Annotated in this window: 194 protein-coding genes (2 of these 194 only partly in view); 107 read left to right on the plus strand and 87 right to left on the minus strand. The window is 58.6% G+C overall.

From position 1 onward, the window contains the following. Positions 1-3582: the 5' portion of a putative Ig domain-containing protein gene (locus AC13RM_RS00535; protein WP_488554422.1), read on the minus strand. Its footprint begins 1278 nt before the window's first position; only the first 3582 of its 4860 coding nucleotides appear in the window; it begins with the start codon at positions 3580-3582; its stop codon lies off the left edge, out of view. A 1622-nt stretch (positions 3583-5204) separates the two neighbouring features. Here AC13RM_RS00535 and AC13RM_RS00540 point away from each other — a divergent pair. From AC13RM_RS00540 to AC13RM_RS00550, 3 genes are all read left to right on the plus strand, one after another. After that, positions 5205-8147, plus strand: coding sequence for an NAD(P)-binding protein (locus AC13RM_RS00540; RefSeq protein ID WP_440479599.1), 2943 nt, complete (start codon positions 5205-5207; stop codon positions 8145-8147). A 10-nt stretch (positions 8148-8157) separates the two neighbouring features. Continuing rightward, complete coding sequence (locus tag AC13RM_RS00545; RefSeq protein ID WP_488554423.1) at positions 8158-11139, plus strand: AAA family ATPase; 2982 nt, start codon at positions 8158-8160, stop codon at positions 11137-11139. A 231-nt stretch (positions 11140-11370) separates the two neighbouring features. Continuing rightward, complete coding sequence (locus AC13RM_RS00550) at positions 11371-12264, plus strand: helix-turn-helix domain-containing protein (RefSeq protein WP_440479597.1); 894 nt, start codon at positions 11371-11373, stop codon at positions 12262-12264. Positions 12265-12352: 88 nt separating this feature from the next. Here AC13RM_RS00550 and AC13RM_RS00555 read toward each other — a convergent pair whose 3' ends face one another. Continuing rightward, entirely contained in the window at positions 12353-13027 is a 675-nt protein-coding gene (locus AC13RM_RS00555) for a Crp/Fnr family transcriptional regulator (protein ID WP_162738073.1), read from the minus strand. Between the two features lie 505 nt (positions 13028-13532). Between AC13RM_RS00555 and AC13RM_RS00560 the strand changes: the two genes are divergently transcribed. Both AC13RM_RS00560 and AC13RM_RS00565 read left to right on the plus strand, forming a co-directional pair. Then, positions 13533-14498, plus strand: coding sequence for a hypothetical protein (locus tag AC13RM_RS00560; RefSeq protein ID WP_374816839.1), 966 nt, complete (start codon positions 13533-13535; stop codon positions 14496-14498). A gap of 209 nt (positions 14499-14707) precedes the next feature. Continuing rightward, the gene (locus tag AC13RM_RS00565) at positions 14708-15415 is read left to right on the plus strand and encodes a hypothetical protein (protein WP_440479595.1); all 708 of its coding nucleotides are present in this window, start codon (positions 14708-14710) and stop codon (positions 15413-15415) included. A gap of 304 nt (positions 15416-15719) precedes the next feature. Here AC13RM_RS00565 and AC13RM_RS00570 read toward each other — a convergent pair whose 3' ends face one another. Then, positions 15720-16511 (minus strand): SDR family NAD(P)-dependent oxidoreductase, encoded by a 792-nt coding sequence (locus AC13RM_RS00570; protein WP_285177405.1) that lies wholly within the window; start codon positions 16509-16511, stop codon positions 15720-15722. A gap of 447 nt (positions 16512-16958) precedes the next feature. On the opposite strand from AC13RM_RS00570, the gene AC13RM_RS00575 reads away from it, so the two are divergent. The 8 genes from AC13RM_RS00575 (at position 16959) to AC13RM_RS00610 (ending at position 25186) form a co-directional block, all read left to right on the plus strand. Further along, positions 16959-17846: an amino acid ABC transporter permease gene (locus AC13RM_RS00575; RefSeq protein ID WP_488554424.1), complete on the plus strand. Its 888-nt coding sequence runs from the start codon at positions 16959-16961 to the stop codon at positions 17844-17846. Beyond that, a complete protein-coding gene (locus AC13RM_RS00580) occupies positions 17846-18607 on the plus strand; it encodes an amino acid ABC transporter ATP-binding protein (protein ID WP_440479594.1) in 762 nt (253 codons plus the stop codon). Before AC13RM_RS00575 ends, AC13RM_RS00580 begins: the two co-directional genes overlap by 1 nt. 41 nt (positions 18608-18648) lie before the next feature. Beyond that, positions 18649-19479 (plus strand): ABC transporter substrate-binding protein, encoded by an 831-nt coding sequence (locus tag AC13RM_RS00585; protein WP_113228926.1) that lies wholly within the window; start codon positions 18649-18651, stop codon positions 19477-19479. A 132-nt stretch (positions 19480-19611) separates the two neighbouring features. Continuing rightward, positions 19612-20484 carry a polysaccharide deacetylase family protein gene (locus AC13RM_RS00590; protein WP_374816833.1) on the plus strand — a complete coding sequence of 291 codons (873 nt, stop codon included), beginning with the start codon at positions 19612-19614 and terminating at the stop codon, positions 20482-20484. Then, a complete protein-coding gene (locus AC13RM_RS00595) occupies positions 20481-21380 on the plus strand; it encodes a polysaccharide deacetylase family protein (protein ID WP_374816831.1) in 900 nt (299 codons plus the stop codon). The genes AC13RM_RS00590 and AC13RM_RS00595 overlap by 4 nt, the downstream gene beginning before the upstream one ends. Beyond that, positions 21370-22731 (plus strand): MmgE/PrpD family protein, encoded by a 1362-nt coding sequence (locus tag AC13RM_RS00600; RefSeq protein WP_374816830.1) that lies wholly within the window; start codon positions 21370-21372, stop codon positions 22729-22731. Before AC13RM_RS00595 ends, AC13RM_RS00600 begins: the two co-directional genes overlap by 11 nt. 48 nt (positions 22732-22779) lie before the next feature. After that, positions 22780-24168: an argininosuccinate lyase gene (argH, locus tag AC13RM_RS00605; protein ID WP_374816829.1), complete on the plus strand. Its 1389-nt coding sequence runs from the start codon at positions 22780-22782 to the stop codon at positions 24166-24168. 76 nt (positions 24169-24244) lie between these two features. Further along, positions 24245-25186: a LysR substrate-binding domain-containing protein gene (locus AC13RM_RS00610; RefSeq protein WP_113228931.1), complete on the plus strand. Its 942-nt coding sequence runs from the start codon at positions 24245-24247 to the stop codon at positions 25184-25186. A 1303-nt stretch (positions 25187-26489) separates the two neighbouring features. Here AC13RM_RS00610 and AC13RM_RS00615 read toward each other — a convergent pair. Beyond that, positions 26490-27287, minus strand: coding sequence for an NAD(P)H-dependent oxidoreductase (locus AC13RM_RS00615; protein ID WP_488554425.1), 798 nt, complete (start codon positions 27285-27287; stop codon positions 26490-26492). Between the two features lie 93 nt (positions 27288-27380). Between AC13RM_RS00615 and AC13RM_RS00620 the strand changes: the two genes are divergently transcribed. After that, a complete protein-coding gene (locus tag AC13RM_RS00620; RefSeq protein ID WP_488554426.1) occupies positions 27381-28313 on the plus strand; it encodes a LysR family transcriptional regulator in 933 nt (310 codons plus the stop codon). 115 nt (positions 28314-28428) lie between these two features. Here AC13RM_RS00620 and AC13RM_RS00625 read toward each other — a convergent pair whose 3' ends face one another. The 10 genes from AC13RM_RS00625 to AC13RM_RS00670 all read right to left on the minus strand — a co-directional run bounded on the left by AC13RM_RS00625 (position 28429) and on the right by AC13RM_RS00670 (position 39773). Beyond that, positions 28429-29520 carry an LLM class flavin-dependent oxidoreductase gene (locus tag AC13RM_RS00625; protein WP_488554427.1) on the minus strand — a complete coding sequence of 364 codons (1092 nt, stop codon included), beginning with the start codon at positions 29518-29520 and terminating at the stop codon, positions 28429-28431. Next, positions 29517-31244 (minus strand): dipeptide ABC transporter ATP-binding protein, encoded by a 1728-nt coding sequence (locus AC13RM_RS00630; RefSeq protein WP_285177419.1) that lies wholly within the window; start codon positions 31242-31244, stop codon positions 29517-29519. The genes AC13RM_RS00625 and AC13RM_RS00630 overlap by 4 nt, the downstream gene beginning before the upstream one ends. After that, complete coding sequence (locus AC13RM_RS00635; protein WP_285177420.1) at positions 31223-32071, minus strand: ABC transporter permease; 849 nt, start codon at positions 32069-32071, stop codon at positions 31223-31225. The genes AC13RM_RS00630 and AC13RM_RS00635 overlap by 22 nt, the downstream gene beginning before the upstream one ends. After that, complete coding sequence (locus tag AC13RM_RS00640) at positions 32068-33078, minus strand: ABC transporter permease (protein WP_285177422.1); 1011 nt, start codon at positions 33076-33078, stop codon at positions 32068-32070. Before AC13RM_RS00640 ends, AC13RM_RS00635 begins: the two co-directional genes overlap by 4 nt. Positions 33079-33116: 38 nt before the next feature. Then, the gene (locus AC13RM_RS00645) at positions 33117-34769 is read right to left on the minus strand and encodes an ABC transporter substrate-binding protein (RefSeq protein ID WP_285177423.1); all 1653 of its coding nucleotides are present in this window, start codon (positions 34767-34769) and stop codon (positions 33117-33119) included. A 269-nt stretch (positions 34770-35038) separates the two neighbouring features. Continuing rightward, positions 35039-35641, minus strand: a complete 603-nt coding sequence (locus AC13RM_RS00650; RefSeq protein ID WP_374816821.1) for a 2-hydroxychromene-2-carboxylate isomerase — start codon at positions 35639-35641, stop codon at positions 35039-35041. Then, entirely contained in the window at positions 35638-36219 is a 582-nt protein-coding gene (locus AC13RM_RS00655; protein ID WP_374816820.1) for a TetR/AcrR family transcriptional regulator, read from the minus strand. Before AC13RM_RS00655 ends, AC13RM_RS00650 begins: the two co-directional genes overlap by 4 nt. Before the next feature lie 38 nt (positions 36220-36257). Beyond that, positions 36258-37301 carry a ketopantoate reductase family protein gene (locus AC13RM_RS00660; RefSeq protein ID WP_374816819.1) on the minus strand — a complete coding sequence of 348 codons (1044 nt, stop codon included), beginning with the start codon at positions 37299-37301 and terminating at the stop codon, positions 36258-36260. Then, on the minus strand, positions 37298-38542 hold the full coding sequence (locus AC13RM_RS00665) for an acyl-CoA dehydrogenase family protein (RefSeq protein WP_374816818.1): 1245 nt from the start codon (positions 38540-38542) through the stop codon (positions 37298-37300). The genes AC13RM_RS00660 and AC13RM_RS00665 overlap by 4 nt, the downstream gene beginning before the upstream one ends. A 130-nt stretch (positions 38543-38672) precedes the next feature. After that, positions 38673-39773 carry an LLM class flavin-dependent oxidoreductase gene (locus AC13RM_RS00670; protein ID WP_374816817.1) on the minus strand — a complete coding sequence of 367 codons (1101 nt, stop codon included), beginning with the start codon at positions 39771-39773 and terminating at the stop codon, positions 38673-38675. A gap of 466 nt (positions 39774-40239) precedes the next feature. Here AC13RM_RS00670 and AC13RM_RS00675 point away from each other — a divergent pair, with 466 nt between their 5' ends. From AC13RM_RS00675 to AC13RM_RS00705, 7 genes are all read left to right on the plus strand, one after another. After that, positions 40240-40419: a hypothetical protein gene (locus AC13RM_RS00675; RefSeq protein WP_374816816.1), complete on the plus strand. Its 180-nt coding sequence runs from the start codon at positions 40240-40242 to the stop codon at positions 40417-40419. Then, positions 40409-41032, plus strand: a complete 624-nt coding sequence (locus AC13RM_RS00680) for a helix-turn-helix domain-containing protein (protein ID WP_095438441.1) — start codon at positions 40409-40411, stop codon at positions 41030-41032. Before AC13RM_RS00675 ends, AC13RM_RS00680 begins: the two co-directional genes overlap by 11 nt. Positions 41033-41216: 184 nt before the next feature. Then, complete coding sequence (locus tag AC13RM_RS00685) at positions 41217-41600, plus strand: hypothetical protein (RefSeq protein ID WP_374816815.1); 384 nt, start codon at positions 41217-41219, stop codon at positions 41598-41600. A gap of 350 nt (positions 41601-41950) precedes the next feature. After that, positions 41951-42091, plus strand: coding sequence for a hypothetical protein (locus AC13RM_RS00690; protein WP_158225480.1), 141 nt, complete (start codon positions 41951-41953; stop codon positions 42089-42091). Between the two features lie 159 nt (positions 42092-42250). Next, positions 42251-43441 carry a cystathionine beta-lyase gene (locus tag AC13RM_RS00695; protein WP_374816813.1) on the plus strand — a complete coding sequence of 397 codons (1191 nt, stop codon included), beginning with the start codon at positions 42251-42253 and terminating at the stop codon, positions 43439-43441. Positions 43442-43516: 75 nt separating this feature from the next. After that, a complete protein-coding gene (locus AC13RM_RS00700; protein WP_488554428.1) occupies positions 43517-44263 on the plus strand; it encodes a gamma-glutamylcyclotransferase in 747 nt (248 codons plus the stop codon). Positions 44264-44405: 142 nt separating this feature from the next. Beyond that, positions 44406-45758, plus strand: a complete 1353-nt coding sequence (locus AC13RM_RS00705; RefSeq protein ID WP_374816811.1) for an FAD/NAD(P)-binding protein — start codon at positions 44406-44408, stop codon at positions 45756-45758. A 31-nt stretch (positions 45759-45789) separates the two neighbouring features. Here the strand turns inward: AC13RM_RS00705 and AC13RM_RS00710 are convergent, their stop codons facing one another. The 5 genes from AC13RM_RS00710 to AC13RM_RS00730 all read right to left on the minus strand — a co-directional run bounded on the left by AC13RM_RS00710 (position 45790) and on the right by AC13RM_RS00730 (position 49504). After that, complete coding sequence (locus AC13RM_RS00710; protein WP_374816810.1) at positions 45790-46824, minus strand: NADP-dependent oxidoreductase; 1035 nt, start codon at positions 46822-46824, stop codon at positions 45790-45792. A gap of 122 nt (positions 46825-46946) precedes the next feature. Beyond that, positions 46947-47792, minus strand: a complete 846-nt coding sequence (locus tag AC13RM_RS00715; protein WP_374816809.1) for a VOC family protein — start codon at positions 47790-47792, stop codon at positions 46947-46949. A 137-nt stretch (positions 47793-47929) separates the two neighbouring features. Next, positions 47930-48643, minus strand: coding sequence for a hypothetical protein (locus AC13RM_RS00720; RefSeq protein ID WP_374816854.1), 714 nt, complete (start codon positions 48641-48643; stop codon positions 47930-47932). A gap of 465 nt (positions 48644-49108) precedes the next feature. Continuing rightward, positions 49109-49294, minus strand: a complete 186-nt coding sequence (locus AC13RM_RS00725; protein ID WP_374816808.1) for a hypothetical protein — start codon at positions 49292-49294, stop codon at positions 49109-49111. Between the two features lie 12 nt (positions 49295-49306). Continuing rightward, positions 49307-49504, minus strand: coding sequence for a hypothetical protein (locus tag AC13RM_RS00730; RefSeq protein ID WP_113228952.1), 198 nt, complete (start codon positions 49502-49504; stop codon positions 49307-49309). 405 nt (positions 49505-49909) lie between these two features. Between AC13RM_RS00730 and AC13RM_RS00735 the strand changes: the two genes are divergently transcribed. From AC13RM_RS00735 to AC13RM_RS00780, 10 genes are all read left to right on the plus strand, one after another. Further along, positions 49910-50440 (plus strand): OsmC family protein, encoded by a 531-nt coding sequence (locus tag AC13RM_RS00735; protein WP_374816807.1) that lies wholly within the window; start codon positions 49910-49912, stop codon positions 50438-50440. 44 nt (positions 50441-50484) lie between these two features. Next, a complete protein-coding gene (locus AC13RM_RS00740) occupies positions 50485-51687 on the plus strand; it encodes a M20 aminoacylase family protein (RefSeq protein WP_374816805.1) in 1203 nt (400 codons plus the stop codon). A gap of 245 nt (positions 51688-51932) precedes the next feature. Then, positions 51933-53558 (plus strand): TIGR04028 family ABC transporter substrate-binding protein, encoded by a 1626-nt coding sequence (locus AC13RM_RS00745; RefSeq protein ID WP_374816804.1) that lies wholly within the window; start codon positions 51933-51935, stop codon positions 53556-53558. A 59-nt stretch (positions 53559-53617) separates the two neighbouring features. Further along, positions 53618-54559 (plus strand): ABC transporter permease, encoded by a 942-nt coding sequence (locus AC13RM_RS00750; protein WP_113228956.1) that lies wholly within the window; start codon positions 53618-53620, stop codon positions 54557-54559. Next, on the plus strand, positions 54559-55476 hold the full coding sequence (locus AC13RM_RS00755; RefSeq protein WP_488554429.1) for an ABC transporter permease: 918 nt from the start codon (positions 54559-54561) through the stop codon (positions 55474-55476). Before AC13RM_RS00750 ends, AC13RM_RS00755 begins: the two co-directional genes overlap by 1 nt. After that, on the plus strand, positions 55473-57152 hold the full coding sequence (locus tag AC13RM_RS00760) for a dipeptide ABC transporter ATP-binding protein (protein WP_374816802.1): 1680 nt from the start codon (positions 55473-55475) through the stop codon (positions 57150-57152). The genes AC13RM_RS00755 and AC13RM_RS00760 overlap by 4 nt, the downstream gene beginning before the upstream one ends. Before the next feature lie 4 nt (positions 57153-57156). After that, positions 57157-58206 (plus strand): putative FMN-dependent luciferase-like monooxygenase, encoded by a 1050-nt coding sequence (locus AC13RM_RS00765; RefSeq protein ID WP_374816801.1) that lies wholly within the window; start codon positions 57157-57159, stop codon positions 58204-58206. A gap of 29 nt (positions 58207-58235) precedes the next feature. Next, positions 58236-58865, plus strand: a complete 630-nt coding sequence (locus tag AC13RM_RS00770; protein WP_374816800.1) for a CMD domain protein — start codon at positions 58236-58238, stop codon at positions 58863-58865. Positions 58866-58888: 23 nt separating this feature from the next. Continuing rightward, on the plus strand, positions 58889-59491 hold the full coding sequence (locus AC13RM_RS00775) for an alkylhydroperoxidase domain protein (protein WP_440480169.1): 603 nt from the start codon (positions 58889-58891) through the stop codon (positions 59489-59491). Between the two features lie 428 nt (positions 59492-59919). Next, a complete protein-coding gene (locus AC13RM_RS00780) occupies positions 59920-62946 on the plus strand; it encodes an alpha-mannosidase (protein WP_488554430.1) in 3027 nt (1008 codons plus the stop codon). Between the two features lie 52 nt (positions 62947-62998). Here AC13RM_RS00780 and AC13RM_RS00785 read toward each other — a convergent pair whose 3' ends face one another. The 3 genes from AC13RM_RS00785 to AC13RM_RS00795 all read right to left on the minus strand — a co-directional run bounded on the left by AC13RM_RS00785 (position 62999) and on the right by AC13RM_RS00795 (position 66679). Further along, entirely contained in the window at positions 62999-64021 is a 1023-nt protein-coding gene (locus AC13RM_RS00785; protein ID WP_440480167.1) for an ABC transporter permease, read from the minus strand. Further along, complete coding sequence (locus tag AC13RM_RS00790; protein WP_488554431.1) at positions 64005-65531, minus strand: sugar ABC transporter ATP-binding protein; 1527 nt, start codon at positions 65529-65531, stop codon at positions 64005-64007. Before AC13RM_RS00790 ends, AC13RM_RS00785 begins: the two co-directional genes overlap by 17 nt. A gap of 161 nt (positions 65532-65692) precedes the next feature. After that, on the minus strand, positions 65693-66679 hold the full coding sequence (locus tag AC13RM_RS00795) for a sugar ABC transporter substrate-binding protein (RefSeq protein WP_440480165.1): 987 nt from the start codon (positions 66677-66679) through the stop codon (positions 65693-65695). 323 nt (positions 66680-67002) lie between these two features. On the opposite strand from AC13RM_RS00795, the gene AC13RM_RS00800 reads away from it, so the two are divergent. Then, positions 67003-68013: a LacI family DNA-binding transcriptional regulator gene (locus tag AC13RM_RS00800; protein ID WP_440480164.1), complete on the plus strand. Its 1011-nt coding sequence runs from the start codon at positions 67003-67005 to the stop codon at positions 68011-68013. Between the two features lie 153 nt (positions 68014-68166). Here AC13RM_RS00800 and AC13RM_RS00805 read toward each other — a convergent pair whose 3' ends face one another. Continuing rightward, positions 68167-69297, minus strand: a complete 1131-nt coding sequence (locus AC13RM_RS00805) for a helix-turn-helix domain-containing protein (RefSeq protein WP_440480163.1) — start codon at positions 69295-69297, stop codon at positions 68167-68169. A 510-nt stretch (positions 69298-69807) separates the two neighbouring features. On the opposite strand from AC13RM_RS00805, the gene AC13RM_RS00810 reads away from it, so the two are divergent. Continuing rightward, on the plus strand, positions 69808-70128 hold the full coding sequence (locus tag AC13RM_RS00810) for a hypothetical protein (RefSeq protein WP_440480162.1): 321 nt from the start codon (positions 69808-69810) through the stop codon (positions 70126-70128). Between the two features lie 131 nt (positions 70129-70259). Here AC13RM_RS00810 and AC13RM_RS00815 read toward each other — a convergent pair whose 3' ends face one another. The 14 genes from AC13RM_RS00815 to AC13RM_RS00880 all read right to left on the minus strand — a co-directional run bounded on the left by AC13RM_RS00815 (position 70260) and on the right by AC13RM_RS00880 (position 86377). Beyond that, positions 70260-70757 (minus strand): DUF995 domain-containing protein, encoded by a 498-nt coding sequence (locus tag AC13RM_RS00815; RefSeq protein WP_488554432.1) that lies wholly within the window; start codon positions 70755-70757, stop codon positions 70260-70262. A 30-nt stretch (positions 70758-70787) separates the two neighbouring features. Then, the gene (locus AC13RM_RS00820; RefSeq protein WP_285207724.1) at positions 70788-71735 is read right to left on the minus strand and encodes a glycoside hydrolase family 26 protein; all 948 of its coding nucleotides are present in this window, start codon (positions 71733-71735) and stop codon (positions 70788-70790) included. Positions 71736-71752: 17 nt separating this feature from the next. Continuing rightward, entirely contained in the window at positions 71753-72292 is a 540-nt protein-coding gene (locus tag AC13RM_RS00825) for a DUF995 domain-containing protein (RefSeq protein ID WP_285176603.1), read from the minus strand. Further along, positions 72289-73707 carry a UDP-glucose dehydrogenase family protein gene (locus tag AC13RM_RS00830; RefSeq protein WP_440480160.1) on the minus strand — a complete coding sequence of 473 codons (1419 nt, stop codon included), beginning with the start codon at positions 73705-73707 and terminating at the stop codon, positions 72289-72291. The genes AC13RM_RS00825 and AC13RM_RS00830 overlap by 4 nt, the downstream gene beginning before the upstream one ends. A gap of 38 nt (positions 73708-73745) precedes the next feature. Then, positions 73746-75575 carry a glycosyltransferase family 2 protein gene (locus AC13RM_RS00835; protein ID WP_440480159.1) on the minus strand — a complete coding sequence of 610 codons (1830 nt, stop codon included), beginning with the start codon at positions 75573-75575 and terminating at the stop codon, positions 73746-73748. Beyond that, positions 75572-76558 carry a UDP-glucose 4-epimerase GalE gene (gene galE, locus AC13RM_RS00840; RefSeq protein ID WP_374816789.1) on the minus strand — a complete coding sequence of 329 codons (987 nt, stop codon included), beginning with the start codon at positions 76556-76558 and terminating at the stop codon, positions 75572-75574. Before galE (AC13RM_RS00840) ends, AC13RM_RS00835 begins: the two co-directional genes overlap by 4 nt. After that, positions 76558-77571, minus strand: coding sequence for a UDP-glucuronic acid decarboxylase family protein (locus tag AC13RM_RS00845; RefSeq protein ID WP_374816788.1), 1014 nt, complete (start codon positions 77569-77571; stop codon positions 76558-76560). Before AC13RM_RS00845 ends, galE (AC13RM_RS00840) begins: the two co-directional genes overlap by 1 nt. 525 nt (positions 77572-78096) lie before the next feature. Continuing rightward, positions 78097-78435: a slr1659 superfamily regulator gene (locus AC13RM_RS00850; RefSeq protein WP_069615114.1), complete on the minus strand. Its 339-nt coding sequence runs from the start codon at positions 78433-78435 to the stop codon at positions 78097-78099. An 18-nt stretch (positions 78436-78453) separates the two neighbouring features. Then, the gene (locus AC13RM_RS00855; protein ID WP_374816787.1) at positions 78454-79008 is read right to left on the minus strand and encodes a slr1658 superfamily regulator; all 555 of its coding nucleotides are present in this window, start codon (positions 79006-79008) and stop codon (positions 78454-78456) included. Between the two features lie 4 nt (positions 79009-79012). After that, entirely contained in the window at positions 79013-81373 is a 2361-nt protein-coding gene (locus AC13RM_RS00860) for a SpoIIE family protein phosphatase (RefSeq protein ID WP_374816786.1), read from the minus strand. Beyond that, a complete protein-coding gene (locus tag AC13RM_RS00865) occupies positions 81370-82545 on the minus strand; it encodes a methyltransferase domain-containing protein (RefSeq protein WP_374816785.1) in 1176 nt (391 codons plus the stop codon). Before AC13RM_RS00865 ends, AC13RM_RS00860 begins: the two co-directional genes overlap by 4 nt. Beyond that, a complete protein-coding gene (locus tag AC13RM_RS00870; RefSeq protein ID WP_374816784.1) occupies positions 82542-83051 on the minus strand; it encodes a ubiquinone biosynthesis methyltransferase UbiE in 510 nt (169 codons plus the stop codon). The genes AC13RM_RS00865 and AC13RM_RS00870 overlap by 4 nt, the downstream gene beginning before the upstream one ends. A 44-nt stretch (positions 83052-83095) precedes the next feature. Next, positions 83096-84799 carry a putative bifunctional diguanylate cyclase/phosphodiesterase gene (locus tag AC13RM_RS00875; RefSeq protein WP_374816783.1) on the minus strand — a complete coding sequence of 568 codons (1704 nt, stop codon included), beginning with the start codon at positions 84797-84799 and terminating at the stop codon, positions 83096-83098. 390 nt (positions 84800-85189) lie between these two features. Then, complete coding sequence (locus AC13RM_RS00880; protein WP_285176610.1) at positions 85190-86377, minus strand: glycosyltransferase; 1188 nt, start codon at positions 86375-86377, stop codon at positions 85190-85192. A gap of 365 nt (positions 86378-86742) precedes the next feature. Here AC13RM_RS00880 and AC13RM_RS00885 point away from each other — a divergent pair, with 365 nt between their 5' ends. From AC13RM_RS00885 to AC13RM_RS00900, 4 genes are all read left to right on the plus strand, one after another. Continuing rightward, positions 86743-88026, plus strand: coding sequence for a polysaccharide biosynthesis/export family protein (locus tag AC13RM_RS00885; protein ID WP_374816782.1), 1284 nt, complete (start codon positions 86743-86745; stop codon positions 88024-88026). A 29-nt stretch (positions 88027-88055) separates the two neighbouring features. After that, a complete protein-coding gene (locus AC13RM_RS00890) occupies positions 88056-91313 on the plus strand; it encodes a nucleotide-binding protein (protein ID WP_374816781.1) in 3258 nt (1085 codons plus the stop codon). A gap of 4 nt (positions 91314-91317) precedes the next feature. Then, positions 91318-92625: a glycosyltransferase family 4 protein gene (locus AC13RM_RS00895; protein ID WP_440477658.1), complete on the plus strand. Its 1308-nt coding sequence runs from the start codon at positions 91318-91320 to the stop codon at positions 92623-92625. A gap of 132 nt (positions 92626-92757) precedes the next feature. After that, complete coding sequence (locus AC13RM_RS00900) at positions 92758-93450, plus strand: sugar transferase (protein ID WP_440477657.1); 693 nt, start codon at positions 92758-92760, stop codon at positions 93448-93450. Here the strand turns inward: AC13RM_RS00900 and AC13RM_RS00905 are convergent. Further along, a complete protein-coding gene (locus AC13RM_RS00905; protein WP_162738075.1) occupies positions 93440-93613 on the minus strand; it encodes a hypothetical protein in 174 nt (57 codons plus the stop codon). The two genes, AC13RM_RS00900 and AC13RM_RS00905, sit on opposite strands and share 11 nt — an antisense overlap. Before the next feature lie 269 nt (positions 93614-93882). Between AC13RM_RS00905 and AC13RM_RS00910 the strand changes: the two genes are divergently transcribed. Together AC13RM_RS00910 and AC13RM_RS00915 are read left to right on the plus strand one after the other, a co-directional pair. Further along, positions 93883-95400 carry an oligosaccharide flippase family protein gene (locus AC13RM_RS00910; protein ID WP_440477656.1) on the plus strand — a complete coding sequence of 506 codons (1518 nt, stop codon included), beginning with the start codon at positions 93883-93885 and terminating at the stop codon, positions 95398-95400. Positions 95401-95438: 38 nt separating this feature from the next. Continuing rightward, positions 95439-96275: a methyltransferase, TIGR04325 family gene (locus tag AC13RM_RS00915; RefSeq protein ID WP_095438404.1), complete on the plus strand. Its 837-nt coding sequence runs from the start codon at positions 95439-95441 to the stop codon at positions 96273-96275. An 86-nt stretch (positions 96276-96361) separates the two neighbouring features. Here AC13RM_RS00915 and AC13RM_RS00920 read toward each other — a convergent pair whose 3' ends face one another. Then, positions 96362-98080 carry a GMC oxidoreductase gene (locus tag AC13RM_RS00920; protein WP_440477655.1) on the minus strand — a complete coding sequence of 573 codons (1719 nt, stop codon included), beginning with the start codon at positions 98078-98080 and terminating at the stop codon, positions 96362-96364. 212 nt (positions 98081-98292) lie between these two features. Here AC13RM_RS00920 and AC13RM_RS00925 point away from each other — a divergent pair, with 212 nt between their 5' ends. Beyond that, a complete protein-coding gene (locus AC13RM_RS00925; protein WP_113229255.1) occupies positions 98293-99477 on the plus strand; it encodes a DegT/DnrJ/EryC1/StrS family aminotransferase in 1185 nt (394 codons plus the stop codon). A 52-nt stretch (positions 99478-99529) separates the two neighbouring features. Beyond that, entirely contained in the window at positions 99530-100216 is a 687-nt protein-coding gene (locus AC13RM_RS00930) for a 4'-phosphopantetheinyl transferase family protein (RefSeq protein WP_488554433.1), read from the plus strand. Here the strand turns inward: AC13RM_RS00930 and AC13RM_RS00935 are convergent. From AC13RM_RS00935 to AC13RM_RS00955, 5 genes are all read right to left on the minus strand, one after another. After that, the gene (locus AC13RM_RS00935) at positions 100186-101787 is read right to left on the minus strand and encodes a glucosamine inositolphosphorylceramide transferase family protein (RefSeq protein ID WP_488554434.1); all 1602 of its coding nucleotides are present in this window, start codon (positions 101785-101787) and stop codon (positions 100186-100188) included. The genes AC13RM_RS00930 and AC13RM_RS00935 overlap by 31 nt on opposite strands. Positions 101788-101949: 162 nt before the next feature. Then, the gene (locus AC13RM_RS00940) at positions 101950-104436 is read right to left on the minus strand and encodes a condensation domain-containing protein (RefSeq protein ID WP_488554435.1); all 2487 of its coding nucleotides are present in this window, start codon (positions 104434-104436) and stop codon (positions 101950-101952) included. Then, entirely contained in the window at positions 104433-112523 is an 8091-nt protein-coding gene (locus AC13RM_RS00945; RefSeq protein ID WP_488554436.1) for an amino acid adenylation domain-containing protein, read from the minus strand. The genes AC13RM_RS00940 and AC13RM_RS00945 overlap by 4 nt, the downstream gene beginning before the upstream one ends. Continuing rightward, positions 112520-114433, minus strand: coding sequence for a non-ribosomal peptide synthetase (locus AC13RM_RS00950; protein WP_440477651.1), 1914 nt, complete (start codon positions 114431-114433; stop codon positions 112520-112522). The genes AC13RM_RS00945 and AC13RM_RS00950 overlap by 4 nt, the downstream gene beginning before the upstream one ends. A gap of 293 nt (positions 114434-114726) precedes the next feature. Then, positions 114727-115476 carry a glycoside hydrolase family 16 protein gene (locus AC13RM_RS00955; protein ID WP_244575439.1) on the minus strand — a complete coding sequence of 250 codons (750 nt, stop codon included), beginning with the start codon at positions 115474-115476 and terminating at the stop codon, positions 114727-114729. 243 nt (positions 115477-115719) lie between these two features. Here AC13RM_RS00955 and AC13RM_RS00960 point away from each other — a divergent pair, with 243 nt between their 5' ends. From AC13RM_RS00960 to AC13RM_RS00975, 4 genes are all read left to right on the plus strand, one after another. Further along, positions 115720-117144: a hypothetical protein gene (locus tag AC13RM_RS00960; RefSeq protein WP_374816770.1), complete on the plus strand. Its 1425-nt coding sequence runs from the start codon at positions 115720-115722 to the stop codon at positions 117142-117144. Beyond that, a complete protein-coding gene (locus AC13RM_RS00965) occupies positions 117141-118361 on the plus strand; it encodes a polysaccharide pyruvyl transferase family protein (protein WP_488554437.1) in 1221 nt (406 codons plus the stop codon). The genes AC13RM_RS00960 and AC13RM_RS00965 overlap by 4 nt, the downstream gene beginning before the upstream one ends. A 253-nt stretch (positions 118362-118614) precedes the next feature. After that, complete coding sequence (locus AC13RM_RS00970) at positions 118615-119286, plus strand: Crp/Fnr family transcriptional regulator (RefSeq protein ID WP_158225478.1); 672 nt, start codon at positions 118615-118617, stop codon at positions 119284-119286. A 258-nt stretch (positions 119287-119544) separates the two neighbouring features. Next, positions 119545-120312, plus strand: a complete 768-nt coding sequence (locus AC13RM_RS00975) for a response regulator transcription factor (RefSeq protein WP_069615132.1) — start codon at positions 119545-119547, stop codon at positions 120310-120312. Positions 120313-120807: 495 nt separating this feature from the next. Here the strand turns inward: AC13RM_RS00975 and AC13RM_RS00980 are convergent, their stop codons facing one another. The 3 genes from AC13RM_RS00980 to AC13RM_RS00990 are packed head-to-tail and all read right to left on the minus strand — an operon-like array spanning position 120808 to position 122097. Next, positions 120808-121233: a DUF6941 family protein gene (locus tag AC13RM_RS00980; RefSeq protein WP_488554438.1), complete on the minus strand. Its 426-nt coding sequence runs from the start codon at positions 121231-121233 to the stop codon at positions 120808-120810. Positions 121234-121238: 5 nt separating this feature from the next. Beyond that, positions 121239-121649, minus strand: a complete 411-nt coding sequence (locus AC13RM_RS00985) for a helix-turn-helix domain-containing protein (RefSeq protein WP_285176625.1) — start codon at positions 121647-121649, stop codon at positions 121239-121241. Then, positions 121633-122097, minus strand: a complete 465-nt coding sequence (locus AC13RM_RS00990; RefSeq protein ID WP_285176627.1) for a hypothetical protein — start codon at positions 122095-122097, stop codon at positions 121633-121635. The genes AC13RM_RS00985 and AC13RM_RS00990 overlap by 17 nt, the downstream gene beginning before the upstream one ends. Positions 122098-122443: 346 nt before the next feature. Here AC13RM_RS00990 and AC13RM_RS00995 point away from each other — a divergent pair, with 346 nt between their 5' ends. From AC13RM_RS00995 to AC13RM_RS01015, 5 genes are all read left to right on the plus strand, one after another. After that, a complete protein-coding gene (locus tag AC13RM_RS00995; protein WP_488554439.1) occupies positions 122444-123517 on the plus strand; it encodes a hypothetical protein in 1074 nt (357 codons plus the stop codon). A gap of 27 nt (positions 123518-123544) precedes the next feature. Then, a complete protein-coding gene (gene csgH, locus AC13RM_RS01000) occupies positions 123545-123973 on the plus strand; it encodes a curli-like amyloid fiber formation chaperone CsgH (protein WP_374816768.1) in 429 nt (142 codons plus the stop codon). Further along, a complete protein-coding gene (locus AC13RM_RS01005) occupies positions 123955-124485 on the plus strand; it encodes a hypothetical protein (RefSeq protein WP_488554440.1) in 531 nt (176 codons plus the stop codon). The genes csgH and AC13RM_RS01005 overlap by 19 nt, the downstream gene beginning before the upstream one ends. 59 nt (positions 124486-124544) lie before the next feature. Continuing rightward, complete coding sequence (locus AC13RM_RS01010; RefSeq protein ID WP_095438963.1) at positions 124545-124835, plus strand: curli assembly protein CsgF; 291 nt, start codon at positions 124545-124547, stop codon at positions 124833-124835. Positions 124836-124978: 143 nt separating this feature from the next. Beyond that, entirely contained in the window at positions 124979-125872 is an 894-nt protein-coding gene (locus AC13RM_RS01015; protein ID WP_285176631.1) for a CsgG/HfaB family protein, read from the plus strand. A 17-nt stretch (positions 125873-125889) separates the two neighbouring features. Here the strand turns inward: AC13RM_RS01015 and AC13RM_RS01020 are convergent, their stop codons facing one another. Together AC13RM_RS01020 and AC13RM_RS01025 are read right to left on the minus strand one after the other, a co-directional pair. Further along, complete coding sequence (locus AC13RM_RS01020; RefSeq protein ID WP_488554441.1) at positions 125890-126180, minus strand: hypothetical protein; 291 nt, start codon at positions 126178-126180, stop codon at positions 125890-125892. A 195-nt stretch (positions 126181-126375) separates the two neighbouring features. Beyond that, complete coding sequence (locus AC13RM_RS01025) at positions 126376-126711, minus strand: hypothetical protein (protein ID WP_113228994.1); 336 nt, start codon at positions 126709-126711, stop codon at positions 126376-126378. 207 nt (positions 126712-126918) lie between these two features. Between AC13RM_RS01025 and AC13RM_RS01030 the strand changes: the two genes are divergently transcribed. Beyond that, positions 126919-127515, plus strand: a complete 597-nt coding sequence (locus AC13RM_RS01030; RefSeq protein ID WP_488554650.1) for an invasion associated locus B family protein — start codon at positions 126919-126921, stop codon at positions 127513-127515. 217 nt (positions 127516-127732) lie between these two features. On the opposite strand, the gene AC13RM_RS01035 is transcribed toward AC13RM_RS01030, so the two are convergent. Continuing rightward, positions 127733-128635, minus strand: coding sequence for an alanine--tRNA ligase-related protein (locus tag AC13RM_RS01035; RefSeq protein WP_285176635.1), 903 nt, complete (start codon positions 128633-128635; stop codon positions 127733-127735). A 325-nt stretch (positions 128636-128960) separates the two neighbouring features. On the opposite strand from AC13RM_RS01035, the gene AC13RM_RS01040 reads away from it, so the two are divergent. Further along, positions 128961-129581, plus strand: coding sequence for a hypothetical protein (locus AC13RM_RS01040; RefSeq protein ID WP_488554442.1), 621 nt, complete (start codon positions 128961-128963; stop codon positions 129579-129581). 164 nt (positions 129582-129745) lie between these two features. Here the strand turns inward: AC13RM_RS01040 and AC13RM_RS01045 are convergent, their stop codons facing one another. After that, positions 129746-130657 carry a DMT family transporter gene (locus AC13RM_RS01045; protein ID WP_488554443.1) on the minus strand — a complete coding sequence of 304 codons (912 nt, stop codon included), beginning with the start codon at positions 130655-130657 and terminating at the stop codon, positions 129746-129748. Positions 130658-130901: 244 nt separating this feature from the next. Here AC13RM_RS01045 and AC13RM_RS01050 point away from each other — a divergent pair, with 244 nt between their 5' ends. Together AC13RM_RS01050 and AC13RM_RS01055 are read left to right on the plus strand one after the other, a co-directional pair. Further along, entirely contained in the window at positions 130902-131630 is a 729-nt protein-coding gene (locus AC13RM_RS01050) for an MgtC/SapB family protein (protein ID WP_488554444.1), read from the plus strand. A 66-nt stretch (positions 131631-131696) separates the two neighbouring features. Further along, on the plus strand, positions 131697-132248 hold the full coding sequence (locus AC13RM_RS01055) for a BON domain-containing protein (RefSeq protein WP_488554445.1): 552 nt from the start codon (positions 131697-131699) through the stop codon (positions 132246-132248). Between the two features lie 174 nt (positions 132249-132422). Here the strand turns inward: AC13RM_RS01055 and AC13RM_RS01060 are convergent, their stop codons facing one another. Then, entirely contained in the window at positions 132423-132863 is a 441-nt protein-coding gene (locus AC13RM_RS01060; RefSeq protein WP_350223787.1) for a hypothetical protein, read from the minus strand. Between the two features lie 497 nt (positions 132864-133360). Between AC13RM_RS01060 and AC13RM_RS01065 the strand changes: the two genes are divergently transcribed. Next, on the plus strand, positions 133361-133717 hold the full coding sequence (locus tag AC13RM_RS01065) for a hypothetical protein (RefSeq protein WP_374816763.1): 357 nt from the start codon (positions 133361-133363) through the stop codon (positions 133715-133717). Positions 133718-133827: 110 nt separating this feature from the next. On the opposite strand, the gene AC13RM_RS01070 is transcribed toward AC13RM_RS01065, so the two are convergent. Next, positions 133828-134085 carry a DUF2934 domain-containing protein gene (locus tag AC13RM_RS01070; RefSeq protein ID WP_095438961.1) on the minus strand — a complete coding sequence of 86 codons (258 nt, stop codon included), beginning with the start codon at positions 134083-134085 and terminating at the stop codon, positions 133828-133830. Positions 134086-134227: 142 nt separating this feature from the next. On the opposite strand from AC13RM_RS01070, the gene AC13RM_RS01075 reads away from it, so the two are divergent. Genes AC13RM_RS01075 through AC13RM_RS01085 form a run of 3 tightly spaced genes read left to right on the plus strand, consistent with a single transcriptional unit; the run spans position 134228 to position 135144 of the window. Beyond that, entirely contained in the window at positions 134228-134689 is a 462-nt protein-coding gene (locus AC13RM_RS01075; protein WP_069615147.1) for a YbhB/YbcL family Raf kinase inhibitor-like protein, read from the plus strand. Positions 134690-134745: 56 nt separating this feature from the next. Next, positions 134746-134916 carry a hypothetical protein gene (locus AC13RM_RS01080; protein ID WP_167078130.1) on the plus strand — a complete coding sequence of 57 codons (171 nt, stop codon included), beginning with the start codon at positions 134746-134748 and terminating at the stop codon, positions 134914-134916. Positions 134917-134955: 39 nt separating this feature from the next. Beyond that, on the plus strand, positions 134956-135144 hold the full coding sequence (locus tag AC13RM_RS01085; RefSeq protein ID WP_095438378.1) for a DUF3008 family protein: 189 nt from the start codon (positions 134956-134958) through the stop codon (positions 135142-135144). A 54-nt stretch (positions 135145-135198) separates the two neighbouring features. On the opposite strand, the gene AC13RM_RS01090 is transcribed toward AC13RM_RS01085, so the two are convergent. The 4 genes from AC13RM_RS01090 to AC13RM_RS01105 form a co-directional block, all read right to left on the minus strand. Continuing rightward, complete coding sequence (locus tag AC13RM_RS01090; RefSeq protein WP_374816762.1) at positions 135199-137574, minus strand: phosphoketolase family protein; 2376 nt, start codon at positions 137572-137574, stop codon at positions 135199-135201. Positions 137575-137593: 19 nt separating this feature from the next. Then, positions 137594-138766: an acetate/propionate family kinase gene (locus AC13RM_RS01095; RefSeq protein ID WP_374816761.1), complete on the minus strand. Its 1173-nt coding sequence runs from the start codon at positions 138764-138766 to the stop codon at positions 137594-137596. 158 nt (positions 138767-138924) lie between these two features. Further along, positions 138925-139302, minus strand: coding sequence for a hypothetical protein (locus AC13RM_RS01100; RefSeq protein WP_132720389.1), 378 nt, complete (start codon positions 139300-139302; stop codon positions 138925-138927). Positions 139303-139500: 198 nt separating this feature from the next. Then, positions 139501-139725, minus strand: a complete 225-nt coding sequence (locus AC13RM_RS01105) for a hypothetical protein (protein WP_113229262.1) — start codon at positions 139723-139725, stop codon at positions 139501-139503. Positions 139726-140019: 294 nt separating this feature from the next. Here AC13RM_RS01105 and AC13RM_RS01110 point away from each other — a divergent pair, with 294 nt between their 5' ends. Beyond that, the gene (locus AC13RM_RS01110) at positions 140020-141660 is read left to right on the plus strand and encodes an FAD-binding dehydrogenase (RefSeq protein WP_374816760.1); all 1641 of its coding nucleotides are present in this window, start codon (positions 140020-140022) and stop codon (positions 141658-141660) included. A gap of 715 nt (positions 141661-142375) precedes the next feature. On the opposite strand, the gene AC13RM_RS01115 is transcribed toward AC13RM_RS01110, so the two are convergent. Further along, positions 142376-144109 carry a phospholipase D-like domain-containing protein gene (locus tag AC13RM_RS01115; protein ID WP_488554446.1) on the minus strand — a complete coding sequence of 578 codons (1734 nt, stop codon included), beginning with the start codon at positions 144107-144109 and terminating at the stop codon, positions 142376-142378. A 316-nt stretch (positions 144110-144425) separates the two neighbouring features. Between AC13RM_RS01115 and AC13RM_RS01120 the strand changes: the two genes are divergently transcribed. From AC13RM_RS01120 to AC13RM_RS01165, 10 genes are all read left to right on the plus strand, one after another. Further along, positions 144426-145472 (plus strand): LacI family DNA-binding transcriptional regulator, encoded by a 1047-nt coding sequence (locus tag AC13RM_RS01120; RefSeq protein ID WP_167078134.1) that lies wholly within the window; start codon positions 144426-144428, stop codon positions 145470-145472. A gap of 95 nt (positions 145473-145567) precedes the next feature. After that, positions 145568-147175, plus strand: coding sequence for an ABC transporter substrate-binding protein (locus tag AC13RM_RS01125; RefSeq protein WP_488554447.1), 1608 nt, complete (start codon positions 145568-145570; stop codon positions 147173-147175). 11 nt (positions 147176-147186) lie between these two features. Then, the gene (locus AC13RM_RS01130; protein WP_488554448.1) at positions 147187-148155 is read left to right on the plus strand and encodes an ABC transporter ATP-binding protein; all 969 of its coding nucleotides are present in this window, start codon (positions 147187-147189) and stop codon (positions 148153-148155) included. Further along, positions 148145-149014 carry an ABC transporter ATP-binding protein gene (locus AC13RM_RS01135; protein ID WP_488554449.1) on the plus strand — a complete coding sequence of 290 codons (870 nt, stop codon included), beginning with the start codon at positions 148145-148147 and terminating at the stop codon, positions 149012-149014. The genes AC13RM_RS01130 and AC13RM_RS01135 overlap by 11 nt, the downstream gene beginning before the upstream one ends. 11 nt (positions 149015-149025) lie before the next feature. Beyond that, a complete protein-coding gene (locus tag AC13RM_RS01140; RefSeq protein WP_488554450.1) occupies positions 149026-149952 on the plus strand; it encodes an ABC transporter permease in 927 nt (308 codons plus the stop codon). 24 nt (positions 149953-149976) lie between these two features. Continuing rightward, positions 149977-150867 carry an ABC transporter permease gene (locus AC13RM_RS01145; RefSeq protein WP_488554451.1) on the plus strand — a complete coding sequence of 297 codons (891 nt, stop codon included), beginning with the start codon at positions 149977-149979 and terminating at the stop codon, positions 150865-150867. 37 nt (positions 150868-150904) lie between these two features. Further along, a complete protein-coding gene (locus AC13RM_RS01150; protein ID WP_488554452.1) occupies positions 150905-151702 on the plus strand; it encodes a glycerophosphodiester phosphodiesterase in 798 nt (265 codons plus the stop codon). 84 nt (positions 151703-151786) lie between these two features. Beyond that, positions 151787-152110 (plus strand): ArsR/SmtB family transcription factor, encoded by a 324-nt coding sequence (locus AC13RM_RS01155; protein ID WP_113229016.1) that lies wholly within the window; start codon positions 151787-151789, stop codon positions 152108-152110. Next, the gene (locus AC13RM_RS01160) at positions 152107-152538 is read left to right on the plus strand and encodes an SRPBCC family protein (RefSeq protein WP_488554453.1); all 432 of its coding nucleotides are present in this window, start codon (positions 152107-152109) and stop codon (positions 152536-152538) included. Before AC13RM_RS01155 ends, AC13RM_RS01160 begins: the two co-directional genes overlap by 4 nt. Positions 152539-152652: 114 nt before the next feature. Beyond that, positions 152653-153273 (plus strand): YdeI/OmpD-associated family protein, encoded by a 621-nt coding sequence (locus tag AC13RM_RS01165; protein WP_440478905.1) that lies wholly within the window; start codon positions 152653-152655, stop codon positions 153271-153273. Positions 153274-153345: 72 nt separating this feature from the next. Here AC13RM_RS01165 and AC13RM_RS01170 read toward each other — a convergent pair whose 3' ends face one another. After that, complete coding sequence (locus AC13RM_RS01170) at positions 153346-154905, minus strand: glycosyltransferase family 39 protein (RefSeq protein WP_440478906.1); 1560 nt, start codon at positions 154903-154905, stop codon at positions 153346-153348. Positions 154906-155631: 726 nt separating this feature from the next. Between AC13RM_RS01170 and AC13RM_RS01175 the strand changes: the two genes are divergently transcribed. Continuing rightward, positions 155632-156921: an MFS transporter gene (locus tag AC13RM_RS01175; RefSeq protein WP_488554454.1), complete on the plus strand. Its 1290-nt coding sequence runs from the start codon at positions 155632-155634 to the stop codon at positions 156919-156921. A 68-nt stretch (positions 156922-156989) separates the two neighbouring features. Here the strand turns inward: AC13RM_RS01175 and AC13RM_RS01180 are convergent, their stop codons facing one another. From AC13RM_RS01180 to AC13RM_RS01195, 4 genes are all read right to left on the minus strand, one after another. Further along, complete coding sequence (locus AC13RM_RS01180; RefSeq protein ID WP_488554455.1) at positions 156990-157574, minus strand: IMPACT family protein; 585 nt, start codon at positions 157572-157574, stop codon at positions 156990-156992. A gap of 512 nt (positions 157575-158086) precedes the next feature. Beyond that, positions 158087-160183: a carboxy terminal-processing peptidase gene (locus AC13RM_RS01185; RefSeq protein ID WP_113229023.1), complete on the minus strand. Its 2097-nt coding sequence runs from the start codon at positions 160181-160183 to the stop codon at positions 158087-158089. A gap of 544 nt (positions 160184-160727) precedes the next feature. Further along, a complete protein-coding gene (locus tag AC13RM_RS01190) occupies positions 160728-161777 on the minus strand; it encodes a porin (RefSeq protein ID WP_440478909.1) in 1050 nt (349 codons plus the stop codon). A 645-nt stretch (positions 161778-162422) separates the two neighbouring features. Continuing rightward, positions 162423-163910 (minus strand): nucleobase:cation symporter-2 family protein, encoded by a 1488-nt coding sequence (locus AC13RM_RS01195; protein ID WP_440478910.1) that lies wholly within the window; start codon positions 163908-163910, stop codon positions 162423-162425. A gap of 312 nt (positions 163911-164222) precedes the next feature. On the opposite strand from AC13RM_RS01195, the gene AC13RM_RS01200 reads away from it, so the two are divergent. The 3 genes from AC13RM_RS01200 (at position 164223) to AC13RM_RS01210 (ending at position 167485) form a co-directional block, all read left to right on the plus strand. Next, on the plus strand, positions 164223-164555 hold the full coding sequence (locus tag AC13RM_RS01200; RefSeq protein ID WP_440478911.1) for a hypothetical protein: 333 nt from the start codon (positions 164223-164225) through the stop codon (positions 164553-164555). A gap of 333 nt (positions 164556-164888) precedes the next feature. After that, positions 164889-166517 carry a thiamine pyrophosphate-binding protein gene (locus AC13RM_RS01205; RefSeq protein ID WP_440478912.1) on the plus strand — a complete coding sequence of 543 codons (1629 nt, stop codon included), beginning with the start codon at positions 164889-164891 and terminating at the stop codon, positions 166515-166517. A 326-nt stretch (positions 166518-166843) separates the two neighbouring features. After that, complete coding sequence (locus AC13RM_RS01210) at positions 166844-167485, plus strand: Pr6Pr family membrane protein (protein WP_488554456.1); 642 nt, start codon at positions 166844-166846, stop codon at positions 167483-167485. 65 nt (positions 167486-167550) lie between these two features. On the opposite strand, the gene AC13RM_RS01215 is transcribed toward AC13RM_RS01210, so the two are convergent. Continuing rightward, positions 167551-168786: an MFS transporter gene (locus AC13RM_RS01215; RefSeq protein WP_488554457.1), complete on the minus strand. Its 1236-nt coding sequence runs from the start codon at positions 168784-168786 to the stop codon at positions 167551-167553. A 135-nt stretch (positions 168787-168921) separates the two neighbouring features. Here AC13RM_RS01215 and AC13RM_RS01220 point away from each other — a divergent pair, with 135 nt between their 5' ends. Further along, positions 168922-169515, plus strand: a complete 594-nt coding sequence (locus AC13RM_RS01220) for a TetR/AcrR family transcriptional regulator (protein ID WP_162738080.1) — start codon at positions 168922-168924, stop codon at positions 169513-169515. A gap of 16 nt (positions 169516-169531) precedes the next feature. On the opposite strand, the gene AC13RM_RS01225 is transcribed toward AC13RM_RS01220, so the two are convergent. Together AC13RM_RS01225 and AC13RM_RS01230 are read right to left on the minus strand one after the other, a co-directional pair. Next, the gene (locus tag AC13RM_RS01225) at positions 169532-170182 is read right to left on the minus strand and encodes a glutathione S-transferase family protein (protein ID WP_113229029.1); all 651 of its coding nucleotides are present in this window, start codon (positions 170180-170182) and stop codon (positions 169532-169534) included. Positions 170183-170325: 143 nt separating this feature from the next. Beyond that, positions 170326-171297 carry a LysR family transcriptional regulator gene (locus tag AC13RM_RS01230; protein WP_488554458.1) on the minus strand — a complete coding sequence of 324 codons (972 nt, stop codon included), beginning with the start codon at positions 171295-171297 and terminating at the stop codon, positions 170326-170328. A gap of 82 nt (positions 171298-171379) precedes the next feature. On the opposite strand from AC13RM_RS01230, the gene AC13RM_RS01235 reads away from it, so the two are divergent. After that, positions 171380-172090 (plus strand): SDR family NAD(P)-dependent oxidoreductase, encoded by a 711-nt coding sequence (locus AC13RM_RS01235; protein WP_285172182.1) that lies wholly within the window; start codon positions 171380-171382, stop codon positions 172088-172090. A gap of 179 nt (positions 172091-172269) precedes the next feature. Then, positions 172270-172536, plus strand: coding sequence for a WGR domain-containing protein (locus tag AC13RM_RS01240; RefSeq protein WP_488554459.1), 267 nt, complete (start codon positions 172270-172272; stop codon positions 172534-172536). A 59-nt stretch (positions 172537-172595) separates the two neighbouring features. Here the strand turns inward: AC13RM_RS01240 and AC13RM_RS01245 are convergent, their stop codons facing one another. Continuing rightward, positions 172596-172799, minus strand: coding sequence for a cold-shock protein (locus AC13RM_RS01245; protein ID WP_047631453.1), 204 nt, complete (start codon positions 172797-172799; stop codon positions 172596-172598). 338 nt (positions 172800-173137) lie between these two features. On the opposite strand from AC13RM_RS01245, the gene AC13RM_RS01250 reads away from it, so the two are divergent. Together AC13RM_RS01250 and AC13RM_RS01255 are read left to right on the plus strand one after the other, a co-directional pair. Then, a complete protein-coding gene (locus AC13RM_RS01250; RefSeq protein WP_285172197.1) occupies positions 173138-174796 on the plus strand; it encodes an acetolactate synthase large subunit in 1659 nt (552 codons plus the stop codon). Then, a complete protein-coding gene (locus AC13RM_RS01255; RefSeq protein WP_285172204.1) occupies positions 174786-176177 on the plus strand; it encodes an aldehyde dehydrogenase family protein in 1392 nt (463 codons plus the stop codon). Before AC13RM_RS01250 ends, AC13RM_RS01255 begins: the two co-directional genes overlap by 11 nt. Before the next feature lie 190 nt (positions 176178-176367). On the opposite strand, the gene AC13RM_RS01260 is transcribed toward AC13RM_RS01255, so the two are convergent. Continuing rightward, positions 176368-177111 (minus strand): SDR family NAD(P)-dependent oxidoreductase, encoded by a 744-nt coding sequence (locus AC13RM_RS01260; protein WP_374816739.1) that lies wholly within the window; start codon positions 177109-177111, stop codon positions 176368-176370. 24 nt (positions 177112-177135) lie between these two features. Beyond that, positions 177136-177525, minus strand: coding sequence for a DoxX family protein (locus AC13RM_RS01265; RefSeq protein ID WP_374816738.1), 390 nt, complete (start codon positions 177523-177525; stop codon positions 177136-177138). 152 nt (positions 177526-177677) lie between these two features. Here AC13RM_RS01265 and AC13RM_RS01270 point away from each other — a divergent pair, with 152 nt between their 5' ends. Beyond that, positions 177678-178064 (plus strand): winged helix-turn-helix transcriptional regulator, encoded by a 387-nt coding sequence (locus AC13RM_RS01270; RefSeq protein WP_113229036.1) that lies wholly within the window; start codon positions 177678-177680, stop codon positions 178062-178064. Positions 178065-178240: 176 nt separating this feature from the next. On the opposite strand, the gene AC13RM_RS01275 is transcribed toward AC13RM_RS01270, so the two are convergent. Continuing rightward, on the minus strand, positions 178241-179413 hold the full coding sequence (locus tag AC13RM_RS01275) for an ROK family transcriptional regulator (RefSeq protein ID WP_488554651.1): 1173 nt from the start codon (positions 179411-179413) through the stop codon (positions 178241-178243). Between the two features lie 359 nt (positions 179414-179772). Here AC13RM_RS01275 and AC13RM_RS01280 point away from each other — a divergent pair, with 359 nt between their 5' ends. Beyond that, positions 179773-181527: a glucosidase family protein gene (locus AC13RM_RS01280; RefSeq protein WP_374816849.1), complete on the plus strand. Its 1755-nt coding sequence runs from the start codon at positions 179773-179775 to the stop codon at positions 181525-181527. Positions 181528-181553: 26 nt separating this feature from the next. On the opposite strand, the gene AC13RM_RS01285 is transcribed toward AC13RM_RS01280, so the two are convergent. Then, a complete protein-coding gene (locus tag AC13RM_RS01285) occupies positions 181554-182177 on the minus strand; it encodes a GNAT family N-acetyltransferase (RefSeq protein WP_374816737.1) in 624 nt (207 codons plus the stop codon). Positions 182178-182413: 236 nt separating this feature from the next. On the opposite strand from AC13RM_RS01285, the gene AC13RM_RS01290 reads away from it, so the two are divergent. From AC13RM_RS01290 to AC13RM_RS01305, 4 genes are all read left to right on the plus strand, one after another. Continuing rightward, positions 182414-183748, plus strand: coding sequence for an extracellular solute-binding protein (locus tag AC13RM_RS01290; protein ID WP_374816736.1), 1335 nt, complete (start codon positions 182414-182416; stop codon positions 183746-183748). 128 nt (positions 183749-183876) lie between these two features. Next, on the plus strand, positions 183877-184773 hold the full coding sequence (locus AC13RM_RS01295; protein WP_374816735.1) for a carbohydrate ABC transporter permease: 897 nt from the start codon (positions 183877-183879) through the stop codon (positions 184771-184773). Further along, positions 184770-185603 carry a carbohydrate ABC transporter permease gene (locus tag AC13RM_RS01300; RefSeq protein ID WP_374816734.1) on the plus strand — a complete coding sequence of 278 codons (834 nt, stop codon included), beginning with the start codon at positions 184770-184772 and terminating at the stop codon, positions 185601-185603. The genes AC13RM_RS01295 and AC13RM_RS01300 overlap by 4 nt, the downstream gene beginning before the upstream one ends. 208 nt (positions 185604-185811) lie before the next feature. Then, a complete protein-coding gene (locus AC13RM_RS01305) occupies positions 185812-186741 on the plus strand; it encodes an MYG1 family protein (RefSeq protein WP_440477852.1) in 930 nt (309 codons plus the stop codon). Positions 186742-187215: 474 nt separating this feature from the next. Here the strand turns inward: AC13RM_RS01305 and AC13RM_RS01310 are convergent, their stop codons facing one another. Beyond that, positions 187216-188394, minus strand: coding sequence for an adenylate/guanylate cyclase domain-containing protein (locus tag AC13RM_RS01310; protein WP_440477862.1), 1179 nt, complete (start codon positions 188392-188394; stop codon positions 187216-187218). 370 nt (positions 188395-188764) lie between these two features. Then, positions 188765-189223, minus strand: coding sequence for a hypothetical protein (locus tag AC13RM_RS01315; protein ID WP_488554652.1), 459 nt, complete (start codon positions 189221-189223; stop codon positions 188765-188767). A 949-nt stretch (positions 189224-190172) separates the two neighbouring features. Here AC13RM_RS01315 and AC13RM_RS01320 point away from each other — a divergent pair. Together AC13RM_RS01320 and AC13RM_RS01325 are read left to right on the plus strand one after the other, a co-directional pair. Then, positions 190173-191357, plus strand: coding sequence for a 2-isopropylmalate synthase (locus AC13RM_RS01320; RefSeq protein ID WP_113229045.1), 1185 nt, complete (start codon positions 190173-190175; stop codon positions 191355-191357). A 131-nt stretch (positions 191358-191488) separates the two neighbouring features. Beyond that, positions 191489-193264: a thiamine pyrophosphate-dependent enzyme gene (locus tag AC13RM_RS01325; RefSeq protein WP_488554460.1), complete on the plus strand. Its 1776-nt coding sequence runs from the start codon at positions 191489-191491 to the stop codon at positions 193262-193264. Positions 193265-193303: 39 nt separating this feature from the next. Here the strand turns inward: AC13RM_RS01325 and AC13RM_RS01330 are convergent, their stop codons facing one another. Beyond that, positions 193304-193519 carry a hypothetical protein gene (locus tag AC13RM_RS01330; protein ID WP_488554461.1) on the minus strand — a complete coding sequence of 72 codons (216 nt, stop codon included), beginning with the start codon at positions 193517-193519 and terminating at the stop codon, positions 193304-193306. A gap of 739 nt (positions 193520-194258) precedes the next feature. Here AC13RM_RS01330 and AC13RM_RS01335 point away from each other — a divergent pair. Genes AC13RM_RS01335 through AC13RM_RS01360 form a run of 6 tightly spaced genes read left to right on the plus strand, consistent with a single transcriptional unit; the run spans position 194259 to position 201551 of the window. Continuing rightward, the gene (locus AC13RM_RS01335) at positions 194259-195254 is read left to right on the plus strand and encodes a glycosyltransferase family 2 protein (protein WP_488554462.1); all 996 of its coding nucleotides are present in this window, start codon (positions 194259-194261) and stop codon (positions 195252-195254) included. Continuing rightward, positions 195251-197074, plus strand: coding sequence for an ABC transporter ATP-binding protein (locus tag AC13RM_RS01340; RefSeq protein ID WP_488554463.1), 1824 nt, complete (start codon positions 195251-195253; stop codon positions 197072-197074). The genes AC13RM_RS01335 and AC13RM_RS01340 overlap by 4 nt, the downstream gene beginning before the upstream one ends. Next, on the plus strand, positions 197055-198278 hold the full coding sequence (locus AC13RM_RS01345) for a glycosyltransferase family 2 protein (protein WP_488554464.1): 1224 nt from the start codon (positions 197055-197057) through the stop codon (positions 198276-198278). The genes AC13RM_RS01340 and AC13RM_RS01345 overlap by 20 nt, the downstream gene beginning before the upstream one ends. Then, positions 198275-199588 (plus strand): glycosyltransferase family 2 protein, encoded by a 1314-nt coding sequence (locus AC13RM_RS01350; protein WP_374816727.1) that lies wholly within the window; start codon positions 198275-198277, stop codon positions 199586-199588. Before AC13RM_RS01345 ends, AC13RM_RS01350 begins: the two co-directional genes overlap by 4 nt. Next, positions 199585-200325: a class I SAM-dependent methyltransferase gene (locus AC13RM_RS01355; RefSeq protein WP_095438330.1), complete on the plus strand. Its 741-nt coding sequence runs from the start codon at positions 199585-199587 to the stop codon at positions 200323-200325. The genes AC13RM_RS01350 and AC13RM_RS01355 overlap by 4 nt, the downstream gene beginning before the upstream one ends. A gap of 47 nt (positions 200326-200372) precedes the next feature. Continuing rightward, positions 200373-201551, plus strand: coding sequence for a glycosyltransferase family 4 protein (locus tag AC13RM_RS01360; RefSeq protein WP_374816726.1), 1179 nt, complete (start codon positions 200373-200375; stop codon positions 201549-201551). Positions 201552-201554: 3 nt separating this feature from the next. On the opposite strand, the gene galE (AC13RM_RS01365) is transcribed toward AC13RM_RS01360, so the two are convergent. After that, positions 201555-202529 (minus strand): UDP-glucose 4-epimerase GalE, encoded by a 975-nt coding sequence (gene galE / locus AC13RM_RS01365; RefSeq protein ID WP_374816725.1) that lies wholly within the window; start codon positions 202527-202529, stop codon positions 201555-201557. After that, a complete protein-coding gene (locus AC13RM_RS01370; protein ID WP_374816724.1) occupies positions 202526-203500 on the minus strand; it encodes a UDP-glucuronic acid decarboxylase family protein in 975 nt (324 codons plus the stop codon). Before AC13RM_RS01370 ends, galE (AC13RM_RS01365) begins: the two co-directional genes overlap by 4 nt. A gap of 386 nt (positions 203501-203886) precedes the next feature. On the opposite strand from AC13RM_RS01370, the gene AC13RM_RS01375 reads away from it, so the two are divergent. Next, positions 203887-204735, plus strand: a complete 849-nt coding sequence (locus tag AC13RM_RS01375) for a sugar phosphate isomerase/epimerase family protein (RefSeq protein ID WP_374816723.1) — start codon at positions 203887-203889, stop codon at positions 204733-204735. Between the two features lie 25 nt (positions 204736-204760). Here AC13RM_RS01375 and AC13RM_RS01380 read toward each other — a convergent pair whose 3' ends face one another. Then, entirely contained in the window at positions 204761-205645 is an 885-nt protein-coding gene (locus AC13RM_RS01380) for a sugar phosphate isomerase/epimerase family protein (RefSeq protein WP_374816722.1), read from the minus strand. A gap of 122 nt (positions 205646-205767) precedes the next feature. Here AC13RM_RS01380 and AC13RM_RS01385 point away from each other — a divergent pair, with 122 nt between their 5' ends. Further along, positions 205768-207255 (plus strand): GMC oxidoreductase, encoded by a 1488-nt coding sequence (locus AC13RM_RS01385; RefSeq protein ID WP_374816721.1) that lies wholly within the window; start codon positions 205768-205770, stop codon positions 207253-207255. A 201-nt stretch (positions 207256-207456) separates the two neighbouring features. Here AC13RM_RS01385 and serA read toward each other — a convergent pair whose 3' ends face one another. The 3 genes from serA to AC13RM_RS01400 all read right to left on the minus strand — a co-directional run bounded on the left by serA (position 207457) and on the right by AC13RM_RS01400 (position 210802). Continuing rightward, positions 207457-208695, minus strand: coding sequence for a phosphoglycerate dehydrogenase (serA, locus tag AC13RM_RS01390; protein WP_374816720.1), 1239 nt, complete (start codon positions 208693-208695; stop codon positions 207457-207459). A gap of 252 nt (positions 208696-208947) precedes the next feature. Next, positions 208948-210045, minus strand: coding sequence for an isocitrate/isopropylmalate dehydrogenase family protein (locus AC13RM_RS01395; protein ID WP_374816719.1), 1098 nt, complete (start codon positions 210043-210045; stop codon positions 208948-208950). A 10-nt stretch (positions 210046-210055) separates the two neighbouring features. After that, positions 210056-210802 (minus strand): glucose 1-dehydrogenase, encoded by a 747-nt coding sequence (locus tag AC13RM_RS01400; protein WP_374816718.1) that lies wholly within the window; start codon positions 210800-210802, stop codon positions 210056-210058. A 147-nt stretch (positions 210803-210949) separates the two neighbouring features. Between AC13RM_RS01400 and AC13RM_RS01405 the strand changes: the two genes are divergently transcribed. After that, positions 210950-212446 (plus strand): aldehyde dehydrogenase family protein, encoded by a 1497-nt coding sequence (locus AC13RM_RS01405; RefSeq protein ID WP_488554465.1) that lies wholly within the window; start codon positions 210950-210952, stop codon positions 212444-212446. Positions 212447-212449: 3 nt separating this feature from the next. Here AC13RM_RS01405 and AC13RM_RS01410 read toward each other — a convergent pair whose 3' ends face one another. Continuing rightward, a complete protein-coding gene (locus AC13RM_RS01410; RefSeq protein WP_488554466.1) occupies positions 212450-213346 on the minus strand; it encodes a LysR family transcriptional regulator in 897 nt (298 codons plus the stop codon). Between the two features lie 148 nt (positions 213347-213494). Continuing rightward, the gene (locus tag AC13RM_RS01415; RefSeq protein WP_488554666.1) at positions 213495-213641 is read right to left on the minus strand and encodes a hypothetical protein; all 147 of its coding nucleotides are present in this window, start codon (positions 213639-213641) and stop codon (positions 213495-213497) included. A gap of 21 nt (positions 213642-213662) precedes the next feature. Between AC13RM_RS01415 and AC13RM_RS01420 the strand changes: the two genes are divergently transcribed. The 5 genes from AC13RM_RS01420 (at position 213663) to AC13RM_RS01440 (ending at position 218035) form a co-directional block, all read left to right on the plus strand. Continuing rightward, complete coding sequence (locus AC13RM_RS01420) at positions 213663-213809, plus strand: hypothetical protein (protein ID WP_488554467.1); 147 nt, start codon at positions 213663-213665, stop codon at positions 213807-213809. 195 nt (positions 213810-214004) lie between these two features. Continuing rightward, on the plus strand, positions 214005-214985 hold the full coding sequence (locus tag AC13RM_RS01425; RefSeq protein ID WP_488554468.1) for an efflux RND transporter periplasmic adaptor subunit: 981 nt from the start codon (positions 214005-214007) through the stop codon (positions 214983-214985). Next, on the plus strand, positions 214982-215692 hold the full coding sequence (locus AC13RM_RS01430; protein WP_488554469.1) for an ABC transporter ATP-binding protein: 711 nt from the start codon (positions 214982-214984) through the stop codon (positions 215690-215692). Before AC13RM_RS01425 ends, AC13RM_RS01430 begins: the two co-directional genes overlap by 4 nt. Continuing rightward, on the plus strand, positions 215689-216831 hold the full coding sequence (locus AC13RM_RS01435; RefSeq protein ID WP_488554470.1) for an ABC transporter permease: 1143 nt from the start codon (positions 215689-215691) through the stop codon (positions 216829-216831). Before AC13RM_RS01430 ends, AC13RM_RS01435 begins: the two co-directional genes overlap by 4 nt. Positions 216832-216835: 4 nt before the next feature. Further along, complete coding sequence (locus AC13RM_RS01440) at positions 216836-218035, plus strand: ABC transporter permease (protein WP_488554471.1); 1200 nt, start codon at positions 216836-216838, stop codon at positions 218033-218035. Between the two features lie 82 nt (positions 218036-218117). Here the strand turns inward: AC13RM_RS01440 and AC13RM_RS01445 are convergent, their stop codons facing one another. Both AC13RM_RS01445 and AC13RM_RS01450 read right to left on the minus strand, forming a co-directional pair. Next, entirely contained in the window at positions 218118-220070 is a 1953-nt protein-coding gene (locus AC13RM_RS01445) for a putative bifunctional diguanylate cyclase/phosphodiesterase (RefSeq protein ID WP_488554472.1), read from the minus strand. A gap of 370 nt (positions 220071-220440) precedes the next feature. Then, positions 220441-221127 carry a GntR family transcriptional regulator gene (locus tag AC13RM_RS01450; RefSeq protein WP_488554473.1) on the minus strand — a complete coding sequence of 229 codons (687 nt, stop codon included), beginning with the start codon at positions 221125-221127 and terminating at the stop codon, positions 220441-220443. A gap of 113 nt (positions 221128-221240) precedes the next feature. Here AC13RM_RS01450 and AC13RM_RS01455 point away from each other — a divergent pair, with 113 nt between their 5' ends. From AC13RM_RS01455 to AC13RM_RS01470, 4 genes are all read left to right on the plus strand, one after another. After that, positions 221241-222164, plus strand: a complete 924-nt coding sequence (locus AC13RM_RS01455) for a substrate-binding periplasmic protein (protein WP_285172288.1) — start codon at positions 221241-221243, stop codon at positions 222162-222164. A gap of 14 nt (positions 222165-222178) precedes the next feature. Then, on the plus strand, positions 222179-222919 hold the full coding sequence (locus tag AC13RM_RS01460) for an amino acid ABC transporter permease (RefSeq protein ID WP_113229065.1): 741 nt from the start codon (positions 222179-222181) through the stop codon (positions 222917-222919). Positions 222920-222923: 4 nt separating this feature from the next. Then, on the plus strand, positions 222924-223724 hold the full coding sequence (locus tag AC13RM_RS01465) for an amino acid ABC transporter ATP-binding protein (protein WP_113229066.1): 801 nt from the start codon (positions 222924-222926) through the stop codon (positions 223722-223724). A 77-nt stretch (positions 223725-223801) separates the two neighbouring features. Next, positions 223802-224995 (plus strand): FAD-dependent oxidoreductase, encoded by a 1194-nt coding sequence (locus AC13RM_RS01470; RefSeq protein ID WP_113229274.1) that lies wholly within the window; start codon positions 223802-223804, stop codon positions 224993-224995. Positions 224996-225182: 187 nt separating this feature from the next. Here the strand turns inward: AC13RM_RS01470 and AC13RM_RS01475 are convergent, their stop codons facing one another. Both AC13RM_RS01475 and AC13RM_RS01480 read right to left on the minus strand, forming a co-directional pair. After that, entirely contained in the window at positions 225183-226265 is a 1083-nt protein-coding gene (locus AC13RM_RS01475) for a hybrid-cluster NAD(P)-dependent oxidoreductase (protein WP_113229067.1), read from the minus strand. Beyond that, positions 226255-227508, minus strand: coding sequence for an aromatic ring-hydroxylating oxygenase subunit alpha (locus tag AC13RM_RS01480; protein WP_488554474.1), 1254 nt, complete (start codon positions 227506-227508; stop codon positions 226255-226257). Before AC13RM_RS01480 ends, AC13RM_RS01475 begins: the two co-directional genes overlap by 11 nt. A 108-nt stretch (positions 227509-227616) precedes the next feature. Here AC13RM_RS01480 and AC13RM_RS01485 point away from each other — a divergent pair, with 108 nt between their 5' ends. Beyond that, on the plus strand, positions 227617-228504 hold the full coding sequence (locus tag AC13RM_RS01485) for a LysR substrate-binding domain-containing protein (RefSeq protein WP_488554475.1): 888 nt from the start codon (positions 227617-227619) through the stop codon (positions 228502-228504). 111 nt (positions 228505-228615) lie between these two features. On the opposite strand, the gene AC13RM_RS01490 is transcribed toward AC13RM_RS01485, so the two are convergent. Continuing rightward, positions 228616-229623: an AraC family transcriptional regulator gene (locus AC13RM_RS01490; RefSeq protein WP_488554476.1), complete on the minus strand. Its 1008-nt coding sequence runs from the start codon at positions 229621-229623 to the stop codon at positions 228616-228618. A gap of 194 nt (positions 229624-229817) precedes the next feature. Here AC13RM_RS01490 and AC13RM_RS01495 point away from each other — a divergent pair, with 194 nt between their 5' ends. Together AC13RM_RS01495 and AC13RM_RS01500 are read left to right on the plus strand one after the other, a co-directional pair. Next, positions 229818-230585, plus strand: coding sequence for a 3-hydroxyacyl-CoA dehydrogenase (locus AC13RM_RS01495; protein WP_488554477.1), 768 nt, complete (start codon positions 229818-229820; stop codon positions 230583-230585). 26 nt (positions 230586-230611) lie between these two features. Next, positions 230612-230686 carry the beginning of an acetyl-CoA C-acyltransferase gene (locus AC13RM_RS01500; protein ID WP_488554478.1) on the plus strand. The gene runs 1113 nt beyond the window's last position, so only the first 75 of its 1188 coding nucleotides appear in the window; it begins with the start codon at positions 230612-230614; its stop codon lies beyond the right edge, outside the window.

The following is a 230686-nucleotide window of genomic DNA, read 5'->3' on the forward strand; positions in this document are numbered from 1 at the left end:
GACCATGTCCAGAACGGTAACCGATCGAGTCTTCACTCTCAGACTATAGGAGGCACTCCCGGTCGCGCCGTTGCCATCGCGAACCTGGATGGTGAAGTTGTAATCGCCTTCCGTGCCTCCCGCGAGCGGACCGTTGAGCTGGCCCGTGGAGATGTTGAGCACCAGGCCGCTCGGCAGGCTGCCGGAGGCAAGGCTATAGATCTTCGTGCCCGCGCCGCCGGTTGTCGTGATCTGCTGGCTGTAGGCTTCCCCCGCCATTGCATCGGGGAGTGCACCGCCTGCCGGACTGAATACGAACGTCGTTGGTGGCGGCGAGATAGCGATCGTATAGGCTGCAGAGGTCATGGCGCCGTTTGCGTCGGTGGCGGTGATGGAGAAGCTGTAATTGCCGGGCGTCGTCGGCGTGCCGGTAACGGCTCCTGTCGCATGGTTGAGTGCCAGCCCGGTCGGCAGCGTGCCGGTGGCGCTATAGCTATAAGGGCTTGTCCCACCCGAAGCAGTGATAGTCTCGCTGTAGGCAGTCGTGACGATACCGGCCGGCAAGGCGCCACTCGGCGGCGAGAATGTCAGATTTGGTGCCGTGATCGTCATGCTCACGGTTGCCGGTGCAGAAGTGCCGGAGGCGTTGGTTGCGGTATAGGTAAAGCTGTCCGATCCGCTATAGCCTGGTGTCGGCGTATAGGTGATGGACGTTCCCGAGGCACTTGCTGTCCCATGGCTGGCCCCGGTTGCTACCGTGACCGAGGCCGGCGCGCCGCCTGTGATGGCGAGTGTGATCGGATTGGCCGATGAATTGGCGGCAACGGTCGCCGCGACGTTGCCGGCGATCGGTGGCTGGACGTTGACCGCCAGACTGTAGGCTCTGGAGCCCGTAAAGGGACCGGCTCCGGTCGAACCGTCCGTTGCGGTGATCGTCACGTTGAAAGTGCCCGATGCCGTCGGAGTGCCGGAGAGAACACCGCCGGACGACAGCGTCAGGCCGGCGGGCAGAGTACCAGCCGTTATCGCATAGCTATAAGGACTGGTGCCGCCTGAAGCCGTGATGGTCTGGTTGTAGGCGGCAGCAACGGTTGCAGCCGGCAACGTGGTCGGCGCGATTGCAATCGTTGGGGCGCCGACAACTAGGCTGTACGCCCTGGAGCCGGTAAACGTAGCGCTATCCGTCGCCGTGATCGTGATATTGAAGGTGCCGCCGGCTGTCGGCGTGCCGGAGAGTATGCCGCCCGACGAGAGGGCGAGACCGGCTGGCAAAGTACCTGCCGTGAGTGCGTAGCTATAGGAGCCGATGCCGCCAGAGGCGGTAAAGGTCTGGCTATAGGCGGCCCCGATCCCGGCCGGTGGCAGCGTTGCCGGCGCAACCGTGATCGTTGGGGCGCCGATCGTGACGGTATAGGCCTGCGAACCGGTAAAGTGGTTGCCGTCTGTCGCCGTGATGGTGAAGCTGAAAGGCCCGGCGGTCGTCGGCGTACCGGCGAGCGTACCGGCCGACGAAAGCGCTACGCCTGGCGGAAGGCTCCCGCTTGTGAGGCTAAAGGTATAGGAGCCGGTTCCGCCCGAGGCTGTCAATGTTTGGCTATAGGCGGTTCCGGCCATGCCCCCGGGCAGTGTTGCCGGTGTGATGGTGATCGTTGGGGCGCCGATCGTAACGGTATAGGCCTGCGAACCGGTAAAGTGATTGCCGTCTATTGCGGTGATGGTGAAATTGAAAGGCCCTGCGGTCGTCGGCGTACCGGAGAGCACGCCGGTCGACGAAAGCGCTACGCCCGGCGGAAGGGCGCCGGCGGTTAGCGAATAGGTGTAGGTACCACTTCCGCCCGAGGCGGTCAGTGTCTGGCTATAGGCGATCCCGGCCATGCCCGCAGGCAGGGTTGACGGCGCAATCGTGATCGTCGGGGCGGCAACCGCTAGTGTGTAGGCCTGCGCGCCTGTAAAAGGACCTGTGCCGGTCGAGCTGTCCCTCGCAACGATAGTGAAGCTGAAGTTCCCGGCGTTAGTCGGCGCACCGGAAAGAACGCCGGTTGAGGAAAGCGCCACTCCTGCCGGAAGCGTGCCTGTCGACAGCGAATAGGTGTAGGAGCCAGTACCGCCCGAGGCTGTCAGTGTCTGGCTATAGGCCGTTCCCGCCGTTACGGCTGACAGCGACGAAGGATTGATAGTGATCGTCGGCGCAGCAACGCTCAAACTATAGGCTCTTGAGCCGGTGAACGGCCCGGACCCGGTTGAACTATCGGTCGCGGTAATTGTGAAATTGAACGTGCCGCCTGCCGTTGGCGTGCCAGTGAGTGCACCTCCCGATGAGAGCGTCAGGCCTGCTGGAAGAGCGCCCGCTGTGACGGCAAAACTATAGGAACTGGTACCTCCTGACGCTGTAATGGTTTGACTATAGCTGGCAGCAACGGTTGCGGACGGGAGTGTGGTCGGCGCGACCGTAATCGTTGGCGCTAAAACCGTCAGGGTATAGGGTCTTGAGGTGTTAAAGGGGCCTGTACCCGTGGAACTGTCCGTTGCCGTGACAGTGAAATTGAAGTTGCCTCCTGCCGTCGGCGTGCCGGTGATTACACCTCCCGATGACAGTGTCAGGCCGTTCGGAAGCGAACCGGCCGTAACGGCAAAGCTATAGGAACTGGTGCCGCCGGCTGCGGAGATGGTTTGATTGTAGCTGGCACCGATGGCCGCCGCCGTCAACGTCGCTGGCGCGATCGTAATCGTCGGCGCTGCAATAGTCAGTGTATATGCCTTCGAACCGGTGAATGGTGCGCCCGTGCCGGTGGAACTATCCTGCGCGGTGACCGTGAAGTTGAACGTGCCACCTGCTGTCGGCGTGCCAGAAAGCGTGCCTGAGGAAGAGAGCGTCAAGCCGGCTGGGAGAGCACCCGATGTGACACTGAAACTATAGGAACTGGTGCCGCCCGATGCCGTGATAGTTTGGCTATAGGCGGTTCCGACCGTGCCTGCCGACAAGGAGGCTGGATTGACCGAAATCGTCGGCGCTGAAATGCTTAAAGTATAAGATCTCGAACCGGTGAACGGCCCGGACCCGGTTGAACTATCGGTCGCGGTAACCGTGAAAGTGAAGAAGCCTGCTGCCGTTGGCGTGCCGGAAATCACGCCAGTCGTCGCCGACAGGCTCAGGCCGGTGGGCAGGGCGCCTATGACCGCATAGGTATAAGAGCTGGTGCCGCCGCTGGCGCTGACGGTCTGACTATAAGCCGTTCCGACAGTACCCGAGGTGAGCGTCGCCGGCCCGAGGGTAATCGTCGCTGGATTGACCGTTATGGTCACCGTTGCCGGCGATGATGTGCCGGCCGCATTGGTTGCGGTGTAGGTGAAGCTATCCGGACCGGAATAACTCGCTGTCGGGGTATAGGTGATTGAGGTACCGCTGGCCGTGGCAGTTCCGTGAGACGCCTGCGTCCCGACGGCCACCGAGGAAGCCGCTCCTCCCGACAGGTTCAGCGTGATCGTATTGGAAGTGCTGCCATGGCTTACCGTAGCGCTGGCTGCGCCGGCGACGGGCGGTGCCAATCCGGCTGGCGCGATTGCTATATTTACTGTGAAGGGGTGTGCGCTCGCGTCGGCCAAGGTAAACGTGTCTTGGGTCGCTCCGTCGCCGTTGTTTGTGTAAATGAACGAGCCGGCAGCTGAGTTGTAGTTCGTTATCGTGCCGTGCTGTGGAAGAACTACGTTTGGGTCGCCAATGGGATTGAGACCAACTGGATCGCACAGCGTGCCGATGTTGACATTAAGCGTCCCGCCGGAAGCCATTGGGCTTGTCGATGGCGTCGTATGGGAATCGGGGAAGTTGAGGGTAGTGCATGCCGCGTAAGCCGTGCCTGGAGTTGCCAGCGATAGACCGCCGCAGAATAGGGCGGCGAGCAGCCCTATCCTAAGCAGCAGCGTATAACTGCGCGCGCAGAATTCTAGTAGTCGGGTCGATATCTTAGAGGGCTGCCTCGCGTTCCGCATTAAGCCGCGAGCCTGAATTTTAGCGAGAACACTTTGTGATACGAAACTATTGTCCTCGGGCCAGGGTTCTCTTCCTATGGCTACGGCCAGCTGTTCGACGCTTGTCATTTGCCCAACCCAAAGACCGAGCAAACCCCGCCACTAAAAGCTGGAATTGCTCCTGTGTTTGCCCGTCTGCATTGTAGCTGACGCCCCTCTACTCAATCGAAGTAATATATAAAGCAACCTGAAAGGCAATTTCTCATAGAGAAGAATCCTCAAGATTGATTTTTCTGGGATCATTATTCAATCAAATGTTGTAGATTAGCAACAATGCAGATTGCCTATATGTGCCGCGGGGCATCCGCTGTTCGATACGACGGCAACCTTCTGAGGTCCCAGCGCGGGGGAGGCGTGACATTTGAGTGGCATTCATAAAGCCCCGCAGCGCGAATAGTCGAGCACTGGAGACAACTCAACCAATTAGCTCTAGCCGTCTTTGTGCTCCAACCATTGCTCCAGGCCAGATTCGAAATTAGGTGCCGAAATCGACCTCGGCTCTGAGTCCCTTCCGCTTCGAGGCCGCTGAGTCCTGCGGTCAGCATGTGCAGGATGAGGGTAGGGACATCATTTCACAGCGAGAATCCCAGTCCATCACCCATGCCAATTGGCTGGGCTGCTTTCGGCCTGCCGTTTTGGCGTGGTCGGTAATGGGGCTGCATCAAGAGGCCCCCCGTTGGTTAGCGCGAGGGGTTCACTTCGAAGCCGGGGAAAACGGAAGAGCAAGTGTCCCACAACGAGGCACCTGGGGAGAATAGCTTTGGACATGTGTCATGGCTCGAATTGTCTTGATTTCTAGCTCTCTGGAAAATCGGTGGAAAATTATCAACTTTGGTGCATCTATTTCACTTAAAAGGACGTTGCTTGCGGCGAATGCTCGTAAAGATTGTGGTCAAATGAGTATCTTGCCTTGAACTGACTATGGTCGCTCTCTTGAGGAATGACGTCAGAAATAGAATATATTAGCAATACAAAAATAAATGTGAGGAAGGCGGCAGCGGGCATTCTGAGCGAGGTATCGGAATGACGAAAATCGCTTTAGTTTGGGAATCTCCTCTGCCGCGGGAGGCCAGCCACGGGGTTAAGTGAATCTGAATTCGGCTTATGTCCAGCCTCCGCTGGCGACTTTGTTGTCTGTTGGGGCCGGGCTCAGGGAATTGTTTGCACAATGAATGTCTTGAGACAGGGAGCCTGCATTCATGACGCATGTGACGAAAAAGATCGCGATCATCGGAGGCGGGGTCGCGTCCATCACTGCTGCTTATGCATTGACGCAGCAGATCGACTGGCAACAACGTTATGAGATAACCATTTATCAACGCGGTTGGAGACTTGGCGGCAAGTGTGCGAGTGGGCGCAATCGCGAGAAAGCAAATCGGATCGAGGAACATGGCCTGCACATCTGGGCTGGTTTTTACGACAATGCCTTTCGCTTGATGCGTTCTTGTTACGATGAGCTTGTCGCGCTGAAGCTTCGCTCTCCCGACGCTCCGCTTGGCACTCTCGATAAAGCATTGAAACCCTTGAACAGCTTTATGCTTACGGAGGACGTCCCGGATACCTCTCCGCAGGAATGGAGGCCTTGGTTCATTGAGTTTCCGTCAAACGATAAAGTGCCGGGTACCGGCGGCGTGTTGCCGCAACCTTTTGAATATTTCAAACTGGTTGTCGAGTTTCTTGCCCGGCAGGCAGATTCTGTTGAGGGCAAATTGCTCTCGGAGAGCCAGACAGGTGGGGCAGGTGACGTTCGTGTTCCATTGCATCGGCTCCTGGCTTATTCCCGGACTATGCCAAACGATGCCCGCTTGCATTCGCGAAAAGATATCGACGAGCTCCTTGAGATTCTGAAAGGCATCCGTATCTGGCTTGACGGCATAAAGCCCGGCGAATGGATCAATGATGATGTGGCGCGAAGGGTTTACTTCATGCTGGATCTCGGGACAGCATTCGCGACGGGGATGGTGGTCGACCTGGTTTTTCTCCGCGGTTTCAATTCCATCGATAACATGGAGTGCACGGCATGGCTGCGGAAGCACGGTGCCTCCGAGCAAGCCGTTAATTCCGCAGCGTTTCGTGGTTGTTATGACTACGTCTTCGGATATCCGGCCGGCATACGGGACGATCGTGCCGTCGGTGCAGGCACTGCGATGCGCGGCCTGCTGCGACTGGCGTTCACTTACAAGAAAGCCTTATTCTTCAAGATGCAGGCAGGGATGGGCGATACGATCTTTGCGCCTTACTATCAGGTTCTCAAGCAGAAGGGGGTAAAGTTCAGCTTTTTCCATGCGGTGACCAATCTCGCACTGTCAACGTCGTGCGATGCCGTGGAGCGGATCGATCTCGTGGAACAAGCGCGTGTTCTCTCGGGTTCTTACGATCCCTTGTTTGATGTCAGGGGCCTGCCGTGCTGGCCTTCCGAGCCGGATTGGGCGCAACTGGTCGATGGCGAAAAGCTGCGTGAGAGCGGCATCGACTTCGAGTCTGAAAAAACACCGGAGCCAACAGGTGTTGCGAAAAGCCTTCGTCGCGGCATCGATTTTGACGATGTCATCCTTGGCGCCTCCCTGGCGTCTCTCCCCTTTATGACCAAAGAACTTGCCCGGGTTTCGCCGCGCTGGAGGCAAATGCTTGAAAAGGTCGAGACGGTTGCCACATGTGCGGTCCAATTCTGGCTGAACAAACCGACACCCGAGACCGGATGGCCGGCGCTAGTGCGGACCTATAACCAGTATAGCAAGTTCAATCCGGCCAATATGCAGACTGTCATGACTGCCTTCGCCGAGCCGCTCGACACCTGGGCGGACATGAGCCATCTGCTGGTGCGCGAAACCTGGCCTGATCCTGCCCCTCAATCGATCGCCTATTTTTGCTCGCCGTCAAGAAATGCCGAGGTTCCGATGCCGTCCATGCAGGCGCAGGCGGCACAATGGGCGGATGAACATTTGATCCGGATTTGGCCTGATGCCAGCAACGCTGAAGGCCGATTTGACAGAAATCTGCTCGTTTCTCTCGAGGGGCAATCCGAAGCGGCGCGCTTCGCCAATCAATATTTTCGTCAAAACTTCTATGGCTCCGAGCGCTATGTGCTTTCGGTTCCAGGTTCGGTCGACTATCGCCTGAATCCCGACGAATCGGGTTTCGTCAATCTCGCCATCGCCGGCGACTGGACACTTTGCGGCTTAAATGCGGGCTGCGTCGAAGCAGCTACAATTTCGGGATTGGCTGCCGCAAGAGTGATTACCGGTTCGACCGAGCCGATCTACGGAGAGCTCGATCTGGTGCCGAGCGCGCTGCCGGCGCCTGCCTTGCTATCTTCGATAGCTGCCCCCCAGGCGAATTGGCCTCTTACACCGGCATTTCTGCGGGGGGCGATGGAGGGGGTTTTCAGCTTCCATTCGCTTCCCGTGGAACGGGTGAGGCAAATGCTTCCCCCCGGCCTTGTCCTGTCGAAACAATCGCTGACCCCTGCAAAGACGCATCCGGTAACGTTCTTATTTAATCAGCAGACGAATGTCCGGGCGAGCTTCCTGCCGCGGGTACTGGGTTTCAAGAGCTATCTTGAGAATATCGTGGCGATCAATTGCGTCGAGATTGAAGACGGAGACGGTACGATATTCAGTTTTCTGCCGGCATTGTTTTTGAACAATGTCCTGGCGACCTATTCAGGCCGGCTCTTCTACGGGCTTGCCAAGAGGCTCGCCAAGAATGCGTGGGATGGCTCCCTGTATCGTACGACAAGCGAGGACAGTCAGCCAATTTGGCAGATGCGGTACTTCGATCACGCACCGATCGGGCGGCTGGTCGACCTCGGCAATATCAGCCTTGTTAGAGCGTTGCTCGATGCTCCCATCTTAACACCCCGCCCCTTTGGAACCTGGCAGGCGATGGCCTTCGATTTTTCCGTTGGATCGGCATTTGCCGCGCCGGTGGCAACTCATCTCGATATTTACCCGACAAATGGGATTGGACTGCCACCAGGGCGGTTCATATCGCCCGCCTTCAAGGAAGGCGAGGAGGAAAATGGCCTGCCGGGAGCGTTTCGCTGCTGGACCAATTGGACGCTGAGCAATCCGTTCGATTCATCTCGAGTTAAAGCCGTCGCGGCTGCCCAGAGGTCTTTCGACTTCAATTGGACGCAATGAGGCCGAATTCATGTTGGTGCCCGAAGGCATACCTCATCCAAATGAAGCCAGTCCCTTGCAGGAACGGCGACAAGTCACCGTGCTTTTCGCCGATATCGTCAACTATACTGGTATTGCGCTACGTCTCGATCCCGAGGATCTGCAGGAAATCCTCCAGCAATACTATCTTCTCGCCAGGACGGCGATCGAGGCTGTGGATGGGCGCGTGGCGGAATATCTCGCCGACGGAATCGTCGCGCATTTTGGCATTCCGACCGCCTTTTCGGACGCCGCAGATCGAGCGGCGGAGGCAGCAAGGGAAATTGTTGTTAAGGCGAAGGAAGTCATCGTCGCGGGCGATATTCTTTCCATTCGCGTAGGTTTGGCGACCGGACAGGTGGTCGCAGAATTCGATGGTACCAACTCCAGGATTATCGGCTCTTGCGGTGTATTGGCCGCCCGTCTGCAGGCCTGCGCCCCTGCCGGCTCAATCTACATGTCTGACCTGACGCATCGCTTGCTGCGGCGTGAATCAGGAACATGGTTTGTCGGCAATCTTTCGCTCAAAGGTTTTTCCGAACCGGAACCAGTTTGGGCCTTCGATACTGAAAACACCGTTCCGTTGGCCGGCGAGAGCTTCGCGTTTTTCGGCCGAGACGCTGAGCTCGCAGAGCTTGCGTCCACTTGGCAAGCCGTGCAGCGCTCCGGTCGCGCGAGTCCGCTTTGTGTTCTCGTGGGACGATCGGGAATCGGCAAAAGTCGAATATTGCGCGAGCACAATCTGCGCTGCCCTCCTGAGCAGAAGAGGATCGTTCTGCAGGGTGAGGAACGTCAAAGCAACACTGTGCTATATCCAATCGTAGAATGGCTGAAGCTGGATGATCGTATCTCTCTTGATGCTCGGGACACTGATTATCTGAAAGCGCTTTGCCACCCGGAAACGGCGACGTCGCTGCAGCTTAGGGAAGCGCCGGGCGCTATTATTCAGCGAACCTTTGGCGCCTTGTCTGAGGCTTTTCAGGCAATTACCAAACACGCCCCCATTCAGATCGTCATAGAAGATTTGCAATGGCTAGATCGCAGTACGCTTCAATTGATCAGCCGGCTACAGGAGGATCTGGCGGATTGCCCAATCCAATGGCTGGCGAGCAGCAGACCTGAGTTTACGGACGGCCTGGGAGATTTGAAAGTCTCAATCCTGACGGTCGGCGAGCTGAGCGTGGCTGACTGCCGTGTCGCAGTTCATCAATGCTGCGGGCACGAGATCACAATCGCCTTGGCGGAGGAAATTGTTGCCCGGTCTGAAGGCGTCCCGCTTTTTCTCGAACATCTCCTCCGCGAGCTCAACGAGGGGCGTATATCGGATCGCGGAACCGTTCCGGAAACGCTGGTTGGAGCATTAACTGCATGGATTGATGGCTCCGGCTCAGCCCGGCGCGTTGCTCAGGGCGCGTCCGTAATTGGACGTTGGTTCGATGAGGGAATGCTTGTCGAGCTCCTGGGGGTCGGTCTGGACGTCGTGCGTGACGATGTTGCGCTGCTCTGCCGGTCCGAGATCTTCCAGCGAACTGACACTACTGTTGTCGGCTTTCGGCACGATCTTATTCGCGCGGCGGCCTATGGGACACTTCTTCGTAAACACCGTGCGAGCCTGCACAGGCGAATTGCCGGCATTTACGAAATTGGCAATCCGCATGACGGGGACAAGGTCATGGCGGAAATTGCCTATCATCGTGAAGCTGCGGGTGATTATTCTGTCGCGGCGAACCACCGACACAGGATGGGGCGGTATGCGACGGCGTTCGGTGCCTTTGCGGAGGGTGAAAGCCAATTGCGGGAGACACTGCGTCTACTAAGCCTATCAGAGCAAACCGGCCAGGACGTTCGCCGTCAGCAGGCAAATGTTCTTGCGGATCTTGCCGCCAATCTCATGCAGACGCGCGGTTTCACCGACGCCGAGGTACTGGATACTTACGAGGAAAGCCTTTCGCATCTCAGAAAGACCGATTGGATCGATGGCGACAGCCTGGCCATATTCTGGGGTATTTTCACCTACCAAGTTCTCATCGGCCACATCAAGGCAGCGGCTGCGACGGTATCGCGAATGCAAGACGCACTTCATCGTATACCGAAAGAGGTAAGGCTTTCAGAACACCGACTCGCTGTCTTGGGAACACGCAACGCGATTCAATTCTATTCCGGAAAGTTTCATGCCCAGCTTTCGACGCTGCAGAAAATAAAGGCGCTTTATGAGTTCGAACGCCATGCGCCTCTCGCGGCGAAATATGGAATGGATCTGCTGGCGACCGCGCAGGCGTTTTCCCCGCATTCCGCGGCAGTAACTGGCCAGTTTCAGCTGGCCCGCAAACTCGTTGCCGAGGCCGATGCACATCAGGCTATGCTCGACATCCCACTTATGCTGCCATTCATCGACATCTGGGGCGGTGTCGCGCTCGGCTATATGGGCGATTTCGAGCCAGCAATGATCCGCATACAGAGGGGCATCCTTCTCGCCGACAGGCAGGGCGCCTCCTTTTGGTCGGCGACAGGCCGGATGTGGAGGACGATCACCGAATTCGAGGCTACCGGCAGCACGTCTTGCCGAGTCCGGATGGAACAAGCGCTCGCCGTACAAAAGCATATAGGCGTCGGTGTTGGCATACCCTACTGGTCCGCTAAGCTGGCGGTAGTCTGCGCAATGGATGGAGACGATCGTCGGGCGCGGGAATATATTGGGGAAGCGATGAGAGGCTTGGTCAGCACGACTGAGGGCGCCTGGCGAGCGGAACGGCAAAGGTTGACCGGCTTAGTCCATGAACGCATGGGACGTTTGGCGGAGGCTCTGAATTTTTATCAGCTTGCCGCGCGCACCGCACAAATGCAAGCGGCCCACCTATGGGAGATGCGTGCCAGGGGCGCGATTGCGCGCATCGACCCTCTTGATGAGGTGAATGCCGAACGTTTGAGCATACTGTCCGGTACGGTTCCATCTCACCCGCTTGGAAACGATTAGAGTAATTCCAGGAAAAGTGCGCAGCGGTTTTCCGTCCGGAATTGTGGGAAAATAAAGAGATAGAGCGGTTCAAAGATTCCGTGAGAAACTGAACTGCTCTAAGAAGCAGGCAGCGCTTCGGAAATCATCGAGTGACGGCGCGTTTCCCGTTCGAGAAAGCGGTCCCGCGTGCAACGTAATATGCGGATTGCCTCAGTATGGCCGGCCAGCTCGGATTAATTGGCGTAGTGTGTGAGGCTGCGCACAGAGAAATGCGGCAGATTTCGATTTGATGGTGAAATCGACAACGCCTCTACGGCAGTCTCATCGGATTTCATCATGCATGCACACTTTACACATGGCGATCATCCGCCCTTGCCGAATTTGGGGCTGCCCGAGTCAAGGCATTTTGCAGGCACCTATGCAGAAATCACAAGCGTGCGGCGATTCCTGGTGGCAGGTTTGTCCGAGAGCAGTATGACAGAGTTGCGGCAAATTCTGCAGGAACTTGACGACAGCCACGCCGTTTCGCCCGCGAAATCAAGTGCGAAGGACAAGGCGCCGGTTCTACTTGTCGCCGTAGCCGAGGACGCTGTGCTCGATATCAATCCGCTCCTTTCATGCACGCCCATTGCGATAGTGGCGCGCACCCTTCCGGATGTGGATGCCTTACTTCAGCGTGGATTCATCGATTACATAACCTATCCTTTCAGCGCATTGGAGATTCGGCGGCGGCTCTTTGGGGGGCCGTCGGCAAATGATCGCGCGAACATGCCTGCAGATGCACGCATCCCACCCATGGTGCGGTCCGCGTGCGAGTTTCTCGAAGTCAATCTTGCCCGTGCAGTTGGTGTCGAGGAACTGGCCTCGAGAGTTGGTACGAACCGGAATACGTTGAACAAGGCGTTCAATCAGGCCTTCGGAGTTGGACCGATGACTTGGCTGCGTCTGCGCCGTTGCGAAGTAGCTGCGCAGTTGTTGCGGGAGGGATCGGAGAGCATTCTTAATATCGCATTGAGCGTTGGCTATGAAGATTCGAACAATTTCTCAACGGCGTTTCGAAAGATTTACGATCAAGGTCCGATGGAGTTCCGGAAAAAATTCAGAACCCAAGGATTTGTTGAGCGAGGTCAAAGGCGCCCATGACGCCGGAGAAAAATTTTTCGGCAACAGTCGCGTAGCGGTCCGGAATCGATGTCGCTTGAACCGGTATCGGGGTTGATCCGAGATGGCACTATTGCTCATGAAGCAAGGCGCTCGGCTGCAGGATCGTGAGCCGCTGTCGTCCCGTATCCAGGATCTTTGCCCGTTTCAAAGCGGAGATCGAACGACTGACTTCTTCGCGGCTTGCGCCGATCGATCCGGCAATCTCTGCATGGGTCGGTAATTTCAGCAGCTGGCCGTTCGGCTCGAACACCCCGTCTTCCAAGGCGCAGCGGGCAAGATAGGCCTTAAGCCGCTTGTCGACACTTTGACTTGCCAATTGATAGCTATGCGTCGTCAAGCGTCTGATACGTCCAACTAAATCGACGATGACTCTCTGGCGCACCAGAGGCAGTGTTTCCAGCATATTGAGGAATGCCTGTCGCCTGATGACGATCAGGCAAGAGTCGGTTTTTGAATACACGGACAGCGAGCGTCCGCCTCCATCGAGAGCCGATAGTTCTCCGAAATAATCCTTTGCCTGCAGACGAGTGAAGATCAGCTCCCGTCCGTTTTGATCGAGATGGAGCGCCAACAGTGTCCCAAAGCGCAAGAAATAGACGTCGCCGCTGGTGTCTTCCTGACTGAATACGAGTTGACCGGACGCGTAAAAGCGCATGAAGAGATCACGAGCATGCGGCGCGACGTCGTCTCGCGAGACACCGGCAAACAAGGGGCAATTCATCAATTCGTCGACGTCGGTCACTTGATTCTTCCCAGTCATGTGGTGAGTTATATCTATTGCTATATTTATCGGGAGCACTGCTTTTCAACTGCGACGAGTGCCTGATTTCTTCCGAAAATAGCGTTCGACGGCTCGTCCTGCGTCGGTCAGCGCGCATCACGATCGCGTGGCCAAGAAACGAGGCAAACTACAGATATGAGTTGGCCGTCAGCCGATGCACACTTGTCCGTGCCGGCTCGGAAAGCCCGCCCGAAGGCTGGGTTGTCGGTGCAGGGTCGCTCCACAGCCAAATAGTGTAAAACTCAAAGATTTGAGTGAAGCAATCAGAGGCATCCATTCTTTGATCCATGCACAAGATATCGCCGTAAGCAAACAGGCAATGCCACTCGAAACGAGGCGCTACCACGATCTGACCACTTGATTTCGACCGGCGGACTGGCTGCTTTCGAGGCTCCCGAGTCATCAACGAGCTGTGACGCAAACTTTGGGGCCTCCTTTCGGAACTCTAACCAAAAGGAGCACTGCGATGACCCTGTATATTTTTGAAAGAACCGGTGGGACCCTTAACGTTGCCAACGTCAAGGCGATTATCAAAGAGGCTGGCTATGATCCCGCAGTCTTGGCCTACACTCAGGTCGATTCGAAAAAAGTCAATGCGACCGGAGCCGTCGTCATGGCCCCCAGTACGTTGGAACATGCCGCAAAGAAATTGGGATTCAAAGGCACAGCTGTGACGGTTGTAGACGGCGTTGCCGAAGAAGCTCAGGCCGTGTCGTCGCGTGCTTTCCGGTCCGTCGTCCCGAGCGTGGGTAATCTTCTCGGCGCCACGGATTACGGCGTGACCATCAGCATGGACCAGGATACCGTGACTGCCCTGTCGAGCGGCAGCTATTCCCTTTTTGGCTTCAAGGGTGTCCAAACAAGCGCTGGCGGCGGCGTGCCACTCGTTTGGTTCAAATCGGGCGATTTCGGACTGAGCACCGATGTTACATGGGAAGTGCAGTACGAGGCCTATACGTCGCGGTCCCAGATCATTCCGAACGGTCAGATCAAGGGCCTGAGCTCTTACGCGATCGACCTCGGTCAGACGCTGGAGGTCGAGACACCTCAGGGCACGGGCAATGTCGTCGACGGCACCGCCGGCATGATCTCAATCGAGAATCTGACGACCACCCAGGTGACTTGCGGCATTTCCGAAGTCGTGGACGGCACGGCTCAACCCCTTTGCGCCTTCCCCCTGTATGGCAATGGCCTCGATGCGATCGTACCGATCCAAAAGGTCATGTTCACATTTTCCACCAACACGGTGAACACCGGTACCGTAATCGAGAAAGCATATAGTCAAAGTATTCTGATCGACCTTACCGCCAAAACCCACCGTGAGGTCTCCTTCGACATAAACGAGGGCTGGTCATGGGGTGGTTTCAGCTGGGCTCAAGCTATTCGCCCGTCGACCAACGTCGTTCCATTGTTGATCGAGAGTAACGCCTGATCTTTCCGGCCGGCGCCAATCAACGCAGCTGGGGTGGGAAGGACCCGCCCCAGTTGTCGTTTGATCGCAAATCGCCAGTATGCCAACTGCACTTCACGCCATCGTCGAGGTGGCTCTCTGCGGCACCCGCAAACTGCTATGCGGGGCAATTACCTCCCGTGCGCGATCGTAGGTCGCTCTCCCGTTTTGATAGATTCAAGGAGATTCCGATGCCTGCGTCTTCGGCATACAAGATCGCTCTCTCCATGGCTCCAGCGACGATAGAAGCGCTCGTTGACGGCGGCTATCGCCTTTGTGCGATGTTTGCAATTCAAATGACGAACGACGCCGCCCGACCAACAGTCGCCTTTGCTACGCCAAATATCGCACCGAGCATGCTGATAGAATGGATGCCGGACGTGGCCGCCTACACTTCGAATGACCCCATTGTAGGTGGTGGCCTGATCAAGCCGGGTTACCAAACGCCGATCGCACAGGGCCAGACATTCTTCGTAACGACCGGAGGGGGCGGTGACATTAAGTCTGGAGGACCGCCATCGAAAATTTCAATAGCCAATACAACATCGATTCCCTTCACATCCGGTTTCGCTCGATCCTTTGCGACATCCGAAACGCCGATCCCGATTTACGCGGCACCCTTGTATGGGAACCAGACAAACGTCGCGGTCCCCTTACCCAAAATTCTGTTGCTGTTTACCACCGCCGCTATCAAACCAGGCGAGATGCTGGAGAGTCTCGCTATGAGCTTCCTCCCCGCAGCCTCCTATAGCTCGTCGCTTCTTGTGACGGCTGCCCAGGCCCAGATCCGCGAACTGAGCTATGATATCAATCTCGGATGGAACTGGGGCTCGTATTCCTGGGCCGAACTTGTTGCCGCGAATGCCGATTTCGCAAAGGTACTAATAGAGCGTGACTAAGAGAATTGTGGTTCTTTGGTCAGACAAGACGGGAGGGATAGCATCCAAGGTTTTGACGTGCTTCTCCGACGATTGTCAATGACGTTGGCGATCGGATCGTGCCGGCAAGCTGGATTGCACTTACCGAAGGCCGGTCGCCTTAGTCATCATTGGTTCGCTCGGTCCGAGCAGACTACCTCATCTCCACCGGACTAATCGCCGAACTTCTTGAAAGTGATCGACGAATAGACGGATGGGATGACCTGCTTCATCACCTCACGCTCCGCTGATGAGGCTTCAGACGCCACGACTCTCGCCATATTGGTCAGAACGCGCTCTTCACCACGCCGCCATCGACCCGCAACGCCGCACCATTGGTGGCCGAGGACAGCGGGCTCGCCACATAGGCGACCATGGTTGCGATCTCTTCAGGCGTGGTGAAGCGCTTGATCAGGGAAGTTGGCCGGATTTTCTCGAAGAATTCGGTCTCGAATTGCGCGAAGCTCTTTCCTTCCGATCCTGGCAACGCTGCGACAAAATCGACGACGCCGCGCGACTTCGTTGGACCGGGCAGCACACTGTTGACCGTGATCGCGGTGCCGGCAACGGATTCGGCGATACCACGCGCTGCTGCAATCTGGGCCGCCTTGGTCACACCGTAATGCACCATCTCGGCAGGAATATGCACGCCGCTTTCGCTGGATATGAAGATGATGCGACCCCAGTTATGCTGGCGCATCGACGGCAGATAAAGACGGGCGAGACGGACGCCCGAAAGCACGTTGACATCGAAGAAATGTCGCCAGTCAGCATCGGGGATCTCTTCGAATGGTTTGGGTTCGAAGATGCCGAGGTTGTTGATCAGAATTTCGACATTCGGGAAGAGTTTCGTGACTGCATCGGCGGCAGTTTCAGTTCCGAGATCGCCGGCAAATCCTTCGACCTTGCCGCCTGCGATGGCAGCGAGTTCGGCGACGGCGCGATCGACCGCATCTTGAGTTCGCCCGTTGACGATGACATGGGCGCCTTCGCGAAGGAGAGTAGCTGCAATTGCATGACCGATGCCGGCGGTGCTGCCGGTGACGAGAGCCAGTTTACCGTTAAGCTCGAGGTTCATGAGAGTTCTCCAACGAGAGATATGACAGGAAGAGCACGCATACTGAGCATGTTTCACAAAGGAAGGCTGTTTGCTTTGAGAACTGCCACCCTACGATGGATCTGGTTGATTGACCAGTTCACCTTGGTAGCGATCGCCGATCCATAGGGCTCGCCGGATATGACGATCAGCGTATTATCCGCGAGCGATCGCGTAAGATCCTTGCCATTGCAAGGTGCCGCCATCCAGACCTCGGCTTCTTCCCCCGGTCAGCAAAAGCACTGCTGGCGAGTGTTCCTCGTGTCTTTTTTAATGGCGAGATCGCATGACGTCCTCATGACTGCCCATAATTTATGCGAGAAACGCATAAATCACATGTTCAAATCTCGTTTGTGACCGAATTCAAAAGCAACGTAAGTTTCCCCATTAGAAAATGAAAGCTCACTAACGAGCTCAGGGGATCGAAATTTGACCAACTCAGCGCCACTGGACGTGAATGCGCTCGTGATCGTGCCACAACGAAAAATCGGCACGAAGATCATGGCGGCAATCTGCATCATCCTTCTGCTTCTATTGGCGAGAGCCTTCTGGAAGGGCGATATCGCCTGGGAATATGTCGGACAGAACCTATTCACCAGAGCCGTCATGGCCGGCGTCGGCAACACGATCGTCATGACTTTTTGCGCGATGATCGTCGGTATTGTTCTCGGGGTCTTGGCAGCCATCATGCGCATGTCCGACAATCCGGTTCTCCGTAGCATTTCCGTCGGCTATGTCTGGCTGTTTCGCGGCACGCCGGCGCTGCTGCAGCTGCTCTTGTGGTTCAATCTGGCCCTGATCTTTCCGACGATCGGTATTCCAGGATTGTGGTCGATCCGCACCGTCGATGTCATGACACCCTTCGTGGCCGCCCTTCTCGGGCTAGGGATCCAGCAGGGAGCCTATACTGCTGAAGTCGTGCGCGCTGGCCTTCTGTCAATCGACAAGGGCCAGATGGAAGCCGCGCAATCGATCGGCATGACGAAACTGCGGGCAACGCTGAAGATCGTGTTGCCGCAGGCCATGCGCGTCATCGTTCCTCCGATTGGCAACGAGACCATCGGCATGGTGAAGCTGACGTCGCTTGCCAGCGTCATCCAGTATTCCGAGGTACTGAAAAACGTCGAGGAGATCTACTACGTCAATTCGCGCGTCATCGAGCTGCTGATTGTCGCCGCCATCTGGTACATGGTCGTCGTCACCATTCTCAGCATTGCGCAAATCTACATCGAGCGGCATTTCTCCAAAGGCTGGGGCCGGCGTGACGCGAGCGCCCAACAGGCAGCCAACCAGGCTCTGGTCGGGGAGGCCGGCTGATGGACGCGATCATCAAGGCACACGGCCTGCAGAAGTATTTCGGCACGTTTCATGTCCTGAAGAACATTGATTTCGAGATCAGGAAGGGCGAAGTGGTCTGCATCATCGGGCCTTCTGGCTCGGGCAAGAGCACCTTCCTGCGCTGCATCAACCAGCTCGAAGAGATCGACGGCGGCTATGTCACGGTCGAAGATGAGATCGCCGGCTACCGCCGCGCGGGCAACAGGCTGTTTCATTTGCCGGATCGCGAGATCGCTCGCCAGCGTCAGTCCGTCGGCATGGTCTTCCAGAAATTCCATCTTTTCCCTCATCGCACCGTCCTGCAGAACATCATCGAAGGCCCGGTCGGTGTGCAGAGGCGGCCCAAGCAGGAATGCATCGCGGAAGCGCGTGCTCTCCTACAGCGTGTCGGCCTCGCCGACAAGGCGGGCGCCTATCCGGGCGAGCTGTCCGGCGGCCAGCAGCAGCGCATCGCGATCGCTCGCGCGCTCGCCATGAAACCGAAGGCGATGTTGTTCGACGAGCCGACCTCGGCGCTCGATCCCGAGCTCGTCGGTGAAGTGCTTGGCGTCATGAAGGAGCTCGCTGCCTCCGGAACGACGATGATTGTCGTCACCCACGAGATCGGCTTTTGCCGCGAGGTTGCCGACCGCGTCGTCTTCATGGATGCCGGCATGATCGTCGAGACCGGGACACCGAGCGACATATTGGAAAACCCCAGGAATCCCAGAGTGAAGAACTTCATCTCTGCGGTGCTTTAACAACAAAAGAACCTAAAGAAAGATCATCAGAGGAGAATTGCATGAAACTCATTCGTCTCGCCGCCTCAGTAGCCCTGCTGTCGCTCGCGGCCACCGCCGCCTCCGCGGATTCAAGCCTGAACCTGCTCAAGGATGGCGAGCTCCGCATCATGACCAACCCGATCTATCCACCGATGGAGTTCGTCAATCCGGACACCGGCACGATCGATGGTTTCGACGTCGATCTGGCGAACGCGATTGCCAAGAAGCTCAACCTGACAACCGTCTTCGTGACCTCGGCTTTCCAGGAATTGCAGAGCGGCCTGCAGACCGGCCGCGCCGACATGATCATCTCCGGCATGAGCGACAACGTGAAGCGCCAGGCCGCCATGGACTTCGTCGACTACATCACCAGCGGCCCGATCCTCTTTACCGTCAACGCCAATGCCGGAACTTACAAGCAGGCGGCAGACCTTTGTGGCAAGACGGTCGCCGGAAGCCGCAGCACCTCCTTCGGCGATAACGTCAAGGCCTGGAGTGCGACCAATTGCGAGGGCAAGGGCAAGCCTGCCATCAAGTTCGAAGGAACGGCGGATTCGAATGCTGCCCGTCTCGGCATGAAGCAGGGCCGCTATGACGCAGTCGTGCAGGGCATCGAAACGATCGCCTACCAGATGCGCGTCGAGCCAAACACCTATACGCTTGTCGGCGAGCCACTGCTCAGCAACGACACCTTCGGCATAGGCTTCAAGAAGGACCATACCGCGCTTCGCGACGCAGTTGCCGGCGCTCTCGACGCACTGATCAAGGACGGCAGCTACGATGAGATCCTCAAGAAGTGGGGCCTCGTCCACAATGCAGTGCCGAAGGCCGTGATCAACGGCGTCAAGTAACACTTAGAAGAAGCGCCGCGGTCATAGCAGCGCTTCCTTAATCCCGTTGCATGCAGCCATCAGCCGGGGAGCGTCAGCGCCCACGGATGGATGGTTGCACCCCAAAACACCTCAAGACGCATGCAGAGTTCCATGACTGCGAAGAATGCAACCAAATCGGCGAAACCAAGCCTGTGGCCGGAAGGTCGGCAATCGGCTGTGGCGCTCGCCTTCGATGTCGATGGCCCGACGGGCGATGCGATGCTCGACGGCTCGCTGCTCTCCAACCCACGCTATTTCACGCAAGGCGCGTATGGCCCGTGGCGGGCGCTGCCGCGCCTTCTCGATCTTCTCGCAGCCTACGGCCTCAAGGCGACCTTCTTCGTGCCGACCTGGGTGGTCGAACATTGGCCGTCGCAATGCGAACGCATCCTTAGCGACGCCCACGAGATCGCCTATCACGGCCACTATCATGAGGTCTTCATCGATTGCAGCCGCCAGCAGCAGCTGGATATCATGGGACGCTCCCGCGACATTTTTCAAAGCCGTATGGGTGTGACACCGATCGGCTTCCGCACGCCCTCGGGCGACTGGAGCAACGAGACGGCGCAATTGCTGCACGAGTTCGGCGTAATCTATTCAAGTTCCATGCGCGGCGATGATCGACCTTACTTTCACACGACCTCCCGCGGTCGCGGCCTGGTCGAGATTCCGGGGCGCTGGGACATCGATGATTATACCGCACTTGCCTATAGCGAGGAGCCTGATTTCCCCATCGGTCTCGACCGCATCTCGGGTTACGCAGACGTCCAACGCAACTGGTGCGCGGAATTCGAAGGCTATCATCGCGAAGGACTTTGCTGGACGACGATCCTGCATCCGAAGGTCTGCGCCAAGCCTGGCCGGCTTGCGATCCTTGAAGGGCTTTTCAAAGCGATCACTGCCCATGGCGACAGCGTCTGGGCAACGCATTGCGCCGAAATCGCAAAATGGTGGATCGTACAACATCCGGAGAATGCCGCATGACCAGCACGGCTTTTGAAGGCTTTTGGCCACAGGGCAAGAGATGCGCCGCAATCGTCTCCGTGATCTTCGACGACGGGCTTGATGCGGTCGCGCAGGCGCCGGATCTGAAAGGACGGAGCAAGAGCTTCTCCGTCTGGCAATATGGCGCCACGCGCGGCGTCGAACGTCTTTGCAGTGCTTTTGCCGATGCCGGTGCGCGCGCAAGCTGGTTCGTGCCGGGGATCGTTGCGGAGAACCACGAACAGCTGTTGCGCGATGCCGTGGCGCCGCACCATGAGATTGAGAGCCATGGCTGGAATTTCGAACGCTACGATGCGATGTCTGCTACCGCAGCCGTGGAGCTTCTCAAGCGCAGCCGCGAGAGGCTGAACACAATCGCATCAAACGAGATTTCCGGCTTCCGGCTTCCGGCCGGCAACTGGCCACGTCGCTTCGACCATCTGCTCGTCGAAGCCGGCTATACCTGGTCGGCATCGTTGAACGGCGACGATGTACCCTACGGTCATTCCTCGTCGCTAGTAGAGATTCCGGTTCACAACGAGCTCGAGGACCGGCCTTACTTCCAGTTCAATTTCACGCCGGCCTTTCCGAAGGGGCAAAGCCGCATCCCGTCATATCAGGCAGTTCTCGGCAACTGGATCGCCGAGTTCGATGCCTACCGCAAATATGGCCTCTGCTACGTCATCCAGCTTCGCCCGGAATGGACCGGCACGCCCGGGCGGATCGCGCTCGTCGAAGCCTTGCTTGCCCATATCGCAAGCTTCGATGACGTGTGGCTGGCGACGGCTGCAGAGGTGGCCCGGTGGCACGCACGCAATGACGGCGCTTCACCCGCCGATCACCCGATCAATGTTTATGAAGCCTATGTCGATGAGGAACAGACCGGTGGGCGATAATCTGACACGGACATTGGCGGGACTGGTTTGCTCGACGAAATTCGAGGCCTTTCCGGCCGAGACCATCCACAAGGCAAAGCTTCATATACTCGATACGCTGGGTGCGGCGATCGCCGGTTCGGCCTCCCGCGAAACCAATGCGGTCGTTACGATGCTTGATATCAATACCCAGGCCGGTCACGCCGCGATCTGGGGACGACCGCTCGCGTCGGACGCAAGGACAGCCGCCTTCGTCAATGGGGTTTCCGCTCACGCTTATGAACTCGACGACAGCGGGGGTTGCGATCATTCCGGCGCCGTCGTCCTTCCGGCCGTCCTTGCCGCGCTCGGCGATCATGACCGGCCGGTGAGCGGCCGTGAATTGCTGCGGAGTGTCCTGCTCGGCTATGAAGTCGGCCGCCGTGTGCTGGAAGCGGTCGGCGGCTACGAAGAGCACAATGGTCTCGGCTGGCATTCGACAGGGACGTGCGGCGCATTCGGCGCTGCCGCCGCCGTCGGCAGCATGGTGAATCTCGATGCGACTGCGATGGCCTCCGCGCTCGGCTCGGCCTGCTCCTTTGCTGGTGGAACCTGGGCCTTCATCCATAATGGCAGCTCGACGAAAAAGCTTCATGCCGGCCGCGCCGCCGAAGGCGGCCTCATGTCCGCCTATCTCGCACGGCAGGGGTTCGAAGGCCCCGACAGCGTCTTCGAGGCGGGGCGCTGGGGCAGCTTTTTTGCAACCTTCGGTACGGGCAAGAGCGATCCGCAGGCGCTTCTCCGCGACTTCGGGGACTACTGGCGGCTCAATCGCTGTTCCATCAAGCCGCATGCCACCTGCCGCGGGACGCATGCAGGGATCGACGCGCTTGACCTGATGCTGCACGACCATGGCCTTGCACCCACCGACATAGCCGCCATCGAGGTGGATATCAGCAGTTTCCAGTACGGCATGTGCGGCGGCAAGGTCATCACATCCCGCGCCCAGGCGCAAATGAGCCTGCCCTATGCGCTGGCGGCGCGGCTGCGTTACGGCAAGGTTTTTCTGGCTGAACTAGAGGAAGCCGCGTGGTCGGCAGCCGAGATCGGACCGTTGATGGAGCGCATCACGGTGCGTATCGATCCGGCCTTGAAGGACGAGGATGAGCCGGCGATCACCATCATGACCGCCGCGGGCGAGCGACATCGGCTTGTCGTCGAATTTCCACTCGGGGGACCGCAGAACCCGCTGAGCGATGAGAGGCTGATCGGCAAATATGCGGCGCTCGCCGGCATGGTGCTGCCAGCATCAAGGGTCGACGCTCTCAGCGACTTCGTTCTCAATCTCGAAAACCAGACCGACACCCGCAGCCTGCTTGCGCTGCTTCAATAGAGGATGCGCCCGGAGGAGGGTGGCATTCGTTCAAAAGGGAAGACCGCGATGAGAAACCAGAAAGAAACCACATGGTCCCCGCTGTTCAAGGAGGCCGTTTCCAGGGATTTCGAGAGCTTTCATGAATGCCTTGATCAGGACAAGCGCATAGCCCTGCACGACGTTGCCGGTTCCAAGGTCCATGCCGAGATGCTTGCCCGCGCTGGCATTCTGACTGTCGGGGACAACGCGCAGATCCAGACCGGCCTCGATCAGGTGGCGGAAGAAATGCACTCCGGCGCTTTCGAGTGGAAGACGGAGCTTGAAGACGTTCATACTAATGTCGAGGATCGGCTGATCGCACTCATCGGCGATGCCGGCAAGAAATTGCATACCGCCAGATCGCGCAACGATCAGGTCGCGACCGACATCCGCCTCTATGCCCGCGAGCAATTGGATCTTCTGGCTGATGATCTAAAGGCGCTCATTGGTGCCTTCGTCGATCTTGCCGAGAAACATGCCGACGCCATCATGCCAGGCTTCACCCATCTGCAGGTGGCACAGCCCGTGACCTTTGGTCACCATCTCATGGCCTATGTCGAAATGTTTCTGCGCGATCTCGATCGTGTCCGCGCAGCGCGCGAGCGCCTCAACGTTTCACCGCTTGGTGCTGCAGCGCTCGCGGGCACCGGCTATCCGATCGACCCCGAATACAGCGCCTCCAAGCTTGGCTTTGCCACATCCTTTGCCAATTCGCTCGATGCCGTTTCCGACCGTGATTATGTCGTCGATGTCTGCAGTGCCGGGTCGATCATCATGGGACATCTGTCGCGCTTCAGCGAGGAGGTCATCCTCTGGTGCACGCCGATGTTCGATTTCATTGAAGTGGGTGACCAGTTCTGCACCGGTTCCTCGATCATGCCGCAGAAGCGCAATCCGGATCTGGCGGAGCTTGTGCGCGGCAAGACCGCCCGTGTCATGGGCAATCTCGCCTTTTCGGCGGCCCTGATGAAAAGCCAGCCGCTCGCCTTCAACAAGGACCAACAGGAATCGAAGCCGCCGCTCACCGATACGCTTGAAACCGTCCGCGCCGCGGTCAGCATTACCGCGCAAATGATCCCGACGATCATGGCCAAACATGCAAAAATGCTCGCGGCCGCCAATCAGGGTTATTCGACGGCAACCGATCTTGCCGATTATCTCGTCCGCGCCGGCTTGCCGTTTCGCGATGCGCACCACGCCGTTGCCGCGATCGTCGGGAATGCCCGCGACAGGGCGCTGCCGACGCTTTCGGAACTTTCGCTCGCCGACATGCAGGCCTTTTCGCCTGGTATTCGCGAGGATGTCTTCGAGGTGCTGACCGTCGAGGGCTCCGTCGCTAGCCGTGATCACAAGGGCGGCACCGCGCCGCGAAGGGTCCGGGAAGCCATCGAGACGGTGCGCCGCGCGATCGCCTGAGTGCCGTCGGTTGCCATTCCACGCACATGCTTTAATGCTTGCTGTTCGAGACAGCAGCGGAGAAGCCGGGTAGGGAATGGAGCCGAGGTTCGATCACAACAGATTGCCGCCGCTGCAGACGCTGCAGACATTTTCCGTTGTCGCGGAAACGGGCAGCTTTACGGCGGCGGCGGCAGAGCTCAATCTCAGTCAGAGTGCGATCAGCCGGCAGGTGCAGCAGCTCGAGCATTATTTCGGCTGCAGCCTATTTGAGCGCCATACCCGCAAGGTCGCGCTGACGGAACGCGGCATGGCGCTGATCCCGATCGTCGACGGCCTGCTCGCCTCGCTGAAGACCTCGTTCGAGGCGACGCGAACGACGGTTCGGTCGCTGACCATTCGCATGCCGCCGACCTTCGCACGCAAATGGTTCCTGCCGCGCCTGCCGGATCTCCATAGCCGTCACGAAGACCTGAATATCAATATCGATACCGCTTGGTTCCTACGGCCGACCTTTTCGGTCGGCGATATCGACATGCTGATCACTTATGGCAATGGCAACTGGCCCGGCATGGATGTGCTGCCGCTATTGCGGGAGCAGTTGACGCCGATGTGCTCGCCGCAGTTTCTATCGAAACTCGGCGATCCGCCTGCGGTCAGAAACCTGCAGAACTGCGTTTTGCTGCATTCTAACCCACGTCACAGCGACTGGACCCTCTGGCTGCAGGCCGAAGGCGCCTATTCGTTCCAGGCTGCGCGTCATCAAGTCTTCGACACGCAGGATTTCGCGATGACCGCTGCTGCAAGCGGCTATGGCGTGACGATGGGCGATCTCGCCTTTTCGCGCCAGGATCTGGAAAGCGGCGAGTTGGTCGCTCCATTCGAGCGGATCATCGACAGCGGGTACGGCTACTATGCACTCTGGCCGGCCCGCGCCGAAGCGCGCCAGAAAGTGCGCGCCTTTTCGGATTGGCTGGGGCACGCCTGCAGCACAAGCGCCGACGGCTTTGGCGGAGATCGAACCGAGACTTCATCGTAGCATTCCTTCCGCAAAATCAGCCATTTTTTCCAGCGCCTCTATCCAGATCGCAACTGTCGCGGCATGGCCGTCCAGCGTGCCGAGCGCTCGTTGCCAAGATAGCTGGCGCGGTCGAGCTTCGGGTCATGTCCGCCATGCGGCATGCGCATCGAGCAGCCACGGATGCTGGCTGCTTTCAAGAGCGCCGTAGGAAGAGTGTGCGCTCCCCTCGTGACAATGCTGAAACGCACTCTCACTGATCGCAATTGAAGGCCGGTATTGCGGTGTGTCACTCGAGGTGGACGGTTCGAATCTCTTCAAGAGCCGCAATTTTTTCGGTTGTATGGATGGCCCATCACAAGAGCTTGCTTTAGCTCGGTGAAAGAGCAGGCCGACCGAAGGTCCAGGCCGAGTGCGGCATCGGCAGGTTCCATCCCGTTGAGACGGTTTAGAATGCCAAGCGGCCTCAGATGCGTGGATGTGCAGTGTCAAGAGAAGGTCTCTTTCCCGCAATCGATGCATACGAACCGAACGCTTCGGTCGAGATTGGACGCGTAAGGAGGAATTGTTAGCGCGGAAGGTGCATATGATTTAGTTCTATTTGACAACTGGAAAATTGTCGCCTGGATCGTAAACTTCTGATCGTGAGCTTGCAAGCTCAGGGGAGATGCGGCTAGGAGCGCCGGTGCGCTCGTCGGTGCAAATAAGCCGAAACAGGCGGTTCGACTCCGCGGCCGCAACCACGCCTTTCGATAGGATCGCAAACCGGTCGTCCTATTGCTCCAGAATCCCAGCATCTCGGCCTCCTCGGCCACGGAAGCGACCTGCGGATCGCGCAAGGCTCGGCGCCGACGTTTCGTGAACGTTCCGTACTTTCCGCGAAACCATGCCGAATTGGGATGTTATGGTCCATCCGACGAAAAGGATCACGGTAAACAAAACGCTAGTCATCGCATGAGAAGTGTTTGGCCGTTGCGGTGGCCGCATACTCACCAAATTCCGCCTCTTGCGTTGCGCTGGAAAAAGCTCGCTCGTCATCAGACTAAGGTCCGTGTTCAACGCCGGTCTATTCGGATAGTGCATGACTGCCCCCGGTCGCCGACACCACTGCCACCCGTCGGCGGTCTGCCCTGTCATCGGACCAATCTCCGGTGACAGGGCAAATAATCAGGCGTTGGGCCGGCGTTCGCCCAAAGCCGCATGGACAGCCGACTTCCCGCCGGAGGAGCGCTTCACCCCGTTACCGTCATCTGCTGCTTCGAGCACCCAGCACCCACGCGGTACGGAACGACTCCGGGAATAGGGGCTGGAAGCACCGAGCGCGTTAACTGGACGCAGCGGCATCTTTTAGATGAAGGGCAAAGCCTGATGCCGCCGGATCGCCCAATTCCGCGCGGAGTTGCATGGCCGGAATATGGTAATCCCCGCCATTTTGGCGCCTGTAAGGAATGGGGCGTGTCGTTTCGAGCGTTCGCATCCGATCGCGCAGATGTTTTGCCGCGGCTTCGAAGCGGGCGTCGTCGAAGCGATCGGTACTGTACGTTACGAAGGGCGGCAGCACATCGTAGCCGGGATAGTAGAGAATCCCGTGATTGATCGGAAACAGAAGATCATCGATAGGGCCATTGATTCCGCGGGGAGCGTAGTGCTCCTCCCAACCACCTGCGGTTACGATCAACATGGCCCGCTTGCCGGCCAAGGTCCCCTCTCCATACCGGTCACCCCAACGTTTGTCGCTATGTTCGCCGACACCATAGGCGAACCCATAAGCAAAAACGCGGTCGACCCAGCCTTTCAGGATGGCCGGCATGGCGAACCACCAGAGCGGAAACTGTAGGATCAGCGTATCGGCCCAGAGAAGCTTTTCGATCTCCGCTTTGACATCGTCCGTCAGCGTTTCGCCGCTGAAAGCATGTTTGGAAGCGGCGACCGGGATAAGCCGCTCGTCAGGAGCCAAAGACGGGAAATCCGCGCGGTCGATCTCGGATTTCCAGCGCATGGCATGGAGGTTGGATACCTGAACCGTATGGCCGGCTGCTTCCAGCTCCTGGACCGCGACATCACGTAACGATGCCGACAGGGATTTCGGTTCGGGGTGAGCGAAGACGATGAGCACATTCATAATGGTACCTGCTTGTTGGAGAAACTCTCACTAAGCTAGGCCATGTTGCGCTAATGCGTTATATAGCAGGAATGGATAGGATATTGCCGAATAATGGATAGATCGGACGTCACGCTCGAACGCATCCGCACCTTCGTCCGCGTCGCCGAACGCGGGAATCTGTCGGCTGTGGCGCGCGAGTTGAACATCGGCCAGTCCAGTGTCACGCGGCATGTGCGTGAGCTCGAAGAAGCCCTCGGCGTGGCGCTGCTGAGCCGCACGACCCGCCGCGTCACGCTCACCGAGGAAGGCGGGCTTTACTATGCCAACGCCATCCAAATCCTGCGCTTGTTGGAACAGGCGACCGATGAAGCGCGAAGCGCGCGGAGCGCCTCCGCCGGCACGGTTCGCATCTCCTGTACGGCAGCGCTCGGCGTCCGGCACGTCAGTCGATTGATCTTCGCCTTTCAGGATCGCCATCCGGACATCGCAGTCGACTTCAGCCTGACGGATGAACGCGTTGATCTCATCCGCGAAGGCGTGGACATCGCACTGCGCCTCGGTCCGCTCGCCGACAGTTCCATGAAGCTGCGGGCGATCGGTCAAAGCCGGCGCGTCCTCGTCGCCTCTCCCGCCTATCTGGCAAGCCGTGGCCGGCCGGCGACACCCGAGGAGCTCAAGGACCATGAGGGCGTCCGCATGTCGAACGTTGCCGGGAGCGAATCTCTCGTGCTTGAACGGGCGGGAGGCATACGGCACCTCGTGCCTTTCAGCGGGCACCTGCGCGTCGATCACGGGCTCGCCGCGCGCGAAGCCTTTGTCGCGGGGCGTGGCTTGGGTCCCGCTCATATCTGGCTGGTGGACGACCTTCTCGCGGACGGCCGGCTCGAAGCGGTGCTGCCTGACTACGCTCCACCAGCCGTGCCGTTGAATATGCTTATCGCGCCCGAGCGAACCGGCATCGCGCGTGTCCGGCTGCTGGTTGAATTTCTGGCAGAGGGAATGCTCCGGGTCCCTGGTATAGAGCGGTCACGGGCTGGGAGTTAGACCGCTTGCCTAACCTTGCCTGTTTCCCTTGCCGCTGCGGCAGAGATGGCTTAGAGGCAGCGGCCTCGGTCGAGAGGAAATCTGGACAAGCCTTTCCCGATCTCGACATGCAGCGTTACGCGGTCGGCGACCAGCCGAGGCTCGGGGCCACCGTCTGGGCGAGATCGGTCAGCAGCCGCACATTCTCCGCAAGACCGAAAGCAGGCGGCAAGAAGAGAACAATCTCGTCGGCCGCCGCCAGACCCGGGTCCTTCAGCACCGCCTCGATCACCTGGTCGGGGGTGCCATGGAAGACCGGAGAAATCTGGATGCCCGGTGGCTGAATGGCCGGCGCGGTCGGTTCGAGGGCGCCTGCGGGCCGGGATGCCCCGATCCCCTTGGTTCGGCGCTCGAGGTCGTAAGCGGCATATTTCTCCCGCAATTCGGCGGCGGTGCCGACCAGGATCGATGCCGCGACCGTGACCGGCGGCGGCTCGGTGCCCTGCTTCTGGCGCCATGTCGTGCGGAAAGCATCGATGGCGCGGGCCTGATATTCTCCGAAGCTCTCGCCCTCGGCGTGGTCGTGCTGCACGGTTCCCGAGATGAGGCCGATGCCGAGCTCGGCAGCCTGCACGGCTGAGCTCAGGCTCGCCGAACCCTGCCGGATACGGGTCCGCAGCGTCCGGCTGTGCGGGGTTACCCGCAGTTCGGTGCCCTCCGGGGCGCCCTGGCCGGGACCATCGACGGTGTGCAGCACCTCGCCGGCGATTGCCGCAAGAAAACGCGCCTGGCGGCGCTTTGCTTCTGTCCGGGCATCGGTATCGACCGCACCGAATACCGCGTCGAATGCAGCATTGGCGCCGGTCGAGATGGCAAGCTCAAGCCTTTCGCCGATGAGCAGGTCGGCGGTGGCGGCTGCCTCGGCAAGCAGGATCGGGTCCTGGTAGCGCATCGGGATGACAGCCGAACCCAGCGTGATGTGACTTGTATGCTGGCCGGCGGCCGCGAAGAATGGGATCGGAGAGGACAGGTAGTGATCGAAGTGACGCTGATAGGCCCAGCCCGATTGATAGCCAAGCCGCTCGGCTGCCTTGAACAGCTCTATGCCGTCGCGCAGTCCCTGCGCCGGACCGGCCTCATCGTTGAACGATACGCGGGTGTTGAAGCCGAGTCGCCGCTTGGCGCGGAATGTGGCAGGCAGGGTGCCGGCGGGGGCAACGATACTCATGCGATCTGTTCCTGGCTGATGATCCGGCGGAGTTGCGGGAGCGGTGCGCGGGCAGGGCTGGCGGTGGCCGGGATCGATTCCAGCAACGACACCGTGTAGGGCTCGCGTGGATTGTCGAAGATGTCCCTGACATTGCCGTGTTCGACGATGCGCCCGCGTTGCATCACGGAGACGGTATGGGCAAATTGGCGCACGAGGGCCAGATCGTGGGAGACGAATACGTAGGTCAGGCCAAGGCTTGCCTGCAGCGAGAGCAATACCTCGACGATATCGGTCTGAACACTGACATCAAGTGCCGACGTCGGCTCATCGAGCACGATCACTTCCGGCTTCAGGACCAGCGAACGGGCAATCGCGACGCGCTGCCGCTGACCGCCGGACAAGGCCTGCGGCTTGCGTGAAAGCAGGTGCTCGCCAAGCCCGACATCGGACAATGCTTCGCGGACCCGTTCCGCCCGCTCCGCATGAGTTCCGATGCCGAACCTGTCGAGCGGCTCGCGCACGAGCTGCCCGACCCTCCAGGTCGGATCGAGCGATGTGAATGGATTTTGATAGACGAGCTGAAGATGGCGCCATACGGAGCGCAGCGACTGGTGTGAGCGTCCGTTGAGTTTTTCCCCAGCGACCGAAATATGACCGGCGTCCGGTTGATCGAGCCCGAGCAGCAGCCGGATCGTCGTCGTCTTTCCGGAACCCGACTCGCCGACCAGCGCGTGCGTGGTGCCTGCCGGAACGGTAAAGGACACGTCATCGACGGCCGTCAGAACCTTGCCGTCGACCGTGAAGCTCTTGGTGATGCCCTTGACGTCGATCTTCGGTGCCTTGGTGCTGTCGGCGTCGAGGAAACGAAAGCCAGGGTCTCGAAGCTTGTGGTAACGGTCCGGATTAAGTGCCGGAACGTCGGCATGCAGCTTCTTTGCGTAAGTCGATGTCGGCGACGAGAAAACCGCTGCGGTACTGCCCGCTTCCTGAACGACGCCATCCTTGAGCACGACAAGAGAGTTTGCACGTTCGGCTGCGATTGCGAGGTCATGGGTAATGAGCAGCAGACTGATGTCCAGGTCCTGCTGCAGCCGTGAGAGCAAGTCGAGGATTCTCTTCTGGATCGTGACATCAAGCGCCGAGGTCGGCTCATCGGCGACGAGCAGCTGTGGCCGCGGCAGAACCGCAAGTCCGATCAGGACGCGTTGAAGCATGCCGCCGGACAGCTGGTGCGGGTAGGAATCATAGACACGCTGGGGGTTGTCGAGCCCGACCTGGGCGAACGTCTCCAGGACAAGCGCCCTGCGGATCGCCTTGCTGGGCTCGTCGACAAGAGCTGCGGCTTCCATCGCCTGGGCACCGATTGACCGCACCGGGTTGAGCGCATTTCCCGGGTCCTGCGGCACGAAGCCGATAGTCCGGCCTCGAAGCTGGCGGAAGCGGCGCTCGGAGAGTTGCAATATGTCCTGGGCGTCGATCGCGATGCGGCCGGTCGCCTGTCCCGTGCGGGGAAGCAATCGCAGCGCGGCGCGCGCAATGGTCGACTTGCCCGAGCCCGATTCCCCAATGAGCGCAAGGCTCTTACCGCGCCCCAGTTCGAAGCCGACATTGCTGACGACCTCATGCGAGCCGTAGGAAACGGATAGGCCCTCCACCTGAAGCAATGGCGTTGGCCGCTGCGGCATCAGCGCATTCTCGGTGATACGGGTGGGAACTGTATTCAGTCTATCTTGCGAAGCCATCGGCTGATCCTATTCACAGAGAGGACGGTCGCGATCGTGACGAAGGCGGGTGCGTAGACCAGCCATGGCCACTTGAGGTAGTCCTTGCCAATCGAGACCAGCAGACCCCAATCGGAAGCTGGCGGCGGATCGCCGTAGCCGAGGAAGGCGAGGCTGGCGATCACCAAGATCGAGTCGCCGAACTGCAGCACGGCAAGGGGGAGCACGGAGCGCGATGCGTTCGGCAGGATGTGCCGCCAGAGGATGTGCCAGCGCGAGCCACCCGAAAGGAAAGAGGCCTCGATGAAGGTCGCCTGCCTCGTCTTGATGACTTCCGACCGCATGACACGGGCGAAGACGGCTACCGACGAGATGCCGGTGGCGATCGCGGCGTTCGTGGTGTCGAAGCCGATCGCGGTGACAACGATGACGGCAAGCAGGAATTTCGGAATGGCAAGCAGGACATCGACCAGCCGCGCAAGCGCGATATCCACGCGGCCGCCGAAGAAACCGGCGAGCAGGCCGATGAAACCGCCGGCGACCGCACCGATGACGACGGCAATCAGCGCACTCCTGACCGAGGCGGCCGAGCCATAGACGACACGGGTGTAGAGATCGCGGCCCAGCTGGTCGGTTCCGAACCAGTGTTGGGTACTAGGTGCGAGCAGCTTTTGAGAGGGAATGCCGACCGCCGGATTATGGCTGGTGAACAGACCAGGTGCGAGCGACCAGGCGATCACGATCGCCACGATCACAAACGAGAGCGCGACGGGCGCCGGCAGTCGAAAACCGGCAAGCCGGCTACCGGCGGTAAGACGCGAGGAAGTGTTGGTCGAAACGAGCGTCATGACAGCACCGACTTCGAAATTCCCGCAGAACCTTCATCAGAGGTGACGGGTCGGCGCTCTGCGGCGCCGAGCAGTTTCACGCGCGGGTCGAGCAGCGGATAGACAAGATCGGCGATCAGGTTGACCAGCACGAAAACCACGGCGGCGAGCGATACGACCGCCTGCAGGACGGGCAGGTCCTGGGTGCTGACCGAGCGCTGGACCAGACTGCCGATGCCGGTGCGCCCGAACACCGCCTCGGTGATCAGCGAGCCGCCAAGCAATTCGCCGATTGTCAGCGCGACGACGGTAATGACCGGAAGCGAAGACGGCTTGAGGAGATGCTTGGCAAAAAGTTGCAGCTGGCCAAGGCCGCGGCTGCGGGCAACGGCGGCATATTCTTGCCCCGACTCATGATCGAGATTGGCGATAAGCACTTCGGCGATCTGCGCCGAGATCGGAATGCCGAGTGCGACCGCCGCGAAAAAGGTTGCCCAGAAGCTATCGGGATTGATAACACGGAAGAGACCGAGCTGAAAGCCGAAGATATGGATCAGCACCAGCCCGATCACGAAATTCGGCACCGATAGGAACAGGGAGGGGAAGCCCCGCAACAAGCCCTGTCCGAACTTTTTTGGCAGGAACTGGGTGCCATAGGCGATCACGATCGCCAGGATCAGCGCGACGACGAGGCCAGCAAAGGCGAGAACGAGCGTTGAGGGCAGCACCTCGGCGATCATGGTCGTCACAGGACGGTTGGTTCGCATCGACAGACCGAAGTCGCCGATGAGGAAGTGGGACAGCGATGTCGACAATTGCACGAGTACCGGCTTGTCCAGGCCCTGGGCGGCAATGATTTCCTGGATCTCCGCCTCGCTAAAGCCGTTTTGCGGGTTGCGCAGAACGTTGGTGACGGGATCGCCCGGCAGAACGCTGACGACGATGAAGGTGAAGACGTAGGTCAGCAGGATGACAATGACGGCCTGGACGAGGCGCTTTGTGGCATAGCTAAGATAGGCATTGTTCACGCCGATCACCTCCTTGCGTTCCTTGGCTGTGCTGCGGGTTAGTCACTGATCGTGGCCGTGTAATAGCTGGCATAGGCGACGCCGTTGTATGTCTCGCCTTTGAGCTTGGGAGACTGGACATAGATGCGCTGGACCATCTGTGTGCGCGGAATGAAGTAGCCCTGCTCGAGGACATATTTCTGAAGCTCATCCAGCAGCGGGTTTCTGGCCTCGAGAGAACCAGCGCTGGCGATCTTGTCGCGCAGTTCGTTGATCTTCTGGTCGCTTTCGCCCAATGCGAACCAGTTCTCGCCGTTATTGGCGTTGGTCAGGATGCTCGCGACAGTACCGGCGTCGATGAAGCTGCGCGTCACCTCATAGGCCGGCACGCCGGCGCCGCCATATTGAACCTTCTGGCCGTAGGTCACGACGTCATAGGCCCGGATATCGACCTTCCAGCCGATCTTGCCGAGCTGTTGGGCAATGAGTTCGTCGATCGACCTCGAGGTCACGAGATATGGGTTGGAATTGAGCGTCAATGACAGCTGCTTGCCGTCCTTGGCGCGTATGCCGTCGGCCCCCTTGATCCAGCCCGCCTCGTCGAGGAGTTTCTCGGCTCTGTCCGGATTATAGGCCAGAAGCTCGCTGTGATCGGTCGCGCCGGGCACGTTGCTCTGGATGAATGATGTCGCGAGCTTCCAGTCGGGCGTGTAGACGGTATCGATGATTTCCTGGCGATTGATGCCGGCCTGCAAGGCCTGTCGCACCTTGACGTCGTCATAGGGCGCGAGCTTGGTATTGATCGCCCAGCCGTTGACGAAGCCGAGATAACGCGGCGTCGCGACGGTAAAGCCCTCCTGCTTGAGCGACGTCAGCTCCTGCGGCGAGGCGTTATAGGCAATGTCCGCCTGGCCGGACTGGACGGCAGCGACTCGCAATGACGGTTCGGACACCAGCTTGTAGGTGATCGTATCGAGATAGGCCGGACCGGTATGGCCGACGGCCGCTGGACCCCAGTTATAATCCTTCCGTTTGACTAGCTTGACGAAATCGCCTTCCTTCCAGGAATCGATCACGTAAGGTCCGCTGCCGGAGGTCTTGCTAAGATCGGCCTGCTGCGCGGCCGGCTGGGCGATGGTCTTGGGGGAGATCAGAATGGAGCCGTGATAGCCAAGGGTCGGAATGAAACCGAGCGTCGGTTTTTTGAAGAAGACCTTCACCGTGGTTGCGTCAACCGCCTCGGCGTGGTCGTAAGTCTTCGGGAAGAGTCCGATTGGATTGATCCCTTCCTTCTTGCGTCCGGCATACCAGATGTCGAGATTGGCGACCGCGGCAGACGCATCAAGAGGGGTGCCGTCCGAGAAGGTCACACCACTCTTGAGATGCAGGGTGAACTCGGTCGCACTGTCATTCTGCTCCCAGCGCTCGGCGATCCAGGGGCTCACCTTGCCGTCGGCATCCACGTAGACGAGCTTGTCGGTTACGTGACCCCATATGTGGCCCTGGAAACTGGAAATCGCGCTGTTGTTCGGTATCCAGGTGTCGCCCAATGAATCGATGAGGAAGGTGATGTCGCCGCCATTGGCCGGACCGGCGGCACTATTTGCGGGAGTGAAGCCTGCCATCGCCACCAAAGCACCGGTCGCCACGGCGGATGAAGTGATCAACAAGCGGCGCCGGGTAATAGGCAGCGAAAGAGGGCGTTCTGTCATAGATAGATCCTGATGGTTCGGGTTCTGCGAATTCCTGAAGCAGAGCCTATTCAGGCAGAACCAAAAGGAGAAAGACTGGTTGTTCTTTTTCTACTAAATTTATGGATTATTTTGTCCGGTTTTGACTGATGTAGGGATCAGCATTTTTCGGGCCTGTCGGCGAGGGAATTGCGGGCTTAAAATCCTACTTGGCGATCAGCGTCTGCGTATCGCTCAAGGAGCGGTCGCAGACTTCAGGCCTGCTCGGCCTGAAGTCCTTCGGCGATATGTCAGGCCACCAGCTTTTCACCCGACAGATGACGTTCCAGGAAGGGCAGGCTGTCCTGCCCCCAATAAAGTTCGCCATCATAGCGGAAGGTCGGAAGACCGAAGACACCAGCTTCTTTCGCAATGTCGCGATTGCTGCTCCAGAGTTCCGAGATATCAGGAAGCGCCGCGCGCGCCTCGAGCGCTTCTCCGTCAAAGCCTGCCGCATCGGCAATCGCTTTTCGCACATCGGGGTTGCCGATATCCGCGGCAGTGCCCCAGAAGCCGTATTGTAGCGCGCGGGCAAGGGCGACCCAATCCTGCCCCTCGAACTGAGCCGCCAAAACGAGAAAGCCGGCGGGCGTCGGGTCGGACAGTGCCGAGCGATTGGTAAAGTCGAGCTGCTTGCCGCGAAGAGCGGCCCAGCGCCGGAGATCCTTCATCCAGTAGGCGCGGCGGGCGTCGGGACGATCGCGCGAATAGATCGCGCCATTTTCGACGATCAGCGGAATGAGATAGGGACGGATTTCAGCGCCGGATCGCGCCGCGACTTCGACAAACGCATCGAGACCTATATAGGCCCACGGCGATCCGATCCCGAAGAAGTAGTCGATGGTTTTGGTCATAAAGCTTTCCTTCCAGACGGGATGAATTGGCTAGTTGCCATATCGAAGACGGATAACGCGCAATCGCGCGCTACGAGAACAGCATGGGGGTCGCGGCCGACGGCAACCGTCGCCAGCGCCCCTTCGTAAAGCAGAGACATGTGCGCGGCAGCCTGTTCGGTGGGACACCTTGCGGCCGACATGACGGAACGGAAGATATCGCGCACCGCGTTCTTATGCTCGCGGGCGATGGAAACGACCCGCTCGGAGTCACCGTGCTCGGCAACCGCCAATGCGAAAGCGCAGCCGCGAAACTCCGGGCTGTCGGCCTTTTCGAACAGGCGTTCGAAAATCAGGGCGATCTGGTCACGCGGCTGTAGCGTCACGGTGGATGCGACCTCTCTCAATTGAAGAATGACGCGTTCGTGACGCTCGGTCAGGTAGGCCGCGACAAGATGATCCTTGGACGGAAAGTGTCGGTAGAGCGTGGCTTTTGCGACATTGGCTTCGTCAACGATGCGGTCGATACCGACGGCGCGAATGCCTTCCTTGTAGAAAAGGGTGCCGGCGGTAGTCAGGATATGATCTGATATTTTCATTGCGTCGGTCCGGATGCCGTCATTGCATGATCCCGGGACTAGCCCGTCTGATGTGCTTTCGGCCTCGAAGGGATGGGGGTGGAGAAAGACAGGTAGTTCTCGGCAAGCCGGCGCAGACTAGCGAAAGGAAGGAGCGCCGTGAAGCCACCTTGTTGCGCTGCCGATCCGGCAATTTCCTGAGCGGCGCGGTTATAGGGCGCCGCTATCCCATGCAGACGCCCGAGAAGGGTGATTTCGCCGTTGAGGTAGTCGACTTCGCTTGAAGCGCCGCGCGTAAAACTCTGCCAGGTCGATTGCTGGCCGGGTCGAATGCCGGAGTTTTCGGCAATCTTCCAGTGCGCTATGCTGACCGTACGTTCCGAGGGAGATGCAAATGTATAACCCGCCGCCTTGAGAACGGTCTCGGCCTCCTCGACAAGGGCCGCGCTGAACGTCGCTCGTTCGTCTTCCGCGCCGTCGAAGAGCTCCAGCACATTGCGCACATTGTGGAGGAGCTTCGCCGCCTTCCATCGCTTGATATCGTTCGTTGTCTCGGCGATGTAATCCGACCGGCTAAGATCCGTGACGATCTTGGCCGCGATCTCGTCCGAGCCTTGCGGATAGCGGCCGATGGTCGCGATAGCCACCTGCGGATCGCCCCCGACCACGACATGACCGGTTTCCGTAAAGCGGGCGGGCGTCAGGATGCTGGCGCCGTAAACATTCGGAAATAGTCTAAGAGCTGCCGCTTCCGTTGCCAGGCCATTTTGAAACGTGACGATCGGCAGGGCGGAGGCGGTCAGCCCCTCAGTATGCTCGATTGGCCGCCAGGCCCAAAAGGCGAGAGCTTCGGCGGCATCTTGTGATTTTACCGTCAGCAGGAGGATATCGGACCGCCTCAGTGATGGCGCCGCCGCCGTATCGAAGGCTTTCAGCCGAATTTTCCGGGTGCCGGCGGGCCGTTGGTAGGCAAGGCCGTGATCGATGATGTGCCTGATCTGGGCGCCGCGTCCGACAAGAGCGTAGTCGACGCCCGAAAGCTCAAACTGCGCGGCAAGGCTGGCGCCCACGGCGCCTGCTCCAATAATGACGTAGCGCGTCATGCTCGCCGCCCGGAAACTGCATTCAGGAACTCCCGCGCGTCTTCCGCCTGCCGTGAGCCGGAGGACACAACTGGCGTCTTTTCAACCGGGAGAAGATGAGGCGGTTCTTCTACCTTTCGGCTCCATCTGTCACATGCCGAGCGTCCGAGAATGGAAATAGACGTGTCTTCCTGGGGGGCGTGGACGAGAACCGATTGGATGTCGCGGAAATGTCGTTCGATCCCGAGATCGCCATTAAGACCGGGATTGCCGAGGGTGCGAACGGCAAGCTGAACGGCGTCGCGTATGTTGCGGGCCGCAAGAAGGCGCGCCCTGATGAGCGCTTCCGGTTCATCCAGCGAATGGTCGAGCGCATTGAACAGGATCTGTCTTGCGCCGCCCACGAGCAGGTCGATCTCGCCGGCTGCGGAAATGAACCTTTCCGTTTTTGCGATCGGAACGCCGAGATTGGCGGGGATGCGTTCATGACCGAAACGGATGAAAGCCTCCTGGGCAGCTTCCGCAGCTCCGAGGTAGATGGCGGTGAGCGCGACATTGCCGGCGGCATGGGCACGATTGTCCTGCGTGCCGACGGAGACGTCGACGAGATCGAGGACGTCTTCGAGCGGCACCTCGACATCCTTAAACGCGACGTCGTGCGAGCCGCTTGCCCGCATTCCCAGGCTCTTCCAATTCTCGATCACCTTGATACCGGGAAGCTCAGATGGAACGACGAAAGTGCCGACGCGCTGCGGTGTCTCATCTGTGCGCGCCCATACGAGGAAATGGGTCAGGCCAAGTGCGCCGGTGACGAAACGCTTGCGCCCTGTGATTGCCCATCCACCGGCGGTGCGGCGCGCCAACGTGTCGGGGAGACCGCCACGGGCGGGAGAACCGAGCTCAGGCTCGACGCGGGCCGCGTTCAGCAGGATCGGGCGATCACGAGCATCTTCCAATAAACGTCGATAAAGCGGCTCCGGCCATTTGCTGCCCGCTGCCTGTCCGAGATGGGTGAATATGGTCATCGCGCTAATCAGGGCGACCGAAGGATCGCCGCGACCAAGCGCTGCCAGAATGCGTCCGACATCGGCAATACCGGCACCTTTTCCACCGAACCGTGTCGCCACCGTGCTTTCGAGAAGGCCGGCGGCATGGACGGCCTCGATGCCTGTCCAAGGGAAGGCGCCGGATTCATCTGCCGCCGCAGCTGCAGCAGCAAGCTTGCGGGTCACATCCGTCAGATCGATGGTGTTAAAGGACACTTTGCATCAGCCTCTTTGAAGCAGTGAGGGGCGCCATGCGCGGCTTTGCCGCGCGATGGCTTGTTTTTGCAAACACAATCCGAATGGCGTTCGCCAAATTCCATTTGTTGATGCGTGATAATGTGGGTGGTCAGGCGACCGCTTGTCGCGGTGTTTCCCGCGCCGCCAGATCCGTCCTGACGAGGGGCAGAATATAGCGGCCGTAATCGATGGCGTCGTTCAGGTTGTCATAGCCTCGGATCGAGATCATATCCGCGCCGAGATCGACGTAATCGAGAATGGAGTCAGCAATCGTTCTCGGCGAACCGACCAGGGCAGTGGAGGCACCACGAGCATTGGTGGCCGTTACCGTCGGATACCAGAGAGCCCGATCATGCACATCGCCGCGCGAGGCGATTTCAAGCAGGCGCTGCGAGCCGGTATTCTGGGGCGAAGGCGCTGATGGTGGCACCTTGCCAAGACCTTTTGCGCGATTTTCTTTCAAAAGATCGAGGGTGCGATGCGCCTTGGCCCAGGCAAGCTCGTCCGTCTCCGCAACGATAGGACGGAACGTCACCCAGATCCGCGGGCGATCCTTGCGCCCGGCGCGTGCCGCTTCGGCATAGATCCGGTCGATTTGCTGCTTGGTTTCAGCCAGCGGCTCGCCCCACAGGCCGAAGATATCGGCAAGCGCGCCGCCGATGCGATAGGCGTCGTCCGACGACCCGCCGACCGACACCGGGATGGTGCCGTTTACTGGACGCACGCGGCTGTGGAACTGCTTGAATTGATAGTAGCGGCCATCGAAGTCAAAGGGTTCGCTCGACTGCCAGACGCGTCGCAGGATGCGGATATACTCCTCCTGCCGTTCGTAGCGCTGATGCTTGTCGAGGAAGTCGCCTTCCTTGGCCTGTTCTTCATCGCTTCCGCCGGCGATGAAATGAACCACGACGCGCCCGCCGCTCAGCTGATCGAGCGTTGCCAGCGATTTGGCCGCGACCGTCGGATAGATTGTGTTCGGACGAAGGGCGATGATGATCTTGATATTCTTCGTGTGCGCCACCACGGTTGCGCCGATGGTAAAGGGATCGAAGGACGCGCTGTCATAGGGAATAAGGGTGTAGTTGAAGCCATAATCATCGAGCGAACGGGCATAACGCTCGATGAATTGCGGGTCGAGGGCGGGATTTTCGAGAGGGTTGAGCTCGGTCGAGGCATTTGGAAAGGTGACGCTGATGAATTCGGTCGGCATGGCTATGTCCCTATGGTTTGCTTCACCGGATTGTGGTTAGGATGCTAACGTCAGCGGAATGCCACAGAAAGACAGGTCGTTCTTTTTCTACAAAATTTGTAGAATATTTATGCTTTGAATCCGTCCGACCGAGAAGCTGAGGTTTCGTCGAATAACCCTCATCAGAGATCCCCGCGCTGCCGTGGTTCGAAAAAACCCGTCGCACGCGACGCGGACTTTGCCATTCCCGATGAGCACATGAAGCAGCTGGAATGCGATTGTCTCGGCGGTGGATCCCACGAATAGGATCCGTCTTGTAGCAGGAGGATCGACGACCACGTGATCGAGCGTTTTTCGGGCAGGCCTTTCGTCGCAAACGCGCCCTTTTGCAAAAACATTTCGCCGCTCTTGCCAAGATTGGGTACGGCTCTCTCCACAGTAGTGCAGTGAAACAGTAGATTTATGGCGTTAGATTTGAGGAACCAGAATGTCCCGTCAGGCTGCCAATATCATTGATTTCCAGGCCTATCGCGATGCCCGCGAGAAAACGTCAGCGGTGGCGCCCTCTGTCGGCGCGATTTGGCCGGCCCAGCCGTTTCTCATGTGGGTGCCCTTCGTCGGTTTCATTCCTGTGATGCCGTACGGCAATCAAACCTATGGCAGCTGAACTGGGTGGGCCGCTGCATCTGGTCTCCAGGGCGGAGGCAATCGACGAAATTTCGACATTGACCGGCCAAAATCTGCGGCGTCTGAGAACGCGGCGGGGCTATTCGCTGGATCGGCTGGCCAAGATATCGGGCGTCAGCAGGGCCATGCTCGGGCAGATCGAAACCGGCAAGAGCAGCCCCACAGTCGCTATCCTATGGAAAATCGCGGCCGCCCTCGAAGTATCCTGTGGCTCGCTGATCGCCGAGCCGCATGAAACGGCTCTGCAAGTGTTGACGCACGCGAAAGCGAAGGTTCTTTCCGCGTCCGACGGACGATTTCAGACCAGGGCGCTCTTTCCGTATGAGAGCGAGCGCAAGGTCGAGTTTTACGAGCTGCGAATTGCTCCCCACCATACTGAAACTGCGGAACCACATCGCTCAGGCACCGTTGAAAATCTCGTGGTGTCGCGCGGTACGGTGGAGGTCGTTGCCGGCAGACATGCGCCGCAAATCCTTGGCGAAGGAGATGCCATCATATTCGAGGCGGATGTTGCCCATAGCTATCGCAACATGACCGGCAACGAGGCGGTGCTCTATCTCGTCACCACTTATGTCGAGGAAGTTCGCGGCTGAATTTGCGCCGCGCGAATGAAAAAGCTAGCCCCAAAGCGCGTTGCGATCTTTTAGATTCGCTCCTCGCGCTTCAGGTTTTCTTTCCACATATATCACGCAAAACCACAGCGCAGTTAGGTGATATGCTTCAGAGCTAGTGCACGTTTGTATGCGCGCACCTGCCTGATGATATCAGGCGGCTTCCATGGTGCAGCACATCATCATGTTGCCGCACATCATCATCATTGGCATGCCAGACGACATCATGGACATCATGCGCTTGCAGCACTCCATGAACATGTCCTTGTCCATGCCTTCCATCGGCATCATCTCGCAGACCATGCCCTTCGGCGTCATCTTGCACGTCATCTTGCCCATCATCATCTGCATCATGGGCATCATCATCGGATTCATCATGGGCATGCCGCCCATCATGGAACCCATCATCGGGTTCATCATAGGATTCATCATTGGCATCGCGCCCATCATCGGCATGTTGCTCATCATGGGGTTCATCATCGGCATCATGTTCATTGCAGGGTTCATCATCGTCATCTCCCGAAATCGGCCGTGTTCTGACCTTCGATGAAAGTTGAGTTATGCCAACTAATTTTCACGTTCAATGCAAAAAATAATTTTAATATTCTTTCCTCCAATAGAATAGATGCATCTCTGTTGATTTGATCGGTATCGTTGTTATTGCAGAGTTATATCCGCTATAGCAGACGCGGCCATTCGTCGTCGTCGGCGGTTCCGCGACGCGATCATCGCGGCCGAGGCGAAGCACGAAGAAATTCATTTTGCCGATTCAAGCCGGCACAGCGAAACCTATTCCTTTAATCTACTAGATTTATAGATATTGTCTCCGCATCGGATAAGTGTTCGCCGCATCGATGCCGCTCGTTGGTGCCGGGTCGGACGACGGAACCAGGAGCTCGTATGGATACTGTCCTTTACCTTGCCTCGCTCACAACGCAGCACCGTCGCTCAGTGGATTTCGGACCTCTGGCGATTACCTGGTTTGCCCTGGTGAGCCTCACGGTCCTCATGTCGCTGTTTCTGTTGCTGCGCATCACTTGAAAATTTCGGGGTGCGATGGTCAGGCCCTCTCGGCCTTTGCCCTTTCCGCCAGACATCGGAGATGTATCGCGTGACGCAAATATCCCAAAGCTTCTCGGAGTTGATCGGCAACACGCCGCTGCTGGAACTTCACAACCATCGCAGACGGGAGCAGGCACAATGACCAGGAACAATGGCCCTGCCGATCCGCTAGGTCCGAATACCGTGCTGGTGCGCGCGGGCCATGATCCCTTCGACTATCATGGCTTCATCAACCCACCGAAGGTTCATGCATCGACGGTTCTGTTTCCGGATGCGCAAACGATGGATCGCAACGCGCAGAAATACACCTATGCGACGCGCGGCACGCCGACGACGGACGCGCTCTGCGATGCGATCAATGAACTCGAAGGGGCGGCCGGCACGATCCTGGTCCCGTCCGGTCTTGCCGCCGTTACGACTGCGCTGCTGGCCTATCTGTCGCCTGGAGACCATGCACTGATCGTCGATTCCGTCTATGGCAATGTCCGGCAGTTCTGCGACACCATGCTTTCGCGTTTCGGTGTCGATGTTGAGTATTACGACCCAACGATCGGACATGCCATCGAGACGTTGTTCAAGCCCAACACGAAGCTGGTTCACACCGAAGCGCCCGGGTCGAATACTTTCGAGATGCAGGATATTCCCGCCATCGTCGAGGCCGCGCATCGGCACGATGCGGTCGTCACCATGGACAATACCTGGGCAACGCCGCTTTTCTTCAGGCCTCTCGAGGTGGGCGTCGACGTATCGATCCAGGCATCGACCAAATATCCCGCCGGTCATGCCGATGTGCTGATGGGCACGATTTCGGCCAATGCCAAGCATTGGCGGGCGCTGAAACGCGCCAATGGAGCGCTTGGCTTTTGCGGCACGCCTGATGACGCCTATCAGGTTCTTCGCGGGCTGCGCACCATGGGCGTTCGGTTGGAGCGTCATCAAGCAAGCAGCCTTGCGGTTGCCAAATGGCTGGAAGGACGAGGTGATGTCGTTCGTGTCCTTCACCCGGCTCTGGAAAGTTTCCCCGGGCACGCGCTTTGGCGGCGTGACTTCAAGGGGGCAGGCGGGGTGTTTTCCTTCGTATTGGCAGTCGATCAAACAAAGGATTTCAAGCTGAAGGCACAGAAATTCCTCGATGGGCTCTCGTTGTTCGGCCTTGGCTACTCCTGGGGTGGATATCAAAGCCTCGCCCTGCACGTCGATCTCAGCGATCGGCGTATTGCGAAAGTGCCGGTGGAAGGACCGGTCATCCGTCTTCAGATCGGGCTTGAGGATGTCGAGGACCTTATCGCCGATCTTGAACGTGCCTTCGCTGCCTCCTCGACGGTTTGAGCAGCACATCTTTCTCAAGAGGCAGGCCTTGGAAAGGCGAGCGTTAGGTCAGACGTATACGGAGGTAGGTGAGAGATGGTTCACGGCAGCGTCAAAGCCGCAATCGGTCATTCCGAGATGGATCTGACGGATGAATTGGTCGCTCTAAGCTTGCGAAACGAGATCGATCCGGGACCGGACCCGCTGCGCATACCGATCACCGAGACCGAACTGGATGCGCTGGCGGAGCGGCTCTATCGGGAGTCGCAAGGGGATGCGCTCTGGATCTTCGCCTACGGTTCCTTGATCTGGAAGCCTGATTTCGATGCCGTGGAAGCGCGGGTGGGAGCCATCAAGGGGTGGCATCGCTCGTTCTGTCTCCGGATGACGCGGTGGCGGGGGTCGCAGACGCAACCAGGCCTGATGCTGGCATTAAAACGAGGCGGGTACTGCAAGGCCGTCGCCTTCAGATTGGATGACGGCGATCGCCTTGGCCAGATCAGGCGCATGCTTCGCCGGGAAATCGGAACCCTTGAAGACGCGGCCACTATTCGATGGGTGCGGGTACAGACCGATCAGGGTCCGGTGCGGGCATTGGTTTTCTGGGCAGACCCAAAGGGAAGCTACGTCACCGCCAAGCTGCCATTGGAGGCTGTCGCGGGCATCTTGGCACGGGCTTGCGGCGCCAGGGGGTCATGTGCCGAGTATCTCTATTTGACGGTGAAGCATCTCGAAGCTTGGGGGATTCGGGATCTCAATCTGTGGAGGCTTCAAAAGCTCGTCGCAGGCGAACTCAAGGCGATCCACGAATTGGAGGCGTGGCAAACCAGGCCCGCGTCCTGAGCCGGAGTGCGTAGGACGCCCCCAATATTTCCCGGCAATGTCATCATCACATATTGGATCGGAAATCCATGTGCCCTAGATCAGGTGAAAGGGAGATATCGGTAATTGTCTTGCCTCTGTTCGAAAGCGGAGAAGGCCAGCGATGATCTATGATGCCGTTGTCGTGGGTTCTGGTTTTTCCGCCATCTCCACCGTATGCAATCTTGTGGAGCTACTCCCCGAAACGGCATCGATCGCCATTGTCGGCGACGATCCTGGATTTGGTCGTGGGACCGCCTATCGGACAGAACTCTATCTGCATCGCCTGAACGTGCCGGCCGGTCGCATGAGCCTTTTTCCGGACCGTCCGAATGCCTTTGTCGAATGGCTGCGGGAACGTAAGCGACCTTTGGACGCGGGAGATTTCGCTTCCAGGCAGGATTATGGCCTGTATATTCGGGACAGTTTGGCTGCTCTGCTGCGCAACAGGAAACAGCGTTGCCGGGTTGATTTCATAAAGGCCAAGGCGACCGGATGCGTTGAGCGCTATGGTTCCGCGCTCGGTTTTATTTTGGACAACGGCAATGAGATCGCCGGGCGAAGCGTCGTGCTTTGTCTCGGAGTGGGGAATGCCCAACTGCCCTTCGATTTGACCGGATTGCCTGCCGGCCTGCGCTCCCACATCATCGAAAATCCATGGCGATTGTCATGGCTGCGACGCGTCGGTAAGACCGATACGGTCTGTATCCTGGGTTCGGGACTGACGATGATCGATCAGGTCTTGGCGCTGTCTGCCCACGGTTTCACCGGCAAGATAATCGTGTTGTCGCGGCGCGGTCTCGTTCCGCATGATCACGTCAGTCATCCGAAGCCCGCAGTCGAGATCGACGTCGGAGCCCTGCCCACGAGGATGAGTGAACTCCTGCATGTTCTCCGTCGCGAAAGCAAAGATGCCGGAGACTGGCGTAGGATCATGGATGGCTTGCGCCCGAAGACGCAAACTCTCTGGTCGAGATTGCCGGAGGCCGAGCGCCGCCGCTTTTTGCGTCATGCGTTGCCATGGTGGAATATTCATCGTCATCGTGTTGCCCCGGATGTGTTCCGGAAGTTTGAGACGATGCTGCAGAGCGGCCAGGTTTCGGTCCGAGCCGGTTATCTGCAGAATGTCGAGAAAACAAAGGCTTTGACCGTGCGTTACCGGCCTCGCGGCGAGAGCTTTGCCGCATCGATTGAGGCGGATTGGATCGTGAATTGCACCGGCATGGAGCGGGCAGGCATCTCGCATTCTCCATTGCTGCAGGAGATGCAGCGCCAAGGCCTGATCGAGGCAGACCCGCTTGGCCTCGGACTGGTGGTCGATGAGCGCTCACGCATCCCTGGTTCGGGCGGCAGCGAAGCGGTCATCTATGCCGTTGGCGCGCTGACTGCGGGCCAATTCTGGGAAATTACCGCCGTGCCGGATATTCGCGTCCAGGCGAGACAGGTCGCCGAGGCCATTGCGGAGAGATTGCGGTGAACGAGCCGGCTTCGAGGGCGCGCTTGCAAGATTAGTTCTGCGCGACACGCACGATCAGCTTACCGAAGTTTTGTCCTTCCAGCAGCCCGAGGAAAGCTTCAGGAGCGTTTTCGAGCCCATCCACGATGTCCTCCTTGTATCTGAGGCGCCCCTCGGCAATCCATTTTCCGGCTTCACGATAGAAATCGGGACGCTGATCGGTGAATTCGCGTTGTATGAAACCCCGGATGGTCAGGCTCTTTCTGAGGATGGCGCGCATTACTGTGGGCAGTTGCTCCGATCCGCGCGACGAAGTGGACGGATCTTCGTTATAATGTGCGATCAGTCCGCAGATCGGAACACGCGCGAAATCGTTCAGCAGTGGAAACACGGCATTCCAGACGTGCCCGCCGACATTTTCGAAGTAAATGTCGATGCCGTTCGGACAAGCCGATGCGAGCCGGGCTTGAAAATCGTCCGCGCGATGATCGATCGCGGCATCGAAACCGAGTTCGTCGTGGATATAGCGGCACTTGTCCGGGCCGCCTGCGATGCCGACCACTCTTGCACCAAAGATCTTGCCGATCTGGCCGACGGCAGAGCCGACCGCGCCGCTTGCGGCGGCAACGACCAATGTCTCTCCCGCCTTGGGTCGTGCGATATTACGCAATCCCGCATAGGCGGTGAAGCCCGGCATTCCCAGAATGCCGAGTGCCGTCGAGATCGGCGCCGCATTCGGGTCGAGCTTGCGCAATCCCGCGCCGTTTGAGATCGCATGACTCTGCCAGCCGGAATGGGAGAGGACGATGTCCCCCGGCGTGAATTCCATATTGCGTGATTTGACCACGCGCGCGACGGTTCCTCCTTCCATCACGCCGCCAATTTCGACCGGCGCCGCATAGGATTTCGCGTCGTCCATGCGACCCCGCATATAGGGGTCGAGGGAAAGATAAAGGATTTGCAGAAGAACCTCGCCTTCGTCGAGATCCCGCAAGGTTTCCCGTTCAAGCCGGAAGTTCGCCGCACCCGGTTTTCCAACGGGACGCGAGGCAAGCACGATGCGGGTGGTAACGGGCTGATTGGCCATGTGGGGCTCCTTGTTTCTACTTCCGAGCGCGACGCAATCGCAATGCCGGATCTCGTGCTCTCACTCGCAGTCATCCGAGCGCTCACGCCATATCATCGCGTGTGAGCTTCGGCCGTTCCACCTCATTCCTTGAACCACAGCGCGACTCCATTTGCGGCATCGGCATCAATGAGCAGGCCGCTTTCGAAGGCGCGAGGCGAAAAGCCTCCTTGCACCAGCACGTCTGCGGTTGCTTCAAGCGATCGTACCTTCAGCCCTAGCGCTACTTTTCTTTCGTTGCCGTCGAAGCCTGTCGGAATGGCCGAGCCGAACCGGGAGGCGGCCGCAGCCTCGGATAGGATATGAAGTGTGACAATGCCGGTGTGAATTGCAATGCCGTCTCTATTGATGTCAGGCGCAGCGGTATTGGCAAATCCGCCAAGCAGCTCGGTTAGCGTTTGGGGAGCGCGGCTGACGATGAAGACGTCGACGATATCGAGCGCACCGTTGGGGTGGCTCTGATCCTTCGGCTGCCACACGAGGTCCGGCGTATTGTGCTGGCAAAAGAAGAAGCGGCCGTTGGAAATCGCCTCCTTGCCGAGCTGGAAGGTGCGGAAACTGGCGGACTTCTCTATGCGTCCCACGTCGACGGGACGTGAGAAATCACGCCATTCGGTGACGGGTTTGCCGGCGTCGCCCAATTCGCGTTGCAGGCTGGCGGCGTCGGTGGTTCGAAAAGCAAGCCCGTTCAAACCGATCGGATAAGACCAGAGATCGGCGCGTTTCCCGTCACTGTCAGGCGGAAATCCGAGCAGCTCCAGATAGTTCTCGCCGAACACGGCAAGATGATTGATGGAGCCCAGCGTATGATAGCCGCGTGGCGTCAGCGCGAAGCCGAGTTTGCGGTAAATTGCAGCGGCCTCGTCCAGCCGGTCAAGAACGCCGACGACGGCGTGATCAAGGATGAGGGGTTGGGCAGTAACGGCCATGTGTGGGGCTCCCGGTATGGAGATAGGTGGAAGGCATAGGTTAGGTCAAATCGTGGTCCTGTCGCTGCGCCTGGCCGGTTGAATTGCTGTCGTTGCAAGACCGGCATTGCGATGCAGCGTCGACGCCAGGCGTCTTATCAATCGTGGTTCCAGCCATTTTTCTCGGCTGTTGTCGCGACAAGGGTTGCGTAGTCCTTGCCAATCGTCTCGAGTTTTTCCACCAAGACGGAATGGGGGCCGCCGAGCTGGCCGATATAGTCTTCGCCGCCCCCGGATTTGTCCCAATCATTGCCGATGAAGCGGGCGATCGCCTTGCCCGATGCGGCGATTTCGGGCTTTGGAGCGTGAAACGACGCAGCCGTCTGTTTCAGGCCATCCAGGAACGCGTCGTCATCGAGGCCGCTATAGGGCTTGCCTTCGGAATTCGTGACGTTGAGATATATCTGCTCGTCTCCGAATGCGGTGTAGCCGCCACCAAGTCCCTTCTTCGTCGCGTCGGCTGCCTCGAAGAATTTCTGTGCGACGGCGGCGTTGAGCGTGTTTTCGGGAAACTGGACAATGACAAAGCCGGTCTTGCCCGACGTATCGTCGAGGCGAGAGACGAGCACGCTGTATTGGCGAAAGACATAGCCAAGCGAGCCGGCCAGCCGATCGGCGGTGATATCGTCGAGCTCTCCCTCCGTTTGAAGCGACGCATTGGTTTTCAGCAGATAGCCGCCGGGCGTGACCTCGGTCTCCAAGGTTGCCGGATCGATGCCGTTTGCCGATATGATTTGCGGTACGATCTGCTTTAGCACTTGCGCCGAGAATGCCGCACGATCGTCGTAGCTTGCGCGAGCAAGCCCTGGCAGGTTGAAGCCGGAGGAAGGCGTCGCCTCATAGGATAACAGCACCTTCTGGCCTGCTGCCGCCGCATCGTGAAATACCATCGCCATGGCGGCGCTCAGAGCGATTGCTGCTCCGAGCCTAAGAGCTATGGAGAAAGTGTTCTTGATATAAATTCTATAAGGCATCTGCCATGCTCCCCATCGATTGCTGCATTTCAATTGCTGTTGATCTTGTACTTTCGCTGCCAATGAAGATACGCCGGTAGGTACCGCTACCGCCTTATGAAGCCTTTAATGGCTCGCTTGATCCCTTTTGATTGCTGAGCTGGTCGACGATTGTCGCATCTGGAAGATCGTCATTTTAGCGATCACATCAGCAACGCGTTCGCAAACCGACGTTGGGCCGGTTGCGCAGCGACTATGTCGATAGGAGGAAAAGTATCCATGGCTGCTCATGAATGTGTATTGGGCATGTTTTTCTTGTCAACGCTAACGCCGGTGTCGATGCGAACCGATCTCATGAGATAGTTCGACGCATTTCGATTGCAGCTCGTGGCGGGTGCCGTCATCGACAAGATCATCGAGAATGAGCGCCCGATATTCTTGAGCGAGCAGCCTCGTCTCTATCTCGTCTCGTTGCGCCGAGAGGCGAAAGAATCGATGCAGCCTACTCATGATACGCCTCCCTTACGCGGCACGGTTGAGGTTGCCAGGCGTTGTGGACGCCAACTTTTGGATTGCTCGCAGCACGTCCGAGGCGGCAGCAAAATATTGGCCGTCGAGATCATAGACATGAAACTTGACCGCGATGAACTTCAGTGCGCCCTTGTCCGGAACGACGATGCCCACCGGAATGCCGGCATATTCAATCACCTGTCTGGTCATTATCACCACCTGTTGAATTGATTCTTCCGGACGAACGATCGGGGCATTCCAGGTTCGCTTAGTCTATTAATTTAATAGATTATATGCATGGGCGATGCGGAAGACCATTCTCGATGATGCCAAATAGTCGCGCCACAGTGAAAAACAATTCTAATATGAGAGCGGACTCTTAAAGAGCAAAGGCGCCCCGGAGTCGCGAAGGTTGTCCTGAATGAACCGGGAGCGCGCCGCCGATTTTCGGCGGAAGCCTATCTCGTCCAACATGCAAGGCCCATGGACGCCATCATAATAGTCTATAATTTTCATGGACTATTATGATGGCGTCCGGCTATAAGTGGTGCCATCATCATTGTGGCTCTGAACTGACGCCTGAGGCGCCAGCCGTCGACGTGAAGGAAATCGGCAGTGACAAATTTGAACGAATATCTCGGGCAGAAGCGGGAAGCCCTGCTCAATCGGCGTAAGCGGGTAAAATCCGGGGAGCTTAGCGCGGTTACGTTGAACGCGAGTGCGAGTGCCGAAGGCCGCAGCGGGGTGCGCCGCATCAGAATTAGGGACTTTCAGGTCATTTCCGACAGCCCGCCGGATTTTGCCGGCTACAATTTGGGGCCATCGTCTCCCGAACTTTTGCTCGGCGCGCTCTCCAGCTGCCTGACGCATACATACCTCATTCACGCGTCAGACCAGGGCGTACCGTTGGAATCGTTGCACGCGGAAGTCTCCGCCTCGATCGATCCGCGCGGAGGTGCCGAGGGCCATGACGATATTCCCGTCTATCCCCACGACATCAATTACGTCGTAACGCTGGTGTCGTCTGCAAGTGCGGAAGAAATAGCAAGGCTGCAGGCCACAGTGGAGAAGCTTTGCCCAATCCTCAACCTTCTTAAGCGAGGAAACGAGGTGCATGGGCGTGTCGATCACCAGCGCCCGGCGTGAGGTGAACCCTCGCTTGTCTTTCTCCATCCAAGGGTATCCGCGCCATGAATAAACCCGTTGCATCGATCACAGGACAGCCTGTTTCGAATATCATCGATCGGATCGAAGGTTATCATCCGGAGCTTGTCGCGATCCGACACGATCTCCATGCCCATCCCGAAATCGGCTTCGAGGAAGTGCGCACCTCGGCGATCGTTGCCGAAAAGCTGTCGTCCTGGGGGATCGAAGTTCACCGCGGTATCGGCAAGACGGGTGTTGTCGGCCTTCTCAAGGGACGCCATCCCGGCAACAGGTCGGTGGGCCTGCGCGCCGATATGGATGCCTTGCCGATGCCGGAGGAAACCGGTCTTGCTTATGCCTCGATCCATCCCGGCCGGTTTCACGGTTGCGGCCATGATGCCCACACGACGATCTTGCTTGGTGCTGCACGCTATCTTGCCGAAACGAGGGATTTCGCGGGGACGGTGACCTTCATCTTCCAGCCGGCCGAGGAGGGTCTTGGTGGGGCGCGGGCGATGATCGCCGACGGCCTCTTCGAGCGGTTTCCGGTGGACGAAATCTATGGGCTGCACAACGCAACGCAATTGCTGCCAAATCATCTGCACGTCTCGGCCGGAGCAGTGTTGGCGGGCGCTGATTTTTTCGATGTGACCTTCAAAGGCAAGGGCGCGCATGGCGCCCATCCGGATGTCGCACGCGATCCTGTTCCGGCAATCGCCGAACTCGTGCAGGCGCTGCAGACCATCGTCAGCCGCAATGTCCCGCCGACGGAACCAGCCGTGCTGTCCGTGACCAAGATATTCGCAGGGTCGGCCTATAATGTCATACCGGAAACCGCGAGTGTCGGCGGCACGATACGAGCATTCTCCGATGACATCAGGCGTTTGATCCGCGAGCGCCTGACGACGATCTCACGCAATATTGCTGCCGCTCATGATATCGAAACCAATGTCGATATACGCGACATTTTCTCGGTTCTGACCAACCATCCGGATCAGGTCGATATCGTCGCTGCTATTGGCCGCGAGGTTCTTGGCAAGGATCGGGTTTCGACAGTGCCCAAGCGCGCGATGGGAAGCGAGGACTTTGCCGATATGCTGCTCCATGCGCCGGGCGCATTCTTCACGCTCGGGCATGCCGGCAATGTTCCCGCTCACAATCCCGGCTTCATCGTAGACGATGACATTCTCACCGTCGGCGCGACATTGTTTGCCCGTCTTGTCGAAAGCAGACTGAAGGCGGTGTGAGCAATTCGATCTTCGCGTACATGCAACCGACTGGTATGCACGACTTCCGTAAAGAACCGGCGCGCCGGCAAAAATGTGTGGAGGAGCTGGACAATCCACTTGCCAATCGGTCATTGCCAACGATCGCCAGTTTGAAACGGCAACGCGTTCGTTTCCTGACTTAGGCCCAAATTAGAATATTAATTCTATAGATAGATAGGGGTTTGCCGTAGGTTGATGCGCATTATCCTACAGAGGCTTACACAATGGGCATCAAAGCCAAATTCAAGGCGGCAAGTTTACTGACCGTGTGGCTACTGGCGGCGCCGGTGGCATTCGCCGATGACCAGCCAGTCAAAGGCGGCACGCTGATTTATCTCGAGCAGCAGGCGCATACGAACCTCTACCCGCCGGCCGGTGGTTTCTATCCGAACGGCGGCATTCTCAACCAGATCACCGACAAGCTGACCTATCAGAACCCGAAGACGCTCGATATCGAGCCGTGGATTGCCGAATCGTGGACGGTCAACGATGCGGCGACGGAATATACGTTCAAGATCCGTAAAGGCGTGACCTTTTCCGACGGTACTCCGCTCGATGCCAATGTCGTCGCCAAGAATTATGATACGTTCGGCCTTGGCAACAAGGAGCTGAAGCAGCCGGTTTCCGAGGTCATCAACAACTACGATCACAGCGAAGTCGTCGATCCCTATACGGTCAAGTTCTACTTCAAGAAATCATCTCCGGGTTTTCTGCAGGGAACGTCCGTCATCGGGTCCGGCCTAGTCTCGTTGAAGACGCTGGCGCTGTCCTTCGACCAGCTCGGCGATGCGACCAAGATCATCGGGTCCGGCCCCTTTGTCGTCGAAAGCGAGACGCTCGGCAAGCAGCTCTCGCTGAAGGCGCGGACGGACTACAACTGGGGTCCAAGCAAGCTGGCGCATCAGGGCCGAGCCTATCTGGATGGCATCAAGTACATCATCACCGGCGAGGACAGCGTGCGCATCGGTGCATTGCTTTCCGGCCAGGCCGATTTCATCCGTCAGCTGCAGGCCTATGACGAGAAGCAGGTGAGCGATCAGAGTTTCGCGATCTATGCGGCTCCGACCCGCGGCGTGAACGACAGCGTCGCCTTCCGGCCGGACAATTCGCTCGTTGCCGATCTCAAGGTTCGTCAGGCGCTCCTTCATGCGACCAACAACAAGGAAATCGTCGACACGCTGTTTTCGGCAAATTATCCGCAGGCGAAATCGGTTATTTCGTCGGCTGCGGCCGGCTACACGGATCTGTCGTCGAAGTTGACCTACGATCCGGCTCTTGCTGAAAAGCTTCTGGACGAGGCAGGCTGGAAGAAGGGCGCGAGCGGCGTTCGTGAAAAGGATGGCAAGCCGCTTTCGCTTGCCGTCTACGAATCCTTGCCTCAGCCCCAGAACAAGGCCGTGCTGCAACTCGTCGCGCAGCAATGGGCCAAGCTCGGCGTCAAGCTGCAGGTTCTTGCCGGAACCTCGGGAAATCTGGTGACCGACAACGTCGATCCGGCAAAGACGCCGTTGGTCGTCGCCGAAGTCGGCCGTGCCGATCCCGATGTCATCAAGAGCCAATTCTACCCCAAGAACCGCGATGCCCTGCTGCAAAAGGGCGGCCTCAATCCCAAGGCGACCTTCTTGGATGACAAGCTGAACGGCATCCTGGAAGCCGTCGCCTCCGAGACGGATCGCGACAAGCGACTGGCGGCGGCCAAGGCGGCACAGGAATATCTGCTCGATCAGGCCTACGTCATCCCCTTCTTCGAGGAGCCGCAGGTCTTTGCCGGCGCGCCTTACGTGAAGGGAATTGCATTCGAGGCCGTGGGACGCCCATCCTTCTACAGCACCTGGCTTGCTGAACATTGATGAAAAGGGCTGGCCCGGCGTGGTGCCGGGCCCTCCTTATGCGAAGACATGGTAGTGGCATGGCAAGATACATATTATCGAGGCTCGGGCAGGCACTGTTCGTCTTATGGGCGGCTTTCACCGTTTCGTTCGTATTGCTGCAGTCGCTGCCAGGCGATGCGGTGCTGATCAAATTCCAGAACCCGGATTACGGATTGAGCCCCGAGCAGCTTGCCGACATTAGGGCGGCTTATGGTGCCGACGGATCGTTCCTGCATCAATATCTCCATGCCGTCTGGAATTTCCTGACGGGTGATTTCGGCTATTCCCTACAGGCTGGCGTTCCGGTGAGCTCGTTGCTTGCCACCAACCTGCCACCGTCCCTTCTGCTTGCGGCATCGGGATTTGCGGTGGCGGCGCTTCTCGCCGTTCTGATCGCAATTGCCTGCAACCTCTCCGGTCTTGCCTGGCTGCGTGGCCTGATCCAATCCATTCCGTCGCTCTTCATATCGGTGCCGACCTTCTGGCTCGGCATCATGCTCATTCAGATATTTTCCTTTCGGCTCCGCCTCGTGCCGGTCATCAATCCGGGGCCCTGGGAAGGTCTTTTCTTGCCCATCCTGACCGTCGCGGTGCCGATTTCCGCGCCGCTGGCGCAAATCTTGCTGAAGAACATAGATGAGGTCCTGACGAGGCCATTCGTGCCCGTGGCGCGAGCCAAAGGCCTCTCTCATGCCAAGGTCCTTTGGCGGCACGTCGCCAAGAACACGCTGCTGCCGGTTTTAACCGTTGCCGGATTGCTATTCGGGGAGCTGATCGCCAGCGCGGTCATCACCGAAACGGTCTTTGGTCTCAATGGTATTGGCGGGCTAACGAAACAGGCCGTCGACAGCCAGGATGTTGCCGTTCTTCAAGCGATCGTCGTCATTGCCGCGACCGCTTTCGTCGTCATCAACCTCGTGGTCGATCTTCTCTATCCCGTGCTCGATCCGCGGCTGAAGACCAAGCTGGGAGCCGCATGATGGCAACGATCGAAACCGCCCGGCATCATGCAGACCTCGATGCGTCCGACCGGCAAGTCAGTGTATCGCCCGTGACGCTTGAGGCTGATTTTCACGAGAACGCCGGAGCTGGCGGGCGCTTTCCGCGCATGCAGCCTGGTCTCTTCCTTACCTGCCTCATCCTGGCACTGGCTGTCCTTTGGGCACTCTTCCCAAGCCTCTTTACGATCTATGACCCTGTCCAGGGCCTACCCGGGCAACATCTACGACCGCCCAGCGCCACCCATCTCCTGGGCACGGATTCGCTCGGGCGGGACCTCTATGCCCGCATCGTCTATGGTGCGATCCATTCGCTATCGGGCGCGCTCGCGGCCGTTGGCATCGCGCTTGTGGCCGGCACGACGCTTGGCGTGCTTGCCGGATCGTTCGGCGGCAGGATCGAGACGGTCATCATGAGGCTGGTCGATGTCATGCTGTCGATACCGGATCTTCTCTTGTCGCTCAGCATCATCGTTCTACTCGGTTTCGGCACCGTCAATGCCGCGATCGCCGTCGGCTGCACGCTGATCGCCAAGTTTGCCCGATTGGTTCGCTCCGAAGTCGTCACCGTGCGCCGAAGCGAATATGTCGAGGCCGCCTTCGGCAGCGGCGGGACATTCCTCAAGGTGCTCTGGCGTCACATCCTGCCGAATTCACTGACCTCGGTAATCGCCTTTGCGGCACTTCAGGCCGGCTGGGCGATCCTGCAGCTCGCGACGCTCGGCTTTCTTGGCTATGGCGCCCCGCCGCCGACACCGGAATGGGGCCTGCTGATCGCCGAAGGACGCAATTATATCGCAACCGCCTGGTGGCTGACGGCCGCACCCGGTCTTGTCGTCGTCCTGGTGGTTATTTCCATCAATCGCATCAGCCGGGCAATCGGGAGCATCGGGAAATGACGGCTCCGATCATTGGAACCATTGCAGAAGAGAGTGCGCCGATCCTCGATGTTGCAGGCCTCGTGGTCGCCTATCGTGATAGGAGCGGCCAGCGCACGGTCGTTCACGATATTGACTTTGAGGTTCGCGCTGGCGAAGTGGTCGCCCTCGTCGGCGAATCCGGTTCCGGCAAGAGCTCCACGGCACAGGCGCTGATCGGCCTTCTGCCCGAAGGTGGCTTTCTCCAGCAGGGAACCATCCGCCTGAACGGCCAGGATATTGCCGGCTGGCCACAAAAGCGGCTGGATGGCATTCGCGGGTCCATCATCAGTCTCGTGCCGCAGGATCCGGGCAATTCGCTCAATCCGGTGAGGACGATCGGCGAACAGGTCGCCGAAATCCTGACGGTGCATGGCAGGGCCTCCGGAGCGGCTGCTCGCGTTCAGGCGATCGAATTGCTGGAACGTGTCGGCCTCAGCCAGCCTCAATTGCGTGCCGCGCAATATCCGCACGAGCTCTCCGGCGGCATGCGTCAACGCGTGTTGATCGCCATTGCCATTGCGCTGAAACCTTCGCTGATCATCGCCGACGAACCCACCAGTGCCCTGGATGTCACGGTGCAGAGGCATATCCTCGATCTGATCGACGATCTGAGACGGGAATATGGCACGGCGGTCCTTCTGGTGACCCACGACCTCGGGGTCGCTGCCGATCGATCCGACAGGCTGATCGTCCTGCAGCACGGCCGCATCCAAGAGCAGGGACGCACGGCCGATATCCTCGCAAACCCGCAAAGCAACTATACGCGCCGTCTGCTTGCCGACGCGCCATCGTTGAATGCGCGGCCTAAGGCCTCGCTGGCACACCCGGTTGCATCCGTCGCGCCCGCCGACGACATCGTTGTGGTCGATAGGCTGGTGCAGGATTTCGGTGCCGGTAACAGCGGCAGTTTCAGGGCGGTCGACAATGTTTCTTTTCGTGTTCGCCGCGGCAGCACACACGCAATCGTCGGTGAGTCCGGCTCCGGCAAGACGACGACGATCAGGATCGTTTCCGCCTTTCAGAAGCCGACTTCGGGTCAGGTGCTGATCGACGGGCTCGACCTGGCTTCGTTGCGCGGCGAAGCGTTGAGGCTGCTGCGCAAGAAGATCCAACTCGTCTATCAAAATCCCTATGCTTCGCTCGATCCGCGCCAGACGATCGAAAGGATTGTAGAGGAGCCGCTGTTGAATTTCGAACGGCTGCGCCGGCGTGAGCGATTGGCGAAGGTGGCGGCCACTCTCGACAAGGTCAGGCTGCCAGCCGACCTGTCGCAACGTCGGCCGCATGCTCTTTCGGGAGGGCAGCGCCAGCGCGTCGCGATTGCACGTGCGCTGGTGCTCGACCCGCAGATCCTGGTGCTTGATGAGGCTGTCTCCGCACTTGATGTAACTGTGCAGGCGCAGATCCTCGGTCTCTTGGGTGAGTTGCAGCGCGAGCTTGGGCTGACTTATTTGTTCGTCTCCCATGATCTCGCCGTCGTGCGACAGATCGCGGACACTGTCTCGGTGCTGAACGCCGGGCAGCTGGTCGAGACCGGACGCGTCGAAGACGTCTTTTCCAATCCCAAGAGCCCGTACACGCGCGAACTGATTGACGCGGTGCCAGGCAAGAAGTTTCCGCGGGCGACAGCGCCAGCCTTTATCAGTGCAGGATGATCCCATGAGTACGCCAACATTACCGAAGCGACTGGGCTTCTTCAGTCGGGTGCTGGATCAGGTGGATGCCGGAACCCGTTACAGGCTTGTTGCCGAGCAGATCATTCATGCCGAAAAACATGGCTTCGACACGGCCTGGGTGGCGCAGCATCACTTCAATGGAGACGAAGGCGGCTTGCCTGCGCCATTGGTGTTTCTCGCCGCTCTGGCCCCACAGACCTCTCGTATCCGTTTGGGGACGGGTGTCATCACGTTGCCGATGGAGAACGCGGTGCGGGTCGCCGAAGATACAGCCGTGCTCGACAGCCTGCTTGATGGGCGGCTGGAGGTCGGCTTCGGAACGGGCGGCACTCCGCAGGCCTTCCTTCCCTTCGGCCTGGAAAGCAGCCAGCGCACGGAGGTCTATGGCAATCATCTTGCTCTCGTGCGCGATGCTTGGGCGGGCGGAGAGCTTGCAGGCGGCAACCGCCTCTATCCGGCAGCGCCGCATTTGCGCGACCATGTCTGGCAGGCAACATTTTCTGTGGGCGGCGGCTTGCGTGCCGGCCGCGATGGCGATGGGTTGATGTTGTCGCGCACACAGCCGCGGCCGGTCGAGACGCCGGACGCCAGGCTTTGGGACCTGCAGAACCCGATCATCGATGCCTATCTGTCAGCGCTGCCGGCCGGACGGCAGCCGCGAATATTGGGTTCGCGGAGCCTCTTTGTCGCCGACAGCAGAAAAGAAGCCCTTCATTTTGCCGACATTGGCCTGAGGCGGATCGCCGAACACTTCAAGGCGGCGGGCTTTGTGATTCCAGGCGAAACCACGGCTGATTTGATTGGAGCTTTCGATGTTCACGTCGGCACCCCCGACGACGTTATCGCGTCGCTTCAGGCAGACACGGCATTGGCGCGGGTCACGGACCTGGTCTTTCAAGTGCATTCCGTCGATCCGCCGCATGAATATATCCTGCGCTCGCTGGAACTGACGGCTGCTCATGTCGCCCCAGCGCTTGGTTGGGTGCAACAGCGCTCCACCGGAAATGAACGCCGCTTGGCGGCGCAAGTCTAATAGCAGCATCCGAAGAGAAGGCATCGACCATGACTTTGCAGACCAGAGATGTCATCGATTTCCTTGCAGGAATAGATCCTGGTTCCGATCTTGACGGCCTTCGGGCGCAACGGCCCGAGACGCGCCTCAATGCTCAGAAGAGCTATGAAGCTCTTTTCGAGCCCGCGCATTGGGGAAGCGTGACCCCGGCGGAGCGTTTTGCCGTCGCCGCCTTTGTTGCCGGCCTCCACAAGGCGCCGGAGATCGCGAATTTCTATTCTTCCAAGTTGCGGGATGAGGCGCATGGTCCCGAGCTCGTTGCCGTCATTGGCGCGGAGCTGGAGGCCGGCGATACAACCGGCCCTTACGGCCATTATCCGGCTGGCCCGCTTTCCCGCGAGGACCGGCCGGGCCTCGTTTATCAGGTTTCGGGCGAAAGCCGGAAACTTCTGGACCTGAAGCTCAGTGCGGCGCTCGAACACAGCCATCTTCTGGTCTTCCGGCCGAGGGAGGCAAGCGCTGCGGCGCTGCAGAAGCTGCTAGACGCCGGCTGGACGACCACAGGCATCGTTACCTTGTCGCAGCTGGTCGCATTTCTCGCGTTTCAGATCAGGGTCATCGTTGGGCTGAGGGCGCTCGCGAAGAGCTCGGCCAATATCGGACAGGTCGCGCAAGCCTAATCGCACGAACAAGGAATCCTTTCATGACCGAAACCGCCATTCACCCAGAAATCGCAGACCGGCCAAGTGTCTTTACCCAAGCTGAAATCGGCTGGACGCCCTGGCTGCAACCAGTTGACGAAGCCGATCTGACCGAGCGTCACTGGGCAGGCCTTGTGGATGCATCCCGCGCGAAGTCGCCATACTTCATGTTGCTGGTACGCGATCCCGACATTCTCCAGGCCCGCACCAAGACGGACAAGGATATCTTCTACAATGTCTCGGCCGGCCTTCCTCGTGCCGAACGAGAGCTTGCCGCCACGGCGGCATCTCGGGCGAATGGCTGTATTTTTTGCGCATCGGTCCATTCTCGCTTCGCCTCCCATCATTCCAAGCGGACGGATGACGTGCAGCGTCTGCTGGATGATGGGCTTCAGGCGGATCTTGGCAGCCGCTGGGATGCTATTGTCGAAGCTTCAGCCGCGCTGACAGCCACACCATCGCAATTCGGACCTGACGAAATCAGTAGGTTGCGCGAGGAGGGCCTGAATGATCTGGAAATCGCCGACGTGATCCATGGGGCTGCCTTTTTCAACTGGGCAAACCGGTTGATGCTCTCGCTTGGCGAGCCAACGCCAGCGGCCTGAAGCCGACGCTGTCGACCTCGAGTGATTGGCTAAATCCTGCTGGATGTCTGATTGAGGATCAGCGGTAGCCGGGCGAAGCCATCAGGAAGATAACTCCGCCCAGGCATTCGCTTGCTGCCGCGATCAAGCCACGTCGCTCAACTGGCCATTTTGAAAATCGACGAACAGGACGGCGATGGTTCGATGAGCCAGCCGGGCAGCTGGCCGCCTTCCGATGACAGCGTGCTGTTGGGGAAGATTGATCGGGGCAGCGACACAAAAACTCTCGCAACTTATTTCTGTACGCCTTGACGCCAAAACAAAGTTACTTAATCTAAATCTGGGCTATGCGATCCGCTGGGAGGAGAGGGGCGCGGGGCCGGCGACCAACTTGCGCTGATATGTTCTCTCCTCCGCCGTCAGTTGCCGATTTTCCGATAGGACCCGCCATGTCTCTCACTATTGCCCAACGCCTTGATCGCCTGAAAGTCCGCACTACGGAGCTTGCGCATTGGCGCGACAGGCAAAGTCTCGCGATCGACGGCTGGACCTTCGATGGAGAGCCAATAGCGCATCATCAGGATTGGCCGCATCGCAATGGGACGGTTCGCTTCGCTGCCAAAGCAACGGCGCCGCAGGACTGGCCGCTCGAGCAAATCCGCCTGCAGCTCGACCTTGGCGGCGAGAGCCTGCTGACACTGCGTTATCCTGATGGCGAAGCCGAGACCTTCGGCCTCGACCCCTATCACCAGGAGTTTCCGATTAAGGGCCGCGACTTCCAGATCGCGACCGAGAGCGTCGCGCGTTTTCCCTTCGGGGAGCCGAATAGGGCGCCGAAGCTGAACAGGGCGCGCTTGATCTGGCTGGATGAGCCCGTCCACCGGCTGCATCTCCTATTGCAGCAGATCGGCGAGGCTGCCGATATTCTCGACGACCACGAAGTTGTGCCACATTTGATCGATGCGGCCGAACGGGCGCTGCGCAGCCTCGATTGGCCATCGGACACATCAGCCTATATCTCGCGCACGGCTGGTGCGGCGATGCAGCAGAAGATCTGGGAACTGCCGGAACTTCAGGACAATCCGGCCGGTCTCAGCGAAGCGCAGAGTGCTTCGGCAGCTGCTGCTTATGATCGCCTATTGGCTCAGCTGAAAGAGCTTCAGACCCGCTTCCCGCAAAATGGCGAACTGCTGCTGACCGGTCATGCCCATATCGACCTGGCCTGGCTTTGGCCATATGGCGAGACGCGCCGTAAGATGCGCCGCACCTTCAACACCGCGCTTTCGCTGATGGAACGCTCCGACGATTTCCGCTTCAACCAATCGACCGCCCAATACTATGCGCAGATTGAGGAAGACGATCCGGAACTGCTCGAGCGGATCAAGAAGAAGGTTGCCGAAGGCAAGTGGGAAACCGTCGGCGGCATGTGGGTCGAGCCCGACACCAACATGCCGACGGGCGAGAGCCTCGTGCGTCAGGTTCTCTATGGCCAGCGCTATTTCGAAAAGCATTTCGGCCTGCGTCATAGCGTCTGCTGGCTGCCCGATTGCTTCGGCTTTTCCGGCGCCCTGCCACAGATCCTGCGGCTTGGAGGCATTGACAGCTTCTTCACGATCAAGGTGAACTGGAGCGAAAGCAATCACATTCCGTCAGACCTCTTCTGGTGGAAGGGGCTCGACGGCAGCAAGGTTCTCACTCATACATTCGATAATCCCATGCAAGGTTATAACGGTTTCGTACAGCCGGATTGCTTCGTGCCGACATGGAAGAATTTCCGTGGCAAGACGCAGCATGACACCTCGCTGCTGGCCGTCGGCTATGGCGATGGCGGCGGCGGCGTCACGCCGGAAATGGTAGAGCGCGAAGTGCAATTACGCGACTTTCCGGCTATCCCGAAGGCGCGCTGGGGTACCGTAAAAGGCTTTTACGAAAAGGCGCACCGCACCGCTAAGGAAAAGGAGCTTCCGGTCTGGGACGGGGAAATCTATTTGGAATTGCATCGCGCAACGCTGACCACGCAGAGCGGCGTTAAGCGCAAGCACCGCCAGGCCGAACGCGCGCTGATAACGGCGGAGACGCTTGCTTCGCTTGCTCATATGCTCGGCGCTGCCAAACCTCAAAGCCTCGAGGCGGATTGGCGTGTCGTCCTGAAGAATGAGTTTCACGATATCCTGCCGGGATCGAGTATCCGCGAGGTCTATGCCGACGCCGAGCGGGAACTTGACGGCGTGATCGGCAATGCCAAGGTGGAGCAGGCAAACGCTCTGAAGACGCTATCGGCCCATCTTCCGGCGGGCGTCGTTACGGATGCGCTTGTTGTCGTCAACCCGTCGCTTTCGCCGCGCCCGCTTACCGCCACGCTGTCTGATGGAACGGTCCTGGCGTCTGCCGATCCTGTCGCACCTCTTTCCGTCACGGTCTTCGATCGCAAAGCCCTGAAGCCCGCCGGTGATCTGAAAGCCGATACCCATCATCTCGAGAACGAGCATCTGTCCGTTACCATCGGCAAGGATGGCGCTGTATCGAGCCTTATTCACAAGGCGACGGGACGAGAAGCGATTGAAGGAAGTGCCAACCAGCTCTGGGTCTATCCCGCAGACAAGCCGCGCAACTGGGATGCCTGGGACGTGGATGCCGATTATGCCGAGAAAGGTATTCGGCTCAATCAGCCGGAGAGCATCAGCCTGGTCGAGGAGGGGCCGCATCGCGCCGCAATCCAAGTTGGCTATCGATATCGCCACTCGACCGTGACCCAGCTCTATGTTCTGACCGCCAATGCCCGCAGGCTGGATATCGAAACGACCATCGACTGGCACGACCGGCGCACCTTGCTCAGAACCCTGAACCCGGTTGCCGTGCGGTCGCGCACCGCGACTTTCGAATGCGCCTTCGGTATCGTCGCGCGGCAAACGCATACCAATACCTCCTGGGAGCAGGCGATGTTCGAGGCGGCGGCGCACCGCTTTGTCGATCTGAGCGAACCCGGCTTCGGCGTCGCTCTGCTCAACAACGCCAAATACGGCCACAGCGCCCGCGGCAATGTCATCGGCATGAGCCTCGTGCGCTCGCCGATCTATCCAGATCCGCTTGCCGATGAAGGCGAGCAGAGCTTCACCTATGCGCTGATGCCGCACGAGGGCGCCTGGTATGAAGGCGGCGTTCTGCCGGAGGCGATCGATCTCAATCAGCCGCTGGTCAGCATAGAGGCAAGCGGTCTTGCGGCCGGCACTTTGTCGCCGCTTGGCATCGAAGGCATACCGGTCGCCTTCTCCAGCCTGAAGCCGGCCGAGGAAGGGGAAGGCCTTGTGCTGCGGCTTTACGAACCGGCCGGCCGGCGCGGCCGCTTATCGCTGACCCTGCCGTCGGGATGGCAGGCCTCCGGTCCGCTGAACATCCTGGAGGAGCCGATCGAACGCGCCGGACCCGCCGACATCATGCCGTTCGAAATCCGGACCTGGAAGCTGCAGCGTAGCTGACGGCGAAGTTCAGTTTTGATGGACTGCTGCCTTGCTCCGGAGAGCCGTCTCGTTAGCGGCTCTCCAATATCCGCATCAGCCGGCCGCGATAGCTATCGAGAATGACGGCGAGCACGATGACGGCGCCGATAACGATCGGCTTGATGTTGTCGTCGGCGCCCAAGAGCTGCAGCCCGGTGGACAGCACCTGCAGAATGCAGGCGCCGACCAACGTCCCGATGATCGATCCCTTGCCGCCTGAAAGGCTGGTTCCGCCGATGATGACGGCCGCGATCGCATTCAATTCATAGCCGATGCCGGCAACCGGGCTGCCGACATTGAGGCGGAGCAGGTAGACCATGGCGGCAATGCCGGCAGTCAGTCCGGAAATAGTGAAGACCGCGATCTTGTATCGCTTCGGCTCATGGCCCGATAGGCGGACGGCCTCTTCATTCGTCCCGATTGCGAAGACGAAACGTCCGAACACCGTGTAGCGCAGCACGAACCAGCCGATGAGGACGACGACGATTGCGATCAGGAAGATCGATGGAAGGACGCCCCAGAAGATCAGATTGCCAAAATCGACGAAGGGCTGCGGCAGGCCGGTGATGGTGGAGTTGTCGCTGACGACGCGGGCAAGGCCGCTTGCGACGTTGAGCATGCCGAGCGTGACGATGAAGGATGGAAGCTTCCATTTCTCGCAGATCCATCCGTTGATGGCACCCAGGAGCGCGCCGGCGCCCATCGAGGCAAGCGAAGCAAGAACGATTGCCTGCCACGGAGAAAACCGCGGGTCGATCATAATCGTCGCGCCGATGACGGTGCAAAGCGCCAGCAGCGATCCGACGGAAAGATCGATGCCGCCCGTGAGGATGACGAAGGTCATGCCGGCTGCAAGCACCGTGTTGATGGCGATCTGCACGAAGATCTTCAGGAAGTTCTCGGGCGTCGCGAAATAGGGCGCCGTCAGCGAGAAGAAGATCAAAATCAGCACGAGGGCGATGGTGACGCCGGCCTCTTTCATCGAGATCCGGATGAGCTTGTCCCAGACGCGGGCCTCTTTCGCCTCGGTCGTCTTTTCAATGTTGCCGGACACGACTGTACTCCTTGTAAGCGAGTGAGAGAATCCTGCTCTCGTCAAATTGCTCCCGGGCTATTTCCCCGGCTATTTTGCCGTCCGAGAAGACGATGATGCGATGGCAAATGCTCATGAGTTCCGGCAGGTCCGAAGACACGACCAGAACGCCTTTTCCCTCGGCGGCGAACTTCCACAGAAGCTCGTAGATTTCCGCCTTGGCGCCGACGTCGATGCCGCGGGTCGGCTCGTCGAAGATCAGCACCTTTGGGCCGCGAAACAGCCATTTGGCAATGACAACTTTCTGCTGATTGCCGCCCGAAAATGTCCTGACAGCCTGATGGATGGATGGTGTCTTTATCCGCAATTCACGCACGAGGCGCTGCGAGGAATCGTCCTCCGCCTGGCGTAAGATCAATCCGTTGCGGGAGACCTTGGCGAGATTGGTGATGGTGGTGTTTTGCGCACAGCTCATATCGAGCATGAGACCTTGAATCTTGCGGTCTTCGGTCGCCAGACACAGCCCGGCGGTAACCGCATCCTTGGGCGAAGCAATCTCGATCGGTTCGCCATCTATGCGGATTTCGCCTGTAGCCTTGGCATCGGCGCCGAATATGGCCCGAACAGCCTCGGTGCGGCCGCTGCCCACAAGGCCGGCAATGCCGACGATCTCTCCCTTGGCGACGGAAAATGACAGCTCCGGGCTGTGGCTCGTCACTTTGAGGCCGGAGACACCAAGCGCCTCGCCGGAGATGGTGCTGTCGCCACGGAAGGCGTCGTGCTGCGCAAGTTCGCGCCCGACCATGAGTTCGACGATTTTCGGAATTCCGAGCCCTTCGAGCGGCCGCGTAATTATATGCTGCCCGTCGCGCAGGATGGTCACGTCATCGCCCACTTCGAAGATCTCTTCGAGCCTGTGCGATATGTAAAGCGTGGTGACGCCCCGCGCCTTCAGCCGCTTCAGAATCTCAAAGAGGCGATCAACCTCCTTAGAGGTCAAAGTCGCCGTCGGTTCATCGAGGACCAGAAGCTTGCTTTCGTTGGATAGCGCCTTGGCGATCTCTAGCAGTTGAAGCTGGGCGACGCTCAAGCTGCTGGCAAGCGTCGTCGGCGCCACGTGGAGGCCGACCTCGGCTAGTAGTTCCGCCGCTCTGGTGTTCATTTGCTTGTAGTTCACGAGGCCGTATCGGCGCGGCAGATGCTCAAAAAGCAGGTTTTCGGCGACGGTGAGATTGGAAAGTGGGTGCAGTTCCTGGTGAATGACGCGGATGCCCGCCTTGAACGCCTCGAGCGGAGAGGATGGATGATAGGCTTTGCCGTCAAACAGGATGCGGCCATCATCAGGCTTGAAGACGCCGCCAAGCAGATTGATCAGCGTCGATTTGCCGGCGCCATTTTCGCCGAGCAGAATGTGACCCTTGCCGCGGCCGATCTCTATGGAGACATCCTTCAGAGCCACGACGCCCGGGAAGCGTTTGCCTATTCCTTCCAGCTTCAGGATGGCGTCATCTAAAGTCTCTGGCACGTCCACCTCATCAGCGTTTCCATTTTGAATTGGAGATGATGATCTTCCTTGCGTCGCCTTCCGCTGGGTCTAACGCCTCACGCTGAATGCCGACCAGAAGATCGATCGAAAAGCGGATGCGCCGGCAAATGCCGACGCATCCTTTGCCCGCAGCGCGGGTTTATCGACTATTTGAGGTCCTTAGCGGTGACGAGCGTCACGTCCGTCTTGACCCAGCCGGTGAATTTCTCGCCGGCATATTCGCGAAGGCCGTACTTGATGCCCATGGCCGCCATTTCCGCGCCGTACTGTTCGACGGTTGCCAGCATCTTGCCATCCTTGAGCAATGGCTTGACGGACGGAATATTGTCGAAGCCGACAACCTTGATCTTGCCTGCCTGGCCTGAGGCATCGAGAGCCTTGACCACGCCGAGCGCCATGGAGTCGTTGGCGGCCATGACGCCCTGAATATCCTTGTACTTGGTCAGGAAGTTCGTCATGACGGTGTTGGCTTCTTCGGTTTCCCAATGCGCGGTTTTGCTGTCGAGAAGCTCCAGCTTGCCGTTCTTGATGGAGTCCATGAAGCCCGCCTTGCGCTCCTTGGCGTTGTCGGCCTCGGGATTGCCTTCCAGGATCACGACCTTTGCGCCGGGACCCAGATCCTTGGCGAGCGCATCGCCGGCAAGCTTGGCGCCGGCCGTGTTGTCAGGACCGAAGAAGGCGAGATCGATACCGGCGGCCTTCTTGGCGTCGGCATCGAGCGGCACGTCGATGTTGATGACCTTTACGCCAGCCTTTACCGCCTTGGCAAGCGGCGTGGCCATGGCCTTGGAATCGGCCGGTGCGACGACGATGATGTCGTATTTTTGCGTCACGAAATTCTCGACGGCGTCGACCTGCGAGGCAAAATCACGCTCGTCCTTCATGCCGACGGCCTTGAAGTCGAACTTGTCCTTGTTTTCGGCCGCATACTTGTCGGCGCCGGCCTTCATCTGTTTGAAGAACTCATTCGACAGAGACTTCATGATCAGCCCGACCTTCGGCTTGCTCGCGGCAAAGGCCGGCGACACGCCGCAGGACAGCGCGAGCACGAGGGTGCCGGCAAGCCCCAGCTTGATTGCCGCACGCCGCTTCGCGTTGATCAAGACGGATTCACGCTTTGTAGAATTGGTCATTTCTTTCCTCCCGAACGGTCCTGGGCTCAGCTCCACCTGAGTTGTCTGCGACAATGAACCGTTTCCACGTATATTGGGTAGCATGTCATCAAGAATTGTCAAGGCGCCGAGTTTGCGCTGAAAAGCAGCGAAAATTGTAACTTTACCAGTTCCGGAAGATAGGTATGATGAACCGTTTCCATCAGGGGCGGCGTTGCTCTCGTCATGAAGGATCAGCTTGGCATGAAGCTCTTTGACTAAGGCGGGAGAGACCATTAGCTGAGCCTAGATCAGGCGCCTCTAGGGTGTCTCGGAAGGTGAAATGAAGGGATATTGGTTCCGTTATGCCGAAGGTTGGAATTCGAGACGTTGCCAAGCTGGCGGGGGTTTCCACCGGGACCGTCTCAAGGGTTTTGAATGACCACCCTTCCGTGACGGATGAACTGAGGGGGCGGGTCAGAAGCATCATCGAAGAGCTCGGTTATACGCCCGATCCTTCTGCCAGAAGCATGCGCAGCAAGGTCAGCCGTCTCATCGGCATCATCATTCCCGATCTCACCAATCCCTTCTTCTCGGAACTCGTCCAATCCGCGGAACAAGCGGCGGCGAGACATGGCTATAACATCATCGTCATGACCTCTTTCGACCATGCGGCCAAGGAGGCGGATCGGATCGGTCAACTGACAAGTCGGAAGGTGGATGGCATCATCCTTGTTCCGAGCAACGATTTCCATGCGCTCAAGCTGCCGAAGGGCCTGCCAATCGTCATCGTCGACCGCCTCCTGCCGGGATATTCCGGCATCGCTGCCGATCATCGCAGCGGCGTGTGTCTCGGTGTCGAGCATCTCGTGAAGCTTGGCCATCGTCGCATCGGTTTCATTTCGGGTCCCAAGGACTCCGTTCCTGCCAACGATCGACTCAAGGGTTATCTGGATGCAATGGAGCTGGTCGGCGACGGCAGGCAGAATTCAGCGCCGCCGCTGATCGCAGAAGCGGCGTTCGATTATGAAAGCGGACGATCTGCCGGAAACTATCTTCTCGCGCGTGCCCGCCACGAGCGTCCAACTGCCATATTCGCAAGTTCCGATCAGCAGGCGATCGGCTGCATGCGTGCAGCACATGATTTGGGGATCCCAATCCCGGCTGCCCTTTCCATCGTTGGCTTTGATGGTATTCCGCTCGCAAGCATGACGACACCACGCCTGACCACCGTAAAGCAGCCGATTCGGGAAATAGCAGCAGCGGCGGTTGCTGTTTTGTTGAGCAAGCAGGATGCCCCGGCTCTCGGCAAGCCACTCCTGCTGGCGTGCGAGATTTCTGAGGGAGAAACAACGTCTTCACCGCAGCCGGATTAAAAGGTGGTGATGTCGGTGACTTTAGATGGCATCACATCTGAATATTGAAGAACTACATGCATGTCTTTATCCGCATGTATTACCCATGAGATATATCTTCAGCAGTCTCTGAACTGTATCGGAATTGCCCTGCCGCCGCATTGTTTGTACCCGTCAAATGCCGAGCGTATTAAGCCAGTCGCTGAAGCTGGATGTCTTCGAAGCCCGCGGAATATGCTCTACTTTGCATTCTCCGGTATGTCTGCGGACCTCGCTTGGGCTGTAGCCGAATTCATGTGTGAAGGCCCGGCTGAAGTTAGCTGCCGATTCGAAGCCGAGATTGCTGGCAATATCTGCAATTTTCTGACCATTGCTCAGGTCGGCAAGTGCTGCGCGTGCGGCAAGAAGTCGTTTTCTGCGTACGTAGTTCAACACGCCACCCGATGCCTGGAACAATTCGTACAGCCTGGTTCGGGAAATTGCCAGTTCACGGCTCAACGCTTCCGGAGTCAGCTCCGCTGATCCGAGATTGCTCTGGATAAAGCGACGAGCTCTCGTCATCAGTCCGATCTCGGAGCTGCGATCGCCGGTCGCATGGCCATTCACCAGCGGCGTGACGCTATGAAATATCATCTCTTGCAGCTGGTTGCGTACACTGTGTAGATCATCCCTTGCCAAACGATTGAGGTTCGCTTCCAGAAAAGCGATGTAGTCCGCCAGCAGCTTGACGCGCGCGCCCCCCAGGACGATGTTGTTGCTTGCTCCAGGCAGTCCGCCGTGATCGGCGAACAAATCGCAAGGTAGAATGAGAGCGACGGATTGCGCGCTTATGGTACGGCCGTAAAACGGGCAGCCAAGTGCCCGGATTTCCATCATGCCGGGCTCGTTTTCGACCACATGCCCATTAACGCTGGTCCATGTCTTGCCTGTGCGCAGGAAGGTGATCTGCCAATGATCTATGACGCTGAAGCGTACTTTCTCCGGTGAGCGTTCATAGCTGAAAGCTGGCGTTTGTTGCTGGATGAGAAGCGCCCCTTCGAGATTCCAGACGGTTTGAGTTGCTGCGAAGCCAGCCCCAGCCTGGCCGCTTTCGGGAAGATAAGCGTCTATCAGCGGCGCCATATGCTTCTGCCAGGCCGGGAATTGCTGGCCGGGAGCCTCATTGGATGTGGAAAACGGCAGCGACGCGAGCTCTGGCAGATCTGTGGTCTTGCCGCAAATTGGAGCTTCGGAAATGCGGGGCCACCGGCGCCTTTCCACAAAAGCCGGCTGTCCGGCGGCAATCTCGGTCTTGTTCCACATCATCGTGGTGGCCTTTCGACAAAACGCGCCAAATCGGCTGGTGGTCGCCGCGGTATCCTTGCCGCAGGCGGATGAAGGGGGCATGCGCCCATGGGGGCGAGTAATGGGCGTCCAAAACAGGCCGCGCGCGCATAGTACGGGCCCTGTCCGGCTACGATCTTTCCCAATCGTCGCAAAACAGCCTGAATTTCAGTCCATCCGGGCGTCCGCCGGTTGGCGGACGGACGTAAAGAGAGAGATCGTTTCATGTCTTGAGCAAATAATTCTGCCCCGCGGTGCGCCTTGGCTGGCAAACCAAAGAAGTCTGTGGATGTCTGAGCCAAGGCTCTGTGCATTAACCGAATGTCGCGCCAAGTTAACACTATCGCAGGCAGCATTGTTGCAGGTCCCCCGCCCGAAGGCTGTAAGGGGAAATTAAGCAGATTTCATTAATATTTTCAAGATATTTATAGAAGTTGCTTAAATATTTTCCGCTGAAATACACGAAGGAAACTTGCCAAGGAGAGTAAACTTATGGGTTTTTGGAAGAATTCTTGCAATCTATCCGCTGGTAATCGAAAAGCCGGTGTCTCTTTATCGATAATACTTGCGATTGCATCTTCGGTGGTCATGCATGAAACTGCAAATGCTGCCGAAAATGCGCACATAAAGAATAAGACTGTTCAGTTGTACATGAAGAAGTATCAAAAGAACAATGTCGTCTTCTATAGCGGAAGCTCTCTCTCCAAGACGACTTCGGTTTCCGCCGAGGATTACTTCAAGGGCTCTCCCTATATCTGCACACCAAGTGGATTTGGAAGAACGTCGCATTGCTACAATCGCAGCGCATTTTGAGTTGAGCCGGCCGATGTCGCGCAGTGCGTGCGGCAAAGAATAGGGGCATTTCCCGGATGGCGGTTCGACGGAACAGGTGAGACGCATGCCGTCCGCTATCCAAATGAAAGCCCCTATGTGAGTATTCGACTTCAACCGGGCAGATGTCTGCGAACATAGTCGCCCGGCCGCAGTTTCAGAACTTCGTCATCATGTTTGATCGGATTATGACGGAACACATACCATTTTCCGCCTGATGCTCGTTTCTGATAGATGATCCCAGCCTTCTTGCGATGCAGGAAGCAGGACACGTTGGGTGCGGCACTTTTCTTGCTGTACCAGACGGCGCTCATGCAGAGCCGCCCGCGATCGGTCGCATACCAGATGCCCCTTGCGTAGGATTTTTGAGCGCCCGTATGCGACCAGGCCGTAAATCGACGGTGATGACGCGAGAAGAAGCCGGCCCCGTCCTTCCATATCCAGGAGCGTCCCGCGTAGAGCTTTTTCAGTTCCTTGGCGGTCATCGGCATGGCGTGATGTGCCGCACGCGCCGTCATTCGATCGATTTGATGCTGTGTCGCCGCGTTCGCGGTGCCGACCAGCAGCATCGCGAACATGGCATTCAGGATGATGAAACGGAACAAAGACATGTGTTTCTCCTCAACCTTTCAGCATCGCGGTCAATTCAAGAGGGGCGGCGTGGCAACGCGCCAATCCGGCCTGCCCAGACCATCCGGCCAGGGGTAGACTTCACGGTCGTTGAAGTAGACAACCGCTTGCAGGTCGGGGAATTCGGAATGCGGCTTGTTGGCTTCCTCGGCCCACGCGTGAACGTAGCCCTCATTTCCCTGATAGCCCAATTCCGCGATCACGATGGGTTTCTTGAAGCGTTTCACGCGGTCGTAGCCGGGTTTGGTCGCCTCCACAAAGGTCGAATCCCGTCCGAGCTTGCGCTGATCGAACGGCTGGTAACCGAAGACCGACAGCCCGACGACGTCGACGAATGAATCGCCGGGATAGTAGGCTTCAAGCCCGTCCTTGCCCATCGGCGACCACATGTACTTTGCCGTGGGAAGGCTCTTGCGGCAGACGGTGACGGCGTGCCTGTAGGCTTTCACATACTCCTCCGCATTCCAGTAGGCCCAGGTGAACTGCCCGTTCTTCTCATCCATTTCCTGAGCCCAGCGAATGGTGACGGGTGCATTGAGCTTTGCGGCTGCGGAGCAGATCGCCGTCATGTTGGAATCGTAGCGGCCCGCCAGAATTCCATTGAGAAGATCGGTTGGCGTGACCCGCCAGTCGCGGGCCCATGACCAGGGCTCGACGGTGATCAGCAGCGAGCGCCCGCGCTTGCGGGCATAATCGTCTGCCGTGCCCAGCGTCGACAGATCGACGTCTTCCCAAGGCAGGAAGAGGTGCTCGATCTTCGGACTGGGGTCATTGGAAAAGTCCCCGTTGGGATCATAGGCGCCCCCCGGCAGCGACTGGGGTGTGATGATCGGCCTCTTGTCGTTGAAGAGCGGCCGGGTCTCGGCCCTTGCATCCAGGCCGTTGCTGGCAGCGTATACGCCCCCGCACAGGGCGCCAGCCGCAAGCAAGGCCGTCGTTAGTTTTGATAAGGTTTTCATAGCATTGCCTCCTTCCTCTATTCGGTCTTGCGGACGGTCAAAGAGGTCTTCAAGGCCTCCAGTCGTTGTGAGACCAGATCATCGGCGATCAAGTTTGTCGCCTCGTCGGTTTTCTTGGTGACGGGATGGCGAAACACGAACCATGCTCCGCCAGTCTCGCGTTTCTGATAGATCGTTCCATCGAGAATGCGATGGATGAAGCATGTCTTGGCGGGAAACTGGCCGTTTGCGGCGTGCCAGGTTGCCTCGAGACACAGACGGCCGGTGTCTGTCACAGCCCAGCGGCCTTCGGCCCAGGATTGTCCACCGGTTCCGTCGACCCAAGCCGAAAACCGACGGTCGGTATTCTGCATTCGGCCTGCGCCATCGGGCCAGCGCCAGCTCTTGTCGTGATAGAGCATGTAAAGTTCAGCTGCCGTCATGGGCCTTGCTCCATCCGGCACCTTGGTGGTCGTCGCGGCTACGGCCGCATTGCTCCCCGCTGCAAGTCCAAGCACGATCGCACATGCCAGCGATGCTGCAGGGACCAGGGAGGTTTTCTTCCTTGATGGCTTCATATTGTTTCTCCCGTATCGTGGATTGGAACGAGCTTTGGGGTTGCAGCCTTCACGGCTCGCTGCCGGTTTCGTCGCTTGGCAATGTCACGCAGGCTGCTATGTGTGCTTGCCGACTTACCTACGGCGCAGACGTGAAAGCCAATCCGACGGGCGGCTTCCGTATCCAGCGCATTTCGCAGGTCTATGAGAACAGGCTGGCGCAGGTTCTGCTTGAGCTGGGCCAGGTCAATCTTTCGGATGGCGTCCCATTCCGTCATGACGACGACGGCATCCGCATTTCTTGCGCATTCGTAAGGATCTTCGCAGAAGTCGACGCTGCTGAGGACCTTCGCTGCATTCTCAATGCCGACGGGGTCATATGCCTGGATGCGTGCACCCAGGCGCTGCAGGGTTTCGATGAGCGGCACGGCGGGCGCATCGCGCATGTCGTCGGTATCGGGCCTGAAGGTCAGGCCGAGAACGGCAATGGTCAGGCCGTCAATATCGCCGCCGAGTGCCTTGGTGACCTTACGTGCCATGCGCCGCTTGCGCATCTCGTTGACGGCAAGGGTTTCCTCGACGATACGCAGCGCCACGCCATGGTCCTGCGCCGTCTGCAACAGTGCAAGCGCGCTTTTGGGGAAGCATGAGCCGCCATAGCCGGGGCCGGCGGCAAGGAGGCTCGCCCCGATACGCTTGTCGAGTCCCATGCCGAGAGCCAACTCTCCGACATCGCTGCCCATCTCCTCGCAAAGATCGGCAAGCTCATTGATGAAGGTGATCTTCGTCGCGAGAAAGGCATTGGCTGCATGCTTGATCAGCTCAGCCGTCCGACGCATGGTGATGATGACGGGCGTATTCTGGCGCTCGATCGGGACATCATAGAGCTCGACAAGCCGTTTGCAGGCCCACTCTTCCTCCACGCCCAGGACGATACGGTCCGGAGCGAGAAAATCGCGCACCGCAACGCCTTCGCGCAGGAATTCGGGATTGGAGGCGACGGCGAAGGTGCCCTGCGTTCGGGCCGAGCCGATGATCCTGTGCACGGCGTCGCCGGTTCCGACCGGCACCGTCGATCTTATCACCACAATGCTGTCCGCCGAGATAAGCGCGGCAAGCTCGCGCGCTGCGTGGTAAATGAAGGAAAGGTCGGCGTCAGCTTGTCCTGGCTGCGGCAGAGCGGCGAGCGCGATGAAGACGATAGCTGCGCCTTCGACTGCCTTTGCGATGTCGCAGCTAAAGTCCAGTCGTCCCGCGGCATAGTTTCGTTCCACGAGCTCGTCGAGATCCGGTTCGTAGATCGGCATCCTGCCCTGACGGAGAGCAGCGATCTTATCGGCATTCTTGTCCACACAGACGACACGATTGCCCCATTCGGCAAAGCATGTGCCGCTGACCAAGCCCACATATCCGGTTCCAATAACAGCTATCTTCATGTGCGTTCCCGCCAATAGCGTCCTTCCCGTCATGAACCTCAGTTGTTCGTGTCACCCACGTGCCAGTGCGGATTGAGCACCATTCTGTGCAACCCGCGACCGCCAATTCCTGCGCCTGCCACCGAAAAGCGGTTGTCGAACAATACGTAGCCGTCGGTGTCCCAAATCAGTGATTGTACTCCGGCACGGCCGTGCTCCATGATGCCGGCAAATGGCAGGGCAGTCAGAGCAAGCAAAGCGCTGGCGAGAGCCGGCCGATAAAAGCGCTTGTTCGTGCGGAGCGTGTTTTCACGCGCATGCTGGACAATGATGACCAGCAGCAGCAAAGTGTAGATGGCGGCATTGATCGTTGCGAAGATATAAAAGCCACTGCTCTCTTCGGCACTGACGGACAGCACCGGCAAGACGGAGGCGAGAGAGAGAAGGGCATAGGGTGCAAGGACCCGGAACGGCAGCGGATCGACCTCCGATGTGCCTTTCGGCGTGACACGGAAATCCACGAACGATCCAGTCGCCCAATCGCGAATAGCAGCCAGAGCGCCCACGAGTGCCCACGGCCAGCGAGCAAACAGGAACATCGTCATCTCCCAGCTCAGGATCCTGGCATCGACCGGTCTGAACGTGTGCGTACTGCGCCAGCGATAAGCGAACAGGATCAGCAGAAGGGATTGCGGCACGAAGTGCAACAGGAAGTCGGGATAGGAGACATCGACGAAGGTCTTGCCTCTAACAAGTGCGATGGTCGGCATGATGAACATCAGCGCCATGAAGAGCGAGAAGAGAGAATACCACAGCTGCGAAAACAGGAACTGGATCTTGAGACGTAGCGGCAGCCGTTTGATCAAGCTCGGCGTATATTGCAGCAGGATCATCATCAGGCTGCGCGACCACTGAAACTCCTGGGTGATGAGGTCGGCGAAAGTACGTGGACCGTCGCCATGCGCAATGGCATCGAGCGCATGAATGCCACGCCAGCCATGTGCATTCATCATCAGCGTGGTGGAGTGGTCTTCCGCCAGCTCTGGGCCCAGTCCGCCAATGCTCCTGAGGGCCTTGGTGCGAACGGCATAGTGCGAGCCGATGCAAAGCGGCGACAGCCCGTGATTGAATCCTGCCTGAAGCGATCCGTGCATGCTGGCTTCCGCATAGAGACGGCCACGTGCCGACCAGCTTTCACGGGCGTTCTGGTCGCAAATGCTCGGCGCGGATACATAGCCGACTGCCGGATCAGCGAAGGGACGAAGCATTTGGAAAAGATAGCCTTGCTCGGGCACATGATCGGCATCGAGCTGCACGACGAAATCATAGCCTTCATAGCCGTATTGATCGTAGAAGAAGGCAAGATTGCCTTCCTTGCAGCGGGTGCGCCGCGGCCATGTCTGGCGATGATAGTCTTCCCGTCCCTTCCGGCTGGAAACCTGGACACCATGTTTGCGGCACCAATCCAGCGTCGAGGGTGACGGGTCTTCATCTGCGAGCCAGGTGTCGTGCGGCACCTCCTGCGCCAGCATCGCATCCAACGTCCGGGCGACCACCGCAAAGGGCTCCGATGGCGCTTTGGTTACGACCATGGCGATGCGGCTGCCCGCCGGGAGCCGCAATTGCCCCGTCGGCTTTTCGGCGCGAAAGAAGACGACGATGAAATAGGCCGGAATGACCGTCACCCAGGCAAGCACCAGGGTCAGCAAGACCGACCCTGCAACGTCGACATGGTGTGCGGGCGTAAGCCACCAGCTCCAGAAATAGCCGAGTGCCGCAAGCCACAGCATGGCGCAAACCGCATATTCCGCGCGCCGGCGGCCCTGCAGGACCGGCGTCATCAGCGCCCTGTCCTTCATTGCTTCGGCTCGTGTCCGGATCGATGTCATCCTCGCATCTCCAACCCGAAGAAGGGAGCTGCGGTCCGGATGATCGTGTCGATATCCGAATGCAGAGCGCGGAAGCCGAGCTTTTCGGCGGCAAGATCGGAAGCGGCATAGAGGGCAGGCGGATCGCCCGGTCGCCGCCTGTGCATGACGACAGGAACCTTGCGCCCGCAAACACGCTCGATCGCGCCGACGATCTCCTTGATCGACGTGCCGCGTCCTGTCCCCAGATTGACAGCGAGATTGTCGCCGCCGGCCAACAGATATTCGACTGCCAGGACATGCGCTCTGGCGAGATCCAGCACATGGATATAGTCGCGCACACAGGTGCCGTCCGGTGTGTCGTAATCGTCTCCATAGACTTCCAGGGTTTCGATCGTGCCGGCCGTTGCCAGCAATGCGCGGGGAATGAGATGCGTTTCGGGATCATGCCATTCGCCGAGCTCTTGCTCCGGATCGGCGCCCGAGGCGTTGAAGTAGCGCAACGCCACATAGGAAAGTCCGTAAGCGGCGGAATAGTCGGCAAGCATATGTTCGGCAATCAGCTTGGTTCTGCCGTAGGGATTGATCGGCTGAGGCATCTCGCATTCGCGGATCGGCAGATGGGCGGGAATTCCGTAGATCGCGCAGCTCGATGAAAAGATCAGCTTATCGGCTTGCGTGCGGCGGCATGCCTCCAGAACCGACAGCGTGCCGTTGACATTGTTGGCGTAGTATTTCGCAGGATTTTCAACGGACTCGCCGACATAGGCCGAGGCGGCGAAATGGATGATTGCCGCAGGCCTGTGACCCTCGATCGTCTCGGCAAGACGGAGCGTGTCGAGAATATCGCCTTCCACGAAAGGCCCCCAGCGCACGGAGGTCCGGTGGCCGGTCGAAAGATTATCATAGACGACGGGCTCGAAGCCCTGGCGATGGAGGAGTTTCGCAGTGTGGCTGCCGATGAAGCCGGCGCCACCCACGACGAGTATTTTTTGCCCGGCCATCACGCAACCTCGAAAAGCTCGCTGCTCGGACGAACCAACTGACGTTCGAAGTAGGCGATGGTGGATTTCAGCCCATCCGCCAGGGCGACCGACGGTTCCCATCCCAATTCGCGTTTCGCGACACTGATATCGGGCCGGCGCTGACGCGGATCGTCGATCGGTAGGGACTTATGGACGATCTTCGACTTGGAGCCGGTGATTGCGATGACCTGTTCGGCAAGATCACGCACGGTAAATTCCGCCGGATTGCCGAGATTGACAGGTGTATGGATGACCGTTTGGTCGGCCATCAGGCGGAGGAAACCATCGATCAGGTCGGCGACATAGCAGAACGACCGCGTCTGGGAGCCATCGCCGTAGACCGTAATATCCTGACCCCTGAGTGCCTGGACGATGAAATTGGAAACGACGCGACCGTCGTCGGGGCGCATGCGCGGCCCATAGGTGTTGAAGATGCGGGCAATCCTGATGTCGACGCCGTGCTGGGCGTGAAAGTCACGGAAAAGCGTTTCGGCGGAACGCTTGCCTTCGTCGTAGCACGAGCGCGGGCCGAAGGAATTGACGTTGCCCCAATAGTTCTCCGGCTGCGGATGCACCTGGGGATCTCCATAGATCTCCGAGGTCGAGGCCTGGAAGATGCGCGCCTGGTGATGCGTGGCTAGCTCCAGCAGATTGAGCGAGCCGAAAACGCATGTTTTCATCGTGTGGATCGGATCGGCCTGATAATGCGGCGGAGATGCCGGGCAGGCCAGATTGTAGATCTCGCTGACCGGCAGATCGAGTGACGCTATGACGTCATGGCGGATAAAACTGAACGTGTCGTAGCGAAGCAGATGCCATAGATTGTCCATCCGCCCGGTTGAAAAATCATCCACGCAGATAACTTCATGACCATCCTGCAGAAGCCGATCGCAAAGATGCGAGCCGAGGAACCCCGCGCCCCCCGCAACAAGTATTGTACGTCTCTTGGTATTTTTTGGAGTTATGCCTGCAGATTTGAACGCTATGCCCATCAAACCCTCCCGGTACTATAGACACGCAGCCGAGTATTCAAGGCGAAGTAAGACTTCTGCCCTTGTGCCAGGCTTTTACAACTGGGAATTATTTCTGCAATTTACAGCTATAGTTTACTAATGTTTAACTATGCTGTCGTTATCAGGGAATGCAGAAGTTTTACATTCTGTCCATTTTTGCAGCCATCAGCACAGGCGCGTTCTCTCAAAATAATTTACGTTGAATGTAAGATTTAAACTGAAGTTTTTATTATAGAATTTACATATACTTTAGTATCATAAGATATCTGCGAGATCTCGTAGAGTATTGTTATTTATATCAGCCTCAGATGGCGAAGCCGACAGGCGTAAGAGAGAACTAACCGAAATTCCGCTTCAAATAAATTCGCGCAATATGTTGTGTCCCGATGCGCCTCTTCTCCAGCAAGTTTTCGTATCCGCGCGCGGCGCAACAGCCGAGCGGATGAGCTTTCGCACACCCACCCCATGGAGCGCTCGGGATAAGGGGCGCTAAGCGTTTGATGGCTAAGTCAGGCGCAGATCCAGGCGCGGATGTAATTTTTTCAGGTTTGGCAAGGATTTCATCTGCCAGGGAATTTGCGAGGAGCCGCACACGGTAAGATGAACATCCGGATGCTTGCGTGCCTCTATCGTCAGTTTGGCAAGCAGGTTGATGCCCGACGAATTCAAGAATTGCAGACCGGTCAGATCGAAAGTCGCTTTGCCTCCGCCCCCATGAAGGATCGTCCTGGCCAGATCATAGACCGGTGCATAGGCATCGGGACCCGCCAGACGCATGGTTCCGTCAAAATATAAGGTGCTGCCTTCGGACCAGACGCGGAATGCTTCTTCTTTGATTTCCATAAAAGGCCTCTCGCTGGTTCACGCCGATGAAATCGCCATTGCGGCATAGGTTTGCAGCTTGATCCGCTTGCGCGGACCATCCTCGTCGAAATGCCAGGCCAATTGAACCTGGTAGTCGCTCATCAATGTCAACAGTCCTAACCCGGATGCATCGTCGCCGGCAAGAACGCTTGCCTCGATCTGTTCTATCAGGAGATCGCCGGGATCGCCGGCCGTAACCCTAAGCAATAATTGTTGGAAACGCTCAGTCGCTTCTCGGTCGATCAGGTTCATGATCCGCATCCTGAAATGATGGGCATCCCTCAGCGCTTCGATAAGGATCTCGCCAGAGGCGCGGAACTTGATGGAATTTTCGATGAGCTCATTGGTCAGATAACCGATGTCGTGCCGCACCGTCTTGTATTGGCGCTCGGAAGCGCGGAAATCGAGCGCCAACGTTTCCGCGATAAAGTCAGATGTCATGGCCGAATGGCGCCATGCCAGATGAAGCGGCCCGTCGAACAGGCGAATGCGAAGGGCATTGGTGCCGTCGAACGAAACCAGATGTTCCTCGCCGAAAATTGCTGTTGTCATCTCCTCACCTGTGCCGCATCACCACAAGGGTAATATCGTCATGGATCTTGTGGGTCCCGATGTAAGTCATCAAATCGTCGAGTATGCCCTCGACGACTTGTTCCGCAGTCCCGCCATGCAGACGGCGCGCATCCTCCAAAAGCCTGTCGAAGCCGAACAGTTCGCCCTTCGAATTCTCCGCTTCGGTGACACCATCGGTATGCAGGACTATCATGTCGCCTTTCTCGAAGGATACCTGCCGCGTATCGATAAAGGGAGCTATGTCGGGCTCGAGGCCGACTGGAAGACCGAGATCGCCTGTGTCTATCCGCTCCACCTTGCCGTCCTGGCGAATGATGATCATATCTTCGTGCTGACCGGATATGGTCAATCTCTCGCCGTCATAGTCGAGGAATGACAAGGTCAGATGCTTGTCCGTCCGGGTCCGTTCGATGTTCTTGAAGATTGCGCGGTTGAGATCGGTCAGGAATTTTGCCGGGTCCATCTCGCCTGCTTCCTGCAGGGCGCGGGCGATCGATTGCACCATCAGCATCAGCACGCCACTCTCCAGCCCGTGGCCGGTAACGTCGCCGATGCCGATCTTCAGGTTGTTTCCGTTCTGGAGAACATCATAGTAATCGCCGCCGACTTCGTCGGCCGGGCGCATATAGGCGGCGATCTCCAGATGCTTGATCGCCGTCAGCTCCTTGGCCCGCGGCAGGACCATGAGCTGGATCTGCCGGGCGACATTGAGCTCGGCACCCAGCCGCAGATTTTCGTTCTTCAATTGGCTGTTGAGGGTCGAAATCTCTTCCTTTGCCGCCTCGATCTCCTGGGTCCGATCCGAAACGAGCTTTTCGAGGTTTTCGGTGTGGAAGCTGATATCCTCCGCCATCCGGTTGAATGCGATACCGGCCTCCGCCACCTCGTCCCTGGTCGAGATGTCGACCCTGACCGAATAATCCTTCGCCTGTATGCGCTTGGCGGCGCTCGCCAGCGCGCTGATGCCGCTGGTGACGCGCTTCGAGGCCGCAAAGACCGCCGCGGTGACGATCATCAGGGACACAAGGACCGCCATGATCTGATAGAGCAGGATGCGGTTGGTTGCCCGCGATATCTCATCCTTGGCTGCGATGAGCGAGGCGTAGATCTCGCGTTCGGGCACCACGATCCCGAGCGACATGACCTCGCTCTTGACCGGTCCGTCCACCCAGAGATTGGTCGGGTGCAATTGCTTGACGACCGCGAGGTAGGGAACATCCTCTCCCTGTTGGCTGAGGGTGATATGCTGAATTACCCCGTCGGCATCGAGCGGCAGCTTGGTGATTGCCGTTTGCGTGCTGTTGCGCAAGGATCGATCGACGCCGGTGACGCCCTTGGCGGCAGCATCGTTGGCGGCACGCAAGCCGATGACCTTCTCGCCGACGGGATTGATCGCGACGACATTTCCATTCGACATGGCGAGGAAGCCGAAGCCGGTCTGGGCGACTTTCACATGTTCGACGATTTCGGCAAGTTGTGTGAGCGTGATATCGGCACCTGCCGCACCGGCTACTTGATGCCGATCCGGCGTCCAGAGCGGATGAAAAAAGCTGACGATCAGCTTGCCGGTGATAGCGTCGGTATAGGGCGCGGTCTGGGTGATGTAATCGGCAACGGGGCGGGATGACGGGTTGGAGGCCCATTGCTGCCAGGATTCGTATAGGCCGGGAAAGAAGAATGTCCAAAAATCGGAGCTGTTGTGTCCGGGATAGAGCCGGTCGAAGGTCTGGGCCTGTGTCGTATAGGGCGCAGTCCGAAAAATCGGACGCTCCCTAGGCCCGATATAATACATCTGCAGCTTCGACGCGCCATTGTGCAGCAATGAAGGGGCGACCAGATCAAGCACGGCGCTCCATTCTATGTCGGCTTGTACTTGCGGCAGGGGATGGTGATCCTTGTCCAGCAGGTAACCCCAGACGCTGATGACCGAGGGCGTGCCGGGCAGGTTCTGTGACCACTGGCCTGCCGGGTCGTAGGTCACCGTTACGGCGCCTGGTGACGCTCTGCTCATGGCAGCACCGACATCGACGCTCCTGGCCGGATTGTCGATTTGCCCCTGCAGGACGCCGGCCAGCGCCTTCACATCGGAATGGACCTGGTCGATCAGCAGCCCGACCTCTGCGGCGGTCGAATCCGCATAGGAGCGAATGTAATCCTGGCTCGCCTTCTCCAGGCCTTGTCCCACTTCCGTCGTGGCGTTGCGCGAAAGACGCTGGACGTTCCATAGCGCAAGCCCGCCGCTGACGAGCAGGTCGAAAAGAACGGCTCCCCCGACGACGAGTAGAAATTTGGCGCGAAACGAGCGCAGTCCGAGCCGTTGCTTGGCGATTGGCGCGTCTGTCATAGCGGTTTCTGTCCCGAAGAAGCCCAGATCGGCCAGCCGGCATAGCCTCTTGGATGGAGCGCGGCAAAAATATGATCGGCGAAACCTTGCTTGAATCGCTCGATGAATGCGGCCGAATCCCCTCTTCTAACAGCCATTTCATCCGCATAGACATTCTGCCATGCCGTGATGATGTCGGCGAAATCCTGGGGATCGCCGTCGAGATTGGTGACCATGAAGCTTTCCATCCGCACATCCTTGAAGCCGGCATCCAGCAGCATGCGGCGGCCCTTGGGACCCATTTCGACATCCATGTCGAAATGCGCGAATAGTTTCGCGACCTCGTTATAGGTCCATTGGATACTGTCGGCTCTAGGCTCGCCTAGGCAATGGGAGTTCTTCTCGTTAGTGATGTAGACCCTGCCGCCCGGCTTGCATATGCGATAGAGTTCGCGCAGCAGAACATCCGGACGGTCGAAGATCTGCAGAGAATGCCTGCACGTCACGAAATCGAACTGGTCGCTCTCGAACAGCATTTGGGATGCATCGCCATAGGTATATTCGATGTCCTGGACGTCGAAATCATCAGCGACCTTGCGGGCATATTCCAGGCTCGGCACGGAGTGATCGAGGGCAACGATCCGCGCCGGCTTGAAATCCTTTCGCAGCAGCATGGCGAAATCACCGATGCCGCAGCAGATGTCGGCGATATGCAAACCCTCGCGAAGGCCGTGCCGCGGCAATATCTCGCGCTCGTGCCGCCAGGTCATTTTCGTCTGGGTCCGCAGGATCGGGATGAAGCTCTGCTTCTCCACGAATGTCTGCCCGGGATAGAAGGCGGAATCGTAGATCTCGACGATGATGTTGGGCGACAGATCGCTCAAATGGCGAAACAGTCGCGATGCCCATGCAACGACGCTCGAAGCGACGACCGTCAGCTTGAGATCCGGCCTCGACCGAGTGGCATCGAGGAGCGCATGCGTCAGGGCACGGAACGCCGTATTGTTCATGTGGATGACGCGCTTCAGATTGATGTAGCAGACGCCATTCACCGTCTCGATGCCGTTGCGCAGTAGTGCGAGATCGTCGGCAAGCTCGGCAACCGAATGCGGTCTGAGGACTCCTGATAGGGAGAATTCCTGATTATTGGCATCGAATTGCGCCGTGAAACGGCTAGAGGAGGGTGTGTTCAATTGAGTAGCCTTTCGAGTGCGATATCCACTACGAAAGTCATCCTTCCTCCATCCTGACCGGATAGCTCGATATCGGCATCGTAATTGACGGCAAGACCAAGAAGGATCGCATGTTCGGCATGTGCGGCGTCATCGGTGATGACATGGAGATAGTTTGCAAGCGCCTGGCCGTCTCCGATGCGTTCGACGATCGCCTCATATGAATTGCGTTGTTCGGCCGAGCAGGGAAAGGTCAATTCGATCCGCTCGATCAAGCCATTTCGATAGAGGCGGCAGGTAAGAGTGCCGTCGCTTTCTCTGGTATGGAATGACATCTCGAAGAGTTCATTCAGGGCTGACGAAAGCAGGTTGGCATGGCGGATGGGATCGTGGCGATCGTGACTGACCATGCGGGCCACATAAGTGGCGGACTGGTCGCAATGCGACCAGTCCGCCACGAGTGTCGCCATCTCCATCTCCAGTTCAAGCAATGGCTCGAAAGCCGCGTCCACTTGCACCTCCTCCATGGTACCCCCTCGAGAAATTTCCGAATGAAATGCGCTTCGGAAACTCACGGGCTGGCGTGATATTCGTCGAATGTCGTGGCCGGCTGAGTGCGTGCACCCTGCCTTATGAAATCATCAAGCTTGTCGGCGCTGAGCGGAGGGCTGATGCTGTAGCCCTGCAGTCGATCGCAGCCTTCTTCCCGGAGCCAGGCCGCCTGCTGCTGCGTTTCGACGCCTTCTGCGGTCACCCGCATATCAAGGCCGTGGGCGAGGCCGATCACGGAGCGCACGATGGCTTGGCTTTTGCCGTCCTGTAAAAGATCTCTGATGAAGTAGCGATCGATCTTGATCGTATCGAAGGGAAAATTCTTGAGATAGCTGAGCGAGGAATATTCCGTGCCGAAGTCATCGAGGGAAATCTGGATGCCGAGCACGTTCAGCGTGTTCAGCGTGTCGAGATTGTTGATCGTCCGCTCCAGAAGCACGCCTTCGGTGATTTCCAGCTCCAGGCGATCTGCCGGAAATCCGACGATATCGAGCGTTTGAGAGACGCGATCGGTCAGGCCCGGCGTCAGGAACTCTGCCGGAGAAAGGTTGACTGCAAGCGTATAGTGCTCCGGCCACGCTAAGGCCTCGCGGCAAGCTTCTTCCAGCATCCATTGGCCGATTTCGCGCATGAGACCGTCGGCTTCGGCCATGGGAATGAAAGCGGCCGGCGGAATGATCCCGAGGGTCGGATGTCGCCAGCGCAGCAGCGCCTCGAAACCGACCACATTGGACGGAGGTTCCACCAGCGGCTGATATTCGATGAAGAACTCGTCGCGCTGTAGCGCAACGCGCAGGCTGCGCCGCAGCAGTTCCCTTTGTTCGACCACGATCAGCATGGCCGGATCGAACGTCCGTGCCCGCCGTCGTCCCTCTTTCTTGGCGGCATACAGGGCGACATCGGCAGCCTTCATCAGCTGTTCCCCCTCGTTGCCGTCGCGTGGCGCAATTGCAATGCCGACGCTCACGCCGACAAAAAGAGAGATACCGTTGACGGTGAACGGCTTCTTGAATTCGGTAACCAGCGCGTCTGCCAGCCGTTCCGCCTCGAAGGCACGCTGCGGTCCGACCTGGATGATGGCGAATTCATCGCCGGCGAGGCGGTAGACCGTTCCGCCCTGGCCGAGCGCTTCCTTGATTCTCTCGGCAGCGAGTTTCAGCACGATGTCGCCGGCACCGTGGCCGAGCGTGTCGTTGACGGGCTTGAAATCATCAAGATCGAGCTGCATCAGCGCCGGCCCAATCTTGCCGCTCGCCGGAAGCAGTTGCGCGAGCGCCGCACTGAATTGGCGGCGATTGGGCAATCCGGTCAATGCATCATGTGTTGCCTGATGGATGAGCCTTGCTTTTTCACTGTCTTCGGATGACAGGTTCCCATGCTGCCTTGCCCCGCTGGTTTCGACAATCAGAAGGCCCACTCGAATATATGAGACGAGAACGTTGCGTTTTCCTCGCCTCGGATCGTCGAGCGGGATCGTGCGAGGTTCACCCGTATCGATTACCCGACGAATGAGCTCGGCAAGCGCCGGTTTTGCAAGTGCCGGATAGGCCTCCCACAATGTCACCTCGTTCTGAGGCGCAAGAGCGATATGCTCTTTGAATCTCTTGGAGGAATCGAGCAGCTTAAGATCGAGATCCCAAAGCGAAACCACCGCCTCTAAACCGCTGTCGGATTCGGACTCATATGGAATTTGCTGCGACCGGTCCACTCGGTTCTCCGGCATATGGCCTCGTCCTCCCCAAGCCGGCCACACAAAATCCGGCCATTGTCCAGTTTGAGCTGGTCCGTTCGCATCGGAGCATTGCGCGTCAACAACCGCAGTCTCATCGCGCGTGGGCGCAAGTCATAACTTACCAGAACGCGACAGCCGCTTTAAGTGAATATATTACGAGATCTTCATATTTAGCAATGATTGCTAAGAGATATGCAGATTAAATCGACGGCGGCGACATTGTCTGTTGCATTCCGGGCGCTAGAAGATTGTATTCCCGGAGTGGAGGCCATGTGACGGTTGTAGTGATTCCACAGGGTGGTTTCGATTGCTCCATGGTCGATTCGTGGAGCGTGCCCGCCCTTCGTTTCTTTTCTGATCGGTGGTCGCTGTCCGCAGCTTCTACTGAAGTGTCCTGCTTTGCGGTTCCATCGCAAGGACCGGCAATTGCGCTTCGCGACCTCCTTGAACGGCAGGGTGGCTGCGAAGCCTTGCGGCCTTGCGGATCAGCAGCTCCTCATTGATGATCGCTTGCATGCTCGCAGTGAATTTACGCGGACTGAACTGTTCAGCATGTGCTTGTAGTGTTTCCGGGTGAAAGCGGTGCTGCATGGCCTCGAAATCGATCACGGCTTTGATCAGAGCATCGACGGACTGCTGGTCGAAGAGGATGCCGGTCACTCCCGGCGCGACCGTTTCCAGCGCGCCGCCACTTCCGTAAGCGATAACGGGCCGCCCGCTGGCCATCGCTTCCACCGGAACCATGCCAAAATCTTCCTCGCCGGGAAAGATCAGCGCACGGCAGCGCGCAAGCTTTTCCTTCAATATTGGAAACGGGGCACGGCCGAGGAAAGTGATCGAGGGACCGGCGATGCGTTTGAGCCCCTCCGCTTCGCTGCCTTCCCCGATGACGACCAGCTGGCGATTCATTCGGGTAAAAGCCTTCACCGCCAGATCGATCCGCTTGTAGGGAACCAGCTGGCCGGCGCAGAGATAAAAATCCTCGGTCGATGGCGCCGGCATGAAATCATCGACATTGACGGGGGGATAGACCACGGTCGCGGGCCGCCGATAATATTTGCCGATGCGGTCGCAGACATGATGCGAGTTGGCGACGAAGCGATCGACCCGCATGCTCGTATTGACGTCCCAGGAGCGCAGCATCGGCGCCAGCATGGGCAATAGGAGGCGGGATGCGAGGCCCGCATGGGATCGATAGAAATGATAGTGATCCCAAAGATAGCGCATGGGAGAATGGCAATAGCAGACATGCGTTGCCCCCGGTGGCGGGATGATGCCCTTGGCCGGGCCTGATTCGCTGGAAATGATCAGATCGTAGCCGGTAAGGTCGAAGCTCTCCAATGCGAAGGGCATCAGCGGCAAGAGCGATTGGTAGGTCTTGGCGGCACCCGGAATCCGCTGGAGGAAGGAGGTGAAAATCTTGTGTCTGCGGATCTTCTCGGAGACACGGCTTTCATCATAGACGAGAGTGAAGATATCGGCGTCCGGATACATGTCGCAGAGAGCCTCGACCACTTTTTCTCCGCCCCGCATCGACACCAGCCAATAATGCACGATTGCTACCCGCATTGCTCTTCCCTCCATGGGCCGAAACAACATTGGGCAGCCGGCAACTTTTGCGACAGGGCCTACATCGGTTCACTACGGCATACAAATGGCCGAAGGGAGTAACCAAAAGATTTAGCCGCCGGCGTGTGCCTGCACACAAGGATGTGCCCACCCGACCAAGAGACGACAGCTTCGGCTACCTCCCTGCCAGAAATGATAAGCCCTGTTGCTTCGGTAGGGGATTTACACGTTATGCGTTCAGCTGCTGATCTCGCTGTATGGCGTCTTTCCACGTGATGGCGCAAGCGATCAAGAAAGCGAGATTTCAGCTCATGTCCAGAGTGTGCGCTTCAGCTTACCATTCCATCTCCAGGCCGTCTCGGCTCATGGCACCCTGGTTGTTGGCGTTGCTTCTTTCCGGCGCGGTTATGCCCGGCATAGCGAATGCCGCGACCAATGATGTCTATCGCGTCGGGCCTCAGGCGCGGATCAAGGTCGCCATCGTCGAATGGATCGCTGCAACCGGCGAATACAAGGAATGGACGGCGCTGAACGGCGAGTATGTCATATCGCAATCGGGTTCGATCTCAATTCCGATGATCGGAGAAATGCAGGTCGGCGACAAGACCGTCGAAGACATCAGTGCCGATATAGGCGAGAAGCTGAAGCAGATCACCGGTCTGGCACTGGCACCGACTGCTTCGGTCGAGGTCGTCAAATATCCGATGATCTACGTGTCCGGCGCTGTCGAAAAGCCGAGCGAGCTGGAATTCAGGCCTGGCCTGACGGTGAAGCAGGCGATTGCCATGGCGGGCGGGCGCGAGCGCCGGTCCAGTCAGACCGGCGACTACTCGGAGGCGCAGCAGGTCAGCTATGCCGGCGAGATCAGTCGGATGGAGCTGCAGCTGAAACAGCTCGGCGCCCGACGGGCTCGACTGACGGCCGAGCTCAACGATCAGCCGGCGATCGTATTTCCGCCGGAGATAAAGGCCGCTCCCGAAGGATCAGCCGTCTGGCAGATCATGACGAGCGAAGTCGATCTGTTCAATGCCAGGGCGGATGCCTTGCGTCAGCAACTCGCCGCGGCGGCGGATCTGGAAGTGCTGTTGCGCAACGAAATCAACATCCTCGATGAGAAAATGTCGTCGCAGGACGAGCAGGTGAAGATCGCGCAGGACGAGTTGAGCGATATTTCCAAGCTGGTCGACACGAAAATCCTGACCACCTCGCGAAAGACCTCGCTGGAGCGGATCGTCGCCGAGATGCAGGCAGGCAAGCTGGATCTTGTCGTTGCTTCGATGCAGGCAAAGCAGAAGCTGAGCGAGACAGAGCGCGACGCGCTCAATCTCAAGGGTCAACGCAAGACCGATGCCGGCCAACTGCTGCAGACTACCGAGACCGAAATCGAGGATACGAAACTAAAACGAAACACGACGCTGCAACTGCTGCAGCTTTCAGGGGCTTCGCTTTCGAGAAGTCAGAGCATGAAGGCGCTCGATCTTCAGCCGATGGAATACTGGATCACCCGCAACGGCGACGAGGCCAATGCGATCAAGGCATCGGAAGCGACTGCGCTGCAGCCGGGGGATGTTCTGGATGTGCGCTACAACATTTCCGGAAGCCTGGACGGCACAGCGCTTTCGTCTGCCGATACCGGCCAGTCTCAATAGTGATAAGTGAGCAATGTGGGGCGACAATCATGGCAATTCACGAGATCCGTAAGGGCTTGCGCAGCATTCCTTCGAGCGCCAAAGGTACAGGGGGCAGCGAATATATCTCCTTTCGTGACGTGTGGCGTTTCCTGCAGCGCCACTGGATGATCTTCGCACTGTTTACGGGGGCAGGTCTCGGCATCGGCGGCTTCTATATGGCGACGACCCAGCCGGTCTATTTGGCGACCACGCGGCTCGTCATGGATCCCGACCAGGGGCGCATCGTCTCGCAGGATGCCTTCACCGGAACGGTCATCATCGAGGCGGCGGAAATTGCGAGCCAGGTTGAGATCGTCAAATCCGAGGCGATTGCGCGCGCGGTCGTGCAGAAACTCAATCTCACAGAAGATCCGGAGATTGTAGGCGGCATGTCCTGGCAGGCTACGCTGCATGACAAGCTGCGTGCAATCTTCAGTTTTTTCAAGCATGGCGATGATGGCAGCGCGAAAGCGGAAACCACAGAAGATGACCTCATGCGCCGCACCATGGCCTCCTTCCTCTCCAGGGTCGAGGTTACGCGCGTTGGCCAGTCCTACATCCTTGAGATCGGATATAGTTCCGTCGACCCGCAAAAGGCGGCTCTGGCGGCGAATGCGATCGCAGAGGCCTATATCAGCACCGGCCTGTCGGAAAGGGCTTCCGCAGCGCAAAGTGGTGCCAGATGGCTGGAGACACGTTTGATCGAAGTCGGACGGCAGGCTCGCGAAGCAGCGATGAACGTCGAGGAGTTCCGTGCCAAAAACGGCATCATGGAGATCAGCACGTCGTCCTCCCTCGATCAGCAGCAACTATCGGAGATCAGCAGTCAGGCAGTTGCAGCCAAGGCACAAACGGCGGCAGAATCGGCCAAGCTTGCGACGCTCAACCAACTGATGTCAGGGGGTAAGGTCGAAGGCGACGTCGACGAGACGATGAACAATCCGCGCATACAGAAATTGCAGGAGGATCTCGGAGCTGCGACAATCAAATTGAACAATCTTACCGGAAGATATGATGCCGATAATCCAGCTATCATTGCCGCGCAGCAGGAAATCGCTCGGATAAAGGGAGATATGCGCAAGGAATTCGAGCGTATCCAGGCAGTCTACAAGGTAAATCTCGAAGTCGCCCAAACCCGCGAAAAGCTGCTCAGCGACGAATTGGCGTCGCTCAAAGACGCCGGAACGGACAAGAATCTGGCAAGGGTGGAGCTGTCGGAGATGGAAAGCCGCGCCACCACATACCGGCGGATGTATGAAAGCATCCTGCAGCAGCTGATTGGTGCACTGCAAAAGGAATCGTTTCCGCTTGGCAATGTTCGTGTCGTGACGGCGGCCGCCGTGCCGCTGGCAAAGACCTGGCCGAAGTCCTCTTTCGTCCTGCCGTTCACGGCCATGCTCGGCCTTGCAGCCGGTGTCATGGCTGCACTTTTACGGGATGGCCTGGATCGCCGCGTCAGCTCCAGTGAAAAGCTGCGGCGGGAATTGGGAATCAGTTCTCTCGGCCACGTGCCCGTCTACATGAGCCCGTCCTTCCTGCCGGGAAGCATGGCCGCCGCCAACGCCGGCTGGCGACGAACGATGCTGCCGTTGAGATCCGTGCTCGATACGCCCTATTCGCAATTTTCCGAGGCCTTGCGTGGTGTTAAGCACTCGATCGATTCCGCTTTTCCGCCGAGCGCACCCATGGTGATCGGCATCACCTCTGTCGGTACCGGCGAAGGCAAGACCACGATCGCAACCAATCTCGCACAGCTCTACCAGCATGAAGGTGCATCCGTTGTGCTCGTCGACGCCGATTTTCTGAATGCGAGACTGAGCTGCGTGGTGACCGAAGCCGGCACGGATTTCGGCATGGAGGCACTGAGCATCAACGATGTGCCGCGCCGCTATGCCGTCGCCCATGAAGGCGGCCTGCTTGTCGCGAAGTCCGAGCATGAGCCCGAGGCGGAGGTCATGCAGGCCCATGGCGGTGTCCCGGTCGTCACCGTCGACGAGACCGAAAAATCCGTTACCGCTTTTCAGCGCTACGGGCATCTGCCCGCACTGAAGGCTGAGATCGACTTGTTGCGCCGGCGATACAAGGTCGTCATCGTCGATATGTCTGCTTTCGAGGATTCTGCCGATACCCGCGTCATCTGCACCTATCTCGAGGGCATTGTCGTCGTCGTCGGGCAGACGAACAAGATGACGGTGGAGAGACTGTCGGACGCGCTGGCAAGCTTCGGCACGACAACGATCAATATCCTCGGCATCATCGCCAATCGCAGCCATGAGAGGCGCCACCACCAGAATAATCGCCTTTGGCGCCGCAGGCAGGATCGTCGCCACGTGCGTGCATCCGCAAGGCGGCTGACCGGCAGCGTAACGGGTCGCCCCTTGAAGATTACGCTTGGTATCGCAAGTTCCGGCCGCCGCGATATCCTGTCGTCCATCCTCCCCCATGTTGCCAGCCAAACCCGGAAGCCGGACGAGATCGTCGTCTGCCTTTCCTCGCCGGAAGACATCGATCCGAGTTGCCTCAGAAATCTCGACATTCCGGTGCGGGTGCTTATCAGCGAGCGCGGGCTCTGCCGTCAGCGCAATCGCATCCTCGACAGCGTTCAGGACGCGGATATCGTCCTTTTCCTCGATGATGATTTTCTGATGACGCCTGCCTATATCGAGGAAACGGAACGGCTGTTTCAGCTGCAGCCGGATGTTGCCCTGTGCACCGGCACCGTCTTGGCCGATGGCATTACCGGGCCGGGCATATCCGTTCGTGATGGCTTACGCTTGGTCGGTGCGAGCCGCAGGCGCCGCTCCGAGCCCTCGATGCAAATCCGATCTGTTTACAATGCCTATGGCTGCAACATGGCGATCCGCATGGCCATCGTCAAAGCGGCGGCCCTGCGTTTCGACGAGAACCTGCCCTTCTATGGTTGGCTCGAGGATGTCGATTTCAGCAGGCTCGTGGCCCATTATGGCCAGGTCGTCAGCGTCAAGCAGCTCGAAGGCGTTCATCTCGGCACGAAAGGTGGCCGATCGGGCGGTGTGCGTCTCGGCTATTCGCAAATAGCCAACCCGCTGTATCTCATGCGCAAGCGCACGATGAGCGTGCCGCAGGCAACGTTGCAGGTCGGCCGCAATCTTGCAGCCAACCTCGTCAAGGTCTGGCGGCCTGAGCCTTGGGTTGACCGCAAGGGCCGCCTCAAGGGCAATGTCATCGCGCTTCGTGATCTGCTCAAGGGCAGGCTGGCGCCGCAGAACATCGAAGCGCTGGAATAGTCCCGTGGTGCGCTCATCCGGCCTCGATCGTGTTGTCGTCATCAACGACCGCTCCGCCAAGATAGGCGGAGCGTCGAATCTGGCGATACTCTCTGCCACTTTGCTGCAGGAAGCCGGGGTCGCCGTGACCTACTTCGCCGGCGATAGCGCCGGCTCCGAACGGCCGGCGGCCGATACCGTCAACCTGGCAGCAAAGCCGCTAATGCAGCAGCCGCGTCTGAGCGCACTTGCCAGCGGCCTTTACAGCCGTCAGGCCTATGACGGCCTGAGTGCTCTCATATCGCGCGTCGATACCAGGGGCACCATCTATCATGTCCACGGCTGGTCGAAGATCCTATCGCCGTCGATTTTCCGTGCCTTATGGCCGGTTCGGGATCGAGTCGTCCTGCACGCTCATGACTATTTCCTCTCCTGTCCAAATGGAGGATTTGCCAATTACCGCAGAAGCCAGGTTTGCCCTCTGACGCCGATGTCGCTCGGCTGCCTGGCGACAAACTGCGACAAGCGCGGCTATCATGAGAAGATCTGGAGATCGGCCCGCCATATGATGAGGGAGCATTATTATCCCATCCAGAAATTTGCCGCCAATATCATCGTCGTGCATCAACGTATGCGCGAATATTTCGCCCGCGGGCAGATGGACATGGGCAACATCGAAACAATTCGCAATCCGGTCGAGCCTTTCCTTGATCATCCTGCCGAGCCCTGGAAGAAGCGCGACTTCTTCTTTGTTGGTCGGCTGGAGCCGGAAAAGGGATTTGAAGATGCTGCGATTGCGGCGCGGCTTGCCGGTGGAAAGCTGCAGATCATAGGCGATGGTGCCGGCCGCCTTCGCCTGGAGCGGGACTTTCCGGAAGTCGTCATTCATGGCTGGAAGTCCAAGAGTGAGATGCGGAACATCCTTTGCGACGCGCGCGCGCTCGTCGTTTCCTCCCGGGTGCCGGAGCCTTTCGGACTGGCGGCGCTCGAGGCCGTGACGAGCGGCATCCCGGTGATCTTGCCGGATACTGCGCTTCTCGGCGACGAACTTGCGACGCTCGGATGCGGGCTGACCTTTCAGGGCGGCAAGGTGGAAACGCTTGCAAGCGGAATGCGCCGGCTTGCCAGCGACGACATACTGCTTCGACTGATGAGCGTGAATTGCCTCCGCCGGTCAGGCGAGCTGGCGCACACACCGGTTTCATGGTGCGACGCATTGCTTAACCTGTACGATCGTGTTCTCGACCGTGCAAACGCCGCCAGGATGGATTTGCGATCGACCTTGAACGACGACTTTTCAGCCGCCCATCGACTGATCGACGAAGCAAGCTGAGGCTTGTGGGTAGCTCTGTGCCCGGCGTCCTACGCCAATGGGACTAACCCAATGTCCGCAGGGTCAATTGTCAAGGATTGGGGCAGCTGGCAGCCTTTGAAGGAAGCATGATAGTGGTGAGGGGTCCGGAAGATGTTATCGACTTTTGACAGCATTGCCCATCGCGAGCGATCTCGCCGCGAGGCGAAGCGGGCGGAACGGCGGGGACGCGCCAAGCGTATTGTCGACCTTGTTCTTTCTGGGCTCGGGCTGTTGTTTCTGGCGCCGGCGCTGCTTGTCATCGCAATTGCATTGCTTCTGGTCGACGGCCGGCCGGTCATCTATCGCCATACGCGCGTCGGCCGCGATGGACGCCCGTTCGACTGTCTGAAATTCCGGACGATGCGCAAGGATGCCGATCGGCAGCTGGCGGAGCTGCTGGCCCGTGACGAGACGCGGAAGCAGGAGTGGCTATCGACACAGAAGCTGACGAACGACCCTCGCGTGCACTGGCTCGGGAAATACCTGCGCATGAGCAGCGCCGACGAACTACCACAATTGGTGAACGTTCAGCGGGGTGACATGAGCATGGTCGGACCTCGACCTGTCGTTGCCGCGGAGCTCGATCGCTATGGAGCCAATCTCTATTGTTATCTGGGGCTGCGGCCGGGGATCACAGGCCTCTGGCAGGTCAACCGTCATGCCGACACCACTTACGAGGAGCGTATCCAGTTCGATCTGGATTACTTCCACAGCCGTTCCTTGCGCACCGATTTTGCAATTCTCGTAAAAACGGTCGGCGTCGTGCTGCTCGCACGCAACGAGAAAGAACGTCTCACCAAATGAAAAAAGCGGCTACGGCAATCCAGACGAGAAGGCAGAAGATCACCAGAATCCAACGAAGCAAAAGTTTCTGGCGCAATCCACCTGGCTGTCCCGAGGCGATGCGATCATGGTTTTCGTCTTTCATAAGCGGCTCTGCGTGGTGTTTCATGACGATTGCCGGCAAGCCCCTCTTCTATTACCGAGAATTTCGATCGGACCCTGACGTTCAGGGTAATAATTTCTCTGATACAAAATCGAATAATTCCGGCGCACCCCGCTTGCAGGCAGCGCTTCATTGCACGGAATCATGTCCTGAATGGGAACACTATAGACTTTATCTGGTGCAAAGCTGGAAACAATTGTGGATTATTATGTTACATTTCAATGGGATTTCGCAACCGGGCGATGCGAAAGCCGCCTTTGCTCGCATTTACTTGCCGCGACGGTGCGCTGATGGATAACTTTCCGCTTCGCCCCAAGCGTGCCGTCTGGACGAGCCTGCGTTACTGGCTGCGCGCCCGCATGCCCGCGATCATCGGCGACGGAGCCTCGACGCTCGTTTCGAAAGTCGTATCTCAGCTCGTCCAGCTTCTCATATTTCTCGTCGCTGCCCGCGTGCTGGAATCGGCCGAATTCGGTCTCTATGCGTTCAGTTCCGCCATTGTCGTCATGCTCGTCGTGATCTCAGAGGGCGGATGGGGTGAGTTCGTCATGAAGGCCGAGTGTACGGATCTCGAGCTCGACCAGATCGGCACGCTTTCGATCGTCGCCGGCGTGCTCGTGACCATCGTCGGCCTGCTTGCTGCCGCCATTGCCTGGCTCCTTTTCGGCAGGCCGCATGAAGCGCTTCTCCTCGTTCTTTTCAGCTGCTGGTTTCTGCCATCGTCTCTTTACGCGGTTTACGATGGGCTGCTGGTCGCACGTGGCTTGTTGCGCAAGCAGGCCGCCATCCGGATAGCAAGCGAAATTGCCGGGCTCTGCGTTACAATGCTGGGGCTGTGGCTCGGCTGGAATGTGTTTTCGCTCGCGGCCGGCCGGCTCATTTCGCAGCTCGTTTGTCTTGCCGGCTCGGCAGCCGTGCTTGCCTGGCGTCCCAAGCTGCATCTCACCTGGCCTTTCGCGCGCGAGGTTCTCGAGTTTTCGAGCCATATCCTGTCGAATCGGCTGATCCTCTTTCTGCGATCCTATTCCGGAACGCTTGCGATCGGCAGCTTTCTGGGCCTTGCGGAGGCAGGCTATTATCGGGTCGCGGAACGCATCGTCGCGGCATTTTCCGAACTCATCGGCGAACCCGCGCGAATGCTGGCCTGGACCTTGTTTCGCCGCGCAGCGATCGTGATCGGGGTGGACGGAAGACAGGTTCGCGACGCCGGACCTTCTGCAACGATCTTCATGACGGTTCTCATGGCAATCTCCACGCCGATCTATCTCGGCCTTTCGTTGATATCGTCCGAATTGATCGACATCGTACTCGGCGAAAAATGGGCGCCAGCGGCGATTCTGGTCGCGATCCTGTCGCTGAAACAGATCCTGTTGATGCCGGGCTACGTCACCGAAGCCCTGCTATCCCTGTCGGACAATATCAGGCGCATGCCTCCCACCCTGCTGTTGAATGCCGTGGTCTCCGTCTCCCTGATCCTGCTTCTTGCGCCTTTCGGCGTGGTCGCTGCCGCCTGGGGACAGTGCTTGGCGTCGCTGATCTCCTTTTTGACATCGATGCATCTGCAAAAGAATTATGGCGGCCTTCGGTGGGGGCGTGTGCTGCGAAAGAGCGGTTATCTTGCCGTTGCCGTCGCGTTGATGGCGTCAGCGGTTTACGGGCTCGGCTATTTCGCCGGATCGCTCAGCATGCAGCGAGTGCTGACCGTATTGCTGCAGGTGATCTCGGGTGGGGCAATCTATGTCTGCACGCTACTTGCTCTGGAGAAGATGAGCGGAGGTGCGGTTTCGATTCTATCGGGCAGGCGATAATCCACAACCAAAGGATAGGTAGAGATAGGGGATGCGGGATGACGGCTTCGTTGCAATCCAATTTGTCATGGTCGGCGCATGCGCGCTCGGCCTTGAAGAGCGCCGCACAGACGGCCGCTCAAGGGCTTTCGCCACTGCGTCTGGCCAGAGGGCGGCTCAACTATCTCCTGCCCTTTCCACGGCGGTTTACGGGCGCCTATGACACCTATCAGGCTGCCATGGCTGCCGCCCGCAGGCAGACGATGGCCGGTTACGATCATGATGAGATCGCAACCGTCGCCTTCGCCAAAATGTGCGAGGTGGCGCCCTGGGACTATCCGGTGCTGTTCTGGATTCGCAATTTGCTGCACGAGATCGATGGCCTCGTCGATGCGGGTGGTCACATGGGCACGAAATATCGGGCCTTCCGTCCTCTGCTGCCGTTCGACGGCGCTTTTCGCTGGGTCGTCTATGATCTGCCGGCCATCGTCCGCGCCGGGCGGAGCCTTGCCGAGAAGGAAGGCCTGACAAGCCTGTCCTTTGTCGATCGGATCGCAGACACCGGCGAGATGCCATTATTGCTTGGATCGGGGCTGATGCAATATCTCGATATGCCGCTATCCGGACTGCTATCGCAAATGCCCTCCCGGCCGCAGCACTTGATCCTCAACAAGGTTGCGCTCCGCAAGGGCAGCGCCGTCGTCACGCTCGAGCGCATCGGCAAGTCCTATGTCCCCTACCATATGCGCAACGAGGCGGACTTCATCGACGATATCGCAAGGCTCGGCTACAAGCAGATCGACCGCTGGTCCATCCCCTCCTTGTCGCACGCCATAGACACGCACCCGGAACTCGGCCGCAGCGAGAGCGCCGGCTTCTATTTTCGGCTGGGCTAGGATAATTCCAGGAAAAGTGCGTAGCGATTTTCCGTCGGGAATTACGAAAAAAGGCCAAAGCATTTTCGCGATTCGAGCGGAAGGTCCTAGCCGTGATGGAGCGATAGGTCCGCTTCGCTTTGATGATGCGGTCTGTGCAATTGCTTGGACGCGTGTCGTTGCTTGAGGTGATCGGCAAGGCGGATGGACAAGGCGAGCAGCATCAGCGTCGGATTGGCGTGGCCCGGCGTCGGAAATACGGAGCTGCCGGCAATGAACAAGCCATCGATGCCGTGAACCATGGCGTCGGTATTGACGACGCTCGTTCGCGGATCGGTTCCCATGCGGGTGGTGCAGGAAGGGTGAGCCATATCCATGAAGACGGGCAGGGTGTTCTCCCTTGCCGCAATCCAATCCGGCAGCACTGGCTGTGGTAACCCAACGCGAACGAATTCGTTCGAGATCAATCCTGCAAGTCGTTTGACGCTGGCTATTTCGCGTTGACCGATTTTCCAGTTGACCCGCGGCAATGGCTGACCGAAGCGATCGCGCTGCTGCGCGAGCATGATACGGCTTTCGGGATTGAGCTGTTGCTCGACCATGACGTCGAAGCGCAATTCCGTCGAGCGATGCGGCAGGCCGCGCTTGCGCACGAGGCGTTCGTAGAGTCCGGAGGTGATCATATCAGCCGATCTCGCGACCGTCGCAAGGTCTCCCATGACGGTCTTACCTGCGCCCTTCGTCAAGCGCTTCAGCGCCGCCCAGGGATCATCCCGAGCATGAAGCTGCACCGGATAGGCGGCGCAGTTGGTAAGGCCTTCGTGTGCCTGAATTTCGGGGCTTAAAGACAGGCCCCTGAGATAGAAATGCGTGCGCCCGCCATGACTGAGGCCATAAAAATTGAAATGCCGCGCGATCGCGTCGATGTCGCGTCCTGCGAAGCGGCAGAGCGATGTGCGGGGGTGATCACAGAGATAGCGGCCGACAACATCATGCCTGTTGCCTATGCCCGCCGGCAGCCGGGAATTGGATGCGAGCAGCAGGCGTGCATTCTCGACGCCCCCGCCGCAAAGAACGATCGTGTTTGCACGGACCGTTGCGCTGCGTCCGATGGCGCTCCGGAGATTGAGGGAGGTCACCCTGCGGCCTTCGCTGTCGGCATTGATCTCGGTCACCGTGGCATGCGTCAGAAAACTTATGTTCGCGGCCGTGATATCGCCAGCAAGCCGGGCAAAGCGTGTCGGCTCGGCACGCGGATGGCGCATGTGGCTGAATTGCCAGAAGAAAGGCTTGAGGAGCCGCTTGTCCAGACCGAGATCGTCCGGGCGTGAATGGAGCAAAGCAAAAAGGCGTTCATCGTAGAGGTTCGGCCCGAGGTTGAGCAGTTTGCCGGCGCGATCGAGAGCGGGCAGCAGTTGCTCGCGATCGATCGGCCAGCCGGAGAGCGGCAGCCAGGGCCGGTTCAGGAAATCGATGTCATCGAAGGCGGCGCATTTGCCGATCCAGGTGTGGCTGCTGCCGCCAAGCAAGCGATTTCGAAGCTCGAATGCGGGAACATCATTCAGCCACGCCAGTTTGCCGGTATAGCCCCGCCCTTCGGGCACGGCATTCGCCGAAACGAATGGCTCGCCAATGTTCTCGACGGAATTCAGTGCCTGGATTTCCGCCTCGTAATCCTGACCGCCGCTCTCGATGACGAGGACACGAATGCGAGTATCGGCAAACTCGCGGGCGATCGCTATTCCGGCAGGTCCGCCACCGATAATCGCAATATCGGCATGTATTTCAATCCCTTCCGGCATAGATCTCAAGTCACTGGTTATCATGATCGTTTTCCCGCTCGTTTTCCCATTTTTTACCAGCATCGCGAGCGTGCGGATAACTGTTCGATTGGCATAGGTACGCGCGATATCTACCGATTTCGGATAGGTGATCTGATCGGTTCCGGCGGCTTTTTCAGTCGGAAGTCCATGCTGAAAATGCGTCAATCACAGGCTAGGCTCTCCAGCAAATGCCGAGTTTCCTGGGAGCGAAAATCATGGCCAAGGTGGGGTTACGGGAGTGGTTGGCGCTCGCGCCGGTATTTGCCTCGGGCAAATTGGCACGCTACAGCGACGAGACCGGCGGCCCGCTCGGGCGCTTCGAATCCGATTTTTCCACCAAGTTCGGTGTGCGCCATACGTTGGCGACGAGCAGCGGAACCGGCGCCCTGATCTCGGCGCTGGTTGCCGCCGGTGTCGGTCCCGGAGATGAAGTGCTCGTGCCGGCCTATACCTGGATTGCAACCGCTGCCGCTCCACTGGCGGCCGGCGCGGTGCCGGTCCTGGTCGATATCGATCACACGCTCACCATGGATCCGCAGGACATCCTGCGTAAGATCACGCCGCAGACGAGGGCAATCATCCCCGTCCACATGTCGAACATGGTGTGCGATATGGACAGCATCATGCGCATTGCCCGCGAGAACAATCTCGTAGTCATCGAGGATGCCTGCCAGGCTGTCGGATTGCATTATAAGACCAAGCGGGTCGGTACGATCGGTGATTTCGGAGCGTTCAGCTTCAATCAGTTCAAGAACATCAATTGCGGGGAGGGTGGGGCCGTTGTCACCAACGACGCGCGGCTCTTTGCGCGCGCCCGGATGTATCACGACATCGGCTCCATGTTTCGCGGCCATCTCGACAATGCCAACGAGCCGCCCATGCTGGGGGTGAATTTCAAGGCGAGCCAGATTCAAGGCGCCATGTTGAACGTGCAGTTGAAAAAGCTTGATCCGATGATTGCCCGCATGCGTGAGCGCTACGACGTGATGAGCGAAATCTTCGCCAAGAGCGCGCAGATCATGGTGGGACCTCACAACGATATCGGCAATGCGGCAGGCCTCCACGTCATCTTCGAGACCTCGGACGAAGCCAAGCGATTTGCCGAGGAAAACAAGCGCGGTGTCTATCGGCTCTTCGATTCCAGCCGCCATGTCTATACCAACTGGCAACCTGTTTTGCAGCAACGCACCGGCCATCCGGCGATGAACCCCTTCCACTGGACCGATCGGAAGATCGAATACACGCCGGAACTTTGCGCGCAGACACTCGATATCCTAAAGCGCAGCTGCCGTATCAGCCTTGGAGAAAACTATCCCGTTGCGTTGGTCGCCTATATGGCGAGGCGGATGTCGCGGCAGGCCAAATCGAAGAACGCCAATCTCCTATACGCAACGATCTGACATGGAGAATATCGGGCCTGACACAATCGATGTCTGGCACTGGAAGCTGGACATGCCGTTGCCTGATCTCGGCATGTACATCACTTTGCTGTCGCTCGACGAATGCGTTCGGACCATTCGCTTCGTCCATGATCGCGACAGGCATCGTTTCGTCGCCGCTAGGACCGGGATGCGGGTGATCCTCGGGCGCTATCTCGGCATTCCGCCACGGTCGATAGGCTTCGACTATGGTGACAACGGCAAGCCTTACGTCGCGATCGGCGGCGCTCGTCCCATCCATTTCAATCTCAGCCACAGCGCCAACCTGGCCGTGCTTGCTGTTTCCGATCGTTATGAACTCGGCATCGATATCGAGGAAATTCGGTTCCTGAAGGAAGACATTGCGAAATGGTTCTTCTCCCGCAAGGAGTATCAGACGCTTCGATCTCTGCCGGCTGATGGCTATCTGGATGGTTTCTATCGCTGCTGGACGCGCAAGGAAGCGTTCATCAAGGCCCATGGTGCCGGCTTGTCGCTGCCGCTCGATAGTTTCGATGTCGCGTTCGACAGATCGAAGCAATCGCGATTGGAGCGGCTGGAGGGGGATGAGGATGCACCGCAAAACTGGGCCATTCTGGAGCTTGCGACACCGGCCAACTTCGCTGGTGCCGTTGTCGCCTCGACCGGCGGACACCAAGTATGCCTGCGGTATCGCAACGGAAATATCAGTCAGATGGTCAGCCGCGCATCGAGAATGTAGCGCCCGTCGGCGGCGTCGAAATGATGGCAACCATGGAGCCCGGCCTTGAAAGCCGGGGTAACGGTGCGGATGCGGCGCTCGCAATAGTCGTCGAGCGTGAGTTTCTCGATCTCCATGATGTTGAGAGCATAGCCATAAATGCCGTATGCATTGTGCTGCGAGGGCCGCAAGAGCCTGCCGCCACGTTCGAAGATGCGCCCTGCGCCTCGTGCCTCGGTGCTGCCGATGACGACCGGATTTCGCTTGTGGGGTCTTATGCCTGTGAGCGCTGGGCCGTCGACCTCGAACAGATAGAGCTCGCTGCAATGGTCTTCATAGGTATGGAAATCCGACAGGTTGGTGAATAGCCACCATTTGCCGCCATGGCGGATCAAGACGCTATCGGCCGGCGATTGACCCTCGAAAGCCGTGGCATGCAGCTCCCATTTCAGCGGAAACTCGCGGCAGCGCCAGACCTCAAGCCGCCGTGCCTGATGCGTTTCCGGTATCATGAAGATCTGATCGCCATCGCGAAATATGAATGGATAGGAGAGATGGTAGGGGCGCTCCAGCGCTACCCCGACCTGTGTGAGCGCATCGCCGTCGAAACGGCCGACCGCGATATGCGCCTTGCGGTCGCCGTGGGAATAGGCCTCATAGAACAAATAGCATTTGTCATCCTCCTGAAACAGGAATGGATCGGCCTTGATGCTGTTATCGGAAGGTGGGATTTCGACCGCCTTGCTTGGATCGAAATCATCGATGTGACCGTGTCCCGTATAAAGCGTCCATATGGCCGACTCGGCGCGGAGCCTCGCCCTGATCGATTTGAATGCTTTGACCGAGACCGATCCCGCGACGATGCAGCCGTAGCGAAAGAGGTCGCCCAGCGATGGTGCCTGATCGACGGTCGAGCTGGAGAAGGCGGATGGGTTGAACCGCCTGGTGTCGGCGAGCCGCGTCAGTTCCCGCAGCAGAAGGGTAACGCTTCGCTCCCGCACGAAAGCACTCAATCGCGCTGCACTGGGCTTGATGTTGAATGACGCCCGCGCAATCTCGAATCTGCCAGCTTTGCCACCGCACTTGGCATAGAGGATCAGATCGGCAGTCGGCGCACGGGCAAGGACCTCGGCATAGCCGTACCAATCCACATCCGCCGATCGCCGGTCGGAGAGATTGAAGGCCCATTCTCCGAATGGGAGAGCCGCGATCGCGTCGTCGGCCATGCTCATTGGAACCATGCGGATGACGAGGTCCAGCTTCAGACGGCGCAGCGATGCCGCAGTGATGTTGTCGGGAGTGCCTGCCTTGTCTCCATCGGATTCGTAGCAGTCGATAAAATGACGCCGGCTATTGAAATGTTTTGGCAAATAAGTGGGTTGACGTGCAAGAGCCTGAGTCTCCAGTCGCGCACTCCAGGACAACAGCTTCGATGCCTTGCCGTCGCCGAACGGATGAGGATGGGGCAGCACGGCTGCAAGCTCCAGACCCGGGGCGGCCAGAATTCGGTCCAGGATCATCAGCTCCCAGGTTTCGAACGCATGTCCGCGCCCGACGAGAATGCCGACCTTCAATGGCTTGGTCTCGTTCATGACTGTTTCCTCTATGGCTCGACCATTTGCCGGGCGTGATTGCGGGGCATCGGCGGCTACCTAAGGCAATTCCAGGAAAAGTGCGCAGCGGTTTTCCATCCAGAATTGCGTGCAAACAAAGAGATAGAGCGATTCAGATACTCTATGAAAAGCTGAACCGCTCTAGTCGTCGGTGAGTTTTCCCGAGAGCGTCGACGCCAGGTCGCGGATACCGTTGCTGGTCAGCGAATCCTCGTGCCAGCCGTCGATATCGACCACCATGCAGTCCTCTCCGACCGCCTCACCCCATCCAAATCGCATTTTGCGCGCCCGAGGATGCGTCGCACTGCTTCGAAGCAGAACGACGCTCTCATCCTTTGTCTGCGGCGGCCTATAGCGACGTGCTGCCGTCACCAGCAATTTCGTAACAGCCTCGTTCGCCTCCTCTTCGGGTGAGTATTGACCGGCCTTGACGCCGAAGATCCTCAGAAGCGCCAGGGAGACTTCGAACTCCTTGAGATAATCGATCAGCCGGATACGGCGGGACAGCAGTTTCCGGGTGAAATAGGCAAGACGCTTGCGCCGCCGTTCCCGGTGCCATCGGGCTTGCTCCCGCTTGGGCAAAGAAGCGAAATAGCCTGGAGCCCAGGCATCGATGATGGCCGTGACGCCGACATTCATGCCTTTTTCGCGCAGCTGCCGGCTGATTTCCATCGCAAGGACGCCATTGACGCAGAGTCCGACGATGGCAATGCGGCCCGCGGCCTTGTCGATCTGCATGGCATCGATCGCGTGGCCGGCGATATCCTCGATGCTGAGACGGTCCAGACCGCCCGTCAGATCCGCATGGAACATGTTGACGTTGTAGACCGAGATCTCGTCGGGCAATTCGTTGGCAAGACGGTAGTACAAGAACGGATGGTTGAGGGTATAGACCGTCCCGGTCCCCATCCCATGTTTGCAGGTAATCAGCTCCCATGGGTTTACTGCTTTTTCCCGCGGTTTCTCGATCTCCTCGCTGTTGAAGATCGCAGCTGCAAAGCCCGCAAACGTCGGCTGTTTGAATAGAAGCTGCAATGTCGGGCTTGCATCGAATCTTGCGCGTGTTTCCGATAGTAGCCGGAGCGCGAGGAGCGAGTGGCCACCAAGCGCGAAGAAATCATCATCCGGGCGTATTTGCGGAACCTGTAGGACTTCCTTCCAGATTTCAGCAAGCGCTTCCATTCGCGTATTCGGTGGCGATTTGCCTGTGACGGCGCCATCCACCGACGCAATCTTGGCGGAAGCTGCCAGGTGCCGCCGTTCCGGCGCAACGAGCGAAGAAAGCGGCGCCTCAGGGCGATCGAGAGCAATTTCATAAGCGTTCCTCCATAGTTGCAGGAGGCTTTCGATGGTGCTGGCTTCGAACAGATCGGCATTGTATTCGATCGACATGCGCCAGCCGGTCGGCCGTCCGATCATGATGAAGCTGAGGTCGTAGATGACGCCGGGGGACTGCGAGGGTGAGCTGATCAGCTCGAAGCCGCCGTAGCGACGATCTTCGAGAAAGGCCTTCTGCAGATTGAAGTTGACCGAGATCAGCGGATTGCGCGCCGGATCGCGCACCGGATTGACCAGTTCCACGAGCTTGTTGAACGGCATGCGCTGATGGTTCAGCGCCCCCTCGATCGTCGCGCTGACGGAGCGAATATGTTCGGCAAAGCTGACATCGGAGCCGAAATCGAAACGCAACACCAGATTGTTGATGAAGACGCCGATCATATCCTCCAGATCGCTATGTTCGCGGCCGGCGATCTGCGAGCCGAAGAGCACGGTCGGAGCCTCGGTCAAGCGATGAAGGGCTGCGCTGAGGACGGCCGCGCCGAAACTATATTGCGACACGCAATGCGCGCGCGCGGCTGCATCCATGCGATCGGTGAAGGCGGGTGGCTGGACAATGGAGAGAATATCGCCGTGATTGGTTTTGACCTGACCGCGAGGCCGGTCGGAAATAACTTCAAAATAAGGGGCGCCGAGCAAAGTTTCGCGCCAGAAGGTTTTTTCCGTTTCGAAGCCGTAGCTCTGCAGATATTCCTGCTGCCAGAGGGCATAGTCACCATACTGCAAGGGCAGCTCGGGCAGGACAGGTGCGCGCCCCGCATCGATTGCGGCGGCTATTTCGCCGACCTCCCGCCCGAGGACACGGATCGACCAGCCGTCGAAGCAGCTCTGATGGGCCGTAATCAGCAGGAAGCCACGCTCGTTTTCCGCCATCAGCAGCGTGACGCGGAATAGGCCCGGCATGCCGAGATCGAAGGGCGCCTGCGCCGTCTCCTCGCCGATCGACAAGATCCGTGCCTGGCGCTGCTCCGGCGGCATGCCGCGCAGATCAATCACCGACATCTTGAAATTGACGTCGCTGACGGCCTGCTGGAAGGGCTGACCACTTTTTTCGATGAAGCGGGTTCTCAATATTTCATGACGCTGAATGATCTTTCGAAATGCAGCTTCGAGGGTCGCGACCTTGAATGAACCCCGGATTTCCCACCGGACCGCGACATTGAGCGCCGGGTTGCCGGGATTGAGCTGATCGAGAATCCAGCAGCGCAGCTGTGTCTGCGTACAGGGAAATTCGCCGATGATCTGCGGTTCGGCAAGGGAACCGCTTGGACTATTGTCGACTGTACTCATAGAGATGCCCCCAGGCCGCGGCGTGCGCCGTTACGAAAATCTCGCAGTGATGGAATGTGAAGCTGAACAGGATCGGACAGAGCTTCCGCCTGGTTGTCGGCAAAGGCTGCCAGCGCGGCAATCGTCGGATGACGCAATAGATGTTTTGCCTCGAGCGACAGCCCATTGTCGCGCATGCGGGCAGCGATGCGGAATATGGCAAGTGAATCGGCACCCAGCGCGTAGAGATTGTCGTCGATGCCGATGTCGCCAAGGTTCAGCACGTCCTGCCAGATCGCCAGCAGCCGTTGTTCCATCTCGGTTTTCGGCTGGACCTTGGTTGGCGCGGCACCACGCTGCGGCACGCCGCGCTGTTGCAAGGTCTTGCGGTCGAGCTTCCCGTTGCCGGTCTGCGGCAGCTCGCTTTCCATCACCCAGAAGCTTGGCACCATATGCGCCGGCAGATTGGCTTTGGCATGTGCCGCGATATCGGCTGCAAGTGCATCGCCGCCCTCCGCAGTCGGCACGATGTAGCAGACCAATGAACGATCGCCCCTGGCGTTTTCGGCGACGACGGTCGCACATTGGCGCACGCCTTCCACCTTGGAGATGACGGCCTCGATGTCGCCAAGCTCGATGCGGAAGCCGCGCAGCTTAATCTGCTGGTCACGCCGTCCGAGCAGCTGCAGCGAGCCGTCGGCAAGCCGCCGTCCGACATCGCCGGTCTTATAAAGCCGCATCGGCCTGCCGATGGCGAAGCAATGCGGGACGAAAGCCTTCTCGGTGAGATCGAGGCGATCGAAGTAGCCCTCGGCAAGCCCGTCGCCTCCGATGTGCAGTTCGCCGATGACGCCGACCGGCGCGATATTCTCGCTCTGGTCGAGGATGAAGAGCTGGGTGTTGGCGATCGGATGGCCGATCGTGATCGGCTGATCCGCATCGGTGATGCGCTGCAGCGACGACCAGATTGTCGTTTCAGTCGGGCCGTACATGTTCCAGAGCTCGCCGCCGATCTGAAGCAGGGAGCGCGCCAATTCCTTGGGCAGGGGCTCGCCGCCGCAGAGCATTTTCAGTGCCCGTCGCTCCTTTAGGCCAGCTTCGACCAGCATCTGCCAAAGCGTTGGCGTGGCCTGCAGCACCGTGGCATCATGTTCGTCGATGAGCTTAACCAGTGCAAAGCCATCCTGGACCTGGCTGCGGCTGGCGATGACGACCTTTCCGCCCGATATCAACGGCAGGTAGAGTTCAAGGCCGGCTATGTCGAACGAGATTGTGGTGACTGCGACAAGCGTGTCATCCGCACCGAAGCCGGGCTCCTTCATCATAGAGAGAAGGAAGTTCGTCAGGGAGCGATGCGAAACTTCGACACCCTTCGGCATGCCGGTCGAGCCGGAGGTGAAGATGATGTAGGCGGATGCGGTCGTGTCGACAGGCAGGGTCTTCAGGGCAAGGCCGGTCATCGAGTTGATCGCCTTGGCATCCTGATCGAGCCGGATAACAGGGATATCCGTCGCTGCGAGCCGAGCCATATCGTCGCTATCGCAGATCAGGCCGCGGATACGGGCGATTTCCAGCGTCTGCCGCAGGCGCGGTTCCGGATGTGCCGGATCCATCGGCACGTAGGTGTGCCCTGCCTTCATCACGGCAAGGAGGGCGACGATCATATTCAGCGAACGCTCGACCAATATTGCAATCCGCTGGCCGTGGTCGGGAAGCGCCATCTGGAGGTAGAGGGCCAGCTGGTTCGATCGGGTTTCCAGCTCACCGTACGTGATCGACTGGCCGTCATGTTGAGCGGCAACGGCATTCGGCTGTTCGGCTGCCTGTTTGGAAAAGAGCGAAAAGACGAATTGATCGTGATCGTAAGGCGCAGCCGTCCGATTGAGATCGTCGACCAGCCAGGACTTCTCAGCCGCGGAAAGCAGAGGCAGCTCGCCGATCCTGTGATCCATATCCTTGGCCAAGGCTGCCGCCAGTGTCGAGAAATGGCCGATCCATCGTTCCACGGTCGTGCGGTCGAAGACATCGGCGTTGTAGTCGACATCGATGCGGATGTGGTCGCTCGCCTCGATCATGTTGAAGAACAGGTCGAAGTTGGAGAAGGCCTTTGCGTTCGGCTCGATGGTCGGCGTTAGATCGCCAAAGGACGATCCGCCGGCCATGCGCTCGAGGTTGAACTGGATCTCGGTGAGCGGCAGGCGGCGTGGATCACGCTTGGTATCCAGTTTGCGCACCAGCGTGCCGTAGGTGTAATCCTGATGTTCAAAAGCCTGGAAGACGAGCTGCTGCGTTGCTTTCAGATGCGCCGCAAACGGCTCTGTCAGCGATACAGCTTGACGCAACGGCAGCAGATTGACGCAATGGCCGACGAGGATCTGACCGTCAAGCAGGCTTTGACCGGCCGAGGGAATGGCGATGACGATGTCATCCTGGCCCGATAGCCGTGATACCATCACCTGGAGGGTCGCCAGCAGCGTTGAAAATAGTGTGGCGCCCGACTTCGCCCCCCTTTTCTTCAGCGCCTTGTAGACCTCGGCGCCGATATAGCCGGTGCAGCTTCCGCCGGCAAAGCTGCGATATTCCGGCCGCGGGCGATCCAGCGGTAGATCGGGAAGATCGGGGACCGTCTTGAATTGGTCGAGCCAAAATTGCTCGGTCGCCTGCGATTTCTCCGGTCTGGGCGAAAGGTCGGTCGAATAGGTGGCAAAGGAAAGTGCCGGCTGGAATTCCGGAACATTGCCGGCCTTGTAGGCCTCATAGGCCGTCGCCAGCTCTTCGATGAAGGTATTGATAGACCAGCCGTCGCAGATGATGTGATGAGCCGTGAAGACCAGCACATGCTTTTCGGGTGCCAAGCTGATGATGCTGGCGCGGACAAGAGGGCCGTTGATCAGGTCAAAGGGCGTGTGAGCATCATCGTCGATGAGAATGGCGAGGCCTTGCTCATCGATGTCTTCAAGGAGCGGCAGCTCGAGCCTGAAATCCGGAATGAAGCGGAAAGACTCGCCGCTGCGGTCGAAGCGAATATGGAAGGCATCGTGACGCGCAATGACCGTATCAAAAGCCTGCCGGATGGCCGTCTCGTCCAGGGTTCCCTCCAGCGTCAGCGAGAAGGACTCGTTGAACGAACAGGAGGCTTCGTCGCCCGCCTGGGCTGCAAGCCATATTTCCGTCTGCGCTTCCGTCAGCGGTGCGGATTGCGGCCTTGCGACGGATGCCTCTACCGGCATTGGGGATAGGGTTGGCTCCTTAATCGCGGTGAATATGCCGACCGCCTGCATGGCATCGAGACTGTCGCGGAAGGCCTTTGCGATGAAGCGGAAGTCGTCCTCGCTGTGGGCTGTCGTCAGGAAGCAGGGGTAACCATCCTGTATATGTACGCCATTCAATCGCATCTGCGCATAAAACAGTGCGCCGAGCGGGTCCTGGCTGGAGAAGTCGGTGGCAAACCAGCTCTTGTAGCCGTGAACAACGTCGGCGATGCCGCGTCTGGCGAGATCGGCCCTGATCTCGGCAACCAGTGCCTCTGTTCGCTCGGCGACGCGGCCATAGAGGGCCGAACCCTCTCCCTGGATGTGATGCAACACGGCTTCGGCGGCGGCAAGCACCAGCGGATGACGGACGAAGGTGCCGGCAAAGAATGTCGGTGCCGTCATGGGAACGGAATTGTCGCCGTAAGTCCAATGGCCGCCGTCGAGGGCATCCATGAAACGCGGGCTGCCGACCAGCACGCCGATCGGCATACCGCCGCCGACGACCTTGCCATAGGTCGCCATGTCGCCTTTGATGCCCCAGATCGCCTGCATCCCGCCGGGATCGACGCGGAAGCCGGTGACGACCTCATCGAAGACGAGGGCGAACTCGGATTGAGTGGCGATATCGCGCAATTCTCGAACGAATTCGCGCGGTTGCAGTTCCGGATGACGGCTCTGGATCGGCTCGATGATAACGGCTGCTATATCGGTTGCATTGGCGCGGATGAAATCCAGGCTTTCCGGCGCGCCATAGCGCAGCACCGTCATGTTCGACACCGAGGCCAATGGAATGCCGGAGGCGACCGGCAGGGCAATTGGCTTGTCGGCGCGATTGCGGCCCTTGACCAGAACCTCGTCGAACTGGCCGTGATAGTCATTGGCAAAGACCACGACCCGATCGCGTCCGGTGACGGCGCGTGCAAGCCGCATCGCGGCCATGACCGCTTCCGAGCCGGTGTTGCAGAAGGTCACCCGTTCGTGGCCGGTCACATCGGCAATCATCTTGGCGACATCGCCGGCAAGTGGCGTCTGCGGACCGATGGCAAATCCGCGATCGGCTTGAGCCTTGACGGCGTCGATTACGAAATCAGGTGCATGGCCGAAGGCCGTCTGCCCGAAGCCGTTGACCAGGTCGACATATTGGTTGCCGTCGATATCCCAGATATGGGCGCCCTTGGAATGATCGCAAACGATCGGAAATACCATTTCCTTCCAATCGGCGCGGAAGCCCGATGCGGATCGGGGGTCGGCCAGGTATCCGCGATGCTCCTGCGTGAATGCCTTGGATTTGGCATTCTTGGTTTCATAGGCCTTGGTGAGATCAGTGATGAACTCCTGCTTGGCGACGGAAATCTCCGATGTCACGCTTTTGGCACTTGGACGATAGAGCTTGATGCGCTCGGTGCCGAAATCGCTTTCGACGGGAGCGGACGAGGGCTGGCTTGCCGCAGCTTGCGGCGCCGGCAAGTCGGGCGCTGCGGGTAAAACGGCCGATGCGGGAAGCCCGCTTGGTACGACGGTGGCCGGAGCACCGCCCTGCATGGCTTGCAACATCAGCAGTTGTTGGGAAAACAGTGTTTGTGCCATCTGGATCTGCGATTGCAGCACCGTGGCGAGATCTGAGGCCGCAGCTGGCATCGATGCGACTTGCGGAGCGGGCGCCGTCATTGGCACGGATGCCGATAGCGGCATGATCGGCATCGCCGCGGCGGCGATGGGAGAGGCCGCCGGCAACGGATCAGCCGTCTTCACCGGCTCGGGAGGCATTTGCTGATCGAGATGAACGGCCAGGTCGGCGACGGAAGGAATATCGCTCAGCAATTCCCGGAACGATATTTTGACCTTGAAGTCTTTCTCGATGCGCTGCGCGAACTGGCCGACGAAAAGCGAGTCGAAGCCGAGCTCCAGGAATGTCGCTGCCCGCTCGTCCGGCCCAAGCGTTTCGCCCGACATATCGCTGAGCAAGGTCAGAAGCGCTGTTTCCAATTGCGGCAGACGGTTGGAGGTGGGAATGGGTGCTGCAACATTCATTGCTCGATTCTCCTCAGTGAGGTTGACGTCAGAGACAAAGGGTTCGGCGATTGGCCGACTGTCTGTTTCGGCATTCGGGCGCTGGGTCGATGCGCGACGGCTGGGTGGCGGGGCATCGATCCAGTGGCGCTGCCGCTGGAAGGGATAGGTTGGCAGGGACAGCCGCTGCCGTGCGGCGGAAGGATAGGTTGGCCAGTTGAGACGGCAGCCGGCCATCCATAGCTTGCCATGAGCTTCGGCAAGAGTTGCCGCAGCGGCGGATGCCCGATCATGTTCGGGCAGGCTTTGTACGACCGCGGCAAGATTGTCGCGTGCGATCGTCTGTGCGGCAAAGACCGACAGCGTACGCCCTGGTCCCACCTCGAGAAGAACCGGCTTGCGGTCGCGGCAGAGCGTGGCAAGCCCGTCGGCAAAGCGAACGGTGTCACGGCAATGCATGGCCCAGTAATCAGGGGATGTTGCCAATTCGGCGGTCTGCCAATCGCCCGTGACCCCGGAGATGAAGGGGATGGTGGCCGTGCCGTAGGTGACCTTCTCGGTCTCCTGGCGTAGCGCCAGCGCTGCGTCATTCATCATCGCGGAATGGAAGGCGTGCGATGTGTGCAGCCGGCTAATGGCGATTTCAGCTTCCGAAAGTGCTGCGCAAACCGTCTCGATATCAGCAAACGGACCGGAGATGACGCAAAGTTTGGGGGCGTTGATCGCGGCGATCTCCACCGCGCCGTGCAGGTATGAGGCCGTCGTTGCGGCATCGGCACGAACGGATACCATCGCCCCTTGCGGCTGATGCTGCATCAACCGGCCGCGATTGGCCACGAGACGCAGGCCATCCTCGAACGAAATGACATTGGCGAGCGTAGCGGCAACGAACTCGCCAACGCTGTGACCGATCATGGCGTACGGCTTGACGCCGCGGCTGAGCCACAACCGGGCAAGCGCATATTCGACGAGATAGAGGCAGGGTTGCGCAATGCGGGTTTCGCGCTGCTCGTCGGTAATGGCCTGCGTCGCTGAGCCGGTGTGGCAGATGTAGTCGCGCAGATCGAGCCCGAGCGTCATCTTCAAAAGCTCGGAACCGCGGTCGATCCAGCGGGCAAACTCCGGTTCTGAGCGGTAAAGTCCAGCACCCATGCCGACATATTGCGCGCCTTGGCCGGGAAACATGAACGCGACGGACGGCTGATCGGCGGCGACGAGGGGCTGGTAGCTCTCCGTCGTCAGCTTGAGGATCGCTTCCTCGATATTTTCGGCAGCAATGGCCAGCCGGTGACCGAACTCACGTCGTCCGGTTTGAAGCGTGTGTGCCAGTTGCGCCATCGAAAGCTTCGGGTTTTCGGCGAGATGGTCGCTCAGATTGGTGCGCATCTCGGCAAGCGCCTGCTTGTTACGAGCCGAAAGGGGGAGAATGTGGGGTCCCTCTACCTCTTTCGACTGAGCCGGCGGGTAGGGAGGCTCCTCCAAAACGACGTGAACATTTGTTCCGCCTACGCCGAAAGCGCTGACACCCGCTCTTCTTGGCGCTTGTTCCTGTGGCCAATCGGTTGCCGTTGCCGGAATGTAGAAGGGGCTTTTCTCAAGATCGATGCGCGGATTGGGCTGCTGATAATTGGGCATCGGCGGGATTTTCCCGCTGCGCAGAGCCAAGGCCGTCTTGATGAGGCCTGTCACGCCGGCAGCCGCGTCGGTATGACCGATGGTGCCCTTGACCGATCCGAGCGCACAGCGGGCTGGCTCTGACGCATCCTGCGCGAAGGCGCGGGTCAATCCGTTGAATTCGATGGGGTCGCCGAGCGGCGTCGCCGTGCCATGGCATTCGATATAGCCGATGCTTGAGGGATCGACGGCTGCATTGGCGAGAGCCGTGGCAATCGCTTCGGCCTGCCCCTCCACACTCGGTGCCGTAAAGCCGACCTTGTCGCTGCCGTCATTGTTGATGCCATAGCCGCGAATGACCGCATAGATGTGATCGCCATCCTTGAGCGCGTCCTCATACCGTTTCAGGAGGACGACGCCCGCCCCGCTGGCAAAAACCGTTCCGGCGGCGTTGGCATCGAAGGGCCGGCAGGTTCCGTCGGGTGAGGCCATGCCGCCTTCCTGGTAGATGTAGCCTCGCTTTTGCGGAATGGTGACGGAGATGCCGCCGGCCAGAGCCATGTCGCAGCTATAGGTCAGCAAGTTCTGGCATGCTTGAGAAACCGCGAGGAGCGAGGTTGAGCAGGCGGATTGCACTGTGAAAGCCGGACCGCGCAGGTTGAATTTATAGGCGATGCGGGTCGCAAGCGTGTCGTTGAGTGCGCCGACAAGCTCATGAAAGCAGCCGATCTGGTAGTTCGATGTGAACTCTTCCGCTTTGGCGCGATCGCGCAGAACATTGTTGATCAGGTAAGTCGGCATCGAAGAGCCGGCGAAAACCCCGATCAGGCCGTCATAACGCTGCGGATCGTAACCGCCGTCCTCGAGGGCTTCCCAGCATATTTCGAGGAAAATCCGGTGCTGCGGATCGGTAACGGCGGCTTCGCGCGGAAACATGCCGAAGAACTCGGCATCGAACATATCGGCACCGTCGAGATGAGGCCTTGCGGCGACATAATTCGGCTGTGCCCGCTCCTCGTCGGTAAACGCGTCATCGATCTCATCCGGCGAGAAAAGCGAAAAGGCGTTCTTTCCTTCGAGCACAAGGTGCCAGAGCGCCTGCACCGAAGGGGCGCCGGGAAAGCGGCCGGACATGCCGATAATGGCGATATGCCCGGAAATTTGCTCGCTCAGGTCCTCATCGTCTTCGAAATCACGCTGATTGCCATTGTCCTGGTGATTCCCTTTCATAAGGAGCTCCTGCGGATATGAGAGATCGCCTTTTTCTGCAGCGCGGCGCGCTGAGCCGCGGCGGCAAGACGGGTTGGGCCGGATGTGCGGCCGTCCAGGTGAAGCGCCAGTTCGCGAATGGTCGGATGACGCAGCAACGCAACCACGTCGATCGCGTGACCGAGCGCCTCTTCGAGACCGGCATGAATTTCCATCAACTGAAGGGACGTGCCGCCGAGATCGAAGAAGTTCCGGTCGAGATCGACACCTTCAAGCGCCAATGCCTCCTGCCATAGCGTCGTCAGCAGTTCCTCCGTCCGGCTCCTGATATCTGCGGGCCTTGTTTGGGCTTCGACCGGAGGAGGCAGCAATTTCGAACGATCGACTTTACCGGCCGGCGTCAGCGGCAAGGCGTCCACGATGACCGTGGCATTCGGGATCATATAGGCGGGAAGAGCCGCGCGCAGTGTCGCCATGACGCCTTGCGCCAGATCGGCGCCAGCGCCCACATGGCTTTCCTTCGGGCATAGATAGGCAACGATGCGCTTGAGGTTCTCGCCCTGTACGTGGCAAAGCACGATGCCGTCGGCAAGGCGTGGATCGCGGCGGAGCGCGGCCTCGATCTCATCAAGCTCGATGCGCTTGCCGTTGATTTTGATCTGCCGGTCGCGGCGTCCCTTGAAGGCGACGGTGCCGTCCGGCTTCAGGCAGGCCACGTCGCCCGTCAGATAGAAGCGTGTCACGCCATCCTTGGTTTCGATGGGGACGAATTTCTGTTCCGTCAGTTCCGGCCGCTTGAAATAGCCGATGGCCAGGCCGTCGCCCGATATCGCCAATTGGCCTTCAATGCCGGAAGGAACGACCCGCAATTCCTCGTCCAATATCGCGATTCCGGTATGAGCGATTGCCTTGCCGATCGGCAGCTCGGTGCCCGAAAAACTCGGCAGAACCTGAAAAGCGGTGGCAAAGACCGTCGTTTCGGTCGGCCCATAGGCATTGGTGAGCCTGCAACCGGGATAGCGCTCCAGAAAGCGGCGAGCGTGAACGGCCGAGCCGACATCGCCTCCAAAGAGGATATGGCGAAGCTTTGGCAGGGTTGCGCGGGCATGATCGGCAAAGAGATTGAACAGCCCCGTCGTCAGGAAGGCGATAGTGATGCCTGTCTCCCGCATGAAATCGGACAGCCGTGAAATCGAGAAATCGGTATCGGGCATGACTGCCAAGGCGCTGCCGTTGAGGAGCGCACCCCAGATTTCGAGTGTCGATGCGTCGAAGGAGATGGTGGCCGTATGCAAGACGACGTCATTACGGTGGAAATCGATATAGTTCTGATCGAGAACGACCCTGGAAATACTGCGATGGCAGATCATCGTTCCCTTGGGCCGCCCGGTCGAGCCGGATGTGTACATGATATAGGCAAGATCGCCGCCCGTTATCTCGATGGACGGCATAGTCGCGCCGGGCCGGCGCGCCATTTCCGTGATAATGGCATCCGCTTCGATGACCCTGCCGTTCATGCTCGGCACGGCGGCCAGCTTCTCGCCATGGGCGGAGTCGACAAAAATGACCTTGGGAGCACATTCCGCGATGACGAAGTCGAGATGCTCCACGGGAAAGGCTGGGTCGAGCGGGAGATAGGCACCGCCGGCTTTCAGTATAGCCAGGGTACAAATGATCGCATTGACGCTGCGCGGCAGGAAGAGGCCGACAATATCGGCCTTGTGGACGCCTGCCTTCATCAAATGCAATGCCAGCGCATCGGATATGCGATCCAGGTCACGATAGGTGATGCGGATATCGCCGGAAACAAGAGCTGTTGCCTCCGGTACTGCTCTGGCCTGTTCGCGCAGCATCTGATGAAGGCAAAGATTGCGATCGTAATGCATGCTTGTTGCGCCAATTGCGTCTGCCTGCGCCTCGCGGTCAATCATTATCGCTCTCCGAGTTGTCCTGCGATGGATGACGGCATGTTGCGAAATGCTTCGTCGTCGATCGCAGAATTTCACGCTGGAGCAAAAGCACCAGCTGGTCATTGGGATGATTGTCCGCACCACCGAAAGTCGTAAGTCATAAGGGCGCGTAGCCATTTTGTCGGAAAGGTCCGCCATGGCGGCCGCAACCCGGCCGAAAGCATTATGCGCGGCGCCAATCCTGACCATCGGGCGAAGGTCATGTAGTCGCTGCGGTTCGGGTAGAATTGCTGGAGAGTCCGATAGTGCAGAGGCTATTTGAACTGATAGGCTCTGACGTAATCGACAAACATGAAGGATGGGTCGGCCGCGGCCATCTTGGATATGCCGTCGACGATACCGAGGTCGATGAGCATATACATCGGCTGGCGATGTTCTGGCGGAATTTTGGTTTTCCAGACGAGATTACCGTCGAAATACATGCGTATGAAATCGGAATCGATCTTCACGCCATAGGTGTGCAAGTCAGCAGGATTTGCGGTGGCGAATACGTTGACGCGGGAAAAGGCAGAATCGTGCCGCCCATCCCGATGCCAGACATGCACCGTCGAAGAGTAGGCGCCGGGCTTATCGCCGTAATATTCGATGACATCTATCTCGGCGGTAGCCTTCGAGCGATCCTTGCCGATAAGCCAGAAGGCTGGCCAGACACCTGGCCCATCCGGCAATCGCGCCCGCATCTCGAAGTAACCATATTGCTGAGAAAAGCCATTTCCATGCTCGTCGACCGAGGCAATCAAGCCGGAGCGCCATAGACCTTTGCTGTCGCGTGCAGCGGTAATGCGCAACATACCGTCCTGTATTGCGAAGGGAAAGTCGCCGCTCGGATCCGAGAAGCGAGCACCGCCGAAGTCGCCATTCCATGGTGTGTGGGAAATCCAGCGGGTACCAGGACCCCAGGCGGAGATGCTGAGATCGTTGAAGGCATCCTCAAAGGTGAGTGTCATGCTGCTGACATCGAGCGTATCGCCGGTATCACCGGCGCGAACAATTCCTACATCCATGATCGAAACTAATGCAGCTGCAATTGACGCGCGAAGAAATACGCGGCGGTTACCCATGCATCGAACATTAGATATCGGCGAGAACTGATCCATACATGTAAGCATGAACGGTACAATTTCTGCGGTATAGAACGTATTTCGGCCAGCACGTCCACCAAAAGGCTTAGGCACGGCGGAAATACAGCTGCATGATGCCGTGGTAGCTTGCGGCGAAATTGAGGCAGAACAACCGGATTGCCAGACATGAATGCCATGGGGCTCGTAACACTGATTGTCGGAGTTGTTGCGCTGACCGCGCCTGTGCGATGGTCGTTCATCATCATGGTTTTGTCGACGGTATTCGGTGCGGCAGCGGCCTTCAGCATACCCGGCCTCGGCGGTGCATCCGTCCTCGTTCCGAGCCTGTTTCTGATATTCTTCGCCGCACGGTTGTTCGCGGCCTATGGGGAGGGGCCGTTCCTCGGCTCCCTAGCTCCCTGGCGTCCAGGTTTCTTCCTGCTGCTCCTGACGGCCTTCGGCGTCTTCTCGGCGATTTTCTTCCCGCGCATGTTCCAAGGCATGACGCAGACGATGACGGTTGAACGATCGATCGGGGCACGTAACCTGATTGCGCTGGTGCCGCTACGTTTCTCTTCAAACAATATCACTCAATCGGTCTATGCGGTGGGCGGCCTCATCTGCTTCATAACAACCTTTGCCTTCTTTCGGCGTCAAGGCACCCCTTCGGCCTTTATCAACGGCATGCTGGTTGTCGTCGGTGTCAATCTCGGCTTCGCGCTCGCCGATATAGTGACCCATTTCACCCATACGGACTTTCTGCTGAGTTTCGTGCGGACAGCCAATTACGCGCTCCTGACCAATGCCGAAAAGGGCGGGCTGAAGCGCATTTCAGGAACGTTTCCCGAAGCATCGGCCTTCGCCGATTTCACGCTCGTGCTCTTTGCCATCGTCACCAGCCTTTGGCTTGGAGGCATCCGTTCGAAGGTCACCGGCACTTGCGCAGGTCTGCTGCTGGTCGCGCTGATCCTGTCGACGTCGGCGACCGCACTTGTCGGGCTCGCCGCCATTCTGCCGATCCTCAGCCTGCAGTCATTTCTGGCCTCCCGTCGCGAACCCGGCGCCGGCCGGCCCGTTCTGATCGTGTCCATTCTGGCGAGCATGCCGCTCGTCATCTTCTTCGTTCTCATCGTCATGCCGGAGCTCGCGCATAATCTGCACGATTTTCTGGACGAGATGCTCTTTTCGAAGGCCGATAGTCAATCAGGGCGCGAGCGCTTCATGTGGAACGCCATGGCTTACCAGGCTTTTCTGGACACGAGCGGCTTTGGCGCCGGCCTTGGAAGCGCGCGGGCGTCGAGCTTCGGGCTGGTGCTGCTGTCCAATATCGGTATCTTCGGCACGCTGCTGTTTGCGATGTTCGTCGCTCGGCTGCTGATGGCCGACTTGCGCGTCTCGCATCCATCATCGCGGGAAACCACTGCGGTTCTGCGCGCCGCCAAGGCCGGGATCATCACGGTTCTCATTTCAGCGGCCACGTCCGGTACGGTGTATGACCTCGGACTGATGTTCTACATCCTCGCTGGCAGCATTTCCGCGCTGAGTGTCGGAGCACGGCAGATCCGGAGCGACTACAGCCCGCAGTTGCGTACCATCGGGGAGCTGCAATGAAGATTGTCGTCTTCAACGTCAAATACAGCGAAAACCTTGGCGACGGGCTGCTTGCTGAATGTATCGAATCCGCCTTGGCGAACGGCAGGGATGAGATCGAAGTGGAGACGATCGATCTTGCCGGACGTCAGGCCTTCGCGACAGGCCATGGCGGCCGCAGACGGCTCATGCTGGGATTGCTCCATCGACTGCCCGCAGGCGCCCGTCGGCGGCTTGTTCGCGCAGTCCTGGAACGCAGGCTGCGCGCGCTTCGCGGACAATGGGAAGAGAAGGTTGCGGTTGCCGATGCCGTCGTGATCGGCGGCGGGAACCTGTTTCAGGACGACGATCTCAATTTCCCGTTGAAGATCGGTGCTGTGCTCGATTGCGTCGTACGGTACGATCGGCCGCTGGCGATCTATGCGGTTGGGGTCGGCGGCCACTGGTCGGAGCCCGCATATCATCTTTTTGCCCGATTGAAGCAAGCGCGCCTTGTTCATCTTTCGGTGCGGGACGGTTTTGCGCAGGATACCTGGCGCGAGCACTTTCCCGATGGGCCTGGTGCGAAGATCGTGCGTGATCCCGGACTGCTGATCCAAGCCTCGCCGGGGCATGAGGGTGTGCGCGTTCCGTTCAAAGGCCCTTTGACCATAGGTCTGTGCGTGACAGATCCCATCGTCCTGTATCGGCACGGTGCCGTTCAGACCGATGGTATCCCCTTTGCCGATGTTGAAGCCTACCGGAATCTGATCGAGCTTCTCCTGGATGACGGCCAGCATGTGGTCTTGTTCTGCAACGGAGCCAAAGAGGATCAAGCCTTTGCGGAGCGTATCGGTGCTTCGGTCGCCAAGCATCGTATCGTCAGGTCCGGCACCCTTGATATTTCCAGACGGCCGCGGCTTCCGATCGATCTCATCCAGATCATCCAGTCGATGGATGTGGTTCTAGCTCACAGATTGCACGCCTGCATTGCCGCCTATGCGCTCGGAATTCCGCATGTCGGCTTAGCTTGGGACAGGAAGGTCGAAGGCTTCTTCAATTCCGTCGGGCGCGAAACCTATTTCATAAAGGGTACATCGCCGCCGCCGAAGCACGTCGCCCTGCTGCTGAAAGCAGCACAGCAGGAGGGCATAGAGGCGCGCCGCCATCGCGACACGATTTCGGAAGCCCGCGCCGGAATCTCCAACATGCGGCGGCATCTGGTCGAGCGCGACCAATGCGCTATGTCGCGAATATAGCTGCACGCAAAGCGATACAAGAGGCTCTCAGTATAGAATTTATGACACTGGCGGCAATACTAAAAAATATACATAAAAACGGCCAATTTTGTCGCGCTATGGCGGTAAACATTCGAGGAACGACGGATATCGATTTGCAATAAAGACATCGTGAATTTTCTATGGTAATAAATACTTGGAACTCACGAAAAATATATTTTCGAAAGGCCCATAGAGCGTTCGAAATATGCTTTTCGTCCGAGGGGATGACGGCATGGCAGCGCAGCTTTCAATTGAGCATATTCGCAGCCTCGGTGGTGTAGCGCGGACTTTTGTTGCAGGTAGTGCGATCTGCGACTACGACAGCGATACGCCACGCCTTCTCTTTGTGCTCGACGGGTGGGCCTCACGCAGTAAGATGCTGCCGAACGGCACACGCTTCATGACGGAATTCGTGTTGCGTGGCGATATGATTTCGACATCCCTGACGGCGCTTTCGCGCGAGACCGTGCGGGCGATCACCAATGTTACGGTGATGGTGTTCCCGGACTTTACCTCTCTGCCGAAGATCGAAGCGCCAACGTTTTTTTATCGTATCGTCATTGCTGAACTGGTGCGACATCAGGCGCGTATGTCGGAGCGGCTCGCTAACATAGGACGGCGCGATGCTCTGGAGAAAACCGGCTACCTGCTTCTTGAGCTCGGGGCACGCATCGGCACCTCGCGAGACTATGCAAACGCAGAATACTTCGATTGTCCTTTGACCCAGGCGGATATTGGCGACGCGGTCGGCCTGTCGACCGTGCACATCAACCGCGTCCTCAGGGACATGCGTGAAGCGGGCCTGCTGTCCTTCCGCAACGGCATTGTCGCCTTTCTCGATCGGCCGCGTTTAGCCGATCTCGTCGACTTCGACGAATCCTGTTTCGATACAACTATGGTTTGAGCAATACTTTGTCTCCATTACTAATGGAGCAAGAAAGAATTATTTTATCCAATATTTAAATTCATTATTAACATATGTTAATGCGCGGAAAAACAAAATAAGCAATTACTACGGTAACATAAACCTAAAAAGAGGGGAGAAATATGGGAACTCAAGAAAAGCCTCGGCTTAAACGGATGTTATTCTCTTTAAATCGAGTAAATACTCTAATGGTTGCAAGAAATACAAAGGCCATTTTAAAAGTTGGGGGTAACGGCCATGATTGGACAATCGCTCACAAGTGAAAAATTCACGTCAGACACGGGCGCACGCATCATTTCAGTTCGGACATCCGACACGTTGAGGCCATTCATCGCATCCGGCACGCCCGGGATCGATGAATGGGAAGACTATATTCTTCTCATAGATTCTCGTGCTCTCGATCGCGAATGCCTGTCGAAAAGTCTTACCGAATGCGATAGCGCCATGCATATCGTCACCGTGGGTTCGCTCGACGAATGGCAGATGCGCAATATGCAAGTATTACCGTCCGCAGTTCTCTTCATGATCGGCGGCCGCAAGGTTTCCGACGCGGATGTGAGTGCCAAGATCTGCGCTCTGGTGGAAAGATTCCAGACGAGCCCGGTGATCGTGGGCGCTGATGGTGACGAGCTTGCACAGTTGCTGCATGCGCTGGAGTGCGGCGCCCGCGGCTACATCCCGACCAGCGTCGGAATCAAGGTCGCCGCCGAAGCGGTGGCTCTCGCGCGGGCAGGCGGTGTCTTCGTGCCGGCAAGCAGCCTGTTGGCTGCCAAGGAGGCGATCGCACCCGTGGCCAGCCGCAACTGCTGCCTCGATAGCCTGTTTACGCCACGCGAAGTCGTCGTCGCGGAAGCTCTGAGGCGAGGCAAGGCAAACAAGATCATCGCCTATGAGATGGATCTTTGCGAGAGCACGGTCAAAGTGCACATTCGCAATATCATGAAGAAACTGAACGCGACGAACCGAACGGAAGTTGCCTACAAGATCCGGGAACTTGTTCGATAATAAGGCCGGCCATGGCATCGATCATGGTAATGATGCCGGGAAGCGCCGTGTCGCTCCAGCTAGAAGCGATCGGCCCCGGCGCCGGTGCAGCAAGTGCCCTGCAAGGCAGGCTCGCAAAGCCCCGGCTCTTGAAGCTGCAGTCAGTTGACGGAAAAGTGCCGGCGGCTCATTGCCGCCGCAAGATCACAGGCATAGGCCGGGTCCCGAACATTCGAACAGCCTTGTCGGGACCTTGAGGGCCGGCCGCAGGTATGTTTTTCCGGCGTTTGAGCTTTGCGTCGTTGGCGCGACGAGCGGGCGCAATATCCGCACCGCTGCGACGGTATATCGAAGAAGGACCGCATCCGGCAAATGCCGACATTGTCTGGCAACCGAAGTACATGCAGGCTCCGGTAATTCCAGCAAAAAGAGGAAGCGGTCTGGCGTGCGCAATTGCGTGAAAGCAATTGGGATGAAGCATTTCCCACGCTGCGCCCAAAGCAGAAATGCTCTCGATCAGCGTTGGGCGACGCGCAGGGAAGCAATCTCCGCGGGTTTGTCGTCGATGATCGCGCTGACGGTCAGGAGACCTGGCTGACGCAATCTTAGCGGTGAAAAGACAAGGCTGGCGCCGACAACAACGTTGATCGGAATATCGCTCGTCTCCGCATCCTCCACGACATCCTTCTGCTCGCTGAGCTGAGCGGCGTCCAATCGTTCTTCAAGAAGCGGCTGACGGTCGCCAGGCGCAATGCAGCGCAAAACGATCGATCGGTAAGGTTCCGTCGCCAAGGTGATCAGATTCACATGCACGCAGAATTTCGGCAGTGAAAAGGGAAATTCCGGCAGCATCAGTACACCGCTATAGACGCCGATGAAGCTGAGCTTTTCGCCGATTTCGGTGCGAACGTCGTCGCAAAAGATGCAATATCCATAGCGCATGTGTTTCAATCGTCCCGATCGTTGTTGCCACGAGCAATTATCGTGCGGATGGCCCTTGAAGAGCTCCAGGAAACCGCTCCGCCGGAACGAGCGGGATGAATAGCCGCTCGCGTCTCCGCTTCGGAGAGGTAACTGCCGTCTGCTGCCGACCCCTTGGGATCGCACAGCTCAATGTGAATTTCCTTGTCGAGCGCCCAGGCGAGATCCGCAATCGAACGAAGCGGAAGCTCTGTCTGCCCGCAGAGATAACGGTTCAGATCCTTTCGGCTGACGCCGACCAACTCCGCAAGTCGCTGCTGAGTAAACCCTTTCTGCGACCGCCTTTCGAGGACGGCGGCGGCCAGGTCGCTACGAACATCTGCGATGAAACGGCTGGCTGCCCGCGCCCGCGCCCCTATCTCAAACCGAAATGACATCTTCCGGATTTACTCCCTCTACGCACAACGCATCATCCACACCAAGCGTGCGGCGTAATCGGCGCACCTCCAGCCGATAGCCGCGGTAAAGATCATGGTCCTTCACATGGTCGGCCCAGTCTCCAAAGACGGCGACAAAACAGTCGCGCATGGCGAACCAGCCGAATATGCGGAAATCGACAGTCTTCAGTTCCCAAACCGCATTTCGTTCGACCCGGATTGCCCGGAATTGTCTGCAATGAATGAGCGGTTTCCCCGAAACGAAAGTATAGAAAAGAAAATCCAGCTGCTCGACAGGCCTGAGGACCGCTCCGAGCGACGATGGTTCGTCCTTGCTTACGCGTTCGCTCAACCAGTTCACAAAGCTTGGCGTCGCGAAAAGCAGCCGCTTGGGTGACTGCTTTCGACCAAGCTGAATCTCAACTTTAACGATTGCTTCGGATGCCACGAGACTGTCAAACGTAGCCATAGCTGTCAACTAATCCATTATCATGTGGCAAGCCTTTCATCGAAGCTATCTATGGGTAGCATGAATTGCTGCACACTTGGATTGTATTTATCTAGCTTTCATATGGGTTAGAACGCCTAATCAAAGAAGAGTATAGCTCATACGTCATAGCGATACACATCTAATCCGTTACTCATTTCGAGGTAGGCTATTTCTATTTCACATAGATCTGCGTTGCTGTCTTAGTCCGAACGGTTCTCTTGTTCGGTTCTCCTTCCGCGGCCTATTAAAAGCTCGAGGGCGGCGAATGGTCGCTTGCCCCGTCATGGAGAACAGGGAGGATCACATGAGGACGATTGGAGCTCTCGCCATCTTGCTGGCAAGCACGTCTTTGACACTTGCCGGACCACCGTCGCCGCCAGCCGAAAATGAATCGTTTATCGGCCAGGTGGGTGCGTTCAACGGTGCTTTCGTCAGTCAGAATACTGGCAACAATGATGCTCTGACATTCCAGAATGGCGTCGGCAACTTCGCCGTCACCAATCAGGACAAGGCCAAGTCCAACACATCAGCCATCCTGCAATTCGGTGACGGCAACGTCGCCTTCGCCGACCAGAAAGGCAAGACCAACGATCAGAGCACGTTCCAGGCCGGCGTCATGAATTTCGCTTCGACCCTGCAGCGGGACGGCGCGGACAACAACTCGACGATCGCCCAGTTCGGCTTCGGCAACTCCGCCTTCGCGGATCAGTCCAAGGGAGATAACTCCCAAGACACGTTGCAGGTCGGTGGCTTGAACTTCGCCTCGACGAACCAGACCGACGGCAAGCATGGCGGAAACGACTCCAGTACCATGCAGTTCGGCTGGGGTAACGGCGCCATCGTTGGCCAGGACGGCGGCGGCAACGACCAGACGACGCTGCAGGTCGGCGCCGGCAACTTTGCCGTCACCTCTCAGTTCGGTGTCATCGGCTTCAACGGCAATTCGTCGTCGACGACCCAGTTCGGTTGGGGCAACATATCCTTTGCCGATCAGGCGGGCGGCAACAACTCGCAAGACACGTTCCAGGCGGGCGCGCATAACTTCGCCATGACCGGCCAGTCGTCGTTCTTCGGCACGAATAAGGCGACCACGGCGCAATTCGGTGTGGGCAACACCGCTCTGACATCCCAGATCGCCAATCCGCTCGGCTCCAACAATTCGATGATCGTGCAGGCGGGCTATCGCAACACCGCGATCGCCTCGCAATCGGGACTGCAAACCGTGTTCCCCGTCAGCGGTTCGAACCTTCAGGGAACCATCCAGATCGGTTCGGGAAACTATGCCGTTACCTCTCAGACCAGCTCGAGCGGCCTGACAAACACGTCGGTTACGGCCCAGTTCGGCTATCGCAACACGGCCGTTACGGTCCAGCACTGAGTGAGCCGATGGAGGAGGCGAAAGCAAATGTCCGCCTCCTCCTTTAATGCAGCTGAACCAGCCATGTATGCCGGAATCAATGTCGGGCGATCAACATTCATCTTGCTTCTGAAATCCTTCTTGTCCGCGGCCTTGTTGTTCGCGTACGCCGCTCCTGCCTCGTCTCAGGCCGAGTTTGAGTGCCTGATCAGAGCAGACAGGAGGGATGAGTTTCTTATGGTGCGGGCGATTGCAAAGTCTGTAGTAGCAGTATCCGGAACATACAGGCTGGTTCTTTTCAAACATAGCGCAGCAGGTTCAAGCCAGAGCATTCAGCAAGGTAGCTTCGCATTAAAGCCAGGAGCAGAGAACCTTCTTGCCACGACAATGGTCGATGCAGGAAACGAGGTAGAGCTGACTGCAAGACTATTGATCGAAACCGATCGAGGTACATCACAATGCAGATTATCAGAATGAAACGCCTGAACGATACGAAATCCGCGCTCGGCGCCGCTCTCGTCCTGGCTGCCTCGTTCTGCCAGATTGCAACGGAATGCCGAGCCGAGACGGCCTATGTCGCCCAGATTCCGGTGAATGTCACGACGACGGTGCAACTCGGAAATCTGCCACCTCAGCAGCAGCAGCAGCAACAATATCATCCTTTGTCGTCCTACCTTTCAGCAGGTATGGCCAGTACGCCGGAAGCAATCATAGTGCCACGAGGCAATAACCTGGCAAGGACGCTAGAAATAGGAACGCGCAACAGCGTGTATCACCTTCAGTCAGGAACGGGTAACAGCTCGACTGCCGGTATCATAGGGAACTACGGCAATATCAACGTCCTGCAATCCGGCAATAATCTGAAGTCGAATGTCGTACTGCTGAATGGCGCAGGCCTGAACGTAAGTGTTCTTCAGCCTGCTGGTTCGGCGCCTGTCAATGTGCTGATCGCGCGTTTGCCGGGTGGCGGCTTGCTTATCAAACGTTGAGTGGGCGCAGCAGCCTTTGAAAACAAGGGAGGGGAATAGTAATGAGAATAGATGCGGCAATGATTACAGTTGGTTTGTTAGCCTTGATGACGGCGCCGGCTATGGCGGGGCAATTGGTCTATCAGCCGACCAATCCGACATTCGGGGGAAATCCGTTAAATGGTTCATTCCTGCTTTCGACGGCACAGACGCAGGGTGCCGGCGTCAAGTCGGGGCAGCAGCAGACGCCGGATCTCTCCGGTCTCGATAAGGCCTTGAGTAATCTTGGAAACGTTAATCAGGGTACGGGTTCGACTGGAACATCTCCGGTCATCGTGATCCAGAGCGGCCAGGTGCCGGCCAATCCTTGAGCCAAATTGATTGCGTCATCGTTCGGTGTTGTTGGGAGCGATTTATTCGAGCGTCCATGTCACATGTTGGTTTTTCTGTCGCAGCCATTCTATGCGGGTTGGGTCTTGGTGGCTGCGCCGCCGCGGGCAGCAGCCTCGATCCGATGAGTACCCCAGCGACGCTTATGCCCGCCACGAAGTCGGGTGTGGCATTGGAGAGCCTGCCGCCACCCATACAAAAGCTCGATGTGGCAGTCTATTCGTTCCCCGATCTGACGGGACAGAACAAACCCAATGAAAACTTTGCCGAATATTCCCGCGCCCTGACGCAGGGCGGCGCGCAGCTGTTGACTGACGTGCTGACCAAGGCTGGTAACGGCAACTGGTTCAATGTCGTCGAGCGTACGGATCTGCAATCGCTGCTGCAGGAACGGCAGATCATCCAGAACACCAGGTCGGCGGTCTACGGCGCCAAGGCCGGCGGCATCCCGCCGCTTCGGTTTGCCGGCGTGCTGCTCGATGGCGGCATTATCGGTTATGATTCCAATGAAACGACGGGTGGTATCGGTGCCAATTATCTCGGGATCGGCGGAAACACGCAGTATCGCAAGGACATCGTGACCGTATCCCTGCGGGCCGTCAGCGTCAGTACGGGGCGTGTGCTGGCCTCGGTCAGCACCACCAAGACGATCTATTCCGTCCAACTGCAGGGATCGGCATTCCGCTTCGTCGGCGTCGACCAGCTGCTCCAGATCGAGGGCGGTATTACACGAAATGCGCCCACGACGTTGGGCGTCCAGGAAGGTATTCAGCTCGCGGTCTATTCGCTGATTTTCGAAGGCGTCAGGAACGGGCTGTGGCAATTCAGGGATGCGGCCGCCGGCGCAGCCTTCATGCGATATCTGGACGAGCATCAAAGAGCCATGACCTATAAGCTCGATGCCAACGGTCGGCCGATCGGCCCGGCAGTCGCCGTTCCCATCGCCAGCGCGGCGCAGCCGGCCGTGGAGGCTGCGTCCCAGCCCATTGTGGTCAAGGATAAGCCGAAGAGCTCATGATCGTTGCCAGCGCCGAATCATTTTTTCCGGCAGATCTCAGATTGTGCGTTGTCAGGTCCGCAGGTCGCCGCTCCATTCTGGGTGCCGGCATTCGGATTTGGTTTGACCGGAGCCTTGGCGGCAGGTCCTTTCTCCAGGTTACCGTTCGTCCTCGGCAGAATACGTCCTTTCACTTGGGGAATTTGGGTCTCAGAAAATCCGGAACGTCGGATAATGGGTTGGCTGCTTGCTAGGACATCGGCTGAGCCAAGCGTGCCGGCAAGAAGCAAGATGGTTGTAACAGCAATGATTTTACTGGGATGCATCATGTTGATACCGCTCCTGAATCGCAATCTCGCGCCGATATCGAGTTATCGGCTCCGAATATGCCGCTCTCGAAGTTTCAACTGCCCGAAGGCCTCTCAGTTCCATGTTTGCTGCCGCTCTTATCGGCGGTCTTGCTCTAGCCGCGCGCACGAGGCGGGCGCCTGGTGCTTTCATCATCGCCTGCCATCGAAATGCAGTCAGCGTGACACTGTGCCTGACCCAACCGTCGGCAAATGGCCATCGGTCGGTGCGGGTGCGGCCCGCTCGGTTACGCCCTCGCCAACATTCGGAAAAATGCTGCTTGCCAATCGGACGTTCGCCTGTGTCCGTGATGCCCGCCTCGGCTTCTGCGGCATCACCCGGCGGTTAGCCGGAGACACGGGCATGACGGATGTTTCCGGTAGCTGTTCGACGAAGGCAGGATTTGCTTCCGCGGAGGGAGCCTGTTGCAGATAGCTTTCGTCGCATACGGCGCCATCGGTCAGCGCGAGTATGGCGATCAGGGAGTAACCGGCAACGAGTCTTGATGTCATCTGAATCGATTCCCTCGCGTCTCACTAAATAATAATCGTCTATATTTCCTGCATTAAATAAATTAATTGAAAATCATCGGATTTTTTATCTGATTTAAAGGCAATTTAGATTGGCATATATTCGACATTATTGCAAGTGTATTGTAAAGTTGCAAACTAAACGGGGAGGGAGGCATGAATTTATATTTGAGGGCGTCCATATGTTGTATGGTTTTCCTGCTTTGGGGAGCGGGTGTTTCCTCCACGCTAGGAGCCGATAGTAGCCCAGGGGCGCCGCAATCGGGGCCTCAAGATGTGACACCGGATGCCGGCACGGCCAATCCATCCAATGCCGTGGCGCCAGCTCCGGCTACATCCGCACCGGCCGGTCCGCATATTACCGAACAGAAGTTCGATGCGTGGACATTGCAATGCTCGGCCGACAAAACGATGAAGCCGCGCTGCCAGATCGTCTACCGATTGACGTCACCGGATCAAAAGCAGGTATTCATGGTCATCAGCATGGCGCGTTCCGCGGACAAGAAGGTCGGCATGCAAATGGCTCTTCCGCTCGGTTTTGCTATTCAGGGTGGTGTAAAAATTGGCTTCGGCAGCAAATATTCGACAATGGCGAAGGTATCGCGCTGCACCACGCAAGGATGCCTGGTGGAGGGGTTGTGCCCACCCGAGATGCTTGCCGCCTTGATGAAGGAAAAGTCGGGAAAAGTCTCGATCCGGATGATGCAGGGAAACATGGCGGAGCTTCCGATCTCCCTGACTGGCTTCGGCGCGGCCTTCCAGGCAATGCAGGCAGATAGCGGATAATGATTGAAGCGCTTCCGTCCGGTCGCATGTCCCCTATTTACGACTACAAAGAGAAGGCTTCCGATATTACTGCCAAGAAGGGCTTGACGATTTCCGTAAGTTCAGGTCCTCCCGACTTCCTATGAATTGGTTGGTTCTAAGCGCCCGCGTGTTTCTGGCAAGGCGGCGAAGGGGCCGCTCGCACGATCTCCTTCGCCGCTTTCATCATCAGTGGAAGCTACTTTCCATTCATCACCTGCAGGTCGGCAACATCGATGCCGTGCGTGTCGAACCACCATGCCGGTGGCATGTCGGGATATTTTTCGCGAAGGCGCAAATATTTGGAGCGCAATCGTTCCTGACGCACGACTTCCTGTTCGAAATATGGATGGTCCAGTGCTCCGCCCATCACATGGATGCGGCGAAGGAGCTTTCGCAAGACGTATCCCTGCTCCTTGTTTCCAGGTTTGTAGCCGCTCTCCACGATCGTCGTGACCGTGTCGCGCAGCGTGTCAAGTGCATCGGCCGGCGGAGTGCCGTTCACGATCATGTCGAGACGTTCGGCACCGAAGCCGACGTCAATGCAGGTTCCGAGCGGATTGACGATATTTCCGATCTCGATGCCGTCCTTATAGAATTCGGTGCAGTATCCATTGATGCTGCCGTCGCTCCACGTGCATTCGTTATCCGGGATGATGGGAATGCGGCCACGATAGAACGGCGCCCATTCTTCGAGGCGATCTGGATGAATCGTGACATGATCGGGCACGAGGCCAAGGGTTCCGAGAAACTCGAGCCAGAAATCGATCGCGTCGCCGACAGCCATTTCCCTGAACGAGAAAAGCCCCAGCATCGTGAAATGAAGGAAATGCGTTCCGTCCCCGATCTCGTCGAGATCGCCCATTCGCAGGCAGGCCTGAGCGTTGGCAACCGTACCAATATGGGAAGGATCGGAGAAGAGGGGCTTGTACTGCTGCATCCCAGCGCTGCAGAAGAGCGTGGTATTATCGTGCGGCTGTACGGAGTCTATACGTGTGAATTTGATGCCTTTGGAAAGGCAGAAGTCTTGGTATTGCTGGATCAGGCGTCCCGCGATGACATAGGCAACCTCCTTTGCTGTTCGTGCGCCTTCTTTAAACATAGCGACACGATGCAGGATCTGCAATGCGCAGATGCGAGTTTCCCCTTGCCGGACAGAAGGGCATGCTCCTTCAAGTGGTGGATCTTCTTCACCTTTGCTACATGCCTGTCTTGTTTGTGCTGTAGATCTGGTCCCAGTGTGCTGACGGCTATTTTGGACGGGAGCGGCGAGATTGCTTCATCGATCGGTTTGGTGTACGGCCTTGGCCCATAATGATCGCAAGCGATCGCCGCGCGACGGTCGTTGCCCTCAGAGAATGCCAGCCTTTCATCAATGCTGATTGCCCATCAACTGCGCTCCGTCGTCGAGCACACACTGAAATATCATGGTTAAACAGACAAAACCTTTCATTATCGAAATCAAATCCTCCCGCCGAACAAAAGCAAAGCCAGTCGAATCGGCAAGATCGATCTGGGGAGAGCTTGCTGCCGATCTCAAGCAGACCCTGGCAATGGAGCGGGAAACGCAGGCAAGCGCGTCTGCGCATGCGGATTGCGTCCTGCGGCCGACACCTGATTCCGAGGCGGTTATCGATCAGGATGAAGCGACGGCTCCGCAGCCAGGGTTTCAGTTTCTTGAAAAGTGGATTGCAAAGAAGGCTGAGAAGGCGAAGGCCGGCTCGCAGGGCGCGGTTGAGACGTTCCTCGCGCGGCTTGACCAGCAGAAGATGCTGCTTGCCGAGTTTCAGTCGGATCCAGACGGTTTCAAGCGCTGGCGCTCGGCGTGGTTTCGCAAGGTTGCCGGTGGTTTCGGCGTGAGCGTCAGCCATGACCTGATCGATGCTGGCGGCGGTCTGCGATATGTCCTCGTCGATACGCTTGATGGCGTCTCTCAGTTTCTCGAGGATCTCCGTTACCACGCGCAAACCGACCTGGATTTTCAGCAGGCTTTGGAGGCGAACCGCAAGCAGCGCGCAGCCCGGCTGGCGGGCGGCAAAGCAATGTGATGGCTTTTTGGGACAACGGTATGTCCCAGGTCGAAGACCCGGAGTGCGGCGCGATCAGGCAGATCGGCTTCAGCCGCTTAATGGCCCGATCTTCGGTATCCTTGCCGTAAAGCCGCACTTGCTTTCGCGCAGCTGGCTCGCGGTTTCGAGAGCAGGCGAGCCATCTATCGGTGGCGTCTCAGTATTTCACGTTCTTTTTGTGGGCGCGCCACGCGGCGCTCCCATAGGATGAGCAGGAAGCTTGAGGCGATGATGAGGAGGGCGCCGGCAAAAACGTTCGTCGCCGGAATCTCGGCCCAGATCACATAGCCGTACACGAAAGCCCAAACAAGACCGCTATATTCGATGGGCGCCAGCGTAGAAGCGGGCGCGTATCGAAAGCCTTCATAGAGCAGAAACTGCCCGATCGTAGAGATCACGCCGAGGGTCAGCATCAGCGCCCAGCCGCTCGCATCAGGGGTCTTCCATGTCCATGGAAATGACAGGGCGCAGGCAATGCCGAATATCAGGCTCGTGGCATACATCTGGGTGAGCGTGGTCTCGCTTCGGCTGACGAGCCGGATCAGGATCGTGCTCCAAGCCCAGCAAAAACCCGCGACGAGGCACATGGCGGCGGGCAGGAGGTTGGGCGAATGGCTTGGATTTGCCGCGATCGCCACGCCGATGAAGCCTCCTATGCAGGCGATCCAACGGCCCGCATGGATCTTCTCCCCGAGAACGAAGATCGAAAGAACCATGACGATAATCGGCGCCGAGAAGTACAGTGTCGTCAGTTCTGCCAGACCTAGATAGCGGGCCGCGTTGTAAAACAGCAGCCAGGCAAGCAGCATCAGCCCGGCGCGCAGGACGACCGTGCCGCGATAGGGGCTCTTGAAAATTGACGGATGGCGCCGATAACGGACGAGCACGCCTGCAACCAGCACGATGACCAGACTGCGCATGAAGAGGATCTCGGGCACTTCATAGCTGGCGACGAGCCACTTCACCATCGCGTCCTGAAGTGAAAAGCAGGCATATCCCGCGCAGGCGAGTGCGATCCCGGCAATGGGTCCCTTTTTACGGCTTCCGGAAATCATATGGCCTCACAGGGTGTGTCGAATCGATATGGTTGCTTCCCATTGCAGGAAGCGGTTCCAGGCGCGATGGCGCGCGCGACCTTCTGGCTAAGCGCTTTCCCTCGAACTGACAAGAGAGCCGGAAGTCATCATGCTGCTTCTATTGTGCTTTTCGTGAGCGCTTCGATCGAGGATGGAACGAAACGCCGTCTGCGATGTTCCCCAACTGGAAACCCCCGGTGGTGAGACTTCCTGAGAGGACATCGTGCCTGACCTTAGCGATATCATGCGGGTGGATGCGGACTGGTTGGATATTGTCGTCCGTCTGGTGCTGGTGGTCGTAGCTGGGGGGCTGATCGGCATCAATCGAGAGATGGGGGGGCATGCGGCCGGGTTTCGCACGACGATCCTCGTCGGGCTTGCCGCGTGCCTGTCGATGATCCAGGCCAATCTCCTGCTGTCCACAGTGGGCAAGACGTCCCAGTCCTTTGCATCGATGGATGTGCTGCGCTTTCCACTCGGCGTGTTGACCGGCGTCGGCTTCATCGGTGGCGGTGCCATTCTCAAGCGCGGAGATCTCGTGACCGGCGTCACGACGGCTGCGACCTTGTGGATCATGACGGCCATCGGCCTGTGCATCGGCGGCGGTCAGCTTATTGTCGGTTCGGCCGGCGCTCTCATTGCCTTTGTTGTGCTATCGCCGCTTAAACAGTTCGACAGGCTGATCCCGCGCAGGCAGAAGGCGCGTCTAGTGATAGAGCTGCCGCGTGATGCCGGCGTTGGGGTCACCGATATGCAAGCAGTGCTTGAACCGCTCGGGTATGCCTGCGCCTTCGTCGGCAAGGCGACGGGTCCGACCGAGGCCATTGCGCATATTTCCTACGAGGTGCGATGGCGGCACGCAGGACCGGATGGCGGCGGCGCTCAACTGCTGACATCGCTTCAAGAGCATCACAAGGTCGTATCCTTCGAGATGCTGACCACTGGAACTTGATAGAGGCCCCCGATCGGAACATTCCGGAAGGGTAAAAGTTTGTCCCTTATCGAAAGGGAGAAAACCATGACCGAAACCAAACAACAGACGATGGCAAAGGCTTCTCCGGATCGCGGCGATATGCGCACCCTTCGGGCGCTTGATCAGGCAGCCGGTGGCTCGGGGGATATTGCGGACGAGGAAACGAAGCAATATTCGTCAGAGGAAATCCCGCCTGAGCCTGGTACCGATGACGCGCGCTGCGAGGATTCAGCCGAATGCGACCTTCAGCGTAAGCAAACGGCCGATGAAATTTCCGTCAGGATTTCCGATATCAGACCGATCTCCGGCTCAAGGAAGGTCGGGGATGGCAGAGTCTCCGAAGACCTGCCAGCGAAGTCCTCTGCGCTGGCACAGGAAAGGACCGATGGGGAAATTCGTACCGAGATCGAAGACAGGCTGAGGGCTGATCGATTGCTCGACACAGCGAGCATCTTCGTCACCGTCAGCCGCGGGCGCGTCATTGTCGAAGGATCCGTCGAAAATCACGAGGCCAAGCAGCGCGCCGAGGCGATCTCCCGGCAAGCCAGCGGCATAGTCGGGCATGACAGCAATCTTACCGTGCGCAAATCCTCATAGGATCAGGACTTCGACATGCGAATGCTGCTGCTCCTCATTTTCGGCTTCATGATCGCGTCCATTCTGGCGATTCTCGTCATCAAGCCGTTTACGTCGAGCGATAATCGAGACTCTGGGGCCGTTACGCACGGTCCCATAGAGCAACCCGAGCCAAAGCCATAAGAAAGATCGGCACTATTTCTCTGGCTGTTGGCCGTTCTGCTGTTCTTTCGGCTGATCACCGGGCTTGATGACAGGCGTGTTGCCGACCTGCGGTGCGGGCTTTTCCATTTTGCTGTCGCCAACAGGCGGTGGTTTCAGCACGCCGCCGCAGTCGGACAGCTTCTGGCTGGGGTTGCCGTCCGGCGTCGACGTCTGTCCGCTTTCCGCATGCTTGTTATCGGTCTGCCGGTTGGTATCCTCTGCCTTGCATCGATCGTCGTTCGGTTGCTGTTGTGCGAACACGAAATTCGATGACATGGCAGCCGTTACCGCCGTTATCAGCAGGAAGCGCCCGCATTTGGTCACCAAGCTCCGGCTGTTCGAAAGGCGTGACCACTCAGGCCTCGGTGGAAATGATGGTGTCGACGCCGATAGTTCCTTCGGCGGCGCCGCACTGACGATAATTCTTGCCATTGTTCACCTCCATGACGGATGGAGTTTTCCGTTGCGAAAGACGCTGCCCTCCTGGTCATTTTGTGTTCCGCGGGGCGGCATCGATATTCATGAAATCCAGCTCCCTTTCGGTTGCCAGGATCAAGCGTCGCCCACGGCCCAGCCGCCAACCAGAACGGGCTATACGATTTTGCATTCAGCCAGGCCGCGATGAAGATCAGACGGTAAAGCGTCAAAGGCTGATCCGCCTTCCATCTCCTCGAAGGTTGGAAAGGCCGCAGATCGGATGGATAGGAAGCTCGACTGCCATTTCGTTGGCTATGGAGAGAAAGCGGAAAAATCTCCATATTCTTCAGCACCATCGCGTCCGCTTGGCACGATCTGCAACCTCATTAAGCTAACGCCGGGATTTGCGCATTGTTCCGTTTATGCCGATTGAACGCGGATGCTCCTCGATGGAACCATCTTTCGAAGTGCCGGTTAGGTCCATATGGAATTTGCAAACATGGAGGCTTGCAATGGCATTCGAGGAACCGAAAAAGCCCCAGGACCCGAAGAAGTCCCTGTCCGCGACCGAGGCCCGCCAAGGCGTGCGTGGCACGCATCTGTCTACCATCTTGATCACGGCATTGGTTCTGGCGGCAATCGTATGGGTCGGCGTTGAAGTCTGGGGCCGTTATATCGAACCAGGCAAATCGCAGAATCCGGCGCCGACCATAAGTTCCTCCAGCGGGCAGCCGCAGACAGGCACGGTAGACAATACGCCGCCAGCAGGGCAATCCACACAACCCGCTCCAACCGATCGGACGGAGAACAATCAGCAGGGAACGAAGAGCACACCGGCCCAACCAAATCGCGACGGAACGCAGAATTAGCACGCAGGCTTCCGAGATTTGGGGATGAATGTGCGTTGCGGATGTCCGCTCCTCTTTGAGGGGACCGGATATGGGAACGGAACGGCTCTGGAACTGCCGATGACTGGAAGTTATCCGACACGTCTGTCGTCGGAGAGCGTATCTTCCCCGCTCTCCTGAGCATCGTTCGCGGATGGACGTATTACAGTCGTCCGTCGAAATCTCGCGAGCACCTCTTCGCCGTCGGCGGAGGCTCGCGTTCTCTCCATGATCTCGCGCTCCTTGGCCGCCTGTTCCCAGTGATGGTGGCTGCAGCCCCAGGGGCGGCCGGCTGCTTCCCAGATGGCGTAGGCCCTCTTGCTGATCCACTCGAACCGTTCGTCCGTCATTTTTTCCTCCTTCATGGACGCTCCCACAACTGCGGATGAGTGCGAATGTTCCCTATGGGGAACAATAATGATTCTGATGTGTTCCACCTTAAGTTCAGAACTTCACAGGCTCATGAATCCATGACAGCAAGAGGAGGATCGAATGGCTTTGACGTTGATCAGCAAGGCCTTTGCTGAGAATGCGCCGATACCGAGCAAATACGCGTTGGATGGGGAAAACATATTCCCGCCGCTTGCCTGGGGCGGCGCTCCCAAAGGGACCCAAAGCTTCGCCTTGATCATCGAGGATCCGGATGCGCCGGCGGGAACATTCCGCCATTGCGGCATCGCCAATATTCCGGCGGAATGGAGTGGCTTGGTCGAGAACGTGGATGCGATGCAGGAGCAGGCGTTGCGCTTCTATAAGAATGATTTCGGCAATGCCCGTTACGACGGTCCGCGTCCTCCGGCAGGCGATCCGCCGCATCGGTACGTTTTCCGGCTTGCCGCGCTCGATGTACCGCGGATGACGCTTCCCGAAGCCGCCGGGGCGGAAGCCATGTGGCAGAAAGTGAAGAAACACATGCTTGCAGAGGCAAGCCTTACTGGCAGCTACCAATCGTAAGCCGCGCTTTGCAGGCAGACACGATCGGCGGTTCCTGCCGTCGAGGGATGGTTGCAATGAGCAGAAGAGACCAAGACAGTCCGCACAAACAGGAATCGCGCACGTTTTCTGCGGAAGATGCACGCCAAGGCGAAATCATCCTGAAGCGACGTTGGCAGCGTCTGGTGTTTATCGGCGGGCTTGCCGCCGTAGTCCTCGTGATCCTGCTGGTGCGTTTCGCCGGCTAAGCCGGCAGAATTTCAACCTAATCCGAAGGAGACGTCATCATGCCAGCAAAGTCGAAATCACAGCAAATGGCCGCCGGTGCGGCGCTCGCCGCCAAACGCGGCGAAAGAAAGAAGAGCGAACTGAAGGGTGCGTCGAAAAGCATGGTCGACTCCATGAGCGAGAAGGAGCTTCACGACATGGCCTCGACCAAGCAAAAGGGAAAGCCGCAGCACGCGTCCAAATCCTGAGGGCTGGCCGCTGCAGGGCGGTATTTCCGGCTTGTTGTCGACGTCAGTCCAGTTCTATCGTTTCCACCGCCAGTCGCGAACTTCCGGCATATCCTCGCCGTGCCGGCGGACATAATCGTGGTGTTTGCCGAGCTTTGCCTTCAGGCTATCCACGACCTCCGGCACTTTTTCCCACAGGCCGGGAATGCGGTTGATCGCCTCCAATGCGAGATGATAGCGGTCTAGCTCGTTCAGCACGGTCATGTCGAATGGCGTGGTTGTCGTACCCTCCTCGATAAAGCCGCGAACATGGATGTTGTCGTGGTTTGTCCGTCGATAGGTTAGCCGGTGGATCAGGTAGGGATAGCCATGATAGGCGAAGATCACCGGCTTGTCGGTGGTGAAGATCTGGTCGAATGCCTGATGATCAAGGCCGTGCGGATGCTGTTGCGGGTCCTGCAGAGCCAGGAGATCGACGACGTTGACCGTGCGGATCTTGAGATCGGGGATCGCCTCGTGCAACAGCATGACGGCGGCGAGCGTCTCCATGGTGGGGACATCACCTGCGCAGGCCATCACGACATCGGGGGCGATCGTGTTGTCCTCGTAGCTCGCCCAATCCCAGATACCGACGCCGGCCTTACAATGGGTGGCCGCTTCGTCGATGCTGAGCCATTGCGATTCCGGCTGCTTGCCGGCAACGATGACGTTGATCCGGTCGTAGGTCCTGAGGCAGTGATCGCCGACCCACAGCAGCGTATTGGCATCCGGCGGCAGATAGATGCGCACGATGTCGGCCTTCTTATTGGCGACGAGATCGACAAAGCCCGGATCCTGGTGGGAAAAGCCGTTATGGTCCTGCCGCCAGACATGCGAGGTCAACAGATAGTTCAGCGACGAAATCGGTTTGCGCCACGGCAATTCGCGCGAAACCTTCAGCCATTTGGCATGCTGGTTGAACATGGAATCGACGATATGGATGAAGGCTTCATAGCACGAAAAAAGCCCATGCCGACCCGTGAGCAGATATCCTTCCAGCCAGCCCTGACATAGATGTTCGCTGAGCACCTCCATCACCCGCCCGTCGCGGGACAGATGGACGTCATAATCCTCGATCGCCTCCATCCAGACCCGATCCGTGGCTTCGAAGATGCTGCCGAGCCGGTTCGATTCCGTCTCGTCGGGACCGAAGATGCGGAAATTCTGCTTGGCAGCATTGAGCTTCAGCGTATCGCGCAAGTAGTGCCCCAGGATTTCGGTGGATTGCACCTGCTTGCTGCCGCGCTCGCCGATCTCAATGGCATAGTCCTCGATGGAGGGAACCAGAAGCTCCTGGCGCAGCAGGCCGCCATTGGCATGCGGATTGGCGCCCATGCGCTTTTGGCCACCAGGCGCAAGCGCTCGCAGCTCTTCCTTCAGCCCCCCGTTATGATCGAAAAGGTCATCGGGATCATAGCTGCGCATCCAGTCTTCCAGGATCTTGCGATGACCCTCGTCGCCTCGGCAATTGGCGACCGGCACCTGATGTGCCCGCCAGAAGCCTTCGACCTTCTTGCCATCGACTTGCTTGGGGCCGGTCCAGCCTTTCGGGCTCCGCAGCACGATCATGGGCCAGCGCGGTATGCCTTCGGACGACGTCTTTTCGCGTGCGTTTCTTTGTATGTCGCGGATGCGGTCGAAGACGCGGTCGAATGTCTCGGCCATGGCCTGATGCATGGCGGATGGTTCATGTCCCTCGACGAAGAAGGGTTCGTAGCCATAGCCCCAAAACAGCTTGCGGAGATCGTCGTCGCTTTCGCGGCCGAGGATCGTCGGATTGGCGATCTTGTAGCCGTTGAGGTGGAGGATCGGCAGTACCGCGCCATCGCGTGCCGGATTGAGGAACTTGTTGGAATGCCAGCTTGCCGCCAGAGGTCCGGTCTCGGCCTCGCCATCGCCGACGACGCAGGCAACAATCAGATCGGGATTGTCGAAGGCGGCGCCATAGGCATGCACGAGCGCATAGCCGAGCTCGCCGCCCTCATGGATGGAACCGGGAGTTTCCGGTGCGGCGTGGCTCGGAATGCCGCCGGGGAAGGAAAACTGCTTGAACAGCCTTTGCATCCCTTCCGCCGTCTCGGAAATGTCCGGATAGATCTCGCTATAGGTGCCTTCGAGATAGGTGTTGGCGACCATACCAGGGCCACCATGTCCGGGGCCGCATATATAGATGATGTCGAGATCGCGCGTCTTGATGATGCGGTTGAGATGCGCGTAGATGAAGTTCAATCCCGGCGTCGTGCCCCAGTGGCCGAGCAGCCTCGGTTTGATATGCTCCGGCTTGAGCGGTTCGCGCAGCAGCGGATTGTCCATCAGATAGATCTGGCCGACCGACAGATAATTGGCCGCCTTCCAATAGCGGTCGATCAGGGAGAGTTCTTCGGGCGAAAGCGGTGCAGTAACAGCATTCATCTGCGTCTCCTCGTTTTCGTCAAGCGATCAGGGTAACGGCCTCTTCAGCGATCACCCGCTCCTCGTCGGTCGGGATCACGAATAGCTTTACGAGGCTGGATGTCGCCTTGATCGAGGTCAAATTGCTGCGGTTTGCATTTTCATCAATCTCGATACCCAACCACTGCAACCTTTGTGCGACGCGGGTCCTGATCTGCGGCTGGTTCTCGCCGATGCCGGCGGTGAAGACGATGGCATCGAGACCGCCGATCGTCGCGCATAGCCGCCCGATCTCGCCTGAAATGCGCAAACAGAATAGATCTATGGCCTCGGCCGCTTCCGGGCTCTTGTCATCGAGCAGAACCCGTGTATCGCCGCTGATGCCTGAGACGCCGAGCAGGCCACATTGATGATAGAGGAAAGCCTCGATCCGATCGGGTTGCGGCATTCCCGTCCTCATGAGGTAGAGCAGGGCGCCTGGATCCAGCCAGCCGGGACGCGTCGCCATCGGGATGCCGTCGAGCGCCGAAAACCCCATGCTCGTATCGCGGCTGATGCCGTTTTCCATCGCGCACAGGCTGGCGCCGCTGCCGAGATGGCAGGCGACGACCTTGCCCTTCGCCGCTTGCCGATCGATCTCTCGAAGCTTCGCGGCGATGTATTTGTAAGAGAGCCCGTGAAAGCCGTAGCGGCGCACTCCGTCGTCATGCATGGCGCGCGGTATCGCCAGCCGTCGCACGACGTCGGCTTGCGACGAATGAAAGGCCGTGTCGAAGGAGGCGGTCTGAAGAACGTCCGGACGCAGCGTTTTCATCGACCGAATGGCGCGCAGGGCTTGGGGCTGGTGCAGGGGCGCTAGGGGAACGAGCTTCTCGATCCGCTCGATCGCAGCGTCATCCAAGAGGATGGCCTCTTGAAACACCATGCCGCCGTGGACGACACGATGGGCAACTGCCTGGAGCCTGCCGGGAAGGTGAGCCAGCATATGGTCCAGCGTTTCGGAGATGACGGAGACGAACTGCCCGCTATTATCGCCCCGGATCGCCTTCTCGTATCGATCCTGGCCTATGGAATAGCGGAGCATCAATGGGCTTTGATCGAAATCGATCTTGCCGCGGCCGACATTTCTCGGTTCCTTTGCCGTCAGCTCGAAGACCCCGATTTTCAAGGTCGAGGAGCCGGCATTGAATGTCAGCAAGACATCGTCGGGCATGTCAGCCTCAAATGAAGAGTGTCGACTACCGTAAGTTAGCGCGCTCCAGCCCGGAGGCAACCGGGCATAGGGCCGCATGCCATCCTTAGCGACATGGCTTTGCGGCGCAGCACTTCCGTTACCGCCCGTTCAGGAGGGCTGTGCGCTTCCGCGTGGCGTCAGACCTCCATCACATCTTCGAATGCTTCGGGGAAGCTTTCGCGCGCCACTTTCTCGTTGATGACGAGCATGGCTTCATAGGAGAGCGGATCGAAATCCTTGTCTGCGGGCAGCACCTCGCGCTCGAAGAGCAGGTTGAGCCGTGCAGCGTCGAGATTGCCGCGCTCGAAAGGTTCTGCACCGAAATAGTGCCAGAGCGCATGCAGGAATGCGGCGTCGATCCGGTGTTCCTGCGTTCCCGGCCGCGCGCGGCGCGGCAGTTTCTTGATCGGTGTCACGCCTTTCGGGTTTGCGCGGCGAATGGTGAATTGCACGCCTGTACCCGGCATGCCGGAAGGAAAACCGCGGTGTTTCGTCATGTCGGGAAGCTTGCCCATGGCTGCTGCTCCTCTCCTGTTAAGCAATCGGGTGCGCCTTTTCCGATGTCAGGCAAGCCGATGCGATGGAGAAGGCGGTGGAGATGCACTCTGTCGTGATTTCCTTCTCCCAGTCAATTATAAGACCAGGCTTTCGTTGTCCGAAGGGACGCATCCTGGCTCGACAACGGGGAGAGTTCTCTGCTCCGAACGTAAAGATTACCGCTCGCGAGTAAGTGGAGCCACTTGTTGAGAAGAGTCGTGCGCCGAAAAGTTCGGTTCCACGTCAACCAAATGATACATCAGCGCGGCGAGCGCGACAAAAAAGACAGTGCCTAGAATGAAACGAAGGAATGTCGGCCACAGGTAGACCATGATGATCGGTGCCAGACGCGCCAAAATGAAAAGCCAATCGATAAGCGTGGGCGACTTCTGTTTGTACATGATGTTTCCCTTGAGAGGCTGCCGATGTCGCTCGTCGCTATCTCCGTTCGCTCGAAAGCCCGTCCCTGCTGAGGGTTCCTTTCGTGTCGACAGCGGCAACGGCATCAACAAAAAGAGCGATTGATCGCTATCAGTGTCGGAAGACAACATGAACATCGTGCAGGTTTCGTGGAGACGAAATGCAGGCTTGGTGGATCGATTCTGGATGGTCGTCAGCTCTGGTATTCGTTTTACTTTTACGTAAGCTTCACTAAGCTCTCCAATTGAATATGCTATTCGCTGAGGGAGGGACGGATGAGCAGTCATGCTGATGTGGTGATCGTTGGAACAGGCTTGTCAGGCCTTGTTGCGGCTTGTGAGCTGCTAGAGCGCGGGAAACGGGTGATCCTTATCGATCAGGAGCCTCGGGCAAGTCTCGGCGGACAAGCCTTCTGGTCGCTTGGCGGGCTGTTCATGATCGATACGCCGGAACAACGGCGGATGCGCATTCGCGACAGTCTCGATCTCGCCCGCCAGGATTGGTTGGGCGCTGCAGCCTTCGACCGACCGGAGGACTTCTGGCCTCGTGCCTGGGCGGAGGCCTACCTCAATTTTGCCGCCGGCGAGATGCGCAGCTGGCTGCATGGGCTCGGCATGCGCTGGTTTCCCGTTGTCGGCTGGGCAGAACGCGGCGGAGGCCTCGCCGACGGGCACGGCAATTCCGTACCGCGCTTCCATGTCACCTGGGGCACGGGTCCCGGCGTACTCGATCCTTTCGTGAAGCGAGTGCTGGCAGCGGAGAAGGACGGCAAGATCGAGCTCTTGTTCCGGCGGCGCGTGACGCGATTGGTCGGTGATGAAGACGGCATTTTCGGCGTGGAGGGCGAGATCCTCGCCGAGGACAACATCCTGCGCGGTCAGCAGTCGAGCCGTGATGTCGTCGGCGACTTCCGCATCGACGGCGCCGTGATCGTGGCGAGCGGCGGCATCGGCGGCAATCCGGAACTGGTTCGCCGCGCCTGGCCCGTCGAACGTCTTGGCGCACCCCCGGAGCGGATGCTGAGCGGCGTGCCCCACCACGTGGATGGCTTGATGATCGGTCATGCCGAGGCAGCCGGCGCGCGGCCGATCAATGGCGACCGGATGTGGCACTATACCGAAGGCATTGCCAACTGGGACCCGATCTGGCCGAACCACGGCATCCGCATCCTCCCGGGGCCTTCCTCGCTCTGGTTCGACGCCGATGGCAATCGCATGCCTGCCCCCTGCCTGCCGGGATTCGACAGTCTTGCGACGCTGCAGCACATCTGCAGGCTTGGCCATAGCTACAGCTGGTTCGTCACCACGCAGAAGATCGTCAAGAAGGAGTTTGCCCTTTCGGGCTCCGAACAGAATCCAGATCTTACGGGACGCGATATCGGGCTCCTTCTGCGCAGCCGTCTTGGCCGGTCGGCTCCCCCGCCGGTGGAAGCATTCAAGGCGAAGGGTAAGGATTTCATCGTTGCCGAAACGCTGGAAGAGCTGGTCGCCGGCATGAACCGTATCGGCGACCACCCGCTCGATCTTGCCCATCTGCGCACCCAGATCGAAGCCCGTGATCGCGAGTTGGACAATCCCTTTGCCAAAGATGCCCAGATCGTCGCGTTGAGACAGGCGCGCGGCTATCTCGGCGATCGCTTCATGCGCACGGCCCCACCCCATCGCATATTGGATGCAAAGGCCGGCCCACTGATTGCCGTGCGCCTCAACATCCTCACGCGAAAATCTCTGGGCGGTCTCGAAACCGATCTGAATAGCCAGGCGCTCGGGCGGAATGGTGCACTCATCCCAGGGCTATATGCCTGCGGCGAAGCCGCAGGCTTCGGCGGCGGTGGATATCACGGCTACAATGCGCTGGAGGGCACGTTCCTGGGAGGATGCATTTTCTCCGGCCGTAAAGCAGGACGGGCGGCATGAACCGGTCCAAGTAACCGCTCTTTCAAGGGAGGGTGTCCGACGACACTGCGAGGGCATGCAGTCTCGTCGGACGCTGCAATGGCCGGCTCGGGGGTGGCATCCAAGCCGGTAGAATAAGTCATAGCATCTACCAGAGGTTTATTTAACCTACCCGAATGGACGGCTGGAAGCTCTGGCGGCGAGGGAGGGCAAACGGGGATTATTCATGTCCGGCAATCGGCTTGCGAAGGTTCGTTAGGAGCCGCTTTTCGCCAGTGGCGCGAACGCAGAAGGTAGAGAAGGATCCTCGCTCTTTTGAAATGACCAGGCGTTGCGGGCGAACTGCCATCGTCGTGTAAGGAGGAAGCCTGGCGGAACTCGCGACCGAAGCGGAGCGGCACGTCATTGCTGGCAATCTCATGTCCTGCAATGAACTGCCGTTCGGGTATGCGACGAAGCACGCCAGCGAGTGGTCGGTGATATTGACCAACCATCTCGCTTGATCCGTCCATATGGATTTGACGACTACGAAAGCCCACGCCGTAAGCGCCAAAGCGCCGATAAGGAGAAGCCTGGGAAGAGAGTAGTGAGGCAACATTCGGAAATCCGGATTGTTGCCAAGCCACTAGAAGCCGAAGATTGCGTCGGCATTACACATGCACGAGTAAGCCGAGCCATGCCCGCAATCAGGATCGCAGTGGTTTTGCCGCGACCCAGGGTTGATGCCCGTCAGATGTCAGGCATTGTCATTTTTACCGAACCAGAAGTCGAGCTCGCGTATGCGACGCTTGTCATAGGGCTGGTCCGGCGATTTGATCTGCCAGCTGTCATCATTGGCAAGACCGGTCCACTTCGGCGCGCCGCCCTGTTTCTGAACGGATTGCCGCCAACGATACTGGGCATAGATTTCCATGATCTTGCCGGCATATTGGCTGGCAAGATCGCCGTTGCCGGTGATGATCACCAGGTTCTCGTCGTTCACGCCGCTCGCCTTCGGACCCATATTGTGGGAGCCCGTCATGACGACGGGATTGGGACCATATGGATCGACGATGACCACCTTGCTGTGGACCATGGCGTGGGCCGTCGGCAGCTTCAGAACTTCTTTCTGCCAATAGGCAAAACGGCCCGGTATAGCGGCGGGCAGCACGACGTCCGCATTGGCGTCGATCCGTTCGCCTCTGTTGAACAGCACGACAGGGTTCTTTGTTGTGCCGGGGTTCTGGTTGGCCACGCCCTGAATGTAGAGATCGGGTTTGAACGAAGGGCTCGACGGCGAGGCAAGCTCGATGATGTCGTTGAGAAGCGTGCCGCGAGGCCCGGGATTGAACATGGCGAACAGGATGCCCTGCTGGGCACCGCGGATCAGCTCGCCTGCCTGTTCGAGATCAAGCCCTTCGCGCATGGGCGTGAACCAGACCGTCGTATTCTTGGCCTTGGGCGTTGTTCTGGGCTCGGCATTGCTTTGATAGAGGGCGGGCGGCGAATCGTTGCCGTCGGCGGCAAGCGTTTTCCACTGGTCGAGATAGAATTGCGCGACAGCCGGGTTGTCGATCAGAAGCGCATTGTTGGCCTGGGTGCAAAGGCCGGTCATCGTCCAGTTGGTGCTGCCGGTCCACACGGCTCGGGGCGCCTTGTCGGCATCGCAGATGACCAGGAATTTATTATGTGCGAGTGCCCGCGGCGCGCTCATGCGATCCCTGACATCACAGGAAGACAGTTTCGACCGGGCATCCTCGTTTTCGTCCTCGCCCTTTTTCTTGACGCTGCCATTGCCGAGCACGATATGGGCGCGTTTCTTGAACCCCTGCATCAGTGGTATGAGTTCTGGATCGTCCAGCTCGAACAGGGCGGCATAGATATGACCGCTGTTCGACCTGATATCATTGAGGAGCGATACCAGCTTGTCGCGGATCGGCCCTGCTAGAAATCGGCGGATCGGGTCTTCCGGATCGGCGATCGCCTTCTTGAGTTTAGTGGTGGGGGCCTCTTCGGGCAACACGCGCGCAAGCCACTGGCTGGCGACGATGCCCCGGTTGAAATAGCAGCTGACATGGCCGCTGGTTTCGGCTCCGATCTGCATGGCATCGCTCCAATCCGATACGTGATCGGCCGATTCCTGCAATGCCGTCTCGGGTCCGACCATGGCGGAGACCTTATAGGCGACGACATCGCCCGGATTGACGGCGAAATCGGACCAGAGGTACTTCTGGATCGGCCATTCCGTCGTCGGCTTGCGCGTGCCCTCCTCAACGGCCGGTCCGTCGGCGAAGCCGACCCAGCTTGCGACGATCTCCTCATGAAAGCCGTCGGCATCGACATCGGAGACCGTATTCGGGCTTTGCGGGCTTCCAGCCGCCCGCTTGATCTTCCGCCGCAGGGCAAAGCCACGGCACTGGTCGATGAAGTCGCTGCGCCAGGCAATAAGAGCACTATCGACACCGGGATGCACGATCAGACTTATGTTCATTATCCCTCTCCCTGGATGGTTGCTTCTGTTCCTCTCACTGCGGCGTATCGGATTTGCGCCGATACCTGACCGCGAAGCCTTAAACGGGCGCGTCTGGTGGTCTGGCCAGTTGAGTGGCTCCATCCTACTTTGCGTCACGGCCGTGACGATCTCATGAATTGATCTGCGCATCCTACGGATGGGTGCGATGCCATAGTAGCCTATGAAAATTTCTCTCGAAGTCGAAATGTGATCTTGCGTATCGAGGCAAGTGCGGCAAGAGTTCCGGACCTCCTGGCGCCGGTGCGGCGCGGCGCGAAAAAATTCGGCAGACCGTATGAAAGCACCCAAAAGAATCGGCATTCTGGACGTCGCCCGGCTGGCGGGCGTGTCTGCCACGACGGTATCGCGCGTCCTGAATGGCCAGGTCGACAGCCGCATCAGCCTGGAGACGCAGGATCGTGTCAGGGCAGCGGCAAGCAGCCTCGGTTACGTTGTCAACCGTCTGGCAACATCGCTGAGGACGCACAGGACCGGTGTGTTCGGAGCGATCGTGAACAGCCTGTCGGGTCATTATCAGCCGCATTTGACAAGCCGCCTTCAGGCTGTGGCACAGCGGCGGGGCGTGGAGCTGCTGGTCGCGCAGGCCAAGGGCGAGGCTGGCGAAATCGCAGGCCAGTTGCGCCTGTTCCAACAGGATTTCTTCGACGGCGTCATCATGGTCAGCGACCTTCCGGGCCAGCAGGCGCTGTGCGATCATCTCGATCTCATGGGCAAAGCACATGTGACGCTTGGCGCAGGGCTGACAGGGCCGCTTCCCGCGGTTCTCACCGACGACCGGCAGGGCATAAGACTGCTGTTCGATCACCTTGTGGAGCTCGGACACCGCCGCATTTCCTTCGTCTATCGCGTCAGCCGCATCGCGCTTCGCGATCGGATGTCGATTTTCCAGGACACGGTTGCCGGCAGTGCCGGCCTGATCGCCGGTGATATCATTTCCTTTGAGAAGGGCGAGCATGACCGCAAGCTCCTTGCCGACCTCCTGGCATCGCCGGAACGCCCGACGGCTCTGATTTGCGGCAGTGACGGTCTTGCCGTCGAGGTCGTCGCCTTCCTGCGCGATCTTGGCCTGCAAATTCCTGCAGATATTTCCATCGTCGGCTATGACAACGTGCCCGACACAGCCTATTGGGCTCCGCCGCTGACGACGATCGCACAGCCGACGGATGCCCTGTGCGAAGCCTCGCTCGATCTTCTGGTTGAGCTTTCGAACCTTCCTATGGACGCGCGCGTTGTAAAGCGGCCGATGCGGTTCGTTACCCCCGAACTTGTCATACGTGCGTCATCGAGCTCGCCTAGCTTGCGGCCACTTTCCCTTGCGTAAAAGAAAAGACAGTCTTGAACGCAAGTGGTCGTTTTTCATATGCGCAAACGTTTGTGCAAGCGAGTTATAAGTTGCTTTAACAGGAAAGTGTGCCGATGTCCGATTACCTGCCCAGCGGCTTCAACAGCCCGGTTACCCGCCGCACGACCCTTCTGATGGGAGCCGCGGCCGGCCTCTCGGCTTTTGTCCCGGCGTCGTCGGCCTCGGCCGATGACGGCACCGACAAGAGACCGGAACTGCGCATCGCCGTTCAGATGAATCCGGTGTCGCAGGAGCCGGTCGATGCCGCCAGCAACGTCGCCTTCCGCAACAACTTTTCCATCCACGAGACCGTGCTTGCGCTCGACATGCGCGGCGATTTCTCGGTGAAGCCCAATCTCGCGACGGCCTGGACCTGGATTTCACCGACCGTGCTCGAAATGAAGCTGCGCCCCGGCGTGATCTTCCATGATGGCCGCGAGATGACCGCCGAGGATGTCGCCTTCTCCTTCGGGCCTGAGCGGCTTTTGAACAAGGATGCGCCGGGCTATCCCACTTACCGCACCAATTTCACCAGCCTCGACCATGTCGAAGTCGTGGATTCGCTGACGGTCCGCTTCGTCACCAAGTTCCAGGACCCGATCTTCCTGCAGCGCCTTGCATCCTATGCGGCCGTTGTCATCAGCAAGGACGCCTGGCAGAAGAATGGCGGCAATTGGACGACCTGGCGGCAGAAGCCGGTCGGCGCCGGCCCCTACAAGGTCGAAAGCTATACGGTTAATGAGAGCGTCGTGCTGGCCGCACATGATCAGGCCTATCGCGGCAAGCCGGCCGCCAAGCGCGTGACCTTGCGCATCGTGCCCGAGGTTTCCTCGCGCATTGCCGGTCTGCTGGCCGGCGACTATGACATTGCGACCGACCTGCCGCCGGATCAGCTTTCGGTCGTCACTGCGAGCACCGATCATGAGATCGTCGGCGGCCCGGTGCCGAACAACCGCATCCTGTTCTTCGACAAGAACAATCCGGCGCTGAAGGACCCCCGCGTTCGCCAGGCACTCATCCTCGCCATCGATCGCCAGGCGATCGTCGACACGATCTGGAACGGTCGCACCAGGGTGCCGAACGGCCTGCAGTTCGAGCTCTACGGTCCGGTCTATCTCAAGGATTATCCCGCCTACAAATATGATCCGGACCAGGCCATGCAGCTCCTGAAGGATGCCGGCTACAATGGCGAGGAAATCGAGATCCGTTCGCAGAACAATTACTACACGGCGGAAAACCCGGTTACGCAGGCCGTTGTCGCCATGTGGCAGGCTGTCGGCGTCAATGCCAAGATGAAGTTCGTGGAATCCGGCAAACTGTTTGAGGCCTCGTCGACCCGTGCGACGGGCAATTGGTCGAGCACCGGGCAGGTTCCCGACCCCTATATCTCCTTCTTCACGCAGTTCAGCTCGGCCGGCAATCTGAGCTCGTTCAAGATCTGGCAGAATGCCGATTTCGATGCGCTTGGCGCCAAGATGGAGCAGGCAGTCGATCCGGCCGATCGTGCCAAGATCTTCCGCGACATGTTGCATCTGATCGAGTGGGAAGATCCGGGCGTCACCGTCCTCCATCAGAACGCTGTCTTCTTCGGCATCCGCAAGGGCATCAAGTGGCAGCCTCTACCGGCCTTCCAGATGGATCTCGGCGCCGGCAGTCTTGCATTCGAAGAGCAGAAGAGCTGAGCTGCTTCGCGATGGGCGTTCCCGTTCTTTCCGTCGACAATCTGAGTGTCTCGTTCAGAACGGGCGCCGGGCGGTTTCATCCGGTCAACAATGTCTCCTTCGACCTTGCCGAGGGTGAGATCCTCGGCATCGTCGGCGAGAGCGGATCGGGAAAGAGCCTCACCTGCCTGGCGCTTGCCGGTCTTCTCGGGCCGAGCGCCAGCGCCACCGGCTATATTTCCTTCCAGGATGCCATGTATGATGCAGCCGAGTTCGGCCCGCGGTCGCGGGTAAAGCTGCCGCCCATCGGGCTGATCTTTCAGGAGCCCGTCTCCTGCCTCGATCCGGTCCGCACGATCGGGTCACAGATCGCCGAGGCGGCTGTCAGCGCCGGCATGTCCGCAAAGGAAGCCAGGGACGAAGCGCTTCGGCTTCTGGCGGAAGTCGCCATTCCGCAACCCGAGACGCGTTACAATGACTATCCCGCGCAATTTTCCGGCGGCATGTGCCAGCGCGTGATGATTGCCACGGCGCTTGCCATGCAGCCGCGACTGATCATTGCCGATGAACCCACGACGGCGCTTGACGTGACGGTGCAGGCACAGGTCGTCGCTCTCCTGGTCAAGGCGGTGCGCGAGCGTGGCATCCCCATGATCTTCATCAGTCACGATCTCGATCTCGTCTCCGAGGTTTGCGACCGTATCGCGGTCATGTATGCGGGGTCGCTGGTCGAGATCAATCGCACGGACGATCTCTACGACAATCCACGCCATCCTTATACGCGGCTGTTGCTTGAGGCCATGCCCGGCCGTGGCCGGCCGCTGGAGAGGCTCGCGGATATTCCCGGCGAGCTGAAATTGCACGATGATCTGCCGCAGGCTTGCGCCTTCGCACCCCGTTGTCCGCGTGCGGAGCCGAATTGCGGAAGGATGGTTCCGCCGTTGATTGCAGGTGCGGCGGCACTTGCCTGCTTCAATCCATGGAGTGCCCATGATGCCTGACAAGCAGATGCCATCCGATGTGCGGATTGCTGACGCGGCACTTGCCGCCCGCGATCTGCAATTTTCCTATGCGCCGGGCTTTTCCCTTTGGCCGGGGTGCGCCAGGGGATTTCACGCCATCAAGGATGTGAGCCTGGAATTGAAGCCCGGCGAAACACTGGGCCTCGTCGGTGAGTCCGGTTGCGGCAAATCTACGCTTGCCTCGTTGCTTTGCGGCGATCGTATGCCGACATCAGGCGAAATCACGCTGTTCGGCCAGTCTTTCAAGAGCCTGATGAAGCCGAACCGGTGTGGCCTGGCAAAATACCTGCAGGTTATTTCGCAGGATACGATGGGCGCGCTCGATCCGCGTCGGAGCGTTGGTCATCAGATGGTGGAAACGCTCACCATCCACGGCATAGGCTATCCGGCAAGCCGGCTCGATCGCGCTGCAGAAATTTTCAAGGCCGTCAGCCTGCCTGTCTCCGCCTTGCAGAAATTTCCCCATCAGCTCTCCGGTGGCCAGCGCCAGCGCGTCGCTATCGCCCGTGCCCTCGTGGTCGAACCGCAAATTCTGCTGTGCGACGAGCCGGTCTCGGCGCTCGACGTTTCCGTGCAGGCGCAGGTGCTGAACCTGCTGCTCGAATTGCAGCGGGCACGCGGCCTGTCGCTGCTCTTCATCAGCCACGACGTGCGGGTGGTCCGGCATGTCTCGCATCGCGTCGCGATCATGGAGGCAGGCCAGATCGTGGAAACCGGTCCCACGGAGGATGTCTTCGCAAACCCGGTCCACCCCTATACCGCAAAACTCCTGTCGGCCGTTCCCCGCGGCCGGCGCGGCAGAGCGCGGCAGGCAGCGGCGATGCTCGAAACGCTCTGAAGGAACAGGCAATGCTTCAATCCATCCTGCGGGCGTTTCTGCGAGCACTCGTGACGCTGTTCCTGGCGATGACCTTCACCTTCGTCATCCTGCGCGTCAGCGGCGACCCGCTGCATTCCCTGTTGCCCATCGAGACGCCGCCGGAAGTCGTGGCGCTGATGCGGCAGCAATGGGGTCTCGATCAGCCGCTCTACATCCAGTATTTCGCCTATCTCGGCCACCTTCTGCGCGGCGATTTCGGCACATCGCTGCTGAATGGGCAGGATGCCCTGACGCTGGTTCTGTCGAAAGTCCCGGCAACGCTGGAATTGATGGGTGCCGCCCTGATATTGGCATTCGGCGCCGGCGTGCCCTTCGGCATTCTGGCTGCGCGCAACCGCGGCGGACTGATCGATCGCTTCGTCATGGCGCTTGCGGTGCTGATGCATTCGCTGCCGAATTTTCTGATCGCCATCCTGCTCATTCAGCTTTTCGCCGTCTCCTTGCGGATATTGCCGAGCGGCGGGGGATCGACCATGGCGCATCTCGTCATGCCCGTTCTGGTCATTGGTCTTTACAATGCCGGCATCATCGCTCGCTTCGTCCGATCGAGCGTACTGGAAGTGCTGGGGCAGCGCTTCATATTGGCAGCGCGCGCCAAGCGCATCGGCGAAAGTGCTCTTCTGTGGCGGCATATCATGCCGAATGCGGCCTTGCCGCTTCTGACCATGCTCGGCTTCCTCGTCGGCGGCATGATCGGCGGCGCGGCCGTGGTCGAGAGCGTTTATGCCTGGCCGGGTGTCGGCCGCTTTCTCGTCTCCTCCGTTGCGCAGCGCGATCTGAATATGGTGCAGACCATTGTGCTGCTCATTACCGCGACGATGGTGACGGCCAATCTCCTCATTGATTGTCTCTATATTCTTGCCGATCCGCGTCTGCGGCATCGCGCATCGGCCTGATTGGCCTTTCGAAAGGTAAAAGCCATGGCGAATGCAGCGACGGGCGCCGATGCTTCCCCCAAAATCGGATCGGAGCGATCTTTTCGGCCCAGACTTCGGTTCGATCTGATGACGGCCATTTGCGTCATTATCCTCATGACTTTCATCACAGTTGCGATCTTTGCCAATGTGCTTGCGCCTCACGGCTTTGCGCAGATCGATCTTCATGCCCGCAAGGCGCCGCCGATCCTGTTCGGCGGCTCGTTCAAGCACATTCTCGGCACCGACGAGCTTGGGCGGGACATTCTAAGCCGCATCTTCTATGGCCTGCGCACCAGCCTATTGATCGCGCTCGGCGCTTCGGCGATCAGCCTTGCGCTCGGCACTGTGCTCGGGCTGGTTGCCGCTTTCGGCCGCGGATTTGCCGATATGCTGATCCGCGTTGCCGTGGATTTTCAGGCATCGATGCCGTTCCTGATCATTGCGCTCGCTGTTCTCGCCTTCTTCGGTGACAATCTCTGGCTGTTCATGGCGTTGCTCGGCCTCTACGGCTGGGAGCGTTACGCGCGATTGGTTCGGACCATGGCCGGGCTGGAACTCGAGCGTGGCTATGTCGCGGCGTTGAGACGAAATGGTGCAGGAACCGGGCGCATCGCCTTCCTGCACGTGCTGCCCAACATCCTCTCCGTCGTCCTCGTCAACCTGACGGTCGTCCTGCCGGAGATCCTTTTGCAGGAATCGGCGCTGAGCTTCCTCGGCCTCGGCATCCAGCCGCCGCTCGTCAGCCTCGGCAGCATGGTCGGTGCCGGCCGCGACTATGTGATGACTGAGTGGTGGATCGCCATCCTACCGGGCATCGTGATCTTCATCCTGTCCCTGTCGATCAGCCTGATCGGTGACTATCTGCGCGACGTTCTCGACCCGACACTTCACTAGGTTGCCCCGTAAAGAACCGACCCCAAGGAGACTTGCATTGCCTTTGCCCCTTCACGCTGCTCGTCATGGTTCGCTCCGCATTGCCGCTCACCGCGGCTTCAGCCGGCGCTTCCCGGAAAACACTATTCTCGCCTTCCAGGAGGGTGTGAATGCAGGCGCCAACGAGTGCGAAATTGACCTCATGCTGACCCGCGACGACCAGATCGTCGTGATCCACGACAGAACGCTCGATCGCACGACCAACGGCTTCGGCTTCGTTGCCGATCATGATCTGCAGCACATTCTTTCGCTTGATGCAGGCGCGAAATTCGACCCGCGCTTCGCTGGGACCCATGTGCCGACGCTTGCCGATACGCTGCTGTGGGCCAAGCAAACGGATACGCGCCTTGCGATCGAGATGAAGGAGCCCGAACGTTCCAATAGCCTCATCGATCTCATGATCGGCACGCTGCGAGAGCTCGACGCTTTTGAGCATGTCGCCATATCCTCCTTCGACCATCTTGACCTGTTGCGCGTGAAGGAGCTCGAGCCACGCCTGCAGACGGAAGCGATCCTCCACCATCGCCCGGTGGACATCGTCGCCTCGATGCGCGCCGGCGGCATTGATGGCGTCTCGCTGGAATTGAACCGCTTTCACCGCACTGACGCCGAGGCGCTGCAGCAGGCCGGCATTGCCGTGCGTCTCAGCCTGCCGCTGCCGGAAAAGCTTGCCATGTTCTGGCAGGGTGGCCGCGACGTGCTGCCGATGATCCGCAGCTGCGTCAAGGACCGGCTGGTCGATGCCCTTATCGGCGACGATGTGGATTTCCTCCGCATGCTGGGCACGAGCGCCTGAGAACAGCGTGGCCGGTCTGCGCTTGACTTATTCATAGCCCGTCAGCTATCGATCTAATCGATAGTCAAAGAGTTATGAATCGCTATGGCAAACGCCCATGATCCTATTTTCCGAGCGCTCGCCGATCCTACACGGCGGGCGATATTCGAGCGATTGTGCCGTGACGGCGATCAGACCGTCGTTGCGCTTACGGCCTACGCCGGCGTCTCCCAGCCGGGCGTTTCAAAGCATCTCGCCGTTCTGAAACAGGCGGGGCTGGTGCGTGACCGGCACGAAGGACGCCAGACGCATTATAGCGCCCAACGAAACGCTCTTGCGCCGTTGCGTGATTGGACGAGCGAAATGGCCGGCTTCTGGGAAGACAAGTTCGACGATCTCGAAGACCTGCTCGATCGGATGGATCAATGAAGGCGGCATCGGGTGAGGTGCGCGCTGTCGTGGTCGAGCGCGAAATTGCGCATCCGCCGGCAAAGGTCTGGCGTGCACTCACACAGCCGCATCTGATGGCAGAGTGGCTGATGAAGAACGACTTCGTTCCTATACTGGGACATCGGTTTAGCTTGCGCAGCGATTGGGGCGGCGTTCTGGATTGCGAAGTGCTCGTCGTCGAGCCGAACGCCAGGCTGTCTTATCGATGGAATTTCGCACATGATGATCCGGCTTTCGATCTGAGGAGCGTTGTGACCTTCACGCTCGCGCAGACGGACAAGGGAACCCATCTGCGCATGGAGCAGATCGGCTTCCGACCGGACCAGAAACAGGCCTATGGAGGTGCCAAGGCGGGATGGCGGCAGTTCCTCGAAAGACTGGAGCAGGTGCTGGCGGAAGTGAAGTGAGACCCATTGCTCGCAAGCTCGGAATACAATCATGCGAGCATGTCCGGCCGCTTGCTTTCACCAAGCTGACGGTGTGGATGCTGCAGATAGCCGGAATATGAAGTGGATGAGGACATGATTACCGATATCGAGGACTTCTTTATCAAGGGATGCGGACGCTGCGAACGCTTTGCGACGCCGGACTGTTCGACGAGGCTGTGGATTGACGGTTTGAACGAACTGCGCCGAATCTGTCTGGAGGCGGGGCTCGTCGAGACGGTGAAGTGGGCGCATCCGTGCTACATGCATGGGGGACGCAACATCGTCATCATCGGCGCCTTTCGTGGCGATTTTCGGCTCACTTTCTTCAACGCGGCACTGATGAAGGACCCTGAGGGCATTCTCGAAAAGCAAGGGCAGAATACCCGGCACCCCGATATGATCCGTTTCGTGAGCAATGATGCCGTGGTGAAGATGGAGCCCATCATCCGAGCCTATCTGCAGGAGGCGGTGGGATATGCGGAGGCCGGCATCAAGCCGCTGAAAGAGCAGAGCGAAATCGAATTGCCCGACGAGCTGGTCGAGGCGCTGGATTCCGATCCCGAGCTGGCGGAGGCTTTCCACGATCTGACGCCGGGGCGAAAGAAAAGCTATGTGATCAACCTCGGCTCCGTGAAGAAGTCCGAAACGCGGACCGCCCGGATTGCGAAGTTTCGCAATCATATTCTCGCCGGAAAGGGTGCGCTGGAGCGCTAGCCCACAGTCGATGTCTCCTGCTTCCCGATCGTCTCATCCACCGATGAGATCGAATAGCTGCGCAATCTCAAGTCAGTTCGGTTTGGAATAATACCACGCATAACCAAAGTGATAACGATCCGGCTCCTTCCCGTAGTAATAGGGAAGGGCAATGTCCTGCTGCTGCGGCAGTTCTGCCGCCGTTCCGAATTTCGATGTGAGCCATAGGTTCAGTGCGTTCGGCATGGTTGATTGATGCCCGTCCCGTTCGTTCCAGACCAACAGGACCGGTCCATCTCCTATGACCTGCCGGCTGAGATCCGATGCAGGATATTCCGTGGATATGACCGATGTGTGCGGCATGTTTACCCGGAGGTTGCCGGCCTTCAGCCAGGTCGTCGTCACGACCGCCGAGGGTTGTTTTCCTTCCGCGGTAACGACTCTGTCCACGAAGGTGGCATAAGGCGCGTTCAGATGCTCATAAGAATGAAAAAACCGCGCAAAAAGAACACCTCCGGCTATGATGAGAGGCAGCGCAATCATCATGACGATGGGTACATAAAGGAATTTCTTTATATCGGCCTGGCTCTGCTGTCCCGCGGCATCGAGTTTCAGACAGAAGTAGGCCGGCAGCAGAAACAGGAAGGGGAGCAGCCAGCGGTCGCGAAACTCCGTGAGCGTTATCACCAGTATCAAGACCAGCAGGATCGCAACCGTGCTTAAGAGTATCCTTCCGACGAAATCGCTCCATTGGCTTCTGGCCCGCAGCGAACGCAGGAATGATTGACGGAAGAACAACAGAAAGATCACGCTGGTGGGAGCGATGATGGCGACGCTCGTCTTTATCAGCTCCAGAAGTCCGAAACCGATATCGGAAAGCTTTCCGCCGGCGCCTTGCTCCGACATGGTTTGGACCGTCGTCGTCAGGACCCGATCCATGTTGGACACCATCCATATCGCGTGCGGCAGGAACACGAGAACGGCGATTGCAAGCGTCAGCAGGAGGCGCCAGTCCAGGAGCCTTTTTCGCCCGATCGGATGAAAGAAGGTCGCGACGAGGACGCTGCCAATCACCAGAGCGAAATTGTACTTCGTCAGCATGCCAAGCCCGCCCCAAAGGCCGATCAGCGCGTAGGAGATAATCGTCGGGCGACGAATGGTGACCACCACGAAATAGATCAACATGAGCACCGCAAGCAGGGTGCCGACCGTATGCGTCAGGTCTCTCTGCGCCTGCCAGAACATCTGCGGCATCGTCAGAAGCGATAGCGTTCCGACCGCCGCCAGCCTTTTGTCGGCTACGAGCAGCCTCAGAAGCTCGTAATAGGCGAGATAGACGAGGAAAAGCAGGAGGTTCTTCACGATGACGAGCGATGCGACACTCGTGCCGAAAATTTCGAAGACGCCGTATTGAATCCAGTTGTAGAGCGGCGGTTGGGCGTCATAGCCCCAGGCGAGCCATTGGCCGACGAGGAACTGCTGTGCTTCGTCGATCCGCAGCGAGCTGGAGATGGCGATGCGGATGGCTGCCTGGACGATGAAATATATCGCCAGGCTCCCGGGTACCCACCAATATTCGGAGGATGACCTGCTGTCGATTGATGCAGTCCGCTGGCGTGTACCCGCAAGACTGTCTTTTCCCAGAGGATTCATCCGGTTCTCCCAGCGATTGCCACTATCGTCGCAGGCGCCATGTCATAGATGTCGCGACGACACAATCGTTTTCAGTAAGATTTTAGGGGCGGCATCTCGAGGGCAGATCTGATTTACCAGATGTCATTCCTTGCGTAGCCAGATCGTCAAAGCATCCTCGTCGTTCCTCGCGTTCAGCGCTCCTGTATGACGCTGGCGAATCCGCCTGGTCAAATAACTGCCTGTGGCTGCAGGAATATGAATGCCGCAGCACGTGCCAACAAGAATTTTTTTTCCAGATGCTGCCTTAATCCGCATCGAACTTATTGTCAAACATACCGAATGTATGTATAAAGGACTCAAGTTTGGGCGAGGGGGTATTTTCAAACTCCGAGTCCGACCGCCATCCGACACATTGTGTCGGTAGCAGCAGCCCATCGTTCCAATCCGATGCGGCTGCCCACCCCGATCGGTTGACCTCCGATCAAGACGAGAAGGATTCGGCTTTCCCTCCGAATCCTTCTCTTTTTTGAGTCGACGCGACAGGCGAAGCTCTCCTCGAACAGCAGCGTGCTATCGAGATCGTGATGGCTCGGTTGCTTCAATGTCGGACACACACCGACGGCAAGGTCGATTTCGCCGGAGCAGTTGGAGCCGTGAACGTAGGGCCACATTCATCTAAAAGAGGGAACCTTTTTCCGTCCAGCGCTTTTCATTTGACGATTTCAGGAACCACGTGGTTGTCATTTGTCGCGCTCATCCCCCACCGACCAGCAGCAAGCCCGAGCTCTCATCCCACTTGGATTTCTGAATTTCTTCATGGCCGATGTTCAGGCGGGCATCGGACCTTTCCTCGGGGTTTTCCTCGTCACCCATGGCTGGCAAAGCGGATCGATCGGCTCGGTCATGACGATCGGCGGGATTGCCGGGATGGTGATGATGGCCCCTGCCGGAGCCTTCATCGATGAGACGACGCACAAACGCACATGCGTGATCGTGCTTGGCATCTGCACTGTCCTCGCCTCCATGATCATATTGCTGTCGCAGCTCTTCTGGGTCGTGGCGCTATCGCAGGTTGCGACCGCTATTGCCGGCGCCGCGATCGGGCCAGCGCTTAATGGCATTACTCTTGGCATTGTCCGGCAGGCGGGCTTCAATCGGCAGAATGGCTACAATCAGGCACTCAATCATGCCGGCAACCTGGTCGGCGCCGGGCTGTCAGGATGGCTCGGCTGGATGTTCGGGCTTACTGCCGTGTTTTGGCTATCAGCCGTCTTTGGCGTGCTGACCATCATTTCCGTGCTGATGATCCCATCCGATGCGATCGACGATGACGAAGCGCGTGGTGCGGCCCTTGCCGCCGTCGGCTCACAGGGGGAGGCCGGGTCTCCCAAACACAGGAAACCGAGCGGCTTCAAGGTGCTCGCAGAATCGAAGCCGCTGCTGATCCTGGCCGGTGCGCTTGCGTTGTTTCATCTTGGCAATGGCGCCATGTTGCCATTGTTCGGGCTGGCTGTCGTCTCTGCCGGGCAGGCCGATCCCGCGGGCTTCGTCGCGCTGACGGTGGTGGTGGCGCAGGGCACGATGATCATCACTTCTTTGATTGCGATGCATATGGCGGAAAGGAGAGGGCAATGGCTCGTGCTGCTGGTCTCGTTCGTCTCCTTGCCGATCCGCGGCTTCGTGGCGGCGCATCTGATCACGTCCTGGGGAGTCTATCCCGTTCAGGTTCTCGATGGTGTCGGCGCGGGCTTGCAAAGCGTTGCCGTGCCGACGCTCGTTGCCCGCATCCTGAACGGAACCGGCCGTATTAATGTCGGCCAGGGTATCGTTATGACCATGCAAGGGGTCGGCGCATCCCTGAGCCCGGCGATCGGCGGCTGGCTGGCGCAGGAGATCGGTTACAGCACGATGTTCATCATCCTCGGCAGCTTTGCGCTTGGGTCGATTGCGCTTTGGGTTGGGTTTTATGCGGTGCTGCGGGTCGCCGCTTCTGTACAGGGGCGACCTCAGGGCGTTGCGTTCTCCAGCGATTGATTTGCCTATCTCCGGCTATGCCGGGGCTAGGAGAGCATCATCCTTCGGCGTATCCCTGAGCGCTCCGATCAATCCAGTTTTGCCGTAGCGCGGCCACTCGTGAGATCCCTGATGTTATCAACGACCTGTTCGACGAGCGACGCAGCTATGGCCAGACTGAGCACAGCTCCGGATTCGGTGAAGCGCTCCTCCACAAGCTGCACGCCTGCCTCGGCGAGAAGCTTCGCTTTTACGAGAGCAAGATGTGAAAACTGCACTTCGATCGTTGCCGTAACGGTTGGGAGTATTTCTGTCTTCTCCGCGCCTTGCAGACATAGTGCCGCGGTGCCGCCGTAGGCGCGGATCAGTCCGCCTGCACCCAAAAGAGTGCCGCCAAACCAGCGGGTCACGACGACAGCGACCATATCCAATTCGAAGCCATCGATAGCCTGAAGGATCGGCTTGCCGGCAGTGCCGCTCGGCTCGCCATCATCGCTGAAGCGATAGTTCTGTCCGATACGCCAGGCCCAGCAATTGTGATTGGCATCCGCGACAGAGTGCTGCGCGACAAACGCCTTTGCTGCCTCGGTATCGGCAATCGGAGCGGCCGTCGCAACGAACCGGCTTCGCTTGATTTCCTGATTGGCGGTGGCGGACGAAACAAGCTCAAACATATGGCCTCTTAGCCAATTTCGTGCACGCTGCGAAGAGGCAGTTGCCGCTGCTCAGAAAGACATGCGGTGGCACGCCGTGGAATAAAAATGAATTGGATGAGCATAGCGGACAGACGATATCCAACGCCTTCGATGGCACAGGCAAGGCTCGTTGAGCGTGAGTTAGGTGAGGGGGAGCTCTGCCTCATTGATATGAGGCAGAGCAGAGAGCCTTATCGGCGCCTCGTGCGAAACTTTGTTGGGGGCGCAAGTATTCGCACGCACATTGTCTACAACGCGTAGCTGAAACGTAGCTGAGGCTCAGGACTCGGATGAATTCAAGTCTATTCGAACTGAAATCCGAATTCGCCTTGAAATCAGGGGCATAGGAGGGAAGGGCGTCTAAAAGCCATCCACAATTTTGGCATTTTGCTTTAGCCGCGAGTCTTATGAACCCGCGACCAACAAGGCGGTCGACGTCACGGCGGTGACGTTGATTCCTCGGCCGTGAGCAGCACGATGGAACTTCGTGACTACTTTGCCGCGGCCCTCGACATACCGGCCTGCAGGCCCGCCTCGTCGGCAACGATGGAAGCAGCCTCGTTCTGCAGGATATCCTTTGCGTTCTTGCGGGCCTTTTCGATGGCGATATCGGCACTCAGGCTGCGTTCATTGGCCTGCAGGCCATCGTCTTCGCCGGTATCGATGCCATCATTGGCCTGCCCGCGCGCCTTGATACGGTTTGCCTGGGCGGTCAACTCACTGCGACGCTCGGCTTCGTTGAGAGAGATGGTCTTCTTGTCGCGCTGTTCCTTCAGCGTGGTGACGTCTTCCACGAAGCGCTGGTATTCCGGATCATCCTTCACTCGCGCGTCATGACGGCTCTGCAGCTGCGGCAGCAGCGCCTGAATATCGCCCCAGGGCTTGTAGTTCGCGGGTTTTACCTGCGTCCAAGGCAGCGCGTTGTCGTAGCTCGACTCGCCGAAGGTCTTGAGGTCCGAGAGTCCCGGCAGGCTGATATCCGGCGTCACGCCGCGCAACTGCGTCGTACCGCCGTTGACGCGGAAGAATTGAGCGACGGTCAATTTCAGCTCGCCGAATTTCGGTTTCTGATTGTGGGCCACCTGATCGAGATTAACAACGGTTTGCACCGTGCCCTTGCCAAAGCTCGGTTCGCCGATAATCACGCCGCGACCGTAGTCCTGGATCGCCGCGGCGAAGATCTCCGAGGCCGATGCCGAGCCGCGATTGATGAGCACGCCAACCGGGCCGGTCCAGGCCGGGGCGGCAAGGTCATCGCTCTCGACCTCCACCTCGCCGCCTGCATCGCGCTGCTGGACGACAGGACCCTTGCCGACGAAGAGCCCCGTCAGGTCGATCGCTTCCGACAGCGAGCCGCCGCCATTGTTGCGCAGGTCGATCAGGACGCCATCGACCTTCTCCTGCTTCAGTTCGCCGAGAAGCTTGGCGACATCGCGGCTGGCGCTGCGGTAATCCTTGTCGCCCTTGCGCCGCGCTTCGAAATCTTCATAGAAAGCCGGCAGGGTGATCACGCCGATCCTGCGCGTCGTATTGCCGTCTTTCACCGACAAGATCGTCTGCTTGGCGGCCTGTTTGTCGAGGCTGATCTTGTCACGGACGAGGCTGATGACGTGATGCTTGCCATCCGGCCCGGCATCGGCAGGCAAAATGTCGAGGCGCACGACCGAGCCCTTGGCGCCGCGGATCATCTGCACGATTTCATCGAGCCGCGTGCCGACGACTTCCTTTATCGGGCCGTTCTCGCCTTGACCGACACCGATGATGCGGTCACCGACCGCAAGCTTGCCGGACAGCTGTGCCGGGCCGCCGGCGACCAGTTCGCGGATCGTCGTATAGTCGTCCCTTTCCTGCAGCACCGCGCCGATGCCGACCAGGGAGAGCTTCATCGAAATATCGAATTCCGCCGAGGCGGTCGCGCCGAAATAGTCGGTATGCGGGTCAACTGACGTCGTATAGGCGTCCATGAACGTCTGGAAGACATCGTCGCCCTTGTATTTATAGGCGCGCTCCAAGGAGTTTTCGTAGCGCTTGTCGAGCGTATCGCGAATGGCGGCATCATCCTTGCCGGCAAGCTTCAGGCGCAGCCAGTCGTTCTTGACGCGTTTGCGCCAGAGATCGTTGCTTTCCGCATCGGTTTGCGGCCAAGGCTCCTTGTCGCGCACCAGCGAGTAGTCTTCCTTGGCGGTGAAATCCAGCTTCTGATTGAGCAGGCTGCGCGCATAGGTCATGCGGTCTACGACGCGCTGCTCGTACACATTGAAAATGGAAAACGGGATATTCAAGTCTTCCTGATTGATGGCGTCATCGATCTTGGTGCTGCCCGCCATGAACTTGTCGATATCGCTCTGCAGGAAGATGACACGGTCCGGATCGAGGGACTTGATGAAGCGATTCATGATCCGGGCGGAGAGGACGTCGTCCAGCGGAACCGGCTTATAGTGGAAGCGCTGCAGAAATTGCGCCGTCAAATGAGCGGCCTGCGCCTGCTGCGGCAGGGGTGTCAAAACTGGCGGTGAACCGGCTTCCAGAGCATATGCTGATGAAGCAAATGCCAGGAACAGGCAGAAGAAACCATATTTCGTACGCATCAAGTCTTGGCCCGATTCTCAACGTTAAATGTTCAATCTATAATCTAGGTGGAACAATTATGGTTTTTTGGCAACCAGACAGATGCTTTCCTTCGGGAAAGTTTCTCGAAACATTCGTGTTGCGCCAGTTGCGAGGATCGTCAACACGGCCGTGAATACGGGGTTGGACTACCGGATTCGACCTTGAGACGCCTGAGAGGATGCGGCGCGAAACGTTTCTTGGCCATGCAGCGGCGCGTCGGGCGGTATCGTCTTCGGATCTTGAGGGTCGGAGGACCTTTCTTGGATCTCGCGATGGACAATATGCGGCAACGGGAGCGTCGCGAAAGCAGTGTTCGCCTCCAGCGCGCCTTCACGGCAGTGGCGCAAGCCACCAGCCTGGAAATTCGCCTCGATAACGCATGCGTTTCCTCTCGCATGCTGGGACGCGTGTCATGCGGATTGGAATGGCAGCCGGAACACGGCTTTAACGAATTAAAGAAGAAGACCTGGAGGGAAACCAGGTCTTCTTCCGTCTCTGATCGGAGGTCTGGTTCAGATCAGATTAGAAGCTACGCTCGAAGCGGAGGATACCGGCCCACTGGTCCTGATTGATGGAGTCCCAGTTGGTGTAGGTGACTTCCGGCTCGATGAGCAGGTTCTTGACGGGCTTCCACTTGACGTTCGTGGTTGCCGAGAAGGTCTTGTTGTCGGTGTAGGCGAGCTGCAGGTTCCACTTCAGCTTTTCGTTGACCGGAACGCCAACGCCGCCCCAGACAGCCCAGTCGCCCCAGCTCTGGCCGATCGAATCGCCAGGCGCATACTTGTTCAGCTTGTCGCCGTCGGTGTTCCAGCCGCCCATCAAGAATGCGTCGAATACGCCGAAGTCGGCATCGACACGAGCCTTGATAGCGCCTTCTTCGACGATCGAGTCGTAACCGCCGACGACCTTGAAGGACCATGCGCCAGCCTTGTAACCAGCACCAGCAACAACGTCCGGAGCGTAGTGGTTGTGGCTGTCTTCGCCGTTCGCACCGGTCGCGCCCGTGCCGGAGTTGCTGTCTTCAACCGAGATCACAGCCGTGAAGCCGTTACCTGCGTCGTAATTGTAGGTGATCTGGTTCAGTTCATAGGGGCCATCGGCGATCACGTCGTCGTTGATGACGTCGCCGGCATAACCGGTGAAGACGTTGAACTGCGAGTCTTCCTTACCGATGGTGAAGCCGCCGAGGCTGATGCTGGCGTGCAGCAGGTTGGTAGCCGTAGCGCCACCGTCGTTCCAATCCCAACGCAGTTCAGTGTTGGTCTTCAGCGGGCCGTATTCGGTGTCGGTTGCCGTCTGCAGCTGCAGCTCGGCACGGGTGTGCCAGAGAGTGCCATAGTGAGTGTCCGGGTTGTAGGCGTCGTACCACTTGCCTTCGGTACGAACCTTGCCGCCGATCTTGAGGCAGGTCTCGGTGCCCGGGATGAAGAAGTAGCCAGCGCCATATGCGTCGCAGATGCGGACGTATTCGAGCGGTTCCGGCTCGGCAGCAACGATAGCGTCGGCTGCGTGGGCACCGGATACTGCTGCCAGAGCAGCAGCGGAGCCGAGAAGAAGGCTCTTGATATTCATTTTTTCTCCAATCGATTTGCCGGATCGGAACGCAGCCGGAGGTTTTCCGCCACGTTCATCAATTCGGGGTTCCCTCTTACCGAAAGCCCGGAAGACTTTCGTGCTGGCACGCTAGCGGGGCTTTTGATGCATCGGAATAGAATAATTCGAAGTTATAAAGTAATTATCGTCGTAAATCGGTCAAAGATGCAAAAATACACCATAAAATAACGCGATCTTAGTATGTATATGAAGTATATTAGAATTATATACGTAATAAACGTACAATATGTATGTTATCAATCAAAAAATTTTTCGATATTTGTAAGTAAATGATACAAACTATACAATAGTTGTTGAGGATGCGGAGCGCGCATCTTGATGCAATCTTACTCAAGTCAGTGAGATGAATTGCAGAAGGATCGAAGGTCGTGGTTTCCGACCTGTCGATCTACGGGCGGAGGGGCGAAGGTGCCGCTGGGTAGTGCGCCTGAAGCCGAACTTCGCGCAGGCCACTTACGAACTCGGGCAATGCTTCAGCCGATTCCCCAGCTAAATGGCTGGATTACGAGACCGACCCAATTGTGGGGCCGTCCGGCTCTTAGGATTTGGCCGACGGACCCATACAGAATGCTCTGAAGCCGCCGAAGCAGGTCCCTCTGTGTTTTAATGGGCTTCCAGGGGGACCAATGGAACTTCCGCGCCATTGGCGTCGTAGAGCTTGCCGTTCAGGAAATAATCGCCGTCATGCAGGCCGGCAATATCCTGATAGCGGATCAGGCGTTCCGTTCCCGCGACGAAGACTGATTGCTGATCCGAATTGCCCGTTGTCAGGTGGTTGAACAAAAGGTTTAGCGTGATCGCCATCAGGGCCGCGGAGCTGATGCCGGAGTGGAAGATGGTGATGACCCATGCGGGAAAGTGCTCGTAGAAGCCCGGTGAGGCGATCGGGATCATGCCGAAGCCGATCGAGGTCGCCACGATGATGAGATTCATGTTGTTCTCGTAGTCGACTTTGGCGAGCGTGCGGATACCGCTTGCCGCGACCGTCCCGAAGAGGACGAGGCCTGCTCCTCCGAGGACGGAACTCGGAACGGCAGCGACGATGCGGCCGACGATCGGCAGCAAGCCGAGAGCGACGAGAAAAAGGCCGCCGGTCGCTACGACAAATCGGCTCTTGATGCCGGTCACGGCCACGAGGCCGACATTCTGGGCAAAGGCGCTCTGCGTGAAGGAGCCGACGACCGGGGCGAGAATGCTGGAAAGCATATCGGCCCGCAGGCCGTCGCCGAGTCGGCGCGCATCGACCTTGGCGCCGACGATCTCGCCGACGGCGAGGATATCCGCCGAGGTCTCGACCAGCGTCACCATGATGACGATGCACATCGAGATGATCGCCGCGGTATCGAACAAGGGATAGCCGAAATGGAAGATCTGTGGCAAAGCGACAAGCGGCCCGTTTGTCACTTGCGAGAAGTCGGCAATGCCGGCGGCATAGGCGATCCCCGTGCCGATAATGATGGCGAGCAGGATCGAAAGCCTCGATATAGCGGCGCTCGCCAGCTTGCTGAGCAGCAGCACGATCACGAGCGTTGCAGCCGCAAGCAGAATATTGGCCTGGCTGCCGAAATCCGGCGCGCTCCTGTTGCCGCCCATCGCCCAGCCTGCCGCAACCGGCATCAGGGTCAACCCAATGGTCGTGATGACGATGCCGGTGACGATCGGCGGAAAGAAGCGGGTGATGCGTGAAAAGACGGGCGTGATGAGGAGCCCGATGAACGATGCCGCGATGACTGCGCCCAGAACGGCCCGGATGCCCCCATGTCCGGTAATGGCAATCATCGTCGCGACGCCGGAAAAGGATACGCCCTGCACCAGGGGGAGGCGGCTGCCGAAGAACGGTATTCCGATCGTCTGCAGGATGGTCGCAAGACCGCCGGCAAAAAGCGATGCGGTCACGAGCAGACCCACATCGGCCGGTGTCAGGCCCGACGCCTGGCCGATGATCAGTGGAACGGCGACGATACCGCCATACATAGTCAGAACATGCTGAAGGCCATAGGCCAGATTGGCGCCGATGCTGAGTTTTTCATCTTCGGGGGACAGGGGTGTGGTATTTTCCTCTACTGCTATTGCCAAGGTAATCTCCTCCATACCTTTGCGTGTCTCGTTTCCTCCAAACGAGCCCTGCACGTTACGGTGTGTGCCCTCTCATGACTTTATAGAAAAATGCGAAACACCTATCTGAAGGTCGCATCCCTTCTCATGGACCGACCGCAGTCCCGGTGAATGTTCGAAAAGGACAGATCTCTATCCAGCTGAGATTGGGCGAAAACTCATCTCTCCTGTATCGCCCCGCGGGCTTACATAGCTGCCGAAATCGATTCAGTCTCGGGAAAGAATAGACGTGCAGAGCCTGTATTAGTTTTCGATTCGAATATCATTCCGAAGATTTGGATGGATTATATGAGTGAATACCAAAATAAAGCCGTCAGGATGCTGACATCGACTGTCGGCGACGAGTCTCTGATGGATTTGAATGATCGCAGAGATGCGTTTCTGCACCGCGCTCTGGAGCTTTATTTTGCCGCTGGCGGCATCGAAGACGCTATCAAGCCGATGGTTGAGAAAGTCTATTCGAAAAACAAGCCGCGCGTGGATATAGCCGTCGGCGATGTTCTCTATAAATTAGCCGGCATCGGTCACGCATGTGATATTGATATCATACAGGCAGGTTACAATAAGCTCGACGACGCCAAGCCGACATTTGCGGGCGAGGAGCGTCATCTTCCGCGATAGGACGGGGCAAGATTCCTTTCTTGGCCATAATGAATTTCGCGAACGAGCCCGTTCGCTTTTGTGGATGCCTCGGGTTTGCCTGGACAGCAACGTTGCCGTCTCTATGCCCGCGTCCCTACAAGGCCGGGATGCCCCCGCATCATCGGCCCGAAGTGAGGTATGTTGAAGCTCCCATATCTACGTTCGCACAAATCATGCATGATTTATAAAATATGGGCGATTATCTTGTACTGAATTAAGTATTCCGCCTCTAGGTCGCGCACCTCTTGCATGGCCTTCCTGATATTCTGAGCATCAACGATTTGAGGCGCTGCAGGAGGGAAAATACTCAAGATGACCGAGAATGCGATCTATGTGTATCAATCGATTGCGCGTGCGGTTTGCGATCACGATGTCGGCACGATGTTCGGTCTCATGGGAGATGCCAATCTCTTCATGATCGACCACTATGTACGCGGATGCGGCGGCCGCTTCGTGCCGGCGGCGCATGAGGGAAGCTCGGTCCTGATGGCGCTTGCCTATGCCCACGTCGCGGGCAGAGTGGGCGTGGCGAGCGTGACCCACGGTCCGGCATTGACCAATTGCGTCACTGCGCTCACCGAAGGCGCCCGCGGCTCAATCCCCATGGTGCTCCTGGCGGGTGACACGCCGGTCGTCAACCCGCACCATCTGCAAAGCATCGACCAGCGCGAGCTCGTCAAGGCCACCGGCGCCGGCTTCGAGCAGATGCGCTCGCCGGAAACAGCAACCCGGGACGTTGCCCGCGCTTTCTACCGTGCCCGGGTCGAGCGGCGGCCGATCGTCTTGAACATGCCGGCCGATTTCATGTGGTGCGAACAGGCTCACGAGCGGGCTGTGTTCGAAGTCTTCGATGCTCCCGGATATGTGCCCGAAGGCGATGCACTGGACAGGGCCATCGGCATGATCGCTTCGGCAAAGCGTCCGCTCATCCTCGCGGGCGGCGGGGCCTGCGGTGCGCGCGATCAGTTGATCCGGCTGGCGGACCGGCTGGAAGCGCCCCTCGCGACGACCTTGAAGGCAAAGGGGCTCTTCGGCGGTCATCCCTATAATATGGATATTTTCGGCACGCTCAGCACCCCTGCCGCCTATGACCTGATCGCCAGGGCGGATTGCCTGATCTGTTTCGGAGCAGGATTGCATGATTTCACGACCGACAGGGGCAAGCTCCTGAAGGGCAAGCGCATCGTCCAGATCGATATGGATGCACGCGCCATCGGCAAGAATATTCATCCGGATGCGGCCCTGGTGGCCGATGCGGGATTGACGGCAGACAATTTCGTTCATTGGCTGGACGAGGCGGAAGTTCCGCCGAGCGGCTTCACGCACGAACTGGATATCCCTTCGCTTACCACCCATCCACGCGATCAGCGCGGCAAGACGAGCGTGGGATATGTGAACTACATCTGGGCGCTCGAAGAGCTGGAAAAAGCGCTACCGAAGAACAGGGTGCTTGTGACCGACGGCGGGCGTTTCATGACCGAAGTCTGGTGCCGGATTTCCGTCAGCGATCCGCGGAGCTTCGTCGTGACGGCAAATTTCGGCTCGATCGGCCTTGGATTGCAGGAAGCGATCGGCGCAAGCGTTGCCGCACCCGATCGCCCGGTGGTGCTTTTCACCGGAGATGGCGGTTTCATGATGAGCGGCGTCAACGAGTTCAATACCGCCGTGCGTCTCGGGCAGGACCTGATCGTCATCGTCTGCAATGATTCCGCCTATGGAGCCGAACATATCCAGTTTCGCGATCGCAAGATGGACCCTGGGCTTACCCAATTTAACTGGCCCTCGTTTGCCGAGGTTGCAACCGCGCTCGGCGGCCACGGTATTGCGGTTAGCTCGGCCGATGAGCTTGGAGGCGCTCTGGATGCCATCAGGAATCGCAATCGCCCAGTGCTGATCGAGTTGCGCCTCGATCCCAATGACGTGCCACGGATGCGCATCTGACGATTTTTTCTGAAAGCGCGAAAGGCAAAACCGCTTTCCGGGCTCAGCGTGACGACATCGACTTGGCCAGAGCTGACGTCACCTCCTGGCCGAAGGATTTCTTCAGCCGTTCGATGCTTGCTTTTGATTTGCCGCAATCGAATATTCTTCTGCGAGACGGTAGATGTCTCCGATACAGTCGATCTTGCCGCGGAGTTCGGTAAGGTGGCGGGGATTTCGAGGCCGGTCTTGTCTTCAATGAGCCATAGAATTTCGATGAAATCGAACGAGTCGATGTTGAATTCCCTCAGCCTCCGCCCAGGCGTCAATTCAGCGGGGAGGACTTCATGGCAGGCTTGATCCGCGTCTATCGCTATCTGCTTGCCCTGCTCGCTTTATCGGGTATCGCGGTCTCATATATCGCCATCACACCGGGCGTGCATGTTTCACGGCTGACGATGACGGTGAATTTCTTCAGCTATTTCACCATGCAATCCAATCTTCTGCTCGCTATGACACTGCTTTGCGCGCAAATTGCGCCGCTCTCGTCAATTGGCAAATGGGCGAGCAAGCCGCCGGTACGCAGCGCCCTTCTTCTTTACGTGGGGATCGCCGGCATCGTTTACGTTTTGATGCTGAGAGACGTTTGGCACCCTCGCGGTTGGCAACTGCTCGGCGATCAGATACTCCATTATTGCGTTCCGCTGCTGTACGCTTTGGATTGGATTTTTCTGAGCGAGCGCGGCAAGCTTTCCTGGCGCGATGTGCTCTGGTGGCTGGCTTTTCCCGCAGCCTACTCCGCTTATACGCTTTCGCACGGATATATCTCTCACTTCTACCCTTACCCATTCCTGGATGTCCGCGATATCGGCCTTGAAGGCGTGCTGCTGAACATGGGGCTGCTGGCATCGGCCCTGCTGGTTCTGGGGGGGGTGCTGACTTTTCTCGATTGGGTCGGCGCCAAGCAACGGGCCTTCCGGCGCGCATAGGCAATATTGTTGCGAAGGCGAATTCGTCACTGACCAATTCGCCGCCGCGCGGCTCTTGTTTGAGCTTAGCGGTCCGCCCATTCCGGCAGTTGCGTAATGGCCGCCGGGCTGGACGCGCGCGTGCCGGAAAGGATTGTCTGGCCGAGCGCCACGACCGCGACGGTTGCGATGCTCGCGGCGACCGAAACCCAGAAGCCATTTGCAGGTCCAAAGCTGTCCACTACCCAGCCGGAGACAAAGGCGCCAAGTGCCATGCCGATACCGATGCCGGTCATCACCCAGGTCACGCCTTCGGTCAGCATGGCTTCGGGCACGCGGCGTTCGATCAAGCCGAAGGCGGTGATGAAGGTGGGGGAAATGGCAACGCCGCTGAAGAAGACGGCAAAGGCAAGCAGAGCGACCGAGGTGCCGGCAGCCAGAAGCGGCAGGGAGGTCAGGGCGAGAACGCTGACGGCCATCAGCAATTGGCGCTGCAACGGCATCTTGAGGTTCAGCGCTCCGATGATGAGACCGACGACGAAGGAGCCGAGCGCATAGACGCCGATGACGATGCTGGCGGCACCCGGTTGGCCGAGCTGCTTGGTGATGGCAACGGCACTCACTTCCGCCGTGGCGAAGGTAGCACCGACGAAGATCAGGGCGAGTGTGATGATCTGGACCGGCCGCAGCCGGATCGCCGAGCGTTGCGGGCCTGTGGAGCCAGCCGCGCGCACCTTCGGTTCCGTCGACCGCTGCATCAGGAAAGCTGCCGATCCAACCGCGAGAAAGATGGTGCTGGCGACCATCCCGGCTTCCGGGAACAACGACACGGCAAGCCCGACGGAAAGGGATGCGCCCATGATGTAGACGAGCTCGTCGGCGGCGGATTCGAAGGCGAAGGCCGTATTCAATTCGGGCCGGTCTCGGAAGATCTCCGTCCAACGGGCGCGCACCATGGCCGGTATGCTCGGCATGACGGCCGCGAAGAAGGCCGAGGCAAACAGCGTCCAGGCGGGCCAGACCTGGTTTGCCGCGATGACGAGAATGATGAAGGCGATGACCGAGAGGATGGTGGCGGGAGTGACGACCGCACGCTGGCCGAGCCGGTCGACGAGACGCGATATTTGCGGCGAGATAAAAGCATTGGTCAGGGCGAAGGTCGCCGAAACGGCGCCGGCCAGCCAATATTCACCGCGCGTCTGCGACAGCATGGCGACGATGCCGATAGGAGCCATGGCAAGCGGAAGGCGGGCAAAGAAGGCTGCGGCCGAAAAGCTCTTGGCGCCCGGTGCTCGGAAAATCTCTCTGTACGGATTGGACATCGGAACATTCCCTATATTGAACGAAATGGCCGCATACATACGCAGCGTATGTGAATGAAGTAATTGCATACGCCACGTATGTCAACTAATATACGCAACGTATGCAAATTAATATGGGTGATCTATGGAGACGCAATGCGCAAACCTCGCAGTGAAATGATTGCGGAGACGCGAGCCAAGCTGCTCGCCGCCGGCCGTGAGGCATTCGGTAGCGTCGGCTATGCCGATGCATCGATGGATGACTTTACAGCGGCTGCCGGACTGACGCGGGGCGCACTTTATCATCATTTCGGCGACAAGAAGGGGCTGCTGCAGGCCGTCGTCAGCGAGATCGATGCGGAAATGACCACAAGGCTCTGTCAGATCTCGTCGAAAGCGCCGTCGCGCTGGCAGGCATTCGTCGACGAGAATGTCGGTTATGTCGAGATGGCGCTGGAGCCGGAAATCCAGCGCATCATGTTTCGTGACGGCCCCGCCGTGCTCGGCGATCCCTCCGGATGGCCGAGCGCCAACGGTTGTATCGCCACGATTACGGAAAGCCTTCGTTGCCTTTGCGAGGAGGGTATCATCGTTGATATCGACGCGGAAGCCGGCGCTCGCCTCATCAATGCTGCAAGCAGTTGTGCCGCGCAGTGGATCGCCAATTCGGACGATCCCGAGACAATCTCGAAACGGGCAGTCGGCGCATTTCGAACCTTCCTTGAAGGCTTGCGGATCGAGAAGGACTGATCGGACTGGAGTTCGCTTAGCCGGCCGATGCGGCGGTGAAGACCGCCAGCTGAGCCTCGAAAGCCCGCTTGTAGGCAGGCCGTGCTTCCCCACGGGCGACATAGGCAGAAAGGTTCTGATATTCCTGCAAAAGGCCGGAATCCTTCAGCCTGAGCAGGACCGATATCATCAGAAGATCGCCGGCGCTGAATGCATCCTCGAGCCAGTCGGCACTGCCGAGGCGATCGGAAAGTTCGTTCAGCCGCTGGCGGATGTGCCCATCGACCATGGACAGGCGCTGCTGATACCAGGTCTGATCGCGCTCCTGGATTCTTGCGGTTGCGCGGTCAATGATCGGCGGCTCCACCGTGGAGAGGGCAGCAAACATCCATGTTATCGCCCGTGCCCGCGCCTTGGCATCGTCCGGTAGAAGCCCGGCATGGCGCTCCGCGATATGGAACACGATCGACCCCGATTCGAACAAGGCAAGGCCGTCCTCTTCGTAGGTCGGGATCTGCCCGAAGGGATGAAGGGCGAGATGCGCAGGCTCCTTCATCGCCTTGAAGGAGAGGAGGCGCACTTCATAAGGCTGGCCGACTTCTTCGAGGGCCCAGCGAACGCGCATGTCGCGCGCCAGACCTCTGCCGCGATCCGGCGATTTTTCAAAGGCGGTGATCGTTATCGTCATTGCTGCTCTCCATGGCTTTGTCTGCCTTAAAGACGATCGACTGAACGAGATTCCGACACTCCATTTTCGAGATGGTTTTCAGAGCCGGGAGCGATGCGGGCCAATGCATCTCATTTTGCAGTTCGACCGTCTGCTGGATCAGTTCATGGATAGGCGGCGCGGCAGACGCGCGTGATGATATTGCGTAGCCATTTATGGGTGGGGTCGGCGTCGACGCGCGGATGCCATATGGCGGCAATGAGTATTTCCGGCGTTTCGAACGGCAATTCAAAGCTTCGAATACCAAACTCGCCCACCGGTTCGTTCAGCTTGCTCTTGCCGAGGCAGGAGAGGGGGACAGCCGCGATGAAATTCGTCGAAGCCGCAATTCTCATTGCATCCGGAAAACCAGGCACCACAACGCGGATTTCCCGCTTCAGACCTTTCCTGTCCAAAGCCTCGTCGACCGTTTCGGCAAATTCTCCTCTTCTCGAAGCGGCGATGTGGGCGCAGGCGGCATAGCGCTTTGCCGTTACCGCCCCGCCCGTCAGCAGAGGATGACCTTCCCGCGCCACTCCAACCAGCCGATCGCGAAGCAGAAGTCGCGTGCGCAGCTCCGGCGCAGGTACGCCTAAGACGCCGATTTCCAGATCGATCAGTCCTTCCCGCAACATATGCGGCTCCTTGTCCCGCTTGAGCACGAAGCGGATGCGGACGCGGGGGGCGGCTTCCGTGATGGCCGCGACGAGGGGCGCAGACAAAAGCTCGAGAAAGGCTTCGCTCACGCGGATCGAAAACGTGGTGTCCAACGTGGCAACATCGAGTTCGCCTGCCGCAGGCCGAAGAATGGCGCGCGCATCCAGTGTGACGGCATGAACGCGATCCCGAAGGGTCTCGGCAAAACGTGTCGGCACGAGGGATCTGCCTGCCCTGACAAGCAACGGATCACCCGTCACGGCACGCAGCCGCGACAACGTGCGGCTCATGGCGGAAGGGCTCAAGCCAAGACGCTTCGCCGCTTCCGTCACGCTCCCCTCGGCAAGCAGGACATCAAGGGCGGCGAGCAGATTGAGATCTATGTCTTCCATGGCAATTGGGTAGACCAGATCGATCAACATGCCTAGCGTCTGACGCAACTATTCTTTGCATCCTGTGCGTCTGGCGAAATCCAGGCCAGGCTTTCATATTGCGCTCACAGCAAACAAAGGAGGCGTGCCCATGCCGTCATCATCATCGTCCACCGGCAGCATCCTGATCATCGGCGCATCACGCGGTCTCGGCCATGCGATGGCCGAAGAATTCTTCAAGAAGGGCTGGTCCGTCGTCGGCACGGTGCGGGCGTCGACGGCGAGGACGAAACTGCACGATCTGGCAGACCGTTCCGATGGCCGCGTCACCATCGAAACGCTCGATATCAACGAGCCGGAACAGCTCGCCTCGCTGCGCGCGCGCCTCGACGGCCGCGTCTTCGACATGCTGTTCGTCAATGCGGGAACGACGAATGTCCCGACCGAGACGATCGCGGAGGTGACGACGGCAGAGTTCGTGCGCGTCATGGTGACGAATGCGCTGAGCCCGATGCGGACCGTTGAAGGGTTGCAGGACCTCGTTTCGCCCATGGGGCTGATCGGCGTCATGTCGTCGGGGCAGGGGAGCGTCAGCAACAATACGACGGGCATGCGGGAAGTCTACCGCGGCAGCAAGGCGGCCTTGAATACGTTGATGCGCAGCTATGCCGCCCGGCATGCGGAAGATGCGCGTGCATTGGTGCTCATGGCTCCCGGTTGGGTCAAGACCGATCTGGGCGGCCCCGACGGGCGGCTGACGATAGAGGAAAGCATTCCGAACCTGGTGAACGTGCTTCTCGGCCAGCAAGGGAAGCGGGGCCTTGAATATCTGGACTATCTGGGCCGGACAGTTCCCTGGTGATCCGTCGTCAACGCAGCATATGAGCCTTGAGGCATCGCTAGACCGGAGCCGGCGCTCCGCCGATTCGGCTGGCGATTGTTCGGCGGATCGCCGAACACATAACGGAAATGAATCGAAGCTGGCCGACCGATTCAAAACACTCGTTGGACCGCAGCCGCGTGATCGACGATTCTCCCAGCATGCTTACTCAGCCCTATCACCTCTATATCGAGCGCACCAATGCTGCGAAGAACATGGCCCGCTACTACGCGCTGGAGATATCGATGACATTGTTCGGGGATACCTGTCTCACGCGACGCTGGGGCCGCATAGGTTTCGGCGGCCAGACGATGGCGCATCATTTCGAGGATGAGAGGGATGCCGTCAGAATGTTTCTCGCGCTGACGCGGCAGAAGCGGGCGAAAGGCTACCGCCCACGCCCATTACAAAGCAGGGCGATTACGTGAATTCTCACGGCGCCCGAGTGCACTACCCGAGATATCGGGTAGTGACGTGTCCATAATGATTAGAGTGGCCTGACGTTTTCCGCCTTCGACTTGCCCGTCTTCCGGTCCTGACCCAGATCGTAGGAGACGGATTGCCCCTCCCTGAGCACATTGCCGTATTGCAGGGCGGAGACGTGAACGAAAACGTCAGGTCCTCCGCTTTCCGGCGTAATGAAGCCAAAGCCCTTGTCGGTGTTGAAAAACTTAACCGTGCCAGTTGGCATGAAATCCCCATGTCTTTGCAGTTGATCGCGGCGGCAACCTAGCGGGCAACTGCTGTCAGATCAAGCACATCTGCTAATGGCGCCCGTCAGGTCCTGTGATCAAACGTGTTTTTTTGTACCAGATCGTCTTTGAAGCCTTGGTATCAGCGATAGCCATTCCTTCTGCGACTCGGCTTTGCCCGCTTTTCGTCGAGCATTCGCGCGCAGCTCCGGTCATCTCCGGTAACTGGAATCTGATACAACTCTGATGGACTAGACTGCAAAAGGATCTATTCTTGCGGCCTGCCTCCCAGTTTTGGAGGCATCAATCGATCTGCCAACAAGCACGAGCTCCATCCATGACCAAAGGCTCCGATCTCCTGGTGGCCGCACTCGAAAACGAGGGTGTCGACCGTATCTTCGGTATTCCAGGCGAAGAAAATCTCGATGTTGTCGAATCCATCCGCAAATCGTCCATTCAATTGGTGCTGACCCGGCATGAGCAGGCGGCTGCGTTCATGGCCGCGACCTATGGTCGCCTGACCGGCAAGCCGGGTGTCTGCCTGACGACGCTCGGGCCGGGCGCCTTGAACCTTTCGACGGGCGCGGCATACGCGCTGCTTGGAGCCATGCCAATGGTGATGATCACCGGCCAGAAAGGGATACTTTCATCCCGGCAGGCCCGGTTCCAGGTGGTAGACGTGGTGGCGTCGATGAAACCGCTCACCAAGCTTGCCCGGCAGATCGTTTCGCCGCAAATGATCCCGACGATGGTCAGGGAGGCATTCCGGATCGCACAGGAGGAACGGCCGGGGCCGGTCCATCTCGAGCTTCCGGAGGACATCGCCGCCGAGGAATGTGAAGCGGTCGCTCTCGTCGCCCCGCATCAGCTGGAGCTGCCGATCGCAAGTGACGCGGCGCTCGATCGTGCGGCTGGGCTCATTACCGCGGCGAAACGCCCGCTGCTCATGCTCGGGGCAGCTGCTTCGCGCCCGCGCTCGACGTCTGATATCGCGCAATTCGTCATTCGCACCGGCATCCCGTTCTTCACGACCCAGATGGGCAAGGGAACGGTCCCGGGCGGAACCGAGCTCTACATGGGCACGGCCGCACTGTCGGAGCGGGACTATGTCCATGAGGCGATCGAGCAGGCCGATCTCATCATCACCATCGGCCATGACACGATCGAGAAGCCGCCCTTCATCATGGGCAAGGGCGGTCCCAATGTCGTCCATGTCGGATATCAGCCGGCGACCGTCGAACAGGTCTATTTCCCGCAGTCGGAAGTCATTGGCGATATCGGCCCATCGCTGAAGGCGCTGGCGGATCGCCTCGAAGGCAAGGTGCCGAACGCGCAAGCCCTTCTTCACCTGCGGGAGCGCATCCTGGAGCGCATCGCCGTTCGGGCGACGGAAGATCGCTTCACGCCGCAGCGGCTGGTCCATGACATCCGGGAAGTCATGCCTCATGACGGCATCCTGGCGCTTGACAACGGCATGTACAAGATCTGGTTCGCACGGAACTATCGAACGCGCATGGCGAACACGCTGCTGCTCGACAATGCCCTTGCGACAATGGGTGCCGGGCTCCCTTCGGCCATGGTCGCCTCGATGCTCTATCCCGGGCGGCGTGTCATGGCGGTCTGCGGGGATGGCGGCTTCATGATGAATTCGCAGGAGATCGAAACGGCGGTGCGGCTGAAGCTGAACCTCGTCATCCTCGTCATCGAGGATGATGCTTATGGCATGATCCGCTGGAAACAGGCGGTGGACGAGTTTCCGGACTTCGGGATGACGTTCGGCAACCCGGATTTCGTTAGATATGCGCAATCCTATGGCGCCAGGGGAACGAGGGTCGACGACATCAGCCAGTTCAAGCAGGCGCTCGAAGATGCCTTTTCCGGCGGTGGCGTTCATCTGGTGAACGTCCCCGTCGATTATTCGGAAAACGAACGTGTGCTGGTGAAGGAATTGCGTGCGCGGCTTCCCGCCATCCTGGAGGATCAAGATGACGCTTAATCTGAAGGTTTATCAGGCATTCGATCGCGCGCTCATTGCCGAAATCCCGGCCGATGACGCCGCTGCTCTCGAGCATAAGCTCGATGTTGCCGCGAAAGCCTATGCCGATCGCAGCGCTTGGCTGCCGACGCATCGCAGGATAGCTATCCTCAGAAGGGTGTCCGAGCTTCTCTCCGAGAACCGTGACCGCTTTGCCATCATGATCGCCCGTGAAGGTGGCAAGCCGCTGACGGATGCGATCATCGAGGTGACGCGCGGGATCGATGGTCTCGTCAATGCGGCAGACGAGTTGCGCAATTTTGGCGGCAAGGAAATCCCGATGGGCCTGACTGTTGCCAGCGCCAACCGATGGGCCTTCACCACCAAGGAGCCGATCGGCGTCGTGGCGGCGATATCGGCGTTCAACCACCCCCTCAATCTCATTATCCACCAGATTGCGCCGGCCGTGGCCGTTGGCTGCCCCGTCATCGTCAAGCCGGCGGCAACCACCCCGATTTCCTGCATCGAGATCGTCAAGCTGTTCTGGGAGGCGGGACTGGACGAGCCTTGGTGCCAGACCTTCATCACGGAGGACAATGCGCTTGCCGAGAGCTTTGCTACGGATCAGCGCGTCGCCTTCCTGAGCTTCATCGGCTCGGCGAAGGTTGGCTGGTATCTGAAAAGCAAGCTGCCGCCAGGCACGAGATGTGCGCTGGAGCATGGCGGAGCAGCCCCCGTCATCGTCGATCGCAGCGCCGGCGTCGACGCAATCGTCGGGACGATCGTCAAAGGTGGGTATTACCACGCGGGGCAGGTCTGCGTGTCGGTGCAGCGCCTCTTCGTGCACAATGACATCCTAGCCAATTTCACCGACGCGCTCGCCGCCAAGGTTGCAAACCTGCGCGTCGGCGATCCCACGTTGAAGGAGACGGAAGTCGGGCCGTTGATCCTGCCGCGCGAGACGGAACGTGTCGAAAGCTGGATCAAGGAAGCGACCGATGCGGGAGCAAGGCAATTCGGGGGAGGGCGGCTGTCCGAGACCACGCTTCTGCCCTCCGTCCTGCTCGATCCGCCGGCGGACGCCAAAGTGTCGCGCCTCGAGGTATTTGGACCGCTGACCTGTATCTATGGCTATAGCGACATTGACGAGGCGATCCGCATAGCCAACTCGCTGCCCTACGCATTCCAGGCGAGCGTCTTTTCCACCGATATAGCAGTCGCGCTCAAGGCAGCAAGGCATCTCGATGCATCCGCGGTGCTCGTCAACGACCACACGGCCTTTCGAACTGACTGGATGCCTTTTGCCGGGCGCAGGCAGTCGGGATATGGGGTCGGGGGTATTCCCTGGACGATGGAGGAGATGGCCGACGACAAGATGGTAGTGTTCAACGGCGTCAGCTAGGTGAGCGTCGGCAAGCATCATCCGTGGACTGTCCCCGCGATCGTCTGTCGGATGATGCGGCTGCCGAACGACGCCGGGGTGCCACTTCGAAATAAGTCCTCCTCGCAACCCCAGAGCATGCGTGTGTATCTATTCACAATACAATCGATAGAGGCTGCGTGCTGAGGTTTACGAAGCGCCCCAATGGGAATTATCGGGCGCTGTCGATAATCTGCCCGCCGTCCGGCGTCAGACTTGACCCCGTGATGAATTTCGAATCGCTGCTGGCGAGGAACAGGGCGACCGGAGCGACATCATCTTCGGGCGAGCCAAAGCGGCCGAGAGCATTCGCCGGCGGAGGAGTGTCTCGTCCTGCTCCCCAAGTGTCGGCCACGGGCAGAAGGTTGTTGACGGTGATCCTGTCTGGACCCCATTCGCGTGCGGCGGATCGCGTTAGAGCGCGGACGGCCTCCTTGGCGAGGTTGTACGGCCCGTAAGGCGACATGCCGAGAACGCCGGCCAGAGACGCAAAGTTGATCACTCGACCTTCCCCACTGGCTTTCAGGTATGGGTAGCAAGCCTGCATGGTCCGCAGGTACGCAATCGGTCCCATATCGAAGTTGCGTTGCAGCTGCTCGATGGAGAGATCGAGGATAGAGGACTGAACGACGGTCGGGTCGAACGCGACATTTACAAGGATGTCGATGCCGCCAAATGTCTGCACGACCTTAGCTACTGCTTCAGCAATCTGTGCGCCGTCACTCAGATCACAGACCACGCCGAGTGCGGTGCCTCCCTTGGATTGAATATGATCGACGACCGCATTCACGTTGGCGCGGGTCAGCGACAATACGGCGACTTTCGCGCCTTCGGCCGCAAAGAGTTCCGCCGTGGCACGTCCGATGCCTCTGCCGGCACCGGCGACGATAGCCACTTTTCCGGTTAGCTTTCCCATTTGGTTTCCTTTCAGGTTGGGCAATTAGAGCGTCTGCGCGAACGCATACGGTGAAGGAACTTCGCGTCCCGCGTTCTGCGTCGCGAAAGAGATAGCGAGCAATGCCAGTCCGATGACAGCCGGCAGTGCGCCCAGAGGTTTGCGAGCGCCCATATGGGCGAGCCCGGAAAGCAGGAGATGAAACAACATGCCTGCATATGCCAGATCACTGACGGCAACGTTGAATCGCCAGACGATAGCGGCGACGGCAGCGAGCTTCACGAAGGTCAGAAATTGGACAAGATAGCTGGGGTAGCCGAACCCGAGGATTGTTTGCCGCACCCACTCGGTCTTGATGATGTAGGTCACGGCAGAGGCCAGATACAACAAGATAAGCAAGGCCGTCGCGACCCAGTAAATGTAGAATTCAGACATAGGATATCCGTTGCCGCCGGATGGCTCCGGCAGCTTGCTCCGTTCAAGATTTTCGATGTCCGGAATAGCGATCCGCTATCTCTCCGGTGCTTGGATTGAAAATGTGGTATTAAATGAATGTACGCAAGTAGGATGAATTCGGCGCTGTAAGTATGAAAAACCAGACTAATGAGCCAGCGAGCGTCAACATGCATGAGGAGATGCGTCGTGCATTCGCGTTGCTTTCGGGAAAATGGAAGCTGGAAATCATGTGGCTTCTTAACCAACGGGTCTATCGGTTTAACGAGCTGCGCAAAGCGATTCCAGGCATCACCCAGCACATGTTGACCGCGCAATTGCGGGAACTGGAGGCCGATGGTCTTGTGTCGCGCACTGTCTTCGCCGAAGTTCCGCCTCGCGTGGAGTATGAGATCACCGCGAAAGCGAGGGGGCTTGGACCGACCATGGAAGCCTTGACGGCGTGGTGGAACGAGTATGGGAGAAGTGTGCCCGAAAGGACGACAACCCGCGGACGAAAGCAGGTTTCGAAAAATAGATGATTAGAGAGCAGCCGAAGGCCAGCCGGATGGCCGACATCTGCGCTTCGATGTCATCACCGCTCTCGGCCTAAAGCCGCTATGACTTTGGGCCGAGCATTCCCCGGCTGTTCGTGTACCTTTTGAGGCAGTCGCCAGGCAGCTCGCTATCTCCTCATTTGCGCCATACGGCGCCCATTTCATGAATCTTGCAAATCGACTCCGAACAGCTCCTGATGCATGTGCTCGACTGCGATGGCGATGCCACCGACGAGGGCCGCCCGATTGCCAAACTGGCTGATTTCGATGCGGGGCGGGTAAGGCGTGCAACGTGGCAAATATCTGCGAATGGCTTCAACAAGCTCGGCGCGCGCGCCGATGCTGCCGCCCATGATCACGAGCTCTGGATCGAGCGTTGCACCGATCGCGGCAATGGCAAGCGCAATCGATCGCGAAGTTTCCTCGATCACCGCAACGGCGGCTGGCTCGCCAGCCACCAGAGCCGAGAAAAGATCCGCTACGGTTGCCTCGCTCTGCCCGCCATATCCGGAATACCGCCGCACCATCGCCGCACTGCCCACGGCGCTTTCAAGAGTACCCAGTGTAAAGCCGTCGGGATCAAATGGCTCCCCGCCGAGAGGCAGATAGGCAATCTCGCCGGCGCCGCCGCGCGCGCCACGCATGAGGCGACCATTTGCAATGATGCCCATGCCGATACCGGTTCCGAGTGCTACGAAGGCAAAATTATCCGACGTGGAGCCGTGCCCTCGCCATCGTTCTCCTTGCGCAGCAAGATTGACGTCATTTTCGATGATGACCGGGGTTGCCATCCTGTTACTCAGGAGGCGGCGCAAGTCGATCGTTTCCACACCCGGGATGTTCGGTGCAACGTTGATATGTCCGGTGGCCGGGTCAAGTATGCCTGGAGTCGCCAGCACGATGATGCGCAATTTGGAGAGATCGATGCCGGCGCTACGGGCAAGATCCTCAATAATGGCCTGGAATTGATCGACCAGATGGAGCCCGCCGCGCACGTTCGTCGGCACCTTGGTTTCGGCGACGACGTTTCCGACGAGATCGCAGATGATGGCGGCAATCTTGGTTCCGCCAAGATCGATGGAGGCGGCAAAGCCCGTGCTCGCATCGAGCTCATAGGTTATCGCCGTTCGCCCCAAACGCCCATCGGTATATCCGGTCGGCTTCAGCCACCCGTTGCTCTCCAAACTGCGAACGACGTCGGAAATGGTTTGCTTGGATAAGCCGGTTTGCTTGGCAATATCCGCGCGGGAAATGGGGCCCTTGGCAAGGATGGTCCGGATAACAGAGTTCGTCGAGATTTTTCGCGCGATTGGTGTCTGTGGCGCGTTAGGCATGATGGGGCCTCTAATTAGTTCGGGACCTTTTCCTAATTCATTCACGTCGTGCCGCGGCAATGCCAACTTCCGGTGAAAATGAATAAAAAGCAAGTAACTCTCAGTCGGTTGGCCAGGCGAAATCATTTAATTTGTCCATGTCATTGACAAATTCGGCGCCTGATTTGTAGACTTCCCCGATGACTAAGCAAATTGCGAGGAGTCATGAAAGCGAGGTCAACGGATGAGAAAGCTCGTTTCGCCTATGCCGCGGACTTTATAGCGCTCCAATTCGGCAAGATTGTTTGGTATTGCCGCCTGATTTTTATACGTCATCCCATTTCCGACACCGCGCGGTGAAAGGTGCTTGATTTGCCATGATGACCCCCACGTCCCAAGGCGAAATCACCACCAGGCATCCGGTCATTCTGCCGATCATGGCGCCTCGATTGCAGGCGGACGCGCATCCCGGCGGCTATCTTGATCTCGCTCTTTGGGGAAGCGGTCGTCTGGGACGCATACGTTTTTCCAAGCTTGCCGGACCTTACGTTTACGGTCCAAACAGGATCATCGCCGAAGCGGGCGGCATCTTTGTCGCCCAGTCAAAGCCCATTCTCCTGATCCGCAACGCTCGCCTGGCAGGAATCTATCCGGCTCGTCGCGGTGCATGGTGGCATGAGATTGATGAGGACAGCCCGCGGACCAAGATCGTCAAACGCAATAACCGCCGTATCGTCGTGAGCGGCTGGGGTGTGATGATCGTCGAGCTCGGTGACGGAGACATCCGCATAGTGGCCGGGGCCTCTGAAGAGGAGGCTGAAGCTGCATTTAGCCTCGCAAGCGACGCTATCGTGGCAGAAGCCGCCAATTATGTCGCCCGGTGCGACGTCGAGCCCAAAGCCGATCCAGTGATGCGCAGCATGGTGATTCAAGGCGCGCACGGCGCGCTTTCCAGTATTCGGCTGGATGAGAATGGCGTGTTTGCCGGCTTGGCGGCGGGTCAGGCTTACAGTGCGCCCGCCCGCACCTATTATCGCGATGGCTATTGGACGATGCAAATGCTGCTAAAGCTTGCACCCGAAGCGGTACGCGATGAAATCCGACTTTTGGCCAAGGGAATCCAGCCCGACGGGGAGGCGCCGAGCGGTGTGATATTGACGGGACCGGCGCAATCGCGCGCCTGGCAGAACTTCGTTCTCGATGCCAAACGAAATCCCGAGAAATATCGTGGCAAGGCTGCCCCGGAGCATCATAATCGTCCTGATGATTGGTGGAGCGATCATTTTGACAGCCCGCTTTTTTTCATCCTCTTTCTCGTCGATTATGTGGACGCCACAGGGGATACGGCGGAAGCATTGCGGCACTGGCCGCTTGTGACCGCCATCGTTGAACGATATCTGGCTCTTGCTGGCCCCGGCAGCGTATTGCCGTTGAAGCCGCGAAATGACAGGGATTGGGCGGACAATGTCTACCGGGAAGGTCTCGTCTCCTATAATCTCGGCCTTTTCGTCGGTGCATTGGATGGCGTGGCCAAGCTGGGGGCCGTGCATGATCCTGCATTGGCGCAGAAGGCACGCGAGATAGCGGCCTCCGCTCGTGCCGAAATCGAGGATAGGCTTTTCGTCCCGTGCAAAAACGGTTACGCCGATTTCGTCACTCCCGATGGATTTGTCGAGGATCATCTCGTGCTCGATAGCCTGACACTCTCTCGTTATGGGGCGATTTCGCAAACGCGCGCGATTGGTCTCCTGAAGGCGATGGAAGGGGCTCTGGAGGCTCGAAATAATACGAAACAGCCCTATGGCGATTGGGGCGTCCTTTGCGCGTTTCCACCATTTAAACGGGCAAGTGACGTGAGATCGAAGACCGCGTTCCCCTTTCGCTATCACAATGGATCGGATTGGCCCTATTGGGACGGCGTCTATGCGGAAGAAAGAATACGCCACGGTCTCGGTGGCGCGCGCTATGCCCTCGTACGCTGGTGGGAAACCTGCTTGGCTAACGGTTGGGCAGGTGCGGTCGAATATTTCTCGCCGCCCTATGGACGCGGCTCCCTGCTGCAGGGATGGAGTGCGATGCCGGCGGCAGTCGTCCTCAAATATGGCCTAGAGGCTGCGAACGCGGAGGATAGGTAATGAGCGGATGCCGGCAAGATTTGCGTTCAGATTGCCGGCTTGTCCAATCTCATGACGAAGGCAAGGTGATCGCCATGGCTGAGTTCTTCGAAGCCGAGATGCCTGTAGAAGCCCTTGGCGCGTTCGTTTGCGGGACTGACGCCAAGATGGACTGCGGGTACGCCATGGCTCGAAAGCTTATCGAGCATCGTCTGGATCATCAGGCGTCCCCATCCGCCCGATTGGGCTTCAGGCAGAATATTGATGTGAAGATGCGCAGGGTAGGTCTCTTCAAGGCCCGGCGTGCCGTTGTGAGGATTGGCTATTCGCTCCAGAACATCGGCGTCTTTTTCCGTGCTGGGTACAAGACCGGCGATCTCGCGGCGGACAACCGGCCACCAATCTCTGCCGAGCGCTTTGTCAAAGCTGGCGGTATCCGGCGTACCGACAACATAGCCGACGACCCGATCGTGTTTGGCAAGAACGAACGCGAATTCCGGAGCGAATTTGAGATAGGGCACCGCCCATACGTAACCGGGAAGGCGCGGATTGCTGTAAAGTGCGCTCGCGTCGGCTCCCGCGTCAGCCGTCACCAGGCAAATGTGAAAGAGGGCGTCAACGTCGTCCTCGGTGGCCGGGCGGATGAAATAATCGTCGATCTTAGGAGGCATCGCACCATCGATTTGCTGGCCGCTGCACGGCGAGAACTGACATCAGGCAGCGGTAAAACTGGGAAGGTTGAGGAACTGCATTTGCGGGATGAAAGCCCGCTGATCTTTTGAAAAGGATAAGGAAATTCATCAGGCCAGTAAAGGCCTGATGAGGCAAGACATTCGGCTCGTCTCAGCAGGACCGGCCGGTTGGAAACGATAGGAACTGCCAAAACGCAGCTAGAGGGAACCAATCAATGTTTAGCAATTTCATCTCCATCAACATGGCATCCATTCTGAAGAAGACAGGAATTTTGGCGGGCGTCACGTTCGTCGGGCTCGGCATGTCGACGGCCGTCTTTGCCGAGACGCTTACCGTCTGGGACGACCATGACTCGGAGTCGCGGGCTGCCGTGATGACCGAGCTCAACGCCAATTTCCAGAAGGCGCATCCTGAGGTTAAGCTCGACCATACCGTACGCGACTTCCAGGATCTAAATCTTACGCTCAAGCTTGCGGTTTCATCCGGCGATGGTCCAGTAGTGACCAAGGTCAACCAGGGCGCCGGCGACATGGGCGCGATGGTGAAGGAGAACCTTCTCGTTCCTGTCGATACTTATCTCAAGAAATATGGATGGGATAAAAACCAGTCCGATAGCCTCCTGGCGCGTGACCGCTGGTCGAGCAAGGGTGAGTTCGGCGTCGGCGAGACCTACGGTATCTCGTCGCTCGCCGAAATCGTCGGCCTCTATTACAACGAAAAGGTCTTGAAGGCCGCCGGAGTCGAGCTGCCGATCAAGAATTTCGACGATTTCCTTGCAGCCTTGGATAAGGTTAAGGCGGCGGGCACCCCACCGCTGACAATCGGCACGGCCAAGGGCCACCTGGCGCTCCATATGCTGGCAGGGATCAGTCAGGCGCATATCGATGCGTCCGATCGAAAGGCGCTCGATGACCTGATCTACGGCCGCGGCGGAACCTGGAATACGCCGGGCAATCTGGAATCGGTGAGACTTGCTCAGAAATGGGCAACAAACGGCTATTTCTCCGATGGTTACCAGGGCATCTCGGGTGATGATGCCGTTCAGCTTTTTGTCGCCGGCCAAGGGGCCTTTCTGATTTCTGGAACCTGGTATTTCGGCGATATGCAGAACAATCCGGATATCCATTTCATGCCGATCCCGGCGCCTGCCGGCATCAAGCATCCGCTTTCGGTTGGCGGCGTCGACCTTGCCTGGGCGATCACTAGCCTCGCCAAGAGCGACAAAATGAAGGATCTCGCCGGCGAATACATCAATTACATGGTCTCCAAGGACGCATCCGTGACCTGGGCCCGCGCCGGCTACCTGCCTGCGACCCCGGTTCCGGAAGATGCCGGGGTCAACGCTTCCCCGCTTCTGAAAGAGGGCATCGCGATCTGGAAATCGTTGAACGATGACAATGCACTCGGGCATTATCCCGATTGGGCGAGCCCCACCATGCTCAAGACGTTTGATGAAAATACGCCTCTGCTGTTTGCGAACAAACAAACGCCTGAAGAGCTGATCGGCAAGCTCGATGCCGATTATGCCGCCTACATGAAGAGCAAGTGATTGCCAGGTACAGCAATCCCGCTGCTGCTCCATTTGACGAGAAGCAGCGGCGGGAAACTTCGCTACGTCAATCCTGATCACGGCCAGAGCGGCGTCAGTCGACCCCTGGCATATCTATGAGACGGTGCATGAAACGCTCACCACTCGATGCCAACGCCGGCAGAAATCTCATTTATATTCTGCCTGGTTTGCTGGTTTATTTTGCTCTCGTACTCGGCCCTATTATCGCAGCAATCGGCATTAGCTTCACCGAGTGGAATGGGATCGGCTCGCCGAATTGGATTGGCTTCGGCAATTATGCGAAATTGCTTTCGGATGAGACTTTCTACGTCGCATTGAAAAATAATGCTCTCTTCATGGTGTTTTACTGCGTCATCCCGATTGTAGTCGGCCTGTCACTTGCCGCATTGGTCTGGTCGCTCAGGCAGCGGGAGCAGTTCGCACTGCGCACATTGCTGTTTTTGCCCTATATCATGCCGACCGCCGTCCTTGGCATCATTTGGCACTGGCTCTACAATCCTGCCTTTGGCCCCATCAATCAGGCATTGAAGCTGGCTGGCCTGGGTTCGATCGCTTTACCCTGGCTTGGCGATTTCACCTTTGTCCTACCGGCGGTCGGCATCGTCGCCAGTTGGTATTTCTTCGGTTTCTGCATGGTCCTGTTTCTTTCCGGTATTCAGCGGATCGACCCCTCGCTGTTTGAAGCGGCAAAGGTCGACGGTGCATCAGGGAGCAGGATTTTCTTCTTCATCACACTGCCGCTCCTGCTGCCGGAAATACGTATCGCGCTCCTTCTCACCATCATTGCCTCCATCAAGAGCTTTGACCTGATCTTTACGATGACACGGGGAGGTCCGGCCAATGCGACCCTCGTTCCCAATATTTACATGTATGAACTTGGCTTCCAATTGAATCGGTATGGCTATGCCTCGGCCGTCGCCATCATCGGTGCGATTCTGGTCTTCGCAATCAATTATGCCGTTCATCGGCTGGTGCGGCCAGTGAACGAAGGGAGTGCATCGTGAGCCGAAATTTTCATGGGGCAGGTGCCATTTTGCCGTCTCGTATCATTCTTTGGTTCTTTGCGATCCTGACGGTTATTCCTTTCGCGCTTCTCATATTGACATCCCTGAAGAGCCGGACCGATCTTATCCAGGGCGCATTCGTTTTGCCCGCCTATCCACATTTCGAGAATTATGCGAATGCTTGGATCGAGGGTCATTTTAACGTCTATTTCCTCAATTCGGTTCTGATCGTTTTCCCTGTGGTTATCGCCAGCATCATACTTGGGACATTGACGGGATTCAGTTTCGCATTCCTGAGCTTTCCCTTCAGGCGCACCATTTTCGTTCTCTTGACCATCGGCATGATGGTGCCGACCGAAGCCTTCATCATTCCGCTCTATTACGAGATGCGATATGTTGGACTCATCAATACCTATGCGGCGTTGATCCTTCCGCAAATTGCCATGTCGCTGCCCTTTGCGACGATGTTCATGGCAAGTGCGATGCAGCAGTTGCCATCGGAGATCATAGAAGCAGCAGTTCTCGATGGAGCATCCAGACGATACATTCTTTCGAAAGTTATCGTACCTTTGATGCTACCGTCGATGTCCACATTGGCATTGTTCCTGTTCATCTGGACATGGAACGAGTTTCTTATTCCACTTGTTCTGGTCAATGACGATAACTATCGCACCCTGCCGATCGGCATGCTGTTTTTCCAGGGGCGCTATACGGTCAATACACCTGTGCTAACGGCGGGTGCCGTCATCGTCATCGGGCCTCTCATTCTTGCCTATATGATATTCCAGCGGAAACTTATCACAGGCCTCACAGCTGGAGCGACGAAGTAAAACCACGTTGATCTCGATTCTAAAGAGATCGGCGTGCACTTGGGCGCCATAAAGCGATGGGGATCTTCTTTCGCCGATCATCGTGCGTTCCCGCGCAAATGCGGTCATGCAATTATAGGATCTTTTAATCGGTCTGCCGGTTGAGATGACACGTAAATTTGGTTATCTGCCTGTCCGTCCAATTCGCGAACAGTAAGGTCCCAGCCGTATGGCTCCCAATTTCCTCGTCACCCATTCCGGCGGCTTCCATGCCGACGAAGTGTTGTCCAGCGTCATTCTCACGCGGCTTTTCCCCGACGCGCGGCTGGTTCGCAGCAGGGCGCCGGAATGGATCACGCCCGGCGCCGATCGCATCGTCTACGATGTCGGGGGCGCTTATGATGCGGGCGCCGGGATATTCGATCATCACCAGCGCGGCGCACCGCAGCGTGAAGATGGTCGACCCTTCAGTTCGTTCGGGTTGATCTGGAAACATTTCGGTCGCGGCTACCTGACAGTCCTCTTGGTCCCGAGCGCCTTCGTCGAGACCGTGCATGCTGCTTTCGATGCCGGCTTCGTCTTGCCGATCGACTTGGTCGACAATGGTGCGCTCAGCCCGGATAGCGCCGGCCTGCTGGCCGGATTGACCCTGCCGTCGTTGCTCGAAACGTTGAAGCCCGTCTTCGATGATGCGGACCCGGAGGCGACAGACCGGGCATTCCATGCTGCCGTTGCGATTGCCCGCAATTTCGTCGAAGCGAGGATTGCCGGTATCCATGCGAAACTGCGCGCCGAAGCTCTGGTGCTGCAGGCGATTAAGTCTGCCGGCGAGAGCCGCGTTCTCGAACTGCCGATGGGTATGCCGTTTCGTCCGGCGATCGTGAAGGCAGGTGCCGATCATCTCCTGTTCGTAGTCCATCCGCGCGAGTCTGACTGGTGCCTGACGGGAATTCGTCGCGCGGAGGAAGGATTCGAACTGCGCGCCGATCTTCCGGCGGGCTGGGCCGGGTTGAGCGGTCGCGACCTGGAAGTGGCGACCGGCATCGAGGGCGCAAGTTTCTGCCACAACGGCCGTTTTATCGCCGCCGCCAAAACGCGAGAGGCAGCGCTCGCTCTGGCCAACTTGGCGGTGAAAGACGCGCAGCAACGAGCCGGTTGACTATCGGCTCGGGGCCGAGCGCATCGCCGCTTCGCGGGGCAAACTCCGCCCGAAGCACTGAGCGGATCGGAATGTGGAAGCAACGCATTTTGCAATCAGAACCGGACTGCCTTGAATTGCACGCTATTCAGATCGACTGAAAATACTCCCGGCTGAAATTATTGGGGATGATCCTGCGCCACCGTTGCTCTCACGAGCATGCATTGGCACGATCACGACACCAAGAAGGGAGGCTTATCATGCGCTTATCCGCCCCGCCGATGTCGAAAGAACGACTTGCGCAGTTGCTGGCTGGTTTTTCGCCGGACACCAAGCAGCAAGGAGGTCACACCGGTATGCAGAGCCCGGACGGTGGAAAAGTAATATGTGAAGAAGGCCCGTCCAGCGGATCTAATTCGCAATAGCTTGAGATCGCTGTCGAAGCGTTGATGGAAACGTGCGGACGCGGCAGAAACGTGTGCATCGAGGCGATAATCAACGGCCAGGGTTACCTGACAGACCGTAAACAGCGGCGGGCTCGCTCACACCTTTCAACGTGAAAATCCCGAGCCGTTCAAATCCGTCTTCGACATGCGAAGCGAATAGTTCGGAGGCCAACAGGTTGCGTTCGACCGTATCGCACAGCTTTTCCATCCGGGCCGCCTCGTTGACAGCTCTGCCGACTGCCGTGAAATCAAGTCTGCGGGCAGCTCCGACGTTTCCATAGAATACGTCTCCGATATGCAGAACTATATCGACGAGGAGCTCGGGTTCCTCGGAAACCATGCGTGCCCGGTTGACCGCTGCATTCGCCTCGATTGCCATCTTCGCGGCGGATAGGGCCTTTTCACATGCGTTAGCCGGATCTTCAATATCGGTCGGGAAGATAGCAAGCAGGCTATCACCCATGAATTTGAGGATCTCGCCGCCGAACTGCTCAACCGGTCCCCCGATCGCGTCGAAGTGCTCGTTTAGCCAACCGACGATACGCTCAGGCGGAAAATCTTCGTTTAGCGCCGTAAAGTTCTTCAGGTCCGCAAGCAGGATGGCGGCGTGGATGGCATCACCGTTGCCGCGCCGTGTCTGGCCGCTGAGAATGCGGCCGCTTGTGCGGGCTCCGGTATAAACGGCGAGCATGTCGGTCGCGACGCGCATCGCCGCGATGCGGCAGCAGGCAAGGGCGAGAGCAGGTAGAAATTCATCCAGGGCGGCAATCTGGCTGTGGGAGAACCCCTCCGGGCTATCGACAGCCAATGAGAAGCCGATACCGGCCAGCGCAGTTCCCCCGGGAAGCCGCACAAGTTTCACCAGGTAATCGGTTGCCCCAAGATCGGAGAGTTCGTTGAGCAGCAGAAACCCGGCTGCGTCACCGCCAGGCGGCAGTCTCCAGCGCCCAGCATCGAGGTCTCGTGAAAGAAGATATGAAATAGGCGAGCGGCGAAACATCGCGTCACCCGCTTCGCCATGCTCTTGTATTTCGAGAGAGATGCCCGATGACCGCGACCAGGAAATAGAAGAGCCTCTCTGAAGCGGATCGATGGACGGCATCGCTATCGACGTCCTAACGAGTGGATAGCTGAGCCTGGTCAGCCGTTCTGAAGTTCCGGTCAGGATCTCTTCGATGCTGTCGCTGGTCAGGCCCATAGCTATGATCCAGTCGACCAACTCCCGCATCCGCGTCACTTCGTAAGCTCCTCTGAACGGCAACGTTTGAAAATCGTCGACCGGGTTTGGTGTTCCGGTTCATATCAATGGGCAGCCTAGCATGGAAAGTGGCGAAAGTACCTTGTGTGCATACAAGCGAAGCGGCAGGCCGTGCAGCACGAGATCGATATGCGCTTTTTCGAAATGTTTGCAGATAATGGCGAAACCAAACGGGTAAAACTGGGCGGCCTTTACCTTGCCACGCCTTGACCGCCTAATCGCGTCGTCCTCGAACGACGCAATCGATCCTTCATTGTGGGCGCAACGGTTTCACCATCTGGCAGGTTTGTTTCGCTTGAAGCGACGGCCTTTTGCCAAGTGGAGGCCTTTGTGTGCACGGTCATTCGATCTGAAGTTCAAGCGTCTTTGCAATCTCATCATAGTGTTGCGCCGAGGCCGAATTCTTCTCTGCGGCATACTTTGCGCTAACCTTCCTCGCAGCCTCAGCCGCGATGCGAAACGCGTCAATCCTGACCTGAGGCTCAAGCTCGGCTCCGCCGCCGATGTCATCGTCACTGAACGTACCAGCCCGATATCCATCGCCCAAATCGACGACGCCGATCTCGGGAAGGCCGTGCTTCATTCGGCCAAAAAAAGCCGGTCCGGCGCGGTTGCCGTCGCGGCGTCGCAACATGCCCGCACCCGAGGCCTTCCCGTCGACACAGGCTCCTGTCCAGAACGCAGGCCCATTCGTCAGGGATGCGGGGGCAACGAACTCGCAATGGCTTACCAGATCTTGCGACCAAAGATGATCTGCCGATCCGGCCAGTGCCGGCACGGTAATACTCATGGCAAGCATGATCGCCGCGATGTTTGATAATCCATTCACTCTAACGAATACATTCCCCAAAACAACTGCATCCTTGCTGATCACCGCTCCACAGGCAGTCATTAACTAACTCGGTAAACCTGACAATTCCATAACGGGCAGGTCATCGAAACCGATCACGGAAATATCGGCGGGCACGGAAAGTCCGTGCGAGTGGATCGCCCGGATGCCGGAAAACCGCCAATAGGCGCGCAGGTGCAGGCAATCGAAGTGTGGGATGCTTCCGAAGAGCAGCCGGGGTACGTCATATCATTGAAATGCTGGCTGGCAGAAGCAAGTGTGGCAAAGTGGCGACACGTGTCGTTGACTCAGCAAAAGCCGTAATTTCCTAAAAATAGTCCATAGTTTTCTAAAATACCGCCGCCTCGAATGCAGCCATCCTCGCCATGGTAACCATTCGGTGCGCTATGGACATTCAATTCTCAGGTTTTGAAATTTTTGCTCCGAAAATCGAGGTGGCCAGGACTGTCCTGCAACGGCCATATGCGAGCCGTGCGGCCGCTTGGGAGCTCGTTTATCTATATGCCTGCCGCGCCTGCGTGGGGACAAAGCTCCCTTCCGATCACACATATGTTGCATTGCATTCCGCTTCGGAGCCGGCGCAGCCCGGGGTGAGGGATATCAGAGCCGATCGAAGCCAGGGATCGGAATGGGACGCGTACTTCAGGAGTTGCAAAATTTCGACGACGACGCAGGCGTGGATGCCGGCCCAAGCGTGAAGCGCTTTGCCCGCTTTGCATGTTAGCAAAGCGCAGGGCAACCAGGATCAGATCTGACGAGACTTGCATCCGATGATGGATTTTCGCCGCAGGCATGAAACGTGTCTGAGGCATCGATCATCCATGACGTGCATGTAGTGCCATACAGCCAGCCTTAGGAATTCGGCAAAGCCGATGCTTCAATTGATCGGGAGAGTCGCATGAACACTGAAAAGATCATTATCTTTGACACTACTTTGCGTGACGGCGAGCAAAGCCCCGGCATCAACCTCGACGCCGGGGAAAAGGTGGAAATTGCACTTATGCTTGAGGGCCTGAAGGTCGACGTGATCGAGGCCGGCTTTGCGGTCTCCAGTCCGGGCGAGTTCGAGGCGATCAAGGCCGTGGCGCGCGTCGTCAAGGACAGCACGATTTGCAGCCTGAGCCGCGCGGTCGAGCGCGACATCGATCTGACTGCGGAAGCTGTTTCCGGTGCGGCGTCGTCCCGTATCCATATCGTGCTGGCAACCTCGCCCATTCACATGAAATACAAGTTGCAAATGACACCGGAAAACGTGCTCGAGCATGCTGTTCGCGCGGTGGCCCACGCACGACGCTATTCCGAGGATATCGAGTTTTCCTGCGAGGATGCGAGCCGGTCGGAGCCGGAGTTTCTTGCCCGCTTCGTGGAGCAGGTGATCAAAGCCGGTGCGACGACGGTCAGCCTGCCTGATACGGTCGGCTACGCCACGCCGTACGAATACGGCAAGCTATTCACCTATCTGCGCAATACAGTGCCAAATGCTGATAAGGCCGTATTCTCCGCGCATTGTCACAATGATCTCGGCATGGCTGTTTCCAACTCGCTCGAGGCGACGCGGCAGGGCGCGCGCCAGATCGAATGCACGATCAACGGCATTGGTGAGCGAGCGGGCAACGCGTCGCTTGAAGAGATTGTCATGGCACTGCATACGCGCGAGGATTTTTTCCGATGCCGGACGTCCGTTGAAACCCGACGATTGACCGCTGCATCCAGGCTCGTCTCGGAGATCACGGGTTTCGTCGTGCAGCCGAACAAAGCGATCGTCGGCAGGAATGCCTTCTCGCATCAGTCCGGCATTCACCAGGATGGCATGCTGAAGAACCCGTTGACCTATCAAATCATGACGGCGGCGGAGGTCGGCGCCGACGAGTATCGGTTGGTGCTCGGAAAGAATTCGGGTCGCAACGGTTTTCGCATGTGCATGCGCTCGCTCGGCGTCGAGTTCGGCTCCGATGCCGATCTCGATCTCGCTTTCTCTCGTTTCAAGGATATCGCCGATCAGAAGGCATCGCTTTGCGATGAGGATCTTCTGGCGACGGTTGCGGGTGTGGAAGCGTTCTCGCGGGAAAAAAGCATCGCATAAATCGGCCGTCGGAGCATGTAATCGGGATCGCTCGATGCCGGAACCGCGCTTTCTTCGGGCCGACTGGTCCGGGGAACGAACGTCAATACATTGCTGAGTTCAGGAAAAGGTCATAGCGGAGAAGCGAGCCAATGACGGTGAATCTTGCAGTCGGAACGGCGAGTGATGTTCAGGTCGTCAAGCCGAAAACAGGATATGAATTCCTGATCGAAACGCTTGCGACCTGGCATGTGCGTCATTATGCCGGCGTCACCGGGGGAGGGGTCATCCATTTGCTCAAACATCTCGAGCCGATGGTTTCTCTCCAAGACGGTACCGAATTTCCGGTTTTCTTCAATATCGGAGAGTATGTCGCCGGCTTCATTCCGTTGGGATACTATCTGGCAAGCGGGAAAATCGGCGCAGCCATTGCGACGACGGGAGCAGCAACGCGGCTGCTGACCTGCGGCCTGAGCGATGCGAAATTGCACAATATTCCCGCAATCTACCTCATTCCTCTCAGCCCGGCGGATACGCGATATCGTGCACCATTGCAGGACACGAGCCCGGAAGGTGCCGATGTCGTGGCTCAGCTGATGGCCGAGCTGCCATCAGGCACATTCGTCCTGAACGATCCAGAACGTATCGGAGAACAGCTTGACGAGGCCCGCAAATACCTCGATCAGGGCTCGCCCATCGCACTTCTGATGCCGCCGGAGGCACTTGGAAAATTGGTGCCTGAGCCGGTCCATACGCCTTGGCGCGGTGACTACGCCCATAAACCGAACAAGATCGACCATGGGTCGCTCGCCCATTTTCTCGCCGAATTCCCGCGGCAATCGGCTGGGCGCCGGGTGATCGTGCTCGCTGGAGAAGAGGCGGCCATGTATCCGTATATGCCCGTCCTCACCACGCGTTTGTGCAAGGTGTTACAGGTACCGATCGTCTGGAGCATAAACGGGGCAAATGCGGTGGCGCGCAACAATGTCTTCGGTTTCGGCTATCTGGGATTTGGCGGCAACGATCGCGCAATGCAGCTCTGGAGAAGCCTCGGCCCTGACGATATCGTCATTACCCTCGGCTTTTGCCCTGACGAATATACCCTTAATTTCTCTGACATACCCGCCCATGCGACATGGAATTTCACCAATCTGGCCGCCCCATACGGCAGCGTTGGGGGCGAGTTTCGGCATCGTGTGCGCGGCGAATATTTCGATGTTCGAGGCCCGATCGATCAGGTTCTGAGCGAAGCGATAGGTCGGCTCGAGGGTCTTCAGCTGCCGCGTCCTCCGGCACCGGCTTTCGTGGCTGATCTCAATGATCGCGAGATCATGCCGCCACGCGCCGGGACGATCGATATCGCCCGATTTTATCAGGAGCTCGATCGTCATTGGCGGCCGGGAAGCGTCGCATTCGACGATGTGTGCCTGGCCTACAAAGATCGTCAATATGTCACGCAGCGCCCGCATCCGGACGTCCGCTTCCATTCGCTCTATCGCGGTTCGGCAATGGGCGGAGCATTCGGCGCGGCAATCGGCGCAAAGCTTGCGAAACCGGACGCGGCGGTCTTCGCTTTTACGGGTGATGGCTGCTTCCGCCTGATTGCCGGTTGCCTGGCTGAGGCGCGATCCTTGGGGCTCGTCCTGTTCGTACTGGACAACGGCGCGCTTGGCATCATGGTGCAAGGCCTGCCCGTGGTCATTCCCGACTATTCGTCCGATCGCTACCACAGCGATCTGCACCGCATCGACTTTGGAGCGATGGCGCGCGCGTGCGGTTGGGAGAGCCGCAGGCTGATGCCGGATCTAAGCAACCTGCCTGAGATCATGCGCGAAAGCTACGGCCCCGGTCGCTCATCCATCCTGGTCGAGGTACCCGTCGATGCAGAGCAAGTGGTGGGACAAAATCCGCGGGCCAACAACCTCTAGCGTCACCCGAAGCGGCCGATGCCAGATCAATGCACCAGATCAATGCAATGGTGTCGGAGGCGTCATCTCCATGTCACGGATGACCGTATCGAAATAGTTGTCGGCGATTTCGAGCAGAGCTTCCGCTATGCACTGAGGTTCCGATCCATCTTGCAGGAGATCCTGCACGGCCGCATCGATTGTCCGCTGGAGTTGCTCGTGGCATTGCCGCTTCGATTGATCTGCAAAACCGATCAGCCATTGCTTATCTGGCATGACGATGCTCTCCTCCATGACGACAGACGTCCATATTTGTCGACAAGGTATAGCGGAGGTAAGCGCAGGCAACTGCTGTAACGCCATTTTTCCAGAATAATGGCATCATTTGCTCGTCTGTACGATAAGCAATTCGCATATTCAATGAATGGTTGTAGTGCTTGGGAGCGATATCGGCAACGCCGATGTCGTCGATGGGTAAACTTCAACAATGCGCTATCACAGCCATTGCGGCGCACCGTTCCACAGCCACGAGCGCGCCCATGTCTTGAAATTGCTGACGTTCCCGGTTGGCATTCTCGGCTGTGTCGCATTGAATGTATTTGCATCAAATGAAAATAGGGGTGGGCGACAGCGATGGGTACAATCAAAGCCATCACTCCCGAAATGAGACTACTTGGAATTGCCCAGAAAAAGTCCCGCTGAAAACCGCCGCAACCGCCAATCGTTCCGCTGATTTTGGCAACAAAGCCACCTCCGTCAGACTAAAGTCTGGCTCGTGATCGGACCTAGGGCCGAAGACGCAATCTTTGGTCCTAATGCCATGGATTGCCCCATCCTTTGCGCCAGTTGTTTCCCGCGATGGAAGCGGCGGGACATCCGGCCGCTGTCGTGGTGCATGCGGAGAGGTCGATGAATATGAACGGCGCCCCTGAAAGCGGCATCCCAGCCGCGGCACTTGTCAATGTTTCCGCCGATAGCGGTATCGTCGGCTTCGTCGCCAAAGGTGGCAACGACTTTGGAAGCTAAGCGAAGTACCACGATTGCGGTCGTCGTACCGATGTTCAACGCCGAACGAACGATCGGTGCGACCCTGGCCAGCATCTGTCGCCAGACCCATCAGGCGCTCGATATCATCATTGTCGATGATGGTTCTACGGATCGATCGCTATCGATCGTGGCTGAATATGCGAGGCAGGATCCGCGAATCCGGATCCTTCGGCAGGCCAATAGCGGCGTCGCCGTCGCGCGTAACAATGGTGCGGCGGCGACCGACGCGGAGTTTCTCGCATTTATCGATGCCGACGATCTATGGGCTCCCTCAAAGATCGCGCTTCAATGGCAAGCGCTTGACGAGGGCGGGTCTTCGGTTGGATTGGCCTATTGCTGGTATGCGCTCATCGACGAACATAGCCGCGTATTTTCCCTGCATAACCGGCCGAGCCATGAAGGACATGTGCTCCAACGCATGTGCAGAAACAATTTCGTCGGCAATGGGAGTTCGATGCTCATGCGTCGTTCCGCATTCGAAGACGCCGGGCAGTTCGACCCGTCCTTAAAGGCACGCAACGCGCAGGGTTGCGAGGATCTTCTGATCTGCCTCAGAATTGCGGAGCATTACGAATTCCGCGTCATACAGCAGCACTTGATCGGCTACCGCATGACGAACACGAACATGTCGAGCGACGTCAGGCAGATGCTCTCTTCATGCGAAATCGTCCTCGCCGAATATCGTGAAAAATATCCGCAATATGGCAGCGATCTCGACGCTCATCTGGTCGACATGATCCACTGGCTGGTCGTCAGAGCTTTTGTCAGCGGCCGCTTTTTCGATGGCTGTGATCTGTTGAAGCGATTTCTGGCATTGGAGCCGCGTCTGGCGATTTCGAGCCTGCCGAACATACTGGACGTATATTGCCGCGCCAGGCTGGTTCCCGACTGGCTCAAGGCCCGCTTGCGGGGGTTGCAAAGAAACGCGGAGTTGCGGCCGCTCTATATGGAGACGATCCCGTGAGGCCGGGCAGCTCGTTCCTCACGCGGCTGCAGCGGCTCTTCCGCCTGGCAGAGGCGCCTGCCTGGGCAGGACCGACCATCGTCGGACTCGGCCTGGCCGCTGCGGTCCTTGAGGGGGCAGGCCTCTTTCTCTTCATTCCCCTCATTCAGAGTCTCGGCGCCGTAGCGGCCCAGCAGGGAGAATGGCAGCGAATTTTCGACCGGCTTCTCGCGCCCGTCCCACAAAGCCATTTGACGGCGTTCCTGGTGGGCGTATTGTGCGTCAGCATCCTTCTGAAGAACGCCGTCCATCTCGTCAATATCTGGGTGACCCGGTATATCGATGGTCTCGTTGCGCATCGGCTAAGAGCAAGGGTCTTCGATCAGACGATAAGCTCGTGTATCGACTACAGGGTGGAAAACAAGCGCTCCGATATTATCACGACGATCGCCAACAACACCTGGAAAGTCAGTCAGGCCTTAAGCCTCACCTACCGTTTGATGATCTGCTTATGCACGTTTGCCGTCTTCATGTTGCTGATGCTGCTGATTTCCGTCCGGCTGACCTTCTTCTCGATGATGTTCCTGCTCATGGGCGCCATGGCTATTCGCCTGGCCACGCGGCGTGCGGACGAGACCGGCAAGGCCGTTGTCGAGGAAAACAAGCAGTTCGGCTTGAGGATGTGGGAGAGCATCAACGCGCTGCAATTGATCCGCGCTTTCGCCCAGGAAGACTATGAACGCAATCGCTTCCGAAAGACTTCCGACAATGTGCGGCGACGCCTTTTGAAGCTCGATATGCTGTGGGCGACACCCGCGCCTGTCTCGGAAATCTCGATTACAATCCTGATCGGTGTGCTCGTTCTCGTCGCTCAATCGGTGGGCCTGGGCATTGCTGCGCTCGCCGCGTTTCTCTCGCTGCTATATCGCCTGCAAGGCCCAACACGGGAGTTGCTGCAATCGAAGATCGCGCTCGACGGGCTCGCCGGCAGCATCGACGATGTCGATGACTTCCTCCGCACAACGGAGAAGCCTTTTCTCGCGCAGGGGCACGTGCAGGCGCCCGCCTTCAGGAACGCCGTCGAATTCCGCAGTGTCTCCTTCCATTACGCACATGATCAGCCGCTTGCGCTGGAGGATGTTTCCTTCAGCATTCCCGCCGGTAAAACCACGGCGATCGTGGGCGAATCGGGGGCCGGTAAGTCCACGGTGATGGCGCTGCTCTTTCGCTTCATGGATCCGACATCCGGTGCGATCGTGGCAGACGGCATGCCTCTTTCCAAATTCGATCTTCGCAGCTGGCGCAAGCGCCTGTCGCTGATGTCGCAGGAGGTCCATCTCTTCAACGACACGATTGCAGCCAACATCGCCTATGGCGATCTGGAGGCCGGGCCGGCCGAGATCCGCAAGGCTGCCGAAATCGCCAAGGCGGACGATTTCATCCGTTTGCTTCCGGATGGCTACGAGACACGGATCGGCGATCAGGGAATGCGGCTGTCGGGCGGGCAAAGGCAGCGCGTGGCGCTCGCGCGAACGATCCTTCGAAATCCCGACATTCTGCTCCTGGATGAGGCGACGAACGCGCTCGATGCCGAAACCGAACAGGCGTTTCAGCTGGCGCTCGACGCGTACTCACACAACCGCACCGTTGTCGTGATCGCTCACCGGCTCTCGACCGTTCTCGCGGCCGATCAGATCATCGTCATGACAAAGGGCCGTGTGGTCGAGGCCGGTTCGCCGGATGAGCTCTTCAAGCGGCAGGGACATTTTTCCAGGCTCCACGAATTTCAGCACGGCCGCCGCAGCGGGCGGGAGTTGGGTGATGAGTTACAAGCTTATTGATATCGAGTTGTCGGAGCCGCTGGCGCCTATCGAACTCTCGGCTGACCAGACGGGTGTCGGCTTGATCGCACGATGGCAGGGCCGGCTGATCGCATTTGAAATGATCGAGCAGCCCGCCGGCTCTGTGCTGTCGGCCGAGAGCCTGAAAGCTCTTGCCGATGAGCGATTTGCAGAACGTATCCTCGTTGCAAAGCTGGAGGAGGAGCTGAGGGCGCGCTTGCCCGCGAACGAGGCGACGCTGCCCAGTCTCAGCATCGCCATTTGCACCAAGGATCGTGCACAACGTCTCTCCCGGTTGCTGCGCTCGCTCGATCAGGTTCGGCATGAATCTCCCTTCCGGTTCGTCGAAATCATCGTGGTCGACAATGCTTCGGTGGATACGGCCACGCGCGAGGCCGTCGAGAGTTTCCGCGATATCCGCTACGTTTTCGAACCGAAGGCTGGGCTGGATTTCGCCCGAAATTCCGCCCTTCACGCGGCTTGGGGCGACATCATCGCCTATCTGGACGATGATGTCGTGGTGGACCGCAATTGGCTTGCAGGCCTTGCCAAGGCGTGCCGCGACAACCCTGGCGTCGGCGGTTTCACCGGCCTTGTGCTGCCGTTTCGTCTCGACACCGAGGCACAGATCTTTTTCGAGCGGCGTGGAGGGTTCGGCCGCGGCTTTGCGCGACGGGAGTTTCACAAGGCGCGCTTCGACAATCCGCTCCATCCCGTCGGTGCCGGCATTCTCGGTGCCGGCTGCAACATGGCCTTCGACCGTTCGTTACTGATCGAGCTCGGCGGTTTCGACGAGGCGCTCGATACGGGAGCGCCGCTGCCCGGAGGCGGGGATCTCGATATTTTTTACCGCGTCCTGCGCTCCGGACGCCCGATGATCTATGAGCCGGAATATGCGGTTTATCATGAGCACCGCGAAACCATTCCGCAGCTCAGGCGGCAATACTGGACCTGGGGTCTCGGCATGATGGCCTTTCTCGTCAAGAGCTACCGCACCGATGGCATGATGCGAGCGCGCCATCGCGCCATGGTCCGCTGGTGGTTCTTCGACCAGTTGAAGGCGCTTATCCGCGCTGCGAGGCGGCTGCGCGGCCATGAGCTGCGGTTTGGTATCGCGGAACTCTGGGGCGGGATCTATGGCCTTGCTGGTGAATACGATCGCTCGCGCGCCCGTATCAGGTCGATCCGGGAGCGCAACTCATGACGACAGAACGTTTTGAGGTGAGGCATGTCGATCTTGCGGCTGCGGATATCGGTAGCGAACGCGCGCCCGCTTTGTCGATCTTCTGGTGGAAAGATTTACCGCTCGGGGCGCGGGCATCCCTGGAGGACGAGCTACCTTACGGGGTTTCTCAATTGCGCCAGCTTGCTGCCGAACATGCAGCCGCACAGCTCCAAGCCCGCAGCATCGGGCTGGGTGCACCCTTGCGTGCCACCTATGAAGGACAGCCCAAGCCCGCGCTCTCGCTGGAGGCGGCGCTCGACGCGCAAAATCTGGTAGAGTCGCTCGACGCGATCGCAGCTCCACCCTCCGCTTCCGCGCAGGACATTTCGGTGATCATCTGCACTCGCGATCGCGGTCCGGCTCTGAGCAAATGTCTGAGCAGCCTTGCAGCACAACGTAGCCCTCCAGGTGAGGTCGTGGTCGTTGACAACTCTTACGATGGGAATGCGAGGGACATCTGCGGGCAATTTCCTGATTTTCGCTATGTCCACGAGCCTCGTGCCGGTCTAAGCCGAGCCCGGAACACCGGGATTCAAACGAGCCAGTTTGATATCGTCGCTTTCACCGATGACGACGTGGAAGCCCATCCGGGCTGGACTGCGGAGATCGCGCGTGCCTTTGCGGAACGAGATGTCATCGAGGCGTTTACCGGTCTCGTGCTGCCTGCGCGTCTCGATACGGCGGCGCAATGCTCCTTTCAGTTCACCATGGGCGGCTTCGGCTCGACCTTCGTGCCGCTCACCTTCGACAGGCGTTTCTTTGAGGAGACGCGGCCGAGCGGAGCGCATGTCTGGAAGATCGGCGCCGGCGCCAACATGGCCTTTCGACGCTCCGTATTCGAGCGCGTTGGCCTCTTCGACGAACGCCTCGGCGCGGGGGCGGCAGGATGTTCCGAAGATTCGGAGCTTTGGTACCGGCTGCTGGCGGCCGGCGGCGTATGCCTCTATGAGCCCCGGGCCGTTGTCTTCCACCACCATCGCAGCGACTGGCTGGGCCTCAAGCGGCAGATCAAAGCCTATATGAAGGGTCACGTTGCAGCCCTTGTGACGCAATACGACAATTTCGGCGATCGCGGAAACATCGTGCGTATCGGCAAGCAGCTGCCCGTCTATTTTGCCAAGACCTTCGTCAAGGCGCTTTTCGAAGGGCCTCCGGGCAGGCTCGGAATTTTGGCGGCCGAAGTAGAGGGCTGGATCGCCGGCCTGCAGTTTCTCCTGCGCTTCGGCTGGAGAATGCGGCGAACCCCGATGGGGACCGCTGCTACGGCTGAAAAAGGAATATCGCGATGATCAAGAAAGCAGCGCTTGGCCAGTTTCTGTCCGGAAACCCCTATCCGAACGGCTTGACGGATGGCCTGTTCTATCGCGAAAAGATGCGCGCCATCCACCGGGTGGCCCCGGCGGAAACCGGAGGCAGAGGACGGGTGCTGGAAATCGGCGGCGGCCGCAGCGGCCTTGCCAGTATCCTCTATCCGCAGGCCGAAATCGTCACGCTCGATATCGATCCGGAGCTGGCCGACCATCAGCCCTCCTGGGCGAAATCGACCTTCATTTGCGGCGACGCCTGCTCGCTGCCAATGGATGACGATAGTTTCGATATCGTCACCATGTTCGACGTGCTGGAGCATATCGAGGACGACCGCCGCGCCGCGCAGGAGGCGTTGCGGGTGGTACGGCCGGGTGGATATGTCCTGATCTCCACTCCCGAGATCAACTGGCATTATCCCTATTTCAGCGTCATGAAACGCCATTGTCCGCATGAAAGCGAACTGATGCGCGAATGGGGTCATGTCAGGCGGGGATACCGGGATCCGGAACTCGCGGCCCTTTTCGACAGACGCCCGGAACGGCGCGCCACCTTCATCAATGCCGCCACGGCGTTTTTCCACGACGTTTCGTTTTCCCGCATCGGACGCCGTCGTCGCAAGGTCCTCTATGCGCTGGCCGCGCCCGTGACCTTCCTCGGTTACTTGATGCACCGGCCATCCACGCGTGGCACTGAGACGGCCTTTGCCTGGCGCAAATGAGAGGTGACCAGACGTCAAAGGTGATCGCGCTTTTCCCATGGGGGGACGTGATCGAAGAATTTCTCGATCCGATCGGGCTTGAACTTCGGGATTTCGTCGAGCGGATGACGGGAGGCTGGCTGTTCGGCTATGCGGCGGCACTGGGTTCGGCCGGCCACAAGCCGATCATCGTCTGTGCATCGGAGCGAGTGAACGGGATTGAGTGCTATGAGCATCCCGGTACGGGCACGCCGATCTGGGTCGCGCCGGCAAAGCGGCCACACCAGGGCCATTCCCCTGCCGCCTATAGTCTGCGGCGCTGGTCTGCAACGCCGCTTTCAGCTTTCCGCGAGATCCTTTCCCGCTCCAAATGCGATCTGCTGCTTGCCCAGGAGTATGAATATACGCGCTTCGATGCGCTGGCATGGCTGGCGCGGCGTTTGAACCTTCCTCTCTACGCCACCTTTCAGGGAGGGGATCGCACGCTGTCCTGGATCGAGGCTGCTGCAAGACAGCTTTCACTGCGCGCCTGCCGCGGCCTGATCGTCGCGTCTTCCGCAGAGCGTGAGCGTCTTGCCAGGGCCTATCCGCGCATTGCTGTCGACATCGCGAATATCCCCAATCCACTGGATACGCAGGAATGGCAAGCCACGGATCGCAGCGAGGCGCGAGCAAATCTTGGCCTGCCGCAGGATTGCTTCATCGTCCTCAATCACGGGCGCATCGATATCCGCCGCAAGGGGCTCGATGTACTTCTGAACGCGTGGGAGCGCTTCGCCGATGCTTCCACGTGCCGATTGGTGATCATTGGCTCGGGTCAGGACAACGACGCTTTCGCAAAGCTCGTTCGCGAAAGCGAACTGGCGAACGTCCAATGGTTGTCCGGCTACGTGACGGATCGCATCTTGATTCGCCGCTGGCTATCCGCCGCGGACGTCTATGTCACAGCTTCGCGTATCGAGGGCATGCCGGTTGCGCCATTGGAGGCCATGGCCTGCGGCCTTCCCGTCATCGCTTCGGATGCACAAGGCCTGCCGGACATTCTCGTCGACGGCGAGGCCTCGGGCGGCCTGATGGTCGCGCAGGAGCAGCCGGACGAAATCGCGCGAGCCTTGGCAAGATTGAAAGATGATGGAGCTCTTCGCGCGCGACTGGGTGTCGCCGCCCGACGGCGGGTGATGGAAAAATTTTCGATCGAAGCGGTTGGCGCCGCTCTCGATGAGTTTCTGACAACGGCACGCAAATAAGGATCACATCCGGCGGCGATACCAGGCGAGCGCGGTCTCGATAATCCTGTTTATGCCGGAATGCCGGGGCACCCATCCAAGCTCGCGCTCGGCTTTATCGGCCGCAGCGACGAGAGCCGGTGGATCGCCGGCTCTGCGGGGACCATAGGCAACGGGAAGGCCGCGTCTGGAAATGCGGCTGACAGCATCGACCAATTCCCTAACGGTCGTCCCGTTGCCGGTGCCGAGGTTGTAGATGTGTACTCCCTCATCCCGCAATAGCTTCTCTCCACCAAGGACGTGAGCCTGCGCGAGATCGCTGACGTGGATGTAGTCGCGGATGGCCGTTCCGTCACGCGTGTCGAAATCGGTGCCGTTGATGGTGAAGGTTCGGCCCGGTCTGATCGCCGCTTCTATGGCGAGCGGCACGACATGGGTCTCGGGCTCGTGCCGTTCACCGATCTCGCCATCGGGATCGCAGCCGGCTGCATTGAAATATCGCAGCATTACCGCGTTGAGGCCGCGGGCGCGCGAGAAATCCTCCACCATCCGCTCGATCATGAATTTCGACCACCCATAGGGATTGATCGGCCATTGCGGATGGGTCTCGTCAATCGGAGTGCGGATCGGAATGCCATAGGATGCGCAGGTGCTTGAAAAGATCAGCCGGTTGATGCCTGCCTTGAGCATTTCCTCGATGAGAACCAGCGTCCCGAATGTGTTGTTCCGATAGTAGAGCTCTGGAAACTCGACGGATTCGCCGACATAGGCGTAGGCGGCGAAATGGGCGACCACATCCGGGCGGTATTGGCGCAACGTTGCCGCGACCGTCTCGGCGTCGGCAATGTCGCCCTCGACCAGCGGCCCCCACTTCACGGCGTCACGCCAGCCGCGAGAGAGATTGTCGTAGGTGACAACCGACCATCCCGCCTCGGCGAAGGCCTTGCAGCAATGCGATCCAATATAGCCGGCTCCGCCGGTGACAAGGACCGTCCTCATTCGGCGGCGATCGCGTGCGAACGGCCAGATGAAAGCAGTTCCTCAAAATAAGCGATCGTTTTGCCAAGCCCGGCTTTTAGCTGAACCTTCGGCTTCCAGCCGAGTTCGCGCGATGCGACCCCGATATCCGGCTGCCGTTGCCTGGGATCATCGGCCGGCAGGGGGAGGTATTTTATCGCCGAGCGGCTTCCGGTCAGTTCTATCGTGAGATTGGCAAGTTCCAGCATCGTAAACTCCGCCGGATTGCCGAGATTGATCGGGCCTGTTACCTCATCCTTTGTTCCCATCAGGCGAACCAGGCCGTCGATAAGATCGTCGACATAGCAGAACGAGCGCGTTTGCTGACCGCTGCCATAAACCGTTATCGGCTTGTTCTGCAGCGCCTGCACGATGAAGTTGGAGACGACCCGGCCGTCATCGGGGCGCATCCTTGGACCATAGGTATTGAAGATGCGCGCGACCTTGATCCGTAGCCGGTGTTGACGCCAGTAATCGAAGAACAGGGTCTCGGCGCAGCGCTTGCCTTCGTCGTAACAGGAACGCGGGCCTATCGGGTTCACCCGGCCCCAATACTCCTCCTGTTGCGGATGGATCTCGGGATCGCCATAGACTTCGGAGGTCGAGGCCTGGAGGATCTTGGCGCCAACCCGCTTGGCGAGGCCGAGCATGTTGATCGCGCCGTGGACGCTGGTCTTGGTCGTCTGCACCGGATCGAACTGATAGTGAACCGGGCTCGCCGGACAGGCGAGATTGTAGATCTCGTCAACCTCTACATAGAGGGGAAAGGTGATGTCGTGGCGGACGATTTCGAAAGATCTGTTATCAAGCAGATGCGAGACGTTGTTTTTCCGTCCCGTAAAAAAATTATCTACGCAGATAACCTCGTGTTTTTCCTGCAAAAGCCGTTCGCATAGGAAGGAGCCGAGAAAACCTGCGCCGCCGGTAACGAGGATTCGCTTTGTTTGCTGCATGACGGTCATCTCGCCGCTGGCGGCGTGATGCCGCCGCCGTTGGAAACTGCGACAGATGCCGGGGCTAGGATGCCGCTTTCAAGGACGCCGTTCATATTCATCGACCTTCTCCGCATGCACTATGACAGCGGCCGGATGTCCCGCCGCCTCCATCGCCCGAAACAACTGGCGCAAAGGTCGGGGCAATCCATGGGAATAGGACCAAAGATTATGTCTTCGGGCCTAGGTCCTGTCATGGATCGGACTTTGGTCTGATGGAGGCCGCAAGTCTTCCGGAGGACATCATGGCGAGCATCGCTTCTTGGCTTCCAATGACCGATTGATCGGCTTTGGATTGGCTGACATAGTGCCGCCGCTATCCGACCATTCTGCGCAAAGACCCATCAATGACCGAATCCGCCGCTCATTCCTTTTCGCCCGTTTCCGCTCGCCCCTTGGCGAAGATCAGCCTGAAATGGGGCATGGTCGAGGAGCCGTCGCTTTCCATCCTGGAGAAATTCCAGCTTCTGCGGGATCTCGGTTATGACGGGGTCGAGCTCGATTCGCCTAATGATCTGCCGCTCGATGAAGTTCTGAATGCCCGTGACAAGACTGGGCTCGCTATCCCCGGCCTCGTCAATGCCGTGCACTGGAAACGTCCGCTGACGGATCCCGATCCATCGGCACGCCAGGCCTGCGTCGAGTCGATGGTCAAGGCTCTGCATGATGCAAAGCTCTATGGCGCGACGACGGTGCTGCTCGTTCCCGGTGTCGTCAATGCCGGTACCAGTTACAAGGCCGCTTACACGAGAGCCGGCGAGGAAATCGCCAGGATCCTGCCAGCCGCTGAAGAGAGCGGCGTATCGATCGCGCTCGAAAACGTGTGGAACGACTTTCTGCTGAGCCCGCTTGAGGCGGCTGACTTCATCGATCGCTTCAACCATCCCAGGCTCGGCTGGTATTTCGACGTCGGCAATGTGCTCCGGTACGGCCGGCCGACGGATTGGATAGAGGCGCTCGGCAAGCGCATCCTGAAGATCGACATCAAGGAATACAGCCTCGAAAAGATGAACAGCGAAGGCCCGTGGAAGGGCTTCGATGTCGAGCTGGGCGAGGGCGACTGCGATTGGGCAGCGGTCAACAAGGCTCTCGCTGATGTCGGTTACTCCGGCTGGGCCTCCATCGAGGTGCCGGGAGGCGACCGACAGCGCCTAGCCGATTTGAAGAAGCGCGTCGATCGGATCGCCGCGCTCTAATGGCCGGATTGCAAGCGGGCAATGGTCAGCGGCCGGCAGCCGCAAACATCGCCTTCGCATTCTTCAGGCCGGTTTCGCAACCGTATTGCGTCGGCTCGTTGCCTTCATATTCCAGCGAGACGAAGCCGTCATAGCCTGAGGTGACGATGTCCTCGATGATGGACCTGACAGGCAGGTCGCCATAGCCGAATACCGAGCCGCGGATCGCCTGGCCGCCGACCGTCTGCAGCCAGTCCGCGCCAGGCGCTATCTGGCGCACATAGAAATCCTTGATGTGGACGAAACTTGCATGAGAAAGGCACGCACGCGTCCCCGTCAGGGGATTCTCATCGACGCAGAGGAAATTGCCGATATCGACGGTCAGCTTAAAGCTCGGCAGATTGACGGCATGAAGAAGCCGCTTGATCCGCTCGCTGGAATTCATGAAGAAACCGTGATCCTCGACGCTGGTGGTCACGCCGTAGCGCCCGGCATGCGTGGCAAGCTCATGGGTGGCTTCGACGATCGCCGGGAACGCGGCTTCGAACTGGCCGGGCTCCGTTGCGCGGAGCGACCAGGGAACGACATCGTGCCGCAGGAAGCGGATGCCGAGCTTGTCGCAAAGCTCGACATAGCGCTTCAGCCGGCCAAGCTGGAATGCGCGTTCGCCGTCATCAATGAAATTGCCGGACATGCAGAGGCCGGAAAGCGGTACGCCGCTTTTCTGAGATGCGCCCTTCAGCCGCTCCAACATCTCCGCGTCATTGGCGAGTTCATACTGCAGGTCCTGCCCTTCGGGCGCGACGGAAAGCGTCGCCAGTTCGACGTGATCGCCGCCATGTTTGCCGACCCAGGCAAAGACATCCTCGATCTGCATGCCGCCGCTCTGCATCAACGGACGGAAACTGTATGAACTCAGACCTATCTTCATCGTGCCTCTCCTCGAGCTCTTTCACAAAAACTTTGTTCGGTAACTTAACAATCCCGGTTGACTTCGGCTACGATACATCTTTGTTTGCAATCAAATTGATTTAAGAGTGGGGAATAGCAGGAATGTCTCGTCAGTCTGCCGACGTCGTCATCATCGGAAGTGGCCCGACTGGCTCGGCCTATGCACGGGTCATCAGGAATAACTGGCCGGAAGCGCGTATTCTGATGGTAGAAGCCGGCCCGCAGATTCTGCCGCAAAAGGGCGCACATCTCGACAATATTCTCGATCTCGACGAGCGCGCGGCCTGCGAGGTGCGTGCCCAGGGCGGCGACCGCAGCCCGCGCATGCCAATCAACAAGGAAGAGTGGGAGGCCCGCCGCGCTGGCGGCTTCGATCATTCGTTGCTGCGCCGCTCGGGCCTTTTCATCGCCAACGACGCCGATGCCCAGGATGAGAACCTCTTCGCCGGCTTCTCGGCGGCCAATGTCGGCGGCATGGGCACCAAATGGTCGACCGGCACGCCGGTGCCATCGGAGATCGAACTGGTGCCCTTCATCCCCACCGATGAGATGCAGAGGGCTTTGGCCGTGTCGGCAGGATTGCTCGGTACCAACAAGGATCCGCGCGCCGGCGATGCCGCAGCGATCGCCATGCGCGAGCGCCTGGGCGAGGTGTTCAACCCCGGCCGTTCGCCCGATCGCTTCGTCCAGCCGATGCCGCTTGCGGCAACCCCCGGTCCTGGTGGCCTGCGCTATCACGGCACTGACGTCGTTCTCGGCGACCTTGTCGACGAGCCGGAGGAGAACTTTCATATTCTCTCTGAAACCGCCTGCCGCCGCGTGATCCACGAAAATGGCCACGTCACGGGTGTCGAACTTGCCCGCGCTGGCTCGGAGGAAACTTTTATTGTCAAGGCCGGCACGGTCGTCGTTGCATGTGACTCGCTGCATTCCCCTCAGCTGCTCTACGCCTCTGGCATCCGTCCTGAAGCGCTCGGTCGCTACATCAACGACCACTATATCGTCTCGCAGATCACCGAGATGCAGACCGATGTGCCGATGACCGCGATGAGCTGGATCCCGGCTACCAAGGATTTCCCCTACTCGGTCACCATCGCCCCAGCCAGCCTGCACTCGATGCCGCATGCCAGCGACATGAGCGGCCAGCCGATCGGCATGGGCGTTTTCGTGCCCTCCGATATCAGCGCCGACAACCGTGTCACCTTCGATGACGATCGCCGTGATTGGCTCGGGCTACCGGCTATTTCCATCCATTGGCGTCAGTCGGAGGGCGACAAGGCGCGCCTCGAAGATGCCAAGGGCCATGCCCAGCGAATTTCCGCCATTATCGGTCGCCCGGCCGCCGGTTTTGCCACCTTCGTGCAGCCGGTTGGCTCGTCGCTGCATTATCAGGGCACGATCCGTATGGGCGAACGCGACGATGGCACCAGCGTTTGCGACAGGAACTCCAAGGTCTGGGGCTTCGACAACCTCTATGTTGCCGGCAATGGGGTCATTCCCACGAAGACCGCCACAAACCCGACCCTGTTCAGCGTCGCTCTCGCCAGTATCGGCGCCAGCCAGATCGCTGCCGCTCGCCGCATCGTCTGATCGAGAGACCGGCTAAATTATTGGTCATGGGACCGGATCGGGGCTCGTCAGCCTCTCGGCTTTGCGATGTTCGGCGGCCTGACTGTCAGTCAGGCGCCAACCTTGCTCAGATCGCGTTCGACGCGATGAATCGATGACAGTGAAGGGGATGCGCGCCCTTATCGTTACCTAAAGGCGCCACCATCGTCCGCAACAGATCGATCAGTATACCAGTCGCGCTCTTATCGTTCCCGGGATCTGGCGAAGCGTATCGAGTATCTCATTTGCCGTTTGGCCAACGCCTTCGACTTCGATAACCACATAACCCGTGTCGCCATGTGTCTGCAGGAACTCGCCGACGATATTCAACCCGCGCGACGAAAAGATCGTATTCAGGCTGTTCAGGATCCCCGGGCGATTTTCGTGAACATGGATGAAACGCGTGCCGTTCGGACGCGGCGGCAATTGAACCTGCGGGAAATTAACTGCGCCCAACGTCGAGCCGATATCGGAATATTCCACAAGCTTCCTGGAAACTTCTCTTCCGATCCGCTCCTGGGCTTCTTCTGTCGATCCGCCGATATGCGGCGTCAGGATCACATTATCCAGCCCTTGCAACGGCGTTTCGAAGCGTTCCTTGTTCGATGCCGGCTCCTTGGGGAACACGTCGACTGCTGCGCCTGCGAGATGCCCCTCTTTCAAGACCTTCGCGAGGGCGTCCAAATCGACCACGGTGCCGCGGGAATTGTTGATGAAGAAGGCGCCCTTCTTCATTCTGCGCAGCTCCGTCTCGGTGATCATGTTCTGGGTCGAGCTGGTTTCGGGAACATGCATCGTCACGAAATCCGAAATTTCGAGCAGCTCGCCGAGCGAAGCCATGGATTCTGAATTGCCGTGGCGAAGCTTATCCGACGGATCAAAGTAGCGAACGTTCATACCCATGCTTTCGGCAAGGACGCTCAGCTGCGAGCCGATATTGCCGTAGCCGACGATGCCAAGCGTTTTCCCACGCGTCTCGCGACTGCCTTCGGCGGATTTGTCCCATCCGCCCGCATGAGCGGAAGTCGAACGCGGGAAGATCCGCCTGGTCAGCATGATGATTTCACCGATGACGAGTTCGGCGACCGAGCGCGTATTCGAATAAGGAGCGTTGAACACCGGGATCCCGCGCCGACGAGCCGCATCCAGATCGACCTGATTCGTCCCCACGGAAAAGCAGCCAACCGCCATGAGCTTCTTGGCGGAGCTGAAAATCTCTTCTGTCAGCTGCGTGCGCGAACGAATGCCGATGATGTGTGCTTCGGCGATATGGCTCTTGAGATCCTTGTCGTCGAGGGCCTTCGGCAAATGCGTGAGATTGACGTAGCCCGATGAGGTAAAATAGTCCACCGCGCTCTCACTGATCCCTTCCAGCAGAAGGACTGAAATCCGATCACGGGGAAGAGAAAGTTGTCCGCTCATTGTATTACCTTCGATAGTCGAATTCGATTAGGCCGACGGCGCTCGCCGCCACGACCACATGACTTAGACCATCCAAGGGACAGCGCAAGAACAAACTCAATTCGCTTGGCAGGAGAAGCCTTGGTTCTAGCAAGTCACCGTGGTGGTGGTACCTGACGCGGCTTGGTCGGGCGGAATAAGCACCGAATGCGAGCACGGTTCGTTTTCGTCCCACGCGAATGCCGAATCATGCGATCGGAGGTCGACACCGGTTCAATACAATTGGGCAAGCCGCTCGCATAGAAATTGCGTGATGTCGGCTGATTTCCAACTACCCTGAAGGTCGGCGCTGAGACAACCCGAAAGCAGAGCTGTATTCGTCACGCTTCGGATGTTGGCCGCGGCCTCGCTTAGCGTGCGGTCGGCATGTTTTGTGCCCAGCCAATCGAGCATGGCGGCTGCCGAGAGCACGGTTCCGTAGGGATTGGCGATGCCCTTGCCGGCGATGTCAGGTGCGGAACCATGCGCCGCCTGGAAGAAGCCATTGCGATCACCGAGTTCGGCTGAGGGCGCCAGCCCCATGCCGCCGATGGTCGCCGCCCCGAGATCGGAGATAATGTCGCCGAACATGTTTTCGGTGACGATCACGTTGAAATGGCCGGGCTTGAGCACGAGATGCATGGTCATGGCATCGATCAGCACATATTCCGTTTCGATGTCGGGATAGTCCGGCGCGACGAGGTCGAATACCGACCGGAAAAAAGCGTAGCTGCGCAGCACATTGGCCTTGTCGCAGCAGGTCACGCGCTTTACGCCGTCCCTGGGCGCGCCGTTCGATTGACGCGCAAGCTCGAAGGCCTTCCGTACGATCCGTTCGACGCCCGAGCGGGTTTGAACCAGGCTGTCGACGGCAAGTTCACCGCGCAATTGCACGCCGGCGCCGCGCGCCGCATAGAGCCCTTCGCTGTTTTCGCGCAGGATGATGTAATCGATCTCGCCTGCCTTCACGCCGGCAAGCGGACAGGCAACGCCTTCGAAAAGGCGGATCGGCCGGATATTGGCGTAAAGATCAAGTTCGAAACGCAGGCGGAGGGTAAAATCCAATCCTGCCTCGGTCCCGTCGGGATGGACAACACCGGGTATCCCGCCCGCACCATGCAGGATCGCGTCAGCATTCCGGCAGGCATTGAAGGTCGGTTCGGGAAAGCTCTCGCCTGTCTTGAGGAAATGCTCTGCACCGGCTGGATATTCTCGAAAGTTGAGATGCGAGCGATTGCCCAGAGCCGCCTTGACCACCTCGACCGCCGCCGCGCAGACCTCGGGACCGATGCCGTCGCCATGAACCACGGCAATCTCGTAGATATCCTTCATGACAGCCTCTTCAGATGCACTTGCCGCCATCGACATTGAGATCGACGCCGGTGATCATGCTCGCTTCGTCGGAGCATAGGAAAGCGGCGGCGTTGCCCATGTCTGCGGGTGTCGAAAGCCGCCCCATCGGAATGGTGGCGACGATCCGTGCCCGGCTTTCTTCACTGTCGGAGCCGATGAAGGTCGAGAGCAGTGGCGTATCGCCGGCGACGGGATTGATGGCGTTGACGCGAATCCCGAAGGGAGCAAGCTCGACGGCCATCGCGCGGGTGGCGGCGATACCCCACCCCTTCGAGGCATTGTACCAGGTGAGATTGGGGCGAGGGGAGACGCCGCCGGTAGAGGCGATATTCAAAATAGCGCCGTGCCGCTCGGCCTTGAAATGCGGTAGCACCGCCCGCGCGCCATTGTAGATCGAGCGGATGTTGACATTGAAGATGCGCTCGAACAGGCCTTCATCCATATCCTCCATCGGCATCGGCGGCTGTCCGACCCCGGCATTGTTGACGAGGATGTGCAGACCGCCGAACCGCGCCAGCGCAAGATCCCTTGCGGCAGCGAGGCTGTCGAGCGTGGCGACATCGCCGGCAATCGGCGCAACCGACCCTTCGTGCTGCGCCGCCACCCGCTCTGCAGCCGCAAGGTCCCGATCGACGAGCACGACCCGCGCGCCTTCCTCGACGAATTTCCGGACGATCCCTTCGCCGAAACCCGATCCGCCACCCGTGACGATCGCCACTTTTCCCTTAAGACGCATGTCAAGCTCCTCCATTTGCTCCAACATCGGATAAGTCGGAGCGATTTCACAGTCCGATTATCTGAACGCCTTTTTAGCTTTCTTTATTTGTATTGTGGCCGTCTGATAGTGATTATCGACGACAGAATGAAGCTGGGAGGCCGCGCCATGACATTGACTTTCGACGCCAAGCAAATGGCGGCCGAGCTTTACGACGGCGGCTTTCGGCCGATGTTCATCGGCGGCCAATGGGTTGCGGCTCAATCCGGCGAAGTCAGCGAGACCTACAATCCGGCGACCGGGGCGGTCCTGGCAACGGTTCCGTTGGCCGCAGCTGCCGATGTCGACCGCGCCGTTGCCGCGGCGCGTCGGGCTCTGGAAGGGCCGTGGTCCAGGTTCTCGCCCTATGAGCGCCAGACGCTGCTCCTGAAAATCGCCGACCTGTTCGAGGACAACTGGGAGCGCCTTTCGGTTTCCGACACCCTGAACATGGGCATGCCGATCACGCGCACGCTCGCCAACAAGCGTCGGGTCATCGGCATGCTGCGGTTTTACGCCGGCATGGCGACAGCCCTTCATGGCGAGGTGATCGACAATTCCATACCCGGCGAGATCGTGACCTTCACCCGCCGAGAACCGATCGGGGTCGTCGGCGCAATCATCCCCTGGAATGCGCCTACCGCAGCATCGATTTGGAAGATCGCCCCTGCGCTGGCAACAGGCTGCACGGTGGTTCTGAAACCTTCGGAGGATGCGCCGCTCACGCCGCTGCTGATCGCCAAACTCATGCAAGAGGCCGGCGTGCCGGACGGAGTGGTCAATATCGTCACCGGTAAGGGATCGGTCGCCGGCGCGCGGCTAGCCGAGCATCCCGATGTCAACAAGATCGTCTTCACCGGGTCCACCGCCACCGGGCAATCGATCGCCCGCGCCGCGGTCGGCAACTTGAAACGGGTCTCGCTGGAGCTCGGCGGCAAGTCGCCGGTGATTGTCTGCCGTGATGCCGACATAGACCGAGCCGTGCCCGTCGCCGCCATGGCGGTCTTTGCGCATTCGGGGCAGATCTGCATCGCCGGTTCGCGCTTGTTCGTCGCGCGCGAAATCCACGATGAGTTTGTCACCAAAGTCGGCGATTTTGCCCGCTCGCTGCGGATCGGTCACGGGATCGAAGCCGATACCGATATCGGACCGCTGATTTCCGCCCGCCAGGCGCAGGTCGTCGAGAGCTTCATCGCATCCGGGCAGAGCGAAGGCGCCGCCCTGGTCGCGGGCGGCACGCGCCTTTCGGGGGCTCTCTACGACAAGGGAAACTTCATCGCCCCGACTGTATTCGGTAACGTCAAGGACGAGATGAGGATCGCCCGCGAGGAGATCTTCGGGCCAGTCATTTCGGCGATGCCCTTCGACACGATCGAGGAAGCCATCGAGCGCGCCAATGCATCGCCCTATGGACTTGCGGCTGGCATCTTCACCCAGAATCTTGGAATGGCGCACAAGCTGGTGCGCCGCATCAAGGCGGGATCGGTCTGGGTCAACATGTATCATGCGCTCGACCCGGCCGTGCCGTTCGGCGGCATGAAGATGTCGGGCTACGGTCGCGAAGGCGGCATAGAGCATCTTCACGAATATCTCGAAACCAAGGCCGTTTGGATACAGACGGACTAGTATTTAGGCTTCACCGCGCAGATTGGTGCGAATGAGGGCGATAAGCTGCTCGGCATAGCGCTGCTGCACATAGCCACGGCTCGTAATGATGCCGACAGCCCGGCGGGCATTGGGATTGGCGAGCGGCACGACGCGGACGCGGCTGTCGACATTCCGCCCGAGTGCGATGCCCGGCATGATCGATACGCCAAGCCCCGACGCGGCAAGCGCCAAGGCGGTCTGGGCGCTCTCGACCTCGTATTGGACATTGAGTTCGATGCCTTCCTCGCGCATCAGCCGATCGACGAGGCCGCGAACAGCGGTCTTGCGATTGAGCATGATCAACGGAAACTGGGCGATGGCGTCCAGCCTGATCGTTTTTTCACCGGTGTATAGCTCTTCGGGAATGCAGGCGACCAGCGGATCGTCGATGATCGATTCGAAATGGAAGTCGTTGAGGTTGGGCACCTCCGGGCCGATATAGAACTCCACCTCCTGCTGCTGCAGCATGACGAGTGCTGCCTGCGGCGGCGTTTCCTGCACCTCGACTATGCTGCGCGGATAGCGCAGCTTGAAGGTCGACAGGATGTCGCCGAGCCGGCTGGTGGCAAGCGTCGGAGCGCAGGCGATCTGTATCTTTCCTTTACGGCGCGCGGCCAGTTCCGTCAGCTTGTCGAGGCTTGCCTGCACATCCGCCATGGCCCGCCCGATCTCCTCAAATAGCGCCTGGCCCTCGTTGGTGAGATTGACCCGCTGCGGCGTGCGCGTGAAGAGGCTGATGCCGATCTGCTCCTCAAGGTCCTTGATCTGCATGCTCACCGCCGAGGGTGACCGGTTGCTTTCTTCCGCCGCCTTGCGAAAACTTCCGGATTCCGCTGCAAGAAGAAAGGTTTGCAGCAATTTCAGATTGATATTCGGCATGATTGTTATGGTCTCACTTGCGCCGATCGATACCGATCGACCCCTCCGAGCCCGAGCATATTCCGCCATGTGATCATGACAAGATCGGCTGCAGAAAAAAGCCGCTTGCAATGGCGATGCAAGCGGCCTGGAGGTCAATTGGGAGGGATCAATGAACGGCTGCAAACATGACTTTCTCTTCGGACGCATTTGAGGCCATCATCTCTTCGACAACGCGGCCGCGCTTGACCACGAGAATACGATCGGACACGGCCATGATTTCCGGCAGGTAGGAGGAAATGACGACGACGCCCACTGCCTGCCGGCGATCCTTGTCTTGATACTCCTGATTTTCTGGCGCGACGCGATCGATGTTGTCCTGGTTCTCGTCTTTATCGGCCTTTGCCGCCTAACGAAGATGACGCCTCCGGAGTGGCGCAAGAAGTATCAGATCGCGATCGAGTACGGGCCAGAACGCGTTTGAGGTCGAGTTTTCGGGCGTCTCGTTCATGTTGGCGGCATGAACACGAACACCGAACAAAATCGTAAACTTGCCGAAACGCTCAGGTCATTGTCCCTTGAGCCTTCGTTCCAAACAGTGGAGTCGCCGGTCAAGAGGAATCGGCGGCTTGTCCTCTCGAGGGTCCTGCTTGCACTTGGCATCAGTGCGATCACTGTCGTGTTCTTCTGGCCGGATATCGCGCCTCACTTCAAAGCGGTACTGGAATCGCAGCCGGAAATCATGACGCCGCCCGGCATGGCGCAAACCGGCGACGACCCAAAGGCGGCATCCAGTCAGGCGGCCTCCGGTACCGGTTCGCCCATTCCTTCCGCCAATTCGCCCAGGCTGGCATCCGCGCCGGAGATAACCGGGTCCGGCTTCGTCGTCGCGCCGCGCATCGTGACGGTCTTTTCCAAATATGAGGGAGAGATCGCATCCGTTGGCGTCAGTATCGGCGATCGCGTCGAAGCAGGGCAGGTTATTGTCAGGATCGATGACGTCAGCGCCGACTTCTCACTCGAGCAAGCAAAGGCCGACAGCGATGCCGCCAAGCTTGTCCTTGAGGGAAAGATCCTGACGCTCAAGCAGGCCGATAGCTCGCTGCAGCGCAATGCGGCGCTCTCTGCAAAGAGCGCTGTTTCCATCCAGACCGTCGAGGAAGCCCAGACCGCCAGAGACACGGCGTCGAATGCGGTCGACCAGGCGCGCCAAAGCTATGCCAGGGCGCAACTCGGTGTGAAAATCGCGCAGGAACATGTCGATGCATTGACCGTCAGAGCCCCGATCTCGGGTACGGTGACGCGGCTCGACGCGCATATTGGTGGCCGGGTACTGGCCCGGGTGGACAGTATCAAGGAAAACGAAAGCTTGTTGACGATCACGGATACCAAGAGCCTGGTGATCGATGCTGACGTCGCCGAAACCAATATCGGCGAACTTCGGCCAGGCCTTCAAGGCGAGGCCGTCCTCGACGGCTTTCCTGATAAGCCTTTCGCGATCGAGATCCTGCAGCTGTGGCCCGTCGCTTCGGCGGAAAAAGGCACGATCATCCTACGTCTTGCGCCCGTTGATCCACCCGACGGTACCATGCCCAACATGGCCGCCCGTATTCGTATTTCGACCGTTCCAGCACAACAGCCAGGAGGCACTCCTCGATGACCTCTTCCACAAGCGACGAGCCATATATCGTGCTCAACAGCGTCACGAAGGGATACAAGATAGGGACCGAAAGCGTACCGATCTTTTCCAATCTCGACGTGCAAATCGCCCGCGGTGAATTTGTCGCGATCATGGGGCCTTCCGGATCCGGGAAGTCGACGCTGCTCAACATGCTGTCGGGTATAGATAAACCGGATCAAGGCCGCCTGCGCATTGGGGTCAGCAACCTTGACCAGATGGGCGAGGCAGCTCGCTCCTCCTGGCGGGCCCACAATATGGGCATCGTCTTCCAGTTCTATAATCTCCTGCCGATGCTGAACGCGGCCGAGAATATCGAACTGCCGCTTCTGCTGAAGCCGCTCTCGTCGAGGGAGCGCCGGCTTCGCGTCGACAAGGTTCTGGATCTGGTCGGGCTTTCGGGCCGCCAGAAGCAGTATCCGAAGCTGATGTCGGGCGGCCAGCAGCAGCGCGTCGGCATCGCGCGGGCAATCGTCGCGGACCCGGCATTGCTGCTCTGCGACGAGCCCACGGGCGATCTCGACCGGCGGTCGGCGGACGAGGTGCTGGAAATGCTGCGCTTTCTGAACCGTGAACTCGGCAAGACCATCATCATGGTGACCCACGACCCGCAAGCCGCAAGCTATGCCAGTCGAACGCTTCATCTCGACAAGGGCAGGTTCCTCGAAGAGCGGAGGGCGGACGCATGACGTTCCTCGATCTCGTGCGAAAAAGTGTATGGCGAAAACCGCTGCGCACAATATTGCTGTTGATAAGCGTCGCCACGGCCTTTCTCATCTACGGTCTGACGACCAGCTTCATCGACGGTAGCCAGGGCTCGTCGGCGGCCAGCGAGGACATCCTCGGGGTCATGAGCGCGGCTGGCCGCGCCCAGCCGCTGCCGATTTCGTACCTGAACCGGATCGGCGCCGAACCAGGCGTGGCAGCCGTCGGCTACATGTCGCGCCTGCGCGGCTTTGCGACGGTCGAAAAGAACATCATTTCCGTGAGTGCCGCCGATCCTGCACGGCTCTTCAGCTCGAACGGCAAGGAGCTCGGGCTGACGCCGGATTTGATCAGCGCGCTTGCCAGGGACCGCAGCACCGTCCTCGCCGGCCGGGCGCTTGCCGAGGCGCAGGGCTGGACCGTCGGCCAGAAGATCACTGTCACCAGCTTCGATACCGCACGGCAGGATGGCAGTCGCGACTGGTCCTTTGAAATCGCCGGCATCTTCGACGGCGAAAACGCCTCCACCGACACCTATTTCGTCATCGCCCAATATGACTATGTCAATGCGCTCAGAGCCCGCAACAAGGACACGGTCGACGCCTTCATCCTCCGGCCGCAGCCAGGTGTCCAAACAGGGCAGCTTGCTTCAAGGATCGATCAGCTATTCGCCAATTCGACGGCGCCGACGCAGACCAGATCGGAAAAGCAATTCCTGGAGGCCTTCCTGCGCCAGTATGCCGACATCGGATTGATCGTGAACATGGTGGTCGGCGCGGCATTCGTCACGCTGCTTATGATCGTCGGCAACACCATGATCTTTGCCGTTCGCGAGCGCACCTTCGAAATCGGCGTGCTAAAGACCTTGGGTTTTTCAGGTTCATGGATCATGGCGCTGATCCTTGGTGAGACATTCTTCATTTTCGTGGTCGGCGGCACCATCGGCCTGATGCTTGCATTGCTTGCAACGGTCATCACGGGACCTGCGATCGGCCTCGTCTTTTCCAATGCGATTTTTGCAAGAGCCCTGGCGATGGTCACCCTGTTGGCGCTTGCAACCGGTGCGCTTCCTGCACTGAACGCGCTCAGGATCCCAATAATCTCCGCATTCAAAACGAGGTAGAGCCATGCCCTCCAATGCCAAGCAAGCATTCGTCATGATCAGGGCAAATCTGTTCAGCCTGCCGCGACGCATCTCCATTTCCGCCTCCATGGTTCTTTCCGTGGCGCTCGTCGTCAGCGTTCTTACAGGCTTTCTGGCCATGGCAAGGGGTTTTGAGACGGCTCTGCAAAGTGCCGGCTCCAATTCCGTTGCCGTCGTTCTGGGTGGCGGCACCAACCAGGAGACCGGCTCGGATGTTCCGGCCTCCGTCATTCGCACGCTGAGCGCAATGACCGACGATATCGGTGTGACGCGAGACGCCAACGGCATGCTGATTTTCTCGCGCGAGATCGTCGTTGCCGTCGATGCCAAATCGAAAGGGTCGGAAGAGGGCCGGACCTTGGCTCTCCGTGGCATGGATCAATCCGGTCCCTCTATCCGTGATCATATTGCCTTGTCGGCCGGCCGTCCATTCGCACCCGGTTCGCGCGAGATCGTCGTCGGGGGGCGCCTGGCGCACCAGTTCGGGATATCGATCGGCAGCATCGTGCGGCTCGGCACGGTCGACTGGACGGTGGTCGGCCTGTTCTCGGCGCGAGGCAGCGCCTTCGAGTCCGAAATCTGGGCTGACCTCGACGCGGTTCGATCGGCCTTCGACCGGCAGGGGCAGGTCCAGAACCTGCGTTTGCGTCTTGCCAATCTCGCTTCCTTGCCGCGGCTGCAAGCCAAGCTCGACACAATCAGGACGACCCCGTTGCGTGCCGTTGTCGAAGCCGACCTCTATGCGGCGCAATCCGCCCACACCGCCAGTCTTATTCGGCTGTTCGGCTGGCCGCTTGCGCTGTTGATGGCCGTTGGCGCGACCGCCGGTGCGCTCAACACCATGATGAACTCCGTATCGGACCGTACCGTCGAGATCGCCACGGTCCGCGCCCTCGGCTTTAGCCGGATATCCGCGTTTCTCGGCACATGGGTGGAGGCGATCGTGCTTGCCGCCCTTGGCGTGGCATTCGGACTGCTGGCATCCTGGCTGGTCTTCAATGGCTGGCAAGCGAGCACGGTTGGGGCCAATGGCGCGCGCATGGCGTTCCAGCTCTCAGTAACCGGCGACGTCATGGCGATAGCGGGTCTGCTCGGACTTGCGATCGGCATTCTGGGCGGCGCCTTGCCGGCGACCGTCGCCAGCCGACTTCCTTTGACCGCGGCGCTTCGGTCGAACGGATAATCTCTCAAGTGTGACAGTCGCCGCCGGTTCGCTTTCGTTCAAGAGCGCGCCATCTGCGGCATGTATCGGAGATGCTTGCGGTTCAGCTAATTAATGAGCCCGCTTGCCGTGCGGCAGTGCAACACCATTCGGCAGCGTCTTTTTCGTTCAGCGGCCGCGAATAGAGGTAGCCTTGCACCAGCGTACCTCCCAACCCGCGAAGGGCGATAAGTTCTTCGGGTGTTTCGACGCCTTCAACCACGCATTCCAGCTCCATGTCCCGGCTGAGAGTGAGAAGGGATTTCACTATTTTGTAGCTGGCGGGTCTTTTGTGCAAATCTGTGACGAAGCTGCGGTCGATCTTGATCTTGGTCAAAGGAAGAGCATGCAGCCGCGTCAGGCTGGAATAACCGGTGCCGAAGTCGTCGAGTGAAATACCGCAACCGAGATGCCGCAGCATTTCGACCGACGATTTGATCTGCTCGAAATCGTGTGTAAAGGCCGTTTCGGTAATTTCAAGATCAAGACGCTTCGCGTCAAAGCGGCTGCTTTCGATGATTCCGATCAACGACAGCACCCCTTCGCTTGAATTCAGGTCGTAGGCCGACAGGTTGAACGAAAGGCGCAAAGGCTCTTCCCATTCGGATGCGAAGGCAAGTGCCTTTTTCAGCAGCGGCCGTGTCAGTGAACTGACGATCCCAGCCCGTTCGGCAATCGGGAAGAATTGCGCGGGCGAGACATGTCCAAGAACCGGGCTGTGCCAGCGGGCCAGGGCCTCGAAGCCAACCGTCCGGTCATTTCCCAAGCTCACAATCGGTTGAAACATGACCGAGAGCTCATCTTCCAAATTGGCTTGCCTGAGCAAGTGCTCGATGCGTGCTTCTATATTGATCTGCTTTTCGTGCTCGGCGTCAAATAAAACTGCACCCCCACGATGGCTTCTCTTGGCATGGTAAAGGGCATAATCAGCCCTGTCGAAAAGCTGCTCCAGAGTAGAAGCGAGGTTTGGGAAGACTGCTATTCCCATCGATGCGGATACGTGCACGGTTCCTTCCGGCAGGTGATAAGGCGCTCCGAGCCATTCGGAAATCGCATTCGCGTTTTTGACAAGCTGAGCATCTTCAGGCGCGACCGGGGCGACGATTGCAAACTCGTCACCACCCAATCGAAACGCCCGACTGGCTTTCAAGCTGGTCGTAAGGCGTCTGCTGACATCGATCAGCAGCCTATCTCCCACCGAGTGTCCGTAAAGATCGTTGACCGGCTTAAAGCCATCAAGATCGATGACGCCCAGGGCTAGCCGCGTGTTTTCGGTCTTGGCTCTTTCGAACTCGGCTTCCAGATGTGTAAAGAACGCGCGACGATTGGGTAATTCCGTCAGGCTGTCGACATTGGCAAGCAAGAGGTTCTCATTGCTAAGCGCTTCCGTGCGTTGCTGCGAGATAACCATGCGCTCGAAATTGCGGTAGTTTGTCAGGAGAATCGACATCATGCCCGCACACACCAGTGCCACATTGATAGCTATCGCAATAAAGGTCGGTTGCCTGGAGGCCACGAAAAATAAAACGAATGCTCCATTGACGATCACGGTGACTATGAATGCCGCCGAGCGAACATACATCAGGCAGAAAATGCAGGAAATGACTGTAATCGCCATATAGAAGGCGACATGAGACTGAGCATATGCATCGCCATAGGGCACCAGCAAAAATGACCAAACAGTGAATGCGGTGGCAATCCCGATAGCCAGGCGATTGGTGCGGACAAGCGCTGCATAAGCCACCTCGGGCTGCGGATCGACATTGCGTGTCCTCCACCAGAAGGTGATCCTCAGCATGCAGCCGAGCGTGAAAAAAGCAGGAATGCCAATGGTGAGCCAAGTCGGTGCCGATTGCATATGGGTGATAGAAAGCGCCCATGTACTCGAAATCAGGATTAAATACATCATCGGCATCTGCCGTGTGAAAGCGCGGTACTGAGCTTTCAACAAATCCGGATTATCGGACCGAATGGACATAAAATGCTGAAATTTCTGTTTGGCTTTTAGTATTTCCATAGCGCGGCTCATAGAGTAACGGCGCTATTCATGGCATAGATGTTGTTACATTATTTGAAATGCACACGGTTAATCAAAAAACAATTGCCTCAACCATCGGATGCATCCCTTATTATCTTAATTTGGGGCAAGTATTTTCTTGTAAAGGCTGTATATTCTGTCATATGCACCAAATTTGATATATAAAGTGTACCTCAGTAGTCGGATCGATCTCCAACGTTGCAGCAGTGGTCAATTATGCGAGCATGGCGGTAAGATTGCCTTGAAGAAAATTGCAGACCATAGTCATTAGACGAGCATTCGGCGCCGATCGTCGGAGTCCATCGAACCCATGGTGCGGCGAAGTGGAGCTTCAGCTTCTTCGACGCGATCAGATGACCTTGCGGACCTCCTGTTCGAAACTGAGGACGTGATGCAGGGCAATTCGTTCCGCAGTATCGGCATCTCCACGGCAGACGGCCTCGAGCATAAGGGTCTGCTCCTGCACGACCTTATCGAGCTCCGGGGAAAGCTCAGGAAACCGCCGCATCGCGACATGGAGAATACGGAGCGAAAGATTATGGTAGTGGTCGAGCGTATCGAAAAGATATCGGTTCTTGGCGCACCGATAGATGAATCGATGAATACGCCGGTCGAGCGCAAGTAGCGCATCCAGTTCCGATGGGAGAGAAAGCGCCTTTAGCGCTTCAATCAGTTCGCCGGCTTCGCGGCGCTCTGGCTCGCGAAGCCGCTCTGCCGCTAATCGCGTGGCCCAGGATTCGATCCGTGCTCTTGCCTCGTAGATCGCAGTTAGGTCGCTGATGTCGATCCGGCTGACGAAAGTGCCTCGGCGTGCATTGACATCGACGAAGCCGTCACGCTGCAGCCGCAGAAATGCCTCCCGCACAGGCGTGCGGCCGACGTCAAGGCGGCGCATCACATCATTTTCGCGCAGGATTGTGCCAGGCGCCAGCTGTACCGTGATGATGTCTTCGCGCAGCTGCAGATAGGTGCGTTCCGCCAATGTCAGTGTCGCTTCCGGATCGGCGAGCATTTCTTCCGACATCCACGTATCCATTCACCTCGTCTCCATCCCTGCGCGCGATCCGGGAACGCTTCCCATTGAATCGCTTGACAATGCACTTCGATAATATACTCTGTAATATATTACAAAAATATAAGGAGGTGAACATGATTAGCAACGATATTTTCCTGCATTCGCGGTTCAGGCGCGGAGCGACTGCAATCTTAAGCTTTTGTATTGGAATGATCTCAACATCCATGGTTGCGGCTGCTGGAGATTTGGAAACGCTGAAACCCGGCGTGCTGCAGGTCGCAATAGAGCCCTATATGCCCTACACGGCATTAAAGGATGAAAAGCTGGTCGGACTCGACAGCGATATTCTCGATGCCGTTGCCAAGAAGCTTGGTCTCAAGATCGAAACGACGGTGACCGATTTCCCCGGCATGCTGGCGGCGGTCCAGTCCCAGCGTGCCGACATTACGATCGGCGGCATCGCATGGTCCGATGCGCGCCAGAAAGTTGGCTTGTTCACTGATCCGCCCTACTATTCGCCACCGGCCATGGCCGTGCATGGCGATACCGCCTATCCCGATGTGAAGAGCCTGGAGGGCAAGGCGCTCGGCACGGTGACCGGATATGTCTGGGCCAAGTCGATCGCCGAAGTCCCGAAAGCCGACGCGCGCACCTATCCGACCGCCGACAGCGTTTTCTCGGATCTTTCGTCGGGCAGGCTCGACGTCGGCTTTCTCGATCCGCTCTTGATCATCTATCAGCAGCAGCAACGACCCGATATGAAATTTCAGGTTGCCTACCTCAATGCGCCCACCGCGGAGCAGGTTGCCGCTCATCCCGACTACAAATATTTCCAGCCCTATATGACCGGCTTCTATCTACCCAAGCAAGCGCCGAAGCTTGCCCAGGCGATCTCCGACCAGATCGATGCAATGTACAAGGATGGCTCGCTCACCGCGCTTGTGACGAAATGGGGCGGCGATCCCAAGCAGTTCCTGGTTCCGTCGCCGGATATGGCGGCGCAGCGCCGCGGCGTCGATCGCCCGCAGACCTGGTCACCACCATCCGTCGCCGATTGAGTGGGGGAACGGATATGAGCTTTTGGCAATCTCTTGCTCAATTGTTTCAAGTTCCCTGGGGCGATTATGCAGGCAATCTCGGCGAGGGTCTTTTACGGACCCTTGCCTATACGGTCGCAAGTTTCATTGGGGCGGCGCTCCTCGGACTTGCGCTGGCCTTGATGCGCCTCAATCGATTGCGCATCGTGCGTCTGCCGGCTACGATCTATACCGAAGTCTTCAAGAATGTGCCTCTACTTGCCATCATCTTCGTCACCTACTTCGGCTTGCCTTCGGTCGGGATCAGGTTCAGCGTTTTCGTGGCCGGCGTGCTGAGCCTGGTGCTGTTCTATGCGGCCTATCTGTCGGAGATCTTTCGGGCAGCCATTGCGGGCATTCATTCGGGCCAGAACGAGGCGGCGCATGCACTGGGTCTTGGCCGCGCCACCACCTTCGGTCATGTTATCCTCCCGCAGGCGCTTCGCCTCGCGCTGCCGGGCACAAATACGATGTTCGTCGACCTCCTTAAATCAACGTCACTGCTGGTGACTATCTCGGCGGCGGAGCTGATGACCAGGGCGCAACTGATTGCCTCGGAGACGTTTCGGTCACTGGAAGTCTATCTGGTGATTGCGGCGATCTATTTTGCCGTTTGCTACCCCGTCTCCCAATGCCTTCTCTGGCTCGAGCGCACCATACATGCGGGCATACCCTTGTCGTTTGGTCGCAGGCGGCGGCTCCGCCTGGCAAGAGCCTTGATTCAAACGGGAGGCTAGACAAATGGCTCAGATGACGGTCGAAGCAAAGCGCCATGTGACCACGGCCGACAACATGGCCGCAATCAAGATCAGGGGACTTCGAAAATCCTTCGACGGAAGGCTGGTGCTCGGTGGCATAGACCTCGACGTGCCACGCGGCCGGATTGTCAGCATCATCGGGCAGAGCGGCGGCGGCAAGACGACGCTCATGCGCTGCGTGAATTTGCTTGAACAGCCTGAAGATGGCGCCGTCGAAATAAACGAGGAAGTGGTCTTTTTAAATGGAACCGTGACCTGTAAGGACCTTGCAAAGCTGCGCCAGCGGGTCGGCATGGTGTTCCAGCGCTTCAATCTGTTTCCGCATCTGACTGCGGTGGAAAATGTCGTCCTCGCGCAGATGCACGCTGCGGCCGTCAGCGAGCGTGAGGCGGTGGAGCGCGCCGTGCGATTGCTGACCCGGGTTGGTCTTGTACACCGGGCACTGGCTTACCCCGAGCAAATGTCCGGTGGCGAGCAGCAGCGCGTCGCGATCGCGCGGGCACTCGCGCTCTCGCCGACCGTACTCCTGTTTGACGAGCCGACCTCCGCGCTCGATCCGGAATCGACCGGTGAAGTGCTGCGTGTGATGCGCGAACTTGCAAGGGATGGAATGACGATGATCATCGTCACGCATGAACTCCCGTTCGCTCGCGAAGTGTCGGATTGGGTCGTCTTCATCGATGGCGGTCGAATTATCGAGCAGGGTCCGGCTGCAGACGTGCTCGACAATCCCACGGAAGCTCGAACCGTTGCCTATGTCGCAAGATACGCAAAACCGAGTTGAGCGCGACGATTCCAACCATGCCGGCCCGGTGTTCGGGCTGCTCCGGTGACGGCCTTTCTCTGAAAAATATGGATGAAATGATACGGATTTCGACAGATATCGCCGTCGTGGGCGGCGGCGTCATTGGTCTTGCGATCGCCCTTCGGCTTCGCGCCGATGGGCGCGAGGTCATCGTCGTTGAACCGAATGAGCCCGGTTCAGGTGCCTCCTATGGGAATGCGGGGACTGTGGCGAACTACGCGATCATACCGGTGGGAACCCCATCAGTGCTTCGAAATTTCCTGTCGTTCGTCCTCAGTCCGGATAGCCCTTTGGCAGTCCGGACATCAGCGCTGCCGACTCTGTTTCCCTGGCTGGCCCGATTTGCTTATGAATGCCTCCCACACCGCTATCGCGAAAATGCCGGCCGGATTGCCGAGCTTGTTTCGGATGCCGCCTCCGCCTGGACGGAGTTCGCCTCGGAGATAAACGCGTCGAACTTTCTGTCCGCAAAGGGTTGTCTCTACCTCTATGAGACGCGCAAGGCGTTCAAGGCGGCTGGGGCGGATATAGAGCTGCGCCGCGGCTATGGCGTCTCGCAAGAACTTCTCTCAGCGGGCGAGGTGACCGGCCTCGAGCCACGCTTCACGGGGTTCGAAGGCGGGGTTTTCTTTCCCAATGCCATCAATCTCAGCGACCCGGGCGAGGTGATGCGCCTCCTGACTTCAGCCGTGAAGCGGGCAGGCGTGGAATTTGTTCCGGCATTGGCGACCGACATCGTGCGCGAACGAAGCGGCCTGCGCATCGCAGCTTCGGCTTATGAGCTGCATGCGCGCACGGTCGTCATTGCAGCCGGTGCCCACTCGCGCAAACTGGCTGCATCGCTCGGCGATCCCGTGCAGCTTGATACCGAACGTGGCTATCATGTTGAATATGACATGCCGGGATTGCCGATCGAGCGGCCGGTCTGCCCGACCGCTCATGGCTTTTATTTTTGCCCGATGCAGGGGCGGCTGCGTGTTGCCGGTCTGGTGGAACTGGGCGGATTGACGGCTCCGGGGAACCCGCGGCTTACGCAAGCCCTTGTGAGGAATGCGCGCAGATTCTTCCCCGAACTTGGGACACCAAGTCGTTCGTGGCTTGGGTTTCGGCCTTCAATGCCCAATTCCGTACCGGTCATCAGGCCTTCGAGAGGCGGCCGGGACGTCATCCTCGCCTTCGGGCATGGGCACATCGGATTGACCCTGGCGCCCCGCACGGCCCAGCTGGTCAGCGCAATGCTGGCCGGCTAAGGCACGAGAGGAAATGGCTTGGGGCAGCAGCACCGGACAGTCCCGTTTTTTCATCTTCGCCCAAACGGCGGACGGTAGCGTCTTACACTGTCCAGCGTCGATGATGGGATCGTCCTTAAAGACGGATACGGTGGATGAAGGCGACAAATTCTCTTCCACCCGGCTCTCCTCTCCCCCCACTCCTTCGTCAGCGATCGATGACCAGATCGCTAAGCGGCTTCGAGCAGCAAGGCAGGAACATGCCGGCGTCGATCTCCCGCTGACGGATACCGCCATTGTGATTCATTTCGACCGAGCCTGAAACGAGCTTCGATTTGCACGTGCCGCACATGCCATTCGAACAGGACGAAGGAAGCCTGATGCTGCCCTTCTTCGCAGCCGCGAGCACCGTCTGATCGGAGGAGACTTGCAGCGTTCGCTTCTGCTTCGAGAATTCGACCTGATGAACCTTCTGGGCGGGCTGTTGCTCGACGTCCAGTCCCGGCTCGTCAATGACAGCCGCATCGAAACTCTCTTCGATGTAGTTTGACGCGGGAACGCCCAACGCCGCGGTGATGGAACGCGCCGCCGCCATGAAGGGCGCCGGGCCGCAGCACATGACGACACGCTCGGCGATGTCCGGAACCGCAAGCTTGAGGTATTCGAGCGAGATCCGGCCGGTCAATCCCGGCCAGTCCGGTTCGCCGGCCACCGTCTCCGCCAGGAACTGGAGACGCAGGCCTTTCATCCGTGTTGCAAGACCCGAAAGGTCATGGCGGAAGATGAGGTCCGAGGGCGTGCGCGCTGCGTGAAGGAAAACGATGTCCGAGGGTGCGTATCGATCCGCCAGATCGCGTGTAATCGACATGACCGGCGTGATGCCCGAGCCGCCTGAGAGCAGCAGGAGTTTCGTGTTCTCTCCTTGCGGACGGATGAAGTGACCGAGAGGCCCCTGGCCCTTGACCGTCATGCCGGCCGCCATGTTGTCGTGCAGCCAATTCGAGACCTTGCCGCCGGGCACGCGCTTGACCGTGACGGTGAAGGCGTTGCCGCGATGGGGCGACGACGAGATGCTGTAGCAGCGCGCTTCACTGTCCGGACCCATCGGGAAATCTAACAGAAAGTATTGCCCGGCATCGAAGCTGAAGCGCTTGCCTTCTGGAGATGCGAACGTGAAGCTCTTCACGTCATGCGTCTCCTGGTGCACGTCGATGCATACGAGCATCTCGTCGTGCTCTGGATCCCAAACAGCGGCCTGGCCGTGCTGCATTTGAGCGAACTCAATACCCATGGGCGCGCATCCGATCGATGTACCAGGCCGCGAACTTGTCCAGGTTGGTTTCCGAGAATCGAGAATAAGGACCGGGCTGGTAGGCAGGGTCGAGCACGCCAGCATGCGAGCGGGCGACGAGGTCCGCATCCTGGTCCGTCGTGGCGATCCAGACGTCCGTGAGCTTGTCGAGGTCGTAGTCCTTGCCTTCGACGGCATCTTTGTGGACGAGCCATTTGGTTCTGACGAGCGTCTTGCCGGCGGAGAGCGGGATGACGATCGCAACGATAGCGTGATCGCCCATGAAGTGGTTCCAGCTATTGTGACCCCAAAGATGCGTATCGCCGAGATCCTTGCGGGTCATCTCACCGAGCAGCTTCGACGATGCCGCGGTCGCGTCATGTGTCTGGGATTCACCGGCCCCGGCAATGATCAGGCGCTGGGTGCGGAAGTTCGTGGCGCAGTCGACGAGCTGTTCGACTGCCGCCGACGGGAAACCATCCGCCTCCCAGGCTTTTGTCCGCTCGTCGTAGAGCCGGAAGTGCTCGGCGGCCTGCTCGCGGTCTTCCGGGTTCAGCGTTTCCGGATCGAAGCCGAAGTCGAGGTCGACGAAGGAGACACAGAGCTCGGGATGATTGGCGGAACAGTGGTAGCACTCGCGGTTGTTTTCCATCGTGAGCTTCCAGTTGCCGTCCTCGATGACGTCGGTCTGGTGAGCGACCTTGGCATTCCGAATGTCATAGGGCGCAAGGCGTTCGATCATTACCTGCTCGAGGTTTGCGATGTCTTCCGGCGGATTGTCGGAGAGGCACACATAGATCAAGCCGCCGATCGACTTGAAGTTCACCGGCTTAAGGCTGTGGCACTGCTTGTCCAGATCCTTGCCCATGTGTGGCGCATAGCTTAGCTCCCCGGTCAGTTCGTAGGTCCATGTGTGATAGGGACAAACGAGCTTCGAGACGATCGTTTTGCCGGCATCGAGCAGGCGCGATCCGCGATGGCGGCAGACGTTGTGAAGCACGCGGAGCTCGCCGTCGTCGTCGCGAAGCAGGATCAGGCTGGTCTTGCCGACATCGACAACGGTGGCATCGCCGGGTTCCGGCACGTCGCAGTCGAGGCCGACGCAGATCCAGTGCTTGTGAAAGAAGACATCGATATCGGCCTCGAAGACATCCTCGCGGATATAGAGGCCGGCAGGCAGGGAATAACCATCGGCGCGTGCTTCAAGGAGGGCAGAGATGGAAGACGGGAGCCTGTTTAGCATGATAACCTCTTATGCCTCGATGGTCCGCAGTTTGCCCTTGCATCCGTTATGCTTCAACAGCATTAATTTTCACCTACGCATAATATTATGTAATGCGAAGGACGTATAATGAACTTTCGGCGGCGAATTCCCTCCCTGACCGCATTGATGACTCTTGAGGCCGTTCTGCGGCATCGGAGCTTTACGGCGGCCGCGGCTGAACTTGGCGTCACTCAGGCAGCCGTCAGCCGCCAGATCGCAACATTGGAAGAGGAACTCGGGCTCCCGATGTTCGTACGCAAGCATCGCGCCATTGAACCGACTGCTGCGTGCCTCACCCTCGGAACGACGCTTGCGCAAAGCTTCGCCAGCATCGCGGACGCCGTCGATGGGGTCAGATCCTCCCAGCAGAACGTCGTGACGATCGGCGCGACCGTCGCCTTCTCCTCCTTCTGGCTGCTTCCGCGGTTGGCAGCGTTTCGGCGGGAGAATGCGGGCGTACAGATCAGAGTCATCTCGCAGGACGCAAGAATCGATCTCGACGCCGGCGGCATAGACATAGCCATTCGATACGGCAGGCCGCCGTTTGCCGATGCCAAGGTGGTCGCCTCGCAGAAGGATGTCGTCGTTCCCGTATGCTCGCCCGACTATTTTCGGCGTCGTCCGACGGCGCAGATGTCCGATGCCGATGAGTTCATAGAGACGGACGCTCACGAACGCTCATGGCTCTCCTGGACGCAATGGGTTCAGGAAACGCGCCGGGCCTTGCGAATAAAGCCGCATCTTCGCTTCAACCACTATACGGAGGCGATCGCGGCCGCGCGTGCGGGTCAGGGGATCGCGCTCGGCTGGCGTCTTCTTGTCCAGACTTTCCTGGAGGATGGCACGCTCGTCGCCCTGGAGGAGGCCGAGATACCCACCGCCGACCAATATCACATTCTCCTTCCAGCGAGGCCACGCCGTACGCTTGCCGCGGAACACGCCGCAAACTGGCTTGCCAACGCCCTGACGCGGTAAGGCCGGTTTCGGAGTTCAACCTGGATAAGGCTTATCGAGATCGCGAATGCCGTCGCTGGCCATAACGAAACACCATGGCGAAGGCCGTTGGAAGACCTACGCCGGCCATAGTCACCGGTTTCGCGAGGTCATCTCCTTTCGAAATGCAGCCGGGCTCCTTGCGGTCCACTTCCGGAATGCCCGATGAAAGGCGCTGGGTTCGGAAAAACCGAGGCGTGTTGCGATTTCCCCGACGCCGAACTTGGTCGTTTGCAGCATCTCGATTGCAAGATCGCGGCGGATTTCATCCCTGATGGCGGCATAGTTCTGGCCCTCGGCATGCAGGCGATGCCGCAGGGTCGAAGGAGACATGCGCATTTGCGCGGCCAAATCATCGAATGCCTTCCATGAGGCGGGCGGCGATTGGCGCAGCCGCTTGCGCACGCTCGCTGCAAGGCCGGCGTCATAGCGGTAACGCACGAGAATATTGGCCGGCGCATTGCGTAGAAATTGCTTCAGAGCCTGCTCGTTGCGCGTCACAGCCAGCTTAAGGAGAGAGGCGTCGAAGGCAAGCCTGCTTGCCGGCTGTGAGAAGCGCACGGGCGCCCCGAAAAATTGCCGGTAATCTGCACCATGGTCCGGCTCGGCGCAGCGAAAATCGACCATCCGCAGGGGGATACGCCGCCCGATGAGCCAGCAGGCGATGCCGTGCAGCAAGATCCAATAGGTCCGGTAGGCAAAGGCCGAACGCGCGCTCTTGAAGTCGGTCAGCACAATATGCGCCAGCCCGTCGACCACTTCGATATGTCCTTTCGGGTCTTCCAGCACAATGTTCAAAAATCTCAGCGCTCGCCGTAATGCCTGGTCGAGGGTCCTTGCGTGCAGCACGCAATGACAGAGCAGCGTGAAGCTGCCGCGACGCATAGGTCTGCCGCCCATGCCGAAGAATTCGTCATCCATCTCGGCCGCGATCGCCAGCCAGAGCGCGCCATAGCTTTCGGCCGAAATCGGCGCGTCGATCTGAGCGGATAGGCCGAGCGTCGCGAGCAATCGTTCAGGCGATTTTCCTTGCCGCCGAAGGCAGTCGATCGCCTCTTTCACGAAGAAAGGTGATATCATCCGCCGTGCGGTTTCCGTCATCGTTATGACCTGCAAAATATGGTAAAACTGGCCGATGATTTGAGACGCTTTTGTCATCGAATGCAATATCGTGCGGCGATAAGCTTGACCGAAGCGCAGGTGAATCGCGCTCTTCCGGGGATGCGATACTGCGGGCGACTGCCCGAAGCGTGGAGGCCCTCGGTTGAAATCGACTGCGCTGGAGGAGAGCGACCATGTTGATCCAGGGAAAGACCTTCGTCGTTACCGGTGGCGGCTCGGGCCTTGGGGCTGCGGTTGCGCGCATGCTGGCAGGTGAAGGCGCGAACGTGGTCATTGCCGACCTCAACGCGGACGCCGGCGCCCCCGTCATCAGCGAGCTTGGAGCCGGCGCCGCTTTCATCAAGACCGACGTCACGCAGGAAGAAGACGGCCAGGCCGCGATCGACATGGCACTGGAGCGGTTCGGCCATCTGCATGGGCTGGTCAATTGCGCTGGCGTCGCGCCCGGCGAAAAAGTGATCGGTCGCAATGGTCCGCACCGGCTCGACAGTTTTGGCCGCACGATCGGCATCAATCTTATCGGTACTTTCAACATGATCCGGCTCGCGGCGGCGACCATCGTCAAGGAGCAGCCGGATGCGGATGGCGAGCGCGGGGTCGTCGTCAACACGGCCTCCGTCGCCGCCTTCGACGGGCAGATTGGTCAGGCGGCCTATGCCGCTTCCAAGGGCGGCGTTGCCGCCATGACGCTGCCGATCGCCCGCGAATTGGCACGCAGCGGTATTCGCGTCGTCGCCATCGCGCCAGGCATTTTCGAGACGCCAATGATGGCCGGCATGCCGCAGGAGGTGCAGGAATCGCTGAGCAAGAGCGTGCCCTTTCCGCAGCGCTTCGGAAAGCCGGTGGAATTCGCCGCATTGGTACGCCACATCTGTGAGAACGTCATGCTGAATGGCGAAGTCATCCGCCTCGATGGCGCGTTGCGCATGGCGCCGCACTGAGGCAGGCTCGTAACGGGAGGTTTGATATGACGCGAGAAGATCCGATCGTCATCGTTGGCGCGGCCCGTACTCCAATGGGCAGCTTCCAGGGAGATCTTAAG

The organism is Martinezella sp. CNPSo 3732, from assembly GCF_057784515.1.

What these genes read in the sequence shown, in the direction of transcription:
- AC13RM_RS01015 (WP_285176631.1), top strand. Translation starts at nt 124,979, where the DNA reads ATGAGTACCCCAGCGACGCTTATGCCCGCCACGAAGTCGGGTGTGGCA.
- AC13RM_RS01385 (WP_374816721.1), top strand. Translation starts at nt 205,768, where the DNA reads ATGTCTCGTCAGTCTGCCGACGTCGTCATCATCGGAAGTGGCCCGACT.
- AC13RM_RS00950 (WP_440477651.1), bottom strand. Translation starts at nt 114,433, where the DNA reads ATGATTGACCGCGAGGCGCAGGCAGACGCAATTGGCGCAACAAGCATG.
- AC13RM_RS00675 (WP_374816816.1), top strand. Translation starts at nt 40,240, where the DNA reads ATGTCCCGTCAGGCTGCCAATATCATTGATTTCCAGGCCTATCGCGAT.
- AC13RM_RS01010 (WP_095438963.1), top strand. Translation starts at nt 124,545, where the DNA reads ATGATTACAGTTGGTTTGTTAGCCTTGATGACGGCGCCGGCTATGGCG.
- AC13RM_RS01005 (WP_488554440.1), top strand. Translation starts at nt 123,955, where the DNA reads ATGCAGATTATCAGAATGAAACGCCTGAACGATACGAAATCCGCGCTC.
- AC13RM_RS01305 (WP_440477852.1), top strand. Translation starts at nt 185,812, where the DNA reads ATGGCTCCCAATTTCCTCGTCACCCATTCCGGCGGCTTCCATGCCGAC.
- AC13RM_RS00695 (WP_374816813.1), top strand. Translation starts at nt 42,251, where the DNA reads ATGACCAGGAACAATGGCCCTGCCGATCCGCTAGGTCCGAATACCGTG.
- AC13RM_RS00855 (WP_374816787.1), bottom strand. Translation starts at nt 79,008, where the DNA reads ATGACAACAGCAATTTTCGGCGAGGAACATCTGGTTTCGTTCGACGGC.
- AC13RM_RS00615 (WP_488554425.1), bottom strand. Translation starts at nt 27,287, where the DNA reads ATGAATGTGCTCATCGTCTTCGCTCACCCCGAACCGAAATCCCTGTCG.
- AC13RM_RS01090 (WP_374816762.1), bottom strand. Translation starts at nt 137,574, where the DNA reads ATGAATGCTGTTACTGCACCGCTTTCGCCCGAAGAACTCTCCCTGATC.
- AC13RM_RS00975 (WP_069615132.1), top strand. Translation starts at nt 119,545, where the DNA reads ATGATTGGACAATCGCTCACAAGTGAAAAATTCACGTCAGACACGGGC.
- AC13RM_RS00670 (WP_374816817.1), bottom strand. Translation starts at nt 39,773, where the DNA reads ATGCCGACCGAATTCATCAGCGTCACCTTTCCAAATGCCTCGACCGAG.
- AC13RM_RS01020 (WP_488554441.1), bottom strand. Translation starts at nt 126,180, where the DNA reads ATGATGCATCCCAGTAAAATCATTGCTGTTACAACCATCTTGCTTCTT.
- AC13RM_RS00800 (WP_440480164.1), top strand. Translation starts at nt 67,003, where the DNA reads ATGCCGAAGGTTGGAATTCGAGACGTTGCCAAGCTGGCGGGGGTTTCC.
- AC13RM_RS00835 (WP_440480159.1), bottom strand. Translation starts at nt 75,575, where the DNA reads ATGACATCGATCCGGACACGAGCCGAAGCAATGAAGGACAGGGCGCTG.
- AC13RM_RS01400 (WP_374816718.1), bottom strand. Translation starts at nt 210,802, where the DNA reads ATGCGTCTTAAGGGAAAAGTGGCGATCGTCACGGGTGGCGGATCGGGT.
- AC13RM_RS00740 (WP_374816805.1), top strand. Translation starts at nt 50,485, where the DNA reads ATGAATAAACCCGTTGCATCGATCACAGGACAGCCTGTTTCGAATATC.
- AC13RM_RS01320 (WP_113229045.1), top strand. Translation starts at nt 190,173, where the DNA reads ATGAACACTGAAAAGATCATTATCTTTGACACTACTTTGCGTGACGGC.
- AC13RM_RS00970 (WP_158225478.1), top strand. Translation starts at nt 118,615, where the DNA reads ATGGCAGCGCAGCTTTCAATTGAGCATATTCGCAGCCTCGGTGGTGTA.
- AC13RM_RS00710 (WP_374816810.1), bottom strand. Translation starts at nt 46,824, where the DNA reads ATGGCCAATCAGCCCGTTACCACCCGCATCGTGCTTGCCTCGCGTCCC.
- AC13RM_RS00985 (WP_285176625.1), bottom strand. Translation starts at nt 121,649, where the DNA reads ATGTCATTTCGGTTTGAGATAGGGGCGCGGGCGCGGGCAGCCAGCCGT.
- AC13RM_RS01105 (WP_113229262.1), bottom strand. Translation starts at nt 139,725, where the DNA reads ATGTACAAACAGAAGTCGCCCACGCTTATCGATTGGCTTTTCATTTTG.
- AC13RM_RS00750 (WP_113228956.1), top strand. Translation starts at nt 53,618, where the DNA reads ATGGCAAGATACATATTATCGAGGCTCGGGCAGGCACTGTTCGTCTTA.
- AC13RM_RS00875 (WP_374816783.1), bottom strand. Translation starts at nt 84,799, where the DNA reads ATGCCGGAGAACCGAGTGGACCGGTCGCAGCAAATTCCATATGAGTCC.
- AC13RM_RS00935 (WP_488554434.1), bottom strand. Translation starts at nt 101,787, where the DNA reads ATGAACGAGACCAAGCCATTGAAGGTCGGCATTCTCGTCGGGCGCGGA.
- AC13RM_RS00845 (WP_374816788.1), bottom strand. Translation starts at nt 77,571, where the DNA reads ATGGGCATAGCGTTCAAATCTGCAGGCATAACTCCAAAAAATACCAAG.
- AC13RM_RS01495 (WP_488554477.1), top strand. Translation starts at nt 229,818, where the DNA reads ATGTTGATCCAGGGAAAGACCTTCGTCGTTACCGGTGGCGGCTCGGGC.
- AC13RM_RS00910 (WP_440477656.1), top strand. Translation starts at nt 93,883, where the DNA reads ATGGATAACTTTCCGCTTCGCCCCAAGCGTGCCGTCTGGACGAGCCTG.
- AC13RM_RS00570 (WP_285177405.1), bottom strand. Translation starts at nt 16,511, where the DNA reads ATGAACCTCGAGCTTAACGGTAAACTGGCTCTCGTCACCGGCAGCACC.
- AC13RM_RS01250 (WP_285172197.1), top strand. Translation starts at nt 173,138, where the DNA reads ATGACCAAAGGCTCCGATCTCCTGGTGGCCGCACTCGAAAACGAGGGT.
- AC13RM_RS01490 (WP_488554476.1), bottom strand. Translation starts at nt 229,623, where the DNA reads ATGACGGAAACCGCACGGCGGATGATATCACCTTTCTTCGTGAAAGAG.
- AC13RM_RS01045 (WP_488554443.1), bottom strand. Translation starts at nt 130,657, where the DNA reads ATGATTTCCGGAAGCCGTAAAAAGGGACCCATTGCCGGGATCGCACTC.
- AC13RM_RS01155 (WP_113229016.1), top strand. Translation starts at nt 151,787, where the DNA reads ATGGCAAACGCCCATGATCCTATTTTCCGAGCGCTCGCCGATCCTACA.
- AC13RM_RS00980 (WP_488554438.1), bottom strand. Translation starts at nt 121,233, where the DNA reads ATGCGCTATGGATATTGCATCTTTTGCGACGACGTTCGCACCGAAATC.
- AC13RM_RS01200 (WP_440478911.1), top strand. Translation starts at nt 164,223, where the DNA reads ATGAGTGAATACCAAAATAAAGCCGTCAGGATGCTGACATCGACTGTC.
- AC13RM_RS01135 (WP_488554449.1), top strand. Translation starts at nt 148,145, where the DNA reads ATGATGCCTGACAAGCAGATGCCATCCGATGTGCGGATTGCTGACGCG.
- AC13RM_RS00780 (WP_488554430.1), top strand. Translation starts at nt 59,920, where the DNA reads ATGTCTCTCACTATTGCCCAACGCCTTGATCGCCTGAAAGTCCGCACT.
- AC13RM_RS00925 (WP_113229255.1), top strand. Translation starts at nt 98,293, where the DNA reads ATGGCCAAGGTGGGGTTACGGGAGTGGTTGGCGCTCGCGCCGGTATTT.
- AC13RM_RS00730 (WP_113228952.1), bottom strand. Translation starts at nt 49,504, where the DNA reads ATGACCAGACAGGTGATTGAATATGCCGGCATTCCGGTGGGCATCGTC.
- AC13RM_RS01275 (WP_488554651.1), bottom strand. Translation starts at nt 179,413, where the DNA reads ATGCCTAACGCGCCACAGACACCAATCGCGCGAAAAATCTCGACGAAC.
- AC13RM_RS01330 (WP_488554461.1), bottom strand. Translation starts at nt 193,519, where the DNA reads ATGCCAGATAAGCAATGGCTGATCGGTTTTGCAGATCAATCGAAGCGG.
- AC13RM_RS01215 (WP_488554457.1), bottom strand. Translation starts at nt 168,786, where the DNA reads ATGTCCAATCCGTACAGAGAGATTTTCCGAGCACCGGGCGCCAAGAGC.
- AC13RM_RS00815 (WP_488554432.1), bottom strand. Translation starts at nt 70,757, where the DNA reads ATGTCTTTGTTCCGTTTCATCATCCTGAATGCCATGTTCGCGATGCTG.
- AC13RM_RS01180 (WP_488554455.1), bottom strand. Translation starts at nt 157,574, where the DNA reads ATGTTTGAGCTTGTTTCGTCCGCCACCGCCAATCAGGAAATCAAGCGA.
- AC13RM_RS01165 (WP_440478905.1), top strand. Translation starts at nt 152,653, where the DNA reads ATGATTACCGATATCGAGGACTTCTTTATCAAGGGATGCGGACGCTGC.
- AC13RM_RS01445 (WP_488554472.1), bottom strand. Translation starts at nt 220,070, where the DNA reads ATGGAAATACTAAAAGCCAAACAGAAATTTCAGCATTTTATGTCCATT.
- AC13RM_RS01270 (WP_113229036.1), top strand. Translation starts at nt 177,678, where the DNA reads ATGAAAAACCAGACTAATGAGCCAGCGAGCGTCAACATGCATGAGGAG.
- csgH (WP_374816768.1), top strand. Translation starts at nt 123,545, where the DNA reads ATGTCCGCCTCCTCCTTTAATGCAGCTGAACCAGCCATGTATGCCGGA.
- AC13RM_RS00610 (WP_113228931.1), top strand. Translation starts at nt 24,245, where the DNA reads ATGGAGCCGAGGTTCGATCACAACAGATTGCCGCCGCTGCAGACGCTG.
- AC13RM_RS00830 (WP_440480160.1), bottom strand. Translation starts at nt 73,707, where the DNA reads ATGAAGATAGCTGTTATTGGAACCGGATATGTGGGCTTGGTCAGCGGC.
- AC13RM_RS01145 (WP_488554451.1), top strand. Translation starts at nt 149,977, where the DNA reads ATGGCGAATGCAGCGACGGGCGCCGATGCTTCCCCCAAAATCGGATCG.
- AC13RM_RS01375 (WP_374816723.1), top strand. Translation starts at nt 203,887, where the DNA reads ATGACCGAATCCGCCGCTCATTCCTTTTCGCCCGTTTCCGCTCGCCCC.
- AC13RM_RS00755 (WP_488554429.1), top strand. Translation starts at nt 54,559, where the DNA reads ATGGCAACGATCGAAACCGCCCGGCATCATGCAGACCTCGATGCGTCC.
- AC13RM_RS01085 (WP_095438378.1), top strand. Translation starts at nt 134,956, where the DNA reads ATGCCAGCAAAGTCGAAATCACAGCAAATGGCCGCCGGTGCGGCGCTC.
- AC13RM_RS00880 (WP_285176610.1), bottom strand. Translation starts at nt 86,377, where the DNA reads ATGCGGGTAGCAATCGTGCATTATTGGCTGGTGTCGATGCGGGGCGGA.
- AC13RM_RS00765 (WP_374816801.1), top strand. Translation starts at nt 57,157, where the DNA reads ATGAGTACGCCAACATTACCGAAGCGACTGGGCTTCTTCAGTCGGGTG.
- AC13RM_RS00820 (WP_285207724.1), bottom strand. Translation starts at nt 71,735, where the DNA reads ATGAAAACCTTATCAAAACTAACGACGGCCTTGCTTGCGGCTGGCGCC.
- AC13RM_RS00960 (WP_374816770.1), top strand. Translation starts at nt 115,720, where the DNA reads ATGAATGCCATGGGGCTCGTAACACTGATTGTCGGAGTTGTTGCGCTG.
- AC13RM_RS01225 (WP_113229029.1), bottom strand. Translation starts at nt 170,182, where the DNA reads ATGACGATAACGATCACCGCCTTTGAAAAATCGCCGGATCGCGGCAGA.
- AC13RM_RS00700 (WP_488554428.1), top strand. Translation starts at nt 43,517, where the DNA reads ATGGTTCACGGCAGCGTCAAAGCCGCAATCGGTCATTCCGAGATGGAT.
- AC13RM_RS01055 (WP_488554445.1), top strand. Translation starts at nt 131,697, where the DNA reads ATGACCGAAACCAAACAACAGACGATGGCAAAGGCTTCTCCGGATCGC.
- AC13RM_RS01210 (WP_488554456.1), top strand. Translation starts at nt 166,844, where the DNA reads ATGGCAGGCTTGATCCGCGTCTATCGCTATCTGCTTGCCCTGCTCGCT.
- AC13RM_RS01260 (WP_374816739.1), bottom strand. Translation starts at nt 177,111, where the DNA reads ATGGGAAAGCTAACCGGAAAAGTGGCTATCGTCGCCGGTGCCGGCAGA.
- AC13RM_RS01040 (WP_488554442.1), top strand. Translation starts at nt 128,961, where the DNA reads ATGGTTAAACAGACAAAACCTTTCATTATCGAAATCAAATCCTCCCGC.
- AC13RM_RS01455 (WP_285172288.1), top strand. Translation starts at nt 221,241, where the DNA reads ATGATTAGCAACGATATTTTCCTGCATTCGCGGTTCAGGCGCGGAGCG.
- AC13RM_RS01355 (WP_095438330.1), top strand. Translation starts at nt 199,585, where the DNA reads ATGATCAAGAAAGCAGCGCTTGGCCAGTTTCTGTCCGGAAACCCCTAT.
- AC13RM_RS01480 (WP_488554474.1), bottom strand. Translation starts at nt 227,508, where the DNA reads ATGCTAAACAGGCTCCCGTCTTCCATCTCTGCCCTCCTTGAAGCACGC.
- AC13RM_RS00745 (WP_374816804.1), top strand. Translation starts at nt 51,933, where the DNA reads ATGGGCATCAAAGCCAAATTCAAGGCGGCAAGTTTACTGACCGTGTGG.
- AC13RM_RS01295 (WP_374816735.1), top strand. Translation starts at nt 183,877, where the DNA reads ATGAAACGCTCACCACTCGATGCCAACGCCGGCAGAAATCTCATTTAT.
- AC13RM_RS01080 (WP_167078130.1), top strand. Translation starts at nt 134,746, where the DNA reads ATGAGCAGAAGAGACCAAGACAGTCCGCACAAACAGGAATCGCGCACG.
- AC13RM_RS00945 (WP_488554436.1), bottom strand. Translation starts at nt 112,523, where the DNA reads ATGAAAGGGAATCACCAGGACAATGGCAATCAGCGTGATTTCGAAGAC.
- AC13RM_RS00690 (WP_158225480.1), top strand. Translation starts at nt 41,951, where the DNA reads ATGGATACTGTCCTTTACCTTGCCTCGCTCACAACGCAGCACCGTCGC.
- AC13RM_RS00620 (WP_488554426.1), top strand. Translation starts at nt 27,381, where the DNA reads ATGGATAGATCGGACGTCACGCTCGAACGCATCCGCACCTTCGTCCGC.
- AC13RM_RS01170 (WP_440478906.1), bottom strand. Translation starts at nt 154,905, where the DNA reads ATGAATCCTCTGGGAAAAGACAGTCTTGCGGGTACACGCCAGCGGACT.
- AC13RM_RS01190 (WP_440478909.1), bottom strand. Translation starts at nt 161,777, where the DNA reads ATGAATATCAAGAGCCTTCTTCTCGGCTCCGCTGCTGCTCTGGCAGCA.
- AC13RM_RS00635 (WP_285177420.1), bottom strand. Translation starts at nt 32,071, where the DNA reads ATGACGCTCGTTTCGACCAACACTTCCTCGCGTCTTACCGCCGGTAGC.
- AC13RM_RS01125 (WP_488554447.1), top strand. Translation starts at nt 145,568, where the DNA reads ATGTCCGATTACCTGCCCAGCGGCTTCAACAGCCCGGTTACCCGCCGC.
- AC13RM_RS01410 (WP_488554466.1), bottom strand. Translation starts at nt 213,346, where the DNA reads ATGCCGAATATCAATCTGAAATTGCTGCAAACCTTTCTTCTTGCAGCG.
- AC13RM_RS01395 (WP_374816719.1), bottom strand. Translation starts at nt 210,045, where the DNA reads ATGAAGGATATCTACGAGATTGCCGTGGTTCATGGCGACGGCATCGGT.
- AC13RM_RS00900 (WP_440477657.1), top strand. Translation starts at nt 92,758, where the DNA reads ATGTTATCGACTTTTGACAGCATTGCCCATCGCGAGCGATCTCGCCGC.
- AC13RM_RS01205 (WP_440478912.1), top strand. Translation starts at nt 164,889, where the DNA reads ATGACCGAGAATGCGATCTATGTGTATCAATCGATTGCGCGTGCGGTT.
- AC13RM_RS01285 (WP_374816737.1), bottom strand. Translation starts at nt 182,177, where the DNA reads ATGCCTCCTAAGATCGACGATTATTTCATCCGCCCGGCCACCGAGGAC.
- AC13RM_RS01220 (WP_162738080.1), top strand. Translation starts at nt 168,922, where the DNA reads ATGCGCAAACCTCGCAGTGAAATGATTGCGGAGACGCGAGCCAAGCTG.
- AC13RM_RS01440 (WP_488554471.1), top strand. Translation starts at nt 216,836, where the DNA reads ATGCCCTCCAATGCCAAGCAAGCATTCGTCATGATCAGGGCAAATCTG.
- AC13RM_RS00915 (WP_095438404.1), top strand. Translation starts at nt 95,439, where the DNA reads ATGACGGCTTCGTTGCAATCCAATTTGTCATGGTCGGCGCATGCGCGC.
- AC13RM_RS00715 (WP_374816809.1), bottom strand. Translation starts at nt 47,792, where the DNA reads ATGGCCGTTACTGCCCAACCCCTCATCCTTGATCACGCCGTCGTCGGC.
- AC13RM_RS00825 (WP_285176603.1), bottom strand. Translation starts at nt 72,292, where the DNA reads ATGAAGCCATCAAGGAAGAAAACCTCCCTGGTCCCTGCAGCATCGCTG.
- AC13RM_RS01325 (WP_488554460.1), top strand. Translation starts at nt 191,489, where the DNA reads ATGACGGTGAATCTTGCAGTCGGAACGGCGAGTGATGTTCAGGTCGTC.
- AC13RM_RS00725 (WP_374816808.1), bottom strand. Translation starts at nt 49,294, where the DNA reads ATGAGTAGGCTGCATCGATTCTTTCGCCTCTCGGCGCAACGAGACGAG.
- AC13RM_RS01025 (WP_113228994.1), bottom strand. Translation starts at nt 126,711, where the DNA reads ATGACATCAAGACTCGTTGCCGGTTACTCCCTGATCGCCATACTCGCG.
- AC13RM_RS01265 (WP_374816738.1), bottom strand. Translation starts at nt 177,525, where the DNA reads ATGTCTGAATTCTACATTTACTGGGTCGCGACGGCCTTGCTTATCTTG.
- AC13RM_RS00655 (WP_374816820.1), bottom strand. Translation starts at nt 36,219, where the DNA reads ATGAAAATATCAGATCATATCCTGACTACCGCCGGCACCCTTTTCTAC.
- AC13RM_RS00995 (WP_488554439.1), top strand. Translation starts at nt 122,444, where the DNA reads ATGAGGACGATTGGAGCTCTCGCCATCTTGCTGGCAAGCACGTCTTTG.
- AC13RM_RS01350 (WP_374816727.1), top strand. Translation starts at nt 198,275, where the DNA reads ATGACGACAGAACGTTTTGAGGTGAGGCATGTCGATCTTGCGGCTGCG.
- AC13RM_RS00885 (WP_374816782.1), top strand. Translation starts at nt 86,743, where the DNA reads ATGGCACCCTGGTTGTTGGCGTTGCTTCTTTCCGGCGCGGTTATGCCC.
- AC13RM_RS00650 (WP_374816821.1), bottom strand. Translation starts at nt 35,641, where the DNA reads ATGACCAAAACCATCGACTACTTCTTCGGGATCGGATCGCCGTGGGCC.
- AC13RM_RS00590 (WP_374816833.1), top strand. Translation starts at nt 19,612, where the DNA reads ATGACTGCGAAGAATGCAACCAAATCGGCGAAACCAAGCCTGTGGCCG.
- AC13RM_RS00775 (WP_440480169.1), top strand. Translation starts at nt 58,889, where the DNA reads ATGACCGAAACCGCCATTCACCCAGAAATCGCAGACCGGCCAAGTGTC.
- AC13RM_RS00595 (WP_374816831.1), top strand. Translation starts at nt 20,481, where the DNA reads ATGACCAGCACGGCTTTTGAAGGCTTTTGGCCACAGGGCAAGAGATGC.
- AC13RM_RS00630 (WP_285177419.1), bottom strand. Translation starts at nt 31,244, where the DNA reads ATGGCTTCGCAAGATAGACTGAATACAGTTCCCACCCGTATCACCGAG.
- AC13RM_RS00870 (WP_374816784.1), bottom strand. Translation starts at nt 83,051, where the DNA reads ATGGAGGAGGTGCAAGTGGACGCGGCTTTCGAGCCATTGCTTGAACTG.
- AC13RM_RS01070 (WP_095438961.1), bottom strand. Translation starts at nt 134,085, where the DNA reads ATGACGGACGAACGGTTCGAGTGGATCAGCAAGAGGGCCTACGCCATC.
- AC13RM_RS01315 (WP_488554652.1), bottom strand. Translation starts at nt 189,223, where the DNA reads ATGCTTGCCATGAGTATTACCGTGCCGGCACTGGCCGGATCGGCAGAT.
- AC13RM_RS01075 (WP_069615147.1), top strand. Translation starts at nt 134,228, where the DNA reads ATGGCTTTGACGTTGATCAGCAAGGCCTTTGCTGAGAATGCGCCGATA.
- AC13RM_RS01060 (WP_350223787.1), bottom strand. Translation starts at nt 132,863, where the DNA reads ATGGCAAGAATTATCGTCAGTGCGGCGCCGCCGAAGGAACTATCGGCG.
- AC13RM_RS01310 (WP_440477862.1), bottom strand. Translation starts at nt 188,394, where the DNA reads ATGCGGGAGTTGGTCGACTGGATCATAGCTATGGGCCTGACCAGCGAC.
- galE (WP_374816789.1), bottom strand. Translation starts at nt 76,558, where the DNA reads ATGGCCGGGCAAAAAATACTCGTCGTGGGTGGCGCCGGCTTCATCGGC.
- AC13RM_RS00810 (WP_440480162.1), top strand. Translation starts at nt 69,808, where the DNA reads ATGGGTTTTTGGAAGAATTCTTGCAATCTATCCGCTGGTAATCGAAAA.
- AC13RM_RS00805 (WP_440480163.1), bottom strand. Translation starts at nt 69,297, where the DNA reads ATGATGTGGAACAAGACCGAGATTGCCGCCGGACAGCCGGCTTTTGTG.
- AC13RM_RS00795 (WP_440480165.1), bottom strand. Translation starts at nt 66,679, where the DNA reads ATGACCAATTCTACAAAGCGTGAATCCGTCTTGATCAACGCGAAGCGG.
- AC13RM_RS01115 (WP_488554446.1), bottom strand. Translation starts at nt 144,109, where the DNA reads ATGAACATAAGTCTGATCGTGCATCCCGGTGTCGATAGTGCTCTTATT.
- AC13RM_RS01120 (WP_167078134.1), top strand. Translation starts at nt 144,426, where the DNA reads ATGAAAGCACCCAAAAGAATCGGCATTCTGGACGTCGCCCGGCTGGCG.
- AC13RM_RS01100 (WP_132720389.1), bottom strand. Translation starts at nt 139,302, where the DNA reads ATGGGCAAGCTTCCCGACATGACGAAACACCGCGGTTTTCCTTCCGGC.
- AC13RM_RS00860 (WP_374816786.1), bottom strand. Translation starts at nt 81,373, where the DNA reads ATGACAGACGCGCCAATCGCCAAGCAACGGCTCGGACTGCGCTCGTTT.
- AC13RM_RS01160 (WP_488554453.1), top strand. Translation starts at nt 152,107, where the DNA reads ATGAAGGCGGCATCGGGTGAGGTGCGCGCTGTCGTGGTCGAGCGCGAA.
- AC13RM_RS01065 (WP_374816763.1), top strand. Translation starts at nt 133,361, where the DNA reads ATGGCATTCGAGGAACCGAAAAAGCCCCAGGACCCGAAGAAGTCCCTG.
- AC13RM_RS01110 (WP_374816760.1), top strand. Translation starts at nt 140,020, where the DNA reads ATGAGCAGTCATGCTGATGTGGTGATCGTTGGAACAGGCTTGTCAGGC.
- AC13RM_RS00940 (WP_488554435.1), bottom strand. Translation starts at nt 104,436, where the DNA reads ATGAGTACAGTCGACAATAGTCCAAGCGGTTCCCTTGCCGAACCGCAG.
- AC13RM_RS01290 (WP_374816736.1), top strand. Translation starts at nt 182,414, where the DNA reads ATGTTTAGCAATTTCATCTCCATCAACATGGCATCCATTCTGAAGAAG.
- AC13RM_RS01280 (WP_374816849.1), top strand. Translation starts at nt 179,773, where the DNA reads ATGACCCCCACGTCCCAAGGCGAAATCACCACCAGGCATCCGGTCATT.
- AC13RM_RS00585 (WP_113228926.1), top strand. Translation starts at nt 18,649, where the DNA reads ATGAAACTCATTCGTCTCGCCGCCTCAGTAGCCCTGCTGTCGCTCGCG.
- AC13RM_RS00965 (WP_488554437.1), top strand. Translation starts at nt 117,141, where the DNA reads ATGAAGATTGTCGTCTTCAACGTCAAATACAGCGAAAACCTTGGCGAC.
- AC13RM_RS01130 (WP_488554448.1), top strand. Translation starts at nt 147,187, where the DNA reads ATGGGCGTTCCCGTTCTTTCCGTCGACAATCTGAGTGTCTCGTTCAGA.
- AC13RM_RS00565 (WP_440479595.1), top strand. Translation starts at nt 14,708, where the DNA reads ATGCCTGCGTCTTCGGCATACAAGATCGCTCTCTCCATGGCTCCAGCG.
- AC13RM_RS01195 (WP_440478910.1), bottom strand. Translation starts at nt 163,910, where the DNA reads ATGGAGGAGATTACCTTGGCAATAGCAGTAGAGGAAAATACCACACCC.
- AC13RM_RS00545 (WP_488554423.1), top strand. Translation starts at nt 8,158, where the DNA reads ATGTTGGTGCCCGAAGGCATACCTCATCCAAATGAAGCCAGTCCCTTG.
- AC13RM_RS01255 (WP_285172204.1), top strand. Translation starts at nt 174,786, where the DNA reads ATGACGCTTAATCTGAAGGTTTATCAGGCATTCGATCGCGCGCTCATT.
- AC13RM_RS01370 (WP_374816724.1), bottom strand. Translation starts at nt 203,500, where the DNA reads ATGCAGCAAACAAAGCGAATCCTCGTTACCGGCGGCGCAGGTTTTCTC.
- AC13RM_RS01470 (WP_113229274.1), top strand. Translation starts at nt 223,802, where the DNA reads ATGATACGGATTTCGACAGATATCGCCGTCGTGGGCGGCGGCGTCATT.
- AC13RM_RS01030 (WP_488554650.1), top strand. Translation starts at nt 126,919, where the DNA reads ATGGTTTTCCTGCTTTGGGGAGCGGGTGTTTCCTCCACGCTAGGAGCC.
- serA (WP_374816720.1), bottom strand. Translation starts at nt 208,695, where the DNA reads ATGAGCGGACAACTTTCTCTTCCCCGTGATCGGATTTCAGTCCTTCTG.
- AC13RM_RS00625 (WP_488554427.1), bottom strand. Translation starts at nt 29,520, where the DNA reads ATGAGTATCGTTGCCCCCGCCGGCACCCTGCCTGCCACATTCCGCGCC.
- AC13RM_RS01430 (WP_488554469.1), top strand. Translation starts at nt 214,982, where the DNA reads ATGACCTCTTCCACAAGCGACGAGCCATATATCGTGCTCAACAGCGTC.
- AC13RM_RS00955 (WP_244575439.1), bottom strand. Translation starts at nt 115,476, where the DNA reads ATGGATGTAGGAATTGTTCGCGCCGGTGATACCGGCGATACGCTCGAT.
- AC13RM_RS00920 (WP_440477655.1), bottom strand. Translation starts at nt 98,080, where the DNA reads ATGATAACCAGTGACTTGAGATCTATGCCGGAAGGGATTGAAATACAT.
- AC13RM_RS00645 (WP_285177423.1), bottom strand. Translation starts at nt 34,769, where the DNA reads ATGACAGAACGCCCTCTTTCGCTGCCTATTACCCGGCGCCGCTTGTTG.
- AC13RM_RS00770 (WP_374816800.1), top strand. Translation starts at nt 58,236, where the DNA reads ATGACTTTGCAGACCAGAGATGTCATCGATTTCCTTGCAGGAATAGAT.
- AC13RM_RS01140 (WP_488554450.1), top strand. Translation starts at nt 149,026, where the DNA reads ATGCTTCAATCCATCCTGCGGGCGTTTCTGCGAGCACTCGTGACGCTG.
- AC13RM_RS01475 (WP_113229067.1), bottom strand. Translation starts at nt 226,265, where the DNA reads ATGGGTATTGAGTTCGCTCAAATGCAGCACGGCCAGGCCGCTGTTTGG.
- AC13RM_RS00660 (WP_374816819.1), bottom strand. Translation starts at nt 37,301, where the DNA reads ATGACGCGCTACGTCATTATTGGAGCAGGCGCCGTGGGCGCCAGCCTT.
- galE (WP_374816725.1), bottom strand. Translation starts at nt 202,529, where the DNA reads ATGAGGACGGTCCTTGTCACCGGCGGAGCCGGCTATATTGGATCGCAT.
- AC13RM_RS01035 (WP_285176635.1), bottom strand. Translation starts at nt 128,635, where the DNA reads ATGTTTAAAGAAGGCGCACGAACAGCAAAGGAGGTTGCCTATGTCATC.
- AC13RM_RS01240 (WP_488554459.1), top strand. Translation starts at nt 172,270, where the DNA reads ATGCTTACTCAGCCCTATCACCTCTATATCGAGCGCACCAATGCTGCG.
- AC13RM_RS01465 (WP_113229066.1), top strand. Translation starts at nt 222,924, where the DNA reads ATGGCTCAGATGACGGTCGAAGCAAAGCGCCATGTGACCACGGCCGAC.
- AC13RM_RS01460 (WP_113229065.1), top strand. Translation starts at nt 222,179, where the DNA reads ATGAGCTTTTGGCAATCTCTTGCTCAATTGTTTCAAGTTCCCTGGGGC.
- AC13RM_RS01095 (WP_374816761.1), bottom strand. Translation starts at nt 138,766, where the DNA reads ATGCCCGACGATGTCTTGCTGACATTCAATGCCGGCTCCTCGACCTTG.
- AC13RM_RS01380 (WP_374816722.1), bottom strand. Translation starts at nt 205,645, where the DNA reads ATGAAGATAGGTCTGAGTTCATACAGTTTCCGTCCGTTGATGCAGAGC.
- AC13RM_RS00685 (WP_374816815.1), top strand. Translation starts at nt 41,217, where the DNA reads ATGGTGCAGCACATCATCATGTTGCCGCACATCATCATCATTGGCATG.
- AC13RM_RS01185 (WP_113229023.1), bottom strand. Translation starts at nt 160,183, where the DNA reads ATGCGTACGAAATATGGTTTCTTCTGCCTGTTCCTGGCATTTGCTTCA.
- AC13RM_RS01405 (WP_488554465.1), top strand. Translation starts at nt 210,950, where the DNA reads ATGACATTGACTTTCGACGCCAAGCAAATGGCGGCCGAGCTTTACGAC.
- AC13RM_RS01450 (WP_488554473.1), bottom strand. Translation starts at nt 221,127, where the DNA reads ATGGATACGTGGATGTCGGAAGAAATGCTCGCCGATCCGGAAGCGACA.
- AC13RM_RS00760 (WP_374816802.1), top strand. Translation starts at nt 55,473, where the DNA reads ATGACGGCTCCGATCATTGGAACCATTGCAGAAGAGAGTGCGCCGATC.
- AC13RM_RS00580 (WP_440479594.1), top strand. Translation starts at nt 17,846, where the DNA reads ATGGACGCGATCATCAAGGCACACGGCCTGCAGAAGTATTTCGGCACG.
- AC13RM_RS01235 (WP_285172182.1), top strand. Translation starts at nt 171,380, where the DNA reads ATGCCGTCATCATCATCGTCCACCGGCAGCATCCTGATCATCGGCGCA.
- AC13RM_RS00890 (WP_374816781.1), top strand. Translation starts at nt 88,056, where the DNA reads ATGGCAATTCACGAGATCCGTAAGGGCTTGCGCAGCATTCCTTCGAGC.
- AC13RM_RS00705 (WP_374816811.1), top strand. Translation starts at nt 44,406, where the DNA reads ATGATCTATGATGCCGTTGTCGTGGGTTCTGGTTTTTCCGCCATCTCC.
- AC13RM_RS01245 (WP_047631453.1), bottom strand. Translation starts at nt 172,799, where the DNA reads ATGCCAACTGGCACGGTTAAGTTTTTCAACACCGACAAGGGCTTTGGC.
- AC13RM_RS01435 (WP_488554470.1), top strand. Translation starts at nt 215,689, where the DNA reads ATGACGTTCCTCGATCTCGTGCGAAAAAGTGTATGGCGAAAACCGCTG.
- argH (WP_374816829.1), top strand. Translation starts at nt 22,780, where the DNA reads ATGAGAAACCAGAAAGAAACCACATGGTCCCCGCTGTTCAAGGAGGCC.
- AC13RM_RS00930 (WP_488554433.1), top strand. Translation starts at nt 99,530, where the DNA reads ATGCCGTTGCCTGATCTCGGCATGTACATCACTTTGCTGTCGCTCGAC.
- AC13RM_RS00540 (WP_440479599.1), top strand. Translation starts at nt 5,205, where the DNA reads ATGACGCATGTGACGAAAAAGATCGCGATCATCGGAGGCGGGGTCGCG.
- AC13RM_RS00560 (WP_374816839.1), top strand. Translation starts at nt 13,533, where the DNA reads ATGACCCTGTATATTTTTGAAAGAACCGGTGGGACCCTTAACGTTGCC.
- AC13RM_RS01345 (WP_488554464.1), top strand. Translation starts at nt 197,055, where the DNA reads ATGAGTTACAAGCTTATTGATATCGAGTTGTCGGAGCCGCTGGCGCCT.
- AC13RM_RS00850 (WP_069615114.1), bottom strand. Translation starts at nt 78,435, where the DNA reads ATGGAAATCAAAGAAGAAGCATTCCGCGTCTGGTCCGAAGGCAGCACC.
- AC13RM_RS01485 (WP_488554475.1), top strand. Translation starts at nt 227,617, where the DNA reads ATGAACTTTCGGCGGCGAATTCCCTCCCTGACCGCATTGATGACTCTT.
- AC13RM_RS00680 (WP_095438441.1), top strand. Translation starts at nt 40,409, where the DNA reads ATGGCAGCTGAACTGGGTGGGCCGCTGCATCTGGTCTCCAGGGCGGAG.